We start from the raw sequence: 230,686 nt of genomic DNA, 5'->3' as shown, positions 1-230,686 counted from the left end.
ACAGATTTCGATGGTAAATACAAACTTACTGTAGAAAGTAGCCAGTCTGTAATCATCGTATCTTTTGTGGGGTATAAAGAAAAAAGAGTAACGGCTAATCAAGCTGTTATAAACATTCAGCTACTTCCAGACGCTACTGACTTACAGGAAATTGTTGTAGTCGGTTATGGAACTACAGCCAAAAAAGATGTAACTGGAGCGGTTTCTTCTATTGCTGCAAAAGATATGAATCAGGGAGCAATTGTAAACCCTTTGCAATTGATTGCTGGAAAAGCTGCCGGTGTTAATATCTCTCAAGTAGGAAGTGAGCCAGGTTATGGCCCAAGTGTTCGTATTCGTGGAATTTCTTCTCTAATTGGAGGAAGTGATCCTTTGGTTGTGGTAGATGGAATTCAGGGAAATATGGACTTATTAAACCAAGTTCCGCCAAGTGAAATTGAAAGTTATGATATTCTAAAAGATGCATCTGCAACAGCAATTTACGGTTCTCGTGGTGCTCCTGGTGTACTTATCATTACAACAAAAAAAAATAAAGCAGGTAAGACTACTATGGAATACGTTGGTTCTACAGCTTTAGATTTTATTCCGAAAAAATTAGATATGCTAAGCGCAGACGAATGGTGGACAGCCGCGCAAAGTGTTGGTGTTCCTGCTTCTGCCAATCATGGTTCTGACACTGACTGGTACGGTCTTTTGACTCAGACAGGAATTACACAAACCCATACTTTATCTTTTGGCGGCGGAACAGATAAATTCAATTACAGAGCTTCTTTGACTGCGATTTTGCAAGATGGAGTTGTAATTAACTCTAGCAATCAAAAATATATTGGCCGCATTCAGGCAACTCAAATGGCGCTTGATGATAAGTTGAAATTGACTTTTAACTTAAATACTGGTGTAAATAATACAACAAGTACTATTCAAAGTATTGGATCAATTGCTTTTCAATCTAATTTGATTACCAATACATATCTAATGCGTCCAACCGATCCTGTATTTAATACTGACGGAACTTATTTTACCGATCCAAACGTATTTCAATACCTAAATCCTTATGCGGCTGCAGAAACCACAACAAGTGAAACCCAAAATGATAATTTGTTCGGAAGTTTAAAAGCAGATTTAGATTTGGCAAAAGGTTTAACCGCAAACTGGTTCGGAAGCTGGAGAAAAACAAACTCGACCGAAGGTTATTTTCAGCCAGTAGAATCAACGGCAGCTTTTGCAATTGATCAAAAAGGTTTTGCTAATATTTGGAACCGAAGACAAAATGAAAAACTGACCAACTTTAGTCTAAATTATAAAAGAGAATTTGGGATTCACAATATCAATGTTTTGGGATTGTATGAATGGCAAAATCAAAGCTATCAAGGAAATTATGGACAAGCAAGAGGTTTTATAAATGATAAAACAACTTACAACGCGCTTCAATTTGGTGATATGTCAAAAGTTAGACCTGGCGATTTATTTTCATACAAAAACGACAGAACTTTGGTTTCTTTTTTAGGAAGGTTAAACTACTCTCTATTAGATCGTTATTTAGTTACAGCAAGTATTCGTCGTGATGGTTCGTCTGTTTTTGGAGCCAACTATAAATGGGGAGATTTCCCTTCGGCTTCTGTGGCTTGGCAGATTAATAAAGAATCTTTTATGGAGAATTCGAATATTGACGAGTTAAAACTTCGTGTAGGATATGGTGTTACAGGTAATCAGCAAGGTTTACTTCCTCAAAACTCAATCTCTTTGGTAGATCGTTCTGGAACAGTTAATTCTGGAATGGATTTAATTACAAACTATAATGTTGTTCAAAATTCAAATGCAGATTTGAGATGGGAAACCAAAAAACAAACCAATTTAGGTCTTGATTTTGCTTTTTTAAACAACAGATTAAGAGGAACTGTAGATGTTTACACTTCTAAGACAGAAAATCTATTATTTAATTATGTAGTACCTCAGCCTCCTTTTCCACACAAAAGTGTAATGGCAAATGTTGGAAGTATTTCTAACAAAGGTATCGAAGTAGCTCTTGGTTATGATGTAATTAAAAATGCAAATAGCACGCTAACTATTGCAGGAAACGTTTCTTTCATGAAAAACGAAGTGTTGAATCTGGACGGAAGCATAAACGGTGTTCCTTTAAACGCAGACTACATTGGCTGGGGAACTAACAACTCATATCTAGTAAAAGGAAAACCAATTGGTGCTTTTTATATTCTTGAACATACTGGAAAAAATGAAAATAATGTCGAAACTGTTTTGGATCGCGACGGAAACGGTATAATCGACCAAGGTACAAGAAGTCCTGACCGTTATTATGCAGGTTCTGCATTACCAACATACACTTTTGCTTTTAATCCTTCTTATCGATACAAAAATTTTGATGCTTCGCTTTTATTAAGAGGATCTGGAGGCAATAAAATTTACAACGGTCTTCGTTCCAATTTAAGCAGAATGGAGAACATTGGTAAATCTAATCTTTTGGCAAGCGCCGTAGACGAAGGAATTTATACATCTCCATACGGATCTGATTTATGGTTAGAAGATGGATCTTTTATTCGTTTAGAAAATCTTAATGCGGGATATACTTTCCGTTTTACAGATAAATATATTGATACTATTAGACTTTCGCTTACAGGAAACAATTTATTCCTGATTACAGATTACACAGGAATTGATCCTGAATTGAACGTAAGCGGAAGCGGAGACAGCTTTGGTGGTGATAGAGGAATTTATCCTCGTACAAGAAGTGTGGCGTTTGGTTTGACTGTAAAATTTAAATAGTAAAAAGACATGAAGATTAAAAATATAATTATAGCAGGAAGCGTTTGTTTCCTGACACTTTTTAGTTGTACAGATATCAACGAAAACGTGTATGATAAATATCCTGCAGACGAATTTTACGGAAGCCCAGAAGGAGCAGATATTGCTCTTGCAAACGTTTATGCTCAAATTCCAGGAGATTTTGTAAGAGAAAATGCTTCTGGTGTTGGTTACGCCGGCGCTGATAACGGCTGGTACGATATGAACTGTATGTCGTCAGACGAACAAGTTATTCCGCATAGAAATACGGGAGATTGGCAGCAGGATTTTGCCAGACTACACAAACACGAATGGCTTCCAACAGATTTTATTATTGATAATACATGGAACTGGTTATACAAAGCGGTTTACAACGCTAATTTGGCCGTAAGTTTATTAGAAAAAGCAAATGCCGATGCATCAAAAGTAGCTGAAGCTAAAACCTTAAGAGCTTTCTTTTATTATTTATTGATTGATGATTATGGCGATGTTCCTTTTTTTACAGATAACAATACAACTGTCGATAAAATTCCGCAATCGAGCCGTAAGGAAATTTTCGATTTTATCGTAAAAGAATTAAATGAAAATGTCGAATTATTGTCTGGAACAAAAGGCGGAAATTATTATGGAAGATTCAATAAATGGGCAGGTTACACTTTATTGGCAAAAGTGTATTTAAATGCTCAAGTTTACACTGGAACTCCAAAATGGAACGAAGCTTTAGCAGCTTGTAACAAAGTTGCAGACGGCGGTTTTACGCTGCATTCTGGAGCTGCAGATGCATCAAATCCGTTGGGAAGCAAATACTACGAATTATTTGGAGATGTATTGCCAGATGACGAAACTATTCTTCCAATTTTTGCAACTCTTGATATTGTATCTCGTAATGTTTACGCTGTTCGCAGTTTATACGGACCCCATGCACAAGCTTTGTTCGGTTACAGCGGATGGAATGGAACCATTGTTCCAAAAGAATTTTTCTTGAAATATGAGGAAAATGATATTCGTAGAAACCAGTTTTTGTTTGGAGAACAGCCAGGAGGTTTCAATTATACGCTTGATGTTGCTTCATTAGATAATCCGGGAGCAGATCCGCAAGCGGGAGTTCGTAATGTTAAGTTTTATCCCGCAACACCAAGAACAGGCGGTGGAGCTTCAAACGATTTTCCAATCTTTAGATATGCAGATGTTATTTTAATGATAGCAGAGTGCCATGCTCGTTTAGGAAATGCCGCTGCTGCAAAACCATTTGTAGATCAAATTAGGCAACGTGCGGGTTTGAACGCTTTAGATCATAATCCGAGTCTTGATGAAATTTATAATGAAAGAGGATTCGAATTAAACTGGGAAGGCCACAGAAGACAAGATATGATTCGCTTTGATAAATTTTTATTGGCAAACGAATTTAGACCTGCATCTCCTGCTTTCAGAAAGTTGTTTCCAATTCCAACCAATGCTCTAAATGCAAATCGCGGATTAAAACAAAACCCAGGTTACTAAACTAAAAACGATCATGAAAAAATATATAAATAAATTACTCTTATTAGGCAGCGCGCTTTTTCTGAACGCCTCCTGCGACAGTGGTGCAGAATTAACGACATTGAAGGCTGTTAATTTTCCATCAGAAATTACTGTTTCATCAAGTACTTTAGTTTTAACCGAAGATACTGCAGACGATCAGGTGTTACTGATTTCCTGGCCAGAAGTAACTTTTCCTATTGCCGCACCTGTAACATATGCAGTTCAATTTGATTTAATTGGAGATACTAGCGGTGCTAATGCATGGGGAAAAGCAAAAAGAATTGAAGTTGGAGCAGATGTTTTAAGCAAAACATTCATAGGTCAGGAATTAAATAAAATTGCTGTCGATTTAGGGCTTCCGATTGATGTTCAGGGCAAATTAGTAGTTCGCGTAGAAGCGGTTATGGATCGTAAAATCTTTTCAAATCCAATTACTTTGACTGTAACTCCGTATGAGAAAAGTGTTGTTTTTGGCGAAATTTATATGCCAGGAGCTTATCAAGGCGAATGGAATGTAGACATTGCCAATTCTTTACCCGCTATCGCAAAAGGTGTTTATCAGGGTTATGTTACAGTACTTCCAGGTTACGGACCAGTATTTAAATTAAACACAGAAAGAAATTGGGCTCAATTTTATGGAGCGGGAGCCGACAACTCAGACATGGTAAATATGAGCACTAAAGATTTTGCGCTTCCAGGCGAAGGATCTTTCCAAGTAAAAGTGAATCTTAATACTTTAAAATGGTCTGCTACACCTTATTCATGGGGAATTGTTGGTGACGCTACTTCTGGAAGCTGGAATACGAGTACTCCTATGAATTATGATTACCAAACCAAAACTTGGAAGGTGACAGCAGATTTAATTCCAGGAAATGTGAAATTCAGATTGAATAATGAATGGACGATCAATTATGGGTCTAAAAACGCAACCGACGGAATTGCCTATCTGGATGATCAAGGCGCTCACTATATTGGTGAAGGCGGCACGTATGAAATCACAATGAAAATCAATGATGTAGATCCTGCAAGTCTTGGATATCCTCCAACTTTAACCTATACCATCACAAAAAAATAGATAAAAATTAAGTTTAGTTTGGTTTGAGTTTAACCTGTCTTTTTACTTCGAAAGGCAGGTTGCTTTTCACCTTCAAAACTCAAAAAAATAATCATTATGAAATTTAATATAAAAATCGTTTACGGATTTTTGCTTGCTTTAGCTTTTGTTTCGTGCAGTTCATCTGACAACGACGCTAAAACTCCTGATTCTCCGTACACCCAATATGGCGCTCCGTTTGAAAAAATGCCCAAAAAAGAAGACGCCATAATTTATCAAGTCAATATTCGTGCTTTTAGTCAGGCTGGAAATTTAAAAGGCGTTCAGGATCGATTAACTCAAATTCAGGAATTGGGTGCCAATGTGATTTATTTAATGCCAATTTACCCTGTTGGAAAAGAAAGAGCAACTGGCGAATTGGGTTCTCCATACGCTGTTAAAGATTACAAAGCGGTAAATCCTGATTTTGGAACTTTACAAGATCTTCAGACTTTGGTTGAAGAAGCACACAAAAAAAACATGGCAGTGGTTTTGGACTGGGTTGCCAATCATACTGCGTGGGATAATGCTTGGATTACGCAGCATAAAAATTGGTATCAGCAGGATGCAAGCGGAAATATTATTATTCCGCCAGGAACCAATTATAATGACGTAGCGCAATTAAATTTCAATAATCAGGAAATGAAAGATGCTATGATTGATGCTATGTCCTACTGGGTTTACAATGCCAATATTGATGGTTTTAGATGTGATTATGCTGATTTTGTTCCAAATAATTTCTGGGCAGATGCCATTTCAAAACTGAGAAAAATCAAAAAGAATCAAGAGATTTTAATGTTGGCTGAAGGTTCAAAATACAATCATTTTGCTTCTGGTTTCGATTATATTTTTGGATTTAATTTCTTTTATACCATCGAACAATTATTCAAAGAAAACAAATCGGCAACAACGATTCAGAATTCGAATACAACTGAATATGCAAACGTTTATGATCCATCAAACAAAGTGGTACGATACACCAGCAACCACGACGTAAACCTTTCTGATGGAACACCTTTGGAACTTTTTGGAGGCAAAAAAGGATCTATTGCAACATTTGTTGTGGCAGCGTATTTAAAATCAATTCCGATGATTTACAACGGTCAGGAAATTGGGTACAACAAAAGATTAAATTACTTCGCCAGAACACCAATCGACTGGTCAACGGCAGATACTGAAATGTTGGCTGAATACAAAAAAATCATTGCTTTTAGAAATACCAGCAACGCTCTTAAAAATGGAGAATTTACAGGTTACAGCAGTGATGCCGTTAGTGCCTTTACCATGATTAAAGATGCTGAAAAAGTATTTGTTCTTTCTAATTTGACTAACTCAACTGTAAAACAGCTTATTCCAAATACCTTAAAAGGAAATTGGAAAGATGCTTATACCGGAGCTTCCGTTACACTTGGATCAGATGTAACCTTACAGCCTTTTCAATATTTAGTATTGAAAAATTAACATACGTAAAGCAACTTTAAGACTTAAATTTGCACAAAACTAAATAAACATGAATTTTCAATCCCAAGAATCATTGCTTCAAATGCGTTTGAGCAAAAAAACAGCGTTTTTATTTTTTATCTTCCTAAGTACATTTTTACTTCAGGCACAAGAAATAACTTCGCCAGACAAAAATCTTTCCTTAAAATTTGAATTAAAAGAAGGCGGAATTCCGTCCTATCAGCTTTCATACAAACAAAAAGCAGTTATTAAACCTAGTAATTTAGGTTTAGAACTAAAAAACAATGCTTCGTTTATGGATGGTTTTTCCATCACAAATACGGCTCAAAATTCTGTTGATGAAAATTGGAATCCAGTTTTAGGAGAAGAAAAAACAATTCGCAATCATTACAACGAATTGGTTGTCATTTTAGCGCAAGCGAAAAACAACAATAGATTTATACGTCTTCGTTTTCGTTTATTCAACGACGGATTGGGATTTAGATATGAATTTCCAAAACAAAATGACCTGAATTATTTTGTAATTAAAGAAGAGCGTACTGAATTTAATTTGGCTGGAAATCATAAAATTTTCTGGATTCCGGGAGATTATGATACCAACGAATATGCTTATACCACTTCGAAGATTTCAGAAATTCCTTCGTTGATGAAAAAAGCAACAATCGAAATCAATGCACAACAACCCATAAAAGAACTTTCTGTACAAACGCCGTCGATGATGAAATCTGATGATGGGTTGTACCTCAATATTCACGAGGCAGGATTAATCAATTATCCGGCAATGTATCTGGAAGTTGATGCTAAAACCAATAAAATGGTAAGCCATTTAGCACCTGATGCTGTTGGAAACAAAGGTTATATGCAGACTGATGCGCAAACTCCATGGAGAACGATTGTCGTTAGCGATAAAGCAACTGATATTTTGGCTTCAAAATTAATTTTGAATCTGAATGATCCAACTTCATATAAAGATGTTTCTTGGATTAAACCAGTAAAATACATCGGAATTTGGTGGGAATATTTCGTTGCCGGAAGAAGTACGTGGGCTTTTGGAAAAGAAAACAACGTAAAATTGACGGACGATTTTACCAAATTGACTCCAAATGGAAAACACGGAGCAACAACCGAACGCGCTAAAGAATACATTGATTTTGCTTCTAAAAATGGTTTTGATGCGATTTTGATCGAAGGCTGGAACATTGGCTGGGAAGATTGGATTGGAAATTGGAAAGAAGAGGTTTTCGATTTCGTAACTCCTTATCCAGATTTTGATGTAAAAGCGGTTCATGCTTATGCGGCTTCAAAAGGCGTAAAAATTATTATGCACCACGAAACTTCAGGATCGGCCACAAACTACGAACGTCGTTTGGATCGTGCTTTTCAATTTATGAATGACAACGGTTATGATGCCGTAAAAACAGGTTACGTAGGACAGATTATTCCGCGTGGCGAACATCATGACGGGCAGTGGATGGTCAATCATTACATTAACGTTGCGAGACGTGCTGCCGATTATAAAATTATGATTAACAGCCATGAAGCCGTTCGCCCAACGGGATTGCACCGAACTTTTCCAAACTGGATTGCTCAGGAATCAGCGCGCGGTACCGAGTTTGAATCTATGGGAGGATTAGCTCCAGATCACACTACAATTTTGCCTTTTACCCGTTTAATGGGAGGTCCAATGGATTATACACCGGGAATTTTTCAGACCGATCTTTCGTATTACGGAACAGGAAGTTCACAACGAGTAAATACGACTTTAGTAAAACAATTGGCTTATTATGTTACGATGTATTCTCCGTTGCAAATGGCAGCAGACATTCCAGGAAATTACGAGCGTTTTCCAGATGCTTTTCAGTTCATCAAAGATGTGGCTGTAGATTGGGATAACAGTTATATTCTGGAAGCAGAACCTGGAGATTATGTTACAATTGCCAGAAAAGCAAAAGGTAAAAACGAATGGTTTATTGGCGGAATTACAGACGAAAATTCAAGAACAGCCAACATTTCTTTTGATTATTTACCTGCAGGAAAAAGTTTCGTTGCTACTATTTACGCCGATGCGAAAGAAGCAGATTGGAAACAAAATCCGCAGAAATATACGGTTACTAAAGTTGTTGTAAACTCAAAAAGCAAATTGAAGCAGTATTTAGCTCCGGGAGGTGGTGTTGCCATCAGCATCAAAGAAGGAACTGCTTCAGATTTGAAAGGATTGAAAAAATTATAGATTAACGAGTTTTTTTTAGCCACGAATTCACGAATTTTCAAATTAAGATTTTTACATGAATACTTAATTCGTGAATTCGTGGCGGAAAAACTATGCTCATTTATGAGCAAAAATTAAAACTTACTATTGAATACTGTTAACCACAAAATGTTTGTCGAATTTAAATACAATGCGAGTGAAAATGAATTTTAGTTAAGATGCCGACAAGCATGCAAAAAACTATTATTATGAAAATCAACATTACCCCTAAGTTATTTCATTTTACGAAAACACTAATTTGTTTTCTGTTATTATTTGCAAGTTCCGTTTATGCACAAGATCCGCCTCAGTACGGAACACCATTTGCAGGAGTTCCCGACACGCGCGATATCAATATGTATCAAGTGCACATTCGTCCGTTTAGTGCCAACGGAAATTTAGCCGGAGTAACCGCCCGATTAGACAATATAAAAGCACTCGGCACCAATGTAATTTATTTAATGCCGATTTTCCCCCACGGAACCGATTCTCGAAGTTCTCCTTCGCCTTATTGCATCAAAGATTTTAAAGCTGTTGGATCAGAATATGGTTCTCTGGCAGATTTAAGAACTTTAGTTGACGGCGCTCACAGCCGCGGAATGGCCGTTATTCTAGACATTGCCATCAACGGAACTTCCTGGGATCATGGCTGGACGGTTTCGCATCCTGAATATTATAAGCGAAGCGGTACAACGATTCAGCAATTAGGAAACTTCTCTGATATTGCGGCATTAGATCTTAACAATTCTGCGACTAGAAATGCCATAAAAGATGCCATGCGCTACTGGATTTTCGCTGCCAATATTGACGGTTATCGTTGCGATTATGCCAATAATCCTCCTTTGGATTTTTGGTCAGAAGTCAATTCAAATCTTCGAGGCATAACTTCTCATAATTTATTAATGTTAGCCGAAGGAGATAGACAAGAGAACTTTCAGGTTGGTTTTGATATGAATTATGGCGATAGATGGTTTCACAGTGGTTTATATGATGTAGCTAACGGTGGACCTGTTTCTCAAAGACTTCAAGATCAAACCACTTATGAGTATGCTAAAGCAACAGGAAATCAGCAAATCGTTAGATACACGGGTAATCATGATACTTATACGAATGATGATGGCGTGAGAAGACCAATCATACCATTTAAAAACCATAACGGAATTGTAGCCAACTTTCTAGTTTCGGCTTATATGAGAGGAGTTCCTTTCTTGATGAGCGGACAAGAAATTGACTACGAACCCAAAACTGACTGGCCTTGGCAGAATTTCAAATTCAATTGGTCACAAAACCCAACTGCTGCAGCTGATTTTGCTAAAATTTTAAATTTTAGAACTTCAAGTGCTGCCATCAGACGTGGTGATTTAACGACTTATGCGAATGACGACATCAGTATTTTTACTAAAACATTAGGTACCGAAAAAGTAATCGTAATGTCGAATTTGCGAAATGCTTCAAAGTCTTATGTAATTCCGGCAGCTTTAGCAGGAACTTATGTAAATCCGTATAACAATAATGCATCAGTAACTTTAACAGCAGGTTCTACACGAAATTTTGCTGCTTACGAATATTTGGTTTTAACCAATACCAATGCTCCAGTGGTAGCCGTTACAGGAGTTTCTATTAGTCCAACTACGGTTACAGTTGGTTTAGGAACCACACAACAATTAAACGCGACAATTGCTCCTGCAAATGCAACAAATAAAAACATAACTTGGACATCGAGCAATACAGCTGTTGCCACTGTAAATGCTTCTGGTTTGGTTACGGGAGTAGCGGCTGGAACAGCAACTATAACCGTAAAAACAGTTGACGGAAATAAAACTGCAACCTCAGCTATAACAGTTGCTACAATTCCTGTTTCTTCTGTGGCGGTTTCTCCAACATCAGCAAGTCTGTATGCTGGAAATACACAACAACTTACAGCGACTGTTTCGCCAACAAATGCAACGAATAAAAATATCACTTGGTCATCGAACAATATTGCTGTTGCAAACGTAAACAGTTCTGGTTTGGTATCGGCAGTTTCTGCGGGAACAGCAACTATTACAGCAACTACACAAGACGGAAATAAAACAGCAACGACAACAATTACTGTAAACCCGAATACTAATTTTACTCTTTATTTCTATAAACCGTCAAACTGGGGAACTGGAATTAAAATTTATTATTGGAGTGCTTTACCAACAGGAGTTTTAGCAGATGCTTCTTGGCCTGGCGTAAATATGACTAATTCTGGAAATGGGTGGTACAGTTATACCTTTACCAATGTTACCTCAACTAATTTAATCTTCAACGACGGAACCAACCAAACTGCCGATTTAAGCCGAAACAAAACAGGCTGGTATATGAATGGCGCTTGGTACGATTCTAATCCCGGAACTGGTGTAGCGGTTACAAGTGTAAGTTTGAGTCCATCTTCTGCATCTTTAAATGTTGGTGGAACGCAACAACTTACTCCTACTGTACTTCCTTCAAACGCAACTAATAAATCAGTAACGTATAACTCTAATAATACTGCTGTAGCCACTGTAAATGCTTCAGGTTTAATTACCGCTGTCGCGAATGGAACAGCTACGATTACCGTAACAACTGTTGACGGAAGTAAAACAAGTACTTGCTTAGTATCGGTTACCACACCTTCTGGTGGAGGAAATTATTATACTATAAAAAATAGATGGACAGGTGCTTATTTGTCTGACGCAGGAACAAACGTAGGCTACGGAACAACCATTTCTGGCAACAATTACAAATGGCAGAAAATCGCAATTGATGCTACTTATTTTGTATTGAAAAATGTAGCAACTGGCGAATTAATGAATATCGAAGGACAAACAGGATCTGTACAATGTAATATTACAGATACTACTTTCTGGAGTGCGCAATGGTCAAGCGATTATATTGACGGAACTTGGACAAGATTGAGAAACAGATGGCAGTCTGGAAATATTATTCATGTTGAAAACCAAACGGGTTCTGCACAATACGGAAATTCGCAAGATGGCTGGTATAGCGCGCAATGGCAATTGGAACCTACAACTGTTGGAACATCAAAAATGGCATTAAACGTTGAAGAAGCTCCTGCAACTGAACCTGTAATTGGCATTTACCCAAATCCTTCTACTGAAAATGAATTTCGTATTCTAATGCCCGAATTGACAAGCGGAGATGCTGAAATTTTCGTTTCCGATTTAAACGGAAGAACACTTTTAAACCAAAGACTTTCTTCTTCAGGACAAGTTAATCATCATTTATCTACAGGAATTTATATTGTAAATATTGTTTCCAAAGATTTTAATGTAACTAAAAAACTGATTGTGAAATAATATTTTTTTGCCACGAATTCACGAATTAATTTTCTACAAACTTTGTGAAAATTCGTGAATTCGTGGCTATTTTTTAAAACGTATAATTCAGAGCAAATCCAAAATCATTTGTTGCTCTTATATCATTTTTTATAACTGCGGGTTTAAATGCTAATCTTTCATCAACATTAAATTGTGATAATGCGGCATCGATATTTGCATCAATAATATTTAAAACATAGAACCCAACAATAAACAAAGCAGACAAATCTCTGTATCTTTGGAACTCCTTTTGCGCCGTAATTAATTGGCTTTCGCTTAATCTCGCCATATAATCAGAATCACTCGTCTTACCTTCTAGCCTATTTTTATACTCATCTCTATACAAATTGTATTTTTTCTGATTATCGATATAAAAATAAGTACTGGTACCAATTGCGCCATACACCAACGGAAGTTTCCAGTATTTTTTATTGTAAATCTGCCCTAAACCTGGCAAAACAGCCGAATAAAAAGCGGCGTTCGCGGGACGAAGCGGGTCAATCTCAACTGATTTTAAAGAATCCGTAACAATTATTTTGTCTGTTTTCTGAGCTGATAGTGTAGTTATTCCAAATAATAAAAATGCGAAAAGAAGTCTGTAAGACATAAAAGTGGCTTTGAAAATTTTGATCCAAAGAAAACTTTTTAGTTCTAAGATTTTTCTTAAATGAAATATAAATAAAACTTAAATTTTTTTAGCCACGAATTCACGAAGTATTAAAAAACAATTCGTTCATGATAAAATTTTACTCTTCAAACAACTTGACGCTTTAAAAGACATCAAATTTTACAAATTTTTAAAGTCAATACTATGAGCTTGTCCATCTTTGTAAAAAGTTTTATTAGCAATTTCTAGAATTTCTTCATTAGGCAAAAATATTGTGATTCCGTCATGGTCATCAATTATATCACCCCTCTGTTTAAAGCTATAGACTTTCTCATTTTTAACTATTGCAGCTCGATAACTTATCATAGAATTACCAAAAGGATCAGAATATAAAACCCCTGCATTATAAATATGTAGCGAAGCATTATTTATTGAATTAATAAATTCCAAAACATCATCTCCTTGCTGAATAATTAAAATATCGTCAATCTGTGTGCGTTTCTCTTCCATTATGAATCTAAATTTAATTACATTTTAAAAATCGAAATTGTTGTTCATACCAAAACAAAATTATTAATAAGGATTGGGTTACTAAATAATTTCTAAAAAATAATAGTATTCTTTCATAGAAATTATGCTTTCTTAATTATGTATATATTATCATTATTTATAAAAAAACATACATCTAAGCTTCGTGAATATTTATTTGGAACTTCATAAAATCCAAAATTAAAATCAAATGTATTGGCAAAGAAAAAATCTGTTAATTCATTTGAAAATTTGAATCTAAACTTTTCACCTTTAGTAGTAAGGTCAAAATAGGCGATTCCACTCCAAGTTTTGCAATAATTATTTATATTAGAAATTCCTAGGGTCATTGGAGGAATAAAACAAGGAGAATAGCCTCTTTTTAAGTAATGCTTCATATAAATAAATTGTGAAGCATTATCCAAATCTTTAATATCATCCATTCTATTCTTCAATAGAATACAATTTTTTAATACGTAATTTGCACTATCAATTACTACTCTTTTTATTATTTTTCCTTCTTTATCAATTGTCAGAAACTAATAAAATTATCACCTCTTTCAGAAGCTGAAATATACTCATCTATGTTTACAATAAAATTCAAATGGATTGTATCTAAAAAAATATGTGCATCGTAAAAATTACTATTATCAATAAGCTCACGAATTCCATTCGAGTCATATTTTGGAACACTAAACTCGTTACTGCTTATAGATCTGAGTTTTCCTGTAATGTTAATTTTTTTCATTTCATATTTGCTTGATTTAATTCCTTGTCCAATCTCCATATAATCTCTGTCATAGTACAAAGCAAACATTCTATTGATCAATAGAAACAATATTGGAATAATGATTATAATTTAAATTATCTTTTTAAATTTTCTTATTTTTTTCATGTTTATCTTTCTAAACTATTTTACGTTTCCTATCCTTTGTTGGTTCCATACCAATAGAGCCATTATCTGCCGACCAGTGCAAATATTTATTTCGAAGTTCTCTCAAGTCTTTTTGCTCTTGTAATTCTTGTTGATAAGATTCAAAATGTTTATGTCCAGATGTAACTCCTTTGTACTTTGCATGAATATCTCCATACCATTTAAAAGTGTAAGGTTTCGCATCACCAAATACATATTGGTGCAAACGTTTTTTTACTCTAACAAGTAATGCGTCATTTGAGATACTATATTTCTTGATCTCTAATTTTTCTTTTTTAAAAGGAACTTCCTGAGCAATAGCGGCTTCTGCCATAAAATGTAACGGGATAAAGCTGTAACTATTTTTTAATTCTCGGGTGCCTTTAAGTTCATGCTTTGGTCCAAAAATAGAGATCTTTAATTGCTCTTCTGAAAACCATGCTTTCTTAATGAGTTTCTCAGAAAGTGTGTTTAAAACTTCTTTAAAGTTTTTCTCAATAACTTTGACTATTTCTATACCATCATTATAACTTCCCCCTATATCTGAATGTACACCGGGAAACTCTCTTTGCTTTCCAACTGACGTACTCGTAAGTGAAAAATTATTACGATGTTCATCCATGGCAATAAAATGCATCACTGTTGTAGCTTTTGATAAATTATTTAAAGGTAATTGTTTAATGTCATCGTCAAAATTAGGTTTTCCATCAATAATTGTTGAATAAGAGGAAACAGTATCAAAAAGACCTAAAAAACGAACTTTTATTAAATTTACTTTTATATCATTTTTGGCTAAAAAATAACCCAAATGACCTCCCTTATTTTTTCGGTTAAGCGATGATGGATATGCCTTTTGGCTAATTTCATCCAGGAATACTCTCGCTGCCGCAGCACCACGACTAAAACCAAACACATCTAGGTAAAGTATATCTATTTCTTTTTTATTATTGGTTCCAACTGTTTCAGCTAATTTTTTACAACCTTCTTTTACTTTATCCAAAATCCCTGTGCCTTCAAAAACAAAAGAGGAACCTAAACCAGCTCCTAGAACAGAATCTGATTTTTCTTTTTCTGTACCAATACCATCGACATAAACCATATCTTTTTCGGGATAAGCATCACTGAGTCTCGCAACATTAGACCAGGCGTTATAATAACTACTGCTCTCTTTATCAAGTCCATGTTTTTTATAAGCTTCTGCAGAAATAGTTTCTTCGGGTGTTAATTTTCGTCCTTTTGCACGTTTGTTATAATACTCTTTAGCCTTGGTGTTATTTTTATTGTTATTGGTGCCGTCAAAAAAAACGCCAATTGTTAAATCTTTAGTTTTTGTTACTTTTTTAGGTGGTATGTAATCTCCAAATACTATGCTCATAATTATTATAGTTTTCCCGAATCCTGACAAATCTGTTTAAAATCATATTTTTTTTCACCTTGTTCAATATAAAAATCTGTTACCCACTCACTATCCTCTTTTTTAGTTGGATCAATTTTTATAATTATCTCGGCAGCTTTATTTTTATCTATATGATTTTTAAATAAGGCTCTTATTTCATTTTTGTCAAAATCAATTGGCATATCATCATCACCATCTGGCTTAAGAAATTTTGCCCAATATTCCTGATCGCGTGTAAAAGCAATTCTTGAAACAAATTTTTGTTCTTTTTTTCCAATTTTTGTTGACCAGTATATTTGAAACATAAAAGGTATAGCTCTGTTTTTCATTTCTAAAGGTCTATCGTATGGATCAACATTTTCTCCGTTACACATTTTTATATATAGAGAATTTATTTTACAACCTTCTGGCAGGATTACTTTAGGTTTCCAGATATATTTTTCTCTGTACACTTCATATACTTCTGGTGCAGGATAACCAAATTTTGTAATGTGTTCTCTAAGTTCTTTAGAAATTGTACCATCGTACGTTAACATATCCTTCGTGTAATCTTTTTCAAACATATACTTTTCCTCTTCAGTAATAACTTTAGGATCAATAGTAGTTTCATGAGCCTGAAATCTGGCTACTTCAACTTGTTGTCCAACTCCCATGACCCATACAACCACCATTCCTTTGGGAGCGAAGCCTACTTTTATAACACTGTAAGTTTGTTTTTCTAAACCTGGCCCACCATAAAATCCTTCATCAAAAAGCTGTTGTATTTTTTCTTTAGGAAGCTCCCATTCACCTGTATAAAATTTATTATCTACATACGATAACCAAGTCATGTCCATTCTGCTAGGCAATGGGGCTTTTATATCACTGTCTCCATTTCCGCTTCCCCAGCCTCCATTAGAGAATCCCCCCATATGACTAAAAAAATAACCTCCTACGGCTCCCGTAAATACTTCTATTGGATATTCTTTTGGTGCACAGATATCTGCAGACCATTCATATTTTTTTTCCATTGTTAAACTTACTGTTATTGTTAATACAGTTACTACTATCACTATAATGGAGAATAATAAAATGTTATATTTTTTCATATTATTTTTCTTCACCGTGAATCGTTGTTTTTTTTCCACTTATTAAATTCAAATCACCTTTTGTAGCTTCCAAATTCAATTTGTTAGCGTTTTTTTCTAATTTGCCTCCAACTACTAATTGATAAGTATCTATTACTTTTATTTTAATATTTTTTGCCTGTTTTGTAATTGCCATTTCTAAAATTAAAAGAGATTTGATTTTTCTGAACTATTAATAAAAACTTGTTTTCCACTTTGTATAGTCATATTTTCTGTATGACTATATAAACTAGCTTCTGCTGCAACTTCATTGGAGATATCGGAGGTTCTATTAAATTCTTTATCAGCAATTTCAGTTCTATTATCTGAATGCTCCATAATATTTCCTTTTGCATCTATGTAAATGTCATTCTCAGCTTCTTGAGTGATATTGTTTCCTGCTTCAATCTCAATATCTTCTTTTGCTTCGATTTTAATATCTCTTCCCGCATTCACAATAAAATCCTCACCAGCTTCAAACTCAATATTTTTTGGTGCTTTAAACCTAATGTTTCCGTCACCATGAATCACTGCTATGGTCTGTCCTTTTTTACTTTCTATAGTAACATCCCCTTTTTCATCATCAGAAATAATTCGGTTGCCGCTTCGTGTCTCTAATACTTTCAAATCATTGTTTGGTGTACTGTAACCGCTTTTTTCTTTGTTGCTGGTCATAGTACCCACTACGATAGGCAATTCGGCGTTACCTCCCTGAAAATCTACAAAAACAGTATCACCAACTTCTGGAATAATATGAGAGCCTCTGGCATCTCCTCCATATTTCTGTAATAATGGCACATAAGGTGTTGTTTCGCCTTTGTCTTTCTGCCATGGCATTTGTATTTTTATGCCGCTTAATCCGTCAGGGTCGGCATTTTCTGTTACAATTGCGGTCTGGCTTTTGCAGATAGGCACCAGATCAGGATTCGTTTTTGGCGAAAATACCGCTCCGCTGAAGTTGATTGCTGTAAAGTGATTTTCATAACTTCCGCCATCGTCACAGGTGTGCGTAATCTGAGTTACGCGATAGCTTCCTTCCAACTGTTTGTCTACTCCTTTTATAATAACGTCGTTCCCCAATGTTACTCCCGGAACTTCGCTTAACGCTTTTATTTCCAACATCCCGCTTATAGAAGAACGCATTTTGTTTTTAGAGTACTTTTCTAGTTCTGTTTTTCCATATCCTCCCGCTGCATTCTGGTTAAGCTGAAGAACTGTTTTTTTACTGAAGACCTGATTTGATTTGTTTATAAAATTTTGATGAAATCCCTCTATCTCTTTTCTGTAGTTTAAACTTTCGTCGGTAGCATATTCTCCTTTTCGATTATCATTTTCTATAATTTTAAATGCCGACGGTATTACTTTCATATCATATCTAAAATCCTGCATGTTTACACCATAAAGCAAGTTTGGCATTTTAGGTCCGCCAGAACTTCCAAATACAAGTTTTTGTCCGGTGTAATAAAACCATTCTCCATTTCGCATGGCTAAACGATTTAAAAAATCAAAATCGCTTTCATTGTACTGCACTGTATAAGCTAAAACTTCCTTGTGTAAAGGATTAACATCTATATCTATTTCATAATCAGATTTTATTTTATTAACAATATCTTCCATTGGCATTTTAGTAAAAGAATTGGATTCTGGACCATTATCTAAAATAACTGAGGTACTTTTACCCTGAATCAATATAGTTTCTTCCTGATTTTTTGTTCTCGATTTCAGTAGTTTTACTTTAGTCACAACACCATAAAACTGCATGACGTAATATTCGGGATTGTTTGCAATAATCAGGTCTTCCAATTTTGGAACAGGTTTTATCTCTATACTGATTTTTTCACCAAACAGCTGTTGCGAAAAAGGCATAACACTCCTAAGTTCTTCAACCAATAAATCCTGACGAACTTCGAGAGCGAAACTATGATGGTCATGAATTTTTTGATTTACTTTTAAATGGCTGAAGTTTGTAATTATTAATTCTCCAATCTTTATCGTGGTTATTGTTTGTAAGGCCATAATTAGTTTTTATATTTTCAATTATCCGTTTCTCCAATTGTTTTCAAATACCGTATTTCCGATTTTTATCTCATTAGAAGTAATCAAAATCTCTGTTCTCATCGGAATTGTGCCTTCACTTCGAAAACTTTTATGAAATGAAATGCAATATGCTTTTTTAAAAGAGACATTTTTCATTGTACTCATAGCGTCTCTTCTGTAAAAAACAATTTTTCCGTCTTTGATACTGGTTTGCGAAACCATCCAGTCTGAAAACAAATCTGTACTTGTGCTCTCTACAACTAGTCTTATTTGCCCGCCTTTTGTTTTATTGGCAGGCTTTCCGTTGTTATCAGTTCCTTGGTTGAACGTAATATCAAATTCTAAAACATTAAACTTTTCATTGTCTAACTCTAATTTTGCTAAAAAACTCATATGATTGCGTTTAATTTTGTATATAAAAATTCTTACAATTTAAAGCAAGCGTTTTTAATTAGCAATACCAAGATTTAGGGATTTTTCAAAAAAAACTAAAAAAAAAGCTTTCGATTTTATCGAAAGCTTTTTTAATCAATTAAAAAATCCAAGTTTACTCCTCAAACAACTCCATCAACTCCAGCGCACGCTTAATAGATTTCACATTATCAAAAGTCAATAACAAACGAAGTCCGTTTACCGTTTGTTTTTCTTTCATTTTGCAAAGATTACTATGTTTTTGAACAAAGTTTAAAACATTTCTGAATTTAGAAGATTGATAATAATCTGATTGTTGATCTGAGATAAAATAACCGATCATTTTGCCTTGTTTCAAGACTAATTTTTCGATTCCAACTTTTGTGGCAATCCATTTTATTCTGATGCTGTTTAGTAAAGCTGTTGCTTGTTTTGGTAAAGGCCCAAAACGGTCAATTAATTTTTTCTCATATTGCTGTAATTCCGCTTCATCTTTTATAGCGCCCAATTCGTTATATAAAACCAAACGTTCTGACACGTTATTGATATATTCGTCTGGGAATAACAATTCGAAATCAGCATCGATCTGAATGTCTTTTACATATTCTTTGGTATCAATATCATTTTCTTCAGGATATAAATCTTTGAATTCGTTTTCCTTTAATTCTTCGATGGCTTCATTCATGATTTTTTGGTACGTATCAAAACCTATTTCATTAATAAAACCGCTTTGTTCGCCTCCTAATAAATCTCCTGCACCACGAATCTCCAAATCTTTCATCGCAATGTTGAAACCGCTTCCCAACTCGCTGAATTGTTCTAAAGCCTGAATACGTTTTCTGGCATCTTCGGTCATTGATGAATATGGTGGACAAATGAAATAACAGAATGCTTTTTTATTGCTTCGCCCAACGCGACCGCGCATTTGATGCAAATCGGATAATCCGAAATTATTCGCGTTATTAATGAAAATCGTGTTGGCATTCGGAACGTCCAATCCACTTTCGATAATCGTGGTTGCCACCAAAACATCAAAATCTCCGTTCATGAAACCTAACATCAATTCTTCGAGTTTTGCTCCGTCCATTTGTCCGTGACCAATTCCGACTCTGGCATTTGGAACCAAACGCTGAATCATTCCTGCCACTTCTTTGATATTTTCAATTCGGTTATTGATGAAGAAAACCTGTCCGTTTCTTTGAATTTCATATGAAATCGCGTCGCGGATAATTTCTTCATTAAAGCCAACCACATTCGTTTCAATCGGATAACGATTGGGCGGAGGCGTCGTAATTACCGATAAATCTCGCGCTGCCATTAAAGAAAACTGTAAAGTTCTCGGAATTGGGGTTGCGGTCAAAGTCAGCGTATCAACATTTGCCGCAATGGTTTTGAGTTTATCCTTTACGTTTACACCAAACTTTTGTTCTTCATCCACAATCAATAAACCAAGATCCTTAAAAACCACATTTTTGTTTACCAATTGATGTGTCCCGATGACAATATCCAGTTTTCCTTCAGCTAAATCTTTTAGCGTTTGTGTTTTTTGTTTCGCCGTTCTAAATCGGTTTAAGTAACCAATTGTTACCGGCATATCTTTTAAACGTTCTGAGAAAGTTCTAAAATGCTGATACGCCAAAATAGTGGTCGGAACCAAAACCGCAACCTGTTTACTGTTATCAACAGCTTTAAATGCCGCACGAATCGCAACTTCGGTTTTTCCGAAACCAACATCACCGCAAACCAAACGATCCATTGGGCGATCGCTTTCCATATCGGCTTTTACTTCTGCTGTCGATTTAGTTTGGTCCGGTGTATCTTCATAAATAAACGAACTTTCCAATTCGTTCTGCAAATAACTGTCTGGCGCAAACTGAAACCCTTTTTCCAAACGGCGTTTTGCATACAACTGAATCAAATTGAACGCAATATGTTTAACGCGCGCTTTGGTTTTCTGTTTTAAAATCTTCCAAGCGTTCGAACCTAATTTGTATATTTTTGGCGGTGTTCCGTCTTTTCCGTTGTATTTCGAAATTTTATGAAGCGAGTGAATACTCACATATACAATATCATTATCAGCATAAACCAGTTTGATGGCTTCCTGCGTTTTACCTTCTACCTGAATTTTCTGCAAACCGCCAAACTTTCCAATTCCGTGATCGATATGCGTAACGTAATCACCTACAGAAAGTGCGGTCAGTTCTTTTAAAGTAATATTCTGTTTTTTAGAATAGCCGTTTTTGATGTTGAATTTATGATAACGCTCAAAAATCTGGTGATCGGTATAGGCCGTAATCTGGTTTTCTTCGTCAATAAATCCTTGATACAAAGGCAATACAATCGTATGATATTGCTTGCGGATATTCTCTGAATTGGCTTCATCCAAACTTTCAAAAATATCATGAAAACGTTTCGCCTGAGTTTCATTCGAACAAAACAAATAATTTTTATAGCCATTAAAATGATTATCACTCAAATTATTCAGCAATAAATCAAATTGTTTGTTGAAAGATGGCTGAGGCTGAATATGGAATTCGATTTTTTTAGTTGTTTTATAAACTGGTCTTGAAGCCAACTCTACAACCGAAAAATCTAAAGAGCGTTTTATAAATGAAGCCTGATTTAAGAATAATTGCTCTGGTGTGGCATGTTTTATTTCTTTAGAAAGTTTCTCAAAAGCTTCTTCTGCCCTTGCAAATTGTTTGTCTAATTGAGAAAAAAGTCCTTCGGTATTTTGAATAAAAAGAACTGTTTTTTCGGCAATATAATCTAAAAAACTTTCGCGGTTTTCCTGAAAAAGTTTGTTCTCCACATTCGGGATAATCGTAATTTTTTTATGCGTTTCAACCGATAATTGTGTTTCGACATCAAAACTTCTGATGCTGTCTACTTCGTTTCCAAAAAACTCAATTCGATACGGATGATCGTTTGAAAAAGAGAATACATCGACAATTCCGCCTCGGACAGAAAACTCTCCTGGTTCTGTAATAAAATCGACTCTTTTAAATTCGTATTCAAACAAAACTTCGTTGATAAAATCAATCGAAATTTTATCGTTCAAAGCCACTTTTAAAGTGTTTTTATCGAGTTCTCTTCTCGTAACCACTTTTTCAAAAAGCGCTTCGGGATAGGTAACAATTACGGCTGGTTTTTTTCGGGAATTAATTCGGTTTAAAACCTCAGCGCGAAGCAAAACATTGGCATTATCGGTTTCGTCAATTTGGTACGGACGACGAAATGAAGCGGGATAAAACAAAACATCCTGCTCGCCAATCATTTGTTCGAGATCGTTCAGATAATAAGCCGCTTCTTCTTTATTATCTAGAACAATCAGAAAAGGCAGTTCGGTTTTCCTGAAAACGGAACGTATAATAAATGAAACAGCAGATCCTAACAATCCGCTGATGTTCATTTTTACCTGATTTCCCTCCAGTAAACTAGTTGCAATCTGCTGTGCTTTTGGCAGATTATCGTATGTAGTATATAAGGCGTTTTTACTCAACTCTTGGTATATTTGGATCTATTGGCGGTGCCGAATTCGGAATCGCGCGGGCTGTATCTAACATTCTAAGGAAATCTGCTTCTCCTTCTTCTTTTGGTATTTTGGCTTTTTCGACAATTTTATCCATTTGTCTTTCTAAAGAAATCAGTTCTTTATTGATTTCCTGAACTAAAAAAACCACTTTATCGTCTGGAATTTTACTTAAATGAATAAATAAATCCAGCATTTTAATTTTTGTAATCAAAATAGAAATACGGCTTTTTATCTGAGGCTGATTAAATTGAGCTGGAATATTATTGTTCAAAGCCATTGCTTTCTTAGCAATCGCAGCCGATTTTTTCTGAAACGCCCCAATTGTCTTTCTAGGTTTTCCGTCAATTTCCTTCATAAATTCTCTCCATTCCTGCCAAGAATTTAATTGTGATTCTGAAATTTCATTAATTGGTTCGTCTAGAAAAGTCCAGCCTTTATTGATATTATTAAAAATAGCTTCTTTCTTTTTGGCTTCTTTTGCATTTTCGGCAAGACGTTTCTCATTTTCATTTTGGCATGAAAATAATACGGCTGTCAAAAGCAGAAAAAGAGATATTTTATATTTCATTTATTAAAATGTTAGGCTGCAAAGTTACGAAGTAAATTTACAAATATGAATTCTGTTTTTTGCTAATAAAAAGTTGTTTTTTGCCACAGATTGCACAGATTTAAAGGATTTTCATTCGATAAAAAGCTTCTAATATATTTGCATTGCATAACATAAATAGGCTCTCGTAGATTTTGGAGATTCGGCAGATCACAAAATAAAAAATCTGCTGAATCTGCAAAATCTGCGGGAAATAACTTTTTTTATAAATCAATCTAATCCTTTAATCTGTGGCAAAAAACAAGTTTGAATCAAGAATAATCCAACAAAAAAACTTTTTTATTAATGAATTAATAATTTACCATTCAAAAAAACTAGCGTAATTGCGAAAACGTTATATTTGTCTTTCTAAAAATCATTAAAAAATGAATCCAAAAATATTGATCATTGGTGCCTGCGGTCAGATTGGAACCGAGCTTACTCAAAAGCTGCGCAAAATATACGGTACAGAAAATGTTATTGCTTCTGATATTCGAAAACTGAATACTGATGTTGTTAACTCAGGTCCTTTTGAAGTGGTCAATGCTTTAGATTTTAATCAAATTGAGCATTTGGTCGAAGTACATAAAATTACAGATGTGTATTTAATGGCGGCACTTTTGTCTGCAACGGCTGAAAAAAATCCTGCTTTTGCTTGGGATTTGAATATGAATTCGCTTTTTCATGTTTTAAATTTAGCTAAAGCAAAAAAAATCCAAAAGATTTTCTGGCCTTCAAGTATTGCGGTTTTCGGACCAACAACCCCAAAAGAAAACACGCCGCAATATACTATTATGGAGCCTTCAACAGTTTACGGAATAAGTAAACAAGCCGGCGAAAGATGGTGCGAATATTATCATAATATTTATGGTGTTGATGTGCGCAGTATTCGTTATCCGGGTTTAATAAGCTGGTCTACTCCTCCAGGCGGTGGAACTACAGATTATGCTGTGGATATTTTCTATAAAGCTATTGCCGATAAAAAATACGAATGCTTTTTATCGTCTGAAACTAAAATGCCGATGATGTATATGGATGATGCTATCGATGCTACTATCAATATTATGAAAGCGCCGGTTGAAGAGATTAAAATACATTCTTCGTATAATTTGGCTGCAATGAGTTTTACTCCAACTGAAATTGCTGCTGAGATTAAAAAACATATTCCGGAGTTTGAAATTACGTATAATCCTGATTTCCGTCAGAAAATTGCGGACAGTTGGCCTGCAAGTATTGACGACCGCGCGGCAAGGGAAGACTGGAACTGGAATCATAAATTTGATCTAGAATCTATGACAAAAGATATGATTGAGCATTTGAGTTAAATCTATTAAGCTCGATTTTAATAAAATTTTTCAATTGCCTCCAGCTTTAGCTGGAGGTTTTTATTGTAAAAGTGAGAGGCTTTAACCAAACTTAAAGTGTTTGGCTAAAGCCTTTTTCATGTTTGATTGTTTAACTCCGGCTAAAGCTAGAGACTATTGAATTTTCTATTTGTTCTAAAAGCAAAAAGTCCCGATTAAAATTTAATCGGGACTTTTCTATTTTTTATTTGAAGATTACTTCACTTCAAAAACATTATTTGTCTGTTTCACATCAGCCATTAATCCGCTTGGATCTATGGTGATTTTTTTGATTGCCGTTTTGGCTTTATCAATAGTAAAACTATAGTTTTGCTGTGCCCAAGCCCAGTCTTCCAAAACTGTTCTTTTTTCGTTCGGGTTTGGATTTGGTTTAATGAAATTCATCATTCTTAATGGAATGTAGAATGTCTCTGAAGTTCCGTCTGTATAGTCCACTTTTAAATCGATTGGCATTGGCATTCTACCAATTCTTTCTAAAGAAACTGTTGTTTTTCCTGAATTATCAGTAACGTCTTTAATTCCGTAATCGATTGTGTTTAAAGTTTGAGTCCAGTCTGTTAAATACCAATCTAATTCAGCCCCAGAAACTCTTTCTGCTGTTCTTTTGATGTCGTTTGGCGTTGGATGTTTGAATTTAAAATCGTTGAAATATCTTTTTAAAGTAGCGTCAACATTAGCTTTTCCGATTACATATTCTAACTGAGAAAGAAAAAGACTTCCTTTTACATAAGAAGAAATGCTGTACGGACGGTTTTCGTCGTAACGATCTCCATGCGTTGTCTGCGGTTGTTCTTTACCAGAATTTACCAAACTATAATACGCTTTATAATTCCCTACAAAAGGATTTACTTCTTTTTTATCTCCTTTTAATTCATTCAAAGCACTGTCTTCAATGTAAGTTGTAAAACCTTCATCCATCCAAGGATGTTTAGATTCGTTTGAAGCTAAAATATGCTGAAACCATGAGTGGCCTAATTCGTGTGTTGCAGTTCCAAGAATTCCTTCCAAAGTTCCGTTTCCTAGCATTAAAGTACACATTGCATATTCCATTCCGCCGTCTCCACCTTGAATAAATGAATATTGCTTGTACGGATACGCTCCAACTCTTTGGTTATAATATTCCATTACTTTTATCATTAAAGGCTCTAACTGTTTCCAGTTTTCAGCAACTTTTGGAGTGTTTTTATAGAAAAAATGCAAATCGACATCATTTGGTCCTTTTACAATATCATGTGCATATTCTTTGTCTGCTGCCCAAGTAAAATCGTGAACATTTGGCGCAATAAAATGCCAAGTTAATGTTTTTGCTTTTTTAGGATAGGTAACTGTTACACCAGTATCTTGATAACCATGTCCGATAGCATTTTTGTCTTGCAAATATCCAGAACCACCAATGGTGTAGTCTTTATCAATTGTAATTTTTACATCAAAATTACCCCAGACTCCATGAAATTCTCTCGCGATATATGGATCTGCGTGCCATCCTTCGAAATCAAATTCGGCCAATTTTGGATACCATTGCGACATTGACAATTCTATACCTTCAGAATTATTTCTTCCGGAACGACGAATTTGCACTGGAACTTGTCCGTCAAAATCTAATGTAAAAGTTGTTTTAGAATTTGGCAGAATTGGTTTTGCTAAAGTCACTTCTAAGATTGTTCCAGAAACTCTAGTTCGAGCAACAGCACCATCTTGTTTGAAGTTTGTTATTTTTAAAAATCCAATTTCATTTGGTTTTAAAGTTTCAATGCGGCTTTGTTTTACGTCTTTTCCGTCGGCACCTTTTACTTTGTTTACCATTCTTCCGTCAGGATCTTTTATAAAATGAAGACGGGCATCCATTTCACTACCCGGTTGAAATGCATTATTAAATAAATGATAATATACTTTTCTCAAAGTATCAGGAGAATTATTGGTGTAAACCAATTCTTGTTTTCCTTTGTACTGATAGTTTTTAACATCCATCGATACCTCCATTTTATAATCGGCGTGCTGCTGCCAATACGGAGCGTTTTGTGCAGATATTGAGTTTAAACCAAAACTCAGAAAAGAAAGTAAAATTATTTTTCGCATCTTTATTATAATAGAAATGGAAGAGACTAAGCTCTTCCATATAGATTAATACGTTGTTTAAATTATTTTTTTGACATCTTTTCAGCCATTAATAAAGCGTTGTAAGCATTTACCATCTTAGCTGTTTTTGATGATTCTACAGAAGAAACAGCTGCTGGTTTCTCTCCTGGATTTTCACTTTTACCTAAAACAACCGTTGAAGGAAGCGCTACTCCAGAATCCATTAAAATCTTTTTAACCTGAGCTGCTTTTAATTTTGGATAATACGAACGAATCAATGCTGCAACTCCTGCTGCATTTGGAGATGCCATTGATGTTCCTTGCAGATATTTGTATTTATTGTTTGGTACTGTAGCATAGATTTCTTCACCTGGAGCAAAAACGTCTACATTTATTTTTCCGAAGTTTGAAAATGAAGCTACAACTGTTTCTCCATACGATTTATTAATCGCTCCAATTGTAATTAAATTATCTGCAAATTCTTTTACATTATCTTTAGAATCGTTTGGATAATTAATGTTTTTAGTTTCGTCAATATTGTAACCGTCATTTCCGGCTGCATGAACAATTAAAACGTCTTTTTTAGCGGCATATTTAATCGCATCGTAAACCCAGTCTTTTTGAGGAGAAAAGCTTTTTCCAAAACTTCCGTTAATTACTTTTGCTCCATTATCAACAGCATAACGTATGGCTAATGCAATATCTTTATCATACTCATCTCCATCTGGCACGGCTCTAACGGTCAAAATTTCAACATTTGTTGCCACTCCGTCTCCACCTAAATTATTTCCGCGAATTTGCGCAATAATTCCAGCTACGTGAGTTCCGTGAAGTGCTTTTTCTTTATCTGGACCAAAAACAACATTATTACCATAGCGATTGTTTTTAATATCGTCTGGATTATCTCCTACGATTTTTCTTCCGTCAAAATCTTTATTTAAGTTGTATTTTAATTGCTCTTCAACTTGATCGCTATACTCTTTTAATTCTTCTTCTGGATTAAAAGTTGGGCCAGCATTTGTAAAAATCTGAGTCATAACCGCTTTACTTCTTGCTACTTTTGGATCTGTAGAAGTAATTGCACTTAAATCTTCAATTTTATAATCTGCTTTATTAAGCTCTTTTTTTATGGTGTTATGAACATCCATTAAAAAATCTGCTTGCTGTTTATCTTGAAGCGCTTCTTCGTATTTCTCTGTATATTGTGCCAAAGCAGCTTTGTATTGGGCAGAACCGTCGTCGGCTTTTTTCACGATACGAGTCATTTCCAGATTTTCATGAACGGCATCTCCAAGGAAATTCCATCCGTGAACATCATCAATATATCCGTTTTTATCGTCATCAATTCCGTTTCCTGGAATTTCTTTAGGGTTGGTCCAGATCATTCCTTGAAGATCTTCATGTTCGATATCAACTCCAGAATCTACAATTCCGACGATTACTTTTACGCCTTTTTTCCCTTGCAATAATTCAGCATAGGCTTTATCAACGCTCATTCCTGGAATTGAATCTTTTATTAAATCAAGATGACTCCATCTTTTTAATTCATTTTCGCTAAGAGGAGCTTTTTTTACAACAGCCGCAGGAGCTGTAATAAACTCTTTTGAAGTAGAAACCTGCGCCTGAACTGTGGCACTGCATCCTGCTAATACAAGCATTGCAAAAGCAGATAATTTAAGGGATTTTATATGATTCATGTATCTGTAATATTTAAGTAAAGTTAAAAGATGGGTCTAAATTATACTTTTTTGTTACAAAAAACTAACTGTTAACAATGTGTTATGAAATTTTGACGAAAAATACTTAAAAGTAAACTATTTACAAACATTTATATATCAAATGATTGTCGGTAAGATGTTGATAGAACTAAAATATACTTTCAATTCTTTTTAATTGTAAAAAAATCAACAAATAATACATTTTTTACGGTTTCACGTAAGGATTATCCATTTAATTGACTTACACTTGCGCGACCTAATTCTAAACTTTTTCTATGAAAGCAAAACTACTCTTATTGCTGTTACTGGCAAATTTTTCTATTTATGCACAAACCAATTTAGTCAAAAATGGCGGGTTTGAAAATTGGGGAGGATATCTACTTCAAGACTGGAGTATTGAAAACGGTGTATCGAGACATCTTGCTGAGTTTGAAGGAGCTTTTAGCGCACAATTAGCCTATGTAAGTGCTTCTCCTAAAATTACGACACAAGTTCCGCTAAAGGCTGGCGTTACGTATACGATCAAATTTAAGTACCTGTATGTAGATAATAATTTTAATGGCAGCCATCCTATTTCATTAAACATTTCGCAAAACGGTAGTTCTACTACGTTATCTTCAAGTACTTTTGCAACCAATAATTCATGGACTGAAAAAGTAGCGACATTTACTCCAGATACAGATCTTTCTTATGATTTGTCGATTTCTACTTTTAGTTTTGATAGTGCAGCTTTCAACGTTTTAATAGACCATGTTCAGGTATATGAAGCAGGAACAGAACAATACACAAAAATTCCTGATATCAATTTCGAAAATAAATTGATTGCTCTAGGAATTGATTCTGGTTTGCCTGATGGACAAGTACAAACAAGTGACATTAATACGCTAACATCTTTGGATGTTACGGGTAGCAATATTACTGATTTAACTGGGATTGAAGGATTCGTTTCTTTAACTCAATTATATACAATGTCAAATAAATTGACAACATTAGACGTGTCTAACAATTTAGAATTAACGATATTGAGATGTGATGCAAATAATACTCTAACAAGTTTGAATGTTTCTAAAAACACTAAACTTGTAAATTTGTATTGTCCTGATAACAAAATTACTAGCTTAGATGTTTCTAATCTTCCTGAACTAAGTAATTTATATGCTAGCGGAAATCAATTAAGCAGTCTAGATGTTTCTGCAAATACTAAGCTACAATATCTATATGTAAACAACAACCTTTTGACAGCATTGGATGTAAGTAAAAATAAGTCTTTGATTACTATTCATTCTCATCAAAATATGAGGCTTGAAACTTTAAATCTTCAAAATGGACAAAACACCTTAATGCAAAATATAAGGTTAAATGCTACTCCGAGCTTGTACTGTATTTTAGTAGATGATATAGCATATGCTAATGCCAACTGGGATTCATTTAAAGACAGCAATATCAATTTCTCATTAACTTGCCAGACTCCTGAATATATCCTAATACCAGATCCAGAATTTGAAAAAGCTTTAATTGCGAATAGTATCGACGGAGAAGTAGACGGTAAAGTTTTAAAATCTAATGTTTTATCTAAGGAACGCCTATACATTAATACGGGCAATATAACCGATTTGACAGGTTTGGAATCTTTTGTAAACTTAAAAGATTTAGAATTTTCATCAGCAGGGGGACAGAAAAAAATAGACAAAATTGATCTTTCTTCTTTTCCTGAACTGACTTCTTTCGCTGCAAGGTTTAATAATTTATCTGAAATTGATGTATCGCATAACTTACATCTTACAACATTAGATTTGACAAATAATAAGCTTACTAAAATTGATGTAAGCGGAAATTTGGCACTTGAAAAATTATTTATTTCAGAGAATGCAATTACTGAACTAAATGTTACTAAAAATACAGCATTAAAATCATTAAGCTGTGGCGACAATCCTTTAACTGTTATAAATGTTTCGCAAAACACTGCATTACAAAGTCTTGAATGTAAGGATACCGAAATTAAAACTTTGAATCTTACAAACAATCCTGCATTACAAAGTTTAGATGTAGAGCGTAACGATCTGAAATTCTTAGATCTTTCTAACAATTTACAGTTATCGTATCTTAACGCCGATCAAAACGACTTGAGATCATTAGATGTTTCTAAAAACACTTTATTGACAAGATTTACTTGCGGATATAATAGTTCCTTAACTTATTTGAATGTTAAAAATGGTAATAATAAAAATTTTATAACGAACACAAATAATTACAGAGGATTCATATCAACAAAATTAAGCTGTATTGAAGTTGATGATGTTGAATATTCTAATGCAAACTGGTCGGGATTGAAAGACGAGAAAGCAAGTTATTCTAATGCTTGTGATGTTGTATTGGCCTATACAGCAATTCCCGATCCGAATTTTGAAGAGGCATTAATGCAACTAGGAATTGACAAAGATGGTAAAAATGGAAAAGTTTTAACTTCTGAAATAATTGAGCTTACATCTTTGGATGTATCCAACAGCAACATTAAAGATTTAGAAGGAATTGAAGATTTTGCTTCGTTAACTTCTTTAGATTGTTCTAAAAATAATTTGACAGCATTAAATATTGAATACAATACACATTTAGCACAACTTAATGCTAGCAACAATAACCTTTTTGATCTAAACGTATCAAGAAATACAAAATTGACCAACATAAGCTTAAGTTTTAATAATATAGTAAGCTTAGATCTTTCTAAAAATACCATTTTAAAAGAGGCAGACTGTGCATCTAATAATCTGCACAATCTAAATTTGAAAAATGGGAATAACGCGAATATGCAACGTATGATTTTTGGCAATTTCACCGAAAATCCAAACTTGGTATGCATTGAGGTTGATGATGCAGCATTTGCTGAAGCAAACTGGATTGCAAAAGATGCAACTGCAAGCTATTCAGCTCAAGCATGTGCATTAAACGAGCAGCAGACACTAATACCTGACCCAAGTTTTGAAAGAATATTAATTGCTCAAGGTATCGACACAGATGGTGAGAATGGAAAAGTGCGTACTTTAAACATTTCAGGCTTATCAGATTTAACTTTATCTGATAGTAATAATAGAATTTCTGATCTTACAGGTATTCAAGACTTTAGAAGCCTACTTTCACTTCGGGCAGATAATAACAATATCAAAAGCATTGATTTATCAAACAATACTAAACTAATGATTTTAAGTCTTAATCACAATCAACTAACTAGTATAGATATATCAAAAAACACTGAACTATGGGCCTTAAATATTAGAAACAATAAATTAACGGCTCTCGATATTTTTCAAAACCAAAAATTAGGCTCTGTTGACATTTCAGAAAACCAAGTAACATCTTTTGAAGTTTCTAAAAACACTTTATTAAGTCATATATATGTAGGCGGGAATAAACTGGAAACAATCGATTTATCTCAAAATACAAAATTAACTGCTATCTCTATTTATAGTAATTTGCTAACTTCATTAGACCTTTCAAACAATCCGCTGTTAACAGGTGTCCAGTGTTCTGACAATCAAATCAAAACTTTAGATTTATCTAAGAATAACAAACTGATTCAATTAGATGTCAGCATGAATAAATTATATAATTTGAATATAAAAAATGGCGCTAATAGTCTAATGACTAGCACTTATTCAAATTTCAAAAGAAATCCGTATTTAACTTGTATTGAAGTTGATGACGTAGCTTTTGCAAATGAAAAATGGAGCACATTTAAAGATGCTACTACCAATTTTTCAGCACAAGCATGTCCAAATGGAGAACCTTACACGCTAATTCCTGATGTTAATTTTGAAAATAAATTAATCGCACTAGGAATTGACAAAGATGGTCCAAACGGAAAAGTGGCAACCTATAGTATTGATACCGTAACTTCTTTAAATGTATCAAAAAGCAATATTAGCGACCTGACAGGATTACAAGATTTTATCGCATTGACTTCATTAAATGCTGCGGATAACACATTGACCAATATCAATGTTGCGAAAAACAAACAGTTGACAGACTTAGATGTAAGTAAAAATCAATTGGGTGCTGTAGATGTTTCTGGCAACTATAAATTAACTGCCTTAAACTGTAGTTCAAATAACCTTACAGCTTTAAATATTTCAGATAATAACTTGATAAATTTAAATTGCAGCAAAAATGCTCTTACAACATTAGACGTTTTTAATCAAGTACAACTAAGTAATTTGAATTGCAGCAATAATGCTATCGCGGAGTTAAATGTTGCTAGAAACACCAAACTTACCGTTTTAAGTGCTAGTATCAATAAGCTTGAAACGTTAGATATTTCTAGAAATACATTACTGAAAGAAATTGATTGTGCATTTAATAATTTGTACAACCTAAACTTGAAGAATGGAAACAATGTTAACATGGAAAGGGTGATTTTTGGAAATTTTACAGAAAATCCAAACTTACTTTGTATTCAAGTTGACGATGCCGCATTCTCAAATGAGAAATGGATTGCAAAAGATGCAAAGGCAATATATTCTTCAGAAGCATGTCCGATAAATGGAAAATTCACTTTAATTCCAGATCCAAATTTTGAGAAAATCCTAATTGCACGTGGTATTGATACAGACGGTGAAAATGGAAAAGTTTTAACGAGCAGCATCTTTTACATAACCGATTTAACAATTACCGGCAATAGCAACAAAGTATCTGATCTTACAGGTATTGAAGATTTTACATCTTTAGAAACTTTAAGATTTAGCGATCACAATGTTACCAATTTAGATATTTCGAAAAATTTAAAATTAAAGAACTTAGTTTGTTCAAATAATAAATTAACGACGTTAGACGTATCAAAAAATACTAATTTGGTTCTCTTAGATTTTTCGTATAATAGTTTAACAAACATTAATGTATCTAATAATACTGCTTTAAATACTTTACATACATACAATAACCAGCTTACTACAATAGATGTTTCTAAGAATACAGCGCTAAAAACTTTTACTATTTCTAACAATAAGCTGACGAATTTGGATATTTCTTATAATGAGGCTTTAGTTGCTTTAAACGCTTCTTACAATGAATTGACAAGTTTGAACGTCTCGAAAAATGTCAACTTAGAAAGTCTTTCGATAACTAATAATAAACTAACCAGTTTAGATGTATCTACAAATGTAAAGTTGTCTGGTTTAGATATAACCCAAAATGAAATAACAAATATTGACCTTTCTAAAAATGCTGCATTAGTAAGTTTATCGGCTTATAAAAATAAACTTCAGAATTTAAATACGGAAGGCAACCCAGTTTTAGATCGTTTAGATTTGAGAACTAATCAATTATCAGCGATAGATGTTTCAAAAAATCCTTTGTTAACAACATTAGCACTTTCTGACAACAAACTGACAACGGTTGATGTTTCAAAAAATCCAGCTTTAATCTTTTTCTATGTATACAATAATCAGCTAACAAGTCTGAATATTAAAAATGGAAAAAATGATTTATTGAACATCACGAATTTATCATTTGTATCAAATCCAAAACTATACTGTATTCAGGTAGACGATGTGAATTTTGCCAACCAAAATTGGTCTGGTAAAAAAGATGCTATTGCAACTTATAACACAGAATGTACTGGCGAATTGGTTTTGCCTGCTAACAATTTTACAGTAGAAACTAAAGGAGAATCTTGTTTAGGCGAAAATAATGGAGAAATTAGCATTGTTGGAAAAGCACCATTTGCTTATACTGCAACGATAAATGACAAACCTTACACTTTTACAAATAACAGTCTAAAAGTTACAGCATTAACGCCAGGAGTTTATACAATTAAGATTACTATTCCTGAAATGATTTTTGAACAAAACTTTAATGTGACCATTCAAAAAGGTGCAACCATTACAGGAAAATCTGCTGTAAGTGCTAAGAATGTAAATGTTGAAATTACCGAAGGAACTGCTCCATTTACGGTATTTGTAGACGGTACAGAACAATTTCAGACAACAGATACGAATTTTTCAGTATCACTAGATAAAGCTGGATTGGTAGAAGTAGCAACTGCAAAAGCCTGCGAAGGTGTTTTTGCTAAAAAAGTGACTTCTTATGAATTAGGAACTACACTTGCAGCTTATCCAAACCCTACTTATGGTACTATCGAAATTGAAATTCCAAGTGTAAAAACTGAGATTGCAATCGAATTATACAACTTTGGAGGTCAATTGGTTTCTAAAGGAAATTATAATACAGAAAGCGGTAGAGCTCTTTTAAATCTTGAAAATTTACCAGCAGGAATTTATGCTGCTAAAATTTATTTGGAAACTCCGGAATACATTAAAATCATAAAAAAATAAAAATGAAAAACTCTATATATTTATCAATAATCTGTTTAGTATTTGCAGCTTGCGGTAGCGGAGGTGGAGACGATCCTGATCCAGTTACTCCTCCAGCAGCTAATACCGCTCCTACAGTTCCTGTATTAACACTTCCTGCAGACAATAAATTATGCCTAGACAACAATGTTTCTTTTCAGTGGAATACTTCGACTGATGCACAAAATGACGCTATTGTTTATCAGGTTCAAGTCGCAAAAGATAATGCTTTCAGCCACATCATGGTTACGCTAGATAATTCATCTCTTACTACAAGCCCTTTAGCATTGGATAAAAACACTGCTTATTATTGGAGAGTAAGAGCCATAGATTCTAAAGGTCTGGCTAGTGCTTATTCGTCGGCTTTTAAGTTTTATACAACGGGTGAAGCTGTATTGAACCATTTGCCTTTTGCACCAGAATTGACTGCGCCTTCTATAAATGCTCTGATCAGCAGTTCATCGGGAAAATTAGAGTGGAACGCTTCAGATGTTGATACGTTCGATACTCTTACTTATGATGTTTATTTTGGAACTGCAAATCCGCCAACAGAAAAAGTAAGCGAGAGTACAAGCTCAAAATCATTTGAAGTGGCGCTTCAGCCTACTACACAGTACTTCTGGAGAATTGTTGTAAAAGACAATAACGGAGGTGAAACTGTAGGTCAGGTTTGGAAATTCAAGACAAATTAACTTATTAAAAACACAAAAAATCCCATTTTCTTTCAATAGAAATGGGATTTTTTTATCATTTTTCATTTCAGTACGGTTTTCGCAAAAAGACAATACTATTATAAAATGTTATTGACATACCCCTATTTACAAATTTTAGCCTATGAAATCAAAACTACTTTTATTGCTAGTAATGGCAAATTTTTCTTTTTACGCTCAGACAAATTTGGTCTCAAACGGAGATTTTGAAAATTGGTCATCTTCGTCTCAACCCAATGGCTGGGGACGTTTTTTTAGTGGTCTAATTTATCAGGATACCGATTCTCAAAATGGAAATTCGAGCACAAAAATAGAACTAACAAACGGTAGCTTAAATTATATGTTTACTAGTGTTTATTTTCCTGTAGAAGCTGGTAAAACGTATAAAGTTAGCGGTTACCATAAATTGGTTGCAGGCACTATCACATCTGTCGAATTAGGCTTAATAGATTCTGATGTTTGGCAGACACCAATTACAAGTAGCATTGACAATATTACTTCAAATTCTCAATGGAGAAAAATTGAATATGATTATGTCGCAACTACTACTAAAAATATTGGAGTAATTATTTGGGCCAGAGGGACATCAACACCAATTCCAGAAATTTTAGTTGATAATATTTCTGTAACAGAGGTTGTTCAAACTGGATCTCAATACACCTCAATTCCAGATATTAATTTCGAAAACAAATTGATTGAATTAGGTATCGATTCTGGTACTGCAGACGGACAAGTATTGACATCAAGTATTGCATCTGTAACTAGTTTGAATATTGAGAGAAGTTCTATTTCAGATTTAACAGGAATTGAAAATTTTACCTCTTTAGAAATTTTATCTGCTAGTCGAAATTCTATTACTAATGTCAACCTTTCAAAAAATATAAATTTAGCCTATTTATATCTTGATAATAATCAGCTAACAGCAATAGATTTAAGCGCAAATACTGCATTGAAGCGACTAGATTGCCAAAAAAATAAATTGAGCTCTTTAGACATTTCTAACAATATTAATTTGACCAGTTTAAATTGCTCTTCAAATGTATTAACGGGATTAAATATTGACACTAATACATTGTTAACTTCACTAGTTGTCAACTCCAACAAATTACCTTTTTTAAATGTCGACAACAATTTGGCACTACAGGGCATAAACTGTGGAGGAAATTTATTAACGGTCTTGAATGTGGATAAAAATCTTGCTTTGACACACTTATGGTGTGGAAGCAATAAATTGACAAGCTTAAACATTAATAAAAATCTAGAGTTAGATGATTTAAATTGTGGAATTAACGAACTGAAAACTTTAAATGTATCAGACAATAAAAAATTACTTTATTTAGTTTGTCACCAAAATAAAATTAACAGTTTAGATGTTTCCGAAAATATTTTATTGCAACAATTGATGTGTCATTATAATGAATTGACAACAATTGATGTATCGCACAATCCAGAATTGTACATGTTAAATTGTCATTTTAATAAGATTACTGATTTAGATATTTCTACCAATTCAAAAATTACCGAAATAACTTGTAATGATAATGACTTAAAGCTTCTTAATTTAAAAAATGGAAACAATAATAATTTTGAACTTTTCTACACGACTTTTATCAATAACCCTAACTTAACTTGCATTAGGGTCGATGATGTGACCTATTCTGATACAAAGTGGGCAAGTAAAAAAGATGCAACAGCAACTTACTCATCAACTTGTACACTAGGTATTGAGGATTCCGTATTTTCTACAGCAGCCCTATATCCTAACCCAACAAAAGGAGAAATAAACATCAATAATGTTGCTTTAGACAAAGCAACAGTTTATAATTCCTTAGGACAATTAGTAAAATCTTTTACTTTAAATAGTGCAAATACAGATAATACGATCAATTTATCTGGCTTGCCTAAAGGAATTTATTATGTGTATTTAATTAATGGTGATGCTGCTTCTGCTAAAAAAATAATAGTAGAATAATCACTGTCTTTTAAACACAAAAAATCCCATTTTCAATTGTACGAAAATGGGATTTTTTTAATGTCGAATATATTCCTTTAAAGAATCTCTTCGCAGGTAAAAACCTCTTTTAAGCGAACACCTTTCTCTGTGTGCTCCACTGTTATTATTTGGTTATGAGCATCGTGTTCTAGAAATAAATAATGATTCTGGTCTGCCGCTGCATTCAAAAATTTAGATTTCTCAGGCATTGTCAGCAAAGGCCTTGTATCGTATCCCATAACATATGGAAGCGGAATATGTCCAGCTGTAGCCAACAAATCAGCACAAAAAACAATGGTTTTATCTTTATATTTAATGTACGGAATCATTTGCTTTTCCGTATGTCCGTCAACATAATAAATATCAAAACCTAATTCTTTTGAAAAACCAAAATCAGAGTTAGGTCTTTCAATAAAATTCAGTTGTCCGCTTTCTTGCATTGGCAGAATATTTTCAGACAAAAAAGAAGCTTTTTCTCTTGGGTTGGGTTTTGTTGCCCATTCCCAATGGTTTTCGTTGGTCCAGAATTTAGCGTTTTTAAAAGCTGGCTCATAACCTGTTTTATCCGAATTCCACTGAACACTTCCGCCGCAATGGTCAAAATGAAGATGCGTCATAAAAACGTCTGTGATATCATCTCGGCTAAAACCATATTTTGCTAATGATTTATCTAAAGAATGAGAACCCCAAAGCGAATAATAGCCAAAGAATTTTTCTGATTGCTTATTACCCATCCCCGTATCAATCAAAATAAGATGATTTCCGTCTTCTATCAATAAACAGCGCGCAGCAATATCAATAAGATTATTGGCATCGGCAGGATTAGTTTTGTTCCAAATTGTCTTAGGAACAACGCCAAACATAGCGCCTCCGTCTAACTTAAAATTTCCAGATTCTATTGGGTAAAGTTTCATGTGAATGATTTTCTAAAACAACAAAGCTAGAAAATTCAAACTCCTTTTGCTACAATTAAAGGTTAAAAACTTCGGGTTATTCTAATGTAATTGAAGTGCTTCCCATTATTTCCTGTTTATCGAAATAATTTACAAAATAAGTTCCTTTTTTAAACTGATCTGCATTTAGAATTCCATAAGCATTTAAAGATTTGCCCTGAAAATCGGCGCTAACAATAAAACTGTAAACCAGCGCTTTATCATTTCCAAATTCAATCAATCTATTGTCTCCTAAAACTGTATTTTTCTGATCTAAAACCTGAACATAAAAAACCCTTCTTCCCGTTTTTGCAACAGCATTTCCGTTAACCGTAAAGCTAATTTTGAGCTTTTTGGTATTCTTTGCCTTTGTTGTTTCCAACTCTGCTCCTGAGTTTTTTTCGCGAAGTGCAATGGCTTTAAAATTGCTTAGATAAAGCCTTGAAGCATCTTTCAAGGTCGATTCTAATTTCTTTTGTTTAGAAATCAAAGTATCATTTTCTGCTTTTTGCTGATACATGACAACGTTCTGACTTTCAATTTCTGTCAATAAATTTTTATTTTGAGATTTTAATTTTTTAATCTCCGTCACTTTACTATCCAATGAATATTGCAGGCCAAAAAGCTGATTTCTATAAATCCGAATTTGATCGGCCGATGGATTTGCCGAAACTTTAATGATTTCCATTAAACTTTCTACATTTCTTCGTTCTAATTCCAATTCTTTCGACAAAGCTGTTTTTTCTAATATAGCCTTATCGTAAGCTTCTTTAAGTATATTTAAAGAATCTAAAATATTTTTTTGTTCTGTTATTTCTCTACTTTCAGACGAAATTGTATTTACTATACTATTATTTTCAGCTTCACTTTCAATTGTTTCATTTTCATTACTAAAAACTAAAGCTACAGCACCTATTCCTAAAACAAAAATTAATGCAAACAAGGGCTTGAACCACTTAATTTCATTTTGCTTTTTCATAATTAGTTATAATTTTTTGCAAAAATATTGAATAAAAAACGACTCTTACCAGTAGAAATACTTGTTTTTTAACATTTAGAGCCGATATTTGCGACTTTTATTTCTATAGAATCGTGTCGCACGAAATTACAGCTTTTTCAAAGTAGATTTTAACAAAATAACTAATATCTATTTTCTCATTTGTTATAATAATGTGAACCGTTATGGAAAAAGGTTTTTAAGTCGTATCTTTGCAGACAATTTCATTTCTACATTGACATACAGCACTTTAAAATGTAATAATTTTGTTACTTTTTTAATAATTATTAAAGGAATGTTGAAAAGATAAATACTATAAAACAATGATAAAAGTTTCTGATACAGCCAAAAAGAAAATCATCGACTTAATGACAGATGATGGTTTTGACGCGACACACGACTACGTGAGAGTAGGTGTAAAAAGTGGCGGATGCTCTGGTTTGTCTTACGATTTAAAGTTTGACAAAACTAAGGGCGATGACGACAAAATATTCGTTGATAACGACATCCAAATTGCCGTTGAAAAAAAATCATTTCTATATCTAGCTGGAACAATTTTAGAATTTTCTGGCGGATTAAACGGAAAAGGGTTTGTTTTCAATAACCCGAATGCAAGCAGAACTTGCGGTTGCGGAGAATCATTCTCACTATAGTCAAAAGCCGAAAGCCATAAGTCTTAAAGACTGCTATTTGACTTTCAGACTTTGGACTTTAAAAAACTAAGACAACATTAAAATATAATGAGCAAATACACCGAAGACGATTTAAAAATCGAACTGGAAACTAAAGAATACGAATACGGATTTTATACCAATATAGAATCTGAAACATTTCCTGTGGGCTTAAACGAAGATATCGTAAGAGCCATTTCTCTTAAAAAAGAAGAACCAGAGTGGATGACCGACTGGCGTATTGAAGCTTTCCGTGCTTGGAAAGAAATGATTGAACCAGAATGGGCAAACGTTAATTACGAAAAACCAGATTTTCAGGCAATTTCATATTATTCTGCTCCAAAACAAGTAGATCCTAATAAAACTTTGGACGATGTAGATCCAGAATTATTAGAAATGTACAAAAAATTGGGAATCTCTGTAGACGAACAAAAAAAGATGAACAATATCGCTATGGATATTGTAGTTGATTCTGTTTCTGTTGCTACAACTTTCAAGAAGACTTTAGCAGAAAAAGGAATTATTTTCTGTCCAATTTCTGAAGCTATTAAAGAACATCCAGAATTAGTAAAAAAATATTTAGGTACAGTTGTTCCTCAAAAAGATAACTTCTACGCGGCGCTAAACTCAGCAGTTTTCTCTGATGGAAGTTTCTGCTACATTCCAAAAGGCGTAAAATGCCCGATGGAACTTTCAACATATTTTAGAATCAATCAGGCAGGAACTGGACAATTCGAAAGAACTCTAGTTATTGCCGATGAAGGAAGCTACGTTTCTTACCTTGAAGGATGTACAGCGCCAAGCCGTGACGAGAATCAATTGCACGCTGCTGTAGTTGAATTAATCGCTTTGGATGATGCTGAAATTAAATATTCAACAGTTCAAAACTGGTTCCCTGGAAACAAGGAAGGAAAAGGTGGAGTTTACAACTTCGTAACCAAAAGAGGTTTATGCGAAACAAACGCTAAAATTTCTTGGACACAGGTTGAAACAGGTTCTGCTGTAACTTGGAAATATCCTTCTTGCGTACTTAAAGGAGATAATTCAGTAGGAGAATTTTATTCAATTGCTGTTACTAATAACTTCCAACAAGCTGATACTGGAACAAAAATGATCCATTTAGGAAAAAATACTAAATCGACTATTATTTCTAAAGGTATTTCGGCTGGAAAATCTCAAAACAGTTATCGTGGTTTAGTGCAGATTTCTCCAAGAGCAGAAAATGCAAGAAACTTTTCTCAATGTGATTCCTTATTAATGGGGAACAATTGCGGTGCGCATACTTTCCCTTATATCGAAAGTAAAAATCCATCAGCAAAAATTGAGCACGAAGCTACTACAAGTAAAATTGGAGAAGATCAGGTTTTCTATTGCAACCAAAGAGGTATCCCTACTGAAAAAGCGATTGCCTTAATTGTAAACGGTTTCAGTAAAGATGTATTGAACAAATTGCCAATGGAATTTGCAGTTGAAGCTCAGAAATTATTAGAGATTTCTTTGGAAGGTTCTGTAGGGTAAAAATTTGTTTCAAGTTTAAAGTTTCAAGTTGCTGGTTTGAGCTAAAAAATAGACAATATGGATTTACTACTGAAAAATGTAAAAAAGAAAGACTTGCCTGTTTTAAAAGCTTTGGCAAAACGTCTAAAATTTGAAATTGAAGAACAAGAAAAGCCATATAACCCAGAATTTGTAAAAGAAATTCTTGATGCGGAAAAAAGCATTGCTGAGGGAAAAGGAATTAAAATGACTAAAGAAGATTTAGACAATTTGTGGAAATAATAATTTTCATTAAAGGACATTACGAATAAGTATTAATGAAAAACAAAACAGTAATCATTTTAGGTTCTTCCAGAAAAAATGGAAACACAACAAAAATTGTGGATGAAATTTCGAAAGAACAAAATATAGATGTAGTTAATCTTAGCGATTATAATATCTCTTATTATGATTACGAAAGCAAAAATATAGACGATGATTTTTTGCCCTTAATAAGAGGAATTATCGAAAAGTATGACACTTTAATTTTTGCAACGCCAATTTATTGGTACAATATGAGTGGGATTATGAAGGTTTTCTTTGACCGAATTTCGGATTTAATCCGAATTGAAAAAGAAACCGGACGAAAACTCAGAGGAAAGAAAATCGGCGTGATATCTAATTCACACGATGATGAAACCGAAGAGAGTTTTTATATCCCGTTCAAAAAATCAGCCGATTATTTAGGCATGGAATATTTAGGACAGGCGCATTTTAATGCAAACGTTCTAAACCAAACAACAAAAATAGAATTGACATTTATATAAAATAAAAAACAATGTTATCAATAAAAAACCTTCACGCCGCGATTGGTGATAAAGAAATCCTTAAGGGAATTAATATAGAAGTTAAAGCTGGAGAAGTTCACGCGATAATGGGACCAAACGGTTCTGGAAAAAGTACACTTTCTGCAGTTATTGCAGGAAATGAAAACTATGAAGTTACTGACGGAGAAGTTATCCTTGATGGAGAAGATCTTGCCGATCTAGCTCCAGAAGAAAGAGCACATAAAGGTGTTTTCCTTTCGTTTCAATATCCTGTAGAAATTCCTGGAGTTAGCGTAACTAACTTTATGAAAACTGCGATCAACGAAACTCGTAAAGCAAACGGACAGGAAGAAATGCCAGCAAACGAAATGCTAAAAGTGATTCGTGAGAAATCTGAATTGTTAGAAATCGATCGTAAATTTTTATCTCGTTCTCTTAACGAAGGATTTTCAGGAGGAGAGAAAAAAAGAAACGAGATTTTCCAAATGGCAATGTTAGAGCCAAAATTGGCTATTCTTGACGAAACAGATTCTGGTCTTGATATCGATGCTTTAAGAATTGTGGCTAATGGAGTTAACAAACTTAAAAGCGACAAAAACGCAATTATCGTTATTACACACTACCAACGTTTATTAGATTATATCGTTCCAGATTTCGTTCACGTTCTTTACAACGGAAGAATCGTAAAATCTGGAGGAAAAGAATTGGCTTACGAGCTTGAAGAAAAAGGATACGACTGGATTAAGGCAGAAAACTAAATTTTTGTTTCAGGTTTCATGTTTTTTTAGTTTCAAGTTGAATTACATTTTGTAGGTTTAAACTTAAAATTAAATAAACAGAAAAATGGCAACAATTACACGATTTGAAGATTTAGAAATTTGGAAAGAGGCTCGAAGATTAGCAAAAGAAATTCATATAATTTCAATTGAAACAGAGTTAAAATCAGATCTCAGATTTAAAAATCAAATAAAAAGTTCTTCGGGTTCAGTAATGGATAATATTGCTGAAGGTTTTGAAAGAGATGGAAATTTAGAATTTCGACAATTTTTATCAATTGCAAAAGGTTCAGCCGGAGAAACAAGATCTCAGCTATATCGAGTTTTTGATTTTGAATATATTTCAGAAGAAAAATTCGAAGCTTTAAAAAAGGATTATGAAAATTTAAGCGGTAAAATAAAAAACTTTATCACTTATCTTAATAAAAAAGATTTCAAAGGGAATAAGTTTCAGTAAAAAAAACTTGAAACTTGAAACCTGAAACCCCGAAGGAAACAAAAGAACAATGGATTTAAAAGAAAAATTAGTATCGTCTTTTATGGCTTTTGAAGAGCGAGTTGATGTGCATTCAGATTTGCATGACATCCGCACAAATGCTATAAAAAACTTTGAAAATAAAGGTTTCCCAACCAAAAAAGAGGAAGCTTGGAAATACACATCGTTAAACGCTGTTTTAAAAAATGACTTTACGGTTTTTCCAAAACAGGAAAATGCAATCGAATTTAATCAGGTAAAAAAATACTTTTTACACGAAATTGACACTTATAAATTAGTTTTTATTGATGGTGTTTTCAGTTCGCATTTGTCTTCTACAACGCATGACGGAATCGATGTTTGTTTGATGTCTTCGGCATTGACCAAGCCAAAATATAAAATGGTTATTGATACCTATTTCAATCAAATAGCAAGCAAAGATGACAGTTTGACTTCATTGAATACCGCTTTTGCTATTGAGGGAGCGTTTATCAATATTCCGAAGAAAAAAGTCGCCGATAAGCCAATTGAGATTATGTATTTCTCAACAGGAAATGAAGCCGCTTTAATGGTACAGCCAAGAAATTTAGTTATTGTGGGTGAAAATTCACATGTACAAATTATTGAACGTCACCAGAGTTTGAATGAAAATCCGGTTTTAACGAATTCTGTTACGGAAATTTTCGCTCAAAAACGTGCGATTGTTGACTATTACAAAATTCAAAACGACAACAGCGAAGCCAATTTAATCGACAATACTTACGTTTCTCAACAACAGGAAAGCCATGCTTCTGTTCATACATTCTCATTTGGAGGAAATCTAACGCGTAACAACTTAAACTTCTATCATTTTGGTGAAAGATTGACGAGTACGCTTAACGGAATTTCGATCTTAAATGACAAACAACACGTTGACCATTATACTTTGGTAAACCACGCACAGCCAAACTGCGAAAGTTTCCAAGATTATAAAGGAATTTTCTCTGATCGCTCGACTGGAGTTTTCAACGGAAAAGTTTTAGTAGAAAAAGAAGCGCAGAAAACAAACGCTTTCCAAAAAAGTAACAACATTTTATTGAGTGACAAAGCAACAATCAACGCAAAACCTCAGTTAGAGATTTTTGCTGACGACGTAAAATGTTCTCACGGATGTACGGTTGGACAGCTTGATGAAACTGCAATGTTCTACATGCAGTCTCGCGGAATCCCGAAAAAAGAAGCTAAAGCTTTATTGATGTACGCATTCTCAAATGCCGTTATCGAAAGCATCAAAATACCAGAATTGAAACAAAGAATTACTAAAATCATTGCCATGAAATTGGGAGTGAATTTAGGATTTGATTTGTAATATTTCTTATTTATAAAATTAAAAACCGATAAGCTTTTAAAGCTTATCGGTTTTTTTATTACTAATGAAAAAAAACTATATACCACTTTACACCGATTGTTTTTTTTGTAGCTTTGTAAATATCTTTATTATAATAATTTATTAAAATGTTTGACTATAATTTAAAATCAGCTGTTGACCTTTTTAACGTTTTCCCAGACGAGCAAAGTTGTATTGTCCATTTAGAAAATTTGAGATGGAATGGAGTCATTACTAGTCCATTCGACCCTGATTCCAAAGTATATAAGTGTAAAAACAATAAATATCGATGTAAGAAAACTGGAAAATATTTTAATGTTAAGACAGAAACTATATTTGATAATAGTAAAATCAGTTTACAAAAATGGTTTTTAGCAATTTGGATTCTTTCTTATGAAAATAATGAAATTTCATCGATGCAATTAGCACGTGATTTAGATGTTACTCAAAAATCGGCGTGGCATATAAGAAAGCGAATTAAAGAAATTTTATAAAAATAAAGTTATACCCTTAAAATCAGCAAAATAATGGAAGAAAATATAGAAAACAAGTCAAATTTTTTATTCTATTCTACAGATAATGGAACTACAAATATTCAAGTTATTTTAGATGAAGATACTGTTTGGGCAACTCAAAACTCAATGAGTGAAATTTTTGATGTCGAAGAAAACACAATAACATATCATATTTCAAATATTTATTCAGACCGAGAACTTTCAAAAAGTTCAACTACTCGAAAAATTCGAGTAGTTCGTTTAGAAGGAACAAGAAATGTTTCAAGGGAATTAGATTTTTATAATCTAGACATGATTATATCTGTAGGATATAGAGTAAATTCAAAAAAAGCAACTTTATTTAGGCAATGGGCAACTAGTATTTTAAAGGAATATTTAATAAAAGGATTTGCTCTTGATGATGACAGATTAAAACAAGGGAAAAATTTATTTGACAAAGATTATTTCGATGAATTACTGGAGAGAATTCGAGAAATTAGAGCTAGTGAAAGAAGATTTTACCAAAAAATAACAGATATATATGCGACTGCTGTTGATTATGATTCAAAAGCACAAATAACACAAACATTTTTTGCTACTGTTCAAAACAAATTAGAATTTGCAATTACAAATCATACTGCACCTGAAATAATTAAATTAAGAGCAAATTCAAAATTGCCTAATATGGGTCTAACTTCTTATAAAAATGAAAAAAAAGGAGGTAAAATTTTAAAATCTGATGTTTCTACAGCAAAAAATTATTTAGCTGAAGAAGAAATCAAAGAATTAAATAGAATCGTTAGTATGTATCTAGATTACGCCGAGAATCAAGCTAATAGAGGCAAATTAATGACCATGAAAGAATGGGTCGATAAATTAGACGCTTTTTTACTATTTAACGACTATAATATTTTAAAAGATTCAGGAAAAATAAGAGCTGATGTTGCTAAAAAATTTGCAGAAAAAGAATATGAAAAATTTAGAGTTGTTCAGGATAAAGAATATAAATCCGACTTTGACAAAGCAATTGAAAATATTAAAACAACTGGTAGTTTACCAAAGGAAGACATAAAATCTATAAATCCATATTCGATTTCATCAGTTTCTAAACTAAATAAGATATTAAAAAATGGCTTAGATACTTCCTCAAAAAATAATGATCAAAAATAAAAAAAGAAAGAGGTTAAGATTTTATTACTTCAACGTAATTAAAAATTAACCTCTTTAACCTAAAATCTATTTCTTCACACTATCAATCACCTCCTTCAAAAACCCATTAAAATCAAATCCTGGTTCTTCTTCTCTCACTCCCATTCTCACAATCACCATATCTTTTGATGGAATAATTGCCACCATTTGCCCCTGATATCCACTGCAGTAAAACATATCACGAGGAACATCTGGGAATTTTCCGCCGGCGTTTAACCAAAACTGAGCTCCATATTTTCCTTCAGAAGTATTGGTTGGTGTTGCAGTGTATTTTACCCAGCTTTCGTCTAAGATTTGTTCGCCGTTCCAGTTTCCTTTATGCAGATATAATAATCCAAATTTTGACCAGTCGCGCGGCGTCGCCCATCCGTAAGACGAACCTACAAAAGTTCCAGACATATCTTGTTCTACAATCATCGAATTCATTCCGATTTTATCGATTACGGCGCTGTACCAAAAATCAAGATATTCTTGTTGAGTTTTGAATTGTCTTCTTAAAATCAGAGATAATAAATTGGTTGTTCCAGAAGAATAATTCCAATGTGCGTCGGGTTTAAATTGTGCCGGTTTTTCCAATTGCACTTTTCCCATATCTTCAGCTTGGAAAAGCATTTTTGTCGCGTCGCAAATTGTGCTGTAATTCTCTTCCCATTCTAAACCGGAATTCATGTGAAGTAAATCGTTTAACGTAATGTTTTTGCGTTCATCATTTTTCCATTCTGCAACTGGAGCCGATTTGTAAATATCAATTTTACCTTGTTTTGCCAAAACTCCAAATGCTGAACTTGTGATGCTTTTCGTCATTGACCAGCCTAAAATTTTACTGTCTTTATTAAAACCTGTGTCGTATTTTTCGGCAATCAATTTGTCTTTATATACAACCACAACAGCTCGGGTTCTTTTCTTTTTTCCGCCATCTTTATCAAAAGCATTTTCAACTGCATTCTTTAATTTAGAATAATCAACATTTGAAAAAGTGGTGTCTTTTGGTTCCTTATTTCCATAAGGAAAAGCAAGATTGTTTTCTAATTTTGTTCTTTTTGGAAGCAAATAAGGTTTCGAAACATCAAAATCATCATTAATCAAAGTCGCTCCCAAACCTTCGCGATAAATTGCTTTCCTTTCCTTCAAACCGTAAACAGAAGCCGTTGCAAATTTTCCAGCTTCATCAATTGAGTTTTTAGCCAAATCAATCATATCGATATCATTGTCGGTTTTTTGAATCAAATCTAAAGAACGATGATCCATAAAATGACCCGATGCTACACTTTTGGCAGAGAAACCGGAAATTAAATCAAGCTTCGGATAAGTCGTAAATCCGAAATACAAAAAAGCAAGAACTACTGCAAGCAAAAGTACTTTGAGAAATTTTTTCATGATGAATAGTTTATTTTTAATGCAATATAAATAATTTATGTTCACGTTTTTAGAACTCAAATTATAATTCCGTTTCAGAATACTCAGAAAATGGAATCGATTTTTACGGAATCAGCATTTAAGTTCGCAGACAATGGCACCATAAAAGGAAATTATAGAATTGCTATATAAACAAATTTAGTTTTAGTACTTTTGTAAATAGATTTTTTCTAAATAAGACATGCTAGATATTCAAAAAATAAGAGCTGATTTCCCGATACTTTCACAAACTGTAAACGGAAAGCCATTAGTATATTTCGACAACGGAGCTACTTCGCAAAAACCACAAGTTGTAATTGATGCTGAAGTAAAATATTATAACGAAATTAATGCCAATATTCACCGTGGCGTTCACACTTTGAGCCAGTTAGCAACTGATGCTTATGAGATTTCACGCGGAAAAATAAAAGATCACATCAACGCAAAACATGCACACGAAGTGCTTTTTACTTCGGGAACAACTCACGGAATCAATTTAGTGGCAAACGGTTTTGCTTCTATTTTAAAACCAGGCGATGAAGTGGTGGTTTCTTCATTAGAACATCACAGTAACATTGTGCCTTGGCAGATGTTATGCGAAAAAACGGGTGCAGTTTTAAGAGTAATTCCGATTGATGAAAATGGAGAATTGATCATTTCAGAATTTGACGCTTTACTTTCTGAAAAGACTAAAATTGTTACTGTAAATCATATTTCAAATGCATTGGGTGTAATCAATCCGATCCAATATATTATTGATAAAGCGCATGCTTTTGGCGCAGCAGTTTTAATCGATGGCGCGCAGGCAGTTCCGCATTTAAAACCAGATGTTCAAGAATTAGACTGTGATTTTTATGCTTTTTCTGGTCATAAAATGTGCGGTCCAACGGGAACTGGAATTTTATACGGAAAAGAAGAATGGCTAAACAAACTTCCTCCATACCAAGGCGGTGGCGAAATGATTAAAGAAGTTACTTTCGAGAAAACAACTTACGCAGATCTTCCTCATAAATTTGAAGCTGGAACGCCAAACATTGCTGGTGGGATCGTTTTAGGAACGGCAATTGATTATTTAAACGAAATTGGTTTTGATAAAATTCACGAATACGAAAATGAATTATTAGAACACGCAACAAAACGCCTTAACGAAATTGAAGGCATCAGAATTTACGGAAACACTAAAAATAAAGCTTCTGTAGTTTCGTTTAATATTGATGGAATTCACCCTTATGATGTTGGTTCTATTATAGATAAATTGGGAATTGCGGTTAGAACAGGACATCATTGTGCTCAGCCAATCATGAATTTCTTCTGTATTCCGGGAACCATTCGCGCTTCGTTTTCTTTCTATAATACAAAAGAAGAAATTGATCAAATGGTCGAAGCGGTAAAAAAAGCTCAAACAATGCTAAGCTAAAAAACTTATTTTTATGAGAATACTATCATTATTGCTCTTAACCCTTTTTATTGCAAGCGGATGCTGCAGTCAAAAAAAAGTCAATATGGCATCAACTCAGATTGAATATTCTGCAATGTCTAGAGGATATTACAAAAGCATTGTAGTAGAAAACAAAACTGTTTCTATTGTTAAAGAACGCAATGCCGAAGCTGTAAAAAGCAATATTGATAATGCAAAATGGAATGAAATTGTTTCTGCTTTTTCAAAAGTAAATTTAGAAGGCCTTTCTTCTTTGAAAGCACCAACTGACAAACGCACTTACGACGGCGCAGCAATTGGAAATTTAAAAATAACAAAAGATGGAAAAACGTATGAAACTCCAAGTTTCGACAATGGTTTTCCCCCAAAAGAAATCGAGAAATTGGTAAATTTATTAGTTGCTTTCTCTAAAGAATAATTATGACGATAAAAGAAATTCAAAACGAAATAATAGACGAATTTTCAATGTTTGATGACTGGATGCAGCGCTATGAGTACATCATCGAATTGGGGAAAAGTCTTCCGTTAATTAAAGAAGAATACAAAACCGACGAGAATTTAATAAAAGGCTGCCAGTCGAAAGTTTGGTTGCAAGGCGAAGAAAATGAGGACAAAATTGTCTTTACAGCCGATAGCGATGCGATTTTGACAAAAGGAATTATCGCAATTCTAATTCGTGCTTTCTCGAATCAAAAAGCAAAAGACATTCTGGAAGCCGATACAGATTTTATTGACGAAATCGGCTTAAAAGAACATTTATCTGCAACAAGAGCAAATGGTTTGGTTTCGATGATCAAAAACATCAAAATGTACGCTTTGGCTTTTGACGCTAAAAACAAATAGATAAACCATATAAGTGATATAAGTTCATTTAAAAATAATACTTAAATATTCTTAATTCACTTATATGGTTACAAAAAAGTAAGCTTTATCTTTCTTTTTATTTGTAATATTGCTGAAAAAAGTAATGGTTACAAAGAAATATTTGACTGATTTAATTTATCATCAATGCACGATAAAAGAATTAACTTTAAGAGGAATTAATTTTCAATCTGAATTAAAAATTCCTGTTGAATATAAAGGTTTAGAACTAGAATCTGATTTAAGATGTGATCTGTTTATAGAAGATTGCTTAGTAGTAGAATTAAAAGCTGTTGACCAAATTATTCCTATACACGTTGCCAAACTCATGTCTTACATGAAACTTTTGGAGTCTCCAATAGGATTGATGATAAATTTCAATGTTACAAATATTTATCATGAAGGTCAAAAAACATATGTAAACGAACGATATCGCTTACTAGAAGATTAAAAGAAATAAAATTTAAACCATATAAGTCCATATAAAGAAATTTAAGATTATACTTATATGATCTTTGGAAAAGACAAAGCAATTTAAGCTCAAAAATTTAAATGAACTTATATAACTTACATGGTGAAAAACAAATACAAAAAATGGAACAAGAAATAGACACAAACGAATTAGGAGAATCAATCGTAAGAATTCTTAAAGGAATTTACGACCCAGAGATTCCTGTAGATATTTACGAATTAGGATTAATTTACGATGTAATGGTAAATACTGATTACGAAGTAAAAATCTTAATGACACTGACTTCGCCAAACTGCCCTGTTGCAGAAAGTCTTCCAAGAGAAGTAGAAGAAAAAGTAAAAACAATTGAATACGTAAAAGACGTTGATGTTGAAATTACTTTTGATCCGCCATGGAGTAAAGATTTAATGAGCGAGGAAGCTAAATTAGAATTAGGAATGCTTTAATAAAAAGTGTTCAGTGTTCAGTTTTTTAGTGGTCAGAATACTGATTACTAAAAAACTGAACACTGACTACTAAGATATCATGGAAGAAATCATCAATAAAGTTGCCAACAGCGCATTAGAAGTATTCGATTTGGAAGATTATTATCCGAAAGGATTTCGCGTGCAGATTGACATTTCGCAATGGCTTTTAGAAGGATTTTTATTAAAAGAAAAAGACTTTAGAGACCACCTAAAGAATCATGATTGGTCACAATATCAAGATCAATATGTGGCTGTTCATTGTAGTACAGACGCTATAATTCCGGCTTGGGCTTTAATATTAGTAAGCGTACATTTGGCACCTTTTGCCAAAAAAGTAGTCAACGGAACAATCGAAGATCTGGACGCAAGCATTTACGAAGAAATCCTTAGTAAAATCGATTATTCCGTTTACAAAAGTAAGCCCGTTATTGTAAAAGGCTGTTCGAGAAAACCAGTTCCAATGCGCGCTTATATTTTGGCCACCACATACTTACAGCCATTTGCTAGAAGCATAATGTATGGAGAGGCATGCTCTGCAGTTCCGCTGTACAAAGAATCTAAGAAATAACCTGCAATAACAGAGCGTCGGTACTAACATTTCCATTGGTTTTTAGTATATTTGATTATACACTTAAACTAAATACTATGAGAAAGATACTCTTACTACTCTTCGTTTTAGCAAATCTTACTTTTGTTCAAGCCCAAAATTCAGAAAAAGAATTAATTACTAATACTGAAAAAGCAGTAAAAAAAATAAACGACACAATTGAAGGTGAAGGCTGGAAAAGCAAAGGAAATTTTTCTCTATTACTAAACCAATCTAGTTTCAATAACTGGATTGCAGGAGGAGAAGATAGCTTTTCTGGAACTTTAGGCATTAATTACGACCTTAATTATAAAAAAGACGATCTAACCTGGGATAATAAAGTACTAGCATCCTACGGTTTACTTCAAACCAAAAATGCCGATTTCGAAAAAAAGACAGACGACCGTTTCGAACTTAATTCAATCGTCGGAAAAAGAGCATTCGGACAATGGTATTATTCATATTTCTTGAATTTCAGAACCCAGTTTACAACCGGTTACATTTATGGACAGGACGAAAACGGAAAAGAAATTAGAACAGAAAACACGAAGTTTCTTTCTCCAGGTTATTTAACCACAGGTCCCGGAATTTACTGGACCAAAGATGCCAACCTCAAAATAAACTTCGCACCCTTAACTTCCAAATTCACATTTGTAGACAGCGCCTACACTTCTGGAATTGACTATGTCGACGGAACTTATTTTGGAGTAGACGCCAACAAAAGCCTTCGTTACGAACTTGGTTTTTATGCTTCTGTCTACTACAAACTTGCCATCATGACCAATGTAACCGCAGAAAACACGTTGAATTTATATTCTAATTATTTAGAAGATCCACAAAACGTAGATATGGACTATTCGCTTAATATCATCATGAAAGTCAATAAATACTTATCCGCAAACTTTTCATTTCAAGCTATTTACGACGACAATGCGTTCAGAGGATTCCAAACCAGACAAGTTTTCGGTTTAGGAGTAAACTTCGGATTTTAATTTGAACCCAAACAAAAGGCATTTTAGCAAATATGGTTTCCCGTCGGCTATATCTCGCTGTTACAGGACTGCAGACCACCAAGGATACCGCTTCTATCGGGTCTAAATTCCAATAATTAGCTTCTTTTCAGAAAATAAAAACCCTCAAATAAGAGGGTTAAACTTTTTTATATTCTTTTATATTCTTTTATATTCTTTTATATTCTTTTATATTCTTTTATATTCTTTTATATTCTTTTATATTCTTTTATATTCTTTTATATTCTTTTATATTTTTTTATAATGATTTAGGTTTTATTCTAACAATTTTATCGTTTTTCATTATAACTAATTCACTATTTGATTTCTTTTTGAATTCAATTAATTTTTCATAAACTTTATCCATTGATTCCAAAATTTTAGTTTGCGTCGCTGATCTTTTATATGTTTTCATTATAAATCTTTGTAAGTTTATTGTATTTGTCTTCATCGATCACATCAATTTCTGTATCTAATATTTTTTCTGCAATTAATTCAGGTCTACCATATGAATTATCAAAAATCATTGCCTCATCAACTACAGGCAAATATATATTAAATAAATTTTTTATTCCGCTTATATATCGTCGTTTAATAACATTATTTTCAATATTATGCCCTCCTTCTTTTACTCTTGTCTTCACCCTTTCAATTGCTAAATCAACATTTTGCAACCAAAAAAATAAAAGAATTATTTTATAACCTCTTTTATGTGCTGTTTGGATCTTAGACTTATAACTTTTAGTCGCGAGAGTTGTTTCAAAAGCAAAAACCTCATTATTTTCCAAAAGCTCATTTATTCTATGAAGCATAATTCTTCCAGCCTCAAAAGCAACTTTTTCGGGTTGAAATGGCGAAAGACCTTTGGCAATTTCATCTGCATTTACAAATTCTCGGCAATCTAAAATTTCAGGCAATATTGTGAAGGAAGCAGTTGTTTTTCCAGCACCATTACATCCTGCAATTATATATAAATTCTTACTCATTCAAACAAAGATATAAAATATAACTGTTGTTTGCTTACATTAAAAAAACAGCTTTTGAATAATCAAAAGCCACTTCTGTCTTATTCTTCTTCCTTTTCCACAGCATCTTTATAATCTGGGTATAAGAATTTATTGTAAGGGAATCTCGTTATGTGAATTTGGCGAACCGCTTCGTAAACTACTTCTCTAAACTCCTCAAAGTTTTCTTTGTTTCTAGCCGAAATAAACAATGCATTGCTTTCTCCCACATTACTCATCCAAGTTTGTTTCCATTCATCAAGCGACCAGTGTTTTCTAGTTCTTTCCGTAATTAAATCATCCTCATCAATAGTAAGATATTTATAAGCATCGATTTTATTAAAAACCATAATAGTTGGTTTATCGTTGCTTTTAATTTCCTGCAAAGTCTTGTTTACAGACTCAATATGATCTTCAAAATCGGGATGCGAAATATCTACAACATGCAAAAGCAAATCGGCTTCTCGAACCTCATCTAGTGTACTTTTAAACGAATCAACCAATTGTGTTGGTAATTTTCTAATAAATCCAACCGTATCAGAAAGCAAGAATGGAAGGTTTTTAATTACTACTTTTCGAACCGTTGTATCTAAAGTGGCGAACAATTTATTCTCCACAAAAACATCGCTTTTTCCAATTGCGTTCATCAAAGTCGATTTTCCAACATTCGTATATCCAACCAGAGCCACACGAACCATTGCCCCGCGGTTACTACGCTGAATACTCATCTGTTTGTCAATCGTTTTTATTTTATCTTTCAACAGCGAAATTCTGTCACGTACAATACGTCTATCCGTTTCAATCTCTGTTTCTCCAGGTCCACGCATACCAATACCCCCTTTTTGTCGTTCAAGGTGTGTCCATAAACCAGAAAGTCTTGGCAGTAAATATTGGCATTGCGCCAATTCTACCTGAGTTCTTGCATAAGAAGTTTCGGCTCTTTGCGCAAAAATGTCCAGAATTAAGTTGGTTCTGTCTAGAATTTTGCAGTCAATAATTCTTGAAATGTTTTTTTGCTGTGATGGCGTTAATTCATCATCAAAAATTACGGTCGATATTTTGTTTTCTTTTACAAAAAGATTGATGTCGTCTATTTTCCCTGTCCCAACAAAAGTCTTCGGATTAGGGCGTTCCATTTTTTGCGAAAAGCGTTTAATAACTTCACCTCCAGCGGTAAAAGTCAGAAACTCCAATTCGTCTAAATATTCATTTAGTTTTTCTTCACTTTGATTTTGAGTAACAATTCCAACAATTACTGTTCTCTCAAAATTTATAACTTCTTTTTCTAGCATAGTCTTGAATAAGTTGCAAATTTAATCATTTGTAAGCTACAATCAATTATACAATTTCGTTTTTACTTTTATATCTAAACTTCATTAAAAATAAATTGCAAAAAAAAATGGAACCTGTCAAGATAAACTCAACAAAGCTCCACTTTTAAATTGAATGGTCTAAGTTTAAAACCTTTATTCGTAAATAAACGTTTTTTCCGTTTTTACAATTCCGTTTTCTTCAATTTGAGAACAAGAAATTGGATAATTTAATTTGTTGTATTTGTATTTTCTGCTCACCGCAACCAATGCTGTTGAGGATGGACTGAAATTCATTTCGTTATTATAAGAAATAGATTCAAACTCAAATTCATCTTCGTGATAAGAAATCATGGGCACGATTACTTTGTAGTTATCACCAAAAATACTTTGAACAATTAACTGGTCAACCGACTTTTTATCATCATAAGTATATGATTTAGAGATTTTATCTCCAACCAATCCTTTATGTCTCGACACGTTATCGTTTACATAAACATATTCTAGCTTTCCAATAATTGCCTTGTTTCTATCACGTGAAGTACGTCTTACAATAATTCCGTTTTCAACAAGATATTCAATATCGTCAACTAAATTCTGATGATTGGTGCTCTTTTTTGTAGTTACTTTTACCCTTGCACCTTCATATACAAATGAAACTGTTTTGGTAATGTAATTTGGGCCTTCCTGATATTTTTTTACAAATTTGGTAATATTGTTTTCAGGATTATAAGTATAGTTGATTACTTCTTTCCAGTCACTTCCAACCTTATCTTTTACGGTCTTATCTAGCAATCCGTTTTTGTTGTAATAAAAATGCTGTACAACATCTGAAGTCGTTATCGTTTGAAGTTTACCATCTTTAAAAACCATTGTTTTATTAACAATTTCGCCGTCTTTAGAATTCTGGTAATTTGTTTTTACAATGTTAATCTGCTTTAGTTTAACGTCGTCTTGACTGTGCATCAAGCAAGGAAACACCATCAGTAAGATGGCAATAAAGTAGGTTTTCATAATTGTTTTTGTATTGATTTGGGATGACCAAAATACAAAATTCAATTAGATTTTAACAATTTGAAAAACAAAAACTACAAACTTTTCAATAATACTTTAAAAATCAGCCTATTATTTTCATTTTTAGAAATTACCATTTTCTTTTTCTCCAAATATCTTAATATCATCTACCATAAAAGCACCATTTAATGTTTTATCTTTTCCAGATCCGATGTATTTAAAAGCAATATTTATGTTTCCAGAATAAGCAGAAAGATCGATTCCGCCAGAACTGATAAATTGCCTTGCAGGCGTAGAAAGTGTTGGCACTTTTGCTTCTAGTTTTGTCCATTTTGCTTTGGTTACGTTCGCTCCATCAAAATTGGTAGAGACATATACCTCAAGAGTATTTAAAGGCGAATCGATTTTCAAATCATGCTGTGCACTTCTAAACGAAAGAACAGCATTTTTATACTCTTTCAAATTTATTTTTGGCGAAACCAACCATGCTATATTCTCGGCTGCCGTTGTACTTGTAGTATTAAACTCTGCATAGCCATTTCCAGAATACACCATACTTTTCCACAATTTTGCTGCTTTTTCTACAATATTACTCCAGCCTGGGAGCGTAAAATTTACATTATTTTTAACCGATTGAAAATCTTCAGAAAAAAACGGAGTACTTCTTTTTCCATTCATTAGAATATCACTTTCATACCGAACCATAAACTGATAGTCTGAACCAAACTTGGTTAAAATTCCTCGAACTTTGCCGTTTCCTTCTGGCACAAAATGATCTGCAAATTTTGCATACGAACTTGTTCTAAAAATAACTTGATTTCCAGTTCTATCTCTCAAATACCAATTAGTCGAGCCTCCAACATTGTTAGATTCTTCAAAATAATGTCGGCCTAATGCTGCCTCGGTAAACTCAACGTCATTTAATTCAATCAAAGTATTTAGCTTAGAATCTAAAAGCGCTTCTTCTATAGAAAGTGATTTTACCAATTCATTTTCGTCTATATTCGTGCATGAAGCATTTAAAACGTTTTTGTATTCATTTTGAGAAATCCTTCCAATTGTCGGATCTCCAGCGTTGCTCACATACAAACTCCCGATTCTTAATCCGCCATAATACAAATCTGTAAATTGATTTTTAAGTTTTACAAACACTTTATTTCCTACACGATAATCAATGTAAGTATTTGTTGCATCAACAGGAACGCTAAAACCAATAGCCGATGCATTTTCGGTTTCTTTTGTCTGTAATGAAATTGTTTTAAAAAAATTGCCCCCTTCATCACTAGAAACAACATAGGCTTCTGTGATGTCATCGTACAAATATTGGATAGCTGTTGTTCCCGAAAGTTCATATACTTTATCTACAGTTTTGTTTACTGGCAGATTGGGCTGTGTACAAGACAATTGGGGAGTCTCCACTTCTTGACTGCAACTATATAATAATGATAGCGCTAAAAATATAATTAGTTTTTTCATGAGAAATAAGTTTTTCGTTTATAAACCGATTGTAAGATTTAGAAAATAAGTTCGGCCGTATCCATAATAATATCTTGATCCAAATGATGGTGTTCCGCTAGACATATCTTGATTTAATGCTCTAAAATTTGCGTTCCTTGCCTGTTCAAAACCACCCGTTTTGTACATTAAACCCAAAACATTATTGACGCTGGCAAAAAGACCAACATATTTCTTATGAATACGCCAAGATTTGCCTCCGCTAAAATTTAGCAATAGAATTGGCTCAAACTTTTCTTGTTTCAATAATTCATTTCCCCTTTCGGAAGTTGCTTCAGGAAACGGAAAACCATTGGTTGGATTGATATAAAATTGAGAAGTCCTAGATATTGGCGAAACATCAATATAGCTTTCCGTCAAATAATTAATGTTGCTGCCAATCCACCAAAATTTCGGATCACGATATTCCAATCCAAAAGAATAGGCTTGTTGCGGAGTTCCAGGCTGTTTGTAATTCTTTAAAAAAGCTGGTCCAAAATCAAAAGTGGTTTGCGTGCCTTCTTTTGCTCTATTGGCATCGTTAGTAATTGTCACATTTGGATTACTGCTGTATACATAATTTCCAAATGCGGCAGATAAAGTAGTTTTTAATGTTGGTGAAATCTGATACTCCAAACTTAATTCGGCACCTGTATTTTTCTTATCCAAATTTGTCAAAGTCTGACTGACAAATGCATTTGTTGGATCGTAACCAGAACCATTATCAAAAATTCCTTCGGCATAGAAATAAGACGTTTTTGAGGTGTTTTTAATCGCCGTATAATAAGCAGTTAAACGGAATTTGAGTTTTGCTGAACGGTATACATAATTGGCCTCAGCACTAGTTATATTTTCGCTTTCAATTTCGTCAACTATGTTATTATTTAAACGTGCATTCGAAAATGTGTTTCTGAGTGAAGGCGCTTTGGTAAAATGTGCTGCATTAAAAAACAGCAACTGCTTTCCTGAGATTTTATAAGTGAAACCGCCTTTGAAACCAAAATTTTCAAAATTTACTTTTTCACTTTTTCCTAAAGATGTCGAAGGATAAAGTCCATTTTGATATAATCCTTCTCTTTGATAATCGGACATTGAATACGATTGTGCCAAAAAGAATTCGGTTTTGTTATAATTAAATTTAAACTGCGCAAAAACATCTAAAGTACTAGCCAACAAATTATAATTATATCCGTAAACATCTCCTTTTCCTACTTTGCGATTTGGATACTGCAAATCAGATTGCGAAAGATTTCCTTTGTAAAAAGGGTCAATATCTTCGAAATATTCTCCGCCAAAAAGATCTAATAAATACTGAAAATTATGTGATTTTAATTTCTTAAAAGTAAATCCGCCATCAAAAGAAATATTAGGCGTAATTTGTGTATTTAGATTTGAATTTGCTGCAAAAGTGTGATCGTCTGTTCGGTCTTCATAAAGCACATAATGGCTTTGTGCAGGCTCATAACCATTTGAACCAAGTTTTTGATTGGCGAAATACATTTCATCCCAATCAATCTGTGAATTTGCCAAAAAAGCTATTTTGTTTTTTTCGGCATTTTCGTAATCGGGAGTAAACGCGCCCGAAAATTCGCCTTGATCTTTCGCGTAAAGCGAACTAAAATAACTTGGCATTTTTCTGTAATAAACAGGATCTGGACTGTCAGCATTTTGATAATCAATATTGCTGTTGCCTACTTTTCCAAACTGATACATTACAGCCGAATTCAGCTTGGTTTTATCATCAATTTTAAAATAATGATTCAGCATAAATAAAGGTTCTTCTACCTTTTTTACTCTAGCATTTCGTTTTTCTCCATTTTGAAATCCCCAATACGAATTGTATTTTTCGCCCATCAAATCGGTAACTTCGCTGGTATTGGCTGAATTTTTTCCGCGTGAATTGGGTGTATAAAATCCTGTGAAATTGATGGAATGCTTATTGTTTAATTTATTTTCTACACTCAGAAAAAAAGAATCTGCATCGAAGTTTGTACCTTCAAAATAACCTTCATCTGTCCAACGCTTTCCAGCCGAAATAGCAAAAGCCCATCCAGAGGCATTCATTCCAGAAGCATAAGTGCCAATTGCTCTCCATAAATAAGTAGTATTGCTTCCAGAAAAAGTAAGCGAGGCTCCTTTACGATACTGAGAAGCGCGGGTAAAAATCTGCTGTGTGCCTAGAATACCTCCAAAAGTATAATTGGAAGCCGCTGTTCCAACGGAAAATTCCTGATTTCGAAGCACATTGTTTAAACCTCCCCAATTGCCCCATTGCGGTCTGCCGTCGTAGATTTTATTCATCGGCATTCCGTTGAGCATTGTGACTGCGTTTTCGCTATCTAAACCACGAACACGAAATCGGGCTTGCCCCCAATTAAATGCCGATGCCTGCATAAAAGCATCTTTGGAAGATTGTAAAAGTCCAGAGGTCATTTCAGACGAACTGTTATCATCTGAAAAATCATTATCTGACAATGTAATCAATGCAGCCGGAACTTCATCTGAATATGTATCTTCTAATTGTAAAATTCCGAGATCTATATTTTGCCCCGAATTAGATTGTACTTTTAAAAGGAAATCTTTATATCCTTGACTTCTTAGTAAAAGCAATTGTTCTTTTTTAGGAAATATGTGCAGTTCAAATTTCCCTGTTTTTGATGTAAGCTGCATCACTGCAGTATTTTGTATTGTGACCACTACATTTTCTAGCGGATTTTGCGTTCGAGCATCGATAACAATTCCTGATACAATAATTTCTTTTTGCGAAAAAGCAAAATTAAAAAACGATACAATAAAGAAGAGTGCGTATTTTTTTACCATTAAAAATCCAATTTAACTTTGATAATTCTTCAAAAGATAAAATTGGTTTTTGGAAAAAGGGCGTTTAAAACTCAAGCTATTACTCGAATTCAAATATAAATAAAATATTTATATGTAAATAAATTCTTATAAATTTATTTGCATTTTATTAAATTCTAGTAAATTTAGATTATGATTAAGCTCTAATTTTAGAAACCATAAAAGCAATCAATACTCCAAAAATTCCGATAAAGGCGAAAGAAAATTGAAGCCCAAAACTTTGTGCAATATGTCCAATTACGGGAGGTCCCATTAAAAAACCTAAGAAGCTTACGCTCGAAACAATCGTTAAAGCTTCGCCCGCAGGCACGGTTGGGTTTTTCCCTGCAATACTATAAACAGTAGGAACTATGGTGGCAACACCCAGACCTACAAACATAAAGGCAATGGTACACGGAATTATATAAGGAAGAAAAACTGCTGTAAAAAGTCCTGCCGAAATCATGACGCCGCTAATCTGCATAACACGTTCGCGCCCAAATTTATTGATTAAACCATCCCCTAAAAATCTTCCGCTCGCCATCATAATCATAAAAGAAGTGTAGCCTAAAACGACCAACGGTCCAGGCGCTTTTACGATATCTTTAAAGTAGACACCGCTCCAGTCAAACATAACGCCTTCGCTCGCCATACTGCAAAATCCGATTACGCCAAGCCAAAGCAAAGCAGTATCTGGTTTTACAAATAGTTTTTTGCCTTCTTCTTTTGGTTTCTTTTTTTCTTTGGCTCTAATCAAAAAATTGAAATTAAGAGCGACCATCAATAAAACAATTCCGGCTACAATTATAAAATGATGCAACGGACTTAGTTTCAAAGCCAGCATTCCTAAACCTACCAACGCACCAGTAAATCCGGCAAAACTCCACATGCCATGAAAAGAAGACATGATTGTTTTTTTAAACAAAACTTCGGTATAAACGCCTTGTGTGTTTACGGCAATATTGGCAAGGTTTCCGAAAACTCCAAAAAGAAATAATCCTAATGATAATTGTAATGATGTTGTGGCCAAACCTAAATTGATTAAGCACAAAACATACATTATTAAAGAGAAAATAAGAATGCGATGACTACCAAATTTGGTTACCATCTTTCCCGAAAATGGCATTACAATCAGCTGTCCAACCGGAAGCGCAAACAAAATCGAGCCTAAGTCTCCTTCTGTTAAATGCAAAGCGGTTTTTATATCTGGAATTCGGCTCGCCCATGTGGCAAAACTCAAACCCATTCCGAAATAAAACATTCCAACAGCAAAACGAATGCGATTTAAATACGAAGCTTTTGCTTCTCTAAATACTTTCTTGATTTTTGCTTTGGTCTGAAAAAGCGCTAACGGATTAAAATTTAACAGCATATTGAAATTTGTATTGGAAAGTTGTCAAAAATACTAAAAACGCTCGTCAAAGTGTATAAAGCCTAATTTTATACACAATATACAACGTTATTGTTTATAAATTCGACAGATATCATTTGAAATCTTCTTAATAAAATTACAACTTTTTAAGATTTGAAACAAAAAAAGACGCACTACTGTGCGCCTCTACAATCGTATTTGATAAGACCTATATACTTATTACTTTCTGTTGTGCATTACTTGCAATTGCAGCTTCTATAACCTGCATTACTTTTATACCTTCATCTGCGGTAACTGGCTGTTTTTTATCATTTGCAATCGAATCATAAACGCCATCGAAGAAACTGAAATAATTGCCTTGAAGCGTTGGTATTTTTTCTCTCACAATTTTACCATCAATTTCGGTATGCAAAAGTCCTTGAAGGCTTTCGTCTTCTGTTCCCCAAGATTCTAAGTTTGGTTTTTTACCAACTTTTAAATCGTCTTCCTGAACATCGCCGCGTGGTTTTAAGAATGAGCCTTTTTTGCCGTGAATAACATATGCCGGATTTGCCTCTCTGACAAAAAAACCAGCTTTTAAACGAACTCTGAAATTGGAATAAAAAAGAGTCAGATCAATCCAGTCGTCTACAACTGAGTTTTCTCTGGTTACGCGAATATCGCCAAAAACAGCTTTCGGGCAGCCAAATAAACTTACCGCCTGATCAATAATATGCGGACCTAAATCTTTCAAAACTCCCGCTCCGTCATTGGCGGTTTCTTTATGTGCTTTTGGGCTTAAAAGCGGATTGTATCTGTCAAAATGAAATTCTGCTTCAACTAAATCTCCTAAAACGCCGTCATCGATTACTTTTTTAATGGTTTTAAAATCGCTATCCCATCTTCTATTCTGAAAAACGGCCAATTTTAAACCTTTCTCTTTTGCAATCGCTGCCAATTCTTTTGCTTCGGCTGCCGTTGTCGTAAATGCTTTTTCGACCACTGCATGTTTTCCTGCCAAAAGCACTTTTTTAGCATATTCGTAATGCGTTCCTACAGGCGTGTTTACAATTACCAAATCGACGTTATCGCTTAATAATTCATCTATCGAAGCGTAACTTTTTACGTATGGATAATCTTCTTGGATTAATTTTTTGTTTCTTTCCCAAGAACCTAATAGTTCAAATCCTTCATGAAGATCTAAAAATGGAGCGTGGAAAACTTTTCCCGACATTCCGTATGATAATAATGCTGTTTTAATTCTCTGCATCTGAGTCTGTTTTTTCCGCCACGAATTCACGAATTATAATTTTAAAATAAATTCGTGAATTTGTGGCTAATAAAATATTAAAGTTTAGCTCTTACGTATTGTTTTGGCCATTGAATATCGTCGTTTAATGTTGCGGCGAAATCCAAAGGCAGATTCGGGTTTCTCAGCGATTCTCTGGCGAATAAAATCAGATCGGCTTGATTTCTATTTAAGATTTCTTCTGCCTGATGTGCTTCTGTTATTAATCCGACTGCACCTGTTGCAATATTGGCTTCTTGTTTTACTTTTTCTGCAAAAGGAACCTGATATCCTGGCCCTAATGTGATTTTTTGATGCGAAACCAATCCACCTGACGAAACATCGATTAAATCTACTCCTTTTTCTTTTAATATTTTAGAAAGCTGAACAGATTCTTCTGGATTCCATCCGTTTTCTGCCCAATCAGTTGCCGAAATTCGAACCAATAATGGCAAATCTGAAGGCCATTCTGATTGTACGGCCTCGACAATTTGTAGAGTAAAACGAATTCTGTTTTCAAAACTTCCTCCATATTCGTCTGTTCTTACATTCGTTAAAGGAGATAAAAACTGGTGCAGTAAATAACCATGAGCAGCATGAATTTCCAAAACCTGATAACCTGCTTCTACCACTCGTTTTGTAGCTGTTTTGAAATCGGAAATTACTTTTTGAATTCCGTTTTGATCTAAAGCTTCAGGCAAAAATGGTTCGTTATCATGATACGGAATCGCACTTGGCGCAACGGTTTGCCATCCGCCTTGAGCGAAATCTAATTTTTTATTTCCCAACCAAGGCGCCGAAACACTTGCTTTTCGTCCAGCGTGTGCCAACTGAATTCCTGGAATCGAGTTTTGAGAAACAATAAATGCGTTGATTTGTTTTAGTTTTTCGATATGCTCATCTTTCCAAATCCCAAGATCAGAAGACGAAATTCTAGCTTCTGGAGAAACTGCCGTAGCTTCCTGAATAATTAATCCAGCGCCGCCCGTAGCACGGCTGCCCAAATGAACGAGATGCCAATCGTTTGCAAATCCGTCAATTGCAGAATACTGGCACATTGGCGAGATCGCAATTCTATTTTTTAAAGTGATTTTTTTTATGGTGAGAGGAGAAAATAATTTCGTAGCCATAGACTTGTAACTTTTAGTGATTTTTTACTACCAATTGAGAAAGGCAGTGTTTAAAAAGTAAAGTTACGGCATCTCACTAAAAAGAGAAATCGAAATGTTTATTAATTAACAAACATTTAAAATCTTAAACACTATCTTGCACTCTTAATATTAATTAGAAAACGCTACTTTTGTGCGTTAAATACGAATTAAAAACAACAAATGGATATAGTTATCAAACTCTCTCAATTTTTATTGAGTTTATCTTTACTTATTATTCTTCATGAATTAGGGCATTTTATCCCTGCAAAATTGTTTAAAACTAGAGTCGAAAAATTTTATTTGTTTTTTGATGTTAAATATTCACTTTTCAAAAAGAAAATCGGAGAAACAGTATACGGTATCGGATGGCTTCCGTTGGGTGGTTATGTGAAAATTTCTGGAATGATTGACGAAAGTATGGACAAAGAGCAAATGGCTCTTCCTCCTCAACCTTGGGAATTTCGTAGTAAACCAGCTTGGCAACGTTTAATTATTATGCTTGGCGGTGTTACCGTAAACTTTATCTTGGCTTTTATTATTTATATCGGAATGGCATTTGCTTACGGTGATACTTATATTGCTAATTCTGACCTGAAAGATGGTGTTGCAATTGAAAATCCTGTGATGCTTAAGGCTGGTTTTAAAACAGGAGACAAAATTATTTCTATTGACGGTAAAGCTGTAGAAAATTTTGACAGCGACATGAACATGAATGTGATCATGGCAAAACATGTCTTGATTGAAAGAAACGGGCAACAGCAAACTATTACAATGCCAACCGATTTTGTTGACCAGCTTTCTAAAACAGAAAAAGGAATGCTTATCGATATTCGTCGCCCTTTTGCTGTTGGAAAAGTTACAGAAGAATCTCCTAACAAAAATTTAAAAGCAAAAGATTTGATTCTTTCTCTTAACGGACAAAAGATTAAATATTTTGACGAAGCAAAAGCGGTTTTAGCTGCTAATAAAGGAAAAGAAATTTCTGCTGTTGTTTTGCGTGATTTAAAAGAAACACCTCTTACTGTGAAAGTTTCTCCAGAAGGAACTTTAGGCGTTTTTGCAGGTGGTTTAGATATGAAATCATTAGAAAAATTAGGGTACTATAAAATAAGCACCAAGGATTATGGTTTCTTCGAATCTATTCCGGTTGGTCTTGAAAAAGGAAAAGATCAATTAGTAGGATACGGAAAACAATTAAAAATGATTTTTAATCCTGAAACTAAAGCGTACAAACAAGTGGGTGGTTTTGCTGCGATTTACAATATTTTTCCAAGTTCTTGGAGCTGGGAAGTATTTTGGTCAATCACGGCTTTATTGTCGATTATGCTTGGAGTTATGAATTTATTGCCAATTCCGGCTCTTGATGGTGGACACGTAATGTTTTTATTGTATGAAATAATTAGCGGTAAAAAACCAAGCGATAAATTCCTAGAGAATGCGCAAATGGTTGGTTTTGTTTTACTTATTTCACTACTACTGTTTGCTAACGGTAACGACATTTACAAGGCGATTGTAGGCAAGTAAAAAAAAGTCAAAAAAAGAGTGAAAATGTTTTTGAGAAACTAAAAATAGTTTTATATTTGCACTCGCTAAAAAGAGCAACAACTTCCTCCTTAGCTCAGTTGGTTAGAGCATCTGACTGTTAATCAGAGGGTCCTTGGTTCGAGCCCAAGAGGGGGAGCAACTTTTTTTAGCAAACATATTTACCTTTAAGGTGATTCCTCCTTAGCTCAGTTGGTTAGAGCATCTGACTGTTAATCAGAGGGTCCTTGGTTCGAGCCCAAGAGGGGGAGCTTATTAAATACCACTTACAAATTGTAAGTGGTATTTTTTTTATCAGATATTATGAGTAACATTGTGTATATTCTACATTCCAAAAAACTTAACCGATATTATATTGGCTATACAAAAGATTTTGACTTAAGATTAGAATTTCACAAGAATGCACCTTCCAATAAATTTACAGCAAACGCAAATGACTGGACTTTATTCCTTAATTTCAGTTGCAGCAGTAAAACCCAAGCACTTTCAATAGAGAAACATATTAAAAAAATGAAGAGTAAAATATATATTGAAAACTTAATTAAATATCCAGAAATAATAGACAAACTTCTTTTAAAATATAAACCTAACTGTTAATCAGAGCCCCGAAAGCTTTCGGGGTTGGTTCGAGCCCAAGAGGGGGAGCTTATTAAATACCACTTACAAATTGTAAGTGGTATTTTTTTACATGTATTTAAACCATAAAATTTTAAATTCTATGTATAATACAGTATCTCAAATGCCTAATATTGGCGATACATTAGCCAATAAATTAATTGAAGCTGAAATTCACGATCCTTCTGAGCTAAGAGCTTTAGGGACCGAAAATGCTTTTATTAAAGTAAAAACAATTGATCCTACAGCCTGCATTAATATGCTCTATGCATTAGAAGGCGCAATTCAGAACATTCGCTGGCACAATTTGGATAAAAATAGGAAAGCAGAACTTAGAGAATTTGAAAAAAGGCTTAATAAATAAAAAAGACGCAAATTGCACTGCTCCAAAAATGTTTTTTACAGCAAGACTAAATGTAACATTACCTATAGATTTCATCTTTTAATAAATGAACTTGTATCACTTATATGATTCAAACCTCACAACTCGCATTATGAAAAACTGGAAAATTGCAGGAATTAGCAATAAAACACAATTGATTTGCTTTTGTATGAAGTTCTAAAGCCAGCTCTACTTTATCTGAATTCGCAATTATCACTTTTGGACTTAACCGAACTTCAATAAAACGACCACTTCCGTCTGCATTTACTTCTAATGTTGCTTCGGCATTATCTGAATATTCGAGAACTTCAATTTCGTTTTGAGAACAAACATATAAATAGGACATCATGTGGCAGGAAACCAGACTGCTCAACAATAAATCTTCTGGATTGTATAATGCTGGATCGCCTTTGAAAGCTTTTGCTGCTGAAATGTCTAAAATTGGTTTTCCTTCAATTTTTATTTGATGGGTTTTGCTGTAGAATCTTTTTGTTGATTTTACCTGATTTTGTTTTGAAGTCCAGTTTAATTGGGTTTTGAATAAGTGTTTGAAAGTCATTTTTCTTATTTTAATTTGCCTTATACTCTTATCTTTTTAATGAAAAATGTCCCGAAAAAATAACTTTATTATCAAAATTAGCTTTAAACCAATAATCATCCGATGGCATTTCTGTTCCGCCATAGAATCCATCCCAACCTAAATCATTTGCAGAAAGTTCTTTCAGCAATTTTCCATATCTATCAAATATCGAAATTTTTGAATTTGGGTATTTTTGAATAGTTGTTATCTGCCAAAGATCATTGTATCCATCATTATTTGGAGTGAAAAATTTAGGATAATCAATTACTGTAACTTCTTTACTATCTTTTCCGCAACCTTCTTTATCTCTTATATAAGAAATATAAGTTCCACCCTGAATATTAGAAAAATAATTGCTATCCTGATAATTAATGCCATCTATAGAATATTCCAAATTGCCTTCGAAAGACGGAATAATTTGAATAAAATTATCATCTGACAATTCTTTATATTTTACATCTTTTATTTTTGGTAAAACAGATCTTATTAGTTCAAATTCAAAATTGTTTTCGCAATAAATGTTATTTTCAATTTTCCCAACTACAAGCGTATATCTTCCTGCATTTACTAAATCTACCGAATAAGTATTTGAAACAATATTATTTCCTTCAAATTTCCAAATATACGTATCCAAATCACTTGCAACATTTACATGTAATGAAGGTTCTAAATTACATAGAAAGTATGTTTTTTCAATATTTACACTTGGCAGATTATTTACTATTAAGTCAAAATCTGTTTCCGAATAACAGAGTGTATTTATTTCGTTTTCAACTCTTACTTTTATGGTTTGTGATCCTGGCGTAGTATTTCGAAATAATATTGGTAAAGGACTTGTTAACTGATTTCCACTAGTATCAAAATACATTATTTTCAATCCCGTCTGATTTCCAATGATTTCTGCATCTATATTAGTCATATCAAAATCCCCAAAACCATTTCCTTCATCACATGTGTATTTATTTGCCGGCTTATTAATTTGTGGCTGTGAAGACGTTTTTAAAACTAATGCCGTTTCTGCATAACAATTAGTCAGAATATTTGTTACTCTGACGGTTATTGTTTCTTGATTCTTAATTGTATTAGTATAAGGATTAGCCAATCCGTTTAATAATTGATTTCCATTCTTGTCAAAATAAGAAACTTTCATTCCTTGTTGATTTCCTAAAACGGTAGATTCAACATTTGAAGTGTCAAAATATTCCGAAATCCCATCATTATTATCATCACATCCTATTAATTGCTGTAATGAATTTGCAACAGGAACCGGACTTACTATTAGTTTAAATGTCGATTCATTAGAGCAATTTGTATCACTATTAATAACTCTGACTTTAATTATTTCTTCTTTAGCTACCAGATTTGTAACGGTATTTAACGAACCTTGTATTTTTTGTCCGTTTTGATGATAAAATTCGACATTTAAATTTACTGCCGTCCCTGTAATGGTTGTTTTTAATGGCTGTAAATCAAATCGCGCAAAACCATTTCCATTATCGCAAACAAACAAATCATTAATGAGTGACAAATTTGGCAATGGATTTACAATTAAATCAAATGTCGTTTCAGAATAACAGCATAAATTATCTTCATGACTTACTCTAACTGTTATTGTTTCTCTCTCTTTAATGGTATTAGTAAACGGATTTGGCAATGAACTATATTTATTTCCTTTACCATCTATAAAAGTTACATCTTTATCGGTTTGTCCGCCTAAAACCTGTTGTGTAATTGTTGCAACATCAAAAGATTTTGAAATTCCAGTTCCATATATGTCTTCGCACGCATAAACATTATTTATACCATAAGCTTTTGGTGGTTCTTTAGCATCAATTATTTCACTTAATGTCTCAACACTTCCATCTTTTGCTGTAACTATAGCTGTTACAGTATATTTTCCATCTGCCGAAAAATCATGAAAAGGGGATAAATCTGTAGAAACATTATCTACTCCCGAAGCTGGATCTCCAAAATTCCAAACTATAGAAGCTACTCTTGATGGATCATCTACACTGAATTCTTTTAAAAATTCTGAACATATATTAGAAAAGTTCATTTCAAAATGATTAGAAACGTTTTTTACATTTCCTGTGACGTTAATATAAAAATTGGCATTTGGATATCCGAATGAGGCAACATTGACATATTTGTCTATGCTGGGATATGAACCGTCTTGAAGATTCTTGCATCCTCCTCTCTCCCATGAGATACCATTATCCTGAGCAGAACCAGCTATAAACGCTAACCCCCATGAATTAGGCACAAGTCCTTTATAGACTTCAACTAAAATTCTCTCGACACCTGCAGGAATAACTATTGGTGTTTTAAAGTCTACCTGTATAACTCGAGAATCTCTAGTACTACCTACGTAAGGAACACTTACTGTTTGACTACTTCCTATTAAATCTGCTGTTGAGAACGAAGCAGGAAAATTATTGTCTATTTTATAAATATTGAAGGTCACTTCTATACCCCAAGTTACACCATTAAGCCCAACTTGTCCAGAATTAATAACAAATTCTTCATTATTTGATATACCGAAATCTTTTAAAGTAAAGTCTCTGGCCCAAAATTGCCCACTTCCTGAACAAGAATGAATACCTGTTTCTATTACATCATCACATATATTATGCGATAATCTAGTTATTGATCCCGTGTTTTTTACATTAAAAGTATCACCTGTTAGAGTTATAAAAAAATTGGCATTTGGAACAGGAACTGGTAAATTTTTTGTAGAAATCATACCATATGGATTACCGCAACCAGAATATATTGATTCTCCTTTATCTAATTCTGTTCCTGCAATAAGAATTTCTGCAGAAGCAGTATCATAAATGTCTTTCATTTTTGATACTGTTACCAAAATTCTTTCAATCCCGGCAGGAACAATTATTGGTGCATCAAATTCTGCTTGAACAATTTGGGGTGTGCCAGTAACAATTGGGCTTTTTCCGAGAGTAGCGGTTCCTAGTACCTTTGTGTGATAGGGCGTATTTATAAATTCTGGATAATCTACATCAACACTATAAACTGTTACATACAATTCTGTCTTAATATTCGATTTAGCGATTCCTATTTGCCCTGATTTAATAATAAATTGTTCATTTGCTTTTATGCCAAAATCTGACATTTTAAATAATCTTGACCAACTCTCACTTTCATCACAACCAAACATATCAGTCTTAACAAGTGTCGTACCTATATTATTAGTCAATGTTATTTGCGCATTTGTGTATTGAAAAAACAGAAAAAATAAAAACGAAATCGCAGTACTAAATTTGTTTTTTTGATTTATAATTATTCTCATTTAAGTAATTTTTGGCCTCGCTTTTAAATTTTAGATCTGATAATTAAGCTCAAATATAAGAAGTAATGTAAATAAATTTAGTTGTAAGATAATCTTTAAACAAAAAACCTCGAAAGCAAATCACTTTCGAGGTTTTTAGAAATACTAACTAATTAACAGATTTTAAAATTATTTCTTTACAGAAAATTTAAAAGTCGTTTTCGTTTTATACTTTTCTCCCAGGTTTAAAACCGTTGTTGGGAAGTTTTTCTGATTTGGAGAATCTGGATAATGTTCTGTTTCCAGACATAATCCCGTTCTGTGTGCGTATGTTTTTCCGTCGCGGGTTGGTAAAGTTCCGTCAAGGAAATTTCCAGAATAAAACTGAATTCCAGGTTCGTCTGTTGTCATTTCCATAACTCTTCCGCTTGCTGCGTGGTATACTTTTGCAATAATTGTTTTTCCTTTTTCAGGATTGTTCAATACCCAACAGTGATCATAACCTTTTCCTCTCTCTAATTGTTCGTTTTTAGCATTGATGTCTTTTCCAATTAATTTTGGAGTTCTGAAGTCGAAAGGCGTGTTCGCAACATCTTCTAATTTTCCTGTTGGAATCAAAGTCGCATCAACTGGAACCAATTTATCTGCATTTAGAGTCAATTCGTGATCTAAGATTGTTTTTGTAAAATCTCCTGATAAATTGAAATAAGAATGTTGTGTCAAATTCACAACCGTTTTCTTATCTGTTGTCGCTTCATACAAAACTTCTAATTGATTATCGTTTGTCAAAGTATAAGTCACAAAAACTTGTAAATTTCCAGGATAACCTTCTTCCATATCTTTACTTAAATACGAAAGTTTTAAAACAGCAGAATCGCCAGATTTAACCTCATCAGCTTTCCAAACTACGTTAAAATAGCCTTGTGGCCCACCATGTAAGGCATTTGGAGCATTATTAATTGCTAACTGATATTCTTTTCCGTCAAGCGAAAATTTTCCTTTAGCGATTCTATTTCCGTATCTTCCGATCAAAGCTCCGAAGAACGGATTTTCTTTTTCGTATTGCGCCAAAGAATTAAAACCAATTACAACATTTTCTGAAACACCTTCTTTATTTGGCACTTTCAAATCGGTAATTCTTCCCCCAAAAGTGATGATATCTACTTCCATCCCGTTTTGGTTTTTCAGTTTATAACTCTCGACTTTTTCTCCTTTTGCCGTTGTTCCGTATTCCGATTTTGCAATCGTAACCGAAGCTTTTGCATCAGCAGTTTCTGTTTTTTCTGTATCGGCTTTTTTATCGCTTTTACATTGAACAAATATTATCGCCGAACCCAATAGGGATAAAATAAAGACACTACGTTTTAATACATTCATAATTGAATTTTTAAAGTTAAATGTTAGAAGTTATTCGTTAAAAGTAACAAAAAACTCTGAACCTTTGTCACTTTGAACCTTTGAACCTCTACCTACAATCCATGTTGAAACAAATGAAAATAAGCTTCATTTGCATTTATTTTATCTTTAAAGTCTCTTACAGTAGTTCTTTCGTCAATAACTAACAATTCAATTCCTGCGATATCGGCGAAATCTTCCATAAATTCTGTTGTGATCGACTGGCTATAAACCGTATGGTGCGCTCCACCAGCCAAAATCCAAGCTGTTGCGGCCACTTCTAAATTTGGTTTACAATCCCAAAGAACACGTGCCACTGGTAATTTTGGTAATTCTGCCATTGGTTTAACCGCTGTAACTTCGTTTACAATCAAACGGAAACGAGTTCCCATATCCACCAAAGAAACATTGATTGCGTCTCCCGCAGGCGAATTAAATACCAAACGAGCCGGATCTTCTTTTCCTCCAATTCCTAATGGATGCACTTCGCAAGAAGGTTTTCCGTCAGCAATTGATGGACAGATTTCCAACATGTGCGATCCTAAAACATATGATTTTTGTGGTGTGAAATGGTAGGTGTAATCTTCCATAAAAGAAGTTCCACCTTCTAAACCAATACACATTACTTTTAAAGCTCTTACCATGGCAGCGGTTTTCCAGTCTCCTTCTCCACCAAAACCATAACCATCGGCCATTAATCTTTGTGTTGCAATTCCTGGCAATTGTTTCCAAACTCCAAGGTTTTCAAATGTATCTGTAAAGGCTCCGAAACCTCCTTCTTCAAGGAAAGCTCTTAATCCTAATTCGATTTTTGCTGCTTCTACTAATGAACTTCTTTGCGCTCCACCTTCTTTTAAAGAATCGGTTAAGTTGTATGAAGATTCATAAACCGCTAATAAATCAGCTAATTGTTTATCTGTTACTTTCTCGATATGTTTAGTAACGTCTGAAGAATCGTATCCGTTAACTGACATTCCGAAACGAATTTGTGCTTCTACTTTATCGCCTTCTGTTACGGCAACTTCACGCATATTGTCACCAATACGAGCTACTTTTAAATTTTGTAATTCATCCCAACCTAAAACCACTCTAGACCAAATTCCTAATTGTTTTTGAACTCTTTGATCTTCCCAATGTCCAACCACAACTTTACGTTTTTTACGCAATCTTGACATGATAAAACCAAATTCACGATCTCCGTGAGCAGATTGGTTCAGGTTCATGAAATCCATATCGATGCTTCCCCACGGAATTTCAGCATTGTATTGTGTATGCAAGTGGCATAATGGTTTTTTAAGGATGTTTAACCCGCCAATCCACATTTTTGCTGGAGAGAAAGTGTGCATCCAAGCGATAATTCCGATACAGTTTTTAGCTGAATTTGCTGCTAAACAAACGTCTAAAATCTGCGAAGGCGATTTTACTACATCTTTATAAACCACTTTTACTGGAATACTAGATGAAGCGTCTAATCCTTTTGCGATTATCTGTGAATGTTCTGCTACTTTTCTAAGTGTTTCTTCACCGTATAATTCCTGGCTTCCTACTACAAACCAAACTTCTTTTTGAGAGATATCAATCATGTCTTTATTTGTTTATTTTGTTTCAAGTTTCAGGTTTCAAGTTGGTTGGAATCTGAAAAAACTTGAATTGTTTATTTTTGTTTTATTTGTTTAAAGTTTCACGTTCCAAGTTTCACGCTCCAACAACTTGAAACTTGAAACAAAGAAAACCTGAAACAAAATCTTACTGTCCGTAATACGAATCTTTTCCGTGTTTACGGTTGTAATGTTTTTTTATTAATGAATCTTTTAATCTTGGTGCGTTTGGATTTATTTGTAAAGTCAAGTAGGCCATTTCTGCTACAACTTCTAAAACTTTACTGTTGTAAACCGCTTTTGCAGCATTTTTTCCCCATGCAAACGGACCGTGATTTCCAATTAAAATCATTTCTACTTCTTCATAAGAAAGATTTTTTTCTTTAAAGCAATCCAAAATCTGAATTCCGGTATTGTGTTCGTAGTTTCCTTCAATTAGATGATCTGCCATCGGGGGCGCACACGGAATGTCCGCTGTTAAGTGATCGGCATGTGTTGTTCCGAAAATCGGAATATCTTGTTGCGATTGTGCCCAAGCCACAGAATAGGTCGCGTGCGTATGAGCCACTCCGCCAATATTTGGCCAGTGTTTGTACAAATAAGCATGCGTTTTTGTGTCTGAAGACGGACGCATCGTTCCTTCAATAACATTATTGTCGAAATCGACAATTACGATATCTTCAGGTTTTAAATCTTCGTAAGGAACACCGCTTGGTTTAATGGCAAAAACACCATTTTTTCTATCCACGGCGCTTACGTTTCCGAAAGTATAGACCACCAAATTCAATGCATTCAACTGCATGTTGGCCTCGTAGCATTCTTGTTTTAAATCTTTATAAAGAGAACTCATTTTGAGAAATTTTAATTGTTGGATCAGCGAAAGCGCTTAATTGTTCGTAAGCTAAAAGCAGTTTGTGATATGCTTCTACTTTATCTGTCTGAGGGAAATATTCTCCGTCAAAATCACTTCCGATTTTCTGACTTGCTTCAATTACGTTTGGATAAATTCCAGCTGCAACAGCTGCATAAATTGCCGCGCCCAAAGCCGGAGTCTGGTCTGAAGCTGCAATTTTAATTGGCTTATTTAAAACATTCGCTAAAGTCTGCATGATAAAAGGAGATTTACGAGCTACACCGCCAATTCCGATTACGCTATCGATTTTTACACCTTCTTCTTCAAAACGGTCTACAATTTTCTTCGCTCCAAAACAGATTGCGTTTACTAAAGCTTTAAAAACATGCGGCGCTTTTGTTCCTAAAGAAAGGTTTGAAATCGCGCTTTTTACTTCCTGATTCGCATCTGGAGTTCTGCGTCCGTTGATCCAGTCTAAAGCAATTGGAAGACTTTCTGAAACTGGAATTTTCTCCGCTTCTTTTGTCAATTCTACAATCAATTTATCGCTAAATTCTTCTCTTAATTGTTCTTTTTGAGCATCGTTTAAAACAGAAGAAGAACCTAATAAATGTTCTGTCGGCCACATTAATAACTCTTTGTACCAAGCCAATAAATCACCAAAAGCAGATTGCCCTGCTTCTAAACCGATAAAGCCCGGAATTACAGATCCATCAACTTGTCCGCAGATACCGCGAACGGTTTTTGTTCCCACCTCATCATAAGAACCAACTAGAATATCACAAGTTGAAGTTCCCATAACACGAACTAAGGCATTCTCTTCGATTTTAGCTCCAACTGCTCCAGAATGTGCGTCGAAAGTTCCAACAGCGACAATTGTTTCTGTCGAAAGTCCTAAACGATCTGCCCACTCTTTGCTTAATTTTCCAGCTGATAAATCTGAAGTATAAGTCTCATCGTATAAATTGCCACGAAGTTGTGCCAAATACGGATGTAATTTTTCTAAGAATTCAACTGGCGGTAATCCGTTCCAGTCGGTGTGCCACATCGCTTTGTGACCCGCTGCGCAACGGCTTCTTTTGAAGGTTTTTAAATCTTTATCTTCAATTAACAAATACGTCATTAAATCGCAATGCTCCATCCAAGTGTGTGCTGCATTTCTAACCGCTTCGTCCTGTCTGGCAATGTGAAGAATTTTTGCCCAAAACCATTCAGACGAATAAATTCCGCCTACATATTTTGTAACGTCTTCTCCGCCCCAGCTTACGGCCAATTCGTTGATTTCGTTTGCTTCGTTGATTGAAGTATGATCCTTCCATAAAACCATCATCGCATTCGGATTTTCTTCAAAACCTTTTGTCAATGCCAATGGCGTTCCATCTTTCGTAACCGGAACTGGAGAAGATCCTGTTGTATCAATACAAATTCCTTTTACTAACGAAGGATCAACTTTACTTTCTTTAATAACGGTTTGAATTGTAATTTCCAATCCTTCAATATGATCCAAAGGATGCTGGCGAAACTGATTTATAGAAGCGTCACAATATTGTTTGTTTTTCCATCTTTTATAATGAGAAACATTCGATGCAAGCTCCTGTCCATTTTCTGCGTCAATAAGCACCGCTCGAACAGAATCTGTTCCGTAGTCCAATCCTATTACGTAATTTTTCATTTCTAAATTAAATTGGTTAAATAATTGACAAATATAAAGATTATAATTTTATAAGTGTACAAAAAACACTTAATATGGTTTTGGTATTTAATTTTTATAAAAAATGCATCAAAACAAGGCTTTAAGCTTAAAACCAAAGATAAATGTCAACATTACATTTATTCTTTTGCGATTATTTCATCTTAATCTTCAAAACAGTGAGAAAACAAGCTGGAAATCGTATTGATTTTATTTGGAATTTTAATTAAATTCAAATATTGGCCTACCGTTTTTATCAAATTTTAATTTCATCATTCTCGCATGACGATTAGGATCGTATAACGGATCTGCAATAATTTCTTTCAGCGGTCTTCTATCTGTTGCAGGTACCACTTTTGGATCGCCAACAGCTTTTTCGTAATCTCTTGCATGATAAATTACTAATGGTTCTCCGTTTTCATCTACTGTAAAAGAGTTATGCCCTGGCCCATAAATATGTTTTGCTTCGTTGGTTTTTAATACTGGATATCTGGATTTTTTCCAAGAATTTCTATCTAATAAATCAGCATTTTCGTCTGCTTCCATCATTCCCATACTGTAACAAGAACCAGTAGCACTTGCCGAAAAAGTAATGTAAATTTTCCCTTTGTGTTTAATAACCGCAGGACCTTCATTTACCCAAAAACCTACACGCTCCCAATCATAATCTGGAGTCGTAAGCATGAATTGAACCGTCTTTAGTTTTATGGGTGATTCCATTTCGGCTAAATACAAATTAGAAGCTGCAAACTGTCCGCCTGTTTTTTCTGCCCAACAGAAATAGCGTTTATTTTTGTGCTCAAATACAGTCCCGTCTAGAGAAAAATCGGTAAAGCTTTTTGGATCTGCGTCGGCTGCCTGCATTTGCCCAAGTTCAATCCACTTGTCGTGCAAAGGATCCTGACCTGTACACTGCAAAACATAAGGTCTTAATCTCCAAATATCGTCTTCTTGGCTTGCTGCAAAATACACGTACCATTTTCCATCTAAATAATGAATTTCAGGAGCCCAAACATGACGGCTCATTGGTCCGCTTTTATGTTTTTCCCATACCCTAAAGGTTTCCGCATTTTGAAGTTCATCAATAGACTTTGCGCGCCTTAACTCTATAGCGTCGTAGGTTGGTACCGACCCTGTAAAATAGTAATACCCATCTGTATGCTTGTAGATAAAAGGATCTGCTCTTTGCAACACAATAGGTTTGTTGGTTAAGGTTGTTTTTGTCGTTGTCACTTCTTCTTTAGAAAGCTTTTTTTCTGCTTTTTTATCTGTACAGGAAGAGACACTTACAAAAACAACGGCTAAAAGTGCCAGATTTTTTAATAGGTTTATTTGCATGTTATATCGGTTTGTTGAATTAAATTTATTTGTGAGGAATCAGTCTTTAAAATCAATCCAGACTTTCATTTTATTTACGCCTCGGTTTGACCAGCTGTAATACGGAATTGCTTTTAATTTATTGGTTTCAATTACATTAACTCCATTCAATAAATTGGCTTCTTTTTTTACTTGGAAAGTATCTTTTGCGCTGATATCGATTTTATCGAAATTGCTTTTATTATCTACTTCTTCAACCGCATACACAATTGGTCCGTATTCTAAAGACACTTTATTTTTGTTCGTTGCTACTTTCAAATTCGTTTCAACTTCTTGAACTTCCATTGGGAAATTAAGCGCGATTTTGTCTCCTTTTTTCCAATTTTTGGTTACGTTGAAATATCCATTTTCAGGTTGGATTGCTAAAACTTCTCCGTTTACAGAAATCGTTGGTTTTTGAGTTGAAGCTTTTTTATAGGTATACAAATCGCCTGGCAAAACTTCATTTCTTGCCCAACTTGGAACTCTAAGTTTAATGGTGAATTTGGCTTCTTTTTTTGGATTAACTGAAATGCCAACTTTCCCATTCCAAGGATAAGAAGTCTGTTGCGAAATCTGTAAATCGGTTTTTCCTAAAGTGAAAGAAGCATCGTTTGAAGCATATAAATTCACATATAAATCATTCTTAGTTTTCGAATAAATCAATCCCGGAATCGACGGAATAAAACGAATCAGATTCGTCGGACAGCAAGAACAGTCAAACCAAGCCTGACGCGTGCAAGAACCTCTGTTAGATTTATAAACGCCATCAGATTCTAAAGCATTTGGATAGAAAAATTGTTTTCCGTCAAGCGAAATTCCCGAAATTAATCCGTTGTACATGGTTCTTTCGATGACATCAAAATATTTCGATTTTCCGTATAAACTGTGCAGTCTGTGATTCCAATATACATCGCCGATTGCAGCGCAGGTTTCATTGTAAGCCGTTAGGTTTGGCAATTCGTAATTTACTCCAAAAGCTTCACCGTCATGTCTTGAACCGATTCCGCCAGTGATGTACATTTTTTTATTGACCATGTTTTTCCATAAATTATTTACAGCATTTTCATAGCTTTTATCTTTGGCTAAAGCCACAATATCAGTCATTCCTGCGTACATATAAACCGCTCTTACGGCGTGGCCGACCACTTCATTTTGCTGAATTACAGGAATATGATCTTGTGCATATTCTCCATATAATTTATGATCGTTTGGATTGCCTCGATTGTCCAAATAATATTTTGCCAGTTTCAGATAATCTTCTTTACCCGTAATCTGATACAATTTCAATAAACCTGTTTCTACAATTTGATGCCCTGGAACGCCTCTAATCTGATCTGGTTTTTCGCCAAACGTTTTGACTAATAAATCGGCATTTTTGATGGCGATGTCCAAAAAATTTCTTTTTCCTGTTGCTTCATAATGTACAATAGCCGCTTCGATTAAATGTCCTGCATTGTAGCATTCGTGGCTAATTTGTAAAGATTCCCAACGTTTTCCTTCAATAACAGGAACCCAAGTTGCAGGCGGTTTTGCTGGATTTATAGTTCTCCATGTTGTTAAATAACCGTCTTTTTCCTGACCAATTTTTACGATCGCAACTAGCGAATCTAAAACTCTCTCCAATTTCGGATTTGGTGCTGAGATTAAAGTATTCGATGCGCCTTCGATAATTTTATAAATATCGGTATCATCAAAAGGCATTTCTCCGCGAACGGTTCCTGATTTTTGTTTTCCAGCAATTAAAAAGTTCTCAAAACGGCCTTCTTCATTACATTTCTGAATCGCATATTCGATTGTAACTTCCTGCACTCTTTTAATAATGGGCAACCAAAAAGAATCTGTCAATTTTACATTCTGAATGTTAACCGGTTCTATTTCGTAACCTGCTTTTAAGGCCGAAGTTTTAGTCGATTGTACTACATCATTTTTGGTTTCTTTACAGGAAACTAAAACCAGAAGCGAGATGAAAATCGTTAAAATTGGTAAGTTGTATTTTTTCATTGTTTTATAATGAGTTATTCGATGTAATTATTTTTTAAACACATAGAATCATAGCTTTTCTTTTCTTTAAAGGCATTTCATTTTATGTAAAAAACATAGTATGCGTTTATATTTTCTCCCGCAGTCCCGATAGCTATCGGGAGCAGATTGAGCTGATTTATTTTAATCTTTTTAATCCCTAAATCTGTGGCCTTAATTTTATTTATTTCAAAACTGGCCATAAATCGGCGTCCCATTGCATTTCTTTGACTACTAATTTTGGTGTTCCGTTGGATTTCTTTTCGTAAGCGTGGTAAAACATATAATCTTTTCCGTCAAAAGTATATGCGCTGTTGTGGCCTACGCCGAAGTAATTTTCGTCGCCTTGAACGACTAAACTTCCTCCGCCTTGATCGAGCTGTTTTCCTTCTTTATCCAAATAAGGTCCGGTTACGTTTTTTGATCTTCCAACAACGACTTTATAGGTGCTTTTTTCTCCGCGACAGCATAAATCCCAAGAAAGGAATTGATAGTAATAACCGTTTTTCTTAAAGATAAATGGAGCTTCGAGCGCGCCATCGCCTGGGTCTGAATCAGCTAATTCGAAACTTCTTTTTCGTTTTGAAATCGTATGCCATTCTTGCGGTTCTGCAATTGATTTTAAATCCGGATTTAGTTTTACTAATTTTAATCCTTCCCAAAAAGAACCGAAAGAAAGCCAAGGCGTATTGTTTTCGTCAAAAACTAAATTCGGATCAATGGCATTCCACATATCGCGATTTGGATGTGACTGAATGACAATTCCCTGATCGATCCATTTGTAGTTTTTATCTTTTGGATCTAATGTTTTATTGATTGCAACGCCAATTGCCGACGTATTTTTCGCGAAAGCGGAAACCGAATAATACAGATAATATTGATTGTTATGAAACGAAATATCTGGCGCCCAAATATGGTTTTTGAAATCGGCTGCAACACCATCCGCCCAAACTGGTTTGTCTTTGAAAACGGGTGCCTCTTTGTTCCACTTTTTTAAGTCTTTTGAACTGAAAACACTGATTCCATTACCGGTGCAAAACAGATAATACGTGTCTTTTTGTTTGATGACAACGGGATCGTGAACGACAATATCCTGCGCAAACGATACCGACGCTGTCAACATCATTAGAAATGTGATTGCCTGTTTTATGTTTTTGTAAACCATATAAGTGATGTAAGTAAATTTAAGTTTGGCTTTATCTGGAAACTTTATTAGATCATATAAGCTGCATTTGCTAATTCTGAACACTCAAAAACTGAACACTGAACACTTTTTACTGTATTCCCTCAGATGTCATCACCACACGTTTCATCGTTCCGTCTTTGTTGTAAAATAATTTATCGACACAAACTGATCTTCTAAAACTACCTCCATGTGGCTTTGACGCTCCATTGTGATAAATGAAATACCATTGTCCTTTAAAATCAATTATCGATTGATGGTTCGTGTTGCTGTTTCCTGCTAATTCATTTAGAATTCCTTTAAACTCCCACGGACCAGTTATTGATTTGCTCATGGCGTAGGCAATTTTCTCTGGAAATTCATACGCATACGACAAATAATACCTGTCTTTGTGTTTGTGAATCCACGGCGCTTCGGTGAAATTTGGGAGTTTGACGTGATGAATTTCTCCGTCGATTTCCGTCATATTTTCTTTTAATTTAGCATAATGACAGGCTGTATTTCCCCAAAATAAATAAGCTTGTCCGTCATCATCGATAAAAACTGTCGGATCAATATCGTCCCAACTTATATCGCTGAATTTGGTCATATCGTTGGTGATTAATGCTTTTCCTAATGCATCTTTAAAAGGTCCAAGCGGATTGTCTGCAACCGCAACTCCAATTGATTTTCCTGGAATTGTACCGTGTTCAACCGTAACGTACCAATAGAATTTTCCATTTCTTTCGATTACCTGCGAAGCCCAAGCGTCACTTTTTGCCCATTTAAAATCGGTTACTTTTAGTGGCACCGGGTGCGATTCCCATTTTTTCATATCTGAAGAAGAATAGACCAGCCATTCATTCATTTTATAAAAATTAAAATCGTTTGGCGCTTCATCATGACCTGCATACAAGTATACTTTGTCTTTGTAAACCAATGCGGCTGGATCTCCTTTATATTTATCGGTGATAATGGGATTGTTTGTTTTTATCGATTGCGCAGTGGCTATCGATAAAAACAAAATGGAAAAGCTTGTAAATAGGTTTTTCATTATCATTATTTTTTTTTTTCGCCACGAATTCCCGAATTTTACCAAATTACAATTCGTGAAATTTGCGGTTATTTTTATTACACAAATTTTTAATCATTTTAATTCGTGAATTCGTGGCTATTTTTCTCTCGCAGATTATTAAGATTTAGCAGATTTTAAAATCCTTTTAATCTGTGAAATCTGTGGCTATATTTTTAATTCACTTTTTTGCCCCAAACGGCTAATCCTGCGCTGTTGATTCCTGTGTAGGTTAAGGTTACTTTTCTGGTTGCCGATTCCCAATCCCAAGCGTCGACTACGTTGCATTTTACTCCGTTTATGGTGGCGATTTTTTTGGTTGCATCATACGACCAAGTTCCTGTTATGTCTCCGCTAACTTTTTTGTCAGCTGTTAGAAAAATAGTAACCGCTTTCTGCATGGTTTTGTATTGGTAATTCATTGTGATTTGTTCCCAAGTTCCTACCAAGTTCCCTTCTGCAAAAGTCGTTGTCGGCACTCCCGCATAACGTTCTGGTTCAATTACAGGCCAGCCGTCTTCTGTCCATTGAATGCCGCGGACATGTCCCATCATAACCGCATTTGAAACTGCGATTCCAGAAACACCTTCTGGCAAACGCGCTTGAGAAGCATAATACCATTGCTTGGTTGTTGGGTTTTGAAAAACTGCACAATGCGCAAATCCAACCCAACCGGTATGATTTTTAAATTGGTATGGATGTGTTACTAACGGAAAACATTCTGCTCCGTTGGTAATACTCATTCCCGTATTGGTTACGTAAGGTCCAAGAATGTTTTTGGAACGCGCTACACGTGTATTATATGCTACCGATAATTCGTCATAAGCCAAAAACAAATAGTAATATTGTGTGTCTGGATTGTAGATAATTTCTGGACCTTCAAGCGCCTGCCAACGATTTGTGTTTACATTTCCGCGACCTGCAATTCGAATTCCGTAATCGTCAATTGTTTTTAATTTGTCTGGTTTTCCAGTTGCCGGATTAAGTTTTAAAGCCGCAATTCCAGAATGCCAAGAACCGTAAATTAAGTATTGTTCGCCTTCGGGCGTTTCAATAAAACTCGGATCGATGGCGTTGAATTTAAAATACGCATCCCAATCGTTTCCTCCGTTTCTAACGTAGCTTTTTACACCGTCAGGTTCAGAACAAACTACCATTCCTTTGTCGACCCAATTATTAGAAGCCAAATCATCTGTTTCGGCTAAACCAATAAAAGCACGCTCCGACCAAGACGTGTTGGTGTCTGTTCCGACAATTGGATTTGTAACTACAATACTGTAGTACATTCTAAATTTATTTCCCACTTTTCGAACACACGGCGCCCAATAGCCATAATTTGGATTTTCGATTGGAGGAAGCGCCGGATTCATTCTGGCTCTTTTATTATTTAATGAATCTTTTACCCAAGCCGGAGCTGTGGTCATTGAAGATCCCATAAATTCCCAATTGATTAAATCTTTTGATCTTCTGTAGAAAAAATGTCCGTTGCCGTCGTGCGTGTTTCCGTATGAAGCATCGGTTTGATACATATAATAATATTCTCCCGATTTTTCAACTGAAGGATCGTGCACGTTGGCTAAATTCCATTGCGATCTGCTTGCCCAACTTGCAAATGCCGTATAATTATCGGCGTAAGTCGGGCCTGGAAATACTGGCGGCACCACAACAGGCGGTTCTACTGGATCTGGCCCTCCTACTTCAGGTGCAGGGTCATCCTTGGAACAGCTTACCGCAATAAGTACCGCAAAAAAGAGTCCGATGTACGAAACTGTTTGGAGAATGAAATTGGATTTTTTCATCTTTATAAATTTATTTTCCTTCTAAAACAACTACTGAGAAAGGAGGAATTGTGATTTCAAGTTTTCCTTTTTTGTTTTCGAAACCTTTAAAAGCTGTTGGAACAATTTTGTTTGGATTTTCGAATGAATTGTAATCTTGTAATTTTCCTGATGTAATTATCGTTCCTATAAAGTTTTTAGCTCCTAAATCTTTGACATCAATTTCGATTTTGTTTTTGTTTTTGGCATCTACATTCACTAAAGAAATATGAACTGCTCCATTTTTATCTTTTGATGCTGATGCTGAAACTGCTGGAAGTGTTTCTCCATTATACGTATATAAAGGCGATTGAAAGCTTACTGGCAATAGTTTCGCATCTTGATGCACCGCGTACATTTTCATTACCGAATAGGTTGGTGTTGTAATCATTTTAGCTTTATCGGTAAGAATTACGGCTTGCAAAACATTTACACATTGTGCTAAGTTTGCCATACGAACACGTTCTGCATGATTGTTGAAAATGTTTAATGTTGCGCCCGCTAAAACAGCATCACGCATAGTATTTTGCTGGTATAAGAATCCCGGATTTGTTCCTTTTTCTACTTCATACCAACCTCCCCATTCGTCTACAATCATGGCTACTTTTTTCTCCGGATCGTATTTGTCCATAATAGCCGAATGTTTCGTTACCAATTCTTCCATTTTTAAAGCAGACTGCATGGTTTTGAAATAACCTTCTTCTGTAAATTCTCTATCGCTTCCTTTTTTGCCCCAGTCAATTACAGCATAATGGTGAACTCCAACTCCGCCTAACATATTTAACGGAATGCCTTTCATTAAAACTTCTGTCCAGTTGTAATCAGAGCTGTTTGAGCCAGAAGCAATTCTTGTAATTCCGCCAGTGTTTTCCCAGTCTGACATGAAAGTCGCGTATTTACGGTATTCGCCAGCGTAGTATTCTGCGGTCATATTTCCTCCGCATCCCCAAGCTTCGTTTCCAATTCCCCAGTATTTTACTTTCCATGGTTCTTTTCTACCGTTCTTTACACGCAAATCACTCATCGGACTTTTGCCTCCAAAATTGGTGTACTGAACCCAGTCTGCTAATTCCTGAACCGTTCCGCTACCCACATTTCCAGATAAATAAGGTTCTGCTCCCAATAGCTCACACATATTAAGGAAATCATGTGTTCCAAAACTGTTGTCTTCTGTTGTACCTCCCCACCATTTGTTTACAATTGTTGGTCTTTCGTTTTGAGGTCCAATTCCGTCTTTCCAGTGGTAGGTATCAGCAAAACAGCCTCCAGGCCATCTTAAATTTGGAATTTTTAATTCTTTTAAAGCCTTTACAATATCATTTCTTACTCCGTTTGTATTTGGAATTTTCGAAGTGTCTCCCACAAAAAATCCTCCGTAGATGCAACGACCTAAATGTTCGGCAAAATGACCATAAATATTTTTGTCAATTGTTGGAGCATCGGCTGTGTTTTTAATGGTTATTGTCGTCTGCGCGAAATTCAACTGACTACAAAACGTAATAAGAAATGAGATTAAAAGTGCTTTTTTCATAGTGGTTTTTGTTTTTGAGGAAAGCCCGAAAACTTTCCTCTGAATTTAATTTTTTTAATAAGAAAGTGTTGGCCATCCAGATGACCATGTAAAATATACGATTTCGAGTTTTGGATTTCCGTTATCGGCTGCGTTGTAATAATGAACGGCTCCTTTTTGCGTTCCTGTAATTCTCGACAAATGTCCTGGCCCAATGTAATTGCCTTGTGAAGCCAAAACGGTTGTTCCGCCTCCGCTTTTTAAAGAAACTCCATTTTTATCTACAAAAGGTCCGAACGGACTTGTAGAGCGTCCGACAACAATGTAATAGGTACTGTTTACGCCGTTGCAACAAGTGCCGCGATTTACAAACATGTAGTAATAACTTCCTTCTTTAATTAGACAAGGAGCTTCCCAAGATGCACCGTTTCCGCCTGCAACAATGGTTCTGCTTCCTGTTGTTTTTCCTGTTGAAGGATTAATTTGAATAACTCCGATTCCGGCATGCCAAGAACCATAAGCCATGTATACATTTGAACCATCCACTAAAATAGACGGATCTATAGCATTTACGTCTGAGGCTGATGAAGACGAAACCACAACTCCTCTGTCTGTCCAGTTTGTTCCTGCACTTTGCGAAATTGAAGGCGATGTAACCAATCCGATTGCTGAAGTGGCAGAACCAAATGTCGAACAAGAATAATACATATTCCATCTGTTATTAAACCAAGCAACATCTGGCGCCCAGAACGTTTTTGTAAATCCTGGAACATACCCTGTAATCCAACTTGGCGTTGATGAGAATACTGATGTTCCCCATGACCAGTTGATTAAATCTCTTGAATAAGTAACTGGAATATTATCGCCAGTGGTAAATACATAATAATTAACGCCACTTTTTACAATCGTACTCGGATCGTGCGAGGGCACATTTCCGCCGACTGTTTTAGCGGTCGAATTGATAACCTGTGAATCCTGAGCATTTACAGCTGCTGCTGCTTCCTCTGTTGGGACAATATCTTCATTTTGACAACTCCCTAATGATACTGCTAATAAAACCAAACTTATTATTGTTTTCATTGTATATAATTTAGTTACTGTTAAAAATTACTTCTCTTGTATTCCAATTCTAAGGCATAATATCATGTGAAGCGGCAATTCTTCACATGATATTAAGTATTTAACTAACTCAAATAAATATTAGTAACTGTCGTTTTGGATAGTTCCCGGGTTATTATCCATTTCTAATTGCGGAATTGGGAAATATTCTCTTCCTGCTGTATAAGAATTAAATTCGGCATCTCTTGCTTTCAGCCAAGCTAATTTAGCTGGATCTTGAAGCCATCCCCAACGGCGGATATCATCAAAACGGTGTCCTTCAAGAGGGAATTCTAAAAATCTTTCGTGGCCAATCTGTTCTCTCATCTGTGCTTGGCTCATTCCTGGTTTTGTCGTTGCCAAATCAGGAAGATTGACTCTGTTTCTTACCATTTGAATGTAAGTATAAGCTCCTGGAGTATCTCCTGTTTCGTTTAAACATTCTGCATACATTAAAAGAATATCGGCATATCGTAATAAACGCTCGTTGATTCCTGAACGCCAATCGTATTCGTCTGCAAATTGTCCGTCAGAGTTTTGGTATTTTCTACAGAATAAATCGTTTAAATCGGCTGGGCTTGAAGCATAGAATGTGGCAAAATCTTTTCCATACAATTGCATTCCGCCTGGTTTGTTGTAGAAAATAGTAGCTTCTAAACGCGGATCGTCTGCGCCAGATACTGTTTTTTCTTCTTTAAATTCATTAAATAATGCCCATGTTGGCTGCACGTCGGTCCAACCGAAAGCGCGTGGAGCGTAAGTAATGGCTCTTGCAGAAGTTTTTCCCCAGCCAGAAGCAGGAGCGCCTCCCCATCCTAAATCAACTCCTCCAGCATCTCTACTAAATTGCACTTCAAAAAGAGATTCTGAATTGTTTTCGTTTGCTGTTGTAAAATTGTCTCGATAGTTGCTTACTAATGAATAAACGCCTAAATCTATTACTTGCTTAAAAGTTGTTCTAGCAGTAGCAAAATCTTTGGTAAACAAATAGGCTTTTCCTAAATATCCTAATGCTGCACCTTTTGTAGCACGCCCTTTCTGTCCTGCGTCTAATCCTGAAATTCCAACATAAGTATTTGGAAGCAATTCTGCTGCCGCTTTAAAGTCGGCAATAACTTGCGCCCAGCCTTCTTCTTGTGTTTTTTGAGGATAATAAACCGCTAATTCTGTCGGAAGAGGCACATTCTTAAATAAATTTACGGCGTGAAATAAATATAAACCTCTTAAAAAATAAGCCTGCCCTATTATTCTGTCTTTCAACGCCTGATCCATTTCAATGTTCGGAACATTTGTTAATACCTGATTGGCACGGTAAATACCTTGATAATACGTTTCGTATGCCCATCCGTAAATGGCAGGATCTGCCACATTCGAATTGAAATGTCCAACGTTGTACATAGAACCCCACGGACTATTTGTACGAGAATCATCTGCTTTTACATCCAACAATAATGGTGTGCTTCTCATATACGTTCCATCTGTCAATAAACTTCCGTACGCCGCATTTACACCTTGCAGTGCATCTTCATCTGTTTTCCAAAAGTTATCGACTGCATCATTATTTGGATCTAGTTGTGTCAGATCTTCGTTATCCACACAGCTTGTTGTAACCAAGGCTAGTGAAAGGAAAACGGTTATATAGCTAAATATTTTAGATTTCATTTTAATACGTTTTAATGGTTAGACCTGGTTTAGAAGCTCACTTCTACTCCTAAAGAAATTGTTCTCGGATTTGGAAAAGATCCTGCATCATATCCTCTTGAAAGCAATCCGTCACTGTTAAAGTCAGGATCGTATCCTTTGTATTTAGAGATAATTAACAGGTTTTGACCATTTAGGTAAACCTTAGCTTTTTCAATAAATTTATCTTTAATCGGAATGTTGTAACCGATTTCCATTGTCTGTAATTTCAAATAATCACCGCTTTCAATAAATCTGTTTGAATCTCTAGCATTTCCATTTGGATCTCCAATAACTGGAGCTGGAATATTGGTATTGGTGTTAGTTGGTGTCCAATAATTTAATTCGTCTGTATGATGGTTGGTGTATTGACCAATCATTAAGTTGCGGTACATGGCATTAAATACTTTATTTCCACCAGCTCCTTGCCAAAACATGGAGAAATCAAAGTTGGAATAAGAAGCACTAAAATTAAATCCGAAACCATATTTAGGAATGGTTACGCCTTGAAAAGTTCTATCAGCATCAGTTATAGCTCCGTCTCCATTTACATCTCTAAATTTTATGTCTCCAGGAGCCGCGCCAGTTTGTGTTGGAGAAGACGCAACTTCAGCCGCATTCTGGAAAATTCCAATCGCTTCCCAAGCAAACATTTCTCCTACCGATCTTCCTACTTCTGTTTTAGAAACTGCTCCATAAATAGGATTTCCGTTTACACCGATTTTAGTCACTTCATTTTTAAGTGTTCCAAAGTTGGCCGAAATATCATATTTAAATTTATGATGGTGATTGCTGTAAGACGCTGTAAATTCTACTCCTGAGTTTTTCATCGATCCTGCATTTGTTGTTACACTTGCTGGAAATGCTCCTGTAGAAAACGGCAGAGGAACTCCCAATAATAAATCATCTGATTTTTTGATGAAATATTCAGCCGTAAACTGTAAATCATTATTGAAGAATCCTAACTCGATTCCAACATTGGAGTTGATCGATTTTTCCCATTTTACATTTGGGTCAAGAGCAGCTACTACCGTTGTTCCAGGTGCAAGCTCATTATTAAAATCATATCCTGCAAAACTGTTTACTGTCGAAGCAAAGAAATATTGCGAAATAGTATTGTTTCCTAATGTACCATAACCTCCTCTAAGTTTAATATTGCTTATCCATTCAGGCAATGTCCAAAATTTTTCGTTGCTAAGTTTCCATCCTCCTGAAAAAGAGTAAAAGTTTGCTGAGTTATTTTTTTCGCTAAAAAGAGATGTTTTATCTTGTCTAAAGTTACCCTGCACTAAATATCTGTCATCATAAGAATAATTCAATCTGCTGATATAAGATACTCCTGTAATTGTAAATTTATACTCAGATGCATTTCTAGCATCAGCATACTGAAGCATCGGAATGTCGTTTGGAGTAAAACCTACACCTCTCATATTATATCTGTGATAATCTCTTTTTTCTTGGATCCAACCCGCAAGAGCATCAATTTTATGTTTGCCTAATGTAACTTCATAAGTTAAAATGTTATTTAAGAATGTTCTTAACTCATTTCCAGTTTCAACATCCAGAGAAGCTTCATCATTTGTAGTAATATAATACCATCCTAAATCACTTGGCGGAATAAATTTTCTGTTTTCCCAGTCTGTTCTGTCATAACTTACATCCAGTTTATATTTAAGACCTTTTACTATTTCAACTTCTCCCCAAACGTCTCCAATGAAACGATTTCTTTTTCCGTTGTTGTCAATTAAATTGTTGTACCCAATTGGGTTCATAGAAATAGCTCTTTGCGTCAAGTTGTCTGTACCTCCGTAACCTCCAAGTCTGTTGGCATCGTAAACTGGCATAGTCGGAACCGCTCCTAAGATGTCACTTACAACAGTTTGTCCTGCATTGTATTCGTTAAAAATTTCTTTGTCAGATTGCGTATACGCTATTTTCGCACCGTATTTAAATCTTCCTTTTTTACCGTTTAAATTTAAATTGGTCGATAATCTCTCATAGTCCTGAGGCGTTTTGATGTAGCTTGTATTTTTAAAATAATCTACATTAAAGCTATACGCGATACTTTCTGCACCACCAGTAAATGTAAGAGCTTGATTTTGCACAACCCCCGTCTGAAAAGCTTCTTTTTGCCAGTCTGTATTTACATTTGATATATAAGATGGACTATTTGGGTCGTTTCCTGGAGCAATACTTACAGGAACTCCTGCTCTAATATCTCTGTTTCTTTCCGCCTCGCTTGTGATTTTCTGATATCCTAAACGATCTGTAACATCCCACTTTTTAGCCACGTTTTGAAGACCTACAATCGACTTGAATTTAATATCCATTTTGCCTTGTCTGCCTTTTTTAGTTGTAATAATTACAACACCATTTGCACCGCGAACACCATAAATAGCAGCCGAAGAAGCATCTTTTAAAACCTGCATCGATTCTATTTCTCCTGGAGCAAAATCGTATGGAGAATCAACCATAATTCCGTCAATTACAAACAATGGATTGTTGTTACTAAATGAAGTTATCCCTCTAATTTTTACATTGACAAAACCTCCTGGTTCTCCCGAAGATTGAACCGTAACACCTGGTACTTGCCCTTGAAGCATTTTGGCCGCATCGTAAGTCACTACTTTTTTAGCCGATTCTAAATTAACGACACTTACAGAACCCGTTAAGTCCGATTTCTTTTGAGTTCCGTAACCAATAACAACTACCTCATTAAGCTTATTGGTATCTTCGCCTAAAGCCGCATCAATTTTAGACTGGCTTCCTACAACTATCTCTTTGTTCTGAAATCCTATAAATGAAAAAACTAAAACATCATTTGGTGAGGCTTTAATCGAATACTCTCCATCAAATCCAGTTGTAGTAACTGTTTTGGTTCCTTTTATAATAATGTTTACACCCGGCAAAGGAAGATTGTCTTGTGCCGATGTTACAACTCCTGTTATCGTTTTGCCTTGAGCAGACAATTGATTGGCAGAAAATAACAGCATCAATACTGCTAAAATCCAGTTCTTTTTTGGCAATAGAAAATTGCAATACAAAAGTAATTTTTGTTTTGTAATCATAATGGTTTAGTTAAGATTGGTTAGTGGTTTTAAGTTAATAAGTGTTAATCTTACATTTGTAAATTTAACTAAAAAAAAACCACGTAAACAAATTAATATCACAAAAAAAGAGCAGAAAAAAAACACATATCGCAAATTAAGTGTTCAATTAACATTTAAAAACTCATAGTTTTTTCAAAAAAACAGCCCTTTTTTAAGTTTTAATTGTGTAAAAAATACACTTTTAATGAAAAAGTCGTTTTTTAATCAAAAAACACATCAATCAAAAAAAAATACAAATAATCTGTTTTTTAGTATTTTGAATTGAAAAAATAGATATTTTTGTAGGTAAAAGATTGTTTATTTCAGATCAATTTTGATTAAACAGAAGCTTTTTTGCAAAAAACTATCCTTGACTGTCCTGTTTTTTTCTTAAAAAAATCTTAAAAAGAATATTTGTATGTTATTTTTATGTAAAAAGTTACTTTTTTAACTATACATTTGAGCAGTTAATTATGTAAGTGTGAAATCTACATTAATAAATTATGAAAGCTTTTAGGAAGTTCATATATTTACCCATCCAAATTAATTATATATGCTAAACAGTTATAGCTCTGCTGATAAAGTTTTACTAGCGGTAGACTGCATCATTTTCGGATTTGATCATGAGGGCTTGAAAATCCTTCTGATTCAAAGAGATTTTGAGCCTGAAAAAGGAAAATGGTCCTTGATTGGAGGATTTCTAAAACGCGATGAAGTTTTAGATGCTGCCGCAACTAGAATATTAAATACATATACAGGTCTTAACGATATTTACATGGAGCAGCTATATGCTTACAGCGAAATTGATCGTGACCCTGTAGAAAGAACCATTTCGGTTTCTTATTTTGCTTTAATTAATATAGAAAATCACAATGCAGAATTGATTCAGAATTATCATGCAGAATGGTTCCCAATTAACGATGCGCCAAACTTAATTTTCGACCACAACGAAATGGTGCAAAACGCAATTAAAAGACTTCGATACAAAACCTCTGTAAAACCAATTGGTTTTGAATTACTTCCAGAGAAATTCACCATGCGTCAGCTTTTAGAATTATACGAAGCAATTTTGAGCAAAGAATTGGATAAAAGAAATTTCATCAGTAAAATAAACTCTTTAGAAATCTTAAATAAACTAGACGAAAAAGACATGCAGTCTTCTCGCAAAGGTTCTTATTTATATACTTTTAATAAAGAGAAATATGAAGAAAAATTACTTAACGATTTTGTTCTGAATTTGTAAGCTGTAACGCATATTTATTTAACACATAGAAACATAGCTTTTCTTTGTGGAGATAAGGCGTTTCACTTTTTTAAATGCACATAGCTATGTGTGGAAACTAGTTTCTTTTGTACTCTTTTTAAAGTTCAAAAAATCTATGTTTCTATGTGTTTAAAAATTTATTCGCAAAAAAATTTTTACAAAGAATTCCGCATAATAAGAGCAGATCTGTTTTCGATCTGCTCTTTTGTTCCTTTTAGAATCATATCGGCTAGAATTTTTCCCATCAATTCAAAATTGGTTGAGATTGTCGTAATTCCGTTTGCAGCGATTTTCTTTAATGCAGTTTCATTATAAGATATAATTCCGAAGTCTTCTCCTAGTTTTAAATTTCGATTGATCGCATTTTCGATAACCAAAAGCAAATCGCGATCGTTAGGAATAATATACAAATCTCCCAAAGCAATTGATTGGTTGCTGAAATCTGAGATAATTTCATATTCAAAACCATACGTCTGGCAGAATAATTCAAAACCCAATTTCATTCCTGTAGGTTCTCTAAAACCAGAAAAAATTAAAATCAGTTTCTTGTATTTTGACAAACGGGATTTGCCTTTTATCAAACCTTCATAAATATCTTTTTGATGATTCTGGTAAATCGCCGGAAACATTTTCAACTCAGAATTGGTCTGATCCAAAATAATTACGTCGCCTACTGGTAGGGTTTTTATAGAATCGACGATATCGTTTAAGTTCGTCGGCATGATAATGTATTTGGTATAATTTCCATTGCTGTCATTTAGGAGTTTTTTGAAAACTTGAACATTAAAATGATGAAAGAAAATATCGACCTGAACATTTTTTCCGATGTTTTTTAAAAACGAATTATAAATGTCTTCTTTGAAAATATTCAATTCGTCAAAAAGTAAAAAAACCTTCTGAGTTATAGTGATTTCAACGCTTTTAACATAATATCCCTTCCCAGGAATGGCATAAATAATTCCCCTTTTCTTCAATTCCTCATACGCCAGTAAGACCGTATCTCGAGACAAAGAAAAAGCCAAGCAGACTTTATTGACCGACGGAAGCCTGTCACCTTTAACTAAATTCCCCTCTTCAATAGCTTTTTCTATTGAAAGAATAATCTGCTTATATTTTGGCAGACCAATATTATTTTGAATTGAAATAAGGCTCATGATAAAGTCATTTTGACTATTAATATTAAAAACTGGTAGGTACTGGTATGCAAAAATAATAAATGTTTCTATTTTTGAATTTCACTTTTGGTAATTTTTTTATGGAAATAAAACACATATCGCATTTAAAAGAGAATCCTAATTGTAAATTGTTTGGTTTAATGCCTAATAAGGATGAAATTTATTCAATTGATCTCGTTAACAAAAACGGAATGAAAGTTCAGATCATCAATTATGGTGCAACGGTAACTTCGATCCAAATTCCGTTAAACGGAAAACTGGTAGATGTGGTTTTAGGTTTCGATAATATAGAAGCGTATTTAGAATCTTATAATTTACCAAGTGCTCCTTATTTCGGAACTACCGTTGGCCGTTATGCCGGACGTATTCATAAAGGTGCTTTTAGCCTAAATGACATCGAATTTAAGCTTGATGAAAACAATAACGGAAATACGCTTCATGGCGGTGATATGGGATTTGGAAGAAGAATCTGGAATGTAGCGAATGTAATTTCTGGAGAAAATCCATCTGTTACTTTTAGTCTCTTGAGCGAACATTTAGACGAAGGCTTTCCAGGAGAAATGACCGTTTTCTTGACTTATACGTTAACCGAAGAAAACGAATTAAAGTTAGAATATAAAGCAACCTCAACTGAAGATACGGTTATCAACTTAACGCATCACAGCTATTTTAATCTTGACGGACACGATGCAAATATTCTGGAACAGCAAATGTTTATCAAATCGGCTAAAATGCTGGAAACAAATCCAGACAATATTCCAACGGGAAATTATACCGATTTAACGAATCATGATTTTGATTTCAGAACGCCAAAAAACTGTCCGTTTCCTATTGACAATTCTTTCGTAGTCAATTCTAAAACAGAAATTGTGGCGCAGTTAATCAGTCTTAAAAATAACTTGAGAATGAATGTGTACACCGATCAGCCAAGTGTACATATATATGTAGGCGGAAATTGTTTCGGAAAACTAAAAGGAAAAGAAAATGTAGATTACAATGCACAGAGCGGAATTTGTTTTGAAACGCAAAATTTCCCAGACGCTCCAAATCATGCTCATTTTCCAAATGCTATTTTGAAAAAAGGAGAAGAATACACGCAGAAAACGCTTTATAAATTTGAAAGTTTAAATTAAAATAATAGCCATTCGATGAGATAAATAAAATCTAATTGAATCTGCTAAAATCTTTTAATCCCGATAGCTATCGGGAGCGTGAAATAACTTTGCGTATAGATTTTTTCACGCAGATTTAGACAGATTAAAGCAGATTTACGCCGATTTAAATTTTAATTGAAAAAATGATTTCAAAAAAATATTAATACAATTCCAAAAACCACAATACAACTAACTATATATAATGAATGATATTTTAATACAGAATACCACTGCTTTTTTTGAGAAATCTTTCGGAACTTCTCCAGAAAAAACGGTACTTTCTCCAGGCAGAATCAACATCATTGGAGAACATATTGACTACAATGATGGTTATGTTTTACCTGCTGCAATCGACAAAATAATATGTTTCGCTTTCGGTAAAAAAAATTCCAAAACTTCTAAAGTAATCGCAATTGATTTAAACGAAGAATTTGAAATCGATCTGACTCAGGAAGTAAAATTAAGCGATGTGGTTTGGACGAATTATATTCGCGGGGTTATCAAACAGCTTCAAGATAACGGATTTTCTTTTGAAGGTTTCAACTGCGTTTTCAGCAGTAATATTCCCGTTGGCTCTGGATTGTCTTCTTCGGCCGCTTTAGAATGCGGAATGATTTTCGGAATTAAATCTCTTTTTGATTTAAAATTGGAGAAAAAAGATATCGCATTATTAGGTCAGAAAGCAGAACATTGGGTTGGAATCAACTGCGGAATTATGGATCAGTTTTCTAGCGTTCACGGACTTGAAAATAAAGTTATTCAGTTAGATTGCAATACTTTAGATTTTGAATATCACAACGCCGACTTCAAAGATTATTCTCTGATTTTGTTTGATTCTAATGTAAAACATTCGCTTTTTACATCTGAATACAATACCAGAAGAATTGAATGTGAAGAAGGTTTATCAATCATAAAAAGCCATTTTCCAGAAGTAAAAAGTTTTAGAGATGCAACCGAAGAACAGGTTTTGAGTCTAAAAGACAAATTTTCTGGAAAAGTTTTCAGCAGAGTTCATTTTGTAGTAAAAGAGATCAATCGTGTTATCAAGGCCTGCAAAGCTTTAGACGCGGGCAATATCGAACTTTTGGGCGAATTGCTTTTTGAAACACATTATGGTTTATCGCAAGAATATGAGGTAAGCTGCGAAGAATTAGACATGCTTGTTGATACAGCAAAAGAAGATGAAACCATCGTTGGTTCGCGACTTATGGGCGGTGGTTTTGGAGGTTGCACTATTAATTTAGTTAAAAAAGGGCATGAAAATGAGGTAAAACGTAAGTTCTCTAAGCTTTATTTAGATACATTTGGAATTGAATTAAAATTCTACGATGTAAAAATCTCAAACGGAACAACATTACTTTAATACCACAACACACTACAATGAAAAATTTTGACATTAACGAAGATCCGCACAGACGTTTCAACCCCCTAATTAATGAATGGGTTTTAGTTTCTCCGCATCGTTCTAAACGACCTTGGCAGGGACAAAACGAAGTTATTTCTACAGAAGAACTTCCGCAATACGATCCAACTTGTTATTTATGCCCAGGAAATGTTCGTGCCAACGGAGCTCATAATCCCGCTTACGAAAACAGTTTTGTTTTTGAGAATGATTTTGCAGCTATGAAACAGGACGAAATTATTTTTGAAGAAGATATCAAACATACTTTTTTTAAAGCAAAACCAGAGCAGGGAATTTCACGAGTTGTTTGCTTTTCGCCAAGACACGATCTTACGTTACCAGAAATGGAAATTGCAGATATTGAGAACATCATCAAAACTTGGCAAAAAGAATATACCGATTTAGGAAACATTAAATTCATCAACCACGTTCAGATTTTTGAAAATAAAGGAAGCGTGATGGGTTGCAGCAATCCGCACCCGCACGGTCAGATTTGGGCGCAATCTTCGTTGCCAACTCAGGTGGAAAAAACACATAACAGCTTAAAATCGTATTACGATAAAAACCAAAGAACGCTTCTAGAAGATTATGTAAAAGCCGAATTAAAAGTGGGCGATCGCATTGTAATCGAAAATGATCATTTTGTTGCTTTGGTTCCTTTCTGGGCAATTTGGCCTTACGAAACGATGATTGTAAGCAAAAGAGCCGTAAATAAAATTACCGATTTTACTGCTGAAGAAAGTACCGCTTTCGCGAAAATCTTAAAGCAATTAACTACGAAGTATGACAATTTATTTAATACTTCTTTTCCATATTCTTCAGGAATTCACCAATCGCCAACCGATGGATTGCTTCATCCAGAATGGCATTTTCACATGCACTTCTACCCGCCATTGTTAAGATCGGCAACGGTAAAGAAATTTATGGTTGGATACGAAATGATGGGCGAATCGCAGCGAGATATTACTCCAGAAAAAAGTGCCGAAATCTTAAGACAGCTTTCAGATGTGCATTATAAAAGTATGGTAAAAGCATAACGCTTTCGTGTTGGAATTTAGTCTAAAATCAAAAATTTAACACAAATTGTTATTTATAAATGTAAAAAACACATTTACTAATAGCTGATTTCTAAATTTTTATTTTACATTTGGCTTCTACTTTTATTTTCGCAAAAAAATAACAGAAATAAAACACATCTTGCATTTTTAACAAGATTAAACAACACAAAAACAATTTAAACCACATAAACAAACAACCTTATAATAATTATTTAAAATACTACTAACAATGAACCAAAACCTCGCTGTCGCAGATTATGCGGTTTTTATTATCTATTTTATCGTAGTTTCTGTCTACGGTTATACTGTTTACCGCAAACGTAAACAAGACGAACAGGATGCTAAAGCATACTTTTTGGCTGAAGGAAATTTAACATGGTGGGCAATTGGAGCTTCTCTTATTGCTTCTAATATTTCTGCAGAACAATTCATCGGAATGAGTGGTGAAGGTTTCTTTTTAGGAATCGCTGTTGCTGCTTACGAATGGCTTGCTGCCGTTGCACTTATTATTGTGGCTGTCTGGTTTATTCCGGTATATCTTAAAAATAAGATCTACACGATGCCTCAATTCTTAAAAACACGTTACAACGAATCTACTGCATTGATTATGGCAGTTTTCTGGTTGTTTTTATACGTTTTTGTAAACTTAACTTCTATTCTTTATTTAGGAGCTGTTGCTATTAACGGTCTTGCAGGCGGAGAATATCTGCACGTAATCATGTTAGGATTAGCCATTTTTGCACTATTTATTTCTCTTGGAGGAATGAAAGTTGTGGCTTATACAGACGTTATTCAAGTTGCCGTTTTAATTATAGGAGGTTTGGTAACTTCTTATATTGCATTGACAACTGTTGGAAGTGCTTTTGGAGTTGGCGAAAATGCCATTGCCGGTTTCAAAGTTTTAATGAAAGAAGCACCAGAGCATTTTAAAATGATTATTCCAAAACCAACTGCTACATCTTCGCAGTTAGAAATCGATAAATATTTAACTTTCCCTGGATTGTTATCTTACGCTGCTGGTATCTGGATCATCAACTTAAACTACTGGGGATGTAACCAATACATTACACAAAGAGCACTTGGAGCAGATTTGCAAACGGCTCGTACAGGAATTTTATTTGCTGGTTTATTAAAATTATTAATGCCGCTTATCGTAATGCTTCCTGGAATTGCGGCTTACGTTTTATATACAAACGGACAATTGCCTCAATTGGTTGGAGGAAAAGACGGTGCTTATTCTGCCATTCTAACATTCCTTCCGACAGGATTAAAGGGACTTTCTGTTGCGGCTTTAACTGCGGCGATCGTTGCTTCTTTGGCTGGAAAAGTAAACAGTATTTCAACAATCTATACCTTAGATATTCATAAAAAATACATTCAAAAAGATGCTGGCGAAAAACAACAAGTAAACATTGGTAGACTTGCCGTATTTGCTGCAATGCTTTTAGCTGTATTATTTACATGGAATGACATCTTAGGAATCGGTGGTGTTGGTGGATTTACCTACATCCAAAAATACACAGGATTCATTAGCCCTGGAGTTTTTGCTATGTTCTTCTTAGGTATGTTCTGGAAAAGAACTACAGGATCTGCTGCTATCGTGGGTGTAATTTTAGGATTTGTATTATCGGTTTTATTCAACGAATACGCTCCTGCATTATTTGGACCTGATACACTTTTATATACGGCTTACCCTAACGGAAAAGGAGCTTACGAAATTCCGTTCCACATCTGTATGGGATTATCATTTTTCTTCACAATGTTGGTGATGATCTTGATGAGTTTCGCTGGACCAAAAGTAAACCCTAAAGCATTCGAGACTGAGCCTGGAATGTTCAAAGTTAAACCGCAGACAACGGTCTTAATCGTAATCACGATGCTGATCATTATTGCGCTTTATGTTAAGTTCTGGTAAAAATTATCAGTTCTAATTCTCTCTATTTTTACAGCTGTTGTTTGTCATGAACAACAGCTGTAAATTTTTAAAAGAGTTTATTAAATGATATATTGCCACAGATTATAAGGATTAAAATGATTTTTTTTCTGTGCTTTTTGCCTCGACCCGAGCGATAGCGAACAGGCGAAGCAGTTACACCAATTTACACTAATTTCTTTTTTTTAATTATTCTAAAATTGGTGTAAATTGGTGTAATTCGTGGCAACATAATTACTCTCACAGATTTTTAAAATCATTTTAATCCTTATAATCTGTGGCAAAAAAAATTAAAAGTATTTAAATTAAAATAAAAATCATGCAGTTATCATTAACCCAAAAAATCATTATCGTTACGGGCGGTGCAAAAGGAATCGGTTTAGGAATCGTTAAAGTTCTGGCCGAAGAAAATGCCATTCCGTTTATCGTTGGACGTAACGAAAATGACAACATCAAAGCCGTAGAAGAATTAAAAGCCATTGGAAAAGAAGCACATCAAGTTGCTGCCGATTTAACCAAACCCGAAGACTGCAAAAAAGCCGTTGAAGCCGTAATCGCCGAATTCGGAAGAATTGACGGACTGGTAAACAATGCCGGAGTTAATGACGGCGTTGGATTAGAAAACGGAAATTATGAAGATTTCGCTGCTTCCCTTCACAAAAACTTGGTTCATTATTATTTGATGGCGCAGCACGCACTTCCATACTTGAAAGAATCAAAAGGTGCCATCGTAAACATTGGTTCTAAAACTGCTGAAACCGGACAAGGCGGGACTTCTGCTTACGCCGCTTCCAACGGAGGAAGAAATGCCTTAACCAGAGAATGGGCAGTTGAATTACTAAAATACAGCATTCGTGTAAACGCCGTAATTGTAGCCGAATGTTATACACCACTTTACGAAACGTGGATCAATACTTTTGAAAATAAAGAAGAAAAACTAGCTGCAATCACTAAAAATATTCCACTAGAAAATAGAATGACAACAGCAGAAGAAATCGCAAACATGGTGGTTTTCCTATTGTCTGAAAAATCAAGCCACACTACCGGACAAATTATTTATGTGGATGGCGGTTATACCCATTTGGATCGATCAATTTAATTTTTTTTCACAAATTTTTTTCGCCACGAATTCACGAATTTTTACAAATAGTAATTTGTGAAATTTACAGTACTTTTTAATACAAAATTTCACAGATTTTTACTCATTTTAATTCGTGAATTCGTGGCTAATTTTTTCCCGTCATATAGCACTACTCTTAAACTCCGTCGGCGTTATTCCTTTACATTTTTTAAAAAGCTTATTAAAATTAGAAGCCGTTTTGTAACCGCACGCATAAGCAATCTCAGACATACTTTTATCTGTTTCTAATAACAATTTACAGGCGTTCGAAATTCTGATTTCATGCAGATAATCCATGAAATTTTTCTTGGTTTTGAGTTTGAACATTCTGCAGAAAGACGTTCGCGTCATATTCGCGACAGCGGCAATTTCTTCTAAGGAAATATTCTTTTTGTAATTTTTATTGACATATTGAAAAACCTCCGAAATGCGATCCGTTTTGGAATCCTTTTGCATTAAGGAATAAATTTCATCATTAATGTAAATCTTATCGTGACTTTCAGAAAGCATTGACAAAATCTCGAAAAGTCCGACAATTACTTCAAAGTCTTTTTTGGCAACTAATTTTTCTAGTTTTTTGGCAATCTGTTTATTCGTTTTTCCGATAATCGAAATCCCTTTTCCAGCCTGAACAAAAAGTTCGTTTATTTTTTGGGTTTCCTGCAATTCATAAAAAGCAGATCCAAAAATATCTTTATTGAAATAAACCACAATCGAATTGGCTTTCAACTCTTCAATTCCTTGATAATATTTCTCATCATTCAACCAAACGTGTGGGATATCCGAACCCAGAAAAACCATATCGCCGGGCTCAAACGGCATAACAGAATTTCCGATAATTCGCTTTCCAAAACTCTCTTTTACATACACCAATTCCAATTCGGGATGCGAATGAAAAGGCGCTTGAAAAAACGGTTCAATCCGATTCAGCACTGAAACTTTGGAGTTGAGATATGACGTTATTTTGGTTTGCTCTAATTTCATATTACAAAGATAATAAAAGATTATATAAGGATAATATTAGACTAATAACCAATGGATAAAAAAACTACTTTTATTTTTTGTTTACTGCCCTAGTTTTAAAGAAAATCAAGGAGTTAAATTGATTTGAAAACTAAAAAGTGACGACACAAAAAAAGAAAAAAACAACAAGCAATGTCTGAGAATAACACAAAAAAACTGGTTGTAAAACTACATCCGGATGATAATGTTTTGGTTGCCCTGACCGATCTTCAAAAGGGAGAAACCATTCATTTTGAAAATGAATCTTACGTTTTAAAAGACCTCATCAAAGCCAAACATAAATTCTACATGCAGGATATGAAGCAGGGAGAAGAGGTAAATATGTACGGTGTTTTGGTTGGAAAAGTACAATACGATGTTCCGCAGGGAAGTTTAATGACAACCGAAAACTTGAAACACGCTGCAGATCCTTACGCCTATAGAAATGCTTCTTACGAATGGACCGCACCAGATGTCTCTAAATTTGAAAACCGAACTTTTAAAGGTTACAAAAGAAAAGACGGACGCGTTGGAACAGCCAATTACTGGCTTTTTGTACCAACTGTTTTTTGTGAAAACAGAAATCTTGACGTTATAAAAGAAGCGCTTCACAAACAACTAGGTTATGCGGTAACGGATAAATACAATCAGTTTACACACGAATTGCTGGAAGGTTATTTGAACGGAAATGACATCAATGATATTAATATCGAAATGAATCCGACGCCAAAAAACAAACGTGTTTTTGAAAATGTAGACGGAATCAAATTCTTAAATCATCAAGGAGGTTGCGGTGGAACGCGTCAGGATGCTTCTACTTTGAGCGCTTTGTTGGCTTCTTATGCGAATCATCCGAACGTTGGTGGAATCACACTTTTGAGTTTAGGATGCCAGCATTTACAAGTTCAAGATTTTGTAAATGATGTAAAAAGACAAAATCCAGAATTCGATAAACCGTTGTTTATTTTTGAACAACAGCAAACAGAAAGCGAAGAAGTTTTGATTACAAACGCTATCAAAAAAACATTTGAAGGTTTAATTGAAATCAATAAATACGAAAGAACCGATGCGCCGTTAAGTGATTTATGTATTGGTGTAAAATGTGGCGGAAGTGACGGTTTCAGCGGTGTTTCTGCAAATCCTGCCGTTGGTTATACGTCTGATTTGGTTGTCGCTTTAGGCGGAAAAATACTTTTAGCCGAATTCCCAGAATTATGCGGAGCCGAACAGAATTTAATTGATCGTTGCGTTACCGAAGATAAAGCCAGAAAGTTTATAGATTTAATGGAATCTTACGATGAACTGGCACATAAAGTGGGTTCTGGTTTCCACATGAATCCTTCTCCGGGAAACATCAAAGACGGCTTAATTACAGACGCTATCAAAAGCGCTGGAGCAGCAAAAAAAGGCGGAACTTCCCCTGTAATTGATGTTTTAGATTATACCGAATTGGTAACAAAACCAGGTTTAAGTTTAGTTTGCACACCAGGAAATGATGTTGAAGCTACAACAGGAAAAGCAGCTTCTGGCGCTACTCTAATTTTGTTTACAACAGGTTTAGGAACGCCGACAGGAAATCCGGTTTGTCCTGTAATTAAAGTGGCTACAAATTCTGTTTTGGCAACAAGAATGAAAGACATTATCGATATTGACTGTGGACCAATCATCAGTGGAGAAAAATCTATTGAAGAAATGGGCGAAGAAATTTTAGAATATTGCATCAAAGCGGCGAGCGGCGAAATTATTCCAAAAGCGGTACAATTAAATCAAGATGATTTTATTCCTTGGAAACGAGGCGTATCTTTATAAGCTAAATTTCAAACTAAAAATAAATACATTGGGTGTATTCAAAAAGCATAAATTTAAATACATAGAAACATAGATTTTCTTATCTACAAAAGGTTATTAAAGTAAACTAGTTTACACACATAGTCCCGAAGCTTCGGGATGATTTTTAATAAAGTGAAACGCCTTTTAAATTCAAAAAAACTATGTCTCTATGTGTTAAAAATTACCCTCAACAGGATAAAAATAACTTACTAAACACACATAATATGTTTTCATTACAAAACAAAAAAGCCATTATTACAGGCGGCGGAAGCGGAATCGGAAGAGCGATTTCGGTTCTTTTTGCAAAACAGGGAGCTGAAGTTCACGTTTTAGAATTAACCGAAGAAAGTGCAAAAGAAACTGTTGAAGAAATAAAAGCTGCTGGCGGAAGCGTTTTTGCTCACGCTTGTGACGTTTCAAACCACGAACAAGTAAAATCAACTTTCGAAAAAATCGGAAACATTAATATTCTGGTAAACAATGCCGGAATTGCTCATGTTGGAAAAGTAGACACTACTTCTGAATCTGATTTTGACAGAATTATGAATGTAAACGTAAAAGGAGTTTACAACTGTCTTCACGCTTCGATTCCTGCGCTTAAAGGTGCTGGCGGAGGTGTAATTCTAAACCTTGCTTCTATCGCTTGCTGGGTTGGAATTCCAGATCGTTTTGCTTATTCTACTGCAAAAGGTGCAGTTATGGCAATGACTTTATCGGTTGCAAAAGATTATTTGAACGATAAAATTAGATGTAATTCTATTTCGCCAGCGCGTGTTCATACGCCTTTCGTTGACGGATTTATTGCTAAAAATTATCCAGGAAAAGAAGAAGAGATCTTCGAAAAGTTATCTCAGTCACAACCAATCGGAAGAATGGGAAAACCAAACGAAATCGCTACTTTAGCATTATTCCTTTGCAGCGACGAATCGTCTTTCATCACAGGTTCAGACTACCCAATTGATGGTGGATTTATTAAATTGAATAACTAAAATAAAGATATAGCCACGAATTCACGAATTTATACAAATTATGATTCGTGAAATTCTAGGTGTTTTTTTTCACGCAGATCTCACGAATAATTGAAATAAAAATTCGTGAATTCGTGGCGAAAAAAAATAAGCCGTAAATTTTTAAAGATTTAAATAATTCGTGACCCGAGCGATAGCGAACAGGCGAAGCAATTCGTGGAGAAAAAAAAACTAAAAAAGAAAAGAATATGAAACTTATTAGATTCGGAGAAGAAGGAAAAGAAAAACCAGGAATTCTTCTAAATGATAAAAGATACGACGTTTCGTCTATCGTAACTACAGATTACAACGAAGCATTTTTTGAAAATGACGGATTAAAAAAATTAGAAGAAGCCTTAAAAAGCAATCCATCTTTACCAGAAGTTAGCGATTCCGTACGTTTAGGGTCGCCAGTTGCAAGACCTTCAAAAATTATCTGCATCGGATTAAACTATGTAGATCACTGCGAAGAAACAGGCGCTGCAATTCCAGAAGAACCAATTATTTTCTTCAAATCTACAACTTCTCTTTGCGGACCAAACGACAATTTGATCATCCCAAAAAACAGTGAAAAAACAGACTGGGAAGTAGAATTGGCTTTTGTTGTGGGTAAAAAAGCAAGCTACGTTTCTGAAGAAGATGCACCAAACTACATCGCAGGATATTGCTTGTTGAACGATTACAGCGAAAGAGCTTTCCAAATCGAAAGAGGCGGGCAATGGGCAAAAGGAAAAGGTTCTGATACCTTCGCTCCTCTTGGGCCAACAATGGTTACACCAGACGAAGCGGGAGATGTAAACAATCTTAAAATGTGGCTGACTGTAAACGGAAAAACTTTCCAAAACAGTAATACTTCCAACTTGATTTTCAAGATTCCATTTTTAGTACATTATTTAAGCCAGTTTATGACATTGCTTCCTGGCGATGTGATCAGTACAGGAACGCCTCCAGGAGTTGGATTAGGAATTAAACCAGATCCGATTTACATTAAAGCGGGCGACGTAATCGAATTAGGAATTGAAGGTTTAGGCACAAGTAAACAAACTGCCGTAGCGTATTCATAAATAAAAATTAATATGGCAGCACAAAAATTCTGTTTGGCCTTAGATTTAAAAGACGATCAAAATTTAATTGCAGAATATAAACAACTGCACGAAAATATCTGGCCAGAAATCAAAAAAAGTATTCAGGATTCGGGTATCGAAGTTCTGGATATCTACTGCACCGGAAATCGTTTGTTTATGATTATTGAAGGAGATGAAAATTTCTCTTTTGAAAAAAAAGACGCAGCCGATGCAGCCAACGAAAAAGTTCAGGAATGGGAAACTCTAATGTGGAAATTCCAACAAGCTTTACCTTGGGCAAAACCGGGACAAAAATGGATTTTGATGGATAAAATTTTTCAGCTTTAATCTCAAAAAGAAACAGCTTCTTGCAAAAGAGTCTGTAATTTTTAATTATATTTTTTTTGTAAAAGCGAGAATTCCAAAATTGGGGTTCTCGCTTTTTAGTATTAACAAGAATATTTGTTATAATAAAAAAGATTGCATTTCGTTTTTTTAGATATATTTATCCCGAAAAAAATAATTAACTAAATTCAAAAAATGAAAAAATTACTTATTGCATGCTTCCTTTTTTCAGGAGCTGCATTTGCTCAAGACATGAATGTCATTAAAGGAGATTTCCATTTCATTAAAGATCAAAAGGAAATGAACGTCGAGTTTGATTACAGCAACTTTACCATGATGAAAGAAAACAAACCAGAAGCACAGTACGTTGAAGAACACAAAGCTGACTTGGATAAAAAAGCAAAAGGAAACGGAAAAATTTGGGAGAAAAAATGGATTGCAGCAAAAGACCAAATCTGGACTCCAAAATTTTTAGAAATCGCCAATATTGTTTTAACCAAAGAAAAAAAAGATTTAAACTTTCAGGAAGGATTACAAACACCTTACACTCTAATTGTAAAAACAGTTTGGATTTATCCAGGCTGGGATGCTGGAATTATGAAACAGCCTGCAAAAGTTACTACTAATTTAAAATTTGTAGAAACTGACAATAAATCTAATGTCTTATTAGAAATTACAAGCGAAGAAGCTCCTGGAGATCAATGGGGAAATAACTTTAGCAATGAATCAAGAATTGGAGAAGGTTATGCTAAAACGGCCAAAACTTTATCTAAACTTATTTCTAAGAAAGCATACAAATAAAAAAAGAAATTAATAAATATATAATCTATTACAATAACGAAAGAATTAAATCAAATCTAAACAAAATGAGCCCGATAAAATATCGAGCTCATTATTATCAAACTTAATTATAAATTTGTCTAAACTTTTGGGTGCCGTCTAATTATTCAGGGCTTTGTTCTTTCTGCATATTCAATAAATACGCCATATTTGCTATTACGTGATCGTGTTTCTTTACAAACGGATTTTCTTCGTTCCAGACATATCCTGCTAAAACCGCGCATATTTTTTCTTTTACATCTGGGTTTTCTGGCTGATGAAAGAATAATGTCTGTAGATTTCCGGTATACCATTCTTGCACATAAGTGGTAAAAACGGCGATCCCTTTTTTCATGTATTCTGTAAATTCAGTTTCCCAGTTTACTTCAATTCCTTGCGATTCTTTCAAATATAATTTTGCTGCCAGCATTCCAGATTCGGTTGCAAACGCAACTCCTGAAGAAAAAACCGGATCTAAGAATTCTGAACTGTTTCCTGTTAAAGCAAAGCCATCGCCGTACATTCTTTTTACAGCTCTCGAATAGTTTTCGAGTTTTACAGGTTCGAATAAAAACTCAGTTCCTTTAAATCTTTTTATATAATAATCTGATTTCTGAATGGCATTTCTTAAAGCCTCTGCATTGTCTCTATTAGTAGAAAGCGAATTAATAAAATCGGTCGGACCTACAATTCCCAAACTCGTATTTCCGTTAGAAAACGGAATTACCCAAAGCCAGACTTGAGTTTCAAGAATGTCAAACGAGATCTGCGTTCCTTCCTCGCCTTCTGGTCTGTTAATGTCTTCTACGTGTGTAAATATAGAAGAATGCGGATCTAATTTAGATGGTGTGTCCAAATCTAAAAGTCTTGGCAAAACGCGTCCGTAACCGCTAGAATCGATAATAAATTTGGCGTGAATTTCTTTTAGATTTCCGTCTTTGTCTTTTACAATCGTTTTAGAATTTTTTCCTTCAAAAGAAACTTCCAAAACTTCGGTTTCAAATTCCAAATCAATTCCTTTACGCACAATTTCCTGCGCCATTGTATTGTCAAAATCAGCTCTAGGAACTTGCCAAGTCCAATCCCAACCTTCACCAAATTTTTTACTGAAATCAAAATTGCAAATTTCTTCGCCTCTAATAAAACGAGCTCCTAATTTCTTTTCAAAATTCATCGCATCAAGCGCATCAAACAATTCTGCCTCAGCAAAATGGTCCATTACACGCGGAATAAGGCTTTCACCAACAACAAGTCTCGGAAACTTTGTTTTCTCTACAACTTTTACCTTAACATTGTTCTTAAAAAGATAAGATGCCGAAACACATCCAGATGGTCCTGCACCAATCACTAAAACATCAACAAACTCCTTTGTCATATTAGAATTATTATCATTAATTAACCTACATTTGCCATCATCAAAATAACTACATTTATTTTGATAAATAAAATTAAATTAGCACAACCAAAATCGATTTGATGAATACAATAAATGAATATTTAAGTTTAGCTGAATTTGAAGCCATAATCTTTGGAAAAAACAAAGTTGCGATAAGCGATGTGGTCTTAAATCGAGTAAACGAAAGTTTTAATTTCTTAAAAGAATTCTCAGGAAATAAAGTAATCTACGGCGTAAATACTGGCTTTGGTCCAATGGCTCAATATAGAATTAAAGAGTCTGACCAAATTCAGCTGCAATATAATTTAATTAGAAGCCACTCTTCTGGAACAGGAAAACCGTTGAATGCGGAGTGTGCAAAAGCAGCTATTTTGGCTCGTATGAACACGCTTTCTTTGGGAAATTCTGGAGTTCATCCTTCTGTTATTCATTTAATGGCAGAATTAATCAATAGAGATATTACGCCTTTAATTTTCGAACATGGAGGTGTTGGTGCAAGTGGAGATTTAGTACAATTATCGCACTTGGCTTTGGTTTTAATTGGCGAAGGCGAAGTTTTTTATAAAGGTGAAAGACGTCCAACTCAGGAAGTTTTCGAAATCGAAGGTTTACAACCAATTCAGGTAGAAATTAGAGAAGGTTTGGCGTTAATCAACGGAACTTCTGTAATGACAGGAATTGGAGTCGTAAATGTGCATTATGCTAATAAACTATTAGATTGGTCATTAAAAGCTTCTTGCGCCATTAACGAATTGGTTCAGGCGTATGATGATCATTTTTCTGAAGAATTAAACCAGACCAAACGTCATAAAGGACAGCAGGAAGTGGCTGAAAAGATGAGAAAAAATCTTGCTGACAGTACGTTGATCCGTAAAAGAGAAGACCATTTATATTCTGGGGAAAATACAGAAGAAATCTTCAAAGAAAAAGTTCAGGAATATTATTCATTAAGATGTGTTCCTCAAATTTTGGGACCAGTTTTAGAAACTATTAATAATGTAGCTTCTATCTTAGAAGACGAATTTAACTCGGCAAACGACAACCCAATTATAGACGTAAAAAACAAACACGTTTACCACGGCGGAAATTTCCACGGAGATTATATTTCGCTAGAAATGGATAAACTAAAAATTGTTATTACCAAATTAACGATGTTGGCAGAACGTCAGTTGAATTATTTATTGAATTCAAAAATCAACGAATTACTGCCTCCATTCGTAAACTTAGGAACTTTAGGTTTCAATTTCGGAATGCAGGGCGTTCAGTTCGTAGCGACTTCGACAACGGCTGAAAGTCAGATGCTTTCAAACCCAATGTACGTACACAGTATTCCGAACAACAATGACAATCAAGACATTGTAAGTATGGGAACAAACTCGGCTGTTATTACATCAAAAGTAATCGAAAACTCATTTGAGGTTTTGGCTATCGAATTAATTACAATCGTTCAGGCAATCGATTATTTAGAGCAAAAAGATAAAATTTCGTCTGTCACCAGAAAATGGTACGATGATGTTCGAAAGATCATTCCAACTTTCAAAGAAGATATGGTGATGTATCCTTTTGTTCAAAAAGTAAAAGACTACCTGATCAACAGTTAAAGAAAAAATTTAGAGATTAAGCCTTGTGAATTTGAGAAAAGTGAAACGCCTTTTTTAAGAAATCCAAAACTATGTCTCTATGTGTTAAAAAAAACAATGCCCCAAAAGAGTTTTAACTTTTTAATCATTAAAAATTGAATTTTAAAAATCATGAAAAAGACATTTATTTTTTTACTGCTAGTATTTATTCAAGTTGTTAATAGTCAAGAACTGGCATTAGTTAAGAAAAATTCGAAAATTGGATATATTGCCAAAGACGGATCTTTTAAAATAGAACCTCAGTTTAAATCTGCCAAAAGTTTTTCTGAAGGTTTAGCTGTCGCAGAAAATGGTGGAAAATGGGGATTTATTGATACTAAAGGGAGTTTTGTAATTCCCGCAGATTTTAAAGATGCTAAAGATTTTAACAGCGGAATTGCTGTTGTACAAAAAGATAAAGACTGGGTTTATATCAATACAAAAGGAGAAATTCAAAAAGCTCCTGCAACAGAAAAAGTATTTGATTTTAATGAAGGCGTTGCTTTCATCAGACAAAATAATAAAGTTGGACTGATCAATAACAAAATGGCAATTGTTCTGGAACCAAAATACGATCAGATCAAGCCTTTTGAAAATGGTTACGCAAGAGTGGAACTAAACAAAAACTGGGGAATTATCAATACAGAAGGAAAAGAATTGGTTGAACCTGTTTATACAGAAATCGGAAATTATTTTAAAGGCACAACTTGGGCTAGAAAAGATAAAACTTTCGGATTGGTAAGCAGCGGAAAATTTATTCCGGTTGACGGTGCCGAAAAAATATGGGATTTTGAAACCCAAGATTTGACTTACGCTAAAAAGAACGGAAAAATTGGTTACATTGATTTAAAAGGAAACTGGATCATTCTTCCTATTTATGATAAAGGAAAAGCGTTTTCTAAAAATTTAGCTCCTGTTTTGGTTGGAAAAAAATGGGGATTTATTAATCCAGAAGGAAAATTTGTAATTGAACCAACTTACAGCGATGCAGAAGTTTTCAGCTCAAATGGTTTGGCCCCAGTAAAAGAAAGCAATTGGGGATTTATTAATGAATCTGGAAAATTAGTAATTCCAACTCAATATGGTATCACTTCAAACGGATTTATTGTTTCTCTATTTGTGAAACAAGACAAAGGTTTTATTGATGGTTTGGCTAGAGTTAAAAACGAAGGAAAATGGGGATTTCTAAGACCTGACGGAACAGTTTTAAGCAATCAATGGTTTGAAAATGCTGAATTGTTTTCTAAAAGCGCAGAAAAACCTCAGCCTGCTGCAGCTCCCGCCGAAAAACCAAAACAAGAAACTAAGCCAGCTGTAAAATCTGCAAGTAAACCAGCTGCTAAGCCGGCACCGAAAAAAAAGAAATAGTATTTATCTCCAATAAATTATAAAATTTACATCGTGAAATCGCTCTTATTGCAAAAGCGATTTCACGATCAATAAAACCTACATTAAATGAAATGTGTATTAGTAACAGGCGGTTCGAGAGGAATTGGAAGTGCTATCTGTAAAAAACTTGCCGTAGAATCCGATTATCATATTCTGATTAATTACCATTCGAATAAAACAGCTGCCGAAGAAACATTACAAGAAGTGCAAAAATTGGGCGCAACGGGAGAAATCTTAGGTTTTGATGTTTCTAATTTTGAAGAAGTGCAAAATGTTTTAAACCAATGGCAGGAAGAAAATCCTGAAAAATTGGTTGAAGCAATTGTCAACAACGCCGGAATTACAAAAGACGGACTTTTTATGTGGATGACTCCTCAAGACTGGAACGGCGTTTTGAATACTAGTGTAAACGGTTTCTTTAATGTTACGCAGTTTTTTATACAGAAAATGTTACGCAACAAATACGGCCGTATTGTAAATCTGGTTTCGGTTTCTGGTGTAAAAGGAACTGCAGGACAAACCAATTATTCGGCAGCAAAGGGCGCGATTGTAGCCGCAACCAAAGCCTTGGCTCAAGAAGTTGCCAAAAGAAATATTACGGTCAATGCTGTCGCTCCAGGTTTTATTAGAACCGACATGACAAGCCAACTGGACGAAAAAGAATTATTAAAACTGATTCCGGTAAACCGTTTTGGCGAAGCCGAAGAAGTCGCAGATTTGGTAAGCTTTTTGATTTCTAAAAAAGCAAGTTATATCACTGGTGAAATTATAAACATAAACGGCGGAATATATTCTTAATATACAAAGCGTACAAAGTATGTTTTAAGTTTTTTTATTAAATACTTAAAAATTGCTCGCAAAGACGCTAAGTCGCAAAGTTCTATTATAAAAAACATTTTAAAAGAAAAAACTTTGCGCCTTAGCGACTTTGCGAGATTAAAAATCTTCGTTACTTTGTCGCCTTGTCACTATGAACCTTTGTCACTATAAAAAAATGAATAGAAGAGTTGTAATTACTGGAATGGGAATTTATTCGTGTATCGGAACTTCTTTAGACGAAGTAAAAGATTCTTTGTACGAAGGAAAATCTGGTATTCAGTTTGATGCTGAACGAAAAGAATTTGGTTTTCAATCGGCCTTGACGGGAATGGTTCCGAAAACCGATTTAAAAAATCTTTTGACACGCAGACAACGCATGAGCATCGGTGAAGAAACCGAATATGCTTATATGGCCACTATAGAAGCTTTGAAAAATGCCGGAATTGACGATGCCTTTTTTGACGATAGAGAAGTTGGAATTATGTACGGAAATGACAGTGTTTCTAAAGCCATCATCGACGCTACAGATATTGTTCGCGAGAAAAAAGACACCGCTCTTATTGGTTCTGGTGCCATTTTTAAATCTATGAATTCTACCGTTACCATGAATCTCTCCACGATTTTTAAACTTCGCGGGATTAATTTAACCGTAAGTGCTGCTTGTGCCAGCGGTTCACACTCTATTGGTTTAGCCTATTTTTTAATTAAAAGCGGATTTCAAGACATTGTTATTACCGGCGGAGCGCAGGAAATTAATAAATATGCGATGAGCAGTTTTGACGGATTAGGTGTTTTTTCTAATAGACAAGGCGATCCGACAAAAGCCTCTAGACCTTTTGATTCTGATCGTGACGGATTGATTCCGAGTGGCGGAGGCGCAACTTTAATTCTGGAAAGTTACGAATCTGCTGTAGCCCGTGGCGCCAATATTATTGCCGAAATCGGTGGTTACGGATTCTCTTCAAACGGCGGACATATCTCAACTCCAAATGTAGAAGGTCCGGCAACAGCGATGAAACGTGCTCTTGAAGAGGCAAAACTACAAGCATCAGATATTGAATATATTAATGCCCATGCAACCTCAACACCTGTTGGAGATGCAAATGAAGCAAAAGCTATTTTTGAAGTTTTTGGAGAAAAAAATCCGCCTGTAAGCTCCACAAAATCAATGACTGGGCATGAATGCTGGATGGCTGGAGCAAGCGAAATCATTTATTCTATCTTAATGATGCAGCACGATTTTATCGCCCCAAACATCAATTTAGAAAATCCAGATGAAGATGCGTCAAAATTAAATTTAGTTAAAACTACGTTAAACAAAAAATTTGACATATTTTTGTCCAATTCTTTCGGGTTCGGAGGAACCAACTCTGCGTTGGTGGTTAAAAAGTTTAAATTGGACAATGAATAAAGAAGAGATTATAGCAAGAATTAACGGTTTTTTAGTTGATGAATTTGAAGTAGACAATGATGACATTGAACCAGATGCTAATTTAAAAGATACACTTGGATTAGACAGTTTGGATTATGTTGATTTGGTAGTTTCAATAGAGGCAAACTTTGGTGTAAAACTAGTTGAAGCAGATTTTGTTGGAATTTCTGATTTTCAAAGTTTCTATGATTTAATCGAAAATAAAATAAAGGCCAAATCTGCTTAAATGAATCAATGGGATGGCAAATCCAAAGGAACTGTTTTAGGATATAGAATATTCGTTTTTTTGATTCGAAAAGCGGGTGTAAAAGCTGCTTATGCCCTACTTTACTTTGTTGCTTCTTACTATTTTTTATTTCTAAGAAAAAGCAATAAAGCGATTTTCTACTATTTTAAAGAAAGGCTTCAGTATTCCTATTTCAAATCAAAAAAAATGGTTTTCAAAAGTTATTATACTTTTGGACAGACTATTATTGATAAAGTTTCTATTTCTGCAGGAATGCGAAACAAATTTACTTACGAATTTGACGGAATAGAAACTTTAAAAAGACTTCTTGCCGAAAAAAAAGGCGGTGTTTTAATTAGCGCGCATGTTGGTAATTTTGAAATCGCAGAACATTTTTTAGGAGATATTGACCTCAATTTCCAGATTAACCTAGTTACTACAGATCTCGAACATTCTGCTATTAAGAATTATCTCGAAAGCGTTTCTCAAAAACCTACCGTAAAATTTATTATCATCAAAGAAGATCTCTCTCATATTTTTGAAATCAATGCTGCTTTGGCCAATAACGAATTAATCTGCTTTACAGGCGATAGATATTTTGAAGGAAGTAAATTTTTATCTGAAAATTTATTAGGCAAAGAAGCTAAATTTCCTGCGGGTCCATTTTTAATTGCTTCCCGATTAAAAGTTCCTGTTGTTTTTGTGTATGTAATGAAAGAACCCAATCTTCATTATCATTTATACGCCAGAGAAGCCGAAGTAAAACACCGCGACGAAAAAGCACTTTTAAAAGAATATATAAAAAGCGTTGAAAGCATTCTGCAAAAATACCCTTTGCAATGGTTCAACTACTTTGATTTCTGGAGATAGTCTTGCCACAAAGACGCTAAGACCCAAAGTTTTTTTATTTTTTGCCACAGATTAAAAAGATTAGAAAGGATTTTTTAAAGTAAATAATCTGGGGAAATCCTTTAATCTGTGGCAAAAAAATGAGTAAAAATTTGTGCAATTCGTGGCAAAAAAAATTATAGACAATGAATAAAAAAAATTGTGCCTTTGCGCCTTTGCGGCAAAAAAATAAAAAAAATTCGTGAATTCGTGGCTATCAAAACTCCACCCATCAAATAAGAAAATTCGTTTAAATAAATTTACTTATTTTTGCTCACCACCAACGCCAAAAGACCCTAAATGAAAAACGTACTCGTAATATATTATACACAATCTGGACAATTGGAATCGATTGCACAAAATATTGCAAAACCATTTCTAAATTCAGAAGAAATAAATCTTACTTTTCACGAAATACAACTAGAAAAACCATTTCCATTTCCGTGGAATAAAGACTCTTTTTTTGATGCTTTCCCAGAATCTTTTTTACAGATTCCGACCGCATTAAAACCAGTTCCGGAAGAAATTTTAAATACAAAATACGATTTGATATTATTCCATTATCAGGTTTGGTATTTATCACCTTCTATTCCGATCAATTCATTTTTGAAAAGTGAAGATGGAAAAAAACTTTTGAGCAATACTCCAGTAATTACCATCAGCGGATCCAGAAACATGTGGATTATGGCTCAGGAAAAAATCAAAGTTTTATTGCGAAAAGCCAATGCAAATCTAGTTGGAAATGTAGCTTTGGTAGACCGCGTTGGAAATTTAATTAGCGTGATTACTATTGTAGAATGGATGTTTTCTGGAGTTAAGAAAAAATATTTAGGGATTTTTCCTCTTCCAGGCGTTTCAGAAAAAGATATCCACGAGTCTGAAAAATTTGGAGAAATCATGTTTGATTCTTTTCAGAAGAACAATTATACCGATTTGCAACCAAAATTGGTCAATGCTGGGGCTGTAAAAATAAGTTCGTATTTAGTGACTGTTGACAAAACGGCCAATAAAATTTTCAATAAATGGTCAAACATCATTTATAAAAATCAAAAAAACCGAAAACAGCTGCTTAAAGTATTTAATGTTTATTTATTCCTTGCGATATGGTTAATTTCACCAATAGTGTATATATTGCACCTTATTACCTATCCGTTAAAATTAAAGAAAATTAAAAAGGAAACTCAATATTATCAAGGAGTTTAGACGAGGAAATTTATATTATGTTTGAAGTATATATTACAAAAGCTGCAAAATATTTGCCAAATGAAGCTGTTTCCAATGACGAAATGGAAGGCTTTTTAGGTCTTATCAATGATACTGCTTCAAAAGCCAGACGTATTATTTTGCGCAACAATAAAATTACAAGCCGTTATTATGCTGTTGATAAAACAGGAAAAAGTACACACTCAAATGCAGAATTGACTAAAAACGCTGTGGAACAGTTATTTGACGATAATTTTACACCACAGGATTTAGAAGTCCTTTCATGCGGAACCTCAACACCAGATATATTTTTGCCTTCGCATGCCGCGATGGTTCATGGATTATTAAAAAATAAATCGGTAGAATTAAACTCTTCAACAGGAGTTTGCTGTGCTGGAATGAACTCTCTTAAATTTGGTTTTCTTTCAGTAAGATCAGGAAATTCAAAAAATGCAATCTGCACAGGATCAGAAAAAGTTTCTACCTGGCTGAATGCTCAAAAATACAATCACGAGGCCGACAATTTAAAAAGCCTTGAAGAACAGCCTATTATTGCTTTCAAAAAAGATTTCCTCCGTTGGATGTTATCAGACGGTGCCGGAGCTTTCTTATTAGAAAATAAACCGAGAGGCCCGATTTCTCTAAAAATAGAATGGATGGAAGCTTTTTCGTATGCCTACGAATTAGAAACCTGCATGTATGCTGGAGGTGATAAACTAGAAAACGGCGATATTAAATCCTGGAGCGATTATGCTCCAGAACAATGGCTCAACGAATCTGTTTTTTCGATTAAACAGGACGTAAAATTATTAGACGAATTCATTCTTTCAAAAGGAGCTGAAAGCATGAAAGACGCGATGGCAAAAAACAATATTACAGCGGATGATATTGATTATTTTATGCCACACGTTTCTTCAAACTTCTTTGTTGAAGGATTAAAGAAAGGCCTGACCGAAAAAGGAATCGGAATGGCAGATGACAAATGGTTCATGAATCTTTCTCGAGTTGGAAATGTTGGTTCTGCTTCTATTTATTTGGCTCTTGAAGAATTGATGAATTCAGGAAACTTGAAAAAAGGAGATAAAATTTTATTATCTGTTCCAGAAAGCGGAAGATTCTCTTTCGCGTATGCGTATTTAACTGTTTGCTAATGGAAACAATGGCACTTCTAGAAAAAGAAATGGTAGAAAATTTATTGCCACAAAAGTTTCCTTTTGTAATGGTCGATACCATGCATTTTTATTCTGAAACTTCTTTGGTTTCTGCTTTAGAAATTCAGAGCGATAATATTTTTGTTTCAAACCGTATTTTTCTTGAAGCAGGTTTAATAGAACACATGGCACAATCTGTGGCATTGCATACAGGATATCAATATTTTTTGAAAAACGAAATTGCTCCAACGGGCTACATCGGCTCAATTAAAGAAATTGAAATTAAAAAGCTTCCGAACGTAAACGACATTATTCAATCTGAAGTAACGATTCTACAAGAATTTGCAGGAATTACTTTGGTAGATATTGTAACGACCTTAAATAACGAAGAAATTGCCAGGGGACAAATGAAAACAGTTCTGGCAAAATAAGAACTAAAATGAAAACCACTTCTGCTGTTGACATACAAAATTATTTACCACACCGAGCGCCAATGCTTATGGTGGATTTGATTTTGAATATTGATTCAAATTCGGTAGAAACTGTTTTTCTTATTAAAGGTGACAATATTTTTGTGCAAAACAATGTTTTTATTGAAGCAGGTTTAATCGAAAATACAGCACAGACTTGTTCGTCAATTGTTGGAAAGAAATACTTTTTTGACGACAACGGACTAGAAAATGAAAACATAAATGTAATTGGATTTATCAGTGCTTTGAAAAATGTAAAAATTCATGCGCTTCCAAAAGTTGGCGACACCATTATAACCAAAGCCGATTTGGTTTCTAAATTTACAGGCGAAGATTACACTTTATGCACCATGAGCTGTAAAAGTTTAGTCAAGAATCAGATACTCTTAGAATGCGAAATTAATTTGTTTATTCAAAAAACAATTTCGGTTTCGTAAAATTCCACTTGAAAAAATAACTAGGTAATGGAAAAAGATAAAGTACCTCAGGATCAAAGCAATTTAACGAAAAACAACGTTAAAGAACTTTTGTACGCAACAGACGAAAATGGAGAATATACCACGACATTAAGTACGGGCTGGGAACCAAAAGCTATTGCACTTTCTAATTCTATTGACGAAATAAACGAAAGAATTGCCGACGCCAGACAACAAGTTTTAGACGGTGAGGCAAGTCCAATTCTATATTTTATGGAATTAAATAAAATGGATTTGACTATTCTTTCCAGTTATGTCGGCTTGTGGAAATGGCGCGTAAAAAGACATTTTAAACCAAGTGTTTTTGCCAAACTAAATGATAATACTTTAAAAAAATACGCTGATACTTTTGAGATTTCTGTCGAAGAATTAAAAAACAGCATCAAATAATGGAGTTAACTTTTACACATCATCAGTCTGCTCATTGTGAGAATGGAGTAGCGTCAAATCTGCTAAAAAACAGCGGACTAAACATCAGCGAACCAATGGTATTTGGCATTGGTTCGGGTTTGTTTTTTGTCTATCTGCCTTTTATAAAAGTCAATCACGCGCCGGCAATCAGCTACAGAACTTTGCCTGGACAGATTTTCAATAAAGTAGCGACTCGTTTAAATTTAAAAATAAAAAGACAAAAATTTTCTTCTGTTTCGAATGCCAATAAGGCTTTAGACGAAAATTTAAAAAATAATATTCCAACCGGATTACAAGTTGGCGTGTATCATTTGAGTTATTTTCCAGATGAATACCGTTTTCACTTTAACGCACACAATTTAGTCGTTTACGGAAAAACCGAAACCGATTATTTAGTCAGCGATCCAGTTATGGAAACCGTAACCACTTTAACGCACGACGAATTAGATAAAGTTCGTTTTGCCAAAGGCGCTTTCGCTCCACGCGGACAAATGTATTATCCAATTCAGATTCCGTCAAATGTCGATTTAAAAAGCGCCATTATAAAAGGAATCAAAAATACCTGTCGCGATATGCTGGCACCAATGCCAATTGTTGGTGTTCGCGGAATCAAATTTGTTTCTAAAAGAATTAGAAAATGGCCTGCTAAACACGGTGTTAGAAAAGCCAATCATTACTTGGCGCAAATGGTTCGTATGCAGGAAGAAATTGGAACCGGCGGCGGCGGATTCCGTTTTATTTATGCGGCTTTTTTACAAGAAGCTTCGATTATTTTGGGCAACGAAGAACTAAAAGAACTTTCTAAAGAAATGACAAAAATTGGCGATTCTTGGCGAGATTTTGCTGTTGAAGCTTCGCGTATTTACAAAAACAGAAGCGCCAAAGAAGATGCTTACAACACCATTGCCGATGAACTTCTGGACATCGCCAACAGAGAAGAAATCTTTTTCAAAAAATTAAAAAAAGCAATTAGCTAAAAATATTTTGCAGTCTATCATAAAAATAGAATCCCTTTCGAAACAGTACAAAAATGCAGAAATGTATTCTTTGAACAACGTTTCGCTAAACATAAACGAAGGTCAGATTTTTGGTTTATTAGGACCAAACGGTGCTGGAAAAACCACTTTGATTTCTATGCTTTGCGGATTGGTAAAACCAACTTCGGGACATTTTACAATTGATGGTTTAGACTATCAGCATCATGCTTCAAAAATTAAAAAAATCATTGGCGTTGTGCCTCAGGAATATGCTTTGTATCCAACTTTAACAGCCAGAGAAAATCTGCTTTATTTTGGAAGCATGTACGGTTTAAAAGGTTCTGATTTAAAAGAAAAAGTAATCGAAGCTTTGGATCTTTTAGGTTTATTGAAGTTTGCCGACAAACAAGTTCAGACTTTTTCTGGCGGAATGAAACGCCGTGTAAACCTGATTGCGGGAATCCTTCACAATCCGAAAGTTCTGTTTTTGGATGAACCGACCGTTGGTGTCGATGTGCATTCTAAAACCGCCATTATTGATTATCTGAAAGTTTTAAACCAAAACGGAACAACGATTATTTATACCTCACATCATTTGGCCGAAGCCGAAGATTTCTGCTCTGATATTGCGATTTTAGATCAAGGACAAATTTACGCACAAGCAACTCCGTCGGCATTAATTGAATCAACGAAAGATGCCCGAAATCTCGAAGATGTTTTTATTTCATTAACTGGTAAAGCGTTGAGAGATGGTATATAAAATTTGGATGTCGGTAGTAAAAGAATTCCTTTTGCTAAAAAGAGATTTAGGCGGGCTGATTATTTTATTTATCATGCCGCTGGTTTTGGTCATTGCCGTAACCTTAATTCAGGACAGCACTTTTAAAGCCGTAACCGATTCTAAAATTCAGATTCTTTTAGTAGATAAAGACAAAGGGGCTGTTTCGAAAACGGTTTTCGAAAACTTAGAAAAAAGCAGCTATTTTACTGTTGTAACACAAATTGACAATCAACCGATTACCGAAGAAATTGCCAAAGAAAATGTGTACAAAGGAAAATTTCAATTGGCAATCGTAATTCCAGAAAATCTAAGTTCAGATTTACAAACTAAAGTCGAGCAGAATGTAGAAAAAATTGTCAGCAATTTAGGTTTGACTGACAGCACTGCAACTGCAGAACCTCAGCGCGTCATTAAAGAAAAAGAAGTTAAACTGTATTTTGATCCAGCTGTTCAGATGAGTTTTAAAAATGCCGTAATGAGTTCGATCGATAAAATGATTTCGCAGATTGAAACCAAATCGATTTATTCGACTTTTCAACAACAATTAGGGGAAGAAGCGATCGATTTTGAGCAAAAAAACTTTATTACTTTCAAAGAAATCATTCCAAGAATAAATAATAAAGAAGTTCGTCCGAATTCCGTTCAGCATAACGTTCCAGCTTGGACACTTTTTGCCATCTTTTTTATTGTCATTCCACTATCTATCAATATTGTAAAAGAAAAAACACAAGGAACTTTTGTTCGATTAAGAACCAATCCCGTTTCCAATTTAATTGTGATTATTGGCAAAACCATCACCTACTCGATCATTTGTATGATTCAGTTTTATATGATGGTTGCGGTTGCGGTATTTTTATTTCCCTCAATCGGATTACCTTCTTTAAATATCGAAGGGCATTTCTTTTTGACAAGTGTTGTCGCCTTATTTTCAGGTTTTGCAGCAATTGGCTTCGGAATTTTATTAGGAACTGTAGCAAGCACGCAAGAACAGTCTGCTCCTTTTGGCGCAACAAGTGTGATTATTTTGGCAGCAATTGGGGGTGTTTGGGTTCCTGTTTTTGCCATGCCGACAGTCATGCAGTATATCGCAAAATCGTCTCCAATGAATTGGGGTTTAGAAGCTTTTTACGATGTATTGCTTCGAAACGTTTCTTTCATCGAAATCATTCCGAGAATAACTTTGTTATTTTTGTTTTTCATTATTACAACTTCCATCGCATTATTTTATGATAAAAAGAAAAGAGCAGTTTAACGAGGCTACAGACTTAACCGTTACGCACGAAATCAGGATTCGTTTTAACGAAACAGATCCACTTGGAATCGTTTGGCACGGCAATTATATCACCTATTTTGAAGATGGAAGAGAAGCTTTTGGACGTGAGCATGGATTGACTTATTTGGATATTGCCAAAACGGGCTATACAACTCCAATTGTAAAATCGACTTGCGAACATAAATTATCTCTTCGTTATGGCGATGTTGTAACGATTGAAACAACGGTTGTAGATACGCCTGCAGCAAAAATGATTTATCGTTTTAAAATTATTGATGATAAAGGAGAAGTTGCCTGCACGGGAGAAACGGTTCAGGTTTTTTTAGATAAAGATGGAAATCTAATGTTGACAAATCCTCCTTTTTATGAGGAATGGAAAAGGAAAGTTGGGCTGTTGAAATAAAGTTTTTTTAGCCACGAATTCACGAATTATAAAGAATTCTAAATGTAAAAGTTAACCGCAAATTTCACAAATTTAAAATATAGAAAATCTGCGCAAATCAGCTTTAATCTGTAACCCGAGCGATAGCGAACAGGCGAAGCAAATCTGCGTGAAAATTTTTAGACAAAAACAAATCCGCTTAATCTGCAGTCCCGATAATTATCGGGAGCGAGAGATTAAAAGATAGAGCTTAAAAATAAATACCTACAAGGTTTTGTCCCGAGGCTTCGGGAGCAGGAAAACAAAAGATGAGAAAAGAAATATACATTACAGAAACAAATTGTATCACGCCTTTAGGTTTTGATGTTGAGTCGAATGTCGAAGCGATTCTTCGTGGCGATTCTGGAATTCAGCTTCATAATGATATTTCTTTGATGCCCAATTCCTTTTATGCTTCGATTATTAGTGATGAAAATATAAATAACGCTTTCGCGAAAGTTAGTTCTGAAACTAAATATTCGCGTTTAGAAAAATTGATGATTTTGGGTTTAGAGCCGATTATCAAAAAATCAGGAGTTGAATTAAATTCAAAAACCGGATTTATACTTTCTACCACAAAAGGAAATGTTAGTGCTTTAAAAGACAATTCTGAGGAAAGTTTCAAAAACGCACATTTAGATGTTTTAGCCAAAAACGTTGCCGATTTCTTCGGATTCAAAACACAACCAATTGTCGTTTCAAATGCCTGTGTTTCTGGAATTTTAGCGGTTTCGGTTGCTAAAAGAATGATTCAGTCGGAGCTTTACGATAATATTTTTGTAGTCGCTGGCGACGAAGTTTCAGAATTTGTTTTGTCTGGTTTTAATGCTTTTCAAGCGATGAGTGATTCGCCTTGTAAACCGTATTCTAAAAACAGAACAGGCGTAAGTTTAGGCGAAGCAACAGCTGCCGTTTTAGTTTCGGCGAATCCGGCAACCGCTAAAATAAAGGTACTTGGCGACAGTTCGATCAACGATGCGAATCATATTTCGGGTCCGTCGAGAACTGGTGAAGGTTTATTTTTAAGTATTCAAAATGCTTTAAAAGAAGCACAAATCGAAGCACAAAAAATCGATTATATTTCCGCCCACGGAACCGCAACACCTTTCAACGATGAAATGGAAGCAATTGCTTTTGGAAGATTAAATCTTCAAAATGTTCCAATAAATAGTTTAAAAGGTTTTTACGGACATACGCTTGGCGCTTCAGGATTATTAGAAACGGTAATTGCAATCAAATCTGTGAACAGCAATACGCTGTTTGAATCAAAAGGTTTTGATGAAATCGGCGTAAGCGAAAATATTAATGTAATTGAGAGAAACAAAGAAGCCAATATTGATTTTTTTTTAAAAACAGCTTCTGGTTTTGGAGGTTGTAATACGGCTGTGGTTTTTGAGAAAGTGAAATAATATGGAAAATCAGGAAACTAAATTTATTATTTACGACAATCCCAATGGTAAAGTTAGGGTAGATGTTATTGTGCAAGACGAAAATCTTTGGCTTACCCAAAAAGCTATGGGAGAGTTGTTTGATGTTGTAAAATCTACAATTAGCGAACATATTACAAATATATTCGAATCAAATGAACTGGAAAGAGAAGCAACTGTTCGGAATTTCCGAACAGTTCAAAAAGAAGGAGAAAGATTAGTAAATCGAGATTTAGAATATTACAATCTTGATGCTATTATTTCCGTAGGCTATCGTGTAAATTCTGCAAAAGCAACTCAATTTAGAATTTGGGCAACTCAAACCTTAAAAGAATTTATTATTAAAGGTTTTGTTTTAGACGATGAACGCTTAAAACAAGGGCAAACTATTTTTGGAAAAGACTATTTCAAAGAATTATTACGCAGGGTTCGTTCTATCCGCGCAAGCGAGCGTAGAATTTACCAACAAGTAAGTGATATTTTCGCCGAATGTAGTATTGATTATGATAAAAATTCCGAAATAACAAAGAATTTTTATGCTTTGGTTCAGAACAAATTTCATTTTGCTATCACAGGAAATACCGCTGCAGAAATAATTTACAATAATGCTGATAAAGCAAAAGATAATATGGGGCTTACAACTTGGAAAAATGCTCCAGATGGAAGAATTATAAAATCTGATGTAATTGTTGCTAAAAATTATTTACAAGAAAAAGAAATCACACAATTAGAAAGAACCGTTACTGGTTATTTTGATTACATTGAAGGCTTGATTGAAAGAGAAAATACTTTTACTATGGAACAATTAGCTATGAGTGTCAACAAATTTCTTTCATTTAACGAATATAAAATTTTAGAAGGAAAAGGGAAGATATCGAAAATTCAAGCCGATAAAAAAGCAATTACAGAATATGATGAGTTTAATAAAACTCAAAAAATTATTTCGGATTTTGATAAGGAAGTGAAAAAATTAGGAAAGAAATAATGACTCAAAAAACATACATACAATCCTATATCCAAATCGAAAACAACGAAATTGTTCTCAACGGCGAATCTGTATTCAAAACGGAACCAACAAATTTCGGAGATTTTTCAAAACAAGCTTTACGTAATTTTGAAATCCAATATCCAAAGTTCTTCAAAATGGATGCTTTGAGCAAACTGGCTTTTTTGGGAGCAGAACTGCTTTTGAGTCCGATTGTAGAGGAAAATGCAGCAAATAATATCGCTTTGGTTTTGGCTAATAAATCGGCTAGTCTGGATACAGATGTCAAACATCAGGAATCTATTTCAGATCCTGAGAACTATTTTCCGAGTCCGGCGGTCTTTGTTTATACGCTGCCAAATATTTGTCTGGGCGAAATAAGTATTCGCCATCAGCTTAAAAGTGAGAATTCTTTTTTTATATTTGATGCTTTCAATACCGAATTTATGTTTAACTATTCGAACATATTGTTAAACACAAATAAAGCAGAAAAAGTCTTATGCGGTTGGACAGAACTTTTTAATGACAATTATAAAGCTTTTCTTTGCGTTATCGGAACCGAAGAAAATTCAAAATATAAAAACGAAACTATCAATACATTATACAATAAATAATCATGGAAGCATTAAAACAAGAATTAAAAAATAAAATCATCACCACTCTAAACCTTGAAGATATTGCTGTAGAAGATATCGCAGATAACGATGCTTTGTTTGGAGACGGTTTAGGTCTTGACTCGATTGATGCTCTGGAATTGATCGTGATTTTAGATAAAGACTACGGAATCAAATTGGTTGACCCGAAAGAAGGAAAAGCTATTTTCCAATCTATCGAAACTATGGCGGCGTACATTAACGCAAACAGAACAAAGTAATCACATAAATTTGTCAAAGATTGCTAATTAAAAAACTTAGCGACTCAGCGACTTTGCGAGATTAAATTTATAAGCTTTGTTATTCTTAGCTGTGAGAAATAGGCTCGCAAAGACGCGAAGACGCAAAGTTTAATCTAAAATCCGAAATCTAAAATGACAAAAGGTGTTGCCATAACCGGAATGGGAATTGTTTCTGCAATCGGAAATACGGTTGAAGAAAACTACATTTCGTTAATCGAAAATAAAATCGGTGTTGCTCCCATTCAGCATATTTCGACCGTTCATGAAAATGTGATTAAAGTCGGCGAAATCAAAAAAACGAATGAGCAGCTTATTGCAGAATTGCGTCTGGACGAAACCAATAATTTCTCCAGAACAGCAATGATCGGTACTTTGGCGGCCAAGCAAGCTGTTGAAAATGCTGGTATTTCTGCTATTAATGAATTCAGAACCGGACTTATTTCGGCTACAAGCGTGGGCGGAATGGACATGACTGAAAAACATTACTACGATTATTTCGAAAAACCGGAATTGGTAAAATACATTACGTGTCACGATGGTGGCGATGTTGCAGATAAAATTGCCGAAGAATTAGGTTTAAAAGGAATGGTAACCACAATTAGTACGGCTTGTTCGTCTGCGGCAAATTCTATTATGTTGGGCGCAAGATTAATCAAAACCGGAAAACTAGATCGCGTAATTGTAGGCGGAGCAGATGCTTTGGCAAAATTTACTATCAACGGATTTAAGACTTTGATGATTTTGTCCGACGATTATAACAAACCGTTTGACAACGAAAGAAAAGGATTAAATCTTGGTGAAGCGGCAGCGTATCTTATTTTAGAATCGGATGAAATTGTGGCGAAACAAAACAAAAAAGTGCTGGCAAGAGTTTCTGGTTACGGAAATGCAAACGATGCGTATCACCAAACTGCCTCTTCAGAAAATGGAGACGGTGCATTTTTGGCAATGAAAAAAGCGTTTGAAGTTTCGGGTTTACAACCTTCCCAAATTGATTACATCAACGTACACGGAACGGCAACGCCAAACAACGACTTGTCTGAGGGACGCGCTTTGAAGCGAATTTACGAAGACGAAAATGTGCCTGATTTTAGCTCTACAAAACCTTTTACAGGACATACTTTGGCTGCCGCGGCGGCGATTGAAGCTGTTTACAGCGTTTTGGCGATTCAAAATAATGTGGTTTATCCGAATTTGAATTTTGAAGTTCCGATGGAAGAATTCGATCTGAAACCACAGACATCTTTAAAAAATAAAACTATCGAACACGTTCTTTCCAATTCGTTCGGATTTGGAGGAAATTGTTCAACCCTTATATTTTCTAAAAGCTAATGACAAAAAAAACATATATAAATGGAGTAGGCTGTATTTCGACTCAAAAAACATTTGATACTGTTTTTTTGGAAGAAGCTGTTGTCAATCATGAAGAAAATGTACTGGCGATTGTTCCGCCAGTTTACAAAGAATATATTTCTCCGGCAAACAGCCGAAGAATGGCAAAAGGGGTAAAAAACGGAATCGTAGCTTCGGCATTAGCCATGAAAGATGCGAACATAGAAAACGTTGACGCTATTATTACCGGAACTGGTTTAGGTTGTATCGAAGATTCTGAAAAATTCCTGAAAAGCATTTTAGATAATAATGAAGAGTTTCTAACTCCGACTTCTTTTATTCAATCGACTCATAATACAGTTGGCGCTCAGATTGCACTTTTACAGCAATGTAAAGGTTACAATTTTACTTACGTGAATGGCGCGGTTTCTTTTGAATCGGCTTTGATTGATGCCAAAATGCAGATTGAAGAGGATGAAGCTAATTCTATTTTAGTTGGTGGTGTTGATGAAAATGGCGAATATACTACTGCCCTTTTCAAACTAAACGGTCGAATTAAAAAAGACAATTCGGGCCCGTACGATGTTCTGACTTCTGATACAAGCGGAGCAGTTTACGGAGAAGGCGCTAGTTTTTTTGTTTTAGAAAACGAAAGAAAAGAAAATACGTATGCTGAACTTTTGGATATTTCGATTGTTAACACTTTAGAAAATAATGAAGTTGAAACAGCAATCCAATCTTTTTTAAAATCAAATAATTTAGACATTTCTGACATTGATGCCTTAGTTTTAGGTTTTGACGGAAATGCCGATTTCGAAAATTATTATGCAACTCTTGCTGAAAATACATTTGCTCAAACTCCTGTTTTGTATTACAAACATTTAAGTGGCGAATATGATACGGCTTCGGCTTTTGCGCTTTGGGTGGCATCCAAAATTATTAAAACGCAAGAAGTTCCTGAAGTTGTAAAAGTAAATTCGGTTACCAAACCAGCTTATAAAACCATTTTATTATACAATCAATTAAACGGAAAAAACCATAGTTTTACGTTGCTTTCAAAATGATAACGCATAAAAACATATCACTGTTTTTTATCTTTTTATTGCTTTTATTGTTTCTTTTGAATCTTTATAATGCAATTCATTTTCTGTGGTTTGTGCTTATCATTTTAGCTTGGATTGGAATAAATGCTTTTGGTTCTGCCCGAATTTCTTCCAATTATCATGTAAAAGCTTTTTGTAATAATCCTTTAGAAAAAGAAAAAAAAATCGCGCTTACTTTTGATGACGGTCCAAGCGTTTATACGTTGCAAGTTTTGAAGGTTCTGAAAAAATACAATGCTAAAGCAACTTTCTTTTGCATCGGAAAAAATATCGAAACATATCCTGAAATTCTGCAAAAAGTGATTGACGAAGGACATTTAGGTGGAAATCATTCGTACTCGCATTCTAAATTTTTTGATTTTTATAATGCTAAAAAAATAACCCAAGAACTTCAGAAAACAGATGAACTTCTGGAGAAATTCACTTCCAAAAAAATCAACTTTTTTCGTCCGCCTTATGGAGTTACGACGCCTTCGATTCGAAGAGCTTTAAAGGTAACTGGACATAAAGTTATTGGATGGAATATTCGTTCGCTTGACGGAGGAACTACAGATGAAGAATTAATTTTGAATCGAATTAAAAAACGCGTTTCTCCCGGCGGAATTGTACTTTTGCACGATACGGGAGCTCACTCTGTTTGGGTATTGGAACAGTTTTTGCAATTTTTACAGCAAAATAATTATCAAGTCGTTTCGATTGAAGAACTTTTGAGTCTTAAAGCTTACGAAGATTGAACGCGAATGACACTGATTCGCTTTCGCGAAGACGCGGATAAAAACGGATTTTTTATTTACTTTAATTGAATAAAATAATCTGTGTAAATCCTTTTAATCTGTGGCAAAAACATTTTAAAGCATAATTCTAAAAAACATGAAAACTAAAATAGCACTACTCCTTCTTTTTATTTCCAGCAGTTTATTTGCTCAGGAACAAAAAATGTCTGCTGCAGAAATTGCTCAGTTTAAAGAAGATGTAAATGTGGTGGCAAAAAAAATCAAAACTTTAAGTACCGATTTTGTACAATACAAACATTTGGATTTTTTGTCAAAAGACATTGAAACTTCAGGAAAAATGATTTTTAAAGAACCTGCACTTTTGCAATGGCAATATAAAAAACCATACAATTACAGTATTACTTTCAAAAACGGAAAAATCCTGATTAACGACGAAGGAAAGAAAAGCGCTGTAGATATTGGAAACAGTAAGATATTTGCGAGAATCAATAAATTAATTGTGGGAAGCGTGAGCGGAAATATGTTTGACGACAAAGAATTTACTATTTCATATTTCAAATTAAAAGGTCAGAATCTGGCGAAATTTATTCCGAAAGATGCGACTTTGAAAAAATACATCAAACAAATTGAGCTGACTTTTGATAAAGAAGAAGCAACTGTTGTGCAGGTAAAACTTTTGGAATCTTCTGAAGATTATACCCGAATTGTACTTAAAAATAAAGTGATCAATGCAAAAATCGACGATTCAGTTTTTACTAATTAATTGCTTTTTAGCACTTTTTGTAATTTCTTGTGGCTCGGTCACAAAAAATTATACGCCCAAAAAATTAGACAAAACGTCTTATGCGGTTCCTTATTTTTCAGATTCAAAAACCGATTACGTTTATAAAACTAACATAACGGTTTACGGAAATAAATTGTCTGGAATTTTTATTGCAAAAAAAATAAGCGACACCACACATCGAGTTGTTTTTACAACCGAATTCGGAAATAAATTAATGGATTTTGAAATCTCGGAAAACGATTTTAAAATCAATTCGATTGTTTCAGAATTGGATCGTAAAATATTGATTAATACTTTAAAAGAAGATTTCAGATTGCTTTTAAAAAAGGAATATCAAATTCAAGAACAATTTGAAAATGAATCGACAGACATTTATAAATCGGCAGATGGAAAACGCGACAATTATATTTTTATTTCCAAAAAAGATCAAAAACTAGAAAAGATTGTTCATTCGTCTAAAACAAAAGAAAAATTTACGCTGTTTTTCAATTCAGAAAACAATATTTTTGCTGAGAAAATCGAAATAATTCATCAGAATATAAAGCTGAAAATCGAGCTAAATTATTTTAAATCAGAATAGAAAATTAAACTAACCATAAAATTAAATCAAACCAAAAATGAAAAAAATAGTCTTAATTGCCTTTGTATTATTAGCTGGAATCACTTCACAAGCTCAGGTAAGAGTTAGTCCTGGACTTCGAGGTGGTTTAAACGTATCGACATTAACAAATATTGATGATAACAGCTCTAAAACCGATTTTTATGTTGGTGGATTAGTAAATATTAGATTCAACAAATTTTTCTCCTTACAGCCAGAGGTAACCTATTCGAGACAGGGAGATGAGGGAAGAGAATATTTTGATAATGGCAGTTCTCGCCGTATCAATTACGAATTAAATTATTTAACGCTTGGCGCTGTGGCTAAATTTAACTTTCAAGGTAAAGGATTTCATGTTTTAGCAGGACCTTCTTTAGATGTAAAAGTTGGCGATAATTATATTAATTCTAATCCTGAAGGTTTTGACTTAGCGATAGTTGGAGGTGTTGGCTATACATTGCCAAACGGACTGACTTTTGAAGCCAGAATTAAACAAGGATTGGTTGATATTTATGGGTATGATAATTATTATAATGATGACTATTATTATAATGACGTAATCTTAAATCAGGTTTTTCAAATTGGTATCAGTTATACTTTTAAAATGAAATAATGTACAGGAAAAAAATAGTTTTTATTCTCTTTACTTTTTTTGCTCTTACCAATCTTCAGGCTCAGGTACAATTTAATCCGGGATTAAGAGGTGGTTTGTCTTTATCAACCATTTCAGAAATGCATGCCAATTACAGACCCGAATTTTATTTTGGAGGTTTCGGAGAGATCAATTTAACCAAGAGATATGCGCTTCAGCCTGAAATAACGTATGTAAGACAAGGATCAAATAATGTCGCAAGAAATTATTATGATCCTGCTACAGAAACAGAAAATGTGGTGCATCAGGATTTAAAACTCGATTATTTGTCTTTTTCTTTGATAAATAAATTTACGTTTGCGCAAAGTTTTCAGGTTTTGTTTGGACCAGCTTTAGATGTTCGTCTGAATGACAATTTGGTTCGCAGAAAAAATTATAATGATCTTGCTTTTAATGTAGGTTTGGGCTATCGCATGCCTTCCGGTCTTGCTTTTGATGTTCGCTTCAAAAAAGGTCTTTTGGATATTCTCGACAGCGATTATTACCACAACAATTCAAATGATCACTATCTTTTTGGTGATTACAATACAAATATTAATTTCCAAATTGGAATAAGCTACACCTTTAAAACAAAATAATATACATGAAAAAAATTATACTCTTTATTTTCTTATTTGGAATTTTTTCGGCTCAAGCGCAAGTGACTTTTAAACCGGGAATTCATGCCGGAGTAAATATTTCTAAATTAACAAACACAGATTTAAACAGTAAAGCAGATTTTTACATTGGAGCTTTTGGAGCTTTAAAACTTGGAAGAGTTTATACGTTACAACCAGAATTAACCTATTCAAGACAAGGTGGAAAAGGTACAGCAAATATGGGAACTACAAGCATATATAATCCAGAAACAAACTCATATACTACAGTCTATAATACTGGAACTGTAGATGCTTCTTTACAATATATTTCTGCAATAACAATTAATAAATTTAATTTTAATAAAAATATATACGCCTTGGTCGGGCCATTTTTTGATATACTAGTTTCTGATGACTTTAAAACAAATCCTAAAGGTTTGGAGGGAAATTTTTCAAAAGGAGAAGATATTGATTTAGGTATTGTTGCTGGTTTGGGTTATAGTTTCAATAATATTGCTATTGAAGCAAGAGTGAAAAAAGGAGTAACTGATGCCTACATTAATCGCTATGTGTATAGCGATAGTACAAATAATTTAGTATTTCAATTAGGTGCCGCATATACATTTGGAAAATAAAAAATTATGGTTTTAAAAGACTTTTACAAAGTGCTTTCTGAAGAGAAAACAGGAGATGCTAAATATAATATTCGTATATTAGTTAATGCCAATCATGAGGTTTTTAAAGGTCATTTTCCTGGAAATCCTATTATGCCAGGCGTTTGCATGATTCAGATTATTAAAGAACTAACGGAATCTATTATCAAAAGTCCGTTGGTGATTCAGTCTTTGACAAATGTAAAATTCATGGCATTGATCAATCCTGAGGTTAATCCGGAGCTTCTTTTAGAACTTGACATTACAAACACAGAAGATGATTTGGTAAAGGTGAAAAACACCACATATTTTAACGAAACCACTGCTTTGAAATTAAGCAACGTGTATAAAAAATTATAATTATGAAATTACTAGTATCATTACTTCTTTGGATCGGTTTTGCTAATACTCCAGATTTGGCAGCGATTCGAAAAATGTATCCTGATGTGGCAAAATCAGAATCAAACGCAAAAGAATTTACCGAAAAACTATCTGGAATTGGCAACAATGAAGATAAAATTTTAGTGGCTTACAAGGCCGCATCAATTTTAGTTGATTCTAAGTTTGAAAAAAAATTAGGCGAAAAAATTGAACGTTTTAAGGAAGGAGCAAAACTGCTTGAAGCCACTATTAAAAGCGATCCGAGTAATATCGAAATGAGAATGATCAGATTGAGTATTCAAGAAGATGTTCCTGGAATTACGGGTTATAAAAAAAATATTAAAGAAGATAAAAAATTCATCACTACTTACTATAAAGCGCAAAGTGGTGCATTGAAAGATTATCTAAAAGAATTTGTTTTACAATCCAAAAGCTTCTCTGAAAAAGAGAAACAGTTTGTTAAGTAAGCTGACGAAAAATTCCAAATGAAACCAATTTTATCAAGGCAAGAACTGCTGCATTCCATTTCGTTCTGCGTAATTGTACCAACTTACAATAACCAGAAAACATTGAAAAGAGTGTTGGATTCTATATTAGATTTTACTTCTAATATTATTATTGTTAACGACGGTTCTACAGATGAAACTGCTGAGATCTTAAAGCAATATTCGCAACTTACCCAAATTCATCATCCTAAAAATATTGGAAAAGGAAGAGCGTTGCGCAATGGTTTTAGAAAAGCGATTGAAAAAAACTTTGAATACGCTATTACCATAGATTCTGACGGACAGCATTTTGCGTCGGATATTCCTGTTTTTCTAGAAGAAATCTACAACGAACCCAATTCGCTTTTGATTGGAAGCCGTAATATGACTCAGGAAAGTGTGCCGAAGAAAAGCAGTTTTGGAAACAAATTTTCTAATTTTTGGTTCAAGTTTGAAACCGGAATAAAGCTGGACGACACCCAATCTGGATTTAGATTATATCCGCTTCGATTGCTTCCAAAACGTTTTTACACCAATAAATTTGAATTTGAAATCGAAGTTATTGTACGCGCTGCCTGGAAAGGAGTTACAGTAAAAAATATTCCTATTCAAGTTTTGTACGATCCTACTGAAAGAGTTTCGCATTTTAGACCGTTTCAGGATTTTACCCGAATCAGTATTTTAAATACTGTTTTGGTAATCAATGCTTTGCTATACATAAAACCTCGCGATTTTTTTAGAAGAGCAAAAAAAAAAGGGTTTAAAAAATTCTTTCTAGAAGATATTTTAGAAAGTAAAGATTCTAACTTTAAAAAATCTGCCGCAATCGCTTTAGGTATTTTTATCGGACTTTCGCCTTTTTGGGGATTTCAAACCGTGTTGCTTTTTACCTTTGCGGCCTTGTTCAGACTCAACAAAGTCATTGCATATCTGACCTCAAACGTAAGTTTTCCGCCTTTTATTCCGTTTATTATTTATGCTTCGCTTCAAGTAGGAAGTATTTTTGTAACCAGCAGCACACCACTAGTTTTAGATAGTTCCATTACACTCGATGATATTCAAAAAAATGCAACGCAATATATAGTCGGAAGTCTTATTTTAGCATCCGTTTCGGCACTGACAGTTGGTTTAGTAAGTTATTTGCTTTTAACGGCTTTCAGTTCCAAAAAATAAAATAGTTTTGCCACAGATTTAAATCTGCCACGAATTCACGAATTAATAAAATTTAATTTAAAATAATTCGTGAATTCGTGGCTAACAAAATTTTAAATATGCATCAATATTTCTACGCCATTCATTTGTTTGTAAATCGAAGAAAATCTCTTTCGGTACTGCTGGCTATTTTGATGCTTTTGGTTTTTGGCTTTTTTGCTTCCAGATTGAAATTTGAAGAAGACATTACCAAACTTATCCCAACAAACGACAAAACCGACGTTACGGCCAAAGTGCTCAAACAATTAAACTTTGCCGATAAAACCACCGTAATTTTTAGTTTGGATAAAAATGGTTCTGCTGAAGATTTGAAAGAAATGGCAACCGTATTTTCAGACAGTGTTTCTAAATCTTGCAAACCATATATCACAGGAATTCAAGGAAAAATTGACGAAGAAAATATTCAGGAAACTATCGATTTTGTTTACAATAATCTCCCTCTTTTTCTAGATGATAAAGATTATGCTTCAATCGAAAAGAGACTCCAAAAAGACAGTATTGCAACAACCGTTCAAGGAAATTACAAATCGATAATTTCTCCTTCCGGATTTGTTACCAAAGATTTTATTCTTCAAGATCCGTTTGGGATTTCGTTTATTGCTTTAAAAAAATTACAGCAATTAAATATTGGTGAAGATTTCACACTCGAAAATGGTTTTGTAATGACGAAAGATAAAAAGAAATTGTTGCTTTTTATTACTTCGAATATTCCATCAAGCGAAACGGAAAAAAATACCCTTTTTGCCGAAAAGCTAAAATCTATTCAAGAAAATCTAAATCAGCAATTTAAAGGAAAAACCTCGATCAGTTATTTTGGCTCGGCCTTAATTGCTGTTGCAAATGCCAACCAGATTAAGAGCGACATTATTTTGACGACATCAATCGCGATGTTTACCTTAATGCTGATCTTGATTTTATTTTATCGAAAAGTTTTAATTCCGCTAATTATTTTTCTCCCAACGGTTTTTGGAGGATTGTTTGCGGTTGCATTTTTATATTTTGTGAGAGAACAGATTTCGGCAATTTCATTAGGAATTGGTTCTATTCTTCTCGGAATCACGATCGATTATTCGATTCATATTCTCACACACTACAAACACAACAGCGATGTAAAAACTTTGTACAAAGACATTACGATGCCCGTAATTATGAGCAGTTCTACTACTGCCGTTGCCTTTTTATGTCTGCTTTTTGTAAAATCGGATGCGCTTAATGACCTCGGAATTTTTGCCGCCGTAATCGTAATGGCTTCGGCAATTTTCTCGCTTTTGATTATTCCGCATTTATATAAACCAAAAGAAAATCCGGCAGAGCACAAGAAAAATGTGATCGATAAAATGGCACATTTCTCTTTTCACAACAATAAATTCTTAATCGGTTTTTGCTTCATTATTACCATCATTTGCTGTTTTACTTATAATGATGTTGGTTTTAATAACGATTTATCACAGCTAAATTTTATTCCAAAAGAAATAAAAGCGGCCGAAAAACAACTGGAAGAAAGTACGAGTCTAACTTCCAAAACTATTTATGTAGCTTCTTACGGAAAAACGATGGAAGAAGCTTTGCAGCATAATAGCCGCCTTTTCGAAAATTTAAATCAAGAAAAAGAACAACATAAAATTTTAAATTTCAGTTCTGTTGGAGGAATTGTGCTTTCGCAAAAAGAACAGCTTCAGAAAATCGAAAAATGGAATTCTTTCTGGACTGCACAAAAAAAACAATTCGTACAATCAGAATTAATTGCCGAAGGTTCTAAACTAGGCTTTAAGCCAACAACTTACAATTTGTTTTTTGATCATTTAGATTCTGATTTCAAACCAATTTCTGCTAAAGATTATCTGCAAATAAAAGCACTTCAGCTACAAGAATTTATAACCGAAAAAAATGGTTTTTACACCATTTCGACTTTAGTAAAAGTAGCGCCAGAACAACGTGATGCTTTTGTAAAATCGGCTTCGGCAAAAGAAAACATCATTGCTATTGACCGCCAGCAAATGAACGAAACGTTTTTTAGCACTTTAAAAACCGATTTCAATACGCTGGTCAATTATTCTTTTGTTGCTGTAATTTTAATTCTGTTTTTCTTTTTCCGAAGAATCGAATTGGTTATTGTCAGCCTAATTCCGATTGCTTTAACGGGAATTGTAACTGCGGGAATTATGGGACTTTTTGGCATTCAGATGAATATTTTCAGTATGATTGTCTGCACGCTGATTTTTGGTCACGGTGTCGATTTTAGCATTTTCATGACCAGCGCGCTGCAAAAAGAATACAGTAACGGAGTAAACGAAATTGCGATTTACAGAACCTCAATTATTCTGGCCGTAATCACGACAATTTTAGGAATCGGTGCCATGATTTTTGCCAAACATCCTGCGCTGACTTCTATTTCATTGGTTTCGTTAATCGGGGTTTTTGCGGCGCTCATTATTACCTTTATTTTCTATCCGATTCTGTTTAAAGTCTTTTTATCGAATCGACCGAAAAAAGGAAATCCGCCTTTTCAATTGCGAACTTTTATTCACGGTGTCATTTCATTTGCGTATTATGGTATGGGCGGCATTGTCATGTCAATTTTCAGTTTTACCATTATGCCGATTTTACCTTTTAGTAAAAAAGCAAAAATGAAAGCTTTCCGATATGTGATTTCAAAATTTATGAAATCAGTATTGTATTCCAATCCGTTTATTCGCAAAAAAGTCGTTAATCATTTCAATGAAAATTTCGAAAAACCAGCCGTTATAATTGCCAATCATTCCTCATTCCTAGACATTTTAGCTATCGGAATGCTGAGTCCGAAAATTATTTTTTTGGTAAGCGATTGGGTTTACAACTCACCTATTTTTGGTGGTGTAGTAAGAAAAGCAGGTTTTTATCCCGTTTCTGAAGGTCTCGAAGGCGGTGTAGAACATTTACGCAAAAAAATAAATCAAGGCTATTCTTTAATGGTTTTTCCAGAAGGAACGCGATCTGAAAATAATGTTGTAAAACGATTCCACAAAGGCGCTTTTTTCCTTGCCGAAGAATTTAAAATCGACATTGTTCCTGTAGTTATTCACGGCGCTTCAGAATTGATTCCGAAAGGTGATTTTGTCATTCATCACGGAAAACTTACCGTTACGATTTTACAAAGAATCACTCCTGAAAATCTTTCTTTTGGAACAAATTACACCGAAAGAACCAAACAGATCAGCACTTTCTTTAAAGGAGAATATAGAAAAATTCGTCAAGAATTGGAAGGTCCAGATTATTTCAAAACCATGCTTATTAACAGTTACGATTACAAGGAAATCGAAATTGGAAATAGTGTCAAAAAAGATGTAAAGCAAAATCTTGAAACCTATTATAATTTAAATAAACACATTCAGCCAAAAGCAAAAATTCTTCATTTAGGAAACGATTACGGGCAATTGGATGTTCTGCTTGCTTTGCAGGAACCACAGCGTAAAATAGTTTCTTTTATAAATGATGAAGAAAAACTGCTTGTTGCCAAAACCAATTATTTAGTTAAAAAGAGAAAAATAACCTATCACGAAAAATTAGAACCGGCTCTCGAAAATCATTATGATATTCTTTTAATTACTGACGAAAATTATACAGCCGAATTTGAAAAAGTGATCCCGAATGTTTCTTCCGTCATTTTGATTCATTGTTCGAATTTGAAAAATCAGTTTGAAAATTTAGGTTTTGAAACTGTTGTTGAAGAAAATGCTTTAATCATTTTAAAGAAAAAATAATGAAAAAACAGTACGATGTAGTCATAATTGGCAGCGGTTTGGGCGGATTGGTTTCTGCAGTAATTCTGGCAAAAGAAGGCTACAGCGTTTGTGTACTCGAAAAAAACAATCAGTATGGCGGAAATCTGCAGACTTTTGTAAGAGATAAAACCATTTTTGATACTGGAATTCATTATATCGGAGGTTTAGGCAAAGGCCAAAATCTTCATCAATATTTCAAATATATTGGCATAATGGATCATTTGAATCTGAAAAAATTAGATGAAAATGGTTTTGATATGATTTCCTTCGAAGACGACAAAACCGAATATCCGCATGCTCAGGGTTTTGAAAATTTCATCAAACAACTGACTGTTTCTTTTCCTGAAGAAAAAGAAAATCTGGAAAAGTATTGCCAGAAAATAAAAGAAGTCTGCAAAACTTTTCCGCTTTACAATTTAGAATCTCAAGGAAAATATGACGATGAAATTTTAACGCTTAACGCGAAAGAAACCATCGATTCTTTCACTCAAAATGAGAAATTAAAAGCTGTTTTGGCTGGGTCCAATTTTCTTTATGCGGGCATAGCCGAAAAATCGCCTTTTTATGTTCATGCGCTTGTCGTAAATTCGTATATCGAAAGTTCGTGGCGATGTATAAACGGTGGAAGTCAGATTACGAAACAGCTTCTGAAACAGCTAAAAAAATATGGTGGCGAATTCTTTAAGCATAAAGAAGTAACGCAATTTGAAGTCGAAAATCAAAAAGTGAATTCGGTTAAAATGAAAGAAGGAACGGAGGTTTCGGGTAACATTTTTATATCGAATATCGAACCCAAAACGACTTTGAAAATGGCGGGACAGGAAAACTTTAGAAAGCCGTTTTTCAATAGAATCCAAAATCTAGAAAGCGTACTTTCTGCTTTCAGTCTGTATATCGTTTTTAAACCCAAAACTTTCAAATACATCAATCATAATTATTACCATTTTAAAAGTGCCAATGATGTTTGGACCGCGCATGAATACGACGAAAACTCTTGGCCGAAAACTTTTATGGCTTCTATGAATCCGTCTAAAAATGACGAAGAATGGGCAGACGGAATGACGTTTTTGACCTACATGAAATACGATGACGTTAAAGCTTGGGAAAATACGTTTAACACGACTTTTGAAGAAAATGAAAGAGGCGAAAGTTACGACGAATTCAAAGCCAAAAAAGCGGCAAAGTTTTTAAACGAAATCGAGAAAAAATTTCCTGGCATACAAGATTGCATCCAATCGGTGCATACTTCTACTCCACTTTCGTACCGCGATTATATTGGCGGAGACGGCGGCAATATGTACGGATATGTTAAAGATTCTAATAATCCGATGAAAACTTTGATTCCGACCAAAACTAAGCTAGAAAATCTTTATCTTACAGGCCAAAGTATTAACATGCACGGTGTCTTAGGCGTTACAGTTGGAGCGGTCATAACTTGCTCAGAAATTGTAGGAAAAGAATATCTGCTGGAAAAAATCAAAAAAGCTTCTGAATAGTTTTATTATGAAAAACCGAATTATTTATCTTTTCCTTATCGGTTTTTTTAGCTTGATGACTTCCTGTGGCACATCAAAATCAAAACATCATAAACCAGATTTAACGGCTTTTAACAACACAAAACCTGTTGTTACAAAAGTTTCAGACAGTATTTTTGTCTCTGGAAAAAATTCGCTTTTAAAAAATAAACAAGGCCTTTGGGAATTATATACCGAAGGCGATCCTCTCGAAATTGGTTTAACAACTGGTGCTTTAACCGATTCGCTTTTGCAAAAGCAGCAGCGTATTTTTTTCTCTAAAATAACCGATTTTGTTCCGTCAAAATTCCAACAAAAATTACTTCGTCAATTTCTAAAATGGTTCAATCGTAAATTGTATCTGAATGTTCCTAACGAATACCAAACCGAAATTTACGGCGTTTCTCAATATACTTCGAACGAATTTGATCATATAGCACCTCAATATCAACGCAGTTTGTATTTGCATGCTGCACACGACATTGGACACGCATTGCAAGATTTAGCTTTGGTTGGCTGTTCTTCTTTTGCTGCTTGGAACGAAAAATCAGAAGACGGAAATTTAATCTTGGCGCGTAATTTTGATTTTTATGTGAATGATGCTTTCGCAGAAAATAAAATAGCCGCTTTTATAAAACCAAAAGAAGGATTTCCGTTTATGATGGTGACTTGGCCTGGAATGATTGGTGCCGTTTCTGGTATGAATCTCGAAGGTTTAACGGTTACTATAAATGCTTCAAAATCTAAAATTCCGCTTAGCGCGAAAACACCGATTTCGATTCTGACTCGGGAAATTTTACAGCACGCCAAAAATCTAGATGAAGCAATTGCTATTGCAAAAAAGAGAAAAGTATTTGTTTCTGAATCGATTATGGTTGGAAGTTCCAGCGATAACAAAGCGATTTTAATTGAAGTTTCTCCCAATAAAATGGATGTATATGATGTTCCAAATAGTGATCAACTAATTTGTTCGAACCATTTTCAAGGCGAAGCTTTCAAAGATGATAAAAGAAATCAAAAACAAATTGCCAACAGCCATTCGGAATATCGTTATGAAAGAATGCAGGAATTGCTATCTGAAAATCCAAAAGTAAATCCTGAAATTGCTTCGGAAATTCTTCGAAATAAAGATGGCTTAAAAAATGAAATTTTGGGTTTTGGCAACGAAAAAGCACTAAATCAGCTTTTGGCACATCACGGAATTATCTTTAAACCAAAAGAAAAATTAGTATGGGTTTCGGCAAATCCATTTCAGTTGGGCGAATTTGTTTGTTATGATTTAAATTCGATTTTTAATGAAAACCAAAATGAAACAAAGTCCTTTCAAGAAGAAAATTTGAATATTGCCAGAGATCCTTTCTTGGAAACAGTTGCTTTTCAGAATTTTAAAAAATTTAAAATTGAAGATCATAAATTAGATTCCATTCTAGAAAAGAAAGAAACTGTTTCTCCAGAATTTCTTCAGAACTATCAAGCACTAAACCCCGATTATTGGGTTGTATATTATAAGACAGGATTGTACTTTTACCAAAAAAAGGAATTTCTTCAGGCAAAACTAAATTTTGAAAAGGCTTTAAGTCATGAAATCACTACAGTTCCTCAAAAAGAAGCAATTGAAAAATATTTAAAAAAAATCAAAAGAAAATTAAAATGATTCCAGCAATAGAAAAAGATTCTTTAGAAGAAATTAAAATTTTTCAAGAAAAAAAACTAGCCGAACTTTTAGCTTACATCAGTGAGAATTCTCCTTTTTACAAAAGACTTTTTGCCGGACAAAATATCGATATTTCAAAAATAAAAACACTCGAAGATTTACAGCATCTTCCGGTTACAACCAAAGAAGATTTACAGCAATATAATGATGATTTTTTATGTGTTCCACAGCATAAAATTATCGATTACGCTTCGACTTCGGGAACTTTAGGAGATCCTGTAACTTTTGGTTTAACCGATTCTGATTTGGATCGTTTGGCATATAATGAAGCTATTTCGTTTGCCTGTGCCGGAATTGCAGAAGGCGATGTGGTGCAATTAATGACCACAATCGATCGAAAATTTATGGCTGGTTTAGCTTATTTTCTAGGCTTGCGAAAACTGAAAGTCGGCGTTATAAGAGTGGGTGCGGGAATTCCAGAAATGCAATGGGATTCTATTTTAAAATACAATCCGAGTTATTTAATTACGGTTCCTTCTTTCCTTTTAAAATTAATTGAATACGCCGAAATTCACGGAATCGATTATAACAATTCGAGCATAAAAGGCGCAATTTGTATTGGAGAATCTTTACGAGAACAAGATTTTTCGATGAATATTCTATCGAAAAAAATCACTGATAAATGGAATATTAAGCTGTTTTCGACTTACGCTTCGACTGAAATGAGTACGGCTTTTACCGAATGTGAACATGGAAAAGGCGGACATCATCATCCAGAATTAATTATTGTAGAAGTTTTGGACGAAAATAATATGCCTGTTCAAAACGGCGAAACGGGCGAACTGGCTTTTACTACTTTAGGAATTGAAGCAATGCCTTTATTGCGTTTTAAAACTGGAGATATTGTCCAGTTTCATGACCAGCCTTGTGAATGTGGACGAAATACGTTGCGTGTTGGCCCGGTTGTGGGACGTAAAAAACAAATGATTAAATATAAAGGAACAACATTGTATCCGCCAGCGATGAACGACGTTTTGAGTAGTTTCGACAATATCGAAAATCACTTAATTGAAATCTCAACCAACGATTTAGGTACCGACGAAATCCTGATCAAAATTGCGGTAAAAAATCAATCCCCAGAATTTCTTCAGGAAATAAAAGATCACTTTAGAGCCAAATTGAGGGTAACGCCAAAAATAGAATTTGTTCCAAAAGAAATTCTAAATCCTATCGTTTTTAACCCAATGAGTAGGAAACCAATTCGCTTTTTTGATTACCGCTAGACTATTTTTAAACCATATAAGTGATATAAGTTCATTTTAAAAACTTTGAGCTTAAAAATGTGGCACCTTTAAATTTGTTAAACACCTTTTTAGACTTATATGTACTCAAAAACAGCATTGCTATTTAAATGAACTTATATAACTTATATGGTTTATTTTTAGCAATTTACCCTGACTTTGAATGTTTTGCTGTCAATTGAACTAAATGTTGTAATTTTGCAAAAAATATAGATGATGGTTAAGATTGGCAATATAGAACTACCCGAATTTCCTTTATTACTTGCTCCGATGGAAGATGTGAGTGATCCGCCGTTTCGCAGATTATGCAAAACGCACGGCGCCGACATGATGTACTCTGAGTTTATTTCTTCTGAAGGATTGATTCGTGATGCAATAAAAAGCCGCATGAAGCTGGATATTTTTGATTACGAACGTCCTGTCGGAATTCAGATTTTTGGTGGTGATGAAGAAGCAATGGAGATGTCGTCTAAAATTGTTTCTACTGTAAAACCCGATTTAGTAGACATCAATTTTGGATGTCCAGTAAAAAAAGTAGTCTGCAGAGGTGCTGGTGCGGGAGTTTTAAAAGATGTTGATTTAATGGTTCGTTTGACAAAAGCAGTTATCAAAGGAACTGATTTACCTGTTACGGTAAAAACACGCTTAGGTTGGGATGATAACTCAATTAACATTGATGAAGTGGCTGAAAGGCTTCAAGATATTGGTGTTCAAGCTTTAACTATTCACGCCAGAACCCGTGCGCAAATGTACAAAGGTCATTCTGACTGGTCGCATATTGCGCGTGTAAAAAACAATCCAAGAATTACAATGCCAATTTTCGGAAACGGCGATATCGACAGTCCAGAAAAAGCATTAAAATATAAAAACGAATACGGAATTGACGGAATCATGATTGGTCGTGCCGCGATTGGTTATCCGTGGATTTTCAATGAAATCAAACATTTCTTTAAAACAGGAGAGCACTTACCTGCTCCAACGGTTATTGATCGTGTTGAAGCTGCTAGAAATCATTTGCAATGGTCAATGGATTGGAAAGGCGAACGTTTAGGAATTGTAGAAATGCGTCGTCATTACACCAATTATTTCAAAGGAATTCATTCGTTTAAAGAATTCAAACAAAAACTAGTTACTACTGACGCTCCTGAAGATTTATTTGCAATCATGAAAGAAATTGAACAGGTTTATGCGGGGTATGAGTTTGTTTAAAAAACATATTTAATTTACAATCAAAGTGTTTTCGTTTAGTTTGTCATTTCGACGAAGGAGAAATCTCCGCAAGTAGCTCGATAACGAAAGTCTTATCTTTGTGGAGCTTCTCACGAAGATTTCTCCTTCGTCGAAATGACAAAAAAGCGCAAACTAACGTTGAAATATGCGAATATAAGAAAGACCTTCAAAATTTGAAGGTCTTTGTTTTTCATAAGTATTTACAAATTATCCATTTGTTTAATAGATTCTAGAAGTCTTTTTCTATTAGCATTGGTTGATAACAAATATTCTGTTTCTTTTATTAAACCTGAACCCTCTTCCACTTTCCTCTTTTATAAAAGAAAATCCCAGCTAAAGTAATAGCCGTTTCAGCAACCGGAATAGCAATAAAAACTCCCGTTGGTCCCATATTAAAATGTTTTGCCAAAACAAAAGCTAGCGGAATCTGGAATAACCAGAAACCAAAGAAATTAATTCCGGTTGGTGTCCAAGTATCTCCTGCTCCGTTGAAAGTGTTTATCAGCACCATTCCTATTCCGTAGAAAATAAAACCAATGCTCATAATTTGCAGAGCCTCAATTGCAACGGTTTTTACCTGATTGTCATTCGTGAAAAACGAAATAATATATTGTCCAAAAGCCAAAGTAATAACCATAATGGATGCCATGAAAATGACATTGTATCTCGCAGTAGTATAAACCGATTTTTCGGCACGATCGATTTGTTTCGCTCCTAAATTCTGTCCAACCAAAGTCGCTGCCGCATTGCTCAATCCCCAAGCTGGAAGAATGAAAAACATCATAATTCGCAACGCCGTCTGATAACCTGCTGAGCCGTGATCTCCACCTGTTGTTGCTACTAATTGTGCTAAGAAAATCCAGCTGCAAGATGCAATTACAAATTGTAAAATTCCGGGCGCAGCTATTTTGACCAAAGCTTTTATTTGCGAAAAGTCTGGAGCAAAATATGGAATTTTTATTTTTAAAATTCCGTTTCCAAAAAACAAATGATAAACTTGGTACAAAACACCAATGCTTCTTCCGAAAGTGGTTGCCAAAGCGGCTCCAACTAATCCGAAAGCTGGAATTGGTCCAAAACCATTAATCAAGATTGGACATAAAATGATATTGCAGATGTTAGCAATCCAAAGGCTTTTCATCGCGATTGCTGCGTTTCCAGCTCCACGGAAAATTCCATTTATAAGGAACAAAAGCATAATACATAAACTCGATCCGATCATAATTTGAGTAAATCGGTAACCGTGTTCAGCTGATCCTATTGACGAACCCATTAAAATCAAAATATCTTTTGCATAGATAATTCCGAAAATGCTTAAAACACTATTAACAGCAAAAGCTATAATAATAGCCTGCATTCCGGCTTTTGCAGCTGCGATTGGATCTTTCTCTCCAATACGTCTTGCCACGACTGCCGTTGCCGCCATACTCATTCCGATTGCGAGAGAATAAATTACAGTCAACACCGATTCGGTCAATCCAACGGTTTGAATAGCAAAACTACTATGCTCCAAATGTCCAACAAAGTATAAATCGACTAGAGCAAAAACCGATTCCATCATCATTTCTAAAACCATCGGAATGGCCAATAGAATTACAGCTTTCTTTATACTTCCCGAAGTATAATCAAAAGATTCGTCGCCTTTTAGAGCTTGTTTTAAAGTAGTAAAAAATTTAGAAAAGAAGCTTTTCTTTATAGTTGTTTCTGTCATGATATTTTAGGATAAATGAAAAAATTGATCCAGATGTTTTTTATCTGAACTAAAAAAGTAAACGTAAGTATCCTAATTATTCTAAAAAAATAAAATAGGATTAGGCAGAAACAATCATATGCTGTAGTTTTTAATGCAGTAAATATAATTAATATTTATTAAGAAATATTAATCAAGCAGTTTTTTGCTTACTCGGCTGCTGGCAATTAGCGACGCAACAAAACCTAAAGAAATAATAGTTGTCATTACAATTAAAACATTTTCTACTGTAAAAACAACGGGATAAGCCAAAGTTGGCGTAATCATTATAAGCTCAAATTTCTGCTGTAATATCACGAGGATGATTCCCAAAACAAGTCCGATTAAGCCACCGAAGACGCTTAATAAAGTTCCTTGAAGCAAAAATATTTTTCTAAGATCTGTGATATCTGTTCCTAAATTGAATAGCGTTTTTAGATTTCCTTTCTTTTCTAAAATCATCATAATCAAGGCGCCGATCAAATTAAAAAGAGCTACAATAATCACTAATGTAAAAATCAGGTAAACGGCAATATTTTCGGTATTAAGCATTTTATACAAAGACTCATTCAGCTGTGCTCTGTTTTTTAAAGTAATTTTATTTTTAAAAATAGAATTAAGCTGTGCCTTTATTGCTCCTTCATCTGCATTTTCTTTTAATTTAAATTCAATTCCCGAGATTTGATTGGGTTTGTACATTAATAATTCTTGCACTAAACCTAAATCTGCAAATACATATTTTGAATCTAAATCTTCGCTGATAGAATAAATCCCAACTGGCAGAACATCTGTTTTATTGAAAGCTTCTTCAGGATTTTCGATTGCTCCTTTTCCGGGTTTAGGTGCAAAAACCTGCAGAGGATTTTCAAAATCAAGAATTCCCATCGAGAAATTTTGAGCTAAACCGTAGCCAATTACAACCTGAAAACTATCTGGTTTGAGCCATTGCCCATTAAAGAGTTTTTTCTTGATATCGTTAACAACCGGATAAAGGCTGTCAACACCTTTCAAATACGTGACTTGCTGTTTGTCTTTAAATAAAAATAAAACACGTTCTTCTATTATTGTGGTATAAGAAGCAACGCCATCTATTTTTTTTATTTGAGCTTGCTGCTCTGGAGTGATTAAAAATGATTTTCCGTATGTACTAGTCAATTTTAAATCTGGGTCAATTTCATTTGTGAACGAAAGACTGAAAACTTTCAATCCGCTGAAAACAGACAAAACAACAAACAAAGCCATTGTGCCAACAATGATTCCCATGCTGGCAATGCGGTTGATAATATTGATAGCATTATTTTTACTGCTGCTAAAAATATATCGTTTGGCTATGTATAAAGGAAAATTCAAATTACGATTTTCTTCTTTTTTCTAAAAGATCACGGTTTTCAATTGGGTTTTCTTTTCCTGCAAGGGCATTATCGATTTTTTCTATATAATCTAAAGAGTCATCAATAAAGAAAACTAAATTTGGAACGCGACGTAATTGTAAACGTACTCTTTGAGATAAATCGTGTTTAATTAAAGTTGTATTTGATTTTATTCCTTCCAATGTTTCTTTTGCTTTTTCTTGCGGAAAAATGCTTAAATACACTGTAGCTACAGATAAATCTGAAGTCACACTTACTTTGGATACCGAAATTACTAGATTTGTAACTCCATTTTTTCTCACTTCACCCTGCAAAATGTCAACCAGATCTTTCTGAATAACTCCCCCTATTTTTTTCTGTCTATTTGTTTCCATACTGCAAAAATACTACTTTTTAAATTCAATGAAATGTAATTTCAAATCAACTTTCAATGTCAATTTACATTTTACTGCTTAAAAATTGAAATTAAAACCTCTTTTATACTTTCATTTTAAAAAATAACTATCTAAAATACGTTTTCTTTCTAAATTTTCTCGTGACAAAAATCATCTTTTAACTTTCAAATAATATTCAAATTTGATGTAAATCTAACACTATCAAATTATGAAAAAGAGAGAACCAATTAGCCACATTATGACAAAAAGCGTCATAACCATTAATCAAAATGACGATTTAAAAAATGTAGTACATAAATTAAAATCCAATTCTATACGACATCTTCCTGTTGTAAATGGAAAAGAAGTTGTGGGAATTATTAGCCGAACCGATATTAACCGACTGACATTTGGAGCACTATTTGACGGACAAGATGGTGCAGACGAAGCTGTATTGGAAATGCTTACTATTCCGCAAGTTATGACTTGTAAACCTAAAACAGTTTCTTCAGAACTTATTATTAGAGATTTAGCAGAAATTTTTGTGAAAGAAGAATTTCACGCAGTTCCAGTTGTAGACAAAGGAGAATTGAAAGGAATTGTTACAACTACAGATGTTCTGAAATATTTCTTAGAAGAAAATTATTAAGATAAAAAAAGGGAGCAATTAAGCTCCCTTTCTATTTTATCTGCTTTGCAGCCATCCCTCCGGATTATTATTTGACGTATTTTGAAGAATTAAGAATTTGATGATTGTTTTTCCTGTATCACCACTTGTTCTTACTCTACCTATACTTTGTTTAATCGATACTTTATCTCCCTGACTTACAGAAACCGAACTCAAGTTTTGGTAAACCGTAAAGTAATCTCCATGCTGAATTACCACTGCTTTATTTACTGGCGACAAAACAATTACTTTAGAAACTTCTCCAGCAAATACTGCTCTTGCATTTGCACCATCCTCAGTAGTAATCTCTACACCTGAATTATGTACTGTAATTGAAGGATGCAGCGGGTGTGGCTGATCTCCATATCCTAGTGAAATAAAACCTTTTTCGACCGGCCAAGGCAGTCTTCCTCTGTTGGCTTTAAAATCGGCTGCTAAAACTTTGTCTTCTGGAGTTAAAGCAATTTTAGAAGAAGAGACTGGCGCTTTTGTTTCGCTTCCTGGATTTGCTTTTGCTCTTTCCGCTGCTGCTTTTCTATTCGCTTCTGCAATGGCTTCACGAATTAAGCGGTCAATCTGTCTGTCAATTCTTTTAGATTCGCTTTGTTTGGATCGAATATCTTTAACAATTTTGTTTTTATCTTTTTTAAGAGCATTTACTAATTTCTGCTGTTCTTTTTTCTCAGCTTCTAGAGTAACTTTTTCTTTTTGATTTTCAACTATAATCTTCTTTTTTACTTGTCGCTGACTATCCAATTTTGCATTAAAATCTACTAACTGAGCCGTTTTTGATTGAATTTCTAAACCTTGATTTTTTCTAAAAGCGGTGTATTGTTTCAAATATTGCGCTCTTTTATAAGCCTGAAGAAAACTTTCAGAAGACAAAATAAACATGGCACGACTTTGTTCAGAACGGCTTTTATATGATTTAAGAATCATTTCGGCATAATCTTCTTTCAGAACTTTTAATTCTTTTTTAAGTTTATTTACCTGAACTTGATTAATATACATGTCATTGCTAAGCAGTCTTTCTTGTTTTGCAGTAGTATTAATTAATTTCTCTTTCAGCTTGATTTTGTTGGCTTGAATCAAATATTCGTTTACAGCAGATTTCTCTTTTTTACGAACAGATTGAAGCATTTTTTCATTGTCTCTGATTTCCTGCTGAATCTGTGCTTTACGCTGCTCCAGTTTTTCTTGCTGCGAATCTTGCGCCCATACAAAACTAGTGGCACATATTAAAATTAGGCTTAGGAGAAATTTTGGCATGTTTATATTTTCTTTTTGCAAAATTACTTAATTAAAACTTGTTTATATCCGCTTGGGACACTATAAGGAAAAGAAAGTTCTTCGTTGAATGAAATATTATTATAATTCAAATTAATGCTAGTTTTTCCTTTTGGCTGAACTGCATTGATTTCAATACTAGTCGGAAGCGTTCCTTGATCAAAAACTTTGCTGTCTGAATAGGCAATTTGTAATGTTCTGTTTTCTGAAGGCTGTGAAATCTCTTCTTTTTGAATTAAATATTTCTCTCCATCTAAGAAAAAGGTTTTCTTCAAATTGGCATCTTTTTCTTCGTCTAATCTAAATAGATTGTCGACAATAGTCTGCGTATATTTTCCCTTTCTTAAATCATCAAAAGCTTCTCCAACTAATAAATTTTGAACCTTTGTATAATCTAAATCTGTACCCAGCCATTTGCTTAAACTCGTAAAATCTCCATCGTAATAAGTACTGTTTATTTTTTCGTAATAACTAACTTTTGATGGAGTTATTAAAGCTTTGGCCATTGTAATTCCTAAGAAACGCACACTTATTAAAATCTGTTTGTCTTTTTCAATTCTAATTTCTGCTGTCACATTTTGGCTTTGCTTTTCATCGACATATTTTGCACCTGCTTTTATGTAAAGTGTCGAAAAATCTAACTTATTATCATAATGTTTTTCGATTACTTTTTTGTCTTCTTTTGGCGCTACAGTCTGGCTTGTATTTCCTTGCACCGCTACTGCTTTCGATTTACATGAAATTACTGCAATAGACAATACTAGTATTGATATATATTTTTTCATCTGAATTTTCTTTTTATTTTTTCTTCTTTAGTAATTCATTTGCCTTCAAAAAGTATTCCTCTTTTTTCTTTGCGTCTCCTAATCCATTATATGCTTCTCCTAATTGAATATTAAAATTTGATTCTAATTTTACGTCATCGACCACATAATCAAGACCCATCTCTAAGACGGTTTTTGCATTTTTAAATTGTTTTAGCTGATTGCTCCCTAAACCAGCATAGTAATAAAACTGTGCCTGACTCGGATAAACTTCAATCAGCATCATCGCTCTTTTGGTCATTGGCTCATATTGTTTTGCTTCAGAATAGGCTTCTAACAATAACATATTGGTCTCCAAATCAGTATCTGAATTTGCTTTTAAATCTTTTTCATAATATTTAATAGCGTTTTCAAATTGTCCTTTGCTATGATAAAATTTTCCTATTTCTTTGGCTACGTCTACATCTGGATCATTGTCGAAATACGAAATTGCTTTTTCTAAATCGGCAGAATACTGTGGATTTTTATTTACATAAATCAAAAATTCATTCAAAGTTCTGTGTTTGATTTTTGAATCGATTTTTGAACTTGCTAAAATCACGTTCATCGATTTGATGGCTTTATCAGCCTGATTGGCATCTAAATAGGTTTTAAACAAACTCACCTGACCCCATTCTGAATTTGGAATTTCTTTTGCCAATTGTTTGGCTACTTCCAATGATTTATCGTTTTCATTATTCTTAGAATACAAAAGAATAAGATTGAGATAATTCGATTCTTCTTTCGGATCTTTTTTAATCTGCTGAATCAAATTGTCTATTTCAGCATTTTGATATTTTCCTTGAGATAAAATCTGCTGTTTGTAAATTTCTCGATCAGATGATTTTCCAAACTTATCGTTCATTTCATTAATGGCAGTCAATGCCTTGTCATACTGATTGGTAATCATGTATAACGAAATGAGATCGTCTTTATATTCTTCGTCAAAAACAATTATTTTTTGAATAGTTTCTATCGCAAGCGGATAATTTTTGGTTTCGAAACTTACATCATAAATTCCGAGCCAAAACCATTTGTTTTTAGGATCCAATTGTGTGGCTTTTTCAAAGGCATCTTGCGCATTTTGAAATTGTTTAAGCGCCAGATAGTTCTTTCCTAATTCAAAATAAGCAACTGCATCATTGGGTTTCAGCTTTATGCATTTTTCCAATGATACAATAGCTTTATCATAATTTTCAATTCCTTTTTGTTTTAATGATTCATAAAAAGAATCTTGATATTCATCTGTTGCCATAGCAATATCTTCGGGTTCTGTTTGAGCAAAAACCGAAAATATGCTTCCAAAAAAAGCAAAAAATAAAATAGTTAAGATTCTCTTTTTCATTATTTAAAACAAACGAAACTTTAATATTTTTATTCTAAAACAGCATAATCACCAATACTGATACTTGTAAATTTACCATCGTAACTTACATGATTTCCAATCATGGCGTTATTAAGATCAGCATTTTTAATTTGAGAATGAGTCTGAATCAAACTATTTTTGATTGTACTGTTTGTTACCTGACATCCTTTTCCCAGAGATACATTTGGGCCAACAGTTGTATTTTTCAAAACAACATTTTCTCCAATATAACAAGGAGGAATGATGGTCGAATTTTCTAATGTTACGCCATAATCTACTAAATGTTCTCCATCATTATGCAAGAAACCTAACATTCTTGTGTTCGTTTCAACCGTAACATCTTTGTTACCACAATCCATCCATTCGTCAACACTTCCAGTTTTAAAAACTTTTCCGTTTGCCATCATGGCTTTAATTCCGTCGTTGATTTGGTATTCTCCTCCGTTCTGGATATTATTATCCAAAACATTCTGAAGTTCGTTTCTTAAAACACCAACTTCTTTAAAATAGTAAATTCCGATAACGGCTAAATCACTTACGAATTCTTTTGGTTTTTCAACCAATTCGATAATCTCGTTATTCTGATTTAGTTTTACCACACCAAAAGCTTCTGGCTGATCTACTTGTTTAACCCAAATAACAGCATCTGCAGCTGGATCTAATTCGAAATCGGCTCTAATCAATGTATCGGCATACGCAATTACAGCTGGTCCAGAAAGAGAATCTTTTGCGCACATAATCGCGTGTCCTGTTCCTAAAGGCTGATCTTGACGATAGATTGAAGCTTTTGCTCCTAATCCTTTAGCCAAATCTTCTAAGCTTGCTACAACATCATCTCCAAAAAAAGCTTCGTCTCCTAAAATAAAAGCAACTTCTTCAATTGGTTCTTTCAATATTTTGGCAATATCTTCCACTAAGCGGTGTACAATAGATTTTCCAGCAACGGGAATTAACGGTTTTGGAACGGTTAACGTATGAGGCCTCAATCTTGATCCGCGGCCTGCCATTGGCACAATTATTTTCATTCTTTATTTGATTTTATGGGAAGATTTAAAATCTTCATTGGGTTTGGTCTTTCTCATTTATTATTTTACTCCAGTGCTTCCAAAGCCACCTTCACCTCTTGATGTTTCAGAAAGTGTTTCAACTTCTATCCATTCCGCTCTTTCGTGTTTTGCGATAATTAGCTGCGCAATTCTTTCTCCATTTTCGATTATAAAATCGTCATTAGATAAATTTACTAAAATTACTCCAATTTCTCCTCTATAATCTGCATCAACAGTTCCTGGAGAATTTAAAACCGTTACGCCTTTTTTGGCTGCTAGACCGCTTCTTGGTCTTACCTGTGCTTCATAACCAATTGGCAACTCGATAAATAGTCCTGTTTTTACAATAGTTCTTTCTAAAGGTTTTAACGTAATTGGTTCTAAAATATTGGCACGCAAATCCATTCCTGCAGAGGCAATCGTTTCGTAATTTGGTAAATCGTGCTGTGATTTATTGATAATTTGAATTTTCATTTTTGAATATAATTTTTCTTAAAACGTCTTATTTTCTTTTCAGTATTCCTTTTATAGTATCTTTTTCAAAATGGTAAACGAGATACATAAAAGCTAAAAGCAACGGAATTCCAACATAATATTTTTCTCTAAATCCGTAGAATGAAATTATGGAGAATAATATTGAAACGCCTAAATAAGCGCCAATCTTGTTCATATCATAAGGAATGGGATAGTATTTATTTCCCAAAACATAAGAAATCAGCATCATACTTCCGTAAGCAGAAATTGTGGCAATTGCTGATCCGTAATAACTATATTTCGGAATCAATAAATAATTTAAAATCAAGGTAACAATGGCTCCAACAATAGAAATGTATGCTCCAATTTTTGTTTTATCAGTCAGTTTATACCAAACCGATAAATTATTATAAATACCTAAAAAGAAATTCGCCAATATAATGAGTGGTACAACTTTCATTGCCTCCCAATACGATTTATTGTCTAGTAACAAATATTTTAAAACATCTGCAAAAACGATTACTCCCAATAAAATCAATGAGCCTAAAATCACAAAATATTTAGTAATAACTGCATAAGTCTGTGGTGCATTTTCGTTTTTAGCATGACTAAAAAAGAAAGGCTCAATTCCTAATCTAAAAGCTGTCGCAAAGAGAACCATAAAAAGCCCAAGTTTATAACAGGCAGAATAAGCTCCAACTTCAGACTTTGCTAAATTTTCTGGAAGAAGATATCCTAAAAGAATTTTATCGAAATGTTCGTTTACTGCAAAAGCCAATCCAGCAACCAAAATTGGAAGTCCGTATTTCATCATTTTTTTCCAAAGTACCGGATCAAATTTTCGCCCAAGCGAAAGATAATTTGGAGAAAGTACAATAAACGTAGCCAAACTTGCCAGAAGGTTTGCTATGAAAATATAAGCAATTTGGAAATTTTGCACATATAAATTATCCCAAACAGAATTCGGATTTGCTGCAGCCAATTTTGGAAGATACATCAAGAAAAATATATTCAACAACAAGTTTATAACAACATTTCCAATCTTGATTGCTGCATAAACAATTGGTCTTTGGTTGGCTCTTAGTTTAGAAAACGGAATTAAAACCAATGCGTCTAGAACCAAAATCCATACCGAATAAGTGATATACTGAACATCGACTTCGGCTAGGTTTGCCAATGTATTTCTAAAAATTAATCCTGCAAAAAGAAATAGAATTGAAGTCCAAAATATTGAAATAGTAGAAGTTGCAATTACATTTTTCTTATCTTCTTCTGCACTGTAAAACCTAAAAAATGCAGTTTCCATTCCATAAGAAAGAACTACGTTAAAGAAAACCATCCAGGATAATACGATCGAAACTTCACCGTACTCTGCTGTAGGCAAAATTCCCGTATATAATCTCACTAATAAAAAACTCAACATTCTCGGTAAAACTGTTGCCAGTCCGTAAATTGCCGTTTGCTTGAATAGATTTTTATATAATCCCAAAATATAATTCTAATAATGTTTGTAAGACAAAAATAACCATTTCTTTTGTTTAATGGTGCTTTTGTTGGTGCAATAAAGAAAAGTTCACAATGTTTTTAAACAGTCATTTTCTTTTCATCTAAAATTTTGACAAAATGAAATCCTTTTGGAGAATAGCCCTGATTATAATAAAATCGATGCGCCGCAAAATTTCCGGTAAACGCATCCAAAACTATACTGCTGCAATTCTGCTCCATCGCTTTTTTCTCTACATAATCGGTAAGCATTTTTCCAATTCCTTTAGATCGATATTCAGGATTTACTACAAAATTGTCAATTTCTAGATATTTGCCTGTCCATAATTTTGTTGCAGACCAGCAGCCAGTAATTCCTAAACAAACATCGTTATCAAAAACGGCAATTTGTGTGTAATTATGAGGAACCATTTCTAAAAGATAAGATTCGTATTTTTCTTCACTCAAATTGGGATAAAGAAAACGTATTATACCAATTTGACTAAGCATCTCCTTAACGGTTGTTAGTTCACGTAGTTTCATTTGACCTAGATTATATTTCAAAAATACTTATTTTAGGTTGAAATATGTCTAAAATGAAAACAAACCCATATTTGCTATTTTACTTTTAAATTTATAAAATAAAAAATATTTTTTCTTTTATGTTAATACAATAATAAGAAACCTTCATCGTTATATTACTAAAAATCAATTATTTATATTTTTTCCTCAAAAAACTTCAATTCTATTTATATAATTTTCGCAAAACATGTGAATCATATAAACCTTACATGGAAATTGTGTAAGATTTTTTCGTTAAACCTTTCTTAAATTTGCTTCATAGGGATTGAGAAAGCTAAATACAACCCTTATAAAAAAGGAAGCACTGGGACTAATAAAGCTTGTTTGTTCCCATAAAAGACAAAGCATAAAGGGATTGAAGTTAGCTAAAATGTAACCCTTATAAAAAAACTAAGCACTGGGACTGATAAAGCTTGTTTGTTCCCATAAAAGACAAAGCAAAGGGATTGATTCTGCTGAAATGTAACCCTAAAAAAAACAGAGCATTGGGACTAATAAAGCTAGTTTGTTCCCATGAAAGACAAAGCACACAGAGTTATCTGTCTATTTTTATAAAATGGTAGTGATTCTCAACTTTATTATAATTTGAGAATCACCATTTTATAAGATTATTTTAAAAAAGAATAAAACTTCCAATAAAAAGAAAAGCCAGCGTATGCTGGCTTTCTTTTTTATTTGTGGAATACATTTTTATCCTTTTAAAGCTTCTGCTCCACCAACAATTTCCAAAATTTCACTTGTAATTGCAGCCTGACGAGCTTTGTTATAAGTTAATTTCAATTGGTTTCTTAATTCAGTAGCATTATCTGTTGCTTTATGCATTGCTGTCATACGTGCTCCATGCTCAGAAGCAAATGAATCACGAATACCTTTGTACAATTGTGTTTTTAAAGACTTAGGAATTAAAGCCAATACGATTTCTTCTTTTCCAGGCTCAAAAATATAATCTCCTGTAGAAGCCGCTTTGTCAGTAGAAATTGGAGCTAACGGTAAGAACTGTTCTACTTGAACAATTTGAGTTGCAGCATTTTTAAACTGATTGTAAACTAATTCAATTCTGTCGTATTCTCCAGATAAAAATTTCTCAGTCAAATTATCTGCAATTCCAGCAACATTTTCAAAAGTTAAATGATCGAAAATTGCATTGTGATGACCGTGAACTTTATGTGTTTTACTCAAAGCATCATTTCCTTTTTTACCAATAGCAAAAACATCAACTTGCTTTCCAGCGTAAAACTCTGTACGGTTTTTAATCTCTTTAATAATATTCGAATTGAAAGCACCACATAAACCTCTGTTTGAAGTTACAGCAACTAACAATACTTTTTTTACTTCACGTTGTGTAGTGTAATCTCCCCCAACTTCACCTTCTAGTGTAGCTGAAAGATCTTGCAATAACTCTGTTAATTTCTCGGCATAAGGACGCATTGCAGTGATTGCATCTTGTGCTTTCTTCAGCTTTGCAGCAGAAACCATTTTCATAGCCGATGTAATCTGCATCGTCGATGAAACGGAAGTAATTCTATTACGGATTTCCTTTAAATTTGCCATTAATTTTATGTTTATTGTTTGTTGTTTTTAGTTTATTGTTGGGCGAACCACAAACAATAAACTAAAAACCATAAACTAAATATTAGTTATATTTTGCTGAGATTTCTTTTGCTGCCTTTTCGATAACGTCTGTAATAGCGTCATCTAATTTTCCAGCTTTCAAAGCATTAAGTGTATCTTTATGTTTGCTGTTTAAGTAAGCTAAGAAATCTGCTTCGAATTCTTTTACTTTATTAACAGGCACATTTCTTAATAAGTTTTTAGAACCTGCGTAGATAATTGCTACTTGGTTTTCAACTGGGTAAGGATCATTTAAACCTTGTTTCAAGATTTCAACGTTTCTTTTTCCTTTTTCAATTACGTTTAATGTAACAGCATCTAAGTCAGAACCAAATTTAGCGAAAGCTTCTAATTCACGGAATTGAGCTTGGTCTAATTTTAAAGTTCCAGAAACTTTCTTCATAGATTTAATCTGTGCATTACCTCCAACACGAGATACAGAAATACCTACGTTGATTGCAGGACGAACCCCAGAGTTGAACAAATCTCCATCAAGGAAAATCTGACCATCTGTAATAGAGATTACGTTTGTTGGGATATATGCAGAAACGTCACCAGCTTGAGTTTCGATAATTGGTAATGCAGTCAAAGAACCACCACCTTTTACGATTGACTTAATAGAATCTGGTAAATCGTTCATGTTTTTAGCGATACCATCATCAGCGATTACTTTACAAGCACGCTCTAATAAACGAGAGTGTAAGTAGAAAACGTCTCCAGGGTAAGCCTCACGTCCCGGTGGTCTTCTTAATAAAAGAGAAACCTCACGGTAAGCAACAGCTTGTTTAGACAAATCATCATAAACGATAAGAGCTGGACGACCAGAATCTCTGAAGTACTCTCCAATTGCAGCACCTGCGAAAGGAGCGTAAACTTGCATTGGAGCTGGATCAGAAGCATTAGCAGCAACGATAACTGTATATGCCATTGCACCTTTTTCTTCTAACATTTTTGCGATTCCTGCTACAGTCGAAGCTTTTTGTCCGATTGCAACATATATACAGAATACAGGTTTTCCTGCATCGTAAAATTCTTTTTGATTTAAGATTGTATCGATACAAACAGTTGATTTACCTGTTTGACGGTCACCAATAACAAGCTCACGTTGTCCACGACCAACTGGAATCATAGCATCTACTGCTTTTACTCCTGTTTGTAATGGCTCAGTAACTGGCTGACGGAAGATAACTCCAGGAGCTTTTCTTTCTAATGGCATTTCGTATAAGTCACCACCGATTGGCCCTTTTCCATCAATTGGAAAACCAAGTGTGTTAACAACACGTCCTACCATTTGCTCACCTACTTTAAGAGAAGCAATACGTTGAGTTCTTTTTGCAGTAGATCCTTCTTTAAGTCCAGTTGATGGTCCTAATAATACAACTCCAACATTATCCTCTTCAAGATTCAATACGATACCTTCCATACCGTTATCAAATTCTACTAACTCTCCATATTGTACATTAGACAGCCCGTAAACACGAGCAATACCGTCTCCAACTTGAAGTACTGTTCCTACTTCCTCTAGCGTAGCACCAGATTCAAAACCTTCTACTTGCTTTCTTAATATTGCTGAAATTTCAGCAGGTTTGATTTCCGCCATCTTAATTTATAATTTAGACACTTTTTGTGTTATAAAACTAATTACTTAACTCTCTTTTTAATACTTGTAATCTATTTGCAACAGAAGCGTTGTATTGATTATCTCCTATTCTCAAAATAAATCCACCAATAATTGAAGGATCTACTATATTTTCAATCGTAATTTTTTTATCTGATAAAGTTGCCACTTTTGCTAAAACTTTAGCTTCTAAAGCAGCATCCATAGGGATCGCTGTTGTAACTTTCGCTACTTCAACACCATTATTTTCATCAAATAATTTATTGTATTCTAATGCAATTGCACCTAGAATTTCAAATCTTTTGTTTTCGAATAATAAGCGGAATAATCCTTTTGTCACTCCATTTACATTTGCGAAAACTTCTAAAAGAGCACCTTCTTTAACTTCAACCGTAGTAGTTGGGTTTTGAATAAACGTACTCAATTCTTCATTTGTTTCAATTGCAGAAGCAATTGATTTCATATCGTTATTGACAGCTTCGGCAACACCTTTAGAGTTTGCTAAGTCTAGAATTGCTTTTGCATAACGAATTGCTGCTCTTGTACTTGCCATAATCTTAGTTTAACTTTACGTCACCTAACATTTTCTCAACCAATTTAGTTTGAGATTCTTTGTTAGATAATTCTTCTTTCAATAATTTTTCAGCGATACTTAATGATAGTGTAGAAACTTGAGATTTCAATTCTGCCATTGCAGCATTTTTTTCGCTTTCGATAGCCGCTTTAGCTTGATCAATCATTTTTTGACCTGCTTCTTGTGCTTCGTTTTTAGAATCAGCAATCATTTTCTCTTTCATTTCACGAGCTTCTTTTAACATCGCGTCACGTTCAGCACGAGCTTCATTCAAAATTCTTTGATTGTCTGCTTGTAAATTTTCCATTTCTCTCTTTGCGTTTTCAGCAGAAAGCAATGCATTTTTAATACCTTCTTCTCTTGCAGTAATAGATTCCATTATTGGTTTCCAAGCAAATTTTACTAAAAGCAAAATTAGTATTACTAAGATTAAAGCTTGCCAGAAGAATAATCCGAATGAAAAATCGTTAATTAACTTATCCATTTTATATAACTATATTAAATATTTAATTTCTTTTTTAAAGTAACAACATCTTTAACCAACCGTTAAAGATGCTGTTATTTTTTTTCTTTATTATTTTCCTAAGATTAAAGCAGCGAATGCTAAACCTTCTAATAAAGCAGCGATAATAATCATCGCAGTTTGGATTTTACCAGCAGCTTCTGGCTGACGAGCAATAGCGTCCATAGCAGATCCACCGATTTTACCTAAACCTAAACCTGCACCGATTACTACTAAACCAGCACCTACTAAAGTTGGAATTGTTCCCATAAGTATTTATATATATAAAATTAAACTTCTAAAATTAAATAATCGCAGTTTCGTCTTCGTGGTGGTGAGCGTGATCATGATCTTGAACAGCCATACCAATAAACAATGATGATAACATTGTGAAGATAAACGCTTGTAAAAATGCAACTAAAACTTCAATAACAGAGATAAACAAAGTTAATCCTAATGAGATTGGTAAATCTGCTGCTAAATTTTTTCCAACAAAAATCATTGCAATCAAACTCATAATTACTACGTGACCTGCAGTAATGTTTGCGTACAAACGAATTAATAATGCGAATGGTTTTGTTAATGTTCCTAAAACCTCAATTGGAGCTAAGATAATTTTCATTGGAACTGGCACTCCTGGCATCCAGAAGATGTGTCCCCAATAATCTTTGTTTGCACTAAATTGAGTAATGATAAATGTAAAGGCCGCTAAACAAACTGTGATAGCGATGTTTCCTGTTACGTTGATTCCTAGCGGAGTCATTCCTAATAAGTTTAAAACCCAAACGAAGAAAAACACAGTTAATAGGTAACCCATATATTTACGGTATTTTTTCTCTCCAATATTTGGAACAGCGATTTCATCTCTGATGAAAATTACAAGCGGTTCTAAAACTCTACCAAATCCTGTTGGGATTGGTCCTTTTTTATATGATTTTGCTAAACCAGTAAACATTATAAATAATAATACTGATACGAAAAGCATTGAAACAACATTTTTAGTGATTGAAAAATCTAATGGTTTTTCGTTTGATGGATGACCGTGCTCATCAAAGTTGATTGTTCCGGCTGCATCTGTTTTGTAAATTTTACCATGAACTAATTTGTAGTAGCTACCATCAACTTCTGCAACTTCTTCTCCGTGGTGTAATTTTGAAGAAGAGAAAACTTTTAAACCTCCATCAATAAGAATAACTGGTAATGGAAAACCATAGTGCTTGTTTTCTTTTTCATCTGAAAAGAAAACGAAGTCATGAGAATCTTGTAAGTGGTGATCAATATAAGCATCCACTTTTGCCTTTGGATCAAGAGCAACATGCTCTCCTTCTTGGTGAGCATTATGTGAAACTACTTTCTCTTCGTGAGCAGTTTCAGTTTGAACATGCGTCGTGTCATTCTCTGGATTTGCAAAACCCATTATAGGTAGAGAAGCTACAAAAGCGGCAAGAATAAAGCGGAGTGGTTTGTTTGAAATCACCATATCGTGGAAAATCTTATTTTTTACGTTTCTAAAATTTGGTGCAAAGGTACATTTTTTATTAATATTCAAAAGGATATGAAAAATTATTTTTAAACCTTGTTTTAAAGAATTGTTATTTTAACGCTTTTCATTTAATAATCGGACAGTTAAAAGGGTCTGAAATAACAAAAACAGCACAAATGTTATAAAAAAACTAAATTTTTCAACATCTGTTTCTCCTGTTTTGTTTTTTAGGATTGGCTGCAGCGCTAAATAGGCTAATAACATTTGGGTAAAAGTTCCGAATAGAAACGCCATTCCGACAATTTCAAAATTCTTCTTTTTTACCATTAATAATATAAGGTATAATAAAGATGAAATCGCGAAGAAAGATAAATACAGTAATTCTAAACTGTAATGAAAATCCTCGGTATTAATTTCGCTAAAGAAAAAAATTGCTTTATGTACTATATAAGTTCCTAAAGCAAGACATAACAAATAAAAAAACGGTTTGTAATTTTTTAAAAGCATTTGAAATAATTTTAGTGCAAAGATGCAACTTTTATCTCAAGGCATTTTAGATACAAACTACTTTGTTTTATTGATATCATTTACTTGTCGGATTACATTATACAATGCAACACCAACGCCTACTAATACAAAAATAGTGTTATAATAAACTTTTGGACTTGGATGTTTCTCGTCTAGCCAGGTTCCGAAATAAGAGAAGACAAAAATTATTACCCCCATTTGAAAAGGAATATTAATAAATGCCAACCATTTATTTCTCCTATTATTGTTCGGTTCCTTTTCCATCTTCTAACATGATTACTGTATTGGCATGGGCCAGCATGGTACAGGTTGCTGTGAAGTCAGCTCCTGGTTCAATAGAAAGTTTTCCTACTGCTACTTCTCCGTGTATTTGAGCAGTCGATTTAATATTAAGGGTTTCTAGTACTTTTATTTTTCCGTGAAATTCTCCTTCAATATCTGCATTGTTACAGATAATTTCTCCTTTAACAACTCCTTTGGCCCCAATTACTATTTTGCCTTGCGAAGTAAAATTTCCAATCAATTCGCCGTCTAATCTAAAATCGGCTTTAGAAACTATATCTCCTACGATGGAGGTTCCTTCTACAATTCTGTTTGTTTTTCCTAATTGTTCAGTTCCATTTTTTTTTACTTTTTCAAACATGGCGGTTAAGATTTAAGGGGTTTTCGGGGTAATGTATGCGTCTAAATTCTTTTTAATCTGAACAATTTTGTAATTATCATTTGATATAATTATTGCCTGATCTGGGATTTTATATTTCTTATCATCTCTAAAAACTCCTGCAATATCATTTGCATAAGCTTCAGATTTTAAACCATGAATAACTACAAAACTTTCTGTTTTATTGTATTTATCCAAAGATGTTGTCAATCTTTCGTAATTTTCAACTAACAAAAATACTCTAATTGCTTCTTCAATTCTTTTAACCGTTTTCGTATCGTTATTAGAAACTCGGTATATTATTTTCCAATTTTTGGTGTCTGTTGTTGTAAAATTAAGCTTCTCTAAAATAGGAACCTGTTTTTCTAGATTTTCTCTAGCGGTTTTACCTTCTTCACTATTTGGATAATTAACTGCGACATTCTCAAGTCCTTTTTTGTAGGCCTCTAAGCCGTTTACTTTTCCTAAAGTATTGGCTTTTAGTAATTCGTATTTCGAAACAATATCATCTCCAGAATATTGGTTAATCAGATTATCAATATTTGCCAAGACTTCATCAAAATGTTCTTCTTCAAAAAGTTTATACCATTTTTCGTATTCTTTGTCGGGACTAGAATTTGAATCCTCTTCTTTATTATTTATAATATGTGCATACCTCGAATTTGGATATTTCGAAGAAATCTCTGCTTTTATAGCTTCTGCTTTTGCTGGATTTGTAATTTGATAAATTTTGTACAAATTATACATCGATGGCAAGACTAGTTTTTCTTCAGGATTATTCTGAAGTAACTGTTCTAGTTTATTGCTTGCCAGATTATATTCTTTAAATTTCTCTTTATATATAAGTCCTAATTGGTAGTACGAAAAATTACGTTCTTTACCAATACTATCCATAGCTGTTTGCGAAGTAGGAAGCTGTTTTACATAATAAGCTACAGTATATTTTTCTGGTACAATTGTATCTTGTGCTGGATTGGCAACTTCTTTTGAAGAAATAGTGTCATTCATCGCGTCATTATTGGCTGCTTTGATTCCTGCCAATCTCCAGTTTCCGCCCATAGTTCTGTTGCCCCACATTTTTTTGAACTGCAGTTTTCCGTAGGCAACAGTTGTCGGATTATAAAAATAAAACGAACTTGCATTATCATTTCCTCCTGGAGGCATTCCAATTCCTTCTGGTTCTACAGGTTTACCCAGCGATTGTGGATTTACAGCTCCATTTCCAGGAATTTCTGCCTGAGAATTTCGGTCGATATTGGCCAATCGTTCTTTTTCCTTTTCTTGTAAAAGTCTTTTGGCTTCGTCTTTCTTTTTAAGCTCGGCAATATAATTTTCAAAGTAATCTTTCTTTTCGGTCGGCGGTAAATTGTACACCTTAATAATACTGTCATTGCGTTTTGCAATGGCTTCGTATTTAATTACGTCATCTAGATTTTTTCTGTTTTTTTCTATATAAATATATTCTCTGGTTTTAGGGTCCAGTTTTACCAATGTACTGTCATAGTACTTGGCTGCCATGCTATAGTCTGTATTTTTAAAATACATATTCCCAATATTTCTATAGGCAGAAGCCATCAAATAGGGATCTTTAGATTTTCTTCCTAAAGATTTATTGTAGTGTTTTAAAGCATTTTCCTGATCTTTCTTTTTATCATAATAAACTCCCATTTCATAAAAAAGAACATCATAATAAGGGCGATTTTCACGATCGGTCACCAATTTATTAAATGTCTTTAAGAAAATCGTATCGTTATCTTTTCCATAATCAAACATTTGCGCTTTTTTCGCGTAAGCGTGCATCATGTACTTACGATCTGCTTTTCTGTTCAAATCAATAACGGCATCGTAAAAATAAGTGGCGCTGTCACGCTTTCCTTCTGCCTGATACATCTGGCCAAGGATAAAACGATATCTTGCGCGTTCTTCATTATTTTTGGTAAATTGTTCTGCAATTCTGAGTTTAGAAACAGCGCTGTCTTTTTCCTCTAAATTTAGATATGCTTCTGCCAAGAGAGCATTTGCATCTGCATAAGTCTGTTTATCTAAATCTGTTTTTTTTAGTAAAATTTTAATGTTTTTAAGCGCGACCGCATCGTTACCTAGACGCATATTGGTTTTTTCGCGCCAAATTTTTGCGATGGAAATATTATCGCTTTCGGGATATTTATATAAAATATAATTGAATGCCTCAATTGCTGGAATAAAACGCTGATCGTAATATCTTGCTTTTCCTAACATTAAGTAGGCTTCATCAATCTGATAATTTTTCTCTCTTCCGCCAATATTCATCGAATGCTTCTGAATGGCTTTTGTAGCTTTTGTTTCTGCCTTTTCAAAATCGGCATTTTTAGCTTTTTCGCCTTCAGAAAAATTTTCGTCAAACTGCATTTTTTCAATTGGTAAAATTTTCCAAAAATTATCCTCGTTATTGGCCTGAATAGATTTTAATCCTTTATCCAAACCAATTCCGCCATTATACAAAATATTATATTTTGTGCTTAAGGCGTGGGAATTTCTAGACAAAAAGGTGTTTTTTTTGGTAGAACAAGCTATCAAAAAGAATAAAAAAACGAGAGTAAAACTATATTTAAGAGTATTCTTTTTCAATAGAAACGAGTTTAAAACAGATAACTACTAAAAATTGGTTTTAGTATATTCATTTGTAAAAATACGGTTCTTTTTTAAATATAGAAATTCTTACACCGCAAAAAACAATTCTAGTTCTTGTAAGGTCTCTTTTGAAGTCTGAATATCTTTGACTATTTCACCTTTATTAAGGACTACAATTCTATTGCAAACCTCTACAGTGTGCTGTAAATCATGGCTTGATACTAAAACAGTTACGTTTGGATTATCGGCTAAATCTTTAATAATTTTTTTTAATCGACTCACTGTGGTTGGATCTAAATTTGCAAAAGGCTCGTCTAAAATAACCACTTCTGGATTTCCGATAAGTGTGGCAATAATTCCTACTTTTTTCTGGTTTCCTTTTGAGAGATCGCGAAGGTATTTTTTGTTCTTCAAAATTTCGCCGTTAAAAAATTCTTCGTGTTTTGCTAATAATGCATCTACATCTGCTTTATTCTGATTTCGCAAATCTCCAATAAAATAAAAATATTCTTCTGGAGTTAAATAACCGATAAGGAAATTTTCGTCTAAAAAAGATCCTGTAAAAGATTTCCAGTTTTCGCTTGTATTTACCTGAATATCATTGCTTTTTATATATCCTGTCGAAGGATGGATTAGATCTAAAAGCAAACTGAAAAAAGTTGTTTTTCCTGCTCCATTATTTCCGACCAATCCAAAACTTTGTCCTTTTGGAATTTCTAGATGACTGATATTTAAAACTGTCGTTTCGTTATATTTTTTTGAAAGCTGATTTACTTGTATCATTTTTAATTTTAGATTTTTGATTGTAGATTTTAGATTACTAATTATCTAATTGACTAATTCTCTAATTAACTAATTGGCTAATTAACTCTTTTGCTTATAAGCGCTTATCGTGCTATATTTCTCGATTTTATATCTTTTTTCGATTAGCGTAAATACCTTTTCTTTAAAGATAAAACCTAAAATTCCTGCTCCAGCAACCAAACTTAACGCAACGGTTTTATCTGCAAAATGAAGTCCAAGCCAATACAATAATAAAGGCAGAAATATTTTAGGCAGTGAAAGAAGCATCGAATTTACATTAAAGGCCTTTTTATCTCCAAAAGCTCCTCCGGCATTACTCAAATCGATCGGCGTTTTAGTAAATGCACCTCCCAAAAGAACCAAATGAGAGTTTACGCCAATATTATAAATGGCTCCAACTACAATTGTTAGATAAACTTCCCATCCATAAAAAAGATAAAAAGCGGCTAATATCGTAGAAATAAATGTTGCAATAACAATAAGCCACCACTTAGCAGTTATATAGCCTCTGTACGGAATATTCTGTGTCATCATTAATTGATAATAGGAACTATCCCAGCTTGGTACAAATTGCCCAAAAACAAAGAGAAATCCTCCCGAAACAAATATTCCGGCAAAAATTTGCATTGCCGGCGGTTGGTGCGGGTTACCAAAAAAAATGAGTCCATAAAATAAAAAGATCACACTCATTACAATGGTCGTTTTTGATCTTTTATTTCTCTTGATAAGTCTAATATCGTTTTTAAGAAATGTGCCTAAAGTTCCAAACTGATTTAGCCATGAAAGATTTTCTGTAGAAGCAATGTCATGTTTTACTGAAAGACCAGCGTCTAGGTATAAATTATTTTTGAAGTATTTAAAAGTAAAAGCATAGAGCCCAATTAAAATTAAAATTGGAATTAAAAACAGTCCATCAATATCATAAAAACTCTGAAAAAATGGAGTAGTAAATACCGTAACATCAAATAAGTTATAATATTGACCTGCCGCCAAACTTAAAGCCAGCACGACAAATACAACAAATAATTTATCAATATTACTTAAAATAATATTCAGAAAATTATTGATATAAATTAATGCCATAATTCCTAAATTCCAGAAAATAATTTCTACTACATCATAACCATTTAAAATTAATACAACTGAAAATGGAATAAAAAACAAAGCATGCACCCAATTAAAAAAAGATAATGCGGTTTTGCCTAAAGAAAAATGAACAATGGTTGGTTTTCTTAAAGGAAGAACTAGTAACGGTTTAATATTCAAGACAGGAATTGGCTGTAATAATAATCGAATTATTAAATCGGATAAGAAATAGTAAATCAGAAATTTATTTACCGTTACCAATGGTTCCATCTTCATTTCTTTAAGCATGTAAAATGCTCCTACTCCCATAGCCATAAAAATTAATGAAAAATAGATCATCAAAAAACCTATTATGAGTTTCATTGCCAGATTTTTACCAAAAGAGGCCGATCTGATAAAAGCTTTCCATTCGAGATAAATAAACTTCTTAATCATGGTTTATGGTTTTAGTATTTTTGTAGTAAGAGACCAAATGTAGGAAAACGTTACAAAAAAAGTTAAAAAAAATAATTTAGTGGTAAACTTTTAATAGTGGTTTGCTACTTTTGCATAAAAATTCTATCATGCCTTCATTCTTAAAACTTATAATTAAAGAGGTTAAACGCGAAACTGCAGATGCCGTTTCTATCCTTTTTAATGTTCCCGAAGAACTAAAACCAGACTATAAATTTATAGCTGGACAATATATAAATTTAAAATTAACACTTGACAATCAAGAAATTAGACGTGCTTATTCTATTTGTTCTGCTCCAGACAGCGGCGAATTAAGAATTGCGGTTAAAGCAGTAAAAAATGGTATTTTTTCTCAGTTTGCCAATACTAAATTAAAAGCTGGAGATGTTCTTGAAGTAGGTCAGCCAGAAGGAAAATTTACTTTTGAGCCAGACGCAGAAAGACAAAAAAATTACGCAGCATTTGTTGCAGGAAGCGGAATTACACCGGTTCTTTCTATCGTAAAATCGGTTTTAAAAAATGAGCCAAAAAGTTCATTTGTATTAGTTTACGGAAATAAAACTCCTGAAGATGCAATCTTTCACCAAGAACTTCACGATTTACAATTGCAATATGTAGGCAGATTTTTTGTGCATTATGTTTACAGTCAGGCGAAAGCTGAGAATGCTTTGTTTGGAAGAATTGAAAAATCGGCTGTGAATTTTGTTTTAAATAACAAACACAAAGAACTTGAATTTGATAAATTTTTCCTTTGCGGACCAGAAGAAATGATCAATACAGTTTCTGATGTTTTGAAAGAAAAAAATGTAAAAGATTCTGCTATTAAGTTTGAACTTTTTACTTCTTCTAGTGAAGAAAATGTAATTCAAGGTTCTCAAGAAGGTCATACTAAAATTACAGTTTTAGTAGACGATGAAGAAACTACTTTTGAAATGTCTAAGAAACAGACTATTCTTGATGCGGCTCTAAAACAAGGTGTTGACGCTCCATATTCTTGTCAAGGCGGAATCTGCAGCAGCTGTTTAGGACGTGTTACAACTGGTTCTGCAGAAATGACAAAAAATTCTATTTTAACGGATAGTGAAATCGCAGAAGGTTTAATTTTAACTTGTCAAGCTCATCCAACATCTGATACCATTTATGTTGATTACGATGATGTATAAAATATAAAAATTCCAATCCCAAAGCCTTGGGATGAAATTCCAAATTCCAATGTTAACAATCAGAATTTGGATTTTTTTTGACTCTTTACATCTTTGTCAAAGATTTCATTTTTCCACTTGGAATTTGGACCCGAAGTTTCGGGATAAAAAATTGGAATTTAATTTTTAGGTTTATGAAATCAATTCGAGAAATATTTAGAAATAATAGAGATCTTCTGGAAGAATCTGAAGTACAACAACTTGTTTCTTATTGTGAAGAACTGCAAGACGAAATTATAGAATTAAAATTTCAAAAAACGGAGAATAAAGAACTTGCTTTAATTGACATGATTAAAGAAGTTATAAAAGGTTGCGAAGCTTTAGACAAAGAACAAATGGAACACGAACGTTTTGGCTATGACGCGCCAGATTATAAATCAACCGTTTCGTATTTACAGCGATATATTCATAGCCGATGCCGTGAGGAGAAGATTTGGATAGGGTAAATTAAATTCCAATACAAAAATTCCAAATTCCAATTTGAGTTCGTCTGACTTTGTCAAAGCTTAAAACTTTGACAAAGTTAATCACCCTAAAGTTTGGAATTTGGAATTTATAAATTGGAATTTCCTTTTAAAGTAAATTCGTTATTTTGCTTGTGATATCCTCTGGCTTAATACTCCTCATTGCATCTTCATAACCTTCGACAATCTTATTTCCGTAAACCGAAGTTGGCAATTTTGGATATTGATTTCGGTCTGAAGTCAAGGCGTTTTCTAGACTTTGGTTGAATGGCAAAAATCCCGCAAACGGATGCGTAGCGCCCCAAAGGGTAACTACTTTTACACCCAACATTGCGGCAATATGAGCATTTCCAGAATCCATAGAAAGCATCACATCAAGGTTACTTATTAATTGTAATTCCTGCTGAAATTTAATTTTTCCCGCCATATTAATTACATTTTCAAATGGTTGAGCAATCGAATCTAAGATTTCGATTTCTTTTTTTCCTCCGCCAAAAAGCAAAATTTTGTACGACGAATTTTGAGCCAGTTTTGCAATTACTTCTTTCATCAAATCTAACGGATAAACCTTAGAATCGTATTGAGCAAAAGGTGCAATTCCGATTAATTTTTGGTTTTCGTTTCCGATAATTTCTAAAATTTCATAACTTAAAACTGCTTTTTCAGGAAATTCTGGATGAGATAAATCTATCGAAAAACCCAGCTCTTCAAACACTTTTGCATGTCTTTCGAACATGGTTGGCAGCTGTTTGAAAATCTTATTTTCTGCGCGTGTTAATTCTTTTTTTCCTTCTCTACCTTTATCAACCGTTGCTCTTTTTTTTCCGCTTAAAGCGAAAAGCAAACTCACAATCTTAGATCTCAATACATTATGAAGATCTGCAAAGGCATCGATTTTGAGTTCTTTTACATCAGAATATAACTTCAAAAGTCCAAGAAAACCTTTGTGTCTTTCTTTTTCATCAAAAGAAAAAAACTCTAGATTTGGAATTCCGTCAAAAAATGGTTTGAAAAAAGGTCGCGAAATAACGGTCAGTTTCACGTTTGGATATTGTTTTACAAAAGCTCGTAAAACAGGAACCGTCATGGCGACATCTCCCATTGCGGATAGTCTCATGACGGCTATATGCTTAATTTTTTTATTCAAATTTATATTATTTAAAATTAAAATGTGCGAAATATTATAAAATGAGGTAATTCTTTGGCCATTCTTTGGCCATTTCATTTTAAAAAAATAACGTGAAAATCAATTGTTTACAAGGGTTTATTAACAAAATGATGGGGTTTTCAACAATTTAATCCTTTTTCTTTGGTCTTTCTTTGGCCATTTCTGCTCTTTCTGTTTTTTCTGTTTTTTCTGCTCTTTCTGTTTTATTCTTTATCATCTCTTTCATCCCAATGTTTAATGCTTCAGATATTACTTCAATTTCTTTAATATAATCTTGACTTAATTTATAAGTTGATGCAGGCCCTTCCCCTAGTTGTTCTAACGTTTTATTTGAAACTAATTTATCTACTCTAAACCTTACTTGTTTTCTAGATAATTTGTCTTCAAAAAGACCTACAAAATCTTTCATTTTTGCATTTTCTTCTTTAGTCAAAAACTGTACAATCGCATTAAATACTTGGCTGTCATCTATTTCTTTAAGATTATAATATTTTGCTTTCTCATCTGTAAAATCATAATAATCTTTAGATAGAATATAAAAAACTGCATTTGTTTTACCTCTTTTCTCAATTAGTTTTTTCTGCAAAAGATGATTTATTTGTTCTGATTCAAGGTCATTTTTCTGAACGCCATTTTTAATTTTATTCAATGTAACTATTTCAAGAACAGAAAGTTTTTCATTTTCAGGAAGTTCTTTTTGAATTGAATCAATAAATAAAGCAAAAGCACGATCTTCTATTATTGCAGAAAGTTTAAGGTTTACTTGAAAATTATCTGATTTTGAATAATCAGGTTCTGCTTTGCCTTCTGAGAGTGTATTATAATATATTTTATCTACGCCTTGTCCCGAACGTTCAACAATTCCAGTCTTTTGCAAAATATCTGCTAATAATCTATTTCTTGGAGTGCTTGGTATTTTTATTAAGTTCTCTAGAGTTACCCCAGCAGGAAAGCCACCAGCATTAATAACATCAAGTCTCTGGGGAAATTGTTTAATTACAATCTCAGATGTTCTTCGATAATCTCTATGCGATATAGCATTATTAATGGATTCTCGAATTACTTCTTCATTAAAATAAGGAATATTAAAAATATATGCTCCGTCTTGAATAGGAAAACTTCCATTTCTTAAATTAATCGTTTTCCATAATTCATCTATTAAAATAAAAAAAGGTTCTACAAATTCTATTCTATTATCGAAAGGAATTTGACTTTCTGAATTTCTGTATTCTAACATTACTTTGGCCTGTGGTAGCCTTTCTTGCAATGTTTCTTTTTTTGCCAATAAAATCAATGCGGCATTCGTTAGCTTGCCTTTTTTTAAAAGATCGAGATCAGAAAGAATCTGTTTATTAGGCAATAACTTAAATTGTGGATTATTTTGTTTGATTGAATACTTTTCTTTCAGTAATAATATGGCTTTTTCATCTAAATCTGAAATTTCTAAATCTTCGCATATTTGCTGTGAAAAATCAGGTTCCTGCTCTTGAATGATTTTTAAATAAAATTCATCTGACATTGGTTTTAATTCTTCACCAACTCTCATTAAAGCAACATCTTCAAATTTAAAAACTTTTCCAGCAGGTCTACATGGAATTTCTATTACTAATACTCTTTTAGCATCTTCATAAAGTTCATATATAGACGGACGGATTCCCGTATCAGTATATATTTTAGATTCAAGTTCTCCTATTGAACCTAAATTCTGTTGAGTACCAACTACTTCATGTGGATAATTATCAGTCATCCCAATGACTAAATATCCTCCACCTTCATTACATAAGGCGGTAACATATCCTAAAATGCATCTTCGTCTATCGCTAGGTTTCGGTTTAGAACCACCATCATAGGATATATTACCTCCTTCTCCTTTTTTAAATTCAACCTTGTCTTCTGACTCTTTGAGTTTTTTTAATAGTTCAATTGTTATCATAGACAAACTTGTAATCTAAAAAAATTATTTTTTGTTTTGATATAAAACTGGGTTCAATTCATCATCGTTGTACATTTTCATTTGTTTGTACACTTTCATGAATTTATCCCCGTTTTCGATATCTGTCAGTAATTCTTCAATTGCTGTAGATAAATCTGTTCTTTGTTCTAAAAGAATGTTTAATTTTTCCTGACACTTATCTCTGTGTTCCTGAGAAGCCTCTGCACGAGTTGCTTCTTCATGCATGTGATAAATTTTTAAAGCTAAAATAGACAATCTGTCAAATGCCCAAGCTGGACTTTCAGAATTGATTTTTGCCCCGTCTTTTACTTTTACATTACTATACTTTTGTAAAAAGTAACTATCAATATATTCCACCATATCAGTACGTTCCTGATTTGATGCGTCGATTCTTCTTTTTAATGTTAACGCGGCAACTGGATCAATCTGTGGATCACGAATAATATCTTCAAAGTGCCATTGAACGGTGTCAATCCAATTTTTTAGATATAATAAATGTTCAAATTTATCTTTTGGATACGGATTATTGATCGGCTGATCTACATTATCAAATTGATGATAATCTTTGATACTTTGCTCGAAAACAGAATATGCTAATTTTGAAAACATGTCTTTATTTTTTTTACTAAACAAAGATACTTTTTATACTTTTATACTTTGAAAAAAAGCGTTAATTTTTCAATTATTCATAAAAAACAATTGATCTTCTAAAAAAATAATATGAAAATCCATTATATCTCTGAGAACAACAGTGTGTTAAATCATTTTTTAGGACAAATCCGAAATGTAAATGTTCAAAACGACAGCATGCGTTTTCGTAGAAATATTGAACGCATTGGAGAAATTATGGCTTATGAATTAAGCAAAATTCTACCTTATAAACAGGTTGAAATTCAGACTCCTCTCGGATTTAAGAAGACTACAGAAATTGATACCGATTTAGTTTTATGCCCTATTTTGAGAGCTGGACTGCCGCTTCATAATGGTTTTCTAAATTATTTTGATCATGCCGAAAACAGTTTTGTTTCTGCCTGCAGATTTCATCCAAACAATGATGACGAATTTGAAATTAGAGTTGAATATCAGGCAATTTCAGATTTAAACAATAAAACGGTTTTACTTCTTGACCCAATGCTTGCCACTGGTCAATCGATTGTGGCAGTTCATAAAAAACTAGTGGAACATGCTGCTCCAACAGAAATTCATATTGTTGTAGTTATTGCTGCTCCAGAAGGTATTGCTTACCTAGAGAAAAATCTTCCAGAAAACTGTCATTTATGGGTTGCCTCTCTAGACGAAAGACTAAATGAGAAAAATTACATTGTTCCCGGACTTGGAGATGCTGGCGATCTTGCTTACGGAAGTAAATTATAATTGAGAGAAAAAAGTAAATAAACTGCAGACAATCAAGGTATAATAAACAATTTCGTTATTCAATTTTTGCTGCATATATTCTACATGGCTTGTTGCCATAATAGTTAATGGTGCAATACTAAACAATAATAAATCATTGCTTTTATTTGGCGAAATGATGTAAACAAAGGCCGCTATAAAAAAACAAGCTACAATTTTCTTGTACGAAGAATGAACAATTTGCGGTCTGTTTGATAACGTCATTAACATTGAAGTCACAAAAAATAAAGCTACAGCCGTGTATATTGAAAGTGCCACATTTTCGTAATTATTCGTAAAATAATCAATTTTAAAATCGACAACAGCTCTTTCCTGAATAAAAGTTACGGCATCAATATTTATAATTAACGATGTCATGTAAAACAAAATCGCTACTGCCAAAAGTGCTATAAAAGGCAAAACCCAGTTTCTATAATCTCTCGAAACGTGAAAAATAATGGAGATATAAACCAATATCAAGAAGAGAATACTCCAAAATTGAAATAAAGAAGCTACAAAAATCCAAAATGCTGCATCAAATATTTTTTCTTTTGATGCTTTAAGCGATTGAAGCGAAATCAATCGTCGAAGTGCCAATAAAATAAAAAAATTGGCATAGATAACATTTGCGTTATTAAATATTGTTGGGAAAAACAGAATGAACAATAAGTAGAAAAATATCGCGTATCCGTTGTCTTTACTGAGTCCGTTCTTTTTTACAATAAAATTAATCATAAAAAAAGAAGCTAAAATGAAGCACAATAAACTCACTTTTTGGAAAGCCAAAAAATAAGAACTAACCCAAGAAGGGTCTTTAATTTGGAACATAAAAAAGAAAACCAGTATTAAAATTACAACCAATGAATAATTTAATGGCGTAGATTTTTTAAAAACACTTGTTATCATAAGGATATTTTATACTTTTGTGATTGTAAAGATACTACTTGTTTAAAAGGAAAAACCTAACAAGTTGAAAAAAGATTTGGTTCGCCGAATTTTATCTTCAAGGCATTACACAACAATAAATAACATATAATTTTCAAAATTATGACAGCTTTTTTCGAAGGAATTCAATACCTATTCGTTAACATTTTGTTTGCTCCTCTTGACTTTTTACGTCGTTTGGAATTAATTACATGGTTTGGTGCAAATACTATCAACTGGATTTTTATGATCATCTGCTCTATAGCAATCGTATATTGGATTAAACAATTACGCATTTTTGATGATGCTGGAACAGAAAACCAAGATACAACAGCTCATTCATTTTTAAAATAAAAACCAAACCCTTAATTAAAAGGGTTGGTCAATTTTATTTTTAAATTAGATCGAAGCCAATATCTTTTCTAAAATACATCTTATCAAAGCTTAGTTTATCTATGTTTTGGTAAGATTTTTTTATGGCTTCTTGGAAATTATCTCCATATGAAGTCACAGCAATTACACGTCCTCCATTAGTAACGACATTTTCGTTATCTAATTTTGTTCCTGCATGAAAAACAATAGAATCTGTAACATTCTCTAAGCCAGAAATTACTTTTCCTTTTTCAAAATCTTCAGGATAGCCGCCAGAAACTACCATTACCGTTGTAGCGCTTCTTGGATCAACCTCTAAATTGAAGTCTCCTAATTTCTGATCGGCAACAGACAAGAACAATTCAACTAAATCTGATTTCAATCTAGGAACCACAACTTCGGTTTCCGGATCGCCCATTCTTACATTGTATTCAATAACAATTGGTTCACCTTTTACATTGATTAAACCGATGAATACAAAACCTTTATATTCGATTCCGTCTTTTTGGAAACCTTCGATTGTTGGTTTTACAATACGAGTTTCAATTTTTTCCATTAAAACTGCATCTACATAAGGAACCGGAGAAACTGCTCCCATTCCGCCTGTGTTTAAACCTGTATCTCCTTCTCCAATTCTTTTATAATCTTTTGCTGTTGGAAGAATTTTATAGCTTTTCCCGTCTGTTAAAACAAAACAGCTTAATTCGATTCCGTCCAAAAATTCTTCAATAACAACTTTTGAACTTGCTGTACCGAACTTTGCGTGAACCAACATGTTGCGTAGTTCTGTTTTAGCTTCTTCAAGATCCTGAATAATCAAAACACCTTTTCCTGCTGCTAATCCGTCTGCTTTTAAAACATAAGGAGGCTGTAACGTTTCTAAGAAATCACATCCTTTTTCTACTGTTTCGGCAGTAAAACTATCATAAGCCGCAGTTGGAATATTATGTTTCATCAAGAATTCTTTTGCAAATTCTTTACTTCCTTCTAATTGCGCACCCAATTTTGATGGTCCGATAACCGGAATATTTTTTAAACTTTCGTCGTTTTTAAAATAATCGTAAATACCTTTTACCAACGGATCTTCAGGTCCTACGACTACTAAACTTATATTTTCTTTCAGCACTAATGCTTTTACTGCTTCAAAATCTGTTGCAGATATTGCCACATTCTCAGCAATTCCAGCAGTTCCTGCATTTCCAGGTACTACAAAAAGTTTTTCGCAAAGCGGACTCTGAGTCATTTTCCATGCAAATGCATGTTCCCTTCCGCCTGATCCCAATAGTAAAATTGTCATGGTGTTGTTGTATTTAGTTGTGGTGCAAAAATAGTGGGTTTTAAGCTTAAATAATAATTTATTTTACCTACCTTTGGCGTTAGTAACGAGAAAGGTATGATAATTTCATTTGGATCTAAAGACACTGAAAAAATTTGGAATGGTATTGTTGTCAAAAAACTTTCAATAGAAATACAACAGATTGGAAGAAGAAAACTTAGAATGCTTAATAACTCACAGAATATTTCTGATTTGAGAATTCCGCCTTCTAATCGTTTGGAGAAACTTTCTGGAAATCTTAAAGAATTTTATAGTATTAGAGTTAACAATCAATGGCGTATCATTTTTTGTTGGGAAAATGGAAATGCTTCAAATGTAGAAATTATTGATTATCATTAAAAAGTTAAAAAAGAAATGGAAAAATTAAACAATATACATCCTGGTGAAATTTTATCGGAAGAATTTTTGATTCCGCTCAATATCACACCTTATCGTTTGTCAAAAGAATTAAAAATTCCTCAAACTAGAATTTCAGAAATTATTAAAGGAAATCGCAGAATTACTGCCGATACTGCGTTACGTTTAAGCCAATATTTTGGAAATAGTGCTAAATTCTGGCTTGGACTTCAAGATGATTATGATATTGAAGAAGAACAATTTAATAAAGGTCAGGAATTGAGATCAATTAAACCCTATGACGATATAAAAGAAGCTATTTAATGATTTCTGTTTTCGATATTACGCTTCGTTTAAATGGTTTTCCGATAAAGAAAGCCAAAACCGAATTGAATCAAATTATAAATTTATCTGAAGAAGAATTTGCCGTTTTTCTAGAAAATAAAAAGAAAGAAATTGTCGATTTTCATCTCAAAAATAATCCTTTTTATCAGGAATTAATTGGAAATAAAGATGTTCAAAAATGGGAAGATTTGCCTGTTTTAAACAAAAAAAATCTTCAAAAGCCACTTTCTGAAAGGCTTTCAAAAGGTCATTCTAAAAAAAATATTTACCTCAACAAAACCTCAGGTTCAAGCGGAACTCCTTTTGTTTTTGCTAAAGATAAGTATTCTCACGCCTTAACCTGGGCTTCAAATATTATGCGTTTTGGCTGGTTCGGAATAGATTTTAATCATTCTTACCAAGCGCGTTTTTATGGAATTCCGATGGATTTTATTGGATATCAAAAAGAGCTTTTTAAAGATTTTTTGAGTCGCCGAGTTCGATTCCCGGTGTTTGATTTATCGGATGATGTTCTAGAAAAATTTCTTCGAAAATTTGAAACCAAAAAATTCGATTACCTCAACGGATACACGAGTTCAATTGTTTTGTTTGCTAAATATTTAGATCGAAAAAATATCGTTTTAAAAGAAATTTGTCCAACTCTTAAAGCTTGTTTTGTTACTTCTGAAATGCTTTTTGAATCGGATAAAAAATTGCTGGAAAAACAATTTGGCATTCCAATTATTAATGAATATGGCGCTTCTGAATTAGATTTAATTGCTTTTGAAAATCCACAAGGTGAATGGCAGGTAAATGCTGAAACTTTGTTTGTCGAAATTTTAGACGAAAATAATAATCCCGTTCCAAAAGGAATTGAAGGAAAAATTGTGATTACTTCTTTATTCAACAAAGCAAATCCTTTTATTCGATATGAAATTGGAGACATCGGAATTTTAGATGAAAAAAGTACACCGCAAAAACCAATTCTCAAGAAATTAATTGGAAGAACCAATGACGTTGCTGTATTACCAAGCGGAAAAAAATCTCCTGGCTTAACCTTTTATTATGTTACCAAAAGCATCATAGAAGACGACGGAAATGTAAAAGAATTCATTATCAAACAAACAAAAATAGATTCTTTTGAAATTGAATATGTTTCTGAAAATGAATTAGTTTCAGAACAAATTAAAAAAATAAAAAGCGCCATCGATTTATATCTGGAACCAAATTTGAACTTCACATTTATCAGAAAAACAGTTTTAGAAAGAACCAATCGCGGAAAACTAAAACAATTTAAATCTTATATTTAATATAAATAAAATCCTACATTTTTTTTATTGAAAACTTATGAACCATCAATCTCTTCTTTCTGAAGAAACAATTTCAGACAAAATATATTTTATTCGCGAAAAGTGATGCTCGATCGTGATCTCGCCTTACTTTATGGAATTGAAACAAAAGTATTGAAACAAGCTGTTAAGAGAAATATAAACAGATTTCCTGAAGATTTTATGTTTGAACTCAATAAATCAGAATTTGAAAATTGGAGGTCACAATTTGTGACCTCCAATTCTGATAAAATGGGTTTACGTCACATGCCAATGGCCTTCACCGAACATGGCGTTCTAATGCTTTCAAGCGTTCTAAAAAGCGACAAAGCAATCCAAACCAATATTCAGATTATGCGCATTTTCACGAAAGTGAGACAAATGCTTTTGGATACAACTGAAATAAAAGTTGATATTCTACATCCCGAAGCCTCGGGACAGAAGAAATTGGAAAATCATGATAAGAATATTGAATTGGTATTTTCTTATTTGGACGAATTGACTGAGAAAAAAGAAAATGAATGTGAAAGAGTGAAAATTGGGTATAAAAAATGATCTTGAAGTCGCAAATTGCGACTTCAAAATGACATTGAAAAAAACATAGCCCACGGTTTCAACCGTGGGTACTCATGAATTATCACAATACGTTTCCCAAGGTTAAAACCTTGGGCTATGTTTGAAATACAATCTATTATTTTTTAAGGTAGCAATTTGCGACCTTAAAAAATTTAAATATTCTTAATATATCGAGGTTTTATAACCAACTGCGTAAACAAAAACCTCAACATTAATAAAACAGCAAACGCAAAATTATATCCGTGAAATTCTCGATAAACGCCAAAATTGTGTTTTATCAATTTGAATTTTGATGACGAAATAGAATCTTTTCTTATTCGATAAAAAGCCAAAGATTCAGGAACTGGCATTGCAACTTTAATTTGTTTTAAAATTGTAAGCCATATTCTCCAATCTTGCCTTTTTTGTGAGGTTTCCAAAATAATTTTCCCAAAATAATCCACATCATAAATTGCTGTTAGATTACCAACATAATTGCAGAAAAACAATTGCTTGTAAGTCAGTGGATTTGGTGATTCAACTCTTCTGTTTAAATCATTCCCTTCTTCGTTAACAGAATCGTAAAAACTAAAAGTAAAGTGTAGATTATTGGTTTTTAAAAATTGAATCTGTTTTTCTAATTTTTCTGAAAACCATAAATCATCAGCATCCAAATAGGCAATATATTTTCCCGTGGCTTTTTCTAAAGCTGCGTTTCTGGCAAAACCATTTCCTCTATTTTCTGGTAATTTAAAGAGTTTAATTCGACTGTCTTTTTGAACAAATTTTTCAATTATAGCAACTGTATTATCTGTAGAAGCATCATCAACCAAAATCATTTCCCAATTTGTATAAGTTTGATTTTGAGCTGACTCTATAGTCGATTTAATGAACTTTTCAGTATTATATGTTGGTGTTAAAATAGATACTAAAGCGTTCATTAGAATTTATAGTCTTTAAAAAAAATTATTTGATATAACTAGAAAAGTCTTTATGTTCTTCTTTTGCAAGTTCTTCTGGAGATAATGATTTGAAATATTCGTAAGTAATCTTCATTCCTTCAGCACGGCTTACTTTTGCTTCCCAACCTAACAATTCTTTTGCTTTTGTAGTATCTGGCTGGCGCTGTAATGGATCGTTTACTGGAAGTGGATGATAAACCACTTTTTGGTTTGTTCCTGTCAGTTTTATAATTTCTTCAGCAAAATCTTTAATGGTAATTTCATCTGGATTTCCAATATTAACCGGATATACATAATCAGAGTGTAATAATCTGTAAATACCTTCGACCTGATCGTCTACATAACAGAAAGAACGCGTTTGCATTCCGTCGCCAAAAATCGTTAAATCTTCACCGCGAAGTGCTTGACCAATAAAGGCAGGAATTACGCGTCCGTCGTTTAATCGCATTCTTGGTCCATAGGTATTAAAAATACGTACAATTCTCGTTTCTACGCCATGAAAAGTATGATAAGCCATCGTGATCGATTCTTGAAAACGTTTTGCCTCATCATAAACTCCGCGCGGACCAATTGTGTTTACATTTCCATAGTATTCTTCTGTCTGCGGATGCACCAATGGATCTCCATAAACTTCTGATGTTGATGCAATTAAAATTCTTGCTTTTTTCACGCGTGCTAATCCTAATAAATTATGCGTTCCTAGTGATCCAACTTTTAGAGTCTGAATCGGAATTTTTAAATAATCTATCGGACTCGCAGGAGATGCAAAATGTAAGATATAATCTAAATCGCCTGGAACATGAACAAATTTGGTAATATCATGATGATAAAATTCAAAGTTCTCCAGCTTGAATAAATGTTCAATATTTTTAAGATCTCCTGTAATTAAATTATCCATTCCAATTACAAAGTAACCTTCTTTTATAAATCTGTCACATAAATGTGATCCTAAAAATCCTGCTGCTCCAGTTATAAGTATTCTTTTCATTGTTCTATTTTCTGTTCCTTAAAATTTGTTGGCACATTGAACATGCAGTAAAAAATTATAAAGAAAATTATTCCTCTTTGTCGACTTAAAAAGGATTCGGTCAAAAATAAGATTATCATTGATACCGAAAAAGCAATATGAATAAAATCTTTATTTAAAATTCCTTTTCGCAATGAAATAAATAACATGCTTACTACGAGTAAAAAACCAAATATTCCCAGCTCTGCAAATATTTGCACATACTCATTATGAAAATTGAAATCTCCATAATTGGGATACAGATTGTGCTCTCTAACCTTGTTTTTTATCTTTTCTTGAGCGGCTTCTAGACCAAAACCGGTAAAAAAGATATTTTCTTCTTGGAGCATTTCATTAAAGATTCTTATTTGAAAAAGTCTAAAAGCAGTTCCTGGAAAAAAGTCATTCTGCTGAAATTGATCCTGATTCCATGCCTGCTTTAAACTTATGTTATAAATTGGACCTTGATTTTCTTTTATGGTTTTATTTAAAGACCCATCAACAAATATGGTTTCAAATTCGATCATAAATCGATCTCTGACTGGCTTAATAAAAATTATGGAAGTGATCGATACAATAAGAACTGTTGAAAGAATTATTGTTTTTGCGCGCAAAGAAATCGAATCAAAAAAAGAATAATAGATTACTATCATCACTAAATCGACTATGATAATATTTTTGGATGATAGCAAAAATATAAATGCTATCAGGATCAAAAGTCCTGTTTTGTCAATAACTGTTTTTTGTTTTTTTGAAATAAAATAAAACATGGCCAACGAAGAAAAAACAGCCATATAAATAGCATTCAATTCTAATGTAACCAATTCATGGTAGAAAAAAACTTCCTTATTACCAGAATTTATAAATCTTACAATTGCCTTTAAAAAATAAAAAACAGCAAAACCAGCCATTCCAAAACTGAACCATTTTAAAACTTTATCTACATGGTTTCGGTCCATTTTTGATAAAAAACAAAATGCCAAAGGAATTAATAAAAATAATATTTCTTTTTGTAAACCTTTAATTGTGAGTTTGCTATCTATAGTCCAAATTAGGGATATAAACATCAAAAAATACAAGAGCATTGGAAAGAATAAAACGCTCGAAATTGAAAAATCTGCTTTTTTGGATTTAAGGAAAGAAACAACGATAAAAACAATACAGCTTAAACTTCCAATACTGTGTTTCAGCGGAAGCGTTATTAGTATTGCTGATAAAAGCATAATCAGCAAGGTTTTGTTCTGCCATAATTCATCAATTTTATTGAAGACTTTTTTCGAATAATTTAAGGTATGACTCATTTATTTTATTCCAATTAAATTCTTGAATTATAGTATCAAAATTATCATCAACAATTTGTTCGCATTTCTTTCTGTCTATTGTTTCAATCCGTTTTTTGATATCTGCTTTGTTTGAAAAATAAAATGCATTTTCTTTTAAGACAGCACGGTTAAATTGGTTGTCATGCGCCACAATTAATGCCTTTGCCGCCATTGCTTCTAATAGTGAAGGATTTGTTCCTCCAACGGAATGTCCGTGAAAATAGAGGTTAGAAAAATATCTCAGATTATCTAAATGTTCTTTATTATAAATTCCGCCTGTAAAACGTATATTTTTAAAATTATAAAACTTCTTTTTCAGATAGTTTCCAAAACTATTATCATTGTTTCCTACTACCAGCATTATTTTATCATCGCGACTGTCAGCAATTCCATCCAAAATAACTTCAATATTATTTTCTGGCTCAAAACGGGCTATCAATAAATTATAGTTGCTTTTTTCGACCTTATACTGCAACAGTAAATCTTCATTTTGTTGAAAGGACGGTTCGGCTCCATAGGCGATGTAAGAAGCTTGAACCTTATATTTTTCTTGCAGATAATCTTTAATTCCAAGGGAATCTGCAATTAAATAGTCACTATTGGCAACCGCTTTTTTTTCGGCAAATTTTAAAAATTTTTGGGTCGCTTTAGTGTATTTTGTCCTTTTCCATTCCAATCCGTCCATATTGGTTACAATAATAGATTGTTTTGGAAAAAGAAAAGACCAGATAGAACTGCTAGTATAACCTAGCTGCAAAATAATGTCAAAATTTCTGTTTCTAGAATCTAAAATGCAATTCAGATCATAAACAAATTGGCCGGCAGAACCTATTTTATTTTCAGGATCGTATTGATGAATAATGTTTACTCCTTGATAAATTTTCTCCTGAAAAACATGATTATGCGAACTGTAAACATACACATCATGTTTTTGTTGAACTAAATAAACAGCAAAACATTCTGCAAATTGCTCAAATCCACCGTAATTATTAGGGATTCCTCTGGTTCCAAGAATGGCTATTTTCATCTATATCGTATCAATCTGAGCCAAAAATAATGATTTAATAATTAAAACATAATTACGAACAAATTCAATTATTAATTTATAGATGCTTAATTTAATTCCTACTTTTGTTTGAAATCATTTTTTAATACTAATTATGATAAACTTTGAATATCTAGAAAATAATTTAGACGTTCTACGCTTAAAATATTTAACCGCAAGTCCATTTCCGCATTTGATAGTTGATAATTTTTGTGAAGAAGACAAATTACTAAAAGCTTACGAATGTATTCCAGAACTCAACAATAAAAGCCGAGATTATTCTTTTGCCAATAATAAGTTTGAAAAATCAAATTATAAAGAATTAGGTCCAGAAATGCTGGAGTTGTATAGTGATTTATCATCTGAACGATTCAATAAAATCATTTCGTACATTACCTCAAAATCCATTTTTGTTGACCCAAAAAATCATGGTGGAGGACTTCATCAGGGCAAAAAAAATAGTTTTTTAGATATGCATTTAGACTTTAACTATCATCCTATCAATAAAAATTGGTATAGAGAATTAAATCTTCTTTTGTATTTAAATAAAGATTGGAAACCGGCATATAAAGGTGGCTTAAAAATTAAGGATTTAAGAACTGATGAAGAAACAGAACTCGACGTGCCTTTTAATCGCTTAATCATTCAGCAATGTGCTCCTTATACACTTCATGGTTATGATATGACCAATTTTCCAGAAGGTCGCTTTAGAACATCGATTGCTACATATGCATATCAAATTCATAAAAAACAAATTGAAAAACCCCGAACAACAGATTGGTTTCCTAAAGAAGATGCCTCTTTTTTTAAAAAACAATTTGCTAAAAATTATAACTTTTTAGTTCAGACAAAAAACAAATTATTTGGAAGCAATACTGCCAAAAATCAATAATAAACTAGCAATTCTCTTGTTGTTTTATAAGCTCATATAATACCTCAGCCGATTTTTGCCAGCTGTATTTTGCTTTAATTTCCTGTGCCATTATCTCAAAATCTGAATCATGATTTTCTTCTAAAATTTTGAGAAGTTTGGTATTGAAATCTGTTTGATCGAAAGGGTCAAAATAGTACTCCTTAAAAAAAGTAAAATCTGACATTGCCGTTTTATTGGAACAGATTGTTGGAATTTTAGCAGCAACTGACTCTAAAGGCGGAATTCCGAAACCTTCTGCCAATGAAGGATAAACAGATGCTTGTGCGCCTCGTAATAATTGCAGCATTGTCTCAAAATCGGTGTTTCTTAAAACCGTTATTTGTTTTTTTATTTCATCGTTTAATGAATTAAAAACTTTGTTGTATTCCTGGTTGTTTATCGTTTCATTTCCTAAAAATAGAAGCTGGTAATCTTTATATAGTTTTAAGTTTGCAAAAGCCTCTAAAACCATCTGATGATTTTTTCGTGGTTCCCATCGGCTTATATAAATAATATATTTTTTTAATGAAAATTTTTTAGATATTTCTGCTATAATCTGTTCTTTATTATACTCTTGAAAAAAAGTAGCATCAATAGCGTTTGGAGTGATATTATAATTAGAAAATTTAAAATACTGCTGAATTTTCTCTTTGGAATATTCAGATACTGTTAGCCTAATATCTGACCTCTTGGCACTCTGTTTGTATAAAAAGGAATTTAAGATTTTGCTGAAAAACGAAAAATATTCTGGAAAATCAACAAATAATATATCGTGTGTAGTTACTATATATTTGCATCTTTTGAACGGTGAAACGGTATATTGAAAATGGGCAAAGTCAATTTTATTCTTTTTTATAATACTAGGAATATCAATAAGTAACCGCAAAAACTTGTTTGAATAGCTGTACTTGACATAAGTCACATTTGAATGTACCCCGAAAATATCTCTTAAGTTATCTGGTTTTGAAGCTGCCAAGAAAAAATGGAGATCTTTTTTCTTTAGTAACTCAGAATATAAGCCTTGTATGTAAGTTCTTGTTCCTTGAAAACCATTATCAAAAACATGACAGTCAACAAAAATACTGGTAGTGTTTTTAGTATTCATCGCTAATTGTTTTTTGATTTTTATATTCTCTAATCATTATCTCTCTCAGGGCAATCAAGAACCCAATAATTATCGATTTGTTGTCTAATTTTAGATAAAAACCCAAAAATACCCAGTTTGAAACTATCAAAAAAATACTGGAGCCAATTAATAAATAATTTACGGCTTGTACATTTTCAATATCAGATTTTTTTTGTCTATATAATAACACCAAAAAAATAATAAGCAATAAAACGCCTAATATTCCTGATTTTAAGAATACGGTAATAAATCCGTTGTGGGCAATGGGAATGTATTGAACGTTTTCGTGATCGTTTGTCCAGATTTTCCTTCCTAGATTAAGAGTAGATCCCAAACCTTCACCAAACAAAATGGCCCTATTTCCTTGATCTGAAACTTGTTTTACAGCAATAATATTTTCAAAAGATCTGTAATTATCATTAAAATCTTTCCAGTCATCTTTATTTATTCGTGTTTTAAAAGCTTCTTGCGGCGCAATTTTTATTTTGTATAAAAATGCTTGAATTCCTTTTCCTTCTCTTTTCGGATTTATATATACTATTGCCGCATAGCCAATAACGGTGGCTAGTATTACTGATGCTAGTACTTTTAAAGAGTTTTTATTTAAAATAAGATATCCTTTTAAGCCAACATATAAAATTATAAACTGAATGAGATTGGTTCGAGCCAGATACAAAAAACTTGATACGCTTACTATAAGTAATATTAGTATTCTCAGCCTCTTTGAAATTTCTAGTTTAAAGTCCTTATAAAAAATAAGGATAATCAATACATAAATTTCAAAATCACTAAAATAGCCCCCATATTCTCTCAAAAGATTAACACTCAATGTTCTAAACTTTACAAATGCAAATAATAGCATTCCTAAATGCATTACGGCAATTGCCAAGCCTGTGAAAATAATTACTTTTAAACCCAATTTACTACTGAATCTGCAGAGTTGGTAACCAACCAATAATCCTAAAATTGGTTTTATTAAATAGGTGAAATCCCTAATAATTAAAAATGTCGTAGTTCTGTTAAATAAAGTTGAAATTACTGCAACTAAAAGTATGAGCAGAAAAATGAATGAATATTTAATAATTGTAACCGAATATTTTCTTTTAACAGTTACCAATAAAGTTAATGACCAAACGATAAAAGTAAGTTCGTAATTTGCAAATAAAGAAACTCCTATGCAAAGCAAAAATAAAATCTGATACGGAAAACTTTTGTAAATTTTAATGTTCATATTTATTTCTAAATCTAATTATTGGTCGTAAAACCATACAATATAAAATTATTACCAAGATCTCGATAATAATGTTAGTAATAAAAGCACCTTGTAATCCCGTATTTTTTACCAGTAAAAAAAATACAATCAGGCTAAAAATAGAAGAACCAATCGTAATATTTATGTATGCGTGATTGCGATCTAATGCAAAAAGCAACAGTTTTAAAGCTGTAGAAACTGCCATAAATATCGGTATTATTAATCCTAGTCTGAAAAAGAATTTCATAGATTCTAATTCGCTCCAAGAAATATTGAAATATAATAAAATGGGTTCTGTAAACGTAAATGCCGTTAGTACTAATAAAAGAATCAATATGTAATTATAGCCATTGTGCTTGGCCCATTGAGAAATTCCGTTTTTTAAACTCAAGTGTATTTGCAGACAAACATCGGCATATATAAAATTAAAAAACATTTGCAGATAGGTCCTGAAAGTCATAACGATCTGATCTATAATTTTATATTGTCCCGCCATATTATTACCTCCCACATAGCTTATAATCATAATAGGCATATATTGATAAAATGAAAGAAACAGCTGTGAGAAAGTCAGATAAAATTCTTCTTTTAATAGCCTTACAGCGTCATTTATTACACCTTTGTAAAAACGCAAATTATATCTTTTTATCAGACTAATTAGCCCAACAAGGCTAGAAATTACAAGTCCAATTCCTAGATAAGCGTTGGCATAAATATAATCTTCTTTGATAGTAATAAAACTAAAAACACAAGCTACATATAGTACTTTCGAAATTATATTTATAAATGAAATCCATTTATAATTTTCCAAACCTTGAAAAATCCAAGTAGGATTTATTAATTGACCGATGACATACAAAAAGCTAAAAAAGAAAAGAGATCGTTCTTTATTAAAAAAGGGAACAAAATAAACCAATAATATAGTGAGCAACAATAACATTAAAATTAAAAACAATTTCATAACATAAATTGAAACTATTTTTCTGCCAATAATTTCTTCATTGCTCCTGTTTATTGCTATTTCTTTGGTTCCGTTTATATAAGAACCATAATCAACCCAAACATTCATTATTAAAGCAAAAGAAAACCCAACACCAATCTTGCCCAATCCTTCCTTGTCGCAAACAGCAACCAAATAAGGCATTACCAAAAGCGGACTCACTAGATTGATGCTCTGGCCTATTCCATAAATAACAAAATTTTTAATTCGTTTATTTTGAAATATATTGAGGTAATTTGATTTAAACAAGATGATATTTTTTTACAAATATATGTACTATAAGGCTATAAGATCCTAATAATGTAAGTTGGCGCAAAAAATGCGAAATTTAACCAGAAAAAAAGAGCCACAAAATTGTGGCTCTAAGTAGTATTGTAATCTAATTTATTTTACAATTAATTGAATTTGATCATAAAGTGCTTTCTCTGAATAAAATAGCGGATCATATTTTCCTTCCTTGGTTTTGATATTTTGAAGTATTGCGTTCTTTTTGTCTACAATTTTCACACAATCATTTGGAAGAAAATAATTGAAAAACAAGGAATCTTTGGCTTCAAAACTTTTACTGTAGTAGTTCATTTTAAAGTTTTTAATAATAATTTCCTTTTGATTTTCATTTGTTCCTAAATCAATTCTAATGTAGTTTGGAATTGCATCTTCTGGCAGATTAAACACAATATCCTGCTGATTGCTATTTGCTTTTACGGCTGTCCAAACAGAATTTTCTTCTTTATAAGGAACTTCATAAGCATCTTGACTGTAATACAGCTGAAAATTATCGTCTTCTTTAACTATTGCGGTTAAAGTTACTTGAAAATTATTTTTCTTTGTCTCAATTTCAATTGGTTTAACTTCCTCTTTCACAGCATCTTTCTTGCATGAAGTAAAAACTGTTATTAAAAGTAAGCTTGCAAAAAATAGTTTTGTTTTCATTTTAAAATTTTTGGCTAATTTAGTTTTTAAACTTTTAAAAAAAAGCCTATCCCATTAAATAGTTTTAGAAATTTTTTTTTCAAATTATTGGTTGATTGTTTTCTACAATTAGCTTCTGCTTTCTATAAAAAGCTTTAAAAAATTGTACAAATACATAAAGAAAGATAAACAGTAATGGCAGCAGGAATTTTACATGTCCATAAACGATTCCTTTTTTCTCAATATTTATTGTTGTGCTTATATCTTTAATGATTTTGTCGTAGCCAATCAACTCAATTCTATAACCTCCTTGCTCATTAACCAAATCTCCTTTTGTTCTAATTACATCATTAAGCTGATTATTTTCGTTGTAATAGACAAGTTTATCGCTTTTCTGAGAATTTTTATTTTTAGAAAATTCTTTTATTACGTCATTAATTTGAGAAATTGTAGAATCATTTTGCACCATTTTATCTTTTACATTAATCAATTTTGCCTCTTGAATTTTTTTATAGTAATCAGATTTATTCAAAAATTCCAATATCAACTCTACTATTTCCTTTTCGCCAATTGAGTCTTTTGTACGAACTGAAATGTTATGATAGCGATAATTTTTACTGGTTATATTTTCTTTAATAATTTTTTTAATATCTCCGTTATCAGCCATTAACTTAATCAGTTCAAAGTTTTCTGGTCTATTGGTAATAAAATTATAGACATCTGGAATTGGTTCAATTTCTATGTCAACCAATTTTTTTGGTTTTTTAATACCAATACTATTTTTTAAAAACAACGTGTCGCCTTTACTAATTTTTGAGTCAATTAAATTAATTTTTGAGTATAAATAATCCGTACTTCCAAAATTTGGTATTACAATGATCTGGTGATCGTAAATCTTTCTTGTTTTATCAATTAAAAGTCCGATACTAAATCCAACGATTACTAAAGTCAATATAATTTTCCAATTGACAATAAAAGACTGAATTCCATTAAAAAAAGATCTTTTAATAGAATCGGCAAATTCATTAACTTTTTTTGAAATCACAGTGATATCAATTTCCTGATCTTCCAAATTCTGCGGTACTTTTGTACTCATTTACAATTATTTTATATTGAAAATCTGTTCTAAAATTTTAATAGTAATCAAATAAGTAGGTTTTACGCCAGTTGTTCCTAAACCTCCAGATGCCAATGTGCTTCCGGTTTCCAACGGATTATCAGACGCATAATAAGCATAACGGACTTTAATATCCTGAGGTACGCTTTTTCTAATTTTTGATGCCGACTGTATCGCTTTCTGGTAATAAGAACCTTCCATTTCAAGACCAATTACGCCCCAAGTCGATTCGTGGAAAAATTTCAATAAATCTCTATTTTGCAACGAAGTACCAAGAACAGTAACCATTGCACCTTCATAAATATCAATTTCATTTCCTTCGAACATTGAACCCGTTAACTCATTTTCGAAAAAATAATTGTCTGCCGTTCCTTCGTTAATATGTGCCGTCGGAATCATAATGTCTCCTTTTCCACCTTCTAGAATTCCAGCTTTACCCATAATAGAAACCGATTTTACGTTAAGTAAAGTTTCTTTCTTATAAGGTTTTAAAAGTTCATCGATGGTTTCGTAAGCCTGTTCTCCAAAAGCATAATCCATTACAATAATTACCGGTTTTTCTTCGCCTACATTGGCATGAGAAAATGCTGTTTTTGACCAGTCCACTTTGGCTGTATCAAAAATCTGAACATCGATATTGGTTCCTGAAGTATCTGGAAGAGAAATCATTCCGTTTTTTAAAGCCAATTCTTCAACCTGACCTCTAATTTCTTTAGAGCCAGAACTGCTTAATTCTTCATAAATAAAGAAATCTGTTTTTCCTTTATATTTAGTTTTCAACAAAGGCGTTGCAAAAATCGAATTCATTACACTGTGCATATTGGCACTAATAACATGAATTGGTCTTTTCAGCAAATCGTTTGCTTTTAGAACTTCTTTTATGTTTGTTGCCCAAACTTCTCCATGTATGTGATGTCCTAGACGCTCACGTAAAACGGGACTAAAAGTAATCGTACGTTTATTGTTTTCGACAATTTCTTCAATCGCTAATTTTCCTAACCAATAGATAACATGCAGAAAACGATCTGGCGCAGTTTCAGAACCAAAAGCATCGTAGATATCTAAAACTTCTTCAAAAGTTCTAGCCAAGATATTCGCAACGTGCGAAATCGCTTTTTCTTTTTCAATCTGAGTCAGTTTTTTAGTCTGCATCACGGCTTGTTCCAGTTTCTGCCAATCGCGAGAAACCTCTCCTCCATCATCAATTAAAACTCTATTTTTGATTTTATGAGATTCAATGAAAATGAAAGTCAAATGCGTTAGAATATCATAAATATCTGAACGCCCACGTGTGATTTCGACATTCATTTGCTCCTCGTCTATTCTGTAACAATTTCTTCTTCTTTTTGGAGGAACAATTGGCTGAAAATGCGATTTAGAATATCCTTCGTCTGACGTTAAATTGATAAAACGACACTGCTCAATTCCGATTGGAAGACGCTCAATAACGTACAAAAGTCCGTTAAGTTCTACTTTTTCTTCGGCTATATTTCCATAAATTTCAGGACGTAACGCTAATAATGATTCTCTTAAACTATCGCCCGAAACTCCCATTGGTTTGTAAAAACCACGGTTGAATAAATGGCGCATTGTAATGTACATTTTTTCAATAGCCGCAGAAGATTCCTGCGCTCTAGATCTTGATATATGTTTGGTCTCTTTCATCCTATTTTATTTATAATTCAAAAGTAAGCAAATACAATACATACCTTATATCTACAATATTATTTTTATAAAATCATTTTATTTTTGATTTATCTTCCGTCTTAAATTTATCTTTTGCCCAATTTTCTGGATTTGAAACAATGTAATCAGAAATTCTTTGATATTGATTATTGTCTCTAATGATATTATCATAAAATAATTTTTGCCATTGATGCCGATAACCTAATCTATTGGCATGTTTGGTTACCGCAGATTTATAGGATCCAACAATACACGAAATGGTGTTTTTCCCAATGTTTTGAAAACGTTGCGAACCTGGTTTTTCAAATGTGATGACCGGTGACGGCGGTGGTATATACAGGGCATGCCCTGTATATACATCGTTCGCGTCATTCGTATTATTCACGTTATCCAAATCGATATTATTTTGTTTATCGATAATCAAAATTCCGTGAATATGATTTGGCATCACCACAAAATCACCCAATTCAACGTTTTTATGGTGCATTGGAATTTGATGCCACAATAAATCGGCAATAATGCCAACTTCTGATAAAATCATTTTATTATTTTGAATTTTTCCAAAATAATGTTCCCTATCCTGTGTACAAATTGTTATAAAATACGCTCCGTTCCAACCATAATCCCACCATTGGGCTCTTATTGAAGAAATTCGGTATTTGTTTTGAAACTTTCCTTAACCCATGAATTTTTATTTATCCATATAAACTTATTGGATAAATAAACTGTTTAATCTTAAAAATATTATACTATTTTGTAAGATTATCCGCAATTTTTCTGTCATTTGACAATCTCGGAATTTTATTCTGACCTCCCAGTTTTCCCTGAGATTTCATATAATCTTGAAATCCATTTTTAGAAACTTTTGTGATCACAACTTTTCGCAGCACATTTCCGGTAATGAGATCATCGTAATAAATATTTTGCTTGCGCATTGAATTGTCCAACGCTTCTGCGAAAGCGTCAAAATCGTCTGGTTCTTTTTCAAATTCAATCAACCATTCATGATACGGAAGTCCGCTTAACGGATTGATTTGCGGCGCAACAGTAAACTCGTTAATAACTATATTGGTTTCAGCAACCGCTTCTTTCATAGCATTTTCAACTTCATTGGCAATTACGTGTTCTCCAAAAGCCGAAATATAATGTTTGATACGACCCGAAACTATAATTCGATACGGAGCCAAAGTGGTAAACTGAACGGTATCACCAATATTATAACGCCAAAGTCCGGCATTGGTAGAAATAATCAACACATAATTTACGCCAACCTCAACTTCACCAATCGTATACACTTTTGGGTTTTCGGTAAAGAATTCATCTGCTTTTATAAATTCGTAGAAAATACCTGAATTTAAAAGCAACAACATTCCCTTTTCTTTTTGTGAATCTTGATAGGCAAAAAATCCTTCAGAAGCCGGAAATAACTCGATACTATCCACTTTTCGTCCGATCATGTTTTCAAATTTGGCGCGATACGGTTCGTAGTTAACACCTCCGTAAATAAACAAATTAAAGTTTTTGAATATTTCACCTATCTTCTTCCCTCCGCTTTTCTTTTCCAAACGCTCAAAATACATTTGCACCCAAGACGGAATTCCAGAAATTATAGACATATTTTCCTTAATCGTTTCGTCTACAATGGCATCGACTTTGGTTTCCCAATCGTCTATACAATTGGTTTCCCAAGACGGCATTCTGTTTTTCTGAAGATACTTTGGAACAAAATGTGCTACAATTCCAGAAAGTCTTCCAAATTTAATTCCGTATTTCTCGGTTAGAATTGGACTTCCCTGCAGAAAAATCATTTTTCCGTCAACAAAATCGGCTTTTCCAGTTTCATGAACATAATGCAAAATGGCATTTCGCGCTGCTTCAATATGATAAGGCATTGATTCCTTAGTTAGCGGAATAAATTTTGCTCCCGAAGTTGTTCCCGAAGTTTTAGCAAAATATAATGGTTTTCCTTTCCATAAAATATCCGATTCGCCTTTTACAACCTTTTCAACATAAGGCTTCAAATCTTCGTAATCTCTTACAGGAACATGTTTCTGAAAATCTTGAAACGTTTTTATTTGATTAAAATGATGGTCTTTCCCAAATTCGGTGTTTTGTGCACTTTCAATCAAATTTTCAAAAACCTTTTGCTGGGTTTCAACTGGTTTGTTAGCCCATTTAAGTGTTTTATTGTATATTTTTTTAGCAAATATTTTTGCCGCAATTGACTTAATTGACATTTTCAGTGGTATTATTTTTTATCACTTTTCTTTTTGTCTTGAGATTTTGCTTTCAGTTCTTTTTCGGTTTCAGCGACATCTTCTCTTAGTTTCATTTCGGCATCAGAAGCTTTCATATTTACATCTGATGCATCTTCTGCAGATTCAGCTAATATTGAATCTTTGCTAAATTTAGAATATTCTAATTCTCCCTTTAAAACTTTCTGAATCCCTTTTATATAAGCTTCATTCTGTTTTAAAGCGGTTTCTAAAGAATCTGATTTAATAGCCAGTTTTGTAGCATTTCGTTTCAATTCTGTAGAAGAATATCCTGGAATAAATTCGCGAAGCGGCGTAAAAGCAATAATAAAAGTAGTAACCAAAATTAGAAATATGCCACCTAATGTAAACGTTACAAAAACATTCATTAGAGTAAGCCTCAAAGAAAATAACTCTTCAAAAGTGTCTTCATTTAAAATTATTAAACGGTTTTTAACGAATAGTTTTTTCCTAAAATTCTTTTTCCTTTTTTTAGTCATTATCCTTCTTTATGCTAGCAAATATAGTAATTAATCGTCATGATATTTGTTCTAAAAATTTTAAGAAGAGCTATAATTTACGATTTTATAAAATATTTAACGTGGTCTGATACAAATATTTTAAACTAAAAATACTTCTATTTCGTATATTTCTATATACCTTTGCGGAATAATTAGAAAACAATTTGCTTCGGCATTAAATATAATAGTCATGGGAAGATTAGGTCTTACAGAAATCCTTGTTATCGTAGGTATTGTGATTTTACTTTTTGGAGGTAAAAAAATTCCAGAATTAATGAAAGGTTTAGGAAGCGGAATTAAGGAATTTAAAAACGCTGCTAAAGACGATCAACCTGCTGCTTCTAAAAAACAAGAGGAAGAAACGAAATAATAAATTCGAAAAGCTTATTAAAATCCCAAATTACAATTTTAAGATTGTAGTTTGGGATTTTTTTATTTGCTAACCAAAATAAAAACGCCAAAATTACGATGTAATTTTGGCATTTTTTATTTCTAATATTCCCGCGTTTTTGGAATTTGGAATTTTATAAATTGGAATTTTCTACAAAACCATCGTCAACTGTATTCTCTTTCTATCTTCATCAACCTCAGTAACCTTAACATCAACATGCTGATGTAATTTCACCACTTCGTTCACGTCGCTCACAAATCCCGCTTTTAATTGTGAAATATGTACCAAACCGCTTTCTTTGATTCCGATGTCAACAAAACAGCCAAAGTTGGTAATGTTATTGACAATTCCGGGTAAAATCATTCCGGTTTTCAAATCTTTAATCGATTTTACGTTGGCGTCGAATTCAAAAACTTTAGCCGATTTTCTAGGATCCAATCCAGGCTTTTCAAGCTCTTTTATAATATCTTTTAGCGTTAATAAACCAATTTCTGGCGTAACATACTTTTCTGGCTTAATAAGCGCTGTTTTCTCTTTATTTGCAATTAATTCATTTAGAGAAATATTAAGATCTTTCGCCATTTTTTCCACAACCGGATAAGCTTCCGGATGCACCGCCGAATTATCCAGCGGATTTTTAGCATTTGTAATTCTAATAAACGCAGCTCCTTGCTGATAGGCTTTATCACCTAAACGAGGTACTTTTTTTAATTGTTTTCTATCTTCAAAAGGTCCATTTTCTGAGCGATATTGCACAATGTTTTCGGCCAGCTTCTCCCCGATTCCACTCACATAACTTAGTAAATGCTTACTTGCCGTGTTAATGTTAATTCCAACCGAGTTCACGCAACGAATTACGGTACTGTCCAATTCTTCTTTTAATTTAGTTTGGTCCACATCATGCTGATACTGTCCTACTCCAATCGCTTTCGGATCGATTTTTACCAATTCGGCCAACGGATCGGAAAGTCTTCTTCCGATAGAAACCGAACCACGAACCGTTACGTCGTAATTAGGAAATTCTTCTCTGGCCGTTTTTGAAGCCGAATAAACCGAAGCTCCAGCCTCAGAAACCACGAAAACCTGAATTGGTTTGTCGAACGCGATTTTTTTGATGAAGAATTCTGTTTCTCTGGAAGCTGTTCCATTTCCGATAGAAATCGCATCAATCTGATAGGCATTTACCATCGAACGGATTTTTTTAATCGCCATTGTTTCCTCATTTTGAGGCGCGTGCGGATAAATAGTTTCGTTGTATAATAAATCTCCCTTTTCGTCCAGACATACTACTTTACAACCGCTTCTGAATCCTGGATCAATTGCCAAAATTCGTTTTTCTCCCAACGGCGGCGCCAATAATAACTGACCTAAATTGTTAGCAAAAACCTGAATTGAATTCGCGTCTGCTTTGGCTTTAGCCTCCTGTAAAGTCTCATTTCCAATTGCCGGATTCAGTAAACGTTTGTAACTATCTTCAATCGCTAGCTGTAAATGTGCTGTTGAATTATTTTGTTTTTTAATGATAATTTCATCAATAACATCGTACGCATCGTCGATATCAACATCGATTTTCATTTTTATAAAACCTTCATTTTCTGCACGAAGCATCGCTAATAAACGATGCGCAGGCGCTTTTGTCAAAGGTTCTTCCCAATCAAAATACTGATTGAATTTTTGTGCTCCTTCTTCCTCAGCTTTCTTTTTGACCACTTTTGTAGCAATTGTCGCTTTTCGCTGAAATAATCGACGAAGCTGTTTACGAACATAAATATTTTCGTTGATCCATTCGGCCACAATATCTCTTGCGCCTTGAATAGCGGCTTCTTCGTTAATTACATTTTCATTTAGATACTGAGTCGAAATAAAATCGAAATCTGCATCGCTTTCAGACATTATTAATTTTGCCAAAGGTTCTAAACCGAATTCACGGGCCACGTCGGCTTTTGTTTTTTTCTTCTTTTTGTATGGAAGATAGAAATCTTCTATTTCTTGTAAATCAAAACTATCTTCAATCTTTTTCTTCAAATCTGGCGTAAGCGCTTTTTGCTCTTCAATAGATTTTAAAACCGCTTCTTTACGTTTAATAAGCATATCGTATTCTTTCTGTAATTTTGCAATAGCTTCAATTACAGTTTCATCCAGATTTCCAGTCGCGTCTTTTCGGTAACGCGAAATAAACGGAATCGTACAATCTTCTTCTAAAAGCTTTACCGTGTTTTGAATACTAACCGCCGGCGCCTGTACAGACTTGGCAATGAATTGAATATTAGTCATTTATTTTATTATTTTTTTAAAAGATGTAAATAATGCGAGATTTTACGAGAATCTCGCATTATTTACAATTTATAAGTTTTTAAAATTTTATTAAACTGCTTAGATTTAATAAAATTGTGTTTAATTTTATTAACCTGTATTTTTTCTAAAAATCCTAAACTTTCAAGATTATTTAAATCTGTTCGAGCCGTAAAATTAGAGACTCCAAATTTATTTTCTATCTCTTTACTACTTAAGACTCGGTCTGAGTCTTCATTTAAAATTTTTAAAATTTGCGCTTGGCGCTCATTTACATTTGGTATTTTAATAAATTTTGCTGCCTGAATTACTTCTTTTTGTTTTCTTCCTATATATTCTTTCAAAGCTGTGAAAGCTTTTTCCATTGTTTTTATATGGTAAGTAATAAAATAAGTTAAATCATTTTGGTCAATTTCTGAATATAGAAAAGCTTTTTCGTATTGAACTTTTGTATCCTTAATAATTGTTGAAATAGTTAAATACTCTGTAAGCCAATACCCATTTTTAAGCATATACCAATAAAATAATGTACGTGCTGTTCTGCCATTACCGTCAGAAAATGGGTGTATCCAACCAATCATAAAATGAATTATAATTCCTTTAATTATTGGATGTGTAAATGTTTTTTGTTCATTATTAAAAAAAAGACATAAATCGTTAATTAATAATTCTATCTCTTCATTTTTGGGTGGCGTATGTACTACTTCACTATTGGAATAATTTACTACATAAATATCATTATTTTCTCTAAACTTTCCTTCATCCTCATTGTCATCCAATGTGTTATTAGATATCAGTTTATGAATATAAAGAAGTTTTTCAGGTGTTAAATCTTCATTTTTATGTTGAACAATATACTTCATTGTAAAGTAGTTGTTCATAATCATTTGTTCTGATTTATTCTTTGGCTTTCGCTCTTTCTGAATCATTTCTTTTGCAGCTTTTCTGGTGGTATTTGCCCCCTCCATCTGGCTGCTTGAAATAGCCTCTTCCATTATTGAGCTTATCAGAAATTTATTTTTGTCGGTATCTGTTATGCCAATATTACTTCCCAAATTTCCTCCAATATTCAAATCAAAATGATGTAAAAGTCTGAGAATGTAATCCGTGACATTAAAATTAAAAGAATAATTTCCGAATATAATATTTTGTTTATTTAATGATCGAGATAGTTTAACAGCATTCCAATATTCAACTGGATTAATTGATTTTGTTTTATATTTAATTTTATCCCAATATAAATATTCATCATTGATTTCCTTCAATTCACCAGATAACGTTAACTGAGTTAGTAAACTTATAGTATTATTATCGTATTTCGATATTGGTGGACTTTCTAACATAAAAAAATATTTTACGCTAAATTAGTAAATAATGCGAGATTCTTATAAAATCTCGCATTATTTACTAATCTTATATTTCACTGAAAATTTTCTTGTTTATAAAAATGACACAATCTGTTTGTTTAAAACCCTAAACAGAATGTCATTCGGTTTGCTAAAATAATATCTTTGTCCCAATTTTTTAGCCAATGAAAGTTTTATTACTCTATTTTTTAATTATAAATGTTCTTGAATTTACAATTGCCGGTTATGATAAATTTTTAGCCCGCAAACAAAAACGCAGAATTCCGGAAAACACCTTGTTTTTTCTGGCCTTGATAGGCGGATCAATTGGGTTATTAACAGCAATGTTACTTTTTAAACATAAAACGGCCAAAACTTCTTTTATTGTAAAGTTTGTTGGAATTATTTTGATTCAGATTGTCGTTATTTATTTGAAAATCACTCACAAAATATAGATATCAACATTGTTAATAACTATAAAAACAATACATAATTAATTGATTTTAAGACATTTTAAATAAAAAACCGGAAAGATTTAAAAAATCCGCCCGGTTTACTTTTTCTTATATGGTGCGAAGCACCGAATTTTTTTTTGACTTTTTACGAACAAGCGATTTTATTCACTCTATTTTGGTGTCTTCCGCCTTCAAACGAAGTTTCAAGGAAAGTTTCAACGATTTCTACAGCTTGCGCAATAGAGGTGTATCTCGCCGGAATACTCACAATGTTTGCATCGTTGTGTAAACGCGTTAAATAAGCAATTTCTTTAGTCCAGCATAAACCAGCTCTTACTTTAGGATGTTTATTAACAGTCATTGCAATTCCGTTACCGCTTCCGCAGATTACGATTCCAAAATCGGCTTTTCCTTCAGATACATCATTCGCAACTGGATGCCCAAAATCAGGATAATCTACAGAATCTTCAGAATCAGTTCCGTAATTAGTTACTTCATATCCTTTAGCTTCAAGCATTTTTACAATTGCTTTTTTATATTCTGGTCCTGCGTGATCGTTTCCTATCGAAATTTTCATTTTTAATACTATTAAGTTGTGTACTGCAAATTTACTTAATTAATATATGTTTGGTACGAAATGCACCAATTTTCACTAATTTCTTTTATTGTGAACAGTTTTAAACATTATCAAAATCTAAAATTATAATTAGTGTACATTCTAAAATTCTTGGCTATAAAAACTAAATATATAAAGTACTTGATACCAATATCTTATCAGTTATTAACAATTTTGATAACTTCATAAGTATCTCACAATCAATAAATAATATTCAGAATATTTGTTAAAATTTTAAGGTGTTAATTAGACTTTCTAATTCGTTGATATTCAGTTAACTTTAAATTAACAGAAAATGTTAATAAGTTCGAAAAGAAAATTAGAACTATTTTTTGGTTATTTAAGAAAAATGCTTAATCCAAAATCGGTTTTAAATATGCAAGGAAAGTTTCGTGAATTTTTGGAAAAGTTATCAATATCAAAAATGCCATTTTCAACAGAAATCAACATGTCAACTTATCTACAAAATGAAGTTAAATTTGGTTGTCAACCGTTGTTAATTAAAATTGAAAAAAGCTTAAAAATTAATCCTTTAACTAAAAATAACTATGTTGATAACTCAGAATAAATAAGTAAAACGAGATTTCAATGACTTCAAAAAAAAATTTATTCGACATATTAACACACTATAATAACCAACAAATTTTTTTAAATTTTTAAAAATCTTTTTTGTTGTATTTAATATATGTTGAAAACTAAAAAAGTTGAAAATGAAAAATTTCATTTTTTGAATTGAATTTTTCTGAATCGATTGTCTTTTGAGTTTTTGTTTCAGACGATTTTAAGTGGATTGTTGAGATTATCCAAGATTTCTTGAACTTGTTCAAAATCGTTTGGATGTACTTTGAGTTTAATTCCGCCCAGTGCATTGGAGTAAAATGGCATAACGGAAAGGGTCATTTCGTTCTCGAAAAAATAAGGGATTCCATCTTGTTCCAGTAAGTGTTTGAGAACCACGGTTTCGTGCAGATAATTGAATACGGCAATCGTTTTAAAACTTTCCATTTTAGGTCTTTTTGTAAATGTACGAAAAGTTATATTTTTAATAATTCTATTTGTTAAAAAGTATTATCTGATATCTTATTTGTAATTTTAAGCCTTATTAGAAAAGATATATGAGTAAGAAAATTAGAAAGCCGATAAAGAAGGAGAAAGATTTCTCTGGAAAAATACTTAAGATTTTATCGCAAAATGCTAATAAACCATTCAATTATAAACAAATAGGAGCAAAGCTAGAATTAGACGATACAAAAAGCAGAAATCAGATTATAAAAGATTTGAAAATTCTTGCCGCTCAAAATAAGATTATAGAAACAGAACCTGGAAAATACTTGATTAAAGCAGTAAGCCAGGATTACTACGAAGGAACAATAGATATGACGAGCAGAAAAACGGCATATTTTATTTGTGATGAATTTGAAGAAGATGTTTTTATTCCGTCCAATAATTTGAATCGTGCCTTAGATAAAGATAAAGTTAAAGTTTACGTTTATAACAGAAGAAAAGGAAAAAGACCTGAAGGTGAAGTAATTGAAGTTATCGAAAGAGATAAAACAGAGTTTGTTGGTGTAATTGATATGCAGCCAAATTTTGCTTTTGTTGCTACTGCGAATCCTAAAATGTACACGGATATTTTTATTCCGAAAGATAAAATAGGAGAAGCAGAAAACGGTGACGTTGTTTTAGTGAAGATTGAAGATTGGCCAAAAAGAGCTGATAGTCCGTTCGGATCTGTAATTCGAGTACTTGGAAAACCTGGAGAGCACAATACAGAGATTCATGCTATTTTAGCAGAATATGGTTTGCCATCTGATTTCCCAGTAGAAGTAGAGGTTTTTGCACAAAAATTGGATACTTCGATTCAGGAATCTGAGATTGCCAAACGTCGTGATATGCGTGATACACTTACGTTTACGATAGATCCAAAAGATGCCAAAGATTTTGATGATGCATTGTCTTTCAAAAAATTAGAAAATGGCAATTTTGAAATTGGTATTCATATTGCCGATGTTTCGTATTATTTGGAAGAAGGAACCATTCTGGATGATGAAGCGTATCAACGTGCGACTTCGGTTTATTTGGTGGATAGAGTAGTGCCAATGCTTCCAGAAGTATTGTCTAATTTTGCGTGTTCGCTTCGTCCGAATGAAGAGAAATACACATTTTCTGCGATATTTGAAGTTTCTCCAACTGCACAAGTTATTAACCAATGGTTTGGAAGAACAGTAATCTATTCAGATCAGCGTTTTGCTTATGAAGAAGCGCAGCATATTATTGAAACTAAAGGAAATAACACTATTCCTGATGATATTTCTATTACTGGAGATTCGTATGTTGTTTCAGATGAAATTGTGGAAGCTACTTTAAAACTAGACGAATTAGCTAAAATTCTAAGAAAGAAAAGAATGCAGCAAGGGGCTATTTCTTTTGATAAAGTAGAAGTAAAATTCAATTTGAATGCTGAAGGTGAACCTGAAGGTGTTTATTTTAAAGTGTCTAAAGATGCCAATCATCTGATTGAAGAATTTATGCTTTTGGCAAATAGAAAAGTCGCTGAATATATTGGAAAACAAAAGAAAACCTTTGTTTACCGTATTCACGACGAACCAAATGAAGATAAACTGATTGCTATGCAGCAAGTTATTGCTAAATTTGGTTATAAAATTGATTTTAGAACAAAAGGCGATATCGCAAAATCAATAAATGCTTTAATGGAAGAAGTAAACGGTAAGAAAGAACAAAATCTTATTGATACTCTTGCCATTAGAAGTATGAGTAAAGCCAAATATTCGACAGATAACATTGGCCATTACGGTCTGGCTTTTGATTATTACAGCCATTTTACATCGCCAATTCGACGTTATCCAGACGTTATGGTACATCGTTTGCTACAATATTATCTAGATGGAGGCGCTTCTGTAGACGAAGAAACCTATGAAACCAAATCTCTGCATTGTTCCAATATGGAAAGTTTAGCTACAAATGCTGAACGTGATAGTATTAAATACATGCAGGTTAAGTACATGCAGGATCATCAAGATGAAGAATTCCTTGGCGTTATTTCTGGTGTTACAGAATGGGGAATTTATGTTGAGATTGTTTCAAATAAATGCGAAGGGATGGTAAGAATCAGAGAGATAAAAGAAGATTACTATACTTTTGACGAAAGGCAATATGCATTGGTTGGAGCTACTTCAAACCGATTATTGCAATTAGGAGACGAAATTTATGTGAAAGTGAAAAATGCCGATTTAGTTAAAAAACAGCTGGATTTTCATTTTTTACGAAGAGCTGAATAAAGTTGATTATTAATTAAAAAAAAATAAACATGAGAAAGTTAATTATAGGAGCTGCGATATTAGTTGCACAAATGTCATTTGCACAAGTAACAAAAGAGTTAGGAGAATTTGATACGGTTAAAGTTTACGATAAATTAAGTGTTAAATTGGTTCCTTCTTCTGAAAATAAGATTGTTATAAAAGGAGCAAGAGAGACAGAATTAGAAGCTGTTAATAAGAATGGTATTTTAAAATTAAGAATGCCGTTTCCAAAACTTTTATCTGGAAATGATCTTGATGTTACTTTATATTACAAGCGTTTAGAACTGATTGACGTAAATGAAGGAGCTCTAGTTACTGGTAACGAAACTATTAAATCAACTTCTTTTAAAGTCAGTGCCCAGGAAGGCGGAAAAATTAACGTAGATTTGAATGTTGATAAGTTAAAAGTAAGTTCAGTTTCTGGCGGAGAAATAACCGTAACTGGTAAAGCAGATAACCTTGATGCAAGTTTAGGAGCTGGCGGATATTTCCTAGGAAGTAAATTAGCCACGTCTCAAACGAAAGTAAGCGTTTCTGCGGGCGGAAAAGCCGATGTTAATGCTTCAACCCTTGTGGATGCAAAAGTGAGCGCAGGAGGCTCTATTTACATTTACGGAAAACCGAAACAAATAAATCAGAAAACTGTTTTTGGTGGTAAAATTGAAGAAGTAAAGTAATTAATTGTATTTGAATGATAAATGATATTCTAACTGGACTTCCATGGGGACTTTTTCTAAGTTTTATGGTAGGTCCAGTGTTTTTTATACTAATTGAAACCAGTATCACTAAAGGATTCAGAGCTGCAATGGCTTTTGATTTGGGTGTTGTTTTAGGTGATATTTTCTTTATAGGAATCGCATATTTAGGAAGTTACAGACTTATTCAGAGTTTAAAAGATAAACCGGCATTGTTTATTTTTGGCGGAATTATTATGCTGGCTTACGGAATTATTTCTTTCATAAGATTGAAGAACGATGAAAAAATGGATGCCGAAGAAATAGATCGTGATATCATAAAAAGAAACTACGGCAGTTTATTTATAAAAGGTTTTATTTTAAACGTTATCAACATTGGAGTTCTTGGCTTTTGGTTAGCCGTTATTATTTCTGTGGGACCAAAATTAGAAATGATAAACTCAAGAATGTTTACTTTTTTTACGTCAGTTATCATTACTTATTTATTAGTCGATTGCATTAAAATAGTATTAGCCAAACAGTTAAAATCGAAATTGACACCCAATAATATTCTAAAAATTAAAAAAGGAATTAGTATTGTCTTAATGGTTTTTGGAGTTGTGTTAATAACTCAGGGATGGTTTCCAAAAGAAAAGGAAATGATGAAAAATGCCTTTGAAAGAATCGAACATAAATAGTTGTTAATAACTCATAATTATAAATTTAAACCTCTGAATTTCAGAGGTTTTTTTGTGTTTAGTCATTGCGAGGAACGAAGCAATCTCATCATGATAATTAGAACATTGATATGTTACTGTGATTGCCTCGTTCTTCGCAATGACGCAAAAAAAAGAGACACATTTCTGTATCTCTTTAATGCATCGTCCGGATTCGAACGTAAATCTTTAATTAATTTTTCCTAAAAATTAGACATAAAAAAAAACCTTCAAATTGCTTTGAAGGTTTTGAGGCATCGTCCGGATTCGAACGTAATCTTTATTAATTTTTTCTAAAAATTAGACATAAAAAAAACCTTCAAATTGCTTTGAAGGTTTTAGAGGCATCGTCCGGATTCGAACCGGAGTAGGAGCTTTTGCAGAGCCCAGCCTAGCCGCTCGGCCACGACGCCATTACTTGAACGGATGGCAAAAGTAACTAAAATCTTTAAATTTCAAAAGTTTCGAATGAAGTATTTTAAAAATTTAAGATTTTAATTTTAAAAATTACTTTCTAATTTCCGTCATTTTTATAGTAACTGACTCAACATCACCACCAATAGGAGGATTAATTTTTGAAACCCAAACAGTTGTTTTTTCTATCATTTCTATCTCTGCTAATACACGAATATTGATTCTTTTAGCCACATGCTCTAATAAATGAGAACGAATTGCCATTTCTTCAGTAACAATTTTGTTCAAATGAACATAATCTACCGTGTCTAAAAGATGATCTGTTTCAGCTGATTTCTGTAAATTGGTTTTAATTTTTAAATCTACAGTGTAATCAGAACCGATTTTTCCTTCTTCAATTAAACATCCGTGGTAAGAAAAAGTACGGATATTTTTAAGTTTTATAACTCCCATTTTTATAATTTAATTCTTGTAGTATTTGGATCTTGATAATTGCAGGTTACAGCTTGAATAGAAACAATTTTTTCTAATTCATCAACTGTAAAGTGGATAGTGTAAGGAAATTTCTTTAAAGGTAAAGTACGAACAATGTTGTATTTTTCTTCAAAAAGTGGAAACTTATAAAGTGTTTTTAAATGGTCATTGTAATCTAAAAGAAATTTTTCTCCCAAACCTTTTCTAATATTTTCATAGTATAAAAAAGCTTCTTCTATTTCTAAATCGGCTCTTTTTACTATTAAAACTTTAAAGACCATATTTATTTTTTAAATTTTGTAAAGCAACATCTGCATCAATATAATCTTCTGGTTTAGCATTTTTCATACGTTCTAAAACCATTTCTTGTTGCCATAGCGGAATTTCATTCTCAACATTTTCATTAATAGAAACATCAGGAATATGTTTAAAAAAACTAACAAAAGTTTCGTAGAAGTCGTCTGGAATTGTAACTGTCAATTGTCTCATAATTCTGAATATTTTTACAAAAGTACTAAATAAATTAATTTCGGGATTTAGCTTTAACGTTTCATGTTTTATGCGAGTTAGATAACTTTAAACCTGAAACCTGAAACCTTTTTTTTATCTTTGCTAAAATTACTATAAAATAATGGCATCAGAAGAGAAATCACTCAATTTTATTGAACAAATCATAGAGGAAGACGTAAAATCAGGTCTTTCGAATACTAAACTTCGCTTTCGTTTTCCACCAGAACCTAATGGATATTTGCACATTGGACATGCAAGTTCTATTGCATTAAATTTTGGTTTAGGAATTGATTATCAGTCACCTGTAAATTTACGTTTTGACGATACAAACCCAGAAAAAGAAGAGCAGGAATTTGTTGATGCTATTAAAAAAGATGTTGAATGGTTAGGATATTCCTGGGCAGAAGAATGTTATGCTTCAGACTATTTCCAACAATTATACGATTGGGCAGTTTTATTAATTAAGAAAGATAAAGCTTATGTTGACAGTCAGACTTCTGAAGAAATGGCTGCTCAAAAAGGAACGCCTACTACTGTGGGAACAGACAGTCCGTACAGAAATCGTTCTGTTGAAGAGAATTTAGACCTTTTCGAAAGAATGAAAAACGGTGAATTTGAGGCTGGTACACACATTCTTCGTGCTAAAATTGACATGAAATCAACAAACATGTTAATGCGTGATCCGATCATGTACAGAATTTTACACAAACACCACCATAGAACTGGAGACGATTGGAAAATCTATCCAATGTACGATTGGGCGCACGGACAAAGTGATTATTTAGAGCAAATTTCTCATTCATTTTGTACACTTGAATTCTTGCCTCACCGTGAATTATACGATTGGTTTTTAGATCAAATTTTTGATGAAAATAAATTGCGTCCAAAACAAAGAGAATTTGCTAGACGTAACTTATCTCATACTGTTGTTAGTAAAAGAAAATTACAGCAACTTGTTAAAGAAAAGCATGTTAACGGTTGGGATGATCCTAGAATGTCAACTATTTCAGGGTTAAGAAGACGTGGTTATACAGCTGCATCTTTGCGTAATTTTGCTAATACAATTGGTATTGCAAAACGTGATAATTTGATTAACGTATCGGTTTTAGAATTTTGTATTCGTGAAGATTTAAACAAAATTGCACCTCGTGTAATGGCTGTTTTAGATCCTGTGAAACTGGTAATTACCAATTATCCGGAAGGAAAAGAAGAGTGGTTAGAAGCAGAAAATAATCAGGAAGATGAAAACGCTGGTTTCAGAAAAGTGCCTTTTTCTCGTGAATTATATATTGAAAGAGAAGACTTTTTAGAAGATGCTCCGGCTAAATATTTCCGTTTGACTTTAGGAAAAGAAGTGCGTCTTAAGAATGCGTATATCATTAAAGGTGAATCTGTTGTAAAAGATGCTGGCGGCAATATTACAGAAATTCATGTAACTTATGATACCGATTCTTTAAGCGGAAGCGGTACAGAAGCAAGTCAAAGAAAAGTATCCGGTACATTGCATTGGGTTTCTATCAAACATGCTTTGGAAGCAGAAGTTCGTCTATACGATCGTTTGTTTACAGACGAAGCTCCAGACAGTTACAAAGACAAAAATTTTTTAGATTTTGTGAATCCAAATTCGTTAGAAATTGTAACTGGATATGTTGAACCAAGTTTATCAACAGCTCAAAATGAAGATAAATTTCAGTTTCAACGTTTAGGATATTTTACTGTTGATAAAGACTCAACTCCTTCAAAATTAGTGTTTAACAAAACGGTTGGTTTAAAAGATGCCTGGGAAGAAAAAGGTAAAAAAGAAGAAAACAGCATCAATAATTCTTTAAAAGATATCAACAAATATTTTAAAGTTGAGACTAAACCAGAACGAATTGCAATTGAAAGTGCAATAGGGGAGAACATCAAAAATGTTTCGAGTTTCTCTTTATTACAGAATTCTTTAAAGAAAAATATCAACAATAATAAGAGTTCTTTGTTGTTTGCTCAGTTTATTTTGAAATATTCAAGTTTAAAATCTGCTGATGTAGAACAAGAAGATATCCACAAATTATATACAATGTCTTTAAAAAGTGAATCGACTTATGTAAGATCTAAAGCACTTTTGAATTTGAGAGATATTGAAGATGAAAATCTGAGAAATCAGTTTGATGATGAAATTTTGAAATTATATTCAAATCCACCAAAAAATGCTTCAGAAAGAGAAATTGAAATTCTTTCTGAAATGGTAAAGAAGTAATATCAACTTAATTTATGAAAAGCGCTTTTATAAGCGCTTTTTTTTATTATATAGATTTACTATTGAAATTTTAAAACTTATAATTTTTATAAATTAAAATTGACTTTCATAAATTGATTTTAATAGAAAATAAAATCTTATTGGATAACTTATTCATTTTTTGAATTTAAGTTTATAAAAAGTCTTTATTTTAGCTTTTGGTTTTTTTAGCTTATAATTTTGATGTTAAAATTATTATTATAATTTTTAATAATATTTTTTGCTAATTATAATAAATTTAATTTATTATTTATAAAAACTATTAATATTTTGTTTTTAATTAATTTTATATATAAAATTAGACCTTCATAAATTATTATTAGGCTAAAATAAAAAATAGTCGAGTAGAGAAGACCTTTTTAAAATTTTGATTCATTAAAACTCTTTATTTCAACTTTTCGTTTTTACAGCATGTTTCTTCTTAAAAAAAACTAGAATCTAGGTTTTTTCTAATTTTTTTTAATTTTTGCCTTCAATTTAATTTCATAGTTTTTTATTATTAATTTTTTAAAATATTAGTTTTTAATTATTATTTTAAAAAATGATAATAAATTTAAAAATAATAGTTTTTATATATTAATTTTAGCCTTCATAAATTGATTTTAAGACGTTTTTTAAATTGAATCGATAAATAACTCATTTTTTAAATTATCGTTTATTTAAGGTCAGAATTTTAATTTTTGATGTCATTTTAGTCAGTTTAACGGCTTGTTAACACACAATTGTTTATAAAACTGCTATTTTTAACTCAATATCAAAAGTCAGAGATGATTTTTGTAAAAAATTAAAATTTGCCGTAAAGAATCTAAGTTGAAATTTATTGTTTTTAGAAACTCGTAATTTTTATCGCAATACAATTTCAAAACTGATTTCCCAAAAAGACAATTTTATGTTCTCATTTTTATTATGATGTAGTTTTGATAATATCTATCGTAAAAAGACATTTTTTCAAATTGTATCATAATGTACAAAATTCCATAATGTTGAATTTGTGTGAAAGTTTAGTTTTTAAATTTCAAGTCTGACAATTTTTAATTTAAATCTAATTATCATGAAAATTTTATATTTCACACTAGCTTTATTATTTGCAAACGTAGCAATTTCGCAAACACATCAAATTACAAAACACAATGGAGAAGAACTTGATGTAAATTTTATTAAAAATGAAAATGGTTTTGTTTACTATTCTTTAAACGGAAGTTCTGAAGAAGTTAAAATTAGCAAACATGCTGTTTCATCAATTACAAATAAGCAGACAAAACAAACTCAGAAAGTTTCTGATAAAATTGTAGTAGATTCAAAAGACGATTACAAGATGGTTACTGTTTTGCCTCAAGAAAAAACAATAGGACTGAAGCAGACAGGAACTTTTACGGGAGTCTCGACCAAGACAAAAGGCGAACCGCCAATTGCAAACCAGAATCAGACTGCTATGAGAATTAAAAGCAAGTCGGCTTCAAATGGTTCTCCGTTTGTGAGCATAATTGAAAAAGATGGTAAATACGAGGCTATTACGTATGTGTATTAATTATATTGTTAAATTTTTGTAAATTACAATTAATCAGAAATTTATAAGTTCAAAAAAGAGTATCTTTAAGGTAATAATTTAAAATTGTAATATCATGTCTAAGAACTTAAATACGGCTGCGGCAATTTTAGCTGCGGCAGCTGCTGGAGCGGCAATCGGAATTTTATTTGCACCAGATAAAGGATCAAAAACTAGAGCAAAAATTAAAGAAGGTATCGATGATACGAAACATAATTTAAAAGATTCTTTTGATGCTAGTTCTGAAGTTCTTCGTGAGAAGTTCACAAATGCAACTCAAAATCTTGATGGAACATTAACAGAATTACTTTCGAATGTAAGTTATAAAACTGAAGAAGTAATTTCTTTTTTGGAAACTAAATTGGCTGATCTAAAAGCGCAGAACGCTAAACTTCAAAAATAATAATAATTACAAATAGCACATTACTAACTTATTTATAAGGAAGTTTTGTGCTTTTTTATTTTTTAAAATACCAAATATGGCTTTCGAAGAGTTAAAAGAAAACACTGAAAAAATTCAAGAACAAACTAAAGTTTTTATTGACAGTCATTTAGCCTATTATAAACTTTGGGGTTTTAAAGTAGCAATGAAGTCTACAACTTTAATTTTTAAGTTTACTTTAATTTTAGTTTGTTTCACGATGGTCTTAATTTTTGGATCTTTTGCCGCAGCATATGCTTTTGGTTCTTTGTTTGACAGTAATGCACTTGGATTTTTGGCAGTAGGAGGTATCTATCTTTTCTTTACTATTTTACTTTTCTTTATAAAAGATAAAATGGTAGAAGGTCCAATTTTAGAGAAATTTTCAGAAATCTTTTTTAATGATTAATTACTATGGAAAAGAAAAAATACTCATCGTATGCAGAAATTGATAAGGATTTGGAAATTCTAAAATTAGAAAAAGAGATCAATTATCAGAAATTGGTTTTAAGTTTTCAGCAGACTAAAGAAAGCATAACACCACAAAAAATAGTAAACGGATTCGTTTCATCTTACACAGATTATTTCAAAAATTCGTTACCACAAATTTTACAATCTATTATTCCATTTGTAATCAATTGGTTTATAAATAAAAAAAGAGGCAATTAAGCCTCTTTTTTTATTTTCAGTTTTTTAAACTTGTGGTTCATTGTCATCTTCATAACCAGATTGTGGTGGAGTTGGTTTATGTTTTTCCACTTTTTTAGGTGTATTTTTTTTCATCATTTCGCCAACTTGGTTAGAAGCTGTAAACGAAGCAACCATATTATTCAGCATATCACTTCCGGCTTGTGGAGAATTTGGAAGAAGAATCAAGTTAGAGTTTGTATCAGATCCAATAGATTGTAAAGTATCATAATGTTGAGTTACTACAATTAGGGCAGAAGCTTCTTGAGAATTAATACCCACATTGTTCAAAACTTCAACACTTTCTACAAGACCTCTTGCAATTTCACGACGTTGATCTGCAATACCTTGTCCTTGTAAACGTTTACTTTCAGCTTCAGCTTTTGCTTTTGCAACGATTCTAATTCTTGAACTTTCAGCTTCAAATTCTGCAGCCGTTTTTTCTCTGTCCGCAGCGTTGATTCTGTTCATGGCATTTTTTACCTGGATATCTGGATCAATATCAGTAACCAAAGTATTGATGATATCATATCCGTAAGTTGACATTGCTTCGTTCAATTCACGTTTTACTGCAACTGCAATATCGTCTTTTCTTTCAAAAACATCATCCAATTTTAGTTTCGGAACTTCAGCACGAACAACATCAAATACATAAGAAGTAATCTGATCGTGTGGATATTCTAATTTATAAAATGCTTCGTATACTTTTTCCTGAATCACTTTGAACTGAACTGAAACTTTCATTTTGATGAAAACGTTGTCTCTAGTTTTGGTTTCGATGATAACATCCAACTGTTGAATTTTAAGATTTACACGTCCGGCCAATCTGTCCACAATCGGAATTTTTAATTGTAATCCTGAATTTCTCACACTTTGAAATTTTCCAAATCGTTCTATAACAACTGAAGTTTGTTGTTTTACAGTAAAGAAAGACGACATAAAAATGAAGAATGCCAATACTAAAAAGATAATTAATCCTGTACCCATGGTTATTTAATTTATGTTTATGATTCTGGTAAATTACGAAAATTCTTCTAAATGAAAATTATTAAATATTAAAAAAACGCTAAGAACATTTTTGAGATGTTACTTAGCGTTTAAGATTCAGTTTATATTTTTAAAACTATAAAGTTGAAATCGCTTTCTGAATTCTTGAAATAGTTTCTTCTTTTCCAATGATTTCTACAATGTCAAATAGGTGAGGACCTTTTAAAGCTCCAACCAAACTAAGACGGAAAGGCTGCATCACTTTACCCATTCCGATTTCATTTTTAGTTAACCAGTCTTTTACGATTGCTTCAATATTTGCAGAATCAAAACCGTCAATATATTCAAGAGTAGAAATCAATTCTTGCATTAAAGCTGGAGTTGCTGAATTCCAGTTTTTACTTGCTTTCTCATCGTAAGATGTTGGCGCTTGGAAAAAGAAATCTGTTAGATCCCAAAAATCAGAAACGAAGTTTGCTCTTTCTTTAATCAAAGAAACAATTCTTGTAATATCATATTTAGAAATGTCAACACCTTTTTCTTCTAAAATAGGAGTGAAGTCTTTAGCTAAATCTGCATCATTTTGTTTTATTAAATATTGGTGGTTGAACCATTTATTTTTTTCAGGATCAAATTTTGCTCCCGCTTTGTGAACTCTGCTCAAGTCAAAAGATGCAGCCAATTCTTCTAGAGAATAAATTTCCTTATCAGTTCCATCATTCCATCCAAGTAAAGCAAGAAAGTTTACAACTGCTTCTGGAAAAAATCCTTTTTCTCTGTAACCAGATGAAACGCCTTCTTCCGTTTTCCATTCTAATGGAAATACTGGGAATCCCATTTTGTCTCCATCTCTTTTAGATAATTTACCATTTCCAATTGGTTTTAAAATCAAAGGTAAATGTGCAAATTCTGGAGCTTCCCAATTAAAAGCTCTGTATAATAAAACGTGAAGTGGCATAGAAGGCAACCATTCTTCTCCACGAATTACATGTGAAGTTTCCATCAAATGATCATCAACAATATTCGCTAAATGATATGTTGGCATTCCGTCACTTTTAAACAAAACTTTATCATCCAAAAGATTCGTTTCAAACTTAACATCACCACGAATGATATCTTTTAAATGTAAAGTTTCATCAACAGGAGTTTTAAAACGGATTACATAATGTTCTCCATTTGCAATTCTCTTAGCCGTTTCTTCTGCAGAAATTACTAAAGAGGTATCTAGTTTTTCACGGTTGTGATAATTGTAAATAAATGTTTTTCCTTCTGCTTCGTGTTGTTTTCTATGAGCATCCAAAGCTTCCGGAGTATCAAAAGCATAATATGCCCAGCCAGAATTTATCAATTGATCGGCATATTGCTGGTATAAATGTTTACGTTCGCTTTGTCTGTACGGACCAAATTTTTCATTTTTTCCAACCGTTTCTTCAGGAGCAATTCCTAACCATTCCAAAGCTTCCATAATGTAAGCTTCTGCACCTGGAACAAAACGAGTCTGATCTGTATCTTCAATTCTCAGATAAAAAACACCGTTATGTTTTTTTGCAAATAAATAATTAAATAGGGCAGTACGCACTCCGCCAATATGTAATGGTCCAGTCGGACTTGGTGCAAAACGCACACGAACTTGCTTTGACATTTTGTTTATATTTTAATGCAAAGATACAACATTACTTAAATTCCAAATTTTTTAAAATTCCAAATTCCAAGCTTGTATTGCAGTTGGAATTTGGAATTTATTTTTTTGGAATTTGAATCTCAATAATTACTACTTTTATAGGTTATAATCAAAACAGATTTATTTTGAAGACATCATCTGCGATATATCAAAAGCTAGAAGCTTTCATTAAGAAATATTATACCAACGAATTGATAAAAGGCATCTTACTTTTTACCGGATTCGGACTTTTGTATTTCTTGTTTACGCTTTTTGTAGAATACTTTCTTTGGTTAAAACCATTAGGAAGAACGTTTTTATTCTGGCTATTTATTGCTGTTGAAGTTTTCCTTTTAGTACGTCTAATTTTGTTTCCACTTTTCAAATTATTCAAACTTCAAAAAGGAATTGATTATACGCAAGCTTCCAAAATTATTGGAAATCATTTCACAGAAGTGAGCGATAAGCTGACGAACTTTTTGCAATTGTCTTCAGAAAATAATGCTGAAAGTTCAGAGTTAGTTTTGGCTTCGATAGAACAAAAAGCAAATTCTTTGCAACCAATTCCATTTGGGAATGCGATCAATTTTAAAGCTAATAAAAAATATTTGCCATTGGCTTTAGTTCCAATTTTACTCTTTGCAGTGTTTTATATTTCTGGAAATAGCAATATTATTTCTCAAAGTTTGAATAGAGTAGTGCATTTCAATTCTGCATTTTTGCCACCGGCTCCTTTCAAATTTGTAGTTCTAAATTCTAATTTACAAGCTGAACAAAGCAAAGATTTTGTTATTAAAATGGAATCTGTTGGAAACATTGTTCCAGAAAATGTCATGATCCATATTGGAGATGAAAGTTATTTTATGGAATCTTCTCAAACTGGAAAGTTTGAATTTAAAGTCGAGAAACCGACAGAGAATATTCAATTTTCTTTTGAAGGAAATAATGTAGTTTCAGAAGATTATGAATTGAAAGTAATCACTGTTCCGTCTATTGCAAACTTCGAAATGGTTTTAAATTTCCCTTCTTATCTAAAGAAAAAATCAGAGACAATTCAAGGAACTGGAAATGCAATTGTACCTGAAGGAACGACTGTAACATGGAAAATGAATACCAAATCTACGCAAGAAATAGTATGGAAAAGAGATAATGAAGTAGTAAAGTTCAATAAGGCAGAAAATGAGTTTAAATTGACTAAAAATATAAGTCAAAACACCGAATATCAAATACTTACATCTAATTCTAAGGTTAAAAACTACGAAAAACTAGATTATCAGCTTTCTGTTATCAAAGATCAGTTTCCAACCATCAATGTTGGGCCTGCACCAGACAGTTTGAAGCTGGATAAAAATTATATTCTAGGAAGAGTGGGAGATGATTACGGTCTTTCGAGATTACAAATTGTATACTACGAACGTGACAAACCGCAGTCTGCTAAACGTGGAAATATCAATGTGAAGCCTGGAGTATTCGATCAGTTTGTTTTTAATTTTCCAAGTAATCTTCCAGTAGAAGAAGGAGTATCTTATGAATACTATTTTGAAGTTTTTGATAACGATGCACCGCACGGATTCAAGAGTACAAAGTCTTCTACATTTTCAGATCGTGTTGCTACAACAGATGAAATTCAGGATCAGGAATTGCAGCAACAGAATAATAATATCAATAGTTTATCGAAATCTTTAAAGAATCAAACCAAGCAAATTTCTGAAATGGATAAGCTTCAAAATACCGGGAAAGAAAAAGATAATCTAGAGTTTAAAGATCAGCAGAAGATCAATGATTTTATCAAACGTCAGAAACAGCAAGACGAAATGATGAAACAATTTTCTGAGAAAATGAATCAGAATCTGGATAAATTCAAAGACGATAAGAAAGATAAAACAGCTGAAGATTTACAAAAGCGTTTAGATAATGCTCAGAAAGATTTAGAAAAAAATCAGAAGCTATTAGATGAATTGAAGAACTTAAATGACAAATTAAACAGCGAAGATCTGTTTGATAAAATGGAAAAGTTCAAACAAATCAGTAAAAACCAATCTCGTAATCTAGAACAATTAGTAGAATTGACTAAACGTTTTTATGTTTCTAAGAAAGCAGAACAGGTTGCTGAGAAACTAAACAAACTGTCAGAACAACAGGAACAGTTATCAAATAAAGAGAAAGAAAATACAAAAGAAAAGCAGGATGAAATCAATAAGTCTTTTGATAAGATTCAAGAAGATTTAAAAGATTTGAAAGAAGAAAATAAGACTTTAAAGAAACCTTTAGATATTCCGTCTGATGCTTTGAAGGAGAAAGATGTAGATAATGATCTTAATAAAGCTTCAGAAGAATTAAGTAAAAAGAATACTTCTGCAGCTAAGCCAAAACAGAAAAGTGCTGCAAAGAAAATGAAGAACATGGCTCAGGAAATGCAGAGCGAAATGGAAGGTGGCGAGCAAGAACAATTAGAAGAAGATGTAGCAATGCTTCGTCAGATTCTGGATAATCTTTTAGCATATTCTTTGTCACAAGAAGATGTGATGAAGCAATTCAAAGCAATGAAATTAGGTTCTTCTACATTTACAAAAAACATCAAGATTCAGCAGAATTTAAAACAACAGTTCCGCCATGTTGATGATAGTTTGTTTGCACTTTCATTACGTAATCCAAAGGTTGCAGAAGATGTTACGAAAGAAATAGGAAACGTTCAATACAATATGGACAAAGCTATCGAAACCTTAACCGATGTTCAAATCCCAAGAGGAGTTTCGCACCAGCAATATGCCGTTTCATCTGCTAATAAGTTAGCTGATTTCTTAAGTGATTTATTAAATAATATGCAAATGTCTATGCCTAAACCGGGAGCTGGCAAACCTAAACCAGGAGACGGACACGGAATGCAATTGCCAGATATTATACAAAAACAAAAAGGTCTTGCTGATAAAATGAAAGAAGGAATGAAGTCTGGAAGTAAACCTGGAGAAGGACAACAAGGACAAAGTGGAGAAGGTAAACAAGGTCAGGGACAAGGTAAAGAGGGTAACGGAAAAGAAGGCCAAGGTAAAGATGGAAAAGGAAAAAACGGGCAAGGTAACCAAGGTTCTGGTAATGGTAAAGATGGAAAGGATGGAAAAGAAGGTGAAGATGGGGAAGGAGATGCAGAGGCTATTATGGAGATTTACAAAGAGCAAGTTAAGCTTCGTGAAGCATTACAAAAAGAATTAGCAAAGAAAGGTTTGGACTCTCAAGGTAAATCTGTAATAGACCAAATGAAGCAATCTGAAAAACAGATTTTGAATAAAGGTTTTAAGAATGAAAACTTGCAACGTATCTTAAACATCCAGCAAGAATTATGGAAATTAAACAATGCAGTTCAGCAACAAGGTCAAGATACACAAAGACAATCTGAAACCAACAAGGCGGAATTTTCAAATCGTTCTAATGCGTTACCTAGTTCATTACTGGAATATTTAAACAGTGTAGAGATATTAAACAGACAATCACTACCTTTGCGCTCGAATTTTAATCAAAAAGTTCAAGAATACTTTAATACAAAATGATAAACTTTAATTACGAAACCGATTTCACTCTAGGAGACGAGCAGGCTTTTAGTGACTGGCTAAGTGCTGTAATTGTTTCTGAAGGAAAGAATGAAGGCGAGATCAATTACATATTTTGTGATGACGAATACCTGCATAAAATCAATGTAGAATATTTAGATCATGATACACTTACCGATATTATCAGTTTCGATTATACTGTTGGTAACGAGTTGAATGGCGATATTTTTGTTTCTGTAGAACGTGTTGCAGATAATGCAAAAGACTTTAATGTTTCATTTGCAGAAGAACTAAAGAGAGTACTGTCTCACGGCATACTTCACTACTGTGGTTATAAAGATAAAACAGAACAACAGGCTCAATTGATGAGAGCTAAAGAAGAAGAAAAGATGAAGATGTTTCACGTGGAACAGTAATTAAATATCTTAATAATTTATGTTCCACGTGAAACATATTTTAATTAAAAGTAGTAAACGTTCCACGTGGAACGTTTTAAAAAAAATAATTCTTTAAAGTAAATCGTTCCACGTGGAACGATATTAAAGATTGATTTGAGAAAAAATGTAATAATGTTTTATGTGAAACATGATCTCGAAAGTTCTGTTTGAAAGTTCTGTTTGAAAGTTCGAACGGAAGTTTAGAACGGAAGTTTTCGAATTTGAAATAAACATGTTTCACGTGGAACGTTTGTATTTTAAACTTTAGTTTAAAGATTGCAGAATTTAGTTTTGAAGGTTCTAATTTTAACTTGAAACATGAAACCTCAAACTTGAAACAAAAATGAGTTCCACGTGGAACAAGAAAATATAAATGTAATTCTAAAAACCTCGTTAGCGGTTTTTGGAGAATAATAAAACAAAAATGTTTTTAGAAGAATACGATGTTATTGTGGTTGGTGCAGGCCATGCTGGTTCTGAAGCTGCGGCTGCGGCTGCAAATTTGGGATCGAAAACTTTATTGGTTACAATGAGTTTGCAGAACATAGCACAGATGTCTTGCAATCCTGCGATGGGCGGAATTGCAAAAGGACAGATCGTTCGCGAAATTGATGCGCTTGGTGGGTATTCGGGAATTGTTTCCGATCGTACGGCAATTCAATTTAAGATGTTGAATAAATCGAAAGGACCTGCAATGTGGTCTCCAAGAGTTCAAAGTGATAGAATGCGTTTTGCAGAAGAATGGAGAATGATGTTGGAGAAAACGCCAAATCTTGATTTCTATCAAGAAATGGTAAAAGGGTTGATAATTGAGAACGGAAAGATAAAAGGAATTAGAACTTCGCTTGGTGTAGAAATCAAAGCGAAGTCTGTCGTTTTAACGAATGGTACTTTTTTGAATGGTTTGATTCATATCGGAGAAAAACAATTTGGTGGAGGAAGAGCAGGAGAAAGTGCTGCAACCGGAATTACCGAAGATTTGATCAAAGCAGGTTTTGAAGCGGGAAGAATGAAAACGGGAACACCACCTCGGGTAGATGGACGTTCTTTGGATTATTCGAAAATGAACGAAGAAAAAGGAGATGCGAAACCAGATAAATTTTCGTATTCAGATTTGACGACTCCATTAACGCATCAGCGTTCTTGTTTCATGACATATACTTCGTTGGATGTTCATGATATTTTGAGAGAAGGTTTTGATCGTTCTCCAATGTTTAACGGAAGAATCAAAAGTTTAGGTCCGAGATATTGCCCTTCGATAGAAGATAAGATAAATCGTTTTGCAGATAAAGAACGTCATCAATTATTTGTGGAGCCAGAAGGATGGAATACTTGTGAAGTGTACGTAAACGGATTTTCAACTTCACTTCCAGAAGATATTCAATTTAAAGCTTTGAGTTCTGTTGCTGGATTTGAGAAAGTAAAATTCTTTCGCCCAGGTTATGCAATCGAATATGATTTCTTTCCACCAACACAATTAAAACACACTTTGGAAACCAAGTTAGTTGAAGGTTTATATTTTGCTGGACAGATTAACGGAACGACAGGATATGAAGAAGCAGCTTCTCAAGGTTTGATGGCGGGAATAAATGCGCACTTAAAAGTGCATGAAAAAGATCCGTTAATTTTAAAACGTGACGAAGCGTATATTGGAGTTTTGATTGATGACTTAATTACGAAAGGAACAGAAGAACCTTATCGTATGTTTACATCAAGAGCAGAATACAGAACATTGTTGCGTCAAGATAATGCCGATTTCAGATTGACTCCAATGTCATACGAAATTGGTTTAGCTTCTGAAGATCGTTTACGCAGAATGGAAAGAAAATTAAACGAATCTGAAAAGATGGTTTCGTTTTTTAGAGAAACTAGTGTTTCGGTTGCAGAAACCAATCCGATTTTGGAATCTAAAGAATCTGCACCGATTTCGCAAGGAGATAAAATGTTTAAGATTTTCTCTCGTCCACAAATTGAATTGGAAGATATGTTGAAATTTGAGAAAGTTTCAGCTTATATTGAAGAGAATGATTTGGATGAAGAAATTGTAGAACAAGCCGTAATTCAGGTTAAATATTCTGGATATATTGAAAAGGAAAGAAATAATGCAGATAAACTAAATCGTCTAGAAGAAGTAAAAATTCCTGAGAATTTCGATTACGATAAAATTAAATCAATGTCAATTGAAGCAAAACAGAAATTAAGCAAGATTCGTCCTGTAACTATTTCTCAGGCTTCAAGAATAAGCGGAGTATCACCAAGTGATATTTCCGTGCTTTTGATTTATATGGGAAGATAGATTTTTGTTTCAGGTTTCAGGTTTAAAAGTTACAGGTTGTTCCACGTGAAACGAATTTAGATCTTCACACTTGAAACCTAAAACTTGAAACAAATTTCCATTGTTCCACGTGAAACCTTTTTAGAAAAAGCATCAAAAAAATGAAAGTCATTTAAAAAAGAAATTTTTCATTAAAAGAAAAAGAAACATTGTGGCAACTTCGAAATAATGAATATCCAGTTCAATTTGGTCATGAAACACTTCATGATTTTGAAAAGTATGTAAATGAAATTGCAGGAATAAAAAATTATGTATTGGTTGATGATGAAAATGAAATTCAAGGTTGGGCTTATACTTTTTTTCGTGACAACGAAATATGGTTTGCAATTATGTTGAATTATCAATTTCAAGGAAAAGGATATGGAAAAATTCTGTTAGAAGAATTAAAAAAGAATAACACAGATTTGAATGGATGGGTTATCGATCATGAAAATGATAGAAAAAGAAATCATCAAAAATATATTTCGCCATTGCAATTTTATATTCTAAATGGATTTTCTGTTTTAGAAAATACAAGATTAGAAAATGATAAAATTGCAGCGGTAAAGATAAACTGGAAACAATAATAAAAATACAATTATCAATCCTAAAAACGATAAATTTCGGTTTTAGGATTTGCTATAAATTAAACCCAAATATCTATAAATTTAAAAAATGAACGTTTTAAACAAAAAACACTTTCTTACAGTAAAAGACCATTCTGTTTCAAAAGAAATTTTTGAATTATATCAAGATGAAGAATTAGACATGCTAATTACTTCTCCGCAACCTGAACTTCAAAATTTAGGAAGATATTACGAAAGCGAAGATTATATTTCGCATACAGACAACAAACGTTCGTTATTTGAAAAAGCATATCACTTTGTGAAAAATATTGCGCTTCAAAACAAATTGAATTTAATAAACAGTCAACAATCACAAAAAGGTAAAATTTTAGATATTGGTGCTGGAACTGGAGATTTTCTTTTAACAGCAAAAAATGATGGTTGGGAAACAGTTGGAGTAGAACCAAGCGATCGTGCAAAAAATATTGCGAAACAAAAAGGAATTTCTTTTGTAGAAGAAATTAGCACTTTAGAAAATCATTCTCTAGATGTTATCACGATGTGGCATGTTTTGGAACACGTTCCAGATTTAGAACATCAGATCCAGGAATTAAAACGTTTATTAAAGCCAACTGGAACTTTAATTGTTGCGGTTCCAAACTATAAATCTTTTGACGCGCAACATTACGGAACTTTTTGGGCAGCTTATGATGTGCCAATTCATTTTTGGCATTTTTCAAAAAAATCGATTCAATTGCTTTTTGAAAGAGTAGACATGAAATTAGAAAAGATACTTCCAATGAAATTCGATTCGTTTTATGTGAGTCTTTTATCTGAAAAATACAAAACAGGAAAAATGAATTACATCAAAGCTTTTTTCGTTGGTTTAAGATCAAATTGGAAAGCCAAAAGCACAAAAGAATATTCATCGCATATTTATGTTTTAAAGAATAAATAAAACCTAAAAAATCAGCAAAAAGCTATTTCTTCAAAATATTGGCGAAATAGCTTTTTCGTTTTTAAAAAATGTCAAAAAAAGGCCCGTATTTCTGCTATAAAGTTGAATTATTGCTATTATTTTTTCTATAAATAAAAACAATATCATAAAATTTGCGCATTTTTTAAACTTTATGCTGATGCTATTGATTTTTTTATATTTTTGTCTTCAATACTTAAAAAATAGAATTTAAAAAAAATGAAAAAAGCATTAGTTATTATCGCACTTTCAGTTTTCGCAGTTTCTTGTAACAAAACAGCAGAGGTAAAGGAAGTAAAAACAGCTTACGTGGATACTTCGGTTTTGATGAAAGAATACACTGAGGCAAAAGATTTAGAGGCAAAGTACAAAGCTCAAGCGGAAGAAAAAGGTAGACAATTACAAGCTGAGATTTCACGTTTTAAACAAGACGCTGCTAATTTTCAAAGCCAAGCACAAGCAAACGGTCAAGCTTGGGCACAGCAAAGAGGAGCTGAGTTGCAAAAAAGAGAGCAGCAATTAGGTTATGCACAACAAGCATTAGCACAACAATTACAACAAGAAAGCGGTGTTGAAATGGATTCTCTTGTTAGTGGAGTTAAAAAATTCATTAAAGATTACGGAAAGAAAAACGGTTACTCTTACATCTACGGAACAGGAGATGCTGCAACAGTTTTGTATGCTGAAGACAAATATGATATCACAAAAGAAATCATCAAAGAATTAAACGACAAATACAAAGCGTCGCCAAAAGCAGATGCTAAACCAGCAGCTGAAAAGAAAGAAGGCGAAGCTAAAAAATAAAAACTACCAAACTAACTAAATTACTGAAAACCTAAATCCACTAAAGATTTAGGTTTTTTCTTTTTATAAAAATGCGGTAATTTTATTTTTCAATACAGGCAAAATGCAGAACGTTTCAGAAGCGGCAGCTTACACTTTACAATTCATCAATCAGACTCAAAAATCTATTTTCCTTACCGGAAAAGCTGGTACTGGAAAAACTACGCTTTTGCGCGAAATCATTGCGACGACGCACAAAAATACTGTTGTTGTTGCGCCAACTGGTATTGCGGCTTTGAACGCGGGTGGAGTAACTATTCATTCCATGTTTCAGCTTCCGTTTTCTGCGTTTATTCCGTCGTACGATGCTAGCGCACAATTTACAGAAACGGTAAAGTTTGAAAACAAAGAAACGTTGCGTCGCCATTTTAAAATGAATAACGTGAAGCGAAATGTAATCAAAAACATGGAGCTTCTCGTTATTGATGAAGTGAGTATGCTTCGCGCCGATTTGCTGGATGCCGTCGATTTTATGATGCAGACGGTTCGTAGAAACACACAGCCTTTTGGTGGAGTTCAGGTTTTGTTTATTGGAGATTTATTACAATTGCCGCCAGTCATTCGAGATGAAGAATGGCGAACGCTGAAAAACTATTACCGCGGAAAATTCTTTTTCCATTCTCATGTCCTGCAAACCTATCCGCCAATTTATATCGAATTGTCAAAAATTTATCGCCAAACCGATGATGCTTTTATTTCGGTTTTGAATAATTTGAGAAATAATCAGATTACTCCAGAGGATATTGTTGTTCTAAATCAGTATGTTAAGCCCGATTTTGACTTCAAAGAGAATGAAGGTTACATTACACTGACAACGCATAATGCCAAAGCAGATTCTATCAACTCACAGTCAATCAATGATTTAAATGGAAAAGAATACATATATACGCCATTTATAGTGGGAGATTTTCCAGAAAAGATTTTTCCTGTTGAAGAAGAACTGAAATTGAAAGTCGGCGCGCAGATCATGTTTGTTAAAAATGATTTGTCTTTTGAGAAAAGATATTTCAACGGAAAAATGGGCGTAATCAAATCTTTGTCTGACGAAGAAATCTTTGTTCATTTCCCAGAAGAAAACATGACGCTCGAAGTCGAAAAGTACGAATGGAAAAATATTCGCTACAAAGTCAACGAGCAAACCAAAGATATCGAAGAAGAAGTTTTGGGAACTTTTGCCCATTATCCGATCAAGCTGGCATGGGCCATTACAGTGCACAAAAGCCAAGGTTTAACTTTTGACAAAGCAGCGCTCGACGTATCGCAAGTTTTTCTTCCCGGGCAGGCCTATGTAGCACTTTCGCGTTTGCGTTCGTTAAACGGGCTTATTTTGCTTTCTCCGATGCAGATGAATGGCATTTCCAACGATCAGGATGTGATGGATTACGCTTTGAATCGAGCGACTGAAGAAACATTAAAAAATTCACTTCACTTCGAAACCAAGAATTTTATTCACAACTATTTGATAAACAGTTTTAATTGGAGCGAGTTAGCACAAGAATGGCGCAATCATCGTTTTAGTTACAACGAAAATGCAGCCGGTTCCGAAAAATCAAAACATTCGGTTTGGGCGCACAAACGTTTGGATACAATCGAACAGCTTGCAGAACCTTCGCAGAAATTCATCATTCAACTCAACAAAATTTTCAGCAAAGAAACAGTCGATTTGCTTTTTGTGAAAGAAAGGGTAGAAGCGGCGTACGATTATTTCTTTAAGCCAATGGACAAATTGGTGGACGATTTAATTTATAAAATGGCTGAAATTCAGAAATTTAAAAAAGTGAAAGAATTTTACGAAGAATTGAATTTTCTGGAAGATTTGCAGACCAAAGCGGTTTTGCGATTGATGAAAGCCAAATTATTGATCGAAGTTGTGGTTGCCGGAGAAGCGATCAGCAAAGAAAAGCTAACATCGCCAAATATTAAAAATTATAAAATCAACAAAGCGGAAAGAATTCGCGAAGAGCTTCAAACGACAAATACAGACATTTTTAGGACTGAAGAACCCGTTGTTCGATACAAATCAGCTAAAGCGGAAAAAAGTGAGCTTAAAACGGCTAAAAAGGCAACAGTCGAAGAAACGCATGATTTGTGGCTGGAGAAGCATTCCATTGAAGATATTGCGAGAATGCGTAAACTGACAGTGCAAACTATCGAAACGCATTTGATAAAATTGATTCAGGTAAAAAAAGTAGATATTAACGACGTTTTGCCCTACGATAAAATTTTGGCCCTTCGCGAAGCTTTCGAATTTTATCAAGAAGAATCTTTGAGTCCGTTGAAAGAAAAACATGGGGACGAATTTACTTGGGATGAACTGAAAATGTTCAAAGCGAGCATTAATTGATTTTTGAAAAATCGCTTTTTAGTCCCACGTGGAACGACTTGAAAACATGATAATCTGAAATTATAATTTTATAAAATTGCTGGCAACGCTTTTAGTAAATTTGGATTTATCAATATGATTTTTAAAAAATTAGCTATGAAATGTAAAGCAATATTTTTCTTTTTCCTGATGATTTCTTCTCAGCTAATGCAAAGCCAGGATCTGAAACCAGAATATCAAAAGTTTATTTCCAGTTTTATCTCGGAAGTAAAAAACAATAATAAAAATGCGGTCGCAGCACGAATAACTTTTCCGCTAAAACGAGAATATCCAATCCCGAAGGTTAAAAATAAAACAGATTTTATAAAAAGATATAACGAAATCTTTGATAAAACTTTGATTTCAAAAATAACCAAATCAAATCCTGCAAAGGATTGGTCGGAGATGGGATGGCGCGGAATAATGCTGAATCAAGGCGATCTTTGGATGGATACAAACGGAAAAATTATTGCAATCAACTATCAATCTGAAGCGGAGAAAAAACAAAAAAGCACATTAATCGCTGCGCAGAAATAAACGGTAAATGCTGAAATTTCAAATTTTAAAGAACCTGTGGCAATTTTAGAAACGTCAAAGTTCAGAATCAGAATTGATGATTTGGGAAATGATAATTATCGTTATGCTTCGTGGTCAGTAAAAAAGAAAATGACTGATACTCCAGATTTGATAATTGAAAAAGGCAAGTTTTTTGCAGACGGAACTGGCGGAAATCATCATTACGAATTTATAAAAGGCAATTTTAGATACGAATGCCATTTTATAGTTCTAGGCGAAAAGAATTCACCACCAGCAAAACTGATCATCTATCAGTCAGAAAAAGAGATACTTTCGCAAAACGCTAAAATTGTTTCACGAGAAACAAAGAGCCTAATTCAAATGAATTAGGCTCTTTGTTTATAATGCAGACATCGCTTTTTCAAGATCTTTTTCCTGAGTAATTTGTGTCAGTTTCAATTTTTGAATATTAACCTCATTTTCTTTGGTTTTTATCTTTTGTTTCTGAATTTCTTCATCTGAAATTGAACTTGTAGCTATTTTGTTTTCAATCTTTTGATTAGCAATTTCCAGTTTATTTATCTTCTCTTTTGTAGTTTTCAAATTGCTTTCAGACTTAACTAGATTTTTCTTTTTTGCTTCTAGCTCTTTCTGTTCTCTTTTAAGATGTTCAATTTTGTCGTCTATCTTTTTATAGTTTTCTTTTAAAGTTTGTTGTGTTTTGGCTTCAGCCTTCTTTAATTCAGTTTCCTGCTGTAAAGTTGTCTGTAATTGTTGTGCAAAAAAAGTTTGAGAACTTAATAATAATGATAAAACAACTACTGCTTTTAAAATATATTTCATGTTTTTTTTAAACAAAAGTAAAAGCAGAATTCTAAATTTTAGGTTATTCGAAGTTATAAAAACAATAGAATAAGACAATATAAAAAATGGGTTTACAGCACCGCACTATTTGCGAAATCGGCTTTATATTTTTTTATTTTCTGTCCATTTATAGCTATTCCTTTTCTAAAAATGAAAGCTAATGCCGTTTTAGTACTTTCTTGAATATACTCGGTTAAACTTTCAAACTTTTGATAATCAACTGGAAGAACGTGGCTATGCTTTTTATAATCTTTTATGTATTCGTTAAAACGAGTTCTCTCAGATATTCCCCAAAATGCTTCTTCTCTAGTTGGAAGCGTGATATGGATCGTAATTTCTTTTATCTTTTGGGCAGGATAAACGACACCTCTTTTGATTATTAAAATAGATTTAGAATTAAATATACCACCCAGAAAAATTGTAATATGAAGTTTCCACTCAGACAGCTTATCATCTACAGGAATATTTTTGGTTAACTGCTTAAAATAGCAATTTAAGCTTTCTTTACTGTAGACCGCATTTTCTGGCCATATCATATTTAATTCGTTATCAAACTGCGGATGTAAAGAATTATTAATTGACAATTTGTATTCCATTTTTTACGTCAAAAATAAAAACGTAATTTTTTACCAAATTGAAATAGAAGTTTTTTTAAAGACAGAATAAGACAAAAAAAACCTGTTCTCAGAACAGGTTTTTTAAAATTATAGATTTTCGACCAGAATCCAGGCTTGCGGATTTTCGCCTTTTTGTATTTCTTTTTGGGCTTGTTCAGCTTCTTTCATTGTAGCATAACTTCCGTACAAAACAGGATATAATCCGTGTTTGTTTTCTTTTAGCATTCTAGCTTTGAAACCATCTTTTATTAGTTGGTTATAAGCTTTTCTTGCATTTTGTTCACTTCTAAAAGCACCAGCCATAATGTGGTAAGGCATAGTTGGCTCTGCAGTTTCAACAGCTGCAGAATCTACAGAAAGTGTTACAGCAGGAAGCGGATTTTTGATCATGAAAGTTGCTTCCTGAATTTTATTCTGAACTTTTTTCTGAACAGCTTGTTCTACAACAAGTGTTTGATTGTCAATTTGATTTTGGTATAAAGGATAACCAATGCTTCCCGTAATTCCAAGTCCTAAAACAAGAATTGCAGCATATCGTAAAAATGGGTTTGAAGATTTGGTCTCTTCTTCATTTTCATATATTAAAACAACATCTTTTTCTTTTGCAGCGATTTTTTCGATTTTTTTCTCAAAAGTCTCTTTTTTCACCATAGGAGAAACAAAAGGGCTTAATCCGAAAGAAGTTGCCAAATAATTGGTCTGATCGTTTGGTTTAAAAACAATATTGCTTTCAGAGTTTAAACGTAGTTCACCAATATTCTTTAAAAGAATTACGCCGTCTTCTTCTAAGGCTTTTTTCCAATTTAAAACCTCAAAAGCAATGGCACTTACAGCAAAACCGTAAGATGTTTTTTCAGCTTGTGCGATATGATTTGCCAACAATCCGTCATTATTTTTGATACGGCTGTTGAAAGAAATAGTCTTTTTTGGAGGAAAAAACGAATTAGTGCTTTCATTCAACTGCGCCGAATGAGTTTCTGTTAAAAATGCACCAAATCCTGGAACCGTTACACATTGATAACGATACAATAACTGCGAGATATATACTTCGATTTTCATATCAACAAAGTTATGCAACGCGTATAGTTATCAAAATTTTATTCACAATTTTTATTAACAATTGAGATTTATTTTTAGACAATTCGTTTTCAATTATTTAAATTCATTTTTATTGAAGTTTTGATGAAAGTGGGAAAATTATATTTCAATTTTATTAAGAAATTACTTTGTTTTAATGATATTTGCCATTTCAAATGAGTGAAATTATTTTTTCTATTTTACATAATGTTTTAAAAAAATGACCGATCAGGAATTATTTAGTTTACTAGCCTTATTGAAAGTTGATGGAGTGGGAGATATTTTAGGCAAAAAACTGCTTCATACTTTTGGGTCGGCTTCAGAGATTTTTAAAGCTAAAAGTTCGCAATTGGCGTCAGTTGATGGTATTGGATCTGCTTTGTTGAGAAATCTAAAAGACAAATCTATTTTTGAAAAGGCAGATCGGGAATTATCTTTCATTAAAAACAATAATATTGCGGTTTCATTTTTTAAAGACGAAAGCTATCCAGAAAAGCTTAAACATTGTTTTGATGCTCCGATTCTGATCTTTACTGCTGGAAATTTAGATTTTAAAAACAAAAAATTAATTAGCATAGTTGGTACGAGACAGATCACTTCGTACGGTACAGATTTTTGTAGAAAGCTGATAGAAGATTTAGCTCCATTAGATCCTGTTATTGTTAGCGGATTTGCTTATGGTGTTGATATTGTGGCACATCAGGCAGCAATGGATCATAATCTGCAAACGATTGGCGTTTTGGCGCATGGTTTAAATCAGATTTATCCGAGAACGCATAAGAAATACATGGCGAGAATGGAAGAAAATGGTGGTTTTATTACTGAATTCTGGAGCGATTCGAATCCTGATAAAGAAAAATTTGTACGAAGAAATCGTATAGTCGCCGGAATGACCGAGGCAACAATTGTCATTGAATCTGCTGATAAAGGGGGATCTTTGATTACAGCAAATATGGCCAATGATTACAATCGAGATGTATTTGCGGTGCCTGGAAGAGTGACCGATAAGTACAGTCAAGGCTGTAATAATTTAATTAAAACTCAGAAAGCAAATGTATTGACAAGCGCTGCCGATTTGATTTATATGCTGAATTGGGATATAAAAGAAAAGCCAAAAAATATTCAGAAACAACTTTTTGTAGAATTGGAACCTGAGGAACAAAAGATATATGATTTCCTTCAGAAGAACGGAAAGGAATTATTGGACATTATTGCAATTGAATGCGAAATTCCGATTTATAAACTTTCAGGATTTTTGATAGGGATGGAGCTTAAAGGTATTATACGACCACTTCCTGGAAAACTTTTTGAATCTATTTAACGCATAAAATCTTATTTATTTTTTAAAATGTTTATACAATCGATACAAAATGTAAATGAGCAACAAGCCAAAAACGATATTCAGAATTTGAAATAAATATGGCGGAACATTATAATCTTCAATATACTTATTCATCTTTTTAATTTAAATGATTACTATACTTGAAGTTACGAATTATATTTAGGAAAAGAATAATTATAATTCAAAAAAAACGCTGATCGATTTAGATCAGCGTTAAATGTTTTGAGCAGTTAGCTTTTTTTATTTCTGAAAACCTAGAACTTCTCTAACTTTTGCTAGAACTGCATCAGCAATAACAGAAGCTTTTGAAGCGCCTTTTTTCAATAGAGCGTCTACTTCTTCAAGGTTATTGATGTAATAATTGTATTTCTCTCTTTCGGTTTTAAATTTTTCTGTAATCAATTCAAACAAAGCTTGTTTTGCATGACCATAACCGTAATTTCCGCCTAAATAGTTGGCTCTCATTTCTGCAATTTGCTCTTCTGTTCCTAATAAAGAATAAATAGCAAATGCATTACAAGTATCCGGGTTTTTCGGATCTTCTAGTGGAGTACTATCAGTTTCTATGCTCATAACTTGCTTGCGTAAAGTCTTATCATCCAAGAAAATATTGATGATGTTGTTGGCAGATTTACTCATTTTTCCTCCGTTTGTTCCTGGAATTAGCATAATGTTTTCCTGAATTTTTGCTTCAGGAAGAACAAACGTTTCGCCCATTTGATGGTTAAATCTTGCTGCAACGTCACGAGTAATCTCTAAATGCTGCAATTGGTCTTTTCCAACCGGAACAAATTCGGCATCGTACAATAAAATATCGGCTGCCATTAACATTGGATAAGTAAAAAGTCCTGCGTTAACATCGTCTAAACGATCTGCTTTATCTTTAAAAGAATGTGCTAATGTTAATCTTTGAAATGGAAAAAAACAGCTCAAATACCAAGTCAATTCTGTAGTTTGCACCACATCAGACTGTCTGTAAAAAGTAACTTTTTCAGGATTTAAACCACAAGCAAGCCAAGCTGCAGCAGTGCTATAGGTATTTTCTCTTAAAGTTTTTCCGTCTTTAATTTGAGTGATGGAATGTAAATCGGCAATAAACAAATAAGATTCATTTGCTGGATCATTTGATAATTCGATTGCCGGAATAATTGCTCCTAATAAATTTCCTAAATGCGGTGTTCCTGTACTTTGAACACCAGTAAGTATTTTTGCCATTCTCGTTTTTTTCTGAATTGCAAATGTCGGAATGTTTTTTTGAACGGCAAAGCTCGTAAAGATTTACCTCGAGGATTACTTTATTTTGGGTTGCTGTAGCGCAGAGGTCGCGGAGGATTTTTCGCAGAGAGCGCTAGGTTTTTGAGTTTTTTTGAGGTCGCTGAGATTTTTGAAAGTAGTATTACATAGAAGTAGCTGAGATTTACTTTTTTATAAGTTATTTGCTACTCTTCTGATTCCGTTTTTTAGGAGCGATTCGTTAAAGTTTATTAGTAAACCAAGTTTATAGTTTCCTAATTTTAAATAGGTTAATGTTTGAGCCAAATGGTTCACAGTTAAAGCTTCGACTGCTTTTATTTCAATTACATATTTTTTTTCAACTAGTAAATCAATTCTATAGCCGCAGTCTAGTTTTATTTCTTCGAAGACTAAAGGCATTGGTTTTTCTTTTTCTACAAAGAGACCTCGTTGCTTAATTTTGTGAAACAAACATTCTTTATAAACATTTTCTAATAATCCTGGTCCAAGCGTTCTATGAATCTGGATGGCAATACCGATTATAATCGTTGAAATTTCATTTTCATTCATTTTATAATTTTAACGCATATTTTCGTATAAAAATAACAATTAAGCGCAAAGTTCACAAAGTTTTTTACAAAAAAAAATTAAAAGGTTTTGAATTTAAGATGACTGGCTTTGCGAACTCATGCGAAAGCATTTTCTCAAAAACTTAGCGTCCTCTGCGAAAATCCTTTGCGTCCTTTGCGTTACAATATCTAGTATACTCGGATAAAAAATCTCTATAAAATTCATTTCGGTTTCTTACATTTGAATCTATGAAAATATTTAAAATTGCTTTTTGGGTTCTTTGGCGCATTTGGTTTTACGTTTTGATGGCGATTCCAATTTTAATAATGCTGCCGTTCTTAATTATTTCTATTCTCTCAGAGAAAGGATATCCCTATTTTTTTAAAATGGCTAGAATCTGGGCTAGATTTATCCTTTTCGGAATGGGCTTTTATTACATCGTAAAACGCGAAGAGAAGCTCATTAAAGGCAAAAGTTACATGATTGTAGCCAATCATACCTCTATGACAGATATTATGCTAATGCTGGTACTGATTAAGAATCCGTTTGTTTTTGTTGGAAAGAAAGAATTAGTAAAGATTCCGCTTTTTGGATTTTTCTATAAGCGAACTTGTATTTTGGTAGACAGAAGTTCGTCTAAAAGTAAAAATGAAGTTTTTAAAAGAGCCCAAAATAGATTAAATCAAGGTTTAAGTATTTGTATTTTTCCTGAAGGCGGAGTTCCGGATGATGAAAGTATTTTGCTGGATGAATTTAAAGACGGCGCATTTAGATTGGCTATCGAACATCAAATTCCGATTGTGCCGATTGTTTTTCCTGACAATAAAGAACGCTTTTCTTATACGTTTATGAGCGGAAGTCCCGGTAAAATGCGCGCACGGATTTTGCCTTTTGTAGAAACAAAAGGACTAACAATTGAGCATAGAAAAGAATTGAAAGACAAGGTTCGGAATTTAATTTACAATGGTTTAATCGATTTTCAGAAATAAACATAAAAACATTATGTAAAATACAAAAGCCGGTAGATTGATTAGATCTACCGGCTTTTCTTTGAATTAAAAACCCCCTATTTTTATTCAAAAGTTTATCTGTGAATTATCTTTTCTGAAATAAAACGCAATACCTTTTTAAATTTTAATTTGGTTTTTCTTCGATTTTTATTGTACAACAATTCTATTTTCTCTTTCATGGTTAAAAATATTAATGGTTGATAATAAATACTTTATGTATTAACTCATGTTAACAGCATATTATTATAGATGAAGAAAAAATAAAAAGGTTGCGTCGGAAATAAAAAAAATTTGACAAAACCCGTTAGTTGAAAAACCAACGGATTCTTACTCAAATAACCAACCAACATAAATTCTAAAAAAAAACTCTAATTGATATATGGCAGTACCAATCTTAACTGCTTTTTTATACAGATGGAAGTTTGATGAAAAGGTTGCGTAAAAAATCCAATTTTTTTCAAAATAAAAAAGCCGAGTGATATGTAAAATCGCTCGGCTTTTAAAGTATATGCTTCTACCTATTTTTTAGGCATTTGCCAATTCTTTAATGTGCTCTTTAATTTTAATTTCTAGTTCTTCAGCTAGTTCTGGATTATCTTTAATTAAAGTTTTAACAGCATCACGACCTTGTCCTAATTTTGTATCACCGTAGCTGAACCAAGATCCTGCTTTTTTAACGATGTCAAATTCTACAGCCAAGTCTAAGATTTCGCCAGTTTTTGAAACTCCTTCTCCGTACATAATGTCAAATTCGGCAGTTTTAAATGGCGGTGCAACTTTGTTTTTAACAATTTTAACTTTAGTTCTGTTTCCGATAACATTCTCACCGTCTTTAATTTGAGCAGAACGACGAATATCTAAACGAACAGAAGCGTAGAATTTAAGTGCGTTACCACCCGTTGTAGTTTCTGGATTTCCGAACATAACTCCAATTTTTTCACGAAGCTGGTTGATAAAGAAAACAGTGCAATTTGTTTTGCTGATAGTTCCAGTTAGTTTTCTTAAAGCTTGAGACATTAAACGCGCGTGAAGACCCATTTTAGAATCTCCCATTTCACCTTCAATTTCACTTTTTGGTGTTAAGGCTGCAACAGAGTCAATTACAACAATATCTATAGCACCAGAACGAATAAGATTTTCGGCAATTTCTAAAGCCTGCTCTCCGTTGTCTGGCTGAGAAATAATTAAATTCTCGATGTCAACATTTAATTTTTCAGCATAATTT

205 protein-coding genes and 3 tRNA genes (2 of these 208 running past the window's edge) are annotated in these 230,686 nt (G+C 33.4%); 110 read left to right on the top strand and 98 right to left on the bottom strand.

Annotated features, from left to right (window positions below; all coding sequences use genetic code 11):
• The 6 genes from EG814_RS03190 to EG814_RS21145 form a co-directional block, all read left to right on the top strand.
• Nucleotides 1-2,781, top strand: the 3' portion of a protein-coding gene (locus EG814_RS03190) for a TonB-dependent receptor (protein ID WP_235830898.1). It extends 420 nt beyond the left edge of the window; 2,781 of the gene's 3,201 nt are visible here — the last part of the coding sequence; its start codon lies off the left edge, out of view; its stop codon occupies nucleotides 2,779-2,781.
• 9 nt (nucleotides 2,782-2,790) lie between these two features.
• The gene (locus EG814_RS03185) at nucleotides 2,791-4,299 is read left to right on the top strand and encodes a RagB/SusD family nutrient uptake outer membrane protein (RefSeq protein WP_125718807.1); all 1,509 of its coding nucleotides are present in this window, start codon (nucleotides 2,791-2,793) and stop codon (nucleotides 4,297-4,299) included.
• A 13-nt stretch (nucleotides 4,300-4,312) separates the two neighbouring features.
• Nucleotides 4,313-5,395 carry a SusE domain-containing protein gene (locus EG814_RS03180; protein ID WP_125718805.1) on the top strand — a complete coding sequence of 361 codons (1,083 nt, stop codon included), beginning with the start codon at nucleotides 4,313-4,315 and terminating at the stop codon, nucleotides 5,393-5,395.
• Nucleotides 5,396-5,491: 96 nt separating this feature from the next.
• Nucleotides 5,492-6,874 carry an alpha-amylase family glycosyl hydrolase gene (locus EG814_RS03175; RefSeq protein ID WP_125718803.1) on the top strand — a complete coding sequence of 461 codons (1,383 nt, stop codon included), beginning with the start codon at nucleotides 5,492-5,494 and terminating at the stop codon, nucleotides 6,872-6,874.
• A gap of 82 nt (nucleotides 6,875-6,956) precedes the next feature.
• Nucleotides 6,957-9,104, top strand: coding sequence for a glycoside hydrolase family 97 protein (locus EG814_RS03170; RefSeq protein WP_125719103.1), 2,148 nt, complete (start codon nucleotides 6,957-6,959; stop codon nucleotides 9,102-9,104).
• A gap of 227 nt (nucleotides 9,105-9,331) precedes the next feature.
• A complete protein-coding gene (locus EG814_RS21145; protein WP_235830897.1) occupies nucleotides 9,332-12,445 on the top strand; it encodes an Ig-like domain-containing protein in 3,114 nt (1,037 codons plus the stop codon).
• Nucleotides 12,446-12,518: 73 nt separating this feature from the next.
• Here the strand turns inward: EG814_RS21145 and EG814_RS03150 are convergent, their stop codons facing one another.
• The 11 genes from EG814_RS03150 to EG814_RS03105 all read right to left on the bottom strand — a co-directional run bounded on the left by EG814_RS03150 (nucleotide 12,519) and on the right by EG814_RS03105 (nucleotide 23,567).
• Entirely contained in the window at nucleotides 12,519-13,073 is a 555-nt protein-coding gene (locus EG814_RS03150) for a DUF5683 domain-containing protein (protein WP_125718800.1), read from the bottom strand.
• 180 nt (nucleotides 13,074-13,253) lie between these two features.
• Nucleotides 13,254-13,583 (bottom strand): hypothetical protein, encoded by a 330-nt coding sequence (locus EG814_RS03145; protein ID WP_125718798.1) that lies wholly within the window; start codon nucleotides 13,581-13,583, stop codon nucleotides 13,254-13,256.
• A gap of 122 nt (nucleotides 13,584-13,705) precedes the next feature.
• Nucleotides 13,706-14,044: a hypothetical protein gene (locus EG814_RS03140; RefSeq protein WP_125718796.1), complete on the bottom strand. Its 339-nt coding sequence runs from the start codon at nucleotides 14,042-14,044 to the stop codon at nucleotides 13,706-13,708.
• Between the two features lie 89 nt (nucleotides 14,045-14,133).
• The gene (locus EG814_RS03135; RefSeq protein WP_125718794.1) at nucleotides 14,134-14,430 is read right to left on the bottom strand and encodes a hypothetical protein; all 297 of its coding nucleotides are present in this window, start codon (nucleotides 14,428-14,430) and stop codon (nucleotides 14,134-14,136) included.
• Nucleotides 14,431-14,506: 76 nt separating this feature from the next.
• Entirely contained in the window at nucleotides 14,507-15,889 is a 1,383-nt protein-coding gene (locus tag EG814_RS03130) for a T6SS phospholipase effector Tle1-like catalytic domain-containing protein (protein ID WP_125718792.1), read from the bottom strand.
• Nucleotides 15,890-15,894: 5 nt separating this feature from the next.
• The gene (locus EG814_RS03125; protein WP_164515264.1) at nucleotides 15,895-16,920 is read right to left on the bottom strand and encodes a DUF2931 family protein; all 1,026 of its coding nucleotides are present in this window, start codon (nucleotides 16,918-16,920) and stop codon (nucleotides 15,895-15,897) included.
• A gap of 79 nt (nucleotides 16,921-16,999) precedes the next feature.
• Nucleotides 17,000-17,173, bottom strand: coding sequence for a hypothetical protein (locus tag EG814_RS20945; RefSeq protein ID WP_164515263.1), 174 nt, complete (start codon nucleotides 17,171-17,173; stop codon nucleotides 17,000-17,002).
• Nucleotides 17,174-17,181: 8 nt separating this feature from the next.
• On the bottom strand, nucleotides 17,182-19,032 hold the full coding sequence (locus tag EG814_RS03120; RefSeq protein WP_125718788.1) for a type VI secretion system Vgr family protein: 1,851 nt from the start codon (nucleotides 19,030-19,032) through the stop codon (nucleotides 17,182-17,184).
• 21 nt (nucleotides 19,033-19,053) lie between these two features.
• Nucleotides 19,054-19,446: a type VI secretion system tube protein TssD gene (gene tssD / locus EG814_RS03115; RefSeq protein ID WP_125718786.1), complete on the bottom strand. Its 393-nt coding sequence runs from the start codon at nucleotides 19,444-19,446 to the stop codon at nucleotides 19,054-19,056.
• Between the two features lie 154 nt (nucleotides 19,447-19,600).
• On the bottom strand, nucleotides 19,601-22,966 hold the full coding sequence (mfd, locus tag EG814_RS03110) for a transcription-repair coupling factor (protein ID WP_125718784.1): 3,366 nt from the start codon (nucleotides 22,964-22,966) through the stop codon (nucleotides 19,601-19,603).
• Entirely contained in the window at nucleotides 22,959-23,567 is a 609-nt protein-coding gene (locus EG814_RS03105; protein ID WP_125718782.1) for a hypothetical protein, read from the bottom strand. The genes mfd and EG814_RS03105 overlap by 8 nt, the downstream gene beginning before the upstream one ends.
• 404 nt (nucleotides 23,568-23,971) lie before the next feature.
• Between EG814_RS03105 and EG814_RS03100 the strand changes: the two genes are divergently transcribed.
• Entirely contained in the window at nucleotides 23,972-24,910 is a 939-nt protein-coding gene (locus EG814_RS03100; RefSeq protein ID WP_125718780.1) for an L-threonine 3-dehydrogenase, read from the top strand.
• Between the two features lie 234 nt (nucleotides 24,911-25,144).
• Here EG814_RS03100 and EG814_RS03095 read toward each other — a convergent pair whose 3' ends face one another.
• Together EG814_RS03095 and EG814_RS03090 are read right to left on the bottom strand one after the other, a co-directional pair.
• Nucleotides 25,145-27,025 carry a M1 family metallopeptidase gene (locus tag EG814_RS03095; protein ID WP_125718778.1) on the bottom strand — a complete coding sequence of 627 codons (1,881 nt, stop codon included), beginning with the start codon at nucleotides 27,023-27,025 and terminating at the stop codon, nucleotides 25,145-25,147.
• Between the two features lie 62 nt (nucleotides 27,026-27,087).
• Complete coding sequence (locus tag EG814_RS03090) at nucleotides 27,088-28,722, bottom strand: S8 family peptidase (protein WP_125718776.1); 1,635 nt, start codon at nucleotides 28,720-28,722, stop codon at nucleotides 27,088-27,090.
• 296 nt (nucleotides 28,723-29,018) lie between these two features.
• Between EG814_RS03090 and EG814_RS03085 the strand changes: the two genes are divergently transcribed.
• The 3 genes from EG814_RS03085 (at nucleotide 29,019) to EG814_RS03075 (ending at nucleotide 37,766) form a co-directional block, all read left to right on the top strand.
• Nucleotides 29,019-35,066 (top strand): T9SS type A sorting domain-containing protein, encoded by a 6,048-nt coding sequence (locus EG814_RS03085; protein ID WP_125718773.1) that lies wholly within the window; start codon nucleotides 29,019-29,021, stop codon nucleotides 35,064-35,066.
• A gap of 2 nt (nucleotides 35,067-35,068) precedes the next feature.
• On the top strand, nucleotides 35,069-35,776 hold the full coding sequence (locus EG814_RS03080; RefSeq protein ID WP_125718771.1) for a glycoside hydrolase family 78 protein: 708 nt from the start codon (nucleotides 35,069-35,071) through the stop codon (nucleotides 35,774-35,776).
• A gap of 142 nt (nucleotides 35,777-35,918) precedes the next feature.
• Nucleotides 35,919-37,766 carry a T9SS type A sorting domain-containing protein gene (locus EG814_RS03075; RefSeq protein WP_125718769.1) on the top strand — a complete coding sequence of 616 codons (1,848 nt, stop codon included), beginning with the start codon at nucleotides 35,919-35,921 and terminating at the stop codon, nucleotides 37,764-37,766.
• Nucleotides 37,767-37,843: 77 nt separating this feature from the next.
• Here EG814_RS03075 and EG814_RS03070 read toward each other — a convergent pair whose 3' ends face one another.
• Nucleotides 37,844-38,701 carry an MBL fold metallo-hydrolase gene (locus EG814_RS03070; protein WP_125718767.1) on the bottom strand — a complete coding sequence of 286 codons (858 nt, stop codon included), beginning with the start codon at nucleotides 38,699-38,701 and terminating at the stop codon, nucleotides 37,844-37,846.
• 76 nt (nucleotides 38,702-38,777) lie between these two features.
• Entirely contained in the window at nucleotides 38,778-39,698 is a 921-nt protein-coding gene (locus EG814_RS03065) for a hypothetical protein (RefSeq protein ID WP_125718765.1), read from the bottom strand.
• Nucleotides 39,699-40,039: 341 nt separating this feature from the next.
• On the opposite strand from EG814_RS03065, the gene EG814_RS03060 reads away from it, so the two are divergent.
• The 9 genes from EG814_RS03060 to EG814_RS03020 all read left to right on the top strand — a co-directional run bounded on the left by EG814_RS03060 (nucleotide 40,040) and on the right by EG814_RS03020 (nucleotide 46,971).
• Nucleotides 40,040-40,369 carry a HesB/IscA family protein gene (locus EG814_RS03060; protein WP_125718763.1) on the top strand — a complete coding sequence of 110 codons (330 nt, stop codon included), beginning with the start codon at nucleotides 40,040-40,042 and terminating at the stop codon, nucleotides 40,367-40,369.
• An 87-nt stretch (nucleotides 40,370-40,456) separates the two neighbouring features.
• Nucleotides 40,457-41,905, top strand: a complete 1,449-nt coding sequence (sufB, locus tag EG814_RS03055) for a Fe-S cluster assembly protein SufB (RefSeq protein ID WP_125718761.1) — start codon at nucleotides 40,457-40,459, stop codon at nucleotides 41,903-41,905.
• Between the two features lie 57 nt (nucleotides 41,906-41,962).
• Nucleotides 41,963-42,166, top strand: coding sequence for a DUF2683 family protein (locus EG814_RS03050; RefSeq protein ID WP_125718759.1), 204 nt, complete (start codon nucleotides 41,963-41,965; stop codon nucleotides 42,164-42,166).
• Between the two features lie 35 nt (nucleotides 42,167-42,201).
• Nucleotides 42,202-42,690: a flavodoxin family protein gene (locus EG814_RS03045; RefSeq protein ID WP_125718757.1), complete on the top strand. Its 489-nt coding sequence runs from the start codon at nucleotides 42,202-42,204 to the stop codon at nucleotides 42,688-42,690.
• Between the two features lie 11 nt (nucleotides 42,691-42,701).
• Nucleotides 42,702-43,448: a Fe-S cluster assembly ATPase SufC gene (sufC, locus tag EG814_RS03040; RefSeq protein ID WP_008466070.1), complete on the top strand. Its 747-nt coding sequence runs from the start codon at nucleotides 42,702-42,704 to the stop codon at nucleotides 43,446-43,448.
• A gap of 85 nt (nucleotides 43,449-43,533) precedes the next feature.
• Nucleotides 43,534-43,923, top strand: coding sequence for a four helix bundle protein (locus EG814_RS03035; protein ID WP_125718755.1), 390 nt, complete (start codon nucleotides 43,534-43,536; stop codon nucleotides 43,921-43,923).
• Between the two features lie 49 nt (nucleotides 43,924-43,972).
• The gene (gene sufD / locus EG814_RS03030; RefSeq protein WP_125718753.1) at nucleotides 43,973-45,289 is read left to right on the top strand and encodes a Fe-S cluster assembly protein SufD; all 1,317 of its coding nucleotides are present in this window, start codon (nucleotides 43,973-43,975) and stop codon (nucleotides 45,287-45,289) included.
• Nucleotides 45,290-45,435: 146 nt separating this feature from the next.
• Nucleotides 45,436-45,801 carry a hypothetical protein gene (locus tag EG814_RS03025; protein ID WP_125718751.1) on the top strand — a complete coding sequence of 122 codons (366 nt, stop codon included), beginning with the start codon at nucleotides 45,436-45,438 and terminating at the stop codon, nucleotides 45,799-45,801.
• 33 nt (nucleotides 45,802-45,834) lie between these two features.
• Nucleotides 45,835-46,971, top strand: coding sequence for a virulence RhuM family protein (locus EG814_RS03020; RefSeq protein WP_125718749.1), 1,137 nt, complete (start codon nucleotides 45,835-45,837; stop codon nucleotides 46,969-46,971).
• A 66-nt stretch (nucleotides 46,972-47,037) separates the two neighbouring features.
• On the opposite strand, the gene EG814_RS03015 is transcribed toward EG814_RS03020, so the two are convergent.
• Entirely contained in the window at nucleotides 47,038-48,387 is a 1,350-nt protein-coding gene (locus EG814_RS03015) for a serine hydrolase domain-containing protein (protein WP_125718747.1), read from the bottom strand.
• A 220-nt stretch (nucleotides 48,388-48,607) separates the two neighbouring features.
• On the opposite strand from EG814_RS03015, the gene EG814_RS03010 reads away from it, so the two are divergent.
• The 7 genes from EG814_RS03010 (at nucleotide 48,608) to EG814_RS02980 (ending at nucleotide 53,221) form a co-directional block, all read left to right on the top strand.
• Complete coding sequence (locus EG814_RS03010; RefSeq protein ID WP_125718745.1) at nucleotides 48,608-49,822, top strand: aminotransferase class V-fold PLP-dependent enzyme; 1,215 nt, start codon at nucleotides 48,608-48,610, stop codon at nucleotides 49,820-49,822.
• 13 nt (nucleotides 49,823-49,835) lie between these two features.
• Nucleotides 49,836-50,261, top strand: a complete 426-nt coding sequence (locus EG814_RS03005) for a hypothetical protein (RefSeq protein WP_164515262.1) — start codon at nucleotides 49,836-49,838, stop codon at nucleotides 50,259-50,261.
• 2 nt (nucleotides 50,262-50,263) lie between these two features.
• Nucleotides 50,264-50,686, top strand: a complete 423-nt coding sequence (locus EG814_RS03000) for a SufE family protein (protein WP_125718743.1) — start codon at nucleotides 50,264-50,266, stop codon at nucleotides 50,684-50,686.
• A 124-nt stretch (nucleotides 50,687-50,810) separates the two neighbouring features.
• Entirely contained in the window at nucleotides 50,811-51,155 is a 345-nt protein-coding gene (locus EG814_RS02995) for a GxxExxY protein (RefSeq protein WP_125718741.1), read from the top strand.
• A 143-nt stretch (nucleotides 51,156-51,298) separates the two neighbouring features.
• Complete coding sequence (locus EG814_RS02990) at nucleotides 51,299-51,622, top strand: iron-sulfur cluster assembly protein (protein ID WP_125718739.1); 324 nt, start codon at nucleotides 51,299-51,301, stop codon at nucleotides 51,620-51,622.
• A gap of 79 nt (nucleotides 51,623-51,701) precedes the next feature.
• A complete protein-coding gene (locus EG814_RS02985) occupies nucleotides 51,702-52,211 on the top strand; it encodes a DUF2480 family protein (protein WP_125718737.1) in 510 nt (169 codons plus the stop codon).
• 77 nt (nucleotides 52,212-52,288) lie between these two features.
• Nucleotides 52,289-53,221 carry a DUF3078 domain-containing protein gene (locus EG814_RS02980; RefSeq protein WP_125718735.1) on the top strand — a complete coding sequence of 311 codons (933 nt, stop codon included), beginning with the start codon at nucleotides 52,289-52,291 and terminating at the stop codon, nucleotides 53,219-53,221.
• Between the two features lie 419 nt (nucleotides 53,222-53,640).
• Here the strand turns inward: EG814_RS02980 and EG814_RS02975 are convergent, their stop codons facing one another.
• The 8 genes from EG814_RS02975 to EG814_RS02940 form a co-directional block, all read right to left on the bottom strand.
• Nucleotides 53,641-54,225, bottom strand: coding sequence for a zeta toxin family protein (locus EG814_RS02975; RefSeq protein WP_125718733.1), 585 nt, complete (start codon nucleotides 54,223-54,225; stop codon nucleotides 53,641-53,643).
• A gap of 80 nt (nucleotides 54,226-54,305) precedes the next feature.
• Nucleotides 54,306-55,535: a GTPase HflX gene (gene hflX / locus EG814_RS02970; protein ID WP_125718731.1), complete on the bottom strand. Its 1,230-nt coding sequence runs from the start codon at nucleotides 55,533-55,535 to the stop codon at nucleotides 54,306-54,308.
• A 174-nt stretch (nucleotides 55,536-55,709) separates the two neighbouring features.
• Entirely contained in the window at nucleotides 55,710-56,567 is an 858-nt protein-coding gene (locus EG814_RS02965) for a hypothetical protein (RefSeq protein WP_125718729.1), read from the bottom strand.
• A 123-nt stretch (nucleotides 56,568-56,690) separates the two neighbouring features.
• Entirely contained in the window at nucleotides 56,691-58,043 is a 1,353-nt protein-coding gene (locus tag EG814_RS02960) for a DUF5689 domain-containing protein (protein ID WP_125718727.1), read from the bottom strand.
• Between the two features lie 18 nt (nucleotides 58,044-58,061).
• On the bottom strand, nucleotides 58,062-60,881 hold the full coding sequence (locus EG814_RS02955) for a carboxypeptidase-like regulatory domain-containing protein (protein ID WP_125718725.1): 2,820 nt from the start codon (nucleotides 60,879-60,881) through the stop codon (nucleotides 58,062-58,064).
• 175 nt (nucleotides 60,882-61,056) lie between these two features.
• Nucleotides 61,057-62,271, bottom strand: a complete 1,215-nt coding sequence (locus tag EG814_RS02950) for an MFS transporter (RefSeq protein WP_125718723.1) — start codon at nucleotides 62,269-62,271, stop codon at nucleotides 61,057-61,059.
• Between the two features lie 208 nt (nucleotides 62,272-62,479).
• On the bottom strand, nucleotides 62,480-63,520 hold the full coding sequence (locus EG814_RS02945) for a Gfo/Idh/MocA family oxidoreductase (protein WP_125718721.1): 1,041 nt from the start codon (nucleotides 63,518-63,520) through the stop codon (nucleotides 62,480-62,482).
• 77 nt (nucleotides 63,521-63,597) lie between these two features.
• Nucleotides 63,598-64,668: an NADH:flavin oxidoreductase/NADH oxidase gene (locus EG814_RS02940; protein ID WP_125718719.1), complete on the bottom strand. Its 1,071-nt coding sequence runs from the start codon at nucleotides 64,666-64,668 to the stop codon at nucleotides 63,598-63,600.
• 201 nt (nucleotides 64,669-64,869) lie between these two features.
• Here EG814_RS02940 and rseP point away from each other — a divergent pair, with 201 nt between their 5' ends.
• The 5 genes from rseP (at nucleotide 64,870) to EG814_RS02915 (ending at nucleotide 67,210) form a co-directional block, all read left to right on the top strand.
• The gene (gene rseP / locus EG814_RS02935) at nucleotides 64,870-66,213 is read left to right on the top strand and encodes an RIP metalloprotease RseP (RefSeq protein WP_125718717.1); all 1,344 of its coding nucleotides are present in this window, start codon (nucleotides 64,870-64,872) and stop codon (nucleotides 66,211-66,213) included.
• Nucleotides 66,214-66,296: 83 nt separating this feature from the next.
• Nucleotides 66,297-66,370 (top strand) — tRNA-Asn (locus EG814_RS02930).
• Between the two features lie 38 nt (nucleotides 66,371-66,408).
• Nucleotides 66,409-66,482 (top strand) — tRNA-Asn (locus tag EG814_RS02925).
• Between the two features lie 52 nt (nucleotides 66,483-66,534).
• Entirely contained in the window at nucleotides 66,535-66,828 is a 294-nt protein-coding gene (locus EG814_RS02920; RefSeq protein ID WP_125718715.1) for a GIY-YIG nuclease family protein, read from the top strand.
• A 121-nt stretch (nucleotides 66,829-66,949) separates the two neighbouring features.
• On the top strand, nucleotides 66,950-67,210 hold the full coding sequence (locus tag EG814_RS02915) for a TfoX/Sxy family protein (protein ID WP_125718713.1): 261 nt from the start codon (nucleotides 66,950-66,952) through the stop codon (nucleotides 67,208-67,210).
• Between the two features lie 109 nt (nucleotides 67,211-67,319).
• Here EG814_RS02915 and EG814_RS02910 read toward each other — a convergent pair whose 3' ends face one another.
• The 15 genes from EG814_RS02910 to EG814_RS02840 all read right to left on the bottom strand — a co-directional run bounded on the left by EG814_RS02910 (nucleotide 67,320) and on the right by EG814_RS02840 (nucleotide 91,415).
• Nucleotides 67,320-67,787, bottom strand: coding sequence for an OsmC family protein (locus tag EG814_RS02910; protein ID WP_125718711.1), 468 nt, complete (start codon nucleotides 67,785-67,787; stop codon nucleotides 67,320-67,322).
• 28 nt (nucleotides 67,788-67,815) lie between these two features.
• On the bottom strand, nucleotides 67,816-71,115 hold the full coding sequence (locus tag EG814_RS02905; RefSeq protein WP_125718709.1) for a T9SS type B sorting domain-containing protein: 3,300 nt from the start codon (nucleotides 71,113-71,115) through the stop codon (nucleotides 67,816-67,818).
• A gap of 168 nt (nucleotides 71,116-71,283) precedes the next feature.
• Nucleotides 71,284-72,471 (bottom strand): aldose epimerase family protein, encoded by a 1,188-nt coding sequence (locus tag EG814_RS02900; protein ID WP_125718707.1) that lies wholly within the window; start codon nucleotides 72,469-72,471, stop codon nucleotides 71,284-71,286.
• Between the two features lie 92 nt (nucleotides 72,472-72,563).
• Nucleotides 72,564-74,072 carry an L-arabinose isomerase gene (gene araA / locus EG814_RS02895; protein WP_125718706.1) on the bottom strand — a complete coding sequence of 503 codons (1,509 nt, stop codon included), beginning with the start codon at nucleotides 74,070-74,072 and terminating at the stop codon, nucleotides 72,564-72,566.
• Between the two features lie 163 nt (nucleotides 74,073-74,235).
• Nucleotides 74,236-74,937: an L-ribulose-5-phosphate 4-epimerase gene (locus EG814_RS02890; RefSeq protein ID WP_111284502.1), complete on the bottom strand. Its 702-nt coding sequence runs from the start codon at nucleotides 74,935-74,937 to the stop codon at nucleotides 74,236-74,238.
• Nucleotides 74,921-76,612, bottom strand: a complete 1,692-nt coding sequence (locus tag EG814_RS02885) for a ribulokinase (RefSeq protein ID WP_125718704.1) — start codon at nucleotides 76,610-76,612, stop codon at nucleotides 74,921-74,923. The genes EG814_RS02890 and EG814_RS02885 overlap by 17 nt, the downstream gene beginning before the upstream one ends.
• A 240-nt stretch (nucleotides 76,613-76,852) precedes the next feature.
• Nucleotides 76,853-77,968: a glycoside hydrolase family 43 protein gene (locus tag EG814_RS02880; protein WP_125718702.1), complete on the bottom strand. Its 1,116-nt coding sequence runs from the start codon at nucleotides 77,966-77,968 to the stop codon at nucleotides 76,853-76,855.
• A 39-nt stretch (nucleotides 77,969-78,007) separates the two neighbouring features.
• The gene (locus tag EG814_RS02875; RefSeq protein WP_125718700.1) at nucleotides 78,008-79,990 is read right to left on the bottom strand and encodes a glycoside hydrolase family 127 protein; all 1,983 of its coding nucleotides are present in this window, start codon (nucleotides 79,988-79,990) and stop codon (nucleotides 78,008-78,010) included.
• 202 nt (nucleotides 79,991-80,192) lie between these two features.
• Nucleotides 80,193-81,173 (bottom strand): arabinan endo-1,5-alpha-L-arabinosidase, encoded by a 981-nt coding sequence (locus EG814_RS02870; protein ID WP_317133035.1) that lies wholly within the window; start codon nucleotides 81,171-81,173, stop codon nucleotides 80,193-80,195.
• 109 nt (nucleotides 81,174-81,282) lie between these two features.
• Nucleotides 81,283-82,224 (bottom strand): glycoside hydrolase family 43 protein, encoded by a 942-nt coding sequence (locus EG814_RS02865; RefSeq protein WP_125718698.1) that lies wholly within the window; start codon nucleotides 82,222-82,224, stop codon nucleotides 81,283-81,285.
• Nucleotides 82,225-82,418: 194 nt separating this feature from the next.
• The gene (locus EG814_RS02860) at nucleotides 82,419-84,041 is read right to left on the bottom strand and encodes an arabinan endo-1,5-alpha-L-arabinosidase (RefSeq protein ID WP_125718696.1); all 1,623 of its coding nucleotides are present in this window, start codon (nucleotides 84,039-84,041) and stop codon (nucleotides 82,419-82,421) included.
• A gap of 10 nt (nucleotides 84,042-84,051) precedes the next feature.
• On the bottom strand, nucleotides 84,052-85,590 hold the full coding sequence (locus EG814_RS02855; RefSeq protein WP_125718694.1) for an alpha-N-arabinofuranosidase: 1,539 nt from the start codon (nucleotides 85,588-85,590) through the stop codon (nucleotides 84,052-84,054).
• A 54-nt stretch (nucleotides 85,591-85,644) separates the two neighbouring features.
• Nucleotides 85,645-86,649 (bottom strand): arabinan endo-1,5-alpha-L-arabinosidase, encoded by a 1,005-nt coding sequence (locus EG814_RS02850; protein WP_125718692.1) that lies wholly within the window; start codon nucleotides 86,647-86,649, stop codon nucleotides 85,645-85,647.
• 120 nt (nucleotides 86,650-86,769) lie between these two features.
• A complete protein-coding gene (locus tag EG814_RS02845) occupies nucleotides 86,770-88,329 on the bottom strand; it encodes a RagB/SusD family nutrient uptake outer membrane protein (RefSeq protein WP_125718690.1) in 1,560 nt (519 codons plus the stop codon).
• A 29-nt stretch (nucleotides 88,330-88,358) separates the two neighbouring features.
• On the bottom strand, nucleotides 88,359-91,415 hold the full coding sequence (locus EG814_RS02840; RefSeq protein ID WP_125718688.1) for a SusC/RagA family TonB-linked outer membrane protein: 3,057 nt from the start codon (nucleotides 91,413-91,415) through the stop codon (nucleotides 88,359-88,361).
• Nucleotides 91,416-91,989: 574 nt separating this feature from the next.
• Between EG814_RS02840 and EG814_RS02835 the strand changes: the two genes are divergently transcribed.
• Nucleotides 91,990-92,679, top strand: a complete 690-nt coding sequence (locus EG814_RS02835) for an NUDIX hydrolase (protein WP_125718686.1) — start codon at nucleotides 91,990-91,992, stop codon at nucleotides 92,677-92,679.
• Nucleotides 92,680-92,855: 176 nt separating this feature from the next.
• Here the strand turns inward: EG814_RS02835 and EG814_RS02830 are convergent, their stop codons facing one another.
• Entirely contained in the window at nucleotides 92,856-93,854 is a 999-nt protein-coding gene (locus EG814_RS02830; protein ID WP_125718684.1) for a GntR family transcriptional regulator, read from the bottom strand.
• Between the two features lie 161 nt (nucleotides 93,855-94,015).
• Between EG814_RS02830 and EG814_RS02825 the strand changes: the two genes are divergently transcribed.
• From EG814_RS02825 to EG814_RS02805, 5 genes are all read left to right on the top strand, one after another.
• Nucleotides 94,016-95,008, top strand: a complete 993-nt coding sequence (locus EG814_RS02825; RefSeq protein WP_317133034.1) for an aldose epimerase family protein — start codon at nucleotides 94,016-94,018, stop codon at nucleotides 95,006-95,008.
• A gap of 223 nt (nucleotides 95,009-95,231) precedes the next feature.
• Entirely contained in the window at nucleotides 95,232-96,392 is a 1,161-nt protein-coding gene (galK, locus tag EG814_RS02820) for a galactokinase (protein WP_125718680.1), read from the top strand.
• Nucleotides 96,393-96,409: 17 nt separating this feature from the next.
• On the top strand, nucleotides 96,410-97,468 hold the full coding sequence (locus EG814_RS02815; RefSeq protein WP_125718678.1) for a UDP-glucose--hexose-1-phosphate uridylyltransferase: 1,059 nt from the start codon (nucleotides 96,410-96,412) through the stop codon (nucleotides 97,466-97,468).
• Nucleotides 97,469-97,718: 250 nt separating this feature from the next.
• Nucleotides 97,719-99,404: a sodium/sugar symporter gene (locus EG814_RS02810; protein ID WP_125718676.1), complete on the top strand. Its 1,686-nt coding sequence runs from the start codon at nucleotides 97,719-97,721 to the stop codon at nucleotides 99,402-99,404.
• 337 nt (nucleotides 99,405-99,741) lie between these two features.
• On the top strand, nucleotides 99,742-100,521 hold the full coding sequence (locus EG814_RS02805; protein ID WP_125718674.1) for an SDR family oxidoreductase: 780 nt from the start codon (nucleotides 99,742-99,744) through the stop codon (nucleotides 100,519-100,521).
• A 141-nt stretch (nucleotides 100,522-100,662) separates the two neighbouring features.
• Here EG814_RS02805 and EG814_RS02800 read toward each other — a convergent pair whose 3' ends face one another.
• Nucleotides 100,663-101,526, bottom strand: coding sequence for an AraC family transcriptional regulator (locus EG814_RS02800; protein ID WP_125718673.1), 864 nt, complete (start codon nucleotides 101,524-101,526; stop codon nucleotides 100,663-100,665).
• A 171-nt stretch (nucleotides 101,527-101,697) separates the two neighbouring features.
• Here EG814_RS02800 and EG814_RS02795 point away from each other — a divergent pair, with 171 nt between their 5' ends.
• The 6 genes from EG814_RS02795 (at nucleotide 101,698) to EG814_RS02770 (ending at nucleotide 106,698) form a co-directional block, all read left to right on the top strand.
• Nucleotides 101,698-103,353 carry a UxaA family hydrolase gene (locus tag EG814_RS02795; protein WP_125718672.1) on the top strand — a complete coding sequence of 552 codons (1,656 nt, stop codon included), beginning with the start codon at nucleotides 101,698-101,700 and terminating at the stop codon, nucleotides 103,351-103,353.
• A 245-nt stretch (nucleotides 103,354-103,598) separates the two neighbouring features.
• Nucleotides 103,599-104,363, top strand: coding sequence for an SDR family NAD(P)-dependent oxidoreductase (locus EG814_RS02790; RefSeq protein WP_125718671.1), 765 nt, complete (start codon nucleotides 103,599-103,601; stop codon nucleotides 104,361-104,363).
• Nucleotides 104,364-104,590: 227 nt separating this feature from the next.
• Entirely contained in the window at nucleotides 104,591-105,445 is an 855-nt protein-coding gene (locus tag EG814_RS02785; protein ID WP_125718670.1) for a fumarylacetoacetate hydrolase family protein, read from the top strand.
• A 12-nt stretch (nucleotides 105,446-105,457) separates the two neighbouring features.
• Nucleotides 105,458-105,793: an L-rhamnose mutarotase gene (locus EG814_RS02780; RefSeq protein ID WP_125718669.1), complete on the top strand. Its 336-nt coding sequence runs from the start codon at nucleotides 105,458-105,460 to the stop codon at nucleotides 105,791-105,793.
• A gap of 192 nt (nucleotides 105,794-105,985) precedes the next feature.
• Nucleotides 105,986-106,591 carry a hypothetical protein gene (locus tag EG814_RS02775; RefSeq protein ID WP_125718667.1) on the top strand — a complete coding sequence of 202 codons (606 nt, stop codon included), beginning with the start codon at nucleotides 105,986-105,988 and terminating at the stop codon, nucleotides 106,589-106,591.
• Nucleotides 106,582-106,698: an IS3 family transposase gene (locus tag EG814_RS02770; RefSeq protein ID WP_125719095.1), complete on the top strand. Its 117-nt coding sequence runs from the start codon at nucleotides 106,582-106,584 to the stop codon at nucleotides 106,696-106,698. The genes EG814_RS02775 and EG814_RS02770 overlap by 10 nt, the downstream gene beginning before the upstream one ends.
• Before the next feature lie 35 nt (nucleotides 106,699-106,733).
• Here the strand turns inward: EG814_RS02770 and EG814_RS02765 are convergent, their stop codons facing one another.
• Nucleotides 106,734-107,984, bottom strand: a complete 1,251-nt coding sequence (locus EG814_RS02765) for an NAD(P)/FAD-dependent oxidoreductase (RefSeq protein ID WP_125718665.1) — start codon at nucleotides 107,982-107,984, stop codon at nucleotides 106,734-106,736.
• Between the two features lie 101 nt (nucleotides 107,985-108,085).
• Here EG814_RS02765 and EG814_RS02760 point away from each other — a divergent pair, with 101 nt between their 5' ends.
• The 35 genes from EG814_RS02760 to dusB all read left to right on the top strand — a co-directional run bounded on the left by EG814_RS02760 (nucleotide 108,086) and on the right by dusB (nucleotide 142,799).
• On the top strand, nucleotides 108,086-109,606 hold the full coding sequence (locus EG814_RS02760) for an HAL/PAL/TAL family ammonia-lyase (protein WP_125718663.1): 1,521 nt from the start codon (nucleotides 108,086-108,088) through the stop codon (nucleotides 109,604-109,606).
• Nucleotides 109,607-109,756: 150 nt separating this feature from the next.
• Nucleotides 109,757-110,992: a WG repeat-containing protein gene (locus tag EG814_RS02755; RefSeq protein ID WP_125718660.1), complete on the top strand. Its 1,236-nt coding sequence runs from the start codon at nucleotides 109,757-109,759 to the stop codon at nucleotides 110,990-110,992.
• Nucleotides 110,993-111,079: 87 nt separating this feature from the next.
• Entirely contained in the window at nucleotides 111,080-111,811 is a 732-nt protein-coding gene (gene fabG / locus EG814_RS02750; RefSeq protein ID WP_125718658.1) for a 3-oxoacyl-ACP reductase FabG, read from the top strand.
• A 196-nt stretch (nucleotides 111,812-112,007) separates the two neighbouring features.
• Nucleotides 112,008-113,243, top strand: coding sequence for a beta-ketoacyl-[acyl-carrier-protein] synthase family protein (locus EG814_RS02745; protein ID WP_125718656.1), 1,236 nt, complete (start codon nucleotides 112,008-112,010; stop codon nucleotides 113,241-113,243).
• Nucleotides 113,236-113,490 (top strand): acyl carrier protein, encoded by a 255-nt coding sequence (locus EG814_RS02740; RefSeq protein ID WP_125718654.1) that lies wholly within the window; start codon nucleotides 113,236-113,238, stop codon nucleotides 113,488-113,490. The genes EG814_RS02745 and EG814_RS02740 overlap by 8 nt, the downstream gene beginning before the upstream one ends.
• Nucleotides 113,491-114,360 carry an LpxL/LpxP family acyltransferase gene (locus EG814_RS02735; RefSeq protein ID WP_125718652.1) on the top strand — a complete coding sequence of 290 codons (870 nt, stop codon included), beginning with the start codon at nucleotides 113,491-113,493 and terminating at the stop codon, nucleotides 114,358-114,360.
• Nucleotides 114,361-114,678: 318 nt separating this feature from the next.
• A complete protein-coding gene (locus EG814_RS02730; protein WP_125718650.1) occupies nucleotides 114,679-115,581 on the top strand; it encodes an NADPH-dependent FMN reductase family protein in 903 nt (300 codons plus the stop codon).
• Nucleotides 115,582-115,598: 17 nt separating this feature from the next.
• Nucleotides 115,599-116,732, top strand: a complete 1,134-nt coding sequence (locus EG814_RS02725; RefSeq protein WP_125718648.1) for a beta-ketoacyl-ACP synthase III — start codon at nucleotides 115,599-115,601, stop codon at nucleotides 116,730-116,732.
• Complete coding sequence (locus EG814_RS02720; RefSeq protein ID WP_125718646.1) at nucleotides 116,732-117,163, top strand: hypothetical protein; 432 nt, start codon at nucleotides 116,732-116,734, stop codon at nucleotides 117,161-117,163. The genes EG814_RS02725 and EG814_RS02720 overlap by 1 nt, the downstream gene beginning before the upstream one ends.
• 8 nt (nucleotides 117,164-117,171) lie before the next feature.
• Nucleotides 117,172-117,639: an ABC transporter permease gene (locus tag EG814_RS02715; protein WP_125718644.1), complete on the top strand. Its 468-nt coding sequence runs from the start codon at nucleotides 117,172-117,174 to the stop codon at nucleotides 117,637-117,639.
• Between the two features lie 27 nt (nucleotides 117,640-117,666).
• Complete coding sequence (locus EG814_RS02710) at nucleotides 117,667-118,068, top strand: hypothetical protein (protein WP_125718642.1); 402 nt, start codon at nucleotides 117,667-117,669, stop codon at nucleotides 118,066-118,068.
• On the top strand, nucleotides 118,068-119,066 hold the full coding sequence (locus EG814_RS02705) for a BtrH N-terminal domain-containing protein (RefSeq protein WP_125718640.1): 999 nt from the start codon (nucleotides 118,068-118,070) through the stop codon (nucleotides 119,064-119,066). The genes EG814_RS02710 and EG814_RS02705 overlap by 1 nt, the downstream gene beginning before the upstream one ends.
• Nucleotides 119,067-119,127: 61 nt before the next feature.
• Nucleotides 119,128-119,826: an ABC transporter ATP-binding protein gene (locus EG814_RS02700; protein ID WP_164515261.1), complete on the top strand. Its 699-nt coding sequence runs from the start codon at nucleotides 119,128-119,130 to the stop codon at nucleotides 119,824-119,826.
• Nucleotides 119,816-121,099 carry an ABC transporter permease gene (locus EG814_RS02695; RefSeq protein WP_164515260.1) on the top strand — a complete coding sequence of 428 codons (1,284 nt, stop codon included), beginning with the start codon at nucleotides 119,816-119,818 and terminating at the stop codon, nucleotides 121,097-121,099. The genes EG814_RS02700 and EG814_RS02695 overlap by 11 nt, the downstream gene beginning before the upstream one ends.
• On the top strand, nucleotides 121,074-121,523 hold the full coding sequence (locus EG814_RS02690) for an acyl-CoA thioesterase (protein WP_125718636.1): 450 nt from the start codon (nucleotides 121,074-121,076) through the stop codon (nucleotides 121,521-121,523). Before EG814_RS02695 ends, EG814_RS02690 begins: the two co-directional genes overlap by 26 nt.
• Nucleotides 121,524-121,810: 287 nt before the next feature.
• Nucleotides 121,811-122,950: a beta-ketoacyl synthase N-terminal-like domain-containing protein gene (locus tag EG814_RS02685; protein WP_125718634.1), complete on the top strand. Its 1,140-nt coding sequence runs from the start codon at nucleotides 121,811-121,813 to the stop codon at nucleotides 122,948-122,950.
• Between the two features lies 1 nt (nucleotide 122,951).
• Nucleotides 122,952-123,953, top strand: coding sequence for a virulence RhuM family protein (locus tag EG814_RS02680; RefSeq protein WP_125718632.1), 1,002 nt, complete (start codon nucleotides 122,952-122,954; stop codon nucleotides 123,951-123,953).
• Entirely contained in the window at nucleotides 123,953-124,567 is a 615-nt protein-coding gene (locus tag EG814_RS02675) for a 3-oxoacyl-ACP synthase (RefSeq protein WP_125718630.1), read from the top strand. The genes EG814_RS02680 and EG814_RS02675 overlap by 1 nt, the downstream gene beginning before the upstream one ends.
• Before the next feature lie 2 nt (nucleotides 124,568-124,569).
• On the top strand, nucleotides 124,570-124,827 hold the full coding sequence (locus EG814_RS02670) for a phosphopantetheine-binding protein (protein WP_125718628.1): 258 nt from the start codon (nucleotides 124,570-124,572) through the stop codon (nucleotides 124,825-124,827).
• Nucleotides 124,828-124,980: 153 nt separating this feature from the next.
• A complete protein-coding gene (locus EG814_RS02665; protein ID WP_125718626.1) occupies nucleotides 124,981-126,180 on the top strand; it encodes a beta-ketoacyl-[acyl-carrier-protein] synthase family protein in 1,200 nt (399 codons plus the stop codon).
• A complete protein-coding gene (locus EG814_RS02660) occupies nucleotides 126,180-127,244 on the top strand; it encodes a beta-ketoacyl synthase N-terminal-like domain-containing protein (RefSeq protein ID WP_125718624.1) in 1,065 nt (354 codons plus the stop codon). The genes EG814_RS02665 and EG814_RS02660 overlap by 1 nt, the downstream gene beginning before the upstream one ends.
• Nucleotides 127,241-128,017, top strand: coding sequence for a polysaccharide deacetylase family protein (locus EG814_RS02655; RefSeq protein ID WP_125718622.1), 777 nt, complete (start codon nucleotides 127,241-127,243; stop codon nucleotides 128,015-128,017). The genes EG814_RS02660 and EG814_RS02655 overlap by 4 nt, the downstream gene beginning before the upstream one ends.
• 136 nt (nucleotides 128,018-128,153) lie before the next feature.
• Nucleotides 128,154-128,780, top strand: coding sequence for an outer membrane lipoprotein carrier protein LolA (locus EG814_RS02650; protein WP_125718620.1), 627 nt, complete (start codon nucleotides 128,154-128,156; stop codon nucleotides 128,778-128,780).
• Nucleotides 128,746-129,381, top strand: a complete 636-nt coding sequence (locus EG814_RS02645; RefSeq protein WP_125718618.1) for a hypothetical protein — start codon at nucleotides 128,746-128,748, stop codon at nucleotides 129,379-129,381. Before EG814_RS02650 ends, EG814_RS02645 begins: the two co-directional genes overlap by 35 nt.
• A gap of 37 nt (nucleotides 129,382-129,418) precedes the next feature.
• Nucleotides 129,419-130,012, top strand: a complete 594-nt coding sequence (locus EG814_RS02640; protein ID WP_125718616.1) for a porin family protein — start codon at nucleotides 129,419-129,421, stop codon at nucleotides 130,010-130,012.
• Nucleotides 130,012-130,629 (top strand): outer membrane beta-barrel protein, encoded by a 618-nt coding sequence (locus EG814_RS02635; RefSeq protein WP_125718614.1) that lies wholly within the window; start codon nucleotides 130,012-130,014, stop codon nucleotides 130,627-130,629. Before EG814_RS02640 ends, EG814_RS02635 begins: the two co-directional genes overlap by 1 nt.
• Nucleotides 130,630-130,634: 5 nt before the next feature.
• On the top strand, nucleotides 130,635-131,264 hold the full coding sequence (locus tag EG814_RS02630; protein WP_125718612.1) for an outer membrane beta-barrel protein: 630 nt from the start codon (nucleotides 130,635-130,637) through the stop codon (nucleotides 131,262-131,264).
• Between the two features lie 6 nt (nucleotides 131,265-131,270).
• Nucleotides 131,271-131,642, top strand: coding sequence for a hotdog family protein (locus EG814_RS02625; RefSeq protein WP_125718611.1), 372 nt, complete (start codon nucleotides 131,271-131,273; stop codon nucleotides 131,640-131,642).
• Nucleotides 131,643-131,644: 2 nt separating this feature from the next.
• The gene (locus tag EG814_RS02620; protein WP_125718609.1) at nucleotides 131,645-132,130 is read left to right on the top strand and encodes a hypothetical protein; all 486 of its coding nucleotides are present in this window, start codon (nucleotides 131,645-131,647) and stop codon (nucleotides 132,128-132,130) included.
• Nucleotides 132,131-132,148: 18 nt separating this feature from the next.
• The gene (locus EG814_RS02615) at nucleotides 132,149-133,321 is read left to right on the top strand and encodes a DUF2062 domain-containing protein (RefSeq protein ID WP_125718607.1); all 1,173 of its coding nucleotides are present in this window, start codon (nucleotides 132,149-132,151) and stop codon (nucleotides 133,319-133,321) included.
• Between the two features lie 98 nt (nucleotides 133,322-133,419).
• Nucleotides 133,420-137,100 carry a 1-acyl-sn-glycerol-3-phosphate acyltransferase gene (locus tag EG814_RS02610; RefSeq protein WP_125719092.1) on the top strand — a complete coding sequence of 1,227 codons (3,681 nt, stop codon included), beginning with the start codon at nucleotides 133,420-133,422 and terminating at the stop codon, nucleotides 137,098-137,100.
• Nucleotides 137,100-138,617 (top strand): phytoene desaturase family protein, encoded by a 1,518-nt coding sequence (locus EG814_RS02605; RefSeq protein WP_125718605.1) that lies wholly within the window; start codon nucleotides 137,100-137,102, stop codon nucleotides 138,615-138,617. The genes EG814_RS02610 and EG814_RS02605 overlap by 1 nt, the downstream gene beginning before the upstream one ends.
• A 7-nt stretch (nucleotides 138,618-138,624) precedes the next feature.
• Nucleotides 138,625-140,289 (top strand): C45 family autoproteolytic acyltransferase/hydolase, encoded by a 1,665-nt coding sequence (locus EG814_RS02600; protein ID WP_125718602.1) that lies wholly within the window; start codon nucleotides 138,625-138,627, stop codon nucleotides 140,287-140,289.
• Complete coding sequence (locus EG814_RS02595; protein ID WP_125718600.1) at nucleotides 140,286-141,572, top strand: phenylacetate--CoA ligase family protein; 1,287 nt, start codon at nucleotides 140,286-140,288, stop codon at nucleotides 141,570-141,572. The genes EG814_RS02600 and EG814_RS02595 overlap by 4 nt, the downstream gene beginning before the upstream one ends.
• A gap of 234 nt (nucleotides 141,573-141,806) precedes the next feature.
• Nucleotides 141,807-142,799 (top strand): tRNA dihydrouridine synthase DusB, encoded by a 993-nt coding sequence (dusB, locus tag EG814_RS02590; RefSeq protein ID WP_125719089.1) that lies wholly within the window; start codon nucleotides 141,807-141,809, stop codon nucleotides 142,797-142,799.
• Nucleotides 142,800-143,103: 304 nt separating this feature from the next.
• Here dusB and EG814_RS02585 read toward each other — a convergent pair whose 3' ends face one another.
• From EG814_RS02585 to rbfA, 3 genes are all read right to left on the bottom strand, one after another.
• Nucleotides 143,104-144,531 (bottom strand): MATE family efflux transporter, encoded by a 1,428-nt coding sequence (locus EG814_RS02585; protein ID WP_125718598.1) that lies wholly within the window; start codon nucleotides 144,529-144,531, stop codon nucleotides 143,104-143,106.
• 168 nt (nucleotides 144,532-144,699) lie between these two features.
• Nucleotides 144,700-145,899 carry an ABC transporter permease gene (locus tag EG814_RS02580; RefSeq protein WP_125718596.1) on the bottom strand — a complete coding sequence of 400 codons (1,200 nt, stop codon included), beginning with the start codon at nucleotides 145,897-145,899 and terminating at the stop codon, nucleotides 144,700-144,702.
• Nucleotide 145,900: 1 nt separating this feature from the next.
• Nucleotides 145,901-146,293 carry a 30S ribosome-binding factor RbfA gene (rbfA, locus tag EG814_RS02575; protein ID WP_125718594.1) on the bottom strand — a complete coding sequence of 131 codons (393 nt, stop codon included), beginning with the start codon at nucleotides 146,291-146,293 and terminating at the stop codon, nucleotides 145,901-145,903.
• A gap of 229 nt (nucleotides 146,294-146,522) precedes the next feature.
• Here rbfA and EG814_RS02570 point away from each other — a divergent pair, with 229 nt between their 5' ends.
• Nucleotides 146,523-146,942, top strand: coding sequence for a CBS domain-containing protein (locus tag EG814_RS02570; protein WP_125718592.1), 420 nt, complete (start codon nucleotides 146,523-146,525; stop codon nucleotides 146,940-146,942).
• A gap of 36 nt (nucleotides 146,943-146,978) precedes the next feature.
• Here EG814_RS02570 and EG814_RS02565 read toward each other — a convergent pair whose 3' ends face one another.
• The 19 genes from EG814_RS02565 to EG814_RS02475 form a co-directional block, all read right to left on the bottom strand.
• Entirely contained in the window at nucleotides 146,979-148,229 is a 1,251-nt protein-coding gene (locus EG814_RS02565; protein ID WP_125718590.1) for a murein hydrolase activator EnvC family protein, read from the bottom strand.
• A gap of 23 nt (nucleotides 148,230-148,252) precedes the next feature.
• Nucleotides 148,253-149,032, bottom strand: coding sequence for a DUF4292 domain-containing protein (locus EG814_RS02560; RefSeq protein WP_125718588.1), 780 nt, complete (start codon nucleotides 149,030-149,032; stop codon nucleotides 148,253-148,255).
• Nucleotides 149,033-149,045: 13 nt separating this feature from the next.
• Nucleotides 149,046-150,395: a tetratricopeptide repeat protein gene (locus EG814_RS02555; protein ID WP_125718586.1), complete on the bottom strand. Its 1,350-nt coding sequence runs from the start codon at nucleotides 150,393-150,395 to the stop codon at nucleotides 149,046-149,048.
• Nucleotides 150,396-150,424: 29 nt separating this feature from the next.
• A complete protein-coding gene (locus EG814_RS02550; RefSeq protein ID WP_125718584.1) occupies nucleotides 150,425-151,441 on the bottom strand; it encodes a sugar phosphate nucleotidyltransferase in 1,017 nt (338 codons plus the stop codon).
• A gap of 60 nt (nucleotides 151,442-151,501) precedes the next feature.
• Nucleotides 151,502-151,936, bottom strand: a complete 435-nt coding sequence (gene dut, locus EG814_RS02545; protein WP_125718582.1) for a dUTP diphosphatase — start codon at nucleotides 151,934-151,936, stop codon at nucleotides 151,502-151,504.
• Nucleotides 151,937-151,964: 28 nt separating this feature from the next.
• Nucleotides 151,965-153,425, bottom strand: coding sequence for a lipopolysaccharide biosynthesis protein (locus EG814_RS02540; RefSeq protein WP_125718580.1), 1,461 nt, complete (start codon nucleotides 153,423-153,425; stop codon nucleotides 151,965-151,967).
• Between the two features lie 95 nt (nucleotides 153,426-153,520).
• Entirely contained in the window at nucleotides 153,521-153,961 is a 441-nt protein-coding gene (locus EG814_RS02535; RefSeq protein ID WP_125719087.1) for a GNAT family N-acetyltransferase, read from the bottom strand.
• Between the two features lie 729 nt (nucleotides 153,962-154,690).
• Nucleotides 154,691-155,551 carry an ATP synthase F1 subunit gamma gene (gene atpG, locus EG814_RS02530; RefSeq protein WP_125718578.1) on the bottom strand — a complete coding sequence of 287 codons (861 nt, stop codon included), beginning with the start codon at nucleotides 155,549-155,551 and terminating at the stop codon, nucleotides 154,691-154,693.
• Nucleotides 155,552-155,633: 82 nt separating this feature from the next.
• Nucleotides 155,634-157,211 (bottom strand): F0F1 ATP synthase subunit alpha, encoded by a 1,578-nt coding sequence (gene atpA / locus EG814_RS02525; protein ID WP_125718575.1) that lies wholly within the window; start codon nucleotides 157,209-157,211, stop codon nucleotides 155,634-155,636.
• A 37-nt stretch (nucleotides 157,212-157,248) separates the two neighbouring features.
• On the bottom strand, nucleotides 157,249-157,782 hold the full coding sequence (gene atpH / locus EG814_RS02520; protein WP_125718573.1) for an ATP synthase F1 subunit delta: 534 nt from the start codon (nucleotides 157,780-157,782) through the stop codon (nucleotides 157,249-157,251).
• A gap of 4 nt (nucleotides 157,783-157,786) precedes the next feature.
• Nucleotides 157,787-158,287, bottom strand: coding sequence for a F0F1 ATP synthase subunit B (locus tag EG814_RS02515; RefSeq protein ID WP_125718571.1), 501 nt, complete (start codon nucleotides 158,285-158,287; stop codon nucleotides 157,787-157,789).
• A gap of 90 nt (nucleotides 158,288-158,377) precedes the next feature.
• Nucleotides 158,378-158,575 (bottom strand): ATP synthase F0 subunit C, encoded by a 198-nt coding sequence (atpE, locus tag EG814_RS02510; RefSeq protein WP_008465835.1) that lies wholly within the window; start codon nucleotides 158,573-158,575, stop codon nucleotides 158,378-158,380.
• Between the two features lie 34 nt (nucleotides 158,576-158,609).
• Nucleotides 158,610-159,785 (bottom strand): F0F1 ATP synthase subunit A, encoded by a 1,176-nt coding sequence (gene atpB, locus EG814_RS02505; RefSeq protein ID WP_125718569.1) that lies wholly within the window; start codon nucleotides 159,783-159,785, stop codon nucleotides 158,610-158,612.
• A gap of 117 nt (nucleotides 159,786-159,902) precedes the next feature.
• On the bottom strand, nucleotides 159,903-160,295 hold the full coding sequence (locus tag EG814_RS02500; protein WP_125718567.1) for a hypothetical protein: 393 nt from the start codon (nucleotides 160,293-160,295) through the stop codon (nucleotides 159,903-159,905).
• Between the two features lie 57 nt (nucleotides 160,296-160,352).
• Nucleotides 160,353-160,580 (bottom strand): AtpZ/AtpI family protein, encoded by a 228-nt coding sequence (locus EG814_RS02495; protein WP_125718565.1) that lies wholly within the window; start codon nucleotides 160,578-160,580, stop codon nucleotides 160,353-160,355.
• On the bottom strand, nucleotides 160,558-160,959 hold the full coding sequence (locus EG814_RS02490) for a bactofilin family protein (protein ID WP_125718563.1): 402 nt from the start codon (nucleotides 160,957-160,959) through the stop codon (nucleotides 160,558-160,560). Before EG814_RS02490 ends, EG814_RS02495 begins: the two co-directional genes overlap by 23 nt.
• Before the next feature lie 12 nt (nucleotides 160,960-160,971).
• On the bottom strand, nucleotides 160,972-163,584 hold the full coding sequence (gene porW / locus EG814_RS02485) for a type IX secretion system periplasmic lipoprotein PorW/SprE (RefSeq protein ID WP_125718561.1): 2,613 nt from the start codon (nucleotides 163,582-163,584) through the stop codon (nucleotides 160,972-160,974).
• A 90-nt stretch (nucleotides 163,585-163,674) separates the two neighbouring features.
• Nucleotides 163,675-164,370, bottom strand: a complete 696-nt coding sequence (locus EG814_RS02480; RefSeq protein WP_125718559.1) for an ABC transporter ATP-binding protein — start codon at nucleotides 164,368-164,370, stop codon at nucleotides 163,675-163,677.
• Nucleotides 164,371-164,451: 81 nt separating this feature from the next.
• Nucleotides 164,452-165,912 carry a DUF5687 family protein gene (locus EG814_RS02475; protein ID WP_125718557.1) on the bottom strand — a complete coding sequence of 487 codons (1,461 nt, stop codon included), beginning with the start codon at nucleotides 165,910-165,912 and terminating at the stop codon, nucleotides 164,452-164,454.
• Between the two features lie 128 nt (nucleotides 165,913-166,040).
• On the opposite strand from EG814_RS02475, the gene EG814_RS02470 reads away from it, so the two are divergent.
• Both EG814_RS02470 and EG814_RS02465 read left to right on the top strand, forming a co-directional pair.
• Complete coding sequence (locus EG814_RS02470) at nucleotides 166,041-167,093, top strand: ferredoxin--NADP reductase (RefSeq protein WP_125718555.1); 1,053 nt, start codon at nucleotides 166,041-166,043, stop codon at nucleotides 167,091-167,093.
• A 173-nt stretch (nucleotides 167,094-167,266) separates the two neighbouring features.
• Nucleotides 167,267-167,578: a hypothetical protein gene (locus EG814_RS02465; RefSeq protein WP_125718553.1), complete on the top strand. Its 312-nt coding sequence runs from the start codon at nucleotides 167,267-167,269 to the stop codon at nucleotides 167,576-167,578.
• 127 nt (nucleotides 167,579-167,705) lie between these two features.
• Here EG814_RS02465 and EG814_RS02460 read toward each other — a convergent pair whose 3' ends face one another.
• The 3 genes from EG814_RS02460 to EG814_RS02450 form a co-directional block, all read right to left on the bottom strand.
• Nucleotides 167,706-168,713 (bottom strand): glycosyltransferase family 9 protein, encoded by a 1,008-nt coding sequence (locus tag EG814_RS02460; protein ID WP_125718551.1) that lies wholly within the window; start codon nucleotides 168,711-168,713, stop codon nucleotides 167,706-167,708.
• A 178-nt stretch (nucleotides 168,714-168,891) separates the two neighbouring features.
• The gene (locus EG814_RS02455) at nucleotides 168,892-170,697 is read right to left on the bottom strand and encodes an ATP-binding protein (RefSeq protein ID WP_206430285.1); all 1,806 of its coding nucleotides are present in this window, start codon (nucleotides 170,695-170,697) and stop codon (nucleotides 168,892-168,894) included.
• Between the two features lie 24 nt (nucleotides 170,698-170,721).
• The gene (locus tag EG814_RS02450) at nucleotides 170,722-171,327 is read right to left on the bottom strand and encodes a DUF4254 domain-containing protein (protein WP_125718547.1); all 606 of its coding nucleotides are present in this window, start codon (nucleotides 171,325-171,327) and stop codon (nucleotides 170,722-170,724) included.
• Between the two features lie 111 nt (nucleotides 171,328-171,438).
• Here EG814_RS02450 and upp point away from each other — a divergent pair, with 111 nt between their 5' ends.
• Nucleotides 171,439-172,092 (top strand): uracil phosphoribosyltransferase, encoded by a 654-nt coding sequence (gene upp / locus EG814_RS02445; RefSeq protein ID WP_125718545.1) that lies wholly within the window; start codon nucleotides 171,439-171,441, stop codon nucleotides 172,090-172,092.
• On the opposite strand, the gene EG814_RS02440 is transcribed toward upp, so the two are convergent.
• A complete protein-coding gene (locus tag EG814_RS02440; RefSeq protein WP_125718543.1) occupies nucleotides 172,087-173,016 on the bottom strand; it encodes a DUF6427 family protein in 930 nt (309 codons plus the stop codon). The genes upp and EG814_RS02440 overlap by 6 nt on opposite strands.
• Nucleotides 173,017-173,157: 141 nt before the next feature.
• Here EG814_RS02440 and EG814_RS02435 point away from each other — a divergent pair, with 141 nt between their 5' ends.
• A complete protein-coding gene (locus tag EG814_RS02435; RefSeq protein ID WP_026727295.1) occupies nucleotides 173,158-173,388 on the top strand; it encodes a DUF6341 family protein in 231 nt (76 codons plus the stop codon).
• A gap of 40 nt (nucleotides 173,389-173,428) precedes the next feature.
• Here the strand turns inward: EG814_RS02435 and purD are convergent, their stop codons facing one another.
• Nucleotides 173,429-174,703, bottom strand: coding sequence for a phosphoribosylamine--glycine ligase (purD, locus tag EG814_RS02430; RefSeq protein ID WP_125718541.1), 1,275 nt, complete (start codon nucleotides 174,701-174,703; stop codon nucleotides 173,429-173,431).
• A 96-nt stretch (nucleotides 174,704-174,799) separates the two neighbouring features.
• Between purD and EG814_RS02425 the strand changes: the two genes are divergently transcribed.
• The 4 genes from EG814_RS02425 (at nucleotide 174,800) to EG814_RS02410 (ending at nucleotide 177,285) form a co-directional block, all read left to right on the top strand.
• Nucleotides 174,800-175,081 (top strand): type II toxin-antitoxin system RelE/ParE family toxin, encoded by a 282-nt coding sequence (locus EG814_RS02425; protein ID WP_125718539.1) that lies wholly within the window; start codon nucleotides 174,800-174,802, stop codon nucleotides 175,079-175,081.
• 15 nt (nucleotides 175,082-175,096) lie between these two features.
• The gene (locus EG814_RS02420) at nucleotides 175,097-175,402 is read left to right on the top strand and encodes a HigA family addiction module antitoxin (protein ID WP_125718537.1); all 306 of its coding nucleotides are present in this window, start codon (nucleotides 175,097-175,099) and stop codon (nucleotides 175,400-175,402) included.
• On the top strand, nucleotides 175,402-176,712 hold the full coding sequence (locus EG814_RS02415) for a phenylacetate--CoA ligase family protein (protein ID WP_125718535.1): 1,311 nt from the start codon (nucleotides 175,402-175,404) through the stop codon (nucleotides 176,710-176,712). Before EG814_RS02420 ends, EG814_RS02415 begins: the two co-directional genes overlap by 1 nt.
• 105 nt (nucleotides 176,713-176,817) lie before the next feature.
• On the top strand, nucleotides 176,818-177,285 hold the full coding sequence (locus EG814_RS02410; RefSeq protein WP_235830896.1) for an ORF6N domain-containing protein: 468 nt from the start codon (nucleotides 176,818-176,820) through the stop codon (nucleotides 177,283-177,285).
• A gap of 173 nt (nucleotides 177,286-177,458) precedes the next feature.
• On the opposite strand, the gene EG814_RS02405 is transcribed toward EG814_RS02410, so the two are convergent.
• The 4 genes from EG814_RS02405 to EG814_RS02390 all read right to left on the bottom strand — a co-directional run bounded on the left by EG814_RS02405 (nucleotide 177,459) and on the right by EG814_RS02390 (nucleotide 181,602).
• Nucleotides 177,459-178,226 carry a glycosyltransferase family 2 protein gene (locus EG814_RS02405; protein WP_125718533.1) on the bottom strand — a complete coding sequence of 256 codons (768 nt, stop codon included), beginning with the start codon at nucleotides 178,224-178,226 and terminating at the stop codon, nucleotides 177,459-177,461.
• A 25-nt stretch (nucleotides 178,227-178,251) separates the two neighbouring features.
• Entirely contained in the window at nucleotides 178,252-179,235 is a 984-nt protein-coding gene (locus EG814_RS02400) for a UDP-glucuronic acid decarboxylase family protein (RefSeq protein WP_125718531.1), read from the bottom strand.
• On the bottom strand, nucleotides 179,232-180,320 hold the full coding sequence (locus EG814_RS02395) for an O-antigen ligase family protein (RefSeq protein ID WP_164515258.1): 1,089 nt from the start codon (nucleotides 180,318-180,320) through the stop codon (nucleotides 179,232-179,234). The genes EG814_RS02400 and EG814_RS02395 overlap by 4 nt, the downstream gene beginning before the upstream one ends.
• Before the next feature lie 193 nt (nucleotides 180,321-180,513).
• Nucleotides 180,514-181,602 carry a DUF1972 domain-containing protein gene (locus EG814_RS02390; protein WP_125718527.1) on the bottom strand — a complete coding sequence of 363 codons (1,089 nt, stop codon included), beginning with the start codon at nucleotides 181,600-181,602 and terminating at the stop codon, nucleotides 180,514-180,516.
• A 133-nt stretch (nucleotides 181,603-181,735) separates the two neighbouring features.
• On the opposite strand from EG814_RS02390, the gene EG814_RS02385 reads away from it, so the two are divergent.
• The gene (locus EG814_RS02385; RefSeq protein ID WP_125718525.1) at nucleotides 181,736-182,512 is read left to right on the top strand and encodes a 2OG-Fe(II) oxygenase; all 777 of its coding nucleotides are present in this window, start codon (nucleotides 181,736-181,738) and stop codon (nucleotides 182,510-182,512) included.
• A 4-nt stretch (nucleotides 182,513-182,516) separates the two neighbouring features.
• On the opposite strand, the gene EG814_RS02380 is transcribed toward EG814_RS02385, so the two are convergent.
• From EG814_RS02380 to EG814_RS02340, 9 genes are all read right to left on the bottom strand, one after another.
• The gene (locus EG814_RS02380; RefSeq protein ID WP_125718523.1) at nucleotides 182,517-183,638 is read right to left on the bottom strand and encodes a glycosyltransferase family 4 protein; all 1,122 of its coding nucleotides are present in this window, start codon (nucleotides 183,636-183,638) and stop codon (nucleotides 182,517-182,519) included.
• Complete coding sequence (locus EG814_RS02375; protein ID WP_125718521.1) at nucleotides 183,628-184,890, bottom strand: hypothetical protein; 1,263 nt, start codon at nucleotides 184,888-184,890, stop codon at nucleotides 183,628-183,630. The genes EG814_RS02380 and EG814_RS02375 overlap by 11 nt, the downstream gene beginning before the upstream one ends.
• Entirely contained in the window at nucleotides 184,880-186,160 is a 1,281-nt protein-coding gene (locus EG814_RS02370) for an oligosaccharide flippase family protein (RefSeq protein WP_164515257.1), read from the bottom strand. Before EG814_RS02370 ends, EG814_RS02375 begins: the two co-directional genes overlap by 11 nt.
• Before the next feature lie 135 nt (nucleotides 186,161-186,295).
• Entirely contained in the window at nucleotides 186,296-186,844 is a 549-nt protein-coding gene (locus EG814_RS02365; RefSeq protein WP_125718517.1) for a hypothetical protein, read from the bottom strand.
• 79 nt (nucleotides 186,845-186,923) lie between these two features.
• Nucleotides 186,924-187,919 (bottom strand): hypothetical protein, encoded by a 996-nt coding sequence (locus EG814_RS02360; RefSeq protein WP_125718515.1) that lies wholly within the window; start codon nucleotides 187,917-187,919, stop codon nucleotides 186,924-186,926.
• A 6-nt stretch (nucleotides 187,920-187,925) separates the two neighbouring features.
• Complete coding sequence (locus tag EG814_RS02355; RefSeq protein WP_125718513.1) at nucleotides 187,926-189,605, bottom strand: DUF6909 family protein; 1,680 nt, start codon at nucleotides 189,603-189,605, stop codon at nucleotides 187,926-187,928.
• A 73-nt stretch (nucleotides 189,606-189,678) separates the two neighbouring features.
• Nucleotides 189,679-190,167, bottom strand: coding sequence for a transposase (locus EG814_RS02350; protein ID WP_235830895.1), 489 nt, complete (start codon nucleotides 190,165-190,167; stop codon nucleotides 189,679-189,681).
• Between the two features lie 208 nt (nucleotides 190,168-190,375).
• Nucleotides 190,376-191,863, bottom strand: a complete 1,488-nt coding sequence (locus EG814_RS02345) for a GH3 auxin-responsive promoter family protein (RefSeq protein ID WP_125718509.1) — start codon at nucleotides 191,861-191,863, stop codon at nucleotides 190,376-190,378.
• 11 nt (nucleotides 191,864-191,874) lie between these two features.
• Nucleotides 191,875-192,381: a peptidase gene (locus EG814_RS02340; RefSeq protein ID WP_125718507.1), complete on the bottom strand. Its 507-nt coding sequence runs from the start codon at nucleotides 192,379-192,381 to the stop codon at nucleotides 191,875-191,877.
• 211 nt (nucleotides 192,382-192,592) lie between these two features.
• Here EG814_RS02340 and EG814_RS02335 point away from each other — a divergent pair, with 211 nt between their 5' ends.
• Nucleotides 192,593-192,772, top strand: a complete 180-nt coding sequence (locus tag EG814_RS02335; protein WP_008465789.1) for a Sec-independent protein translocase subunit TatA/TatB — start codon at nucleotides 192,593-192,595, stop codon at nucleotides 192,770-192,772.
• 171 nt (nucleotides 192,773-192,943) lie between these two features.
• Here the strand turns inward: EG814_RS02335 and EG814_RS02330 are convergent, their stop codons facing one another.
• Nucleotides 192,944-195,067 (bottom strand): Tex family protein, encoded by a 2,124-nt coding sequence (locus EG814_RS02330; RefSeq protein ID WP_125718505.1) that lies wholly within the window; start codon nucleotides 195,065-195,067, stop codon nucleotides 192,944-192,946.
• Nucleotides 195,068-195,129: 62 nt separating this feature from the next.
• Complete coding sequence (locus tag EG814_RS02325; RefSeq protein WP_125718503.1) at nucleotides 195,130-196,428, bottom strand: Fic family protein; 1,299 nt, start codon at nucleotides 196,426-196,428, stop codon at nucleotides 195,130-195,132.
• A gap of 188 nt (nucleotides 196,429-196,616) precedes the next feature.
• Here EG814_RS02325 and EG814_RS02320 point away from each other — a divergent pair, with 188 nt between their 5' ends.
• Entirely contained in the window at nucleotides 196,617-196,886 is a 270-nt protein-coding gene (locus EG814_RS02320) for a DUF1294 domain-containing protein (RefSeq protein WP_125718501.1), read from the top strand.
• Nucleotides 196,887-197,031: 145 nt separating this feature from the next.
• Here EG814_RS02320 and rpiB read toward each other — a convergent pair whose 3' ends face one another.
• Nucleotides 197,032-197,463 (bottom strand): ribose 5-phosphate isomerase B, encoded by a 432-nt coding sequence (rpiB, locus tag EG814_RS02315; RefSeq protein WP_125718499.1) that lies wholly within the window; start codon nucleotides 197,461-197,463, stop codon nucleotides 197,032-197,034.
• A gap of 334 nt (nucleotides 197,464-197,797) precedes the next feature.
• On the opposite strand from rpiB, the gene EG814_RS02310 reads away from it, so the two are divergent.
• The gene (locus tag EG814_RS02310) at nucleotides 197,798-198,070 is read left to right on the top strand and encodes a hypothetical protein (RefSeq protein WP_125718497.1); all 273 of its coding nucleotides are present in this window, start codon (nucleotides 197,798-197,800) and stop codon (nucleotides 198,068-198,070) included.
• 203 nt (nucleotides 198,071-198,273) lie between these two features.
• Here EG814_RS02310 and EG814_RS02305 read toward each other — a convergent pair whose 3' ends face one another.
• Nucleotides 198,274-198,507 carry a putative signal transducing protein gene (locus tag EG814_RS02305; RefSeq protein WP_125718494.1) on the bottom strand — a complete coding sequence of 78 codons (234 nt, stop codon included), beginning with the start codon at nucleotides 198,505-198,507 and terminating at the stop codon, nucleotides 198,274-198,276.
• Between the two features lie 110 nt (nucleotides 198,508-198,617).
• Here EG814_RS02305 and rnr point away from each other — a divergent pair, with 110 nt between their 5' ends.
• From rnr to EG814_RS02290, 3 genes are read left to right on the top strand one after another with little or no spacing between them, the layout of a single operon-like run.
• Nucleotides 198,618-200,801, top strand: coding sequence for a ribonuclease R (gene rnr / locus EG814_RS02300; protein WP_125718492.1), 2,184 nt, complete (start codon nucleotides 198,618-198,620; stop codon nucleotides 200,799-200,801).
• Between the two features lie 29 nt (nucleotides 200,802-200,830).
• Nucleotides 200,831-201,499, top strand: coding sequence for a head GIN domain-containing protein (locus tag EG814_RS02295; RefSeq protein ID WP_125718490.1), 669 nt, complete (start codon nucleotides 200,831-200,833; stop codon nucleotides 201,497-201,499).
• Between the two features lie 14 nt (nucleotides 201,500-201,513).
• Nucleotides 201,514-202,194 (top strand): LysE family translocator, encoded by a 681-nt coding sequence (locus EG814_RS02290; RefSeq protein WP_125718488.1) that lies wholly within the window; start codon nucleotides 201,514-201,516, stop codon nucleotides 202,192-202,194.
• Nucleotides 202,195-202,554: 360 nt separating this feature from the next.
• Here EG814_RS02290 and EG814_RS20940 read toward each other — a convergent pair.
• The 4 genes from EG814_RS20940 to EG814_RS02275 form a co-directional block, all read right to left on the bottom strand.
• Nucleotides 202,555-202,625 (bottom strand) — tRNA-Cys (locus tag EG814_RS20940).
• Between the two features lie 94 nt (nucleotides 202,626-202,719).
• Nucleotides 202,720-203,079 carry a dihydroneopterin aldolase gene (folB, locus tag EG814_RS02285; RefSeq protein WP_125718486.1) on the bottom strand — a complete coding sequence of 120 codons (360 nt, stop codon included), beginning with the start codon at nucleotides 203,077-203,079 and terminating at the stop codon, nucleotides 202,720-202,722.
• Nucleotides 203,080-203,081: 2 nt separating this feature from the next.
• The gene (locus EG814_RS02280) at nucleotides 203,082-203,381 is read right to left on the bottom strand and encodes a hypothetical protein (protein WP_125718484.1); all 300 of its coding nucleotides are present in this window, start codon (nucleotides 203,379-203,381) and stop codon (nucleotides 203,082-203,084) included.
• Nucleotides 203,371-203,589, bottom strand: coding sequence for a hypothetical protein (locus tag EG814_RS02275; protein WP_125718482.1), 219 nt, complete (start codon nucleotides 203,587-203,589; stop codon nucleotides 203,371-203,373). Before EG814_RS02275 ends, EG814_RS02280 begins: the two co-directional genes overlap by 11 nt.
• 142 nt (nucleotides 203,590-203,731) lie before the next feature.
• Here EG814_RS02275 and EG814_RS02270 point away from each other — a divergent pair, with 142 nt between their 5' ends.
• The 5 genes from EG814_RS02270 (at nucleotide 203,732) to EG814_RS02250 (ending at nucleotide 208,524) form a co-directional block, all read left to right on the top strand.
• Nucleotides 203,732-205,849: a glutamine--tRNA ligase/YqeY domain fusion protein gene (locus EG814_RS02270; protein WP_125718480.1), complete on the top strand. Its 2,118-nt coding sequence runs from the start codon at nucleotides 203,732-203,734 to the stop codon at nucleotides 205,847-205,849.
• Between the two features lie 1,090 nt (nucleotides 205,850-206,939).
• On the top strand, nucleotides 206,940-207,416 hold the full coding sequence (locus tag EG814_RS02265) for a hypothetical protein (RefSeq protein WP_125718478.1): 477 nt from the start codon (nucleotides 206,940-206,942) through the stop codon (nucleotides 207,414-207,416).
• Between the two features lie 94 nt (nucleotides 207,417-207,510).
• The gene (locus EG814_RS02260; protein ID WP_125718476.1) at nucleotides 207,511-207,837 is read left to right on the top strand and encodes a YtxH domain-containing protein; all 327 of its coding nucleotides are present in this window, start codon (nucleotides 207,511-207,513) and stop codon (nucleotides 207,835-207,837) included.
• A gap of 76 nt (nucleotides 207,838-207,913) precedes the next feature.
• Nucleotides 207,914-208,264, top strand: coding sequence for a competence protein (locus EG814_RS02255; RefSeq protein ID WP_125718474.1), 351 nt, complete (start codon nucleotides 207,914-207,916; stop codon nucleotides 208,262-208,264).
• Nucleotides 208,265-208,269: 5 nt separating this feature from the next.
• The gene (locus EG814_RS02250; RefSeq protein WP_125718472.1) at nucleotides 208,270-208,524 is read left to right on the top strand and encodes a DUF6327 family protein; all 255 of its coding nucleotides are present in this window, start codon (nucleotides 208,270-208,272) and stop codon (nucleotides 208,522-208,524) included.
• Nucleotides 208,525-208,548: 24 nt separating this feature from the next.
• Here EG814_RS02250 and EG814_RS02245 read toward each other — a convergent pair whose 3' ends face one another.
• Both EG814_RS02245 and gltX read right to left on the bottom strand, forming a co-directional pair.
• Nucleotides 208,549-209,529, bottom strand: coding sequence for an SPFH domain-containing protein (locus tag EG814_RS02245; RefSeq protein WP_125718470.1), 981 nt, complete (start codon nucleotides 209,527-209,529; stop codon nucleotides 208,549-208,551).
• Between the two features lie 136 nt (nucleotides 209,530-209,665).
• A complete protein-coding gene (gene gltX, locus EG814_RS02240) occupies nucleotides 209,666-211,171 on the bottom strand; it encodes a glutamate--tRNA ligase (protein WP_125718468.1) in 1,506 nt (501 codons plus the stop codon).
• Nucleotides 211,172-211,335: 164 nt separating this feature from the next.
• Between gltX and EG814_RS02235 the strand changes: the two genes are divergently transcribed.
• From EG814_RS02235 to EG814_RS21135, 9 genes are all read left to right on the top strand, one after another.
• Nucleotides 211,336-214,734: a DUF4175 family protein gene (locus EG814_RS02235; protein WP_125718466.1), complete on the top strand. Its 3,399-nt coding sequence runs from the start codon at nucleotides 211,336-211,338 to the stop codon at nucleotides 214,732-214,734.
• Nucleotides 214,731-215,150, top strand: a complete 420-nt coding sequence (gene ybeY, locus EG814_RS02230) for an rRNA maturation RNase YbeY (protein WP_125718464.1) — start codon at nucleotides 214,731-214,733, stop codon at nucleotides 215,148-215,150. The genes EG814_RS02235 and ybeY overlap by 4 nt, the downstream gene beginning before the upstream one ends.
• Nucleotides 215,151-215,595: 445 nt before the next feature.
• On the top strand, nucleotides 215,596-217,467 hold the full coding sequence (gene mnmG / locus EG814_RS02225) for a tRNA uridine-5-carboxymethylaminomethyl(34) synthesis enzyme MnmG (protein ID WP_125718462.1): 1,872 nt from the start codon (nucleotides 215,596-215,598) through the stop codon (nucleotides 217,465-217,467).
• A 188-nt stretch (nucleotides 217,468-217,655) separates the two neighbouring features.
• Complete coding sequence (locus EG814_RS02220; protein ID WP_235830894.1) at nucleotides 217,656-218,072, top strand: GNAT family N-acetyltransferase; 417 nt, start codon at nucleotides 217,656-217,658, stop codon at nucleotides 218,070-218,072.
• Between the two features lie 88 nt (nucleotides 218,073-218,160).
• The gene (locus tag EG814_RS02215; protein WP_125718460.1) at nucleotides 218,161-219,009 is read left to right on the top strand and encodes a class I SAM-dependent methyltransferase; all 849 of its coding nucleotides are present in this window, start codon (nucleotides 218,161-218,163) and stop codon (nucleotides 219,007-219,009) included.
• 237 nt (nucleotides 219,010-219,246) lie between these two features.
• Nucleotides 219,247-219,831 (top strand): OmpH family outer membrane protein, encoded by a 585-nt coding sequence (locus tag EG814_RS02210; RefSeq protein WP_125718458.1) that lies wholly within the window; start codon nucleotides 219,247-219,249, stop codon nucleotides 219,829-219,831.
• A 103-nt stretch (nucleotides 219,832-219,934) separates the two neighbouring features.
• Complete coding sequence (locus EG814_RS02205; RefSeq protein WP_125718457.1) at nucleotides 219,935-222,214, top strand: helix-turn-helix domain-containing protein; 2,280 nt, start codon at nucleotides 219,935-219,937, stop codon at nucleotides 222,212-222,214.
• A gap of 135 nt (nucleotides 222,215-222,349) precedes the next feature.
• On the top strand, nucleotides 222,350-222,769 hold the full coding sequence (locus tag EG814_RS21140; RefSeq protein ID WP_235830893.1) for a hypothetical protein: 420 nt from the start codon (nucleotides 222,350-222,352) through the stop codon (nucleotides 222,767-222,769).
• A 36-nt stretch (nucleotides 222,770-222,805) separates the two neighbouring features.
• Nucleotides 222,806-223,138 carry a hypothetical protein gene (locus tag EG814_RS21135; RefSeq protein ID WP_235830892.1) on the top strand — a complete coding sequence of 111 codons (333 nt, stop codon included), beginning with the start codon at nucleotides 222,806-222,808 and terminating at the stop codon, nucleotides 223,136-223,138.
• Nucleotides 223,139-223,147: 9 nt separating this feature from the next.
• Here the strand turns inward: EG814_RS21135 and EG814_RS02195 are convergent, their stop codons facing one another.
• The 3 genes from EG814_RS02195 to EG814_RS02185 all read right to left on the bottom strand — a co-directional run bounded on the left by EG814_RS02195 (nucleotide 223,148) and on the right by EG814_RS02185 (nucleotide 225,288).
• Entirely contained in the window at nucleotides 223,148-223,591 is a 444-nt protein-coding gene (locus EG814_RS02195) for a hypothetical protein (protein ID WP_125718454.1), read from the bottom strand.
• Between the two features lie 92 nt (nucleotides 223,592-223,683).
• Nucleotides 223,684-224,208, bottom strand: a complete 525-nt coding sequence (imm9, locus tag EG814_RS02190; RefSeq protein WP_125718452.1) for an Imm9 family immunity protein — start codon at nucleotides 224,206-224,208, stop codon at nucleotides 223,684-223,686.
• A gap of 108 nt (nucleotides 224,209-224,316) precedes the next feature.
• Complete coding sequence (locus tag EG814_RS02185) at nucleotides 224,317-225,288, bottom strand: HU domain-containing protein (RefSeq protein WP_125718450.1); 972 nt, start codon at nucleotides 225,286-225,288, stop codon at nucleotides 224,317-224,319.
• Between the two features lie 238 nt (nucleotides 225,289-225,526).
• Here EG814_RS02185 and dprA point away from each other — a divergent pair, with 238 nt between their 5' ends.
• On the top strand, nucleotides 225,527-226,627 hold the full coding sequence (gene dprA, locus EG814_RS02180) for a DNA-processing protein DprA (RefSeq protein WP_125718448.1): 1,101 nt from the start codon (nucleotides 225,527-225,529) through the stop codon (nucleotides 226,625-226,627).
• A 261-nt stretch (nucleotides 226,628-226,888) separates the two neighbouring features.
• Here the strand turns inward: dprA and trpS are convergent, their stop codons facing one another.
• Complete coding sequence (gene trpS / locus EG814_RS02175) at nucleotides 226,889-227,863, bottom strand: tryptophan--tRNA ligase (RefSeq protein WP_125718446.1); 975 nt, start codon at nucleotides 227,861-227,863, stop codon at nucleotides 226,889-226,891.
• A gap of 210 nt (nucleotides 227,864-228,073) precedes the next feature.
• On the bottom strand, nucleotides 228,074-228,451 hold the full coding sequence (locus EG814_RS02170; RefSeq protein WP_125718444.1) for a GxxExxY protein: 378 nt from the start codon (nucleotides 228,449-228,451) through the stop codon (nucleotides 228,074-228,076).
• A 248-nt stretch (nucleotides 228,452-228,699) separates the two neighbouring features.
• Here EG814_RS02170 and EG814_RS02165 point away from each other — a divergent pair, with 248 nt between their 5' ends.
• Nucleotides 228,700-229,440: a lysophospholipid acyltransferase family protein gene (locus tag EG814_RS02165; RefSeq protein WP_125718443.1), complete on the top strand. Its 741-nt coding sequence runs from the start codon at nucleotides 228,700-228,702 to the stop codon at nucleotides 229,438-229,440.
• A gap of 546 nt (nucleotides 229,441-229,986) precedes the next feature.
• Here the strand turns inward: EG814_RS02165 and recA are convergent.
• On the bottom strand, nucleotides 229,987-230,686 hold the 3' portion of the coding sequence (recA, locus tag EG814_RS02160; RefSeq protein WP_125718440.1) for a recombinase RecA. It continues 308 nt past the right edge of the window; 700 of the gene's 1,008 nt are visible here — the last part of the coding sequence; the start codon falls outside the window, past its right edge; it ends in the stop codon at nucleotides 229,987-229,989.

Origin of the sequence: Flavobacterium ustbae (assembly GCF_003946915.1) — a bacterium.
Lineage (GTDB): Bacteria > Bacteroidota > Bacteroidia > Flavobacteriales > Flavobacteriaceae > Flavobacterium > Flavobacterium ustbae.
The sequence above is the reverse complement of the archived record's forward strand: the minus strand, read 5'-3'. Positions and strand labels throughout refer to the sequence as shown.

Excerpts from the sequence above, each read along its gene's own strand:
- hflX (WP_125718731.1), bottom strand. The coding sequence starts at position 55,535 with ATGCTAGAAAAAGAAGTTATAAATTTTGAGAGAACAGTAATTGTTGGA.
- EG814_RS03045 (WP_125718757.1), top strand. The coding sequence starts at position 42,202 with ATGAAAAACAAAACAGTAATCATTTTAGGTTCTTCCAGAAAAAATGGA.
- EG814_RS02730 (WP_125718650.1), top strand. The coding sequence starts at position 114,679 with ATGAAAAACGTACTCGTAATATATTATACACAATCTGGACAATTGGAA.
- EG814_RS02195 (WP_125718454.1), bottom strand. The coding sequence starts at position 223,591 with ATGAAATATATTTTAAAAGCAGTAGTTGTTTTATCATTATTATTAAGT.
- EG814_RS02550 (WP_125718584.1), bottom strand. The coding sequence starts at position 151,441 with ATGAAAATAATTGTGCCAATGGCAGGCCGCGGATCAAGATTGAGGCCT.
- EG814_RS02715 (WP_125718644.1), top strand. The coding sequence starts at position 117,172 with ATGAAAACCACTTCTGCTGTTGACATACAAAATTATTTACCACACCGA.
- EG814_RS02305 (WP_125718494.1), bottom strand. The coding sequence starts at position 198,507 with ATGGAAAGTTTTAAAACGATTGCCGTATTCAATTATCTGCACGAAACC.
- EG814_RS02945 (WP_125718721.1), bottom strand. The coding sequence starts at position 63,520 with ATGCAGAGAATTAAAACAGCATTATTATCATACGGAATGTCGGGAAAA.
- atpG (WP_125718578.1), bottom strand. The coding sequence starts at position 155,551 with ATGGCAAATTTAAAGGAAATCCGTAATAGAATTACTTCCGTTTCATCG.
- EG814_RS02245 (WP_125718470.1), bottom strand. The coding sequence starts at position 209,529 with ATGGGTACAGGATTAATTATCTTTTTAGTATTGGCATTCTTCATTTTT.
- EG814_RS02350 (WP_235830895.1), bottom strand. The coding sequence starts at position 190,167 with ATGATTTTATCAGAAGTTGGCATTATTGCCGATTTATTGTGGCATCAA.
- EG814_RS02440 (WP_125718543.1), bottom strand. The coding sequence starts at position 173,016 with ATGATAACAAGTGTTTTTAAAAAATCTACGCCATTAAATTATTCATTG.
- rnr (WP_125718492.1), top strand. The coding sequence starts at position 198,618 with ATGAGTAAGAAAATTAGAAAGCCGATAAAGAAGGAGAAAGATTTCTCT.
- EG814_RS02905 (WP_125718709.1), bottom strand. The coding sequence starts at position 71,115 with ATGAGAATAATTATAAATCAAAAAAACAAATTTAGTACTGCGATTTCG.
- EG814_RS02755 (WP_125718660.1), top strand. The coding sequence starts at position 109,757 with ATGAAAAAGACATTTATTTTTTTACTGCTAGTATTTATTCAAGTTGTT.
- purD (WP_125718541.1), bottom strand. The coding sequence starts at position 174,703 with ATGACAATTTTACTATTGGGATCAGGCGGAAGGGAACATGCATTTGCA.
- EG814_RS03025 (WP_125718751.1), top strand. The coding sequence starts at position 45,436 with ATGTTTGACTATAATTTAAAATCAGCTGTTGACCTTTTTAACGTTTTC.
- EG814_RS03080 (WP_125718771.1), top strand. The coding sequence starts at position 35,069 with ATGAAAAACTCTATATATTTATCAATAATCTGTTTAGTATTTGCAGCT.
- EG814_RS03085 (WP_125718773.1), top strand. The coding sequence starts at position 29,019 with ATGAAAGCAAAACTACTCTTATTGCTGTTACTGGCAAATTTTTCTATT.
- EG814_RS02360 (WP_125718515.1), bottom strand. The coding sequence starts at position 187,919 with ATGAGTACAAAAGTACCGCAGAATTTGGAAGATCAGGAAATTGATATC.
- EG814_RS02780 (WP_125718669.1), top strand. The coding sequence starts at position 105,458 with ATGGCAGCACAAAAATTCTGTTTGGCCTTAGATTTAAAAGACGATCAA.
- EG814_RS02775 (WP_125718667.1), top strand. The coding sequence starts at position 105,986 with ATGAAAAAATTACTTATTGCATGCTTCCTTTTTTCAGGAGCTGCATTT.
- EG814_RS02815 (WP_125718678.1), top strand. The coding sequence starts at position 96,410 with ATGAAAAATTTTGACATTAACGAAGATCCGCACAGACGTTTCAACCCC.
- rpiB (WP_125718499.1), bottom strand. The coding sequence starts at position 197,463 with ATGAAAATTTCGATAGGAAACGATCACGCAGGACCAGAATATAAAAAA.
- EG814_RS02825 (WP_317133034.1), top strand. The coding sequence starts at position 94,016 with ATGCCTAATAAGGATGAAATTTATTCAATTGATCTCGTTAACAAAAAC.
- EG814_RS02745 (WP_125718656.1), top strand. The coding sequence starts at position 112,008 with ATGAATAGAAGAGTTGTAATTACTGGAATGGGAATTTATTCGTGTATC.
- EG814_RS02290 (WP_125718488.1), top strand. The coding sequence starts at position 201,514 with ATGATAAATGATATTCTAACTGGACTTCCATGGGGACTTTTTCTAAGT.
- EG814_RS02210 (WP_125718458.1), top strand. The coding sequence starts at position 219,247 with ATGAAAAAAGCATTAGTTATTATCGCACTTTCAGTTTTCGCAGTTTCT.
- EG814_RS02830 (WP_125718684.1), bottom strand. The coding sequence starts at position 93,854 with ATGAGCCTTATTTCAATTCAAAATAATATTGGTCTGCCAAAATATAAG.
- EG814_RS02295 (WP_125718490.1), top strand. The coding sequence starts at position 200,831 with ATGAGAAAGTTAATTATAGGAGCTGCGATATTAGTTGCACAAATGTCA.
- EG814_RS03000 (WP_125718743.1), top strand. The coding sequence starts at position 50,264 with ATGACGATAAAAGAAATTCAAAACGAAATAATAGACGAATTTTCAATG.
- galK (WP_125718680.1), top strand. The coding sequence starts at position 95,232 with ATGAATGATATTTTAATACAGAATACCACTGCTTTTTTTGAGAAATCT.
- EG814_RS02625 (WP_125718611.1), top strand. The coding sequence starts at position 131,271 with ATGGTTTTAAAAGACTTTTACAAAGTGCTTTCTGAAGAGAAAACAGGA.
- EG814_RS02650 (WP_125718620.1), top strand. The coding sequence starts at position 128,154 with ATGAAAACTAAAATAGCACTACTCCTTCTTTTTATTTCCAGCAGTTTA.
- ybeY (WP_125718464.1), top strand. The coding sequence starts at position 214,731 with ATGATAAACTTTAATTACGAAACCGATTTCACTCTAGGAGACGAGCAG.
- EG814_RS02320 (WP_125718501.1), top strand. The coding sequence starts at position 196,617 with ATGAAAGTTTTATTACTCTATTTTTTAATTATAAATGTTCTTGAATTT.
- EG814_RS02995 (WP_125718741.1), top strand. The coding sequence starts at position 50,811 with ATGGTTACAAAGAAATATTTGACTGATTTAATTTATCATCAATGCACG.
- EG814_RS02980 (WP_125718735.1), top strand. The coding sequence starts at position 52,289 with ATGAGAAAGATACTCTTACTACTCTTCGTTTTAGCAAATCTTACTTTT.
- EG814_RS02990 (WP_125718739.1), top strand. The coding sequence starts at position 51,299 with ATGGAACAAGAAATAGACACAAACGAATTAGGAGAATCAATCGTAAGA.
- EG814_RS03140 (WP_125718796.1), bottom strand. The coding sequence starts at position 14,044 with ATGGATGATATTAAAGATTTGGATAATGCTTCACAATTTATTTATATG.
- EG814_RS20945 (WP_164515263.1), bottom strand. The coding sequence starts at position 17,173 with ATGGCAATTACAAAACAGGCAAAAAATATTAAAATAAAAGTAATAGAT.
- EG814_RS02680 (WP_125718632.1), top strand. The coding sequence starts at position 122,952 with ATGGAAAATCAGGAAACTAAATTTATTATTTACGACAATCCCAATGGT.
- EG814_RS02600 (WP_125718602.1), top strand. The coding sequence starts at position 138,625 with ATGAAAAACCGAATTATTTATCTTTTCCTTATCGGTTTTTTTAGCTTG.
- EG814_RS02890 (WP_111284502.1), bottom strand. The coding sequence starts at position 74,937 with ATGAGTTCTCTTTATAAAGATTTAAAACAAGAATGCTACGAGGCCAAC.
- EG814_RS02380 (WP_125718523.1), bottom strand. The coding sequence starts at position 183,638 with ATGAATACTAAAAACACTACCAGTATTTTTGTTGACTGTCATGTTTTT.
- EG814_RS02845 (WP_125718690.1), bottom strand. The coding sequence starts at position 88,329 with ATGAAATCTAAAATATTTAGCTATATAACCGTTTTCCTTTCACTAGCC.
- EG814_RS02695 (WP_164515260.1), top strand. The coding sequence starts at position 119,816 with ATGGTATATAAAATTTGGATGTCGGTAGTAAAAGAATTCCTTTTGCTA.
- EG814_RS02670 (WP_125718628.1), top strand. The coding sequence starts at position 124,570 with ATGGAAGCATTAAAACAAGAATTAAAAAATAAAATCATCACCACTCTA.
- sufC (WP_008466070.1), top strand. The coding sequence starts at position 42,702 with ATGTTATCAATAAAAAACCTTCACGCCGCGATTGGTGATAAAGAAATC.
- EG814_RS03015 (WP_125718747.1), bottom strand. The coding sequence starts at position 48,387 with ATGAAAAAATTTCTCAAAGTACTTTTGCTTGCAGTAGTTCTTGCTTTT.
- EG814_RS03090 (WP_125718776.1), bottom strand. The coding sequence starts at position 28,722 with ATGAATCATATAAAATCCCTTAAATTATCTGCTTTTGCAATGCTTGTA.
- EG814_RS02875 (WP_125718700.1), bottom strand. The coding sequence starts at position 79,990 with ATGAAAAAATACAACTTACCAATTTTAACGATTTTCATCTCGCTTCTG.
- EG814_RS02615 (WP_125718607.1), top strand. The coding sequence starts at position 132,149 with ATGAAACCAATTTTATCAAGGCAAGAACTGCTGCATTCCATTTCGTTC.
- atpH (WP_125718573.1), bottom strand. The coding sequence starts at position 157,782 with ATGGCAAGTACAAGAGCAGCAATTCGTTATGCAAAAGCAATTCTAGAC.
- EG814_RS21140 (WP_235830893.1), top strand. The coding sequence starts at position 222,350 with ATGAAATGTAAAGCAATATTTTTCTTTTTCCTGATGATTTCTTCTCAG.
- atpE (WP_008465835.1), bottom strand. The coding sequence starts at position 158,575 with ATGGGAACAATTCCAACTTTAGTAGGTGCTGGTTTAGTAGTAATCGGT.
- EG814_RS02385 (WP_125718525.1), top strand. The coding sequence starts at position 181,736 with ATGATAAACTTTGAATATCTAGAAAATAATTTAGACGTTCTACGCTTA.
- EG814_RS02790 (WP_125718671.1), top strand. The coding sequence starts at position 103,599 with ATGTTTTCATTACAAAACAAAAAAGCCATTATTACAGGCGGCGGAAGC.
- EG814_RS02215 (WP_125718460.1), top strand. The coding sequence starts at position 218,161 with ATGAACGTTTTAAACAAAAAACACTTTCTTACAGTAAAAGACCATTCT.
- EG814_RS03130 (WP_125718792.1), bottom strand. The coding sequence starts at position 15,889 with ATGAGCATAGTATTTGGAGATTACATACCACCTAAAAAAGTAACAAAA.
- EG814_RS02355 (WP_125718513.1), bottom strand. The coding sequence starts at position 189,605 with ATGAAAGAGACCAAACATATATCAAGATCTAGAGCGCAGGAATCTTCT.
- EG814_RS02495 (WP_125718565.1), bottom strand. The coding sequence starts at position 160,580 with ATGGAAAAGGAACCGAACAATAATAGGAGAAATAAATGGTTGGCATTT.
- EG814_RS02535 (WP_125719087.1), bottom strand. The coding sequence starts at position 153,961 with ATGAAACTACGTGAACTAACAACCGTTAAGGAGATGCTTAGTCAAATT.
- trpS (WP_125718446.1), bottom strand. The coding sequence starts at position 227,863 with ATGGCAAAAATACTTACTGGTGTTCAAAGTACAGGAACACCGCATTTA.
- EG814_RS03185 (WP_125718807.1), top strand. The coding sequence starts at position 2,791 with ATGAAGATTAAAAATATAATTATAGCAGGAAGCGTTTGTTTCCTGACA.
- EG814_RS02640 (WP_125718616.1), top strand. The coding sequence starts at position 129,419 with ATGAAAAAAATAGTCTTAATTGCCTTTGTATTATTAGCTGGAATCACT.
- EG814_RS02765 (WP_125718665.1), bottom strand. The coding sequence starts at position 107,984 with ATGACAAAGGAGTTTGTTGATGTTTTAGTGATTGGTGCAGGACCATCT.
- folB (WP_125718486.1), bottom strand. The coding sequence starts at position 203,079 with ATGGGAGTTATAAAACTTAAAAATATCCGTACTTTTTCTTACCACGGA.
- EG814_RS03100 (WP_125718780.1), top strand. The coding sequence starts at position 23,972 with ATGAATCCAAAAATATTGATCATTGGTGCCTGCGGTCAGATTGGAACC.
- EG814_RS02700 (WP_164515261.1), top strand. The coding sequence starts at position 119,128 with ATGTATTCTTTGAACAACGTTTCGCTAAACATAAACGAAGGTCAGATT.
- EG814_RS02785 (WP_125718670.1), top strand. The coding sequence starts at position 104,591 with ATGAAACTTATTAGATTCGGAGAAGAAGGAAAAGAAAAACCAGGAATT.
- EG814_RS02205 (WP_125718457.1), top strand. The coding sequence starts at position 219,935 with ATGCAGAACGTTTCAGAAGCGGCAGCTTACACTTTACAATTCATCAAT.
- EG814_RS02955 (WP_125718725.1), bottom strand. The coding sequence starts at position 60,881 with ATGGTAAAAAAATACGCACTCTTCTTTATTGTATCGTTTTTTAATTTT.
- EG814_RS02250 (WP_125718472.1), top strand. The coding sequence starts at position 208,270 with ATGGAAAAGAAAAAATACTCATCGTATGCAGAAATTGATAAGGATTTG.
- EG814_RS02165 (WP_125718443.1), top strand. The coding sequence starts at position 228,700 with ATGAAAATATTTAAAATTGCTTTTTGGGTTCTTTGGCGCATTTGGTTT.
- upp (WP_125718545.1), top strand. The coding sequence starts at position 171,439 with ATGAAAATCCATTATATCTCTGAGAACAACAGTGTGTTAAATCATTTT.
- fabG (WP_125718658.1), top strand. The coding sequence starts at position 111,080 with ATGAAATGTGTATTAGTAACAGGCGGTTCGAGAGGAATTGGAAGTGCT.
- EG814_RS02310 (WP_125718497.1), top strand. The coding sequence starts at position 197,798 with ATGTTAATAAGTTCGAAAAGAAAATTAGAACTATTTTTTGGTTATTTA.
- EG814_RS02465 (WP_125718553.1), top strand. The coding sequence starts at position 167,267 with ATGAAATCAATTCGAGAAATATTTAGAAATAATAGAGATCTTCTGGAA.
- EG814_RS02410 (WP_235830896.1), top strand. The coding sequence starts at position 176,818 with ATGCTCGATCGTGATCTCGCCTTACTTTATGGAATTGAAACAAAAGTA.
- EG814_RS02655 (WP_125718622.1), top strand. The coding sequence starts at position 127,241 with ATGATAACGCATAAAAACATATCACTGTTTTTTATCTTTTTATTGCTT.
- EG814_RS02965 (WP_125718729.1), bottom strand. The coding sequence starts at position 56,567 with ATGAAAACCTACTTTATTGCCATCTTACTGATGGTGTTTCCTTGCTTG.
- dprA (WP_125718448.1), top strand. The coding sequence starts at position 225,527 with ATGACCGATCAGGAATTATTTAGTTTACTAGCCTTATTGAAAGTTGAT.
- EG814_RS02450 (WP_125718547.1), bottom strand. The coding sequence starts at position 171,327 with ATGTTTTCAAAATTAGCATATTCTGTTTTCGAGCAAAGTATCAAAGAT.
- EG814_RS02365 (WP_125718517.1), bottom strand. The coding sequence starts at position 186,844 with ATGAAAACAAAACTATTTTTTGCAAGCTTACTTTTAATAACAGTTTTT.
- EG814_RS02500 (WP_125718567.1), bottom strand. The coding sequence starts at position 160,295 with ATGCTTTTAAAAAATTACAAACCGTTTTTTTATTTGTTATGTCTTGCT.
- EG814_RS02490 (WP_125718563.1), bottom strand. The coding sequence starts at position 160,959 with ATGTTTGAAAAAGTAAAAAAAAATGGAACTGAACAATTAGGAAAAACA.
- EG814_RS02425 (WP_125718539.1), top strand. The coding sequence starts at position 174,800 with ATGATAATTTCATTTGGATCTAAAGACACTGAAAAAATTTGGAATGGT.
- EG814_RS03035 (WP_125718755.1), top strand. The coding sequence starts at position 43,534 with ATGGCAACAATTACACGATTTGAAGATTTAGAAATTTGGAAAGAGGCT.
- rbfA (WP_125718594.1), bottom strand. The coding sequence starts at position 146,293 with ATGGAAACAAATAGACAGAAAAAAATAGGGGGAGTTATTCAGAAAGAT.
- sufD (WP_125718753.1), top strand. The coding sequence starts at position 43,973 with ATGGATTTAAAAGAAAAATTAGTATCGTCTTTTATGGCTTTTGAAGAG.
- EG814_RS02870 (WP_317133035.1), bottom strand. The coding sequence starts at position 81,173 with ATGGTTTACAAAAACATAAAACAGGCAATCACATTTCTAATGATGTTG.
- EG814_RS02170 (WP_125718444.1), bottom strand. The coding sequence starts at position 228,451 with ATGAATGAAAATGAAATTTCAACGATTATAATCGGTATTGCCATCCAG.
- gltX (WP_125718468.1), bottom strand. The coding sequence starts at position 211,171 with ATGTCAAAGCAAGTTCGTGTGCGTTTTGCACCAAGTCCGACTGGACCA.
- EG814_RS02880 (WP_125718702.1), bottom strand. The coding sequence starts at position 77,968 with ATGCAAATAAACCTATTAAAAAATCTGGCACTTTTAGCCGTTGTTTTT.
- EG814_RS02795 (WP_125718672.1), top strand. The coding sequence starts at position 101,698 with ATGTCTGAGAATAACACAAAAAAACTGGTTGTAAAACTACATCCGGAT.
- EG814_RS02395 (WP_164515258.1), bottom strand. The coding sequence starts at position 180,320 with ATGTTTATATCCCTAATTTGGACTATAGATAGCAAACTCACAATTAAA.
- EG814_RS02685 (WP_125718634.1), top strand. The coding sequence starts at position 121,811 with ATGAGAAAAGAAATATACATTACAGAAACAAATTGTATCACGCCTTTA.
- EG814_RS02455 (WP_206430285.1), bottom strand. The coding sequence starts at position 170,697 with ATGATAACAATTGAACTATTAAAAAAACTCAAAGAGTCAGAAGACAAG.
- EG814_RS02570 (WP_125718592.1), top strand. The coding sequence starts at position 146,523 with ATGAAAAAGAGAGAACCAATTAGCCACATTATGACAAAAAGCGTCATA.
- EG814_RS02460 (WP_125718551.1), bottom strand. The coding sequence starts at position 168,713 with ATGAGACTATCCGCAATGGGAGATGTCGCCATGACGGTTCCTGTTTTA.
- EG814_RS03005 (WP_164515262.1), top strand. The coding sequence starts at position 49,836 with ATGAGAATACTATCATTATTGCTCTTAACCCTTTTTATTGCAAGCGGA.
- atpA (WP_125718575.1), bottom strand. The coding sequence starts at position 157,211 with ATGGCGGAAATCAAACCTGCTGAAATTTCAGCAATATTAAGAAAGCAA.
- EG814_RS02480 (WP_125718559.1), bottom strand. The coding sequence starts at position 164,370 with ATGATACAAGTAAATCAGCTTTCAAAAAAATATAACGAAACGACAGTT.
- EG814_RS02375 (WP_125718521.1), bottom strand. The coding sequence starts at position 184,890 with ATGAACATTAAAATTTACAAAAGTTTTCCGTATCAGATTTTATTTTTG.
- EG814_RS21145 (WP_235830897.1), top strand. The coding sequence starts at position 9,332 with ATGAAAATCAACATTACCCCTAAGTTATTTCATTTTACGAAAACACTA.
- EG814_RS03070 (WP_125718767.1), bottom strand. The coding sequence starts at position 38,701 with ATGAAACTTTACCCAATAGAATCTGGAAATTTTAAGTTAGACGGAGGC.
- EG814_RS02405 (WP_125718533.1), bottom strand. The coding sequence starts at position 178,226 with ATGAACGCTTTAGTATCTATTTTAACACCAACATATAATACTGAAAAG.
- imm9 (WP_125718452.1), bottom strand. The coding sequence starts at position 224,208 with ATGGAATACAAATTGTCAATTAATAATTCTTTACATCCGCAGTTTGAT.
- EG814_RS02985 (WP_125718737.1), top strand. The coding sequence starts at position 51,702 with ATGGAAGAAATCATCAATAAAGTTGCCAACAGCGCATTAGAAGTATTC.
- sufB (WP_125718761.1), top strand. The coding sequence starts at position 40,457 with ATGAGCAAATACACCGAAGACGATTTAAAAATCGAACTGGAAACTAAA.
- EG814_RS02475 (WP_125718557.1), bottom strand. The coding sequence starts at position 165,912 with ATGATTAAGAAGTTTATTTATCTCGAATGGAAAGCTTTTATCAGATCG.
- EG814_RS02265 (WP_125718478.1), top strand. The coding sequence starts at position 206,940 with ATGAAAATTTTATATTTCACACTAGCTTTATTATTTGCAAACGTAGCA.
- EG814_RS03120 (WP_125718788.1), bottom strand. The coding sequence starts at position 19,032 with ATGGCCTTACAAACAATAACCACGATAAAGATTGGAGAATTAATAATT.
- EG814_RS02620 (WP_125718609.1), top strand. The coding sequence starts at position 131,645 with ATGAAATTACTAGTATCATTACTTCTTTGGATCGGTTTTGCTAATACT.
- EG814_RS02720 (WP_125718646.1), top strand. The coding sequence starts at position 116,732 with ATGGAAACAATGGCACTTCTAGAAAAAGAAATGGTAGAAAATTTATTG.
- dusB (WP_125719089.1), top strand. The coding sequence starts at position 141,807 with ATGGTTAAGATTGGCAATATAGAACTACCCGAATTTCCTTTATTACTT.
- EG814_RS03020 (WP_125718749.1), top strand. The coding sequence starts at position 45,835 with ATGGAAGAAAATATAGAAAACAAGTCAAATTTTTTATTCTATTCTACA.
- EG814_RS02340 (WP_125718507.1), bottom strand. The coding sequence starts at position 192,381 with ATGACTAAAAAAAGGAAAAAGAATTTTAGGAAAAAACTATTCGTTAAA.
- EG814_RS02860 (WP_125718696.1), bottom strand. The coding sequence starts at position 84,041 with ATGAAAAAATCCAATTTCATTCTCCAAACAGTTTCGTACATCGGACTC.
- atpB (WP_125718569.1), bottom strand. The coding sequence starts at position 159,785 with ATGGTGATTTCAAACAAACCACTCCGCTTTATTCTTGCCGCTTTTGTA.
- EG814_RS02900 (WP_125718707.1), bottom strand. The coding sequence starts at position 72,471 with ATGAATGTATTAAAACGTAGTGTCTTTATTTTATCCCTATTGGGTTCG.
- EG814_RS02800 (WP_125718673.1), bottom strand. The coding sequence starts at position 101,526 with ATGAAATTAGAGCAAACCAAAATAACGTCATATCTCAACTCCAAAGTT.
- EG814_RS02850 (WP_125718692.1), bottom strand. The coding sequence starts at position 86,649 with ATGAAAACAATAATAAGTTTGGTTTTATTAGCAGTATCATTAGGGAGT.
- EG814_RS02690 (WP_125718636.1), top strand. The coding sequence starts at position 121,074 with ATGATAAAAAGAAAAGAGCAGTTTAACGAGGCTACAGACTTAACCGTT.
- EG814_RS02335 (WP_008465789.1), top strand. The coding sequence starts at position 192,593 with ATGGGAAGATTAGGTCTTACAGAAATCCTTGTTATCGTAGGTATTGTG.
- EG814_RS02660 (WP_125718624.1), top strand. The coding sequence starts at position 126,180 with ATGACAAAAAAAACATATATAAATGGAGTAGGCTGTATTTCGACTCAA.
- EG814_RS03170 (WP_125719103.1), top strand. The coding sequence starts at position 6,957 with ATGCGTTTGAGCAAAAAAACAGCGTTTTTATTTTTTATCTTCCTAAGT.
- EG814_RS03105 (WP_125718782.1), bottom strand. The coding sequence starts at position 23,567 with ATGAAATATAAAATATCTCTTTTTCTGCTTTTGACAGCCGTATTATTT.
- EG814_RS02840 (WP_125718688.1), bottom strand. The coding sequence starts at position 91,415 with ATGATTACAAAACAAAAATTACTTTTGTATTGCAATTTTCTATTGCCA.
- EG814_RS02260 (WP_125718476.1), top strand. The coding sequence starts at position 207,511 with ATGTCTAAGAACTTAAATACGGCTGCGGCAATTTTAGCTGCGGCAGCT.
- EG814_RS02345 (WP_125718509.1), bottom strand. The coding sequence starts at position 191,863 with ATGTCAATTAAGTCAATTGCGGCAAAAATATTTGCTAAAAAAATATAC.
- EG814_RS02760 (WP_125718663.1), top strand. The coding sequence starts at position 108,086 with ATGAATACAATAAATGAATATTTAAGTTTAGCTGAATTTGAAGCCATA.
- EG814_RS02855 (WP_125718694.1), bottom strand. The coding sequence starts at position 85,590 with ATGAAAAAAGCACTTTTAATCTCATTTCTTATTACGTTTTGTAGTCAG.
- EG814_RS03150 (WP_125718800.1), bottom strand. The coding sequence starts at position 13,073 with ATGTCTTACAGACTTCTTTTCGCATTTTTATTATTTGGAATAACTACA.
- EG814_RS02710 (WP_125718642.1), top strand. The coding sequence starts at position 117,667 with ATGGAAAAAGATAAAGTACCTCAGGATCAAAGCAATTTAACGAAAAAC.
- EG814_RS02675 (WP_125718630.1), top strand. The coding sequence starts at position 123,953 with ATGACTCAAAAAACATACATACAATCCTATATCCAAATCGAAAACAAC.
- EG814_RS02185 (WP_125718450.1), bottom strand. The coding sequence starts at position 225,288 with ATGAAAATCGAAGTATATATCTCGCAGTTATTGTATCGTTATCAATGT.
- araA (WP_125718706.1), bottom strand. The coding sequence starts at position 74,072 with ATGATTGATATCTCTCAAAAAGAAGTTTGGTTTGTAGTAGGAAGCCAG.
- EG814_RS03010 (WP_125718745.1), top strand. The coding sequence starts at position 48,608 with ATGCTAGATATTCAAAAAATAAGAGCTGATTTCCCGATACTTTCACAA.
- dut (WP_125718582.1), bottom strand. The coding sequence starts at position 151,936 with ATGAAAATTCAAATTATCAATAAATCACAGCACGATTTACCAAATTAC.
- EG814_RS02560 (WP_125718588.1), bottom strand. The coding sequence starts at position 149,032 with ATGAAAAAATATATATCAATACTAGTATTGTCTATTGCAGTAATTTCA.
- EG814_RS02275 (WP_125718482.1), bottom strand. The coding sequence starts at position 203,589 with ATGAGACAATTGACAGTTACAATTCCAGACGACTTCTACGAAACTTTT.
- EG814_RS03180 (WP_125718805.1), top strand. The coding sequence starts at position 4,313 with ATGAAAAAATATATAAATAAATTACTCTTATTAGGCAGCGCGCTTTTT.
- EG814_RS02280 (WP_125718484.1), bottom strand. The coding sequence starts at position 203,381 with ATGGTCTTTAAAGTTTTAATAGTAAAAAGAGCCGATTTAGAAATAGAA.
- EG814_RS02975 (WP_125718733.1), bottom strand. The coding sequence starts at position 54,225 with ATGAGTAAGAATTTATATATAATTGCAGGATGTAATGGTGCTGGAAAA.
- EG814_RS02940 (WP_125718719.1), bottom strand. The coding sequence starts at position 64,668 with ATGGCTACGAAATTATTTTCTCCTCTCACCATAAAAAAAATCACTTTA.
- EG814_RS02705 (WP_125718640.1), top strand. The coding sequence starts at position 118,068 with ATGGAGTTAACTTTTACACATCATCAGTCTGCTCATTGTGAGAATGGA.
- EG814_RS02325 (WP_125718503.1), bottom strand. The coding sequence starts at position 196,428 with ATGTTAGAAAGTCCACCAATATCGAAATACGATAATAATACTATAAGT.
- EG814_RS02960 (WP_125718727.1), bottom strand. The coding sequence starts at position 58,043 with ATGAAAAAACTAATTATATTTTTAGCGCTATCATTATTATATAGTTGC.
- EG814_RS02630 (WP_125718612.1), top strand. The coding sequence starts at position 130,635 with ATGAAAAAAATTATACTCTTTATTTTCTTATTTGGAATTTTTTCGGCT.
- EG814_RS02810 (WP_125718676.1), top strand. The coding sequence starts at position 97,719 with ATGAACCAAAACCTCGCTGTCGCAGATTATGCGGTTTTTATTATCTAT.
- EG814_RS02270 (WP_125718480.1), top strand. The coding sequence starts at position 203,732 with ATGGCATCAGAAGAGAAATCACTCAATTTTATTGAACAAATCATAGAG.
- EG814_RS03060 (WP_125718763.1), top strand. The coding sequence starts at position 40,040 with ATGATAAAAGTTTCTGATACAGCCAAAAAGAAAATCATCGACTTAATG.
- EG814_RS02610 (WP_125719092.1), top strand. The coding sequence starts at position 133,420 with ATGCATCAATATTTCTACGCCATTCATTTGTTTGTAAATCGAAGAAAA.
- EG814_RS02585 (WP_125718598.1), bottom strand. The coding sequence starts at position 144,531 with ATGACAGAAACAACTATAAAGAAAAGCTTCTTTTCTAAATTTTTTACT.
- EG814_RS02605 (WP_125718605.1), top strand. The coding sequence starts at position 137,100 with ATGAAAAAACAGTACGATGTAGTCATAATTGGCAGCGGTTTGGGCGGA.
- EG814_RS03065 (WP_125718765.1), bottom strand. The coding sequence starts at position 39,698 with ATGAAAAAGCAAAATGAAATTAAGTGGTTCAAGCCCTTGTTTGCATTA.
- EG814_RS02330 (WP_125718505.1), bottom strand. The coding sequence starts at position 195,067 with ATGACTAATATTCAATTCATTGCCAAGTCTGTACAGGCGCCGGCGGTT.
- EG814_RS02470 (WP_125718555.1), top strand. The coding sequence starts at position 166,041 with ATGCCTTCATTCTTAAAACTTATAATTAAAGAGGTTAAACGCGAAACT.
- EG814_RS02515 (WP_125718571.1), bottom strand. The coding sequence starts at position 158,287 with ATGGATAAGTTAATTAACGATTTTTCATTCGGATTATTCTTCTGGCAA.
- EG814_RS03050 (WP_125718759.1), top strand. The coding sequence starts at position 41,963 with ATGGATTTACTACTGAAAAATGTAAAAAAGAAAGACTTGCCTGTTTTA.
- EG814_RS03125 (WP_164515264.1), bottom strand. The coding sequence starts at position 16,920 with ATGGAAAAAAAATATGAATGGTCTGCAGATATCTGTGCACCAAAAGAA.
- EG814_RS03075 (WP_125718769.1), top strand. The coding sequence starts at position 35,919 with ATGAAATCAAAACTACTTTTATTGCTAGTAATGGCAAATTTTTCTTTT.
- EG814_RS03145 (WP_125718798.1), bottom strand. The coding sequence starts at position 13,583 with ATGGAAGAGAAACGCACACAGATTGACGATATTTTAATTATTCAGCAA.
- EG814_RS02910 (WP_125718711.1), bottom strand. The coding sequence starts at position 67,787 with ATGACTTTCAAACACTTATTCAAAACCCAATTAAACTGGACTTCAAAA.
- EG814_RS02950 (WP_125718723.1), bottom strand. The coding sequence starts at position 62,271 with ATGCTGTTAAATTTTAATCCGTTAGCGCTTTTTCAGACCAAAGCAAAA.
- EG814_RS02735 (WP_125718652.1), top strand. The coding sequence starts at position 113,491 with ATGAATCAATGGGATGGCAAATCCAAAGGAACTGTTTTAGGATATAGA.
- EG814_RS02390 (WP_125718527.1), bottom strand. The coding sequence starts at position 181,602 with ATGAAAATAGCCATTCTTGGAACCAGAGGAATCCCTAATAATTACGGT.
- EG814_RS02665 (WP_125718626.1), top strand. The coding sequence starts at position 124,981 with ATGACAAAAGGTGTTGCCATAACCGGAATGGGAATTGTTTCTGCAATC.
- rseP (WP_125718717.1), top strand. The coding sequence starts at position 64,870 with ATGGATATAGTTATCAAACTCTCTCAATTTTTATTGAGTTTATCTTTA.
- EG814_RS02915 (WP_125718713.1), top strand. The coding sequence starts at position 66,950 with ATGTATAATACAGTATCTCAAATGCCTAATATTGGCGATACATTAGCC.
- tssD (WP_125718786.1), bottom strand. The coding sequence starts at position 19,446 with ATGAGTTTTTTAGCAAAATTAGAGTTAGACAATGAAAAGTTTAATGTT.
- EG814_RS03175 (WP_125718803.1), top strand. The coding sequence starts at position 5,492 with ATGAAATTTAATATAAAAATCGTTTACGGATTTTTGCTTGCTTTAGCT.
- EG814_RS02435 (WP_026727295.1), top strand. The coding sequence starts at position 173,158 with ATGACAGCTTTTTTCGAAGGAATTCAATACCTATTCGTTAACATTTTG.
- mnmG (WP_125718462.1), top strand. The coding sequence starts at position 215,596 with ATGTTTTTAGAAGAATACGATGTTATTGTGGTTGGTGCAGGCCATGCT.
- EG814_RS02740 (WP_125718654.1), top strand. The coding sequence starts at position 113,236 with ATGAATAAAGAAGAGATTATAGCAAGAATTAACGGTTTTTTAGTTGAT.
- EG814_RS02555 (WP_125718586.1), bottom strand. The coding sequence starts at position 150,395 with ATGAAAAAGAGAATCTTAACTATTTTATTTTTTGCTTTTTTTGGAAGC.
- EG814_RS02725 (WP_125718648.1), top strand. The coding sequence starts at position 115,599 with ATGTTTGAAGTATATATTACAAAAGCTGCAAAATATTTGCCAAATGAA.
- EG814_RS02645 (WP_125718618.1), top strand. The coding sequence starts at position 128,746 with ATGCAAAAATCGACGATTCAGTTTTTACTAATTAATTGCTTTTTAGCA.
- EG814_RS02420 (WP_125718537.1), top strand. The coding sequence starts at position 175,097 with ATGGAAAAATTAAACAATATACATCCTGGTGAAATTTTATCGGAAGAA.
- EG814_RS02885 (WP_125718704.1), bottom strand. The coding sequence starts at position 76,612 with ATGAAAAATTACGTAATAGGATTGGACTACGGAACAGATTCTGTTCGA.
- EG814_RS02565 (WP_125718590.1), bottom strand. The coding sequence starts at position 148,229 with ATGCCAAAATTTCTCCTAAGCCTAATTTTAATATGTGCCACTAGTTTT.
- EG814_RS02920 (WP_125718715.1), top strand. The coding sequence starts at position 66,535 with ATGAGTAACATTGTGTATATTCTACATTCCAAAAAACTTAACCGATAT.
- EG814_RS02805 (WP_125718674.1), top strand. The coding sequence starts at position 99,742 with ATGCAGTTATCATTAACCCAAAAAATCATTATCGTTACGGGCGGTGCA.
- EG814_RS02255 (WP_125718474.1), top strand. The coding sequence starts at position 207,914 with ATGGCTTTCGAAGAGTTAAAAGAAAACACTGAAAAAATTCAAGAACAA.
- EG814_RS02400 (WP_125718531.1), bottom strand. The coding sequence starts at position 179,235 with ATGAAAAGAATACTTATAACTGGAGCAGCAGGATTTTTAGGATCACAT.
- EG814_RS02865 (WP_125718698.1), bottom strand. The coding sequence starts at position 82,224 with ATGAAAAACCTATTTACAAGCTTTTCCATTTTGTTTTTATCGATAGCC.
- EG814_RS02415 (WP_125718535.1), top strand. The coding sequence starts at position 175,402 with ATGATTTCTGTTTTCGATATTACGCTTCGTTTAAATGGTTTTCCGATA.
- EG814_RS02635 (WP_125718614.1), top strand. The coding sequence starts at position 130,012 with ATGTACAGGAAAAAAATAGTTTTTATTCTCTTTACTTTTTTTGCTCTT.
- EG814_RS03095 (WP_125718778.1), bottom strand. The coding sequence starts at position 27,025 with ATGCGAAAAATAATTTTACTTTCTTTTCTGAGTTTTGGTTTAAACTCA.
- EG814_RS02835 (WP_125718686.1), top strand. The coding sequence starts at position 91,990 with ATGCTAAACAGTTATAGCTCTGCTGATAAAGTTTTACTAGCGGTAGAC.
- EG814_RS02595 (WP_125718600.1), top strand. The coding sequence starts at position 140,286 with ATGATTCCAGCAATAGAAAAAGATTCTTTAGAAGAAATTAAAATTTTT.